Origin of the sequence: Paenibacillus sp. FSL H7-0942 (genome assembly GCF_045040715.1) — a bacterium.
In the GTDB taxonomy this organism is placed as follows: domain Bacteria; phylum Bacillota; class Bacilli; order Paenibacillales; family Paenibacillaceae; genus Paenibacillus; species Paenibacillus amylolyticus.
The window spans coordinates 4786724-5017409 of the sequence record NZ_CP150279.1 but is presented as its reverse complement, the minus strand read 5'-3'; the positions used below and the strand labels follow the sequence as shown (position 1 = coordinate 5017409).

General features: G+C 46.4%; 187 protein-coding genes, 1 other RNA gene and 1 other annotated feature (2 of these 189 cut by a window edge). Of the genes, 155 read left to right on the top strand and 33 right to left on the bottom strand.

Going from position 1 to position 230686, the window contains the following annotated elements:
* Nucleotides 1–1462: the 3' portion of an acetamidase/formamidase family protein gene (locus MHI48_RS22265; protein WP_083669808.1), read on the top strand. It extends 98 nt beyond the left edge of the window; the window shows 1462 of its 1560 coding nt (coding positions 99–1560); its start codon lies off the left edge, out of view; the stop codon is at nt 1460–1462.
* Nucleotides 1463–1674: 212 nt separating this feature from the next.
* Here the strand turns inward: MHI48_RS22265 and MHI48_RS22260 are convergent, their stop codons facing one another.
* The gene (locus MHI48_RS22260) at nt 1675–2529 is read right to left on the bottom strand and encodes a sulfurtransferase (protein ID WP_076318812.1); all 855 of its coding nucleotides are present in this window, start codon (nt 2527–2529) and stop codon (nt 1675–1677) included.
* 63 nt (nt 2530–2592) lie between these two features.
* A complete protein-coding gene (locus MHI48_RS22255) occupies nt 2593–3537 on the bottom strand; it encodes a DMT family transporter (RefSeq protein WP_076318813.1) in 945 nt (314 codons plus the stop codon).
* 228 nt (nt 3538–3765) lie between these two features.
* Here MHI48_RS22255 and MHI48_RS22250 point away from each other — a divergent pair, with 228 nt between their 5' ends.
* The 3 genes from MHI48_RS22250 to MHI48_RS22240 all read left to right on the top strand — a co-directional run bounded on the left by MHI48_RS22250 (nt 3766) and on the right by MHI48_RS22240 (nt 6392).
* Nucleotides 3766–4668: a polysaccharide deacetylase family protein gene (locus MHI48_RS22250; RefSeq protein WP_256721299.1), complete on the top strand. Its 903-nt coding sequence runs from the start codon at nt 3766–3768 to the stop codon at nt 4666–4668.
* 37 nt (nt 4669–4705) lie between these two features.
* Nucleotides 4706–5359: a YkyA family protein gene (locus MHI48_RS22245; RefSeq protein ID WP_405141771.1), complete on the top strand. Its 654-nt coding sequence runs from the start codon at nt 4706–4708 to the stop codon at nt 5357–5359.
* Nucleotides 5360–5501: 142 nt separating this feature from the next.
* Nucleotides 5502–6392 (top strand): hypothetical protein, encoded by an 891-nt coding sequence (locus tag MHI48_RS22240; RefSeq protein WP_076318816.1) that lies wholly within the window; start codon nt 5502–5504, stop codon nt 6390–6392.
* A gap of 221 nt (nt 6393–6613) precedes the next feature.
* On the opposite strand, the gene MHI48_RS22235 is transcribed toward MHI48_RS22240, so the two are convergent.
* Nucleotides 6614–7786 carry a mannitol-1-phosphate 5-dehydrogenase gene (locus MHI48_RS22235; RefSeq protein ID WP_076318817.1) on the bottom strand — a complete coding sequence of 391 codons (1173 nt, stop codon included), beginning with the start codon at nt 7784–7786 and terminating at the stop codon, nt 6614–6616.
* A gap of 47 nt (nt 7787–7833) precedes the next feature.
* Nucleotides 7834–8502 (bottom strand): HAD family phosphatase, encoded by a 669-nt coding sequence (locus tag MHI48_RS22230; RefSeq protein WP_036615249.1) that lies wholly within the window; start codon nt 8500–8502, stop codon nt 7834–7836.
* 505 nt (nt 8503–9007) lie between these two features.
* On the opposite strand from MHI48_RS22230, the gene MHI48_RS22225 reads away from it, so the two are divergent.
* Nucleotides 9008–9934 (top strand): ADP-ribosylglycohydrolase family protein, encoded by a 927-nt coding sequence (locus tag MHI48_RS22225; RefSeq protein WP_076318818.1) that lies wholly within the window; start codon nt 9008–9010, stop codon nt 9932–9934.
* A 26-nt stretch (nt 9935–9960) separates the two neighbouring features.
* Nucleotides 9961–11208, top strand: a complete 1248-nt coding sequence (locus MHI48_RS22220; protein WP_076318819.1) for an MFS transporter — start codon at nt 9961–9963, stop codon at nt 11206–11208.
* A 66-nt stretch (nt 11209–11274) separates the two neighbouring features.
* Here MHI48_RS22220 and MHI48_RS22215 read toward each other — a convergent pair whose 3' ends face one another.
* Nucleotides 11275–13638 carry a hypothetical protein gene (locus MHI48_RS22215; protein ID WP_405141767.1) on the bottom strand — a complete coding sequence of 788 codons (2364 nt, stop codon included), beginning with the start codon at nt 13636–13638 and terminating at the stop codon, nt 11275–11277.
* A gap of 652 nt (nt 13639–14290) precedes the next feature.
* On the opposite strand from MHI48_RS22215, the gene MHI48_RS22210 reads away from it, so the two are divergent.
* The 5 genes from MHI48_RS22210 (at nt 14291) to MHI48_RS22190 (ending at nt 18560) form a co-directional block, all read left to right on the top strand.
* On the top strand, nt 14291–15103 hold the full coding sequence (locus tag MHI48_RS22210; protein ID WP_370511457.1) for an alpha/beta hydrolase: 813 nt from the start codon (nt 14291–14293) through the stop codon (nt 15101–15103).
* A 219-nt stretch (nt 15104–15322) separates the two neighbouring features.
* On the top strand, nt 15323–15502 hold the full coding sequence (locus MHI48_RS22205; protein WP_076318822.1) for a hypothetical protein: 180 nt from the start codon (nt 15323–15325) through the stop codon (nt 15500–15502).
* 130 nt (nt 15503–15632) lie between these two features.
* Nucleotides 15633–16331, top strand: coding sequence for an RNA polymerase sporulation sigma factor SigK (gene sigK, locus MHI48_RS22200; RefSeq protein WP_017687130.1), 699 nt, complete (start codon nt 15633–15635; stop codon nt 16329–16331).
* Nucleotides 16332–17001: 670 nt separating this feature from the next.
* Complete coding sequence (locus MHI48_RS22195) at nt 17002–17196, top strand: hypothetical protein (protein ID WP_076318823.1); 195 nt, start codon at nt 17002–17004, stop codon at nt 17194–17196.
* Between the two features lie 2 nt (nt 17197–17198).
* Nucleotides 17199–18560, top strand: coding sequence for an amino acid permease (locus tag MHI48_RS22190; protein ID WP_076328150.1), 1362 nt, complete (start codon nt 17199–17201; stop codon nt 18558–18560).
* Between the two features lie 56 nt (nt 18561–18616).
* Here MHI48_RS22190 and MHI48_RS22185 read toward each other — a convergent pair whose 3' ends face one another.
* The gene (locus MHI48_RS22185; RefSeq protein ID WP_405141764.1) at nt 18617–19801 is read right to left on the bottom strand and encodes a serine hydrolase domain-containing protein; all 1185 of its coding nucleotides are present in this window, start codon (nt 19799–19801) and stop codon (nt 18617–18619) included.
* A gap of 170 nt (nt 19802–19971) precedes the next feature.
* Between MHI48_RS22185 and MHI48_RS22180 the strand changes: the two genes are divergently transcribed.
* Nucleotides 19972–20424, top strand: coding sequence for an Lrp/AsnC family transcriptional regulator (locus tag MHI48_RS22180; protein WP_017687134.1), 453 nt, complete (start codon nt 19972–19974; stop codon nt 20422–20424).
* A 94-nt stretch (nt 20425–20518) separates the two neighbouring features.
* Here the strand turns inward: MHI48_RS22180 and MHI48_RS22175 are convergent, their stop codons facing one another.
* Complete coding sequence (locus tag MHI48_RS22175; RefSeq protein ID WP_353883915.1) at nt 20519–21724, bottom strand: MFS transporter; 1206 nt, start codon at nt 21722–21724, stop codon at nt 20519–20521.
* Between the two features lie 219 nt (nt 21725–21943).
* Nucleotides 21944–23008: an ABC transporter substrate-binding protein gene (locus tag MHI48_RS22170; RefSeq protein WP_405141762.1), complete on the bottom strand. Its 1065-nt coding sequence runs from the start codon at nt 23006–23008 to the stop codon at nt 21944–21946.
* A gap of 166 nt (nt 23009–23174) precedes the next feature.
* Between MHI48_RS22170 and MHI48_RS22165 the strand changes: the two genes are divergently transcribed.
* Both MHI48_RS22165 and MHI48_RS22160 read left to right on the top strand, forming a co-directional pair.
* Nucleotides 23175–24251 carry an iron ABC transporter permease gene (locus MHI48_RS22165; RefSeq protein ID WP_218640993.1) on the top strand — a complete coding sequence of 359 codons (1077 nt, stop codon included), beginning with the start codon at nt 23175–23177 and terminating at the stop codon, nt 24249–24251.
* Nucleotides 24252–24253: 2 nt separating this feature from the next.
* Complete coding sequence (locus tag MHI48_RS22160) at nt 24254–25021, top strand: ABC transporter ATP-binding protein (RefSeq protein ID WP_047843839.1); 768 nt, start codon at nt 24254–24256, stop codon at nt 25019–25021.
* 137 nt (nt 25022–25158) lie between these two features.
* Here MHI48_RS22160 and MHI48_RS22155 read toward each other — a convergent pair whose 3' ends face one another.
* Nucleotides 25159–25791, bottom strand: a complete 633-nt coding sequence (locus MHI48_RS22155) for a DUF421 domain-containing protein (protein WP_340018021.1) — start codon at nt 25789–25791, stop codon at nt 25159–25161.
* A 153-nt stretch (nt 25792–25944) separates the two neighbouring features.
* On the opposite strand from MHI48_RS22155, the gene rnhA reads away from it, so the two are divergent.
* The 5 genes from rnhA (at nt 25945) to MHI48_RS22130 (ending at nt 30288) form a co-directional block, all read left to right on the top strand.
* Nucleotides 25945–26598 carry a ribonuclease H gene (gene rnhA / locus MHI48_RS22150; RefSeq protein WP_340018019.1) on the top strand — a complete coding sequence of 218 codons (654 nt, stop codon included), beginning with the start codon at nt 25945–25947 and terminating at the stop codon, nt 26596–26598.
* A gap of 210 nt (nt 26599–26808) precedes the next feature.
* Complete coding sequence (locus MHI48_RS22145) at nt 26809–27678, top strand: alpha/beta fold hydrolase (protein ID WP_036615225.1); 870 nt, start codon at nt 26809–26811, stop codon at nt 27676–27678.
* 299 nt (nt 27679–27977) lie between these two features.
* Nucleotides 27978–28967 carry a serine/threonine-protein kinase gene (locus tag MHI48_RS22140; RefSeq protein WP_340028797.1) on the top strand — a complete coding sequence of 330 codons (990 nt, stop codon included), beginning with the start codon at nt 27978–27980 and terminating at the stop codon, nt 28965–28967.
* A gap of 309 nt (nt 28968–29276) precedes the next feature.
* A complete protein-coding gene (gene imm48, locus MHI48_RS22135) occupies nt 29277–29717 on the top strand; it encodes an Imm48 family immunity protein (RefSeq protein WP_405141758.1) in 441 nt (146 codons plus the stop codon).
* Nucleotides 29718–29748: 31 nt separating this feature from the next.
* Nucleotides 29749–30288 carry an RNA 2'-phosphotransferase gene (locus MHI48_RS22130; protein WP_405141756.1) on the top strand — a complete coding sequence of 180 codons (540 nt, stop codon included), beginning with the start codon at nt 29749–29751 and terminating at the stop codon, nt 30286–30288.
* Between the two features lie 203 nt (nt 30289–30491).
* Here the strand turns inward: MHI48_RS22130 and MHI48_RS22125 are convergent, their stop codons facing one another.
* Together MHI48_RS22125 and MHI48_RS22120 are read right to left on the bottom strand one after the other, a co-directional pair.
* Entirely contained in the window at nt 30492–31349 is an 858-nt protein-coding gene (locus MHI48_RS22125) for an SDR family oxidoreductase (RefSeq protein WP_340018014.1), read from the bottom strand.
* Between the two features lie 110 nt (nt 31350–31459).
* On the bottom strand, nt 31460–31885 hold the full coding sequence (locus tag MHI48_RS22120; protein WP_036668516.1) for an Rrf2 family transcriptional regulator: 426 nt from the start codon (nt 31883–31885) through the stop codon (nt 31460–31462).
* A gap of 423 nt (nt 31886–32308) precedes the next feature.
* On the opposite strand from MHI48_RS22120, the gene MHI48_RS22115 reads away from it, so the two are divergent.
* The 16 genes from MHI48_RS22115 to MHI48_RS22040 all read left to right on the top strand — a co-directional run bounded on the left by MHI48_RS22115 (nt 32309) and on the right by MHI48_RS22040 (nt 66581).
* Nucleotides 32309–32785, top strand: coding sequence for a DUF6790 family protein (locus MHI48_RS22115; RefSeq protein WP_026080959.1), 477 nt, complete (start codon nt 32309–32311; stop codon nt 32783–32785).
* 63 nt (nt 32786–32848) lie between these two features.
* Complete coding sequence (locus MHI48_RS22110) at nt 32849–49627, top strand: amino acid adenylation domain-containing protein (RefSeq protein WP_405144701.1); 16779 nt, start codon at nt 32849–32851, stop codon at nt 49625–49627.
* Complete coding sequence (locus MHI48_RS22105; protein WP_405141753.1) at nt 49617–53816, top strand: beta-ketoacyl synthase N-terminal-like domain-containing protein; 4200 nt, start codon at nt 49617–49619, stop codon at nt 53814–53816. Before MHI48_RS22110 ends, MHI48_RS22105 begins: the two co-directional genes overlap by 11 nt.
* Nucleotides 53813–54070 carry an acyl carrier protein gene (locus MHI48_RS22100; RefSeq protein WP_036668520.1) on the top strand — a complete coding sequence of 86 codons (258 nt, stop codon included), beginning with the start codon at nt 53813–53815 and terminating at the stop codon, nt 54068–54070. The genes MHI48_RS22105 and MHI48_RS22100 overlap by 4 nt, the downstream gene beginning before the upstream one ends.
* On the top strand, nt 54067–55218 hold the full coding sequence (locus tag MHI48_RS22095) for an acyl-CoA dehydrogenase family protein (RefSeq protein WP_076328140.1): 1152 nt from the start codon (nt 54067–54069) through the stop codon (nt 55216–55218). Before MHI48_RS22100 ends, MHI48_RS22095 begins: the two co-directional genes overlap by 4 nt.
* On the top strand, nt 55215–56195 hold the full coding sequence (locus tag MHI48_RS22090) for an ACP S-malonyltransferase (protein ID WP_076328139.1): 981 nt from the start codon (nt 55215–55217) through the stop codon (nt 56193–56195). Before MHI48_RS22095 ends, MHI48_RS22090 begins: the two co-directional genes overlap by 4 nt.
* Complete coding sequence (locus MHI48_RS22085) at nt 56192–57511, top strand: aspartate aminotransferase family protein (RefSeq protein ID WP_076328138.1); 1320 nt, start codon at nt 56192–56194, stop codon at nt 57509–57511. The genes MHI48_RS22090 and MHI48_RS22085 overlap by 4 nt, the downstream gene beginning before the upstream one ends.
* A 28-nt stretch (nt 57512–57539) precedes the next feature.
* Entirely contained in the window at nt 57540–58391 is an 852-nt protein-coding gene (locus MHI48_RS22080) for a 3-hydroxyacyl-CoA dehydrogenase family protein (RefSeq protein ID WP_076328137.1), read from the top strand.
* A gap of 20 nt (nt 58392–58411) precedes the next feature.
* Nucleotides 58412–59461 (top strand): HAD family hydrolase, encoded by a 1050-nt coding sequence (locus MHI48_RS22075; RefSeq protein ID WP_076328243.1) that lies wholly within the window; start codon nt 58412–58414, stop codon nt 59459–59461.
* A gap of 15 nt (nt 59462–59476) precedes the next feature.
* Nucleotides 59477–59740: an acyl carrier protein gene (locus tag MHI48_RS22070; protein ID WP_017687156.1), complete on the top strand. Its 264-nt coding sequence runs from the start codon at nt 59477–59479 to the stop codon at nt 59738–59740.
* A complete protein-coding gene (locus MHI48_RS22065) occupies nt 59737–60621 on the top strand; it encodes a hypothetical protein (RefSeq protein WP_179086485.1) in 885 nt (294 codons plus the stop codon). The genes MHI48_RS22070 and MHI48_RS22065 overlap by 4 nt, the downstream gene beginning before the upstream one ends.
* Before the next feature lie 25 nt (nt 60622–60646).
* Nucleotides 60647–61387, top strand: coding sequence for a thioesterase II family protein (locus MHI48_RS22060; RefSeq protein ID WP_036615200.1), 741 nt, complete (start codon nt 60647–60649; stop codon nt 61385–61387).
* 35 nt (nt 61388–61422) lie between these two features.
* Nucleotides 61423–63756 carry an ABC transporter permease gene (locus tag MHI48_RS22055; protein WP_076328136.1) on the top strand — a complete coding sequence of 778 codons (2334 nt, stop codon included), beginning with the start codon at nt 61423–61425 and terminating at the stop codon, nt 63754–63756.
* 12 nt (nt 63757–63768) lie between these two features.
* Nucleotides 63769–64536, top strand: a complete 768-nt coding sequence (locus MHI48_RS22050; RefSeq protein ID WP_047843824.1) for an ABC transporter ATP-binding protein — start codon at nt 63769–63771, stop codon at nt 64534–64536.
* Nucleotides 64537–64596: 60 nt separating this feature from the next.
* The gene (locus MHI48_RS22045; protein ID WP_036615194.1) at nt 64597–65232 is read left to right on the top strand and encodes a TetR/AcrR family transcriptional regulator; all 636 of its coding nucleotides are present in this window, start codon (nt 64597–64599) and stop codon (nt 65230–65232) included.
* A 20-nt stretch (nt 65233–65252) separates the two neighbouring features.
* A complete protein-coding gene (locus MHI48_RS22040; protein ID WP_036615192.1) occupies nt 65253–66581 on the top strand; it encodes an MFS transporter in 1329 nt (442 codons plus the stop codon).
* A gap of 160 nt (nt 66582–66741) precedes the next feature.
* Here the strand turns inward: MHI48_RS22040 and MHI48_RS22035 are convergent, their stop codons facing one another.
* The 3 genes from MHI48_RS22035 to MHI48_RS22025 all read right to left on the bottom strand — a co-directional run bounded on the left by MHI48_RS22035 (nt 66742) and on the right by MHI48_RS22025 (nt 69845).
* Nucleotides 66742–67566: a carbohydrate ABC transporter permease gene (locus tag MHI48_RS22035; RefSeq protein WP_076214249.1), complete on the bottom strand. Its 825-nt coding sequence runs from the start codon at nt 67564–67566 to the stop codon at nt 66742–66744.
* 1 nt (nt 67567) lies between these two features.
* The gene (locus tag MHI48_RS22030) at nt 67568–68440 is read right to left on the bottom strand and encodes a carbohydrate ABC transporter permease (RefSeq protein WP_017687164.1); all 873 of its coding nucleotides are present in this window, start codon (nt 68438–68440) and stop codon (nt 67568–67570) included.
* Between the two features lie 103 nt (nt 68441–68543).
* Entirely contained in the window at nt 68544–69845 is a 1302-nt protein-coding gene (locus MHI48_RS22025; RefSeq protein WP_340386950.1) for an ABC transporter substrate-binding protein, read from the bottom strand.
* Nucleotides 69846–69938: 93 nt separating this feature from the next.
* Here MHI48_RS22025 and MHI48_RS22020 point away from each other — a divergent pair, with 93 nt between their 5' ends.
* On the top strand, nt 69939–71921 hold the full coding sequence (locus MHI48_RS22020; RefSeq protein ID WP_405141747.1) for a sensor histidine kinase: 1983 nt from the start codon (nt 69939–69941) through the stop codon (nt 71919–71921).
* Nucleotides 71905–72714 carry a response regulator gene (locus MHI48_RS22015; RefSeq protein WP_083677409.1) on the top strand — a complete coding sequence of 270 codons (810 nt, stop codon included), beginning with the start codon at nt 71905–71907 and terminating at the stop codon, nt 72712–72714. Before MHI48_RS22020 ends, MHI48_RS22015 begins: the two co-directional genes overlap by 17 nt.
* Here MHI48_RS22015 and MHI48_RS22010 read toward each other — a convergent pair whose 3' ends face one another.
* From MHI48_RS22010 to nirB, 4 genes are all read right to left on the bottom strand, one after another.
* A complete protein-coding gene (locus MHI48_RS22010) occupies nt 72715–73344 on the bottom strand; it encodes a YfbR-like 5'-deoxynucleotidase (RefSeq protein ID WP_076328132.1) in 630 nt (209 codons plus the stop codon).
* Nucleotides 73345–73640: 296 nt separating this feature from the next.
* A complete protein-coding gene (locus MHI48_RS22005; protein ID WP_076328131.1) occupies nt 73641–74423 on the bottom strand; it encodes a formate/nitrite transporter family protein in 783 nt (260 codons plus the stop codon).
* A 53-nt stretch (nt 74424–74476) separates the two neighbouring features.
* Entirely contained in the window at nt 74477–74803 is a 327-nt protein-coding gene (gene nirD / locus MHI48_RS22000) for a nitrite reductase small subunit NirD (protein WP_036615174.1), read from the bottom strand.
* Nucleotides 74804–74860: 57 nt separating this feature from the next.
* Nucleotides 74861–77290 (bottom strand): nitrite reductase large subunit NirB, encoded by a 2430-nt coding sequence (nirB, locus tag MHI48_RS21995; protein WP_076318839.1) that lies wholly within the window; start codon nt 77288–77290, stop codon nt 74861–74863.
* A gap of 275 nt (nt 77291–77565) precedes the next feature.
* Between nirB and MHI48_RS21990 the strand changes: the two genes are divergently transcribed.
* Entirely contained in the window at nt 77566–78273 is a 708-nt protein-coding gene (locus MHI48_RS21990) for a metal-dependent hydrolase (protein WP_036615169.1), read from the top strand.
* 231 nt (nt 78274–78504) lie between these two features.
* On the opposite strand, the gene MHI48_RS21985 is transcribed toward MHI48_RS21990, so the two are convergent.
* Nucleotides 78505–78825 carry a hypothetical protein gene (locus MHI48_RS21985; protein ID WP_036615167.1) on the bottom strand — a complete coding sequence of 107 codons (321 nt, stop codon included), beginning with the start codon at nt 78823–78825 and terminating at the stop codon, nt 78505–78507.
* Between the two features lie 161 nt (nt 78826–78986).
* The gene (locus MHI48_RS21980; RefSeq protein ID WP_076318840.1) at nt 78987–80060 is read right to left on the bottom strand and encodes a M42 family metallopeptidase; all 1074 of its coding nucleotides are present in this window, start codon (nt 80058–80060) and stop codon (nt 78987–78989) included.
* Nucleotides 80061–80708: 648 nt separating this feature from the next.
* On the opposite strand from MHI48_RS21980, the gene spoVAC reads away from it, so the two are divergent.
* From spoVAC to leuS, 17 genes are all read left to right on the top strand, one after another.
* Nucleotides 80709–81212, top strand: coding sequence for a stage V sporulation protein AC (gene spoVAC, locus MHI48_RS21975; RefSeq protein ID WP_370739100.1), 504 nt, complete (start codon nt 80709–80711; stop codon nt 81210–81212).
* On the top strand, nt 81209–82225 hold the full coding sequence (gene spoVAD / locus MHI48_RS21970) for a stage V sporulation protein AD (protein WP_076318841.1): 1017 nt from the start codon (nt 81209–81211) through the stop codon (nt 82223–82225). Before spoVAC ends, spoVAD begins: the two co-directional genes overlap by 4 nt.
* Before the next feature lie 5 nt (nt 82226–82230).
* Nucleotides 82231–82581 (top strand): stage V sporulation protein AE, encoded by a 351-nt coding sequence (spoVAE, locus tag MHI48_RS21965; protein WP_047843814.1) that lies wholly within the window; start codon nt 82231–82233, stop codon nt 82579–82581.
* Nucleotides 82582–82788: 207 nt separating this feature from the next.
* On the top strand, nt 82789–83745 hold the full coding sequence (locus MHI48_RS21960; RefSeq protein WP_036615157.1) for a MoxR family ATPase: 957 nt from the start codon (nt 82789–82791) through the stop codon (nt 83743–83745).
* A 3-nt stretch (nt 83746–83748) separates the two neighbouring features.
* Nucleotides 83749–84996 carry a DUF58 domain-containing protein gene (locus tag MHI48_RS21955; protein ID WP_179088664.1) on the top strand — a complete coding sequence of 416 codons (1248 nt, stop codon included), beginning with the start codon at nt 83749–83751 and terminating at the stop codon, nt 84994–84996.
* Nucleotides 84993–87206 carry a transglutaminase domain-containing protein gene (locus MHI48_RS21950; protein ID WP_076318843.1) on the top strand — a complete coding sequence of 738 codons (2214 nt, stop codon included), beginning with the start codon at nt 84993–84995 and terminating at the stop codon, nt 87204–87206. The genes MHI48_RS21955 and MHI48_RS21950 overlap by 4 nt, the downstream gene beginning before the upstream one ends.
* 110 nt (nt 87207–87316) lie before the next feature.
* Entirely contained in the window at nt 87317–87844 is a 528-nt protein-coding gene (locus tag MHI48_RS21945) for a YqeG family HAD IIIA-type phosphatase (RefSeq protein WP_036615148.1), read from the top strand.
* Complete coding sequence (yqeH, locus tag MHI48_RS21940) at nt 87841–88968, top strand: ribosome biogenesis GTPase YqeH (RefSeq protein ID WP_036615146.1); 1128 nt, start codon at nt 87841–87843, stop codon at nt 88966–88968. Before MHI48_RS21945 ends, yqeH begins: the two co-directional genes overlap by 4 nt.
* 42 nt (nt 88969–89010) lie before the next feature.
* Nucleotides 89011–89880: a shikimate dehydrogenase gene (gene aroE / locus MHI48_RS21935; RefSeq protein ID WP_076318844.1), complete on the top strand. Its 870-nt coding sequence runs from the start codon at nt 89011–89013 to the stop codon at nt 89878–89880.
* A 269-nt stretch (nt 89881–90149) separates the two neighbouring features.
* Nucleotides 90150–90443, top strand: a complete 294-nt coding sequence (yhbY, locus tag MHI48_RS21930) for a ribosome assembly RNA-binding protein YhbY (protein ID WP_017687186.1) — start codon at nt 90150–90152, stop codon at nt 90441–90443.
* Between the two features lie 15 nt (nt 90444–90458).
* The gene (locus MHI48_RS21925) at nt 90459–91049 is read left to right on the top strand and encodes a nicotinate-nucleotide adenylyltransferase (RefSeq protein ID WP_074095918.1); all 591 of its coding nucleotides are present in this window, start codon (nt 90459–90461) and stop codon (nt 91047–91049) included.
* Nucleotides 91033–91599 carry a bis(5'-nucleosyl)-tetraphosphatase (symmetrical) YqeK gene (gene yqeK, locus MHI48_RS21920; RefSeq protein WP_076318845.1) on the top strand — a complete coding sequence of 189 codons (567 nt, stop codon included), beginning with the start codon at nt 91033–91035 and terminating at the stop codon, nt 91597–91599. The genes MHI48_RS21925 and yqeK overlap by 17 nt, the downstream gene beginning before the upstream one ends.
* Nucleotides 91600–91616: 17 nt before the next feature.
* Entirely contained in the window at nt 91617–91964 is a 348-nt protein-coding gene (gene rsfS / locus MHI48_RS21915) for a ribosome silencing factor (RefSeq protein ID WP_036615136.1), read from the top strand.
* Complete coding sequence (locus MHI48_RS21910) at nt 91961–92866, top strand: S1 RNA-binding domain-containing protein (protein WP_036668546.1); 906 nt, start codon at nt 91961–91963, stop codon at nt 92864–92866. The genes rsfS and MHI48_RS21910 overlap by 4 nt, the downstream gene beginning before the upstream one ends.
* A 319-nt stretch (nt 92867–93185) precedes the next feature.
* Nucleotides 93186–93956: a class I SAM-dependent methyltransferase gene (locus tag MHI48_RS21905; RefSeq protein ID WP_076328124.1), complete on the top strand. Its 771-nt coding sequence runs from the start codon at nt 93186–93188 to the stop codon at nt 93954–93956.
* Nucleotides 93957–94181: 225 nt separating this feature from the next.
* Nucleotides 94182–95138, top strand: coding sequence for a phosphotransferase family protein (locus MHI48_RS21900; protein WP_076328123.1), 957 nt, complete (start codon nt 94182–94184; stop codon nt 95136–95138).
* A gap of 111 nt (nt 95139–95249) precedes the next feature.
* Nucleotides 95250–95519: a binding site (T-box leader), on the top strand.
* 78 nt (nt 95520–95597) lie between these two features.
* Nucleotides 95598–98042: a leucine--tRNA ligase gene (gene leuS / locus MHI48_RS21895; RefSeq protein ID WP_036668549.1), complete on the top strand. Its 2445-nt coding sequence runs from the start codon at nt 95598–95600 to the stop codon at nt 98040–98042.
* Here the strand turns inward: leuS and comER are convergent.
* A complete protein-coding gene (comER, locus tag MHI48_RS21890; RefSeq protein WP_076328122.1) occupies nt 98023–98868 on the bottom strand; it encodes a late competence protein ComER in 846 nt (281 codons plus the stop codon). The two genes, leuS and comER, sit on opposite strands and share 20 nt — an antisense overlap.
* Nucleotides 98869–99053: 185 nt before the next feature.
* Here comER and MHI48_RS21885 point away from each other — a divergent pair, with 185 nt between their 5' ends.
* From MHI48_RS21885 to MHI48_RS21875, 3 genes are all read left to right on the top strand, one after another.
* Complete coding sequence (locus tag MHI48_RS21885) at nt 99054–99689, top strand: helix-hairpin-helix domain-containing protein (protein ID WP_076328121.1); 636 nt, start codon at nt 99054–99056, stop codon at nt 99687–99689.
* Nucleotides 99690–99728: 39 nt separating this feature from the next.
* Nucleotides 99729–100247, top strand: coding sequence for a deaminase (locus MHI48_RS21880; RefSeq protein WP_076328120.1), 519 nt, complete (start codon nt 99729–99731; stop codon nt 100245–100247).
* 102 nt (nt 100248–100349) lie between these two features.
* A complete protein-coding gene (locus MHI48_RS21875; RefSeq protein WP_076328119.1) occupies nt 100350–103220 on the top strand; it encodes a ComEC/Rec2 family competence protein in 2871 nt (956 codons plus the stop codon).
* A 15-nt stretch (nt 103221–103235) separates the two neighbouring features.
* Here MHI48_RS21875 and MHI48_RS21870 read toward each other — a convergent pair whose 3' ends face one another.
* The gene (locus MHI48_RS21870; protein ID WP_036615118.1) at nt 103236–103688 is read right to left on the bottom strand and encodes a hypothetical protein; all 453 of its coding nucleotides are present in this window, start codon (nt 103686–103688) and stop codon (nt 103236–103238) included.
* Between the two features lie 620 nt (nt 103689–104308).
* Between MHI48_RS21870 and MHI48_RS21865 the strand changes: the two genes are divergently transcribed.
* The 5 genes from MHI48_RS21865 (at nt 104309) to MHI48_RS21845 (ending at nt 111798) form a co-directional block, all read left to right on the top strand.
* Entirely contained in the window at nt 104309–104821 is a 513-nt protein-coding gene (locus MHI48_RS21865) for an RNA polymerase sigma factor (RefSeq protein WP_036615117.1), read from the top strand.
* Nucleotides 104818–105708 carry a DUF3298 and DUF4163 domain-containing protein gene (locus MHI48_RS21860; RefSeq protein WP_076254424.1) on the top strand — a complete coding sequence of 297 codons (891 nt, stop codon included), beginning with the start codon at nt 104818–104820 and terminating at the stop codon, nt 105706–105708. Before MHI48_RS21865 ends, MHI48_RS21860 begins: the two co-directional genes overlap by 4 nt.
* Before the next feature lie 278 nt (nt 105709–105986).
* Entirely contained in the window at nt 105987–106763 is a 777-nt protein-coding gene (locus MHI48_RS21855; protein ID WP_076250670.1) for a DUF3298 and DUF4163 domain-containing protein, read from the top strand.
* Between the two features lie 766 nt (nt 106764–107529).
* On the top strand, nt 107530–108969 hold the full coding sequence (locus MHI48_RS21850; protein WP_076328118.1) for a polysaccharide deacetylase family protein: 1440 nt from the start codon (nt 107530–107532) through the stop codon (nt 108967–108969).
* Between the two features lie 810 nt (nt 108970–109779).
* The gene (locus MHI48_RS21845; RefSeq protein ID WP_083677406.1) at nt 109780–111798 is read left to right on the top strand and encodes a copper amine oxidase N-terminal domain-containing protein; all 2019 of its coding nucleotides are present in this window, start codon (nt 109780–109782) and stop codon (nt 111796–111798) included.
* A 136-nt stretch (nt 111799–111934) separates the two neighbouring features.
* Here the strand turns inward: MHI48_RS21845 and MHI48_RS21840 are convergent, their stop codons facing one another.
* Nucleotides 111935–112237 (bottom strand): hypothetical protein, encoded by a 303-nt coding sequence (locus tag MHI48_RS21840; RefSeq protein ID WP_017687204.1) that lies wholly within the window; start codon nt 112235–112237, stop codon nt 111935–111937.
* 351 nt (nt 112238–112588) lie between these two features.
* On the opposite strand from MHI48_RS21840, the gene MHI48_RS21835 reads away from it, so the two are divergent.
* The 3 genes from MHI48_RS21835 (at nt 112589) to holA (ending at nt 115691) form a co-directional block, all read left to right on the top strand.
* Nucleotides 112589–113137: an RNA polymerase sigma factor gene (locus tag MHI48_RS21835; protein WP_017687205.1), complete on the top strand. Its 549-nt coding sequence runs from the start codon at nt 112589–112591 to the stop codon at nt 113135–113137.
* The gene (locus MHI48_RS21830) at nt 113134–114417 is read left to right on the top strand and encodes a zf-HC2 domain-containing protein (protein ID WP_047843800.1); all 1284 of its coding nucleotides are present in this window, start codon (nt 113134–113136) and stop codon (nt 114415–114417) included. The genes MHI48_RS21835 and MHI48_RS21830 overlap by 4 nt, the downstream gene beginning before the upstream one ends.
* Before the next feature lie 257 nt (nt 114418–114674).
* Nucleotides 114675–115691 carry a DNA polymerase III subunit delta gene (gene holA / locus MHI48_RS21825; protein WP_036668560.1) on the top strand — a complete coding sequence of 339 codons (1017 nt, stop codon included), beginning with the start codon at nt 114675–114677 and terminating at the stop codon, nt 115689–115691.
* A gap of 186 nt (nt 115692–115877) precedes the next feature.
* Here the strand turns inward: holA and rpsT are convergent, their stop codons facing one another.
* Entirely contained in the window at nt 115878–116150 is a 273-nt protein-coding gene (gene rpsT / locus MHI48_RS21820) for a 30S ribosomal protein S20 (RefSeq protein WP_024628504.1), read from the bottom strand.
* A gap of 175 nt (nt 116151–116325) precedes the next feature.
* On the opposite strand from rpsT, the gene gpr reads away from it, so the two are divergent.
* The 18 genes from gpr (at nt 116326) to MHI48_RS21730 (ending at nt 134348) form a co-directional block, all read left to right on the top strand.
* A complete protein-coding gene (gpr, locus tag MHI48_RS21815; RefSeq protein WP_036615103.1) occupies nt 116326–117327 on the top strand; it encodes a GPR endopeptidase in 1002 nt (333 codons plus the stop codon).
* Nucleotides 117328–117472: 145 nt separating this feature from the next.
* Nucleotides 117473–118768: a stage II sporulation protein P gene (locus MHI48_RS21810; protein WP_047843799.1), complete on the top strand. Its 1296-nt coding sequence runs from the start codon at nt 117473–117475 to the stop codon at nt 118766–118768.
* Between the two features lie 53 nt (nt 118769–118821).
* On the top strand, nt 118822–119181 hold the full coding sequence (locus MHI48_RS21805; RefSeq protein WP_076328117.1) for a hypothetical protein: 360 nt from the start codon (nt 118822–118824) through the stop codon (nt 119179–119181).
* Nucleotides 119182–119326: 145 nt separating this feature from the next.
* Nucleotides 119327–121141, top strand: a complete 1815-nt coding sequence (gene lepA, locus MHI48_RS21800; protein WP_036615097.1) for a translation elongation factor 4 — start codon at nt 119327–119329, stop codon at nt 121139–121141.
* 207 nt (nt 121142–121348) lie between these two features.
* A complete protein-coding gene (gene hemW, locus MHI48_RS21795) occupies nt 121349–122533 on the top strand; it encodes a radical SAM family heme chaperone HemW (protein ID WP_076328116.1) in 1185 nt (394 codons plus the stop codon).
* Between the two features lie 118 nt (nt 122534–122651).
* The gene (locus tag MHI48_RS21790; RefSeq protein ID WP_017687214.1) at nt 122652–123122 is read left to right on the top strand and encodes an N-acetyltransferase; all 471 of its coding nucleotides are present in this window, start codon (nt 122652–122654) and stop codon (nt 123120–123122) included.
* Between the two features lie 254 nt (nt 123123–123376).
* A complete protein-coding gene (hrcA, locus tag MHI48_RS21785; protein ID WP_036615092.1) occupies nt 123377–124408 on the top strand; it encodes a heat-inducible transcriptional repressor HrcA in 1032 nt (343 codons plus the stop codon).
* Nucleotides 124409–124452: 44 nt separating this feature from the next.
* A complete protein-coding gene (grpE, locus tag MHI48_RS21780) occupies nt 124453–125016 on the top strand; it encodes a nucleotide exchange factor GrpE (protein WP_036668567.1) in 564 nt (187 codons plus the stop codon).
* A gap of 161 nt (nt 125017–125177) precedes the next feature.
* Nucleotides 125178–127022 carry a molecular chaperone DnaK gene (gene dnaK / locus MHI48_RS21775; protein ID WP_076328115.1) on the top strand — a complete coding sequence of 615 codons (1845 nt, stop codon included), beginning with the start codon at nt 125178–125180 and terminating at the stop codon, nt 127020–127022.
* Between the two features lie 129 nt (nt 127023–127151).
* The gene (gene dnaJ / locus MHI48_RS21770; protein ID WP_036615086.1) at nt 127152–128276 is read left to right on the top strand and encodes a molecular chaperone DnaJ; all 1125 of its coding nucleotides are present in this window, start codon (nt 127152–127154) and stop codon (nt 128274–128276) included.
* Between the two features lie 241 nt (nt 128277–128517).
* Complete coding sequence (locus MHI48_RS21765) at nt 128518–128886, top strand: hypothetical protein (protein ID WP_017687219.1); 369 nt, start codon at nt 128518–128520, stop codon at nt 128884–128886.
* A 258-nt stretch (nt 128887–129144) separates the two neighbouring features.
* Nucleotides 129145–129324, top strand: a complete 180-nt coding sequence (locus MHI48_RS21760; protein WP_017687220.1) for a YfhD family protein — start codon at nt 129145–129147, stop codon at nt 129322–129324.
* On the top strand, nt 129317–129709 hold the full coding sequence (locus MHI48_RS21755; protein ID WP_036668568.1) for a hypothetical protein: 393 nt from the start codon (nt 129317–129319) through the stop codon (nt 129707–129709). The genes MHI48_RS21760 and MHI48_RS21755 overlap by 8 nt, the downstream gene beginning before the upstream one ends.
* A 190-nt stretch (nt 129710–129899) precedes the next feature.
* Nucleotides 129900–130865: a 50S ribosomal protein L11 methyltransferase gene (gene prmA / locus MHI48_RS21750; RefSeq protein ID WP_036668569.1), complete on the top strand. Its 966-nt coding sequence runs from the start codon at nt 129900–129902 to the stop codon at nt 130863–130865.
* A 3-nt stretch (nt 130866–130868) separates the two neighbouring features.
* Nucleotides 130869–131549 (top strand): site-2 protease family protein, encoded by a 681-nt coding sequence (locus tag MHI48_RS21745; RefSeq protein ID WP_036668570.1) that lies wholly within the window; start codon nt 130869–130871, stop codon nt 131547–131549.
* A 137-nt stretch (nt 131550–131686) separates the two neighbouring features.
* Nucleotides 131687–132451: a 16S rRNA (uracil(1498)-N(3))-methyltransferase gene (locus tag MHI48_RS21740; RefSeq protein ID WP_076328114.1), complete on the top strand. Its 765-nt coding sequence runs from the start codon at nt 131687–131689 to the stop codon at nt 132449–132451.
* Between the two features lie 2 nt (nt 132452–132453).
* Nucleotides 132454–133800, top strand: a complete 1347-nt coding sequence (gene mtaB / locus MHI48_RS21735; protein WP_076328113.1) for a tRNA (N(6)-L-threonylcarbamoyladenosine(37)-C(2))-methylthiotransferase MtaB — start codon at nt 132454–132456, stop codon at nt 133798–133800.
* A gap of 113 nt (nt 133801–133913) precedes the next feature.
* Entirely contained in the window at nt 133914–134348 is a 435-nt protein-coding gene (locus MHI48_RS21730) for an NUDIX hydrolase (RefSeq protein WP_036615070.1), read from the top strand.
* A gap of 58 nt (nt 134349–134406) precedes the next feature.
* On the opposite strand, the gene MHI48_RS21725 is transcribed toward MHI48_RS21730, so the two are convergent.
* Nucleotides 134407–135408: a Na/Pi cotransporter family protein gene (locus MHI48_RS21725; protein WP_076328112.1), complete on the bottom strand. Its 1002-nt coding sequence runs from the start codon at nt 135406–135408 to the stop codon at nt 134407–134409.
* 518 nt (nt 135409–135926) lie between these two features.
* Between MHI48_RS21725 and MHI48_RS21720 the strand changes: the two genes are divergently transcribed.
* From MHI48_RS21720 to MHI48_RS21695, 6 genes are all read left to right on the top strand, one after another.
* On the top strand, nt 135927–137303 hold the full coding sequence (locus MHI48_RS21720) for a class I SAM-dependent rRNA methyltransferase (RefSeq protein ID WP_076328111.1): 1377 nt from the start codon (nt 135927–135929) through the stop codon (nt 137301–137303).
* 199 nt (nt 137304–137502) lie between these two features.
* Nucleotides 137503–141006 (top strand): helicase-exonuclease AddAB subunit AddB, encoded by a 3504-nt coding sequence (gene addB, locus MHI48_RS21715; protein WP_076328110.1) that lies wholly within the window; start codon nt 137503–137505, stop codon nt 141004–141006.
* Nucleotides 141003–145436: a helicase-exonuclease AddAB subunit AddA gene (addA, locus tag MHI48_RS21710; protein WP_076328109.1), complete on the top strand. Its 4434-nt coding sequence runs from the start codon at nt 141003–141005 to the stop codon at nt 145434–145436. Before addB ends, addA begins: the two co-directional genes overlap by 4 nt.
* Nucleotides 145437–145495: 59 nt before the next feature.
* The gene (locus MHI48_RS21705; RefSeq protein WP_076328108.1) at nt 145496–146680 is read left to right on the top strand and encodes an exonuclease SbcCD subunit D; all 1185 of its coding nucleotides are present in this window, start codon (nt 145496–145498) and stop codon (nt 146678–146680) included.
* A complete protein-coding gene (locus MHI48_RS21700; RefSeq protein ID WP_076328107.1) occupies nt 146677–150096 on the top strand; it encodes an AAA family ATPase in 3420 nt (1139 codons plus the stop codon). Before MHI48_RS21705 ends, MHI48_RS21700 begins: the two co-directional genes overlap by 4 nt.
* Before the next feature lie 424 nt (nt 150097–150520).
* Nucleotides 150521–150865: a hypothetical protein gene (locus MHI48_RS21695; RefSeq protein WP_036674796.1), complete on the top strand. Its 345-nt coding sequence runs from the start codon at nt 150521–150523 to the stop codon at nt 150863–150865.
* 779 nt (nt 150866–151644) lie between these two features.
* On the opposite strand, the gene MHI48_RS21690 is transcribed toward MHI48_RS21695, so the two are convergent.
* Entirely contained in the window at nt 151645–152778 is a 1134-nt protein-coding gene (locus tag MHI48_RS21690) for a bifunctional cystathionine gamma-lyase/homocysteine desulfhydrase (RefSeq protein ID WP_076328106.1), read from the bottom strand.
* Between the two features lies 1 nt (nt 152779).
* A complete protein-coding gene (locus MHI48_RS21685) occupies nt 152780–153730 on the bottom strand; it encodes a PLP-dependent cysteine synthase family protein (protein ID WP_405141723.1) in 951 nt (316 codons plus the stop codon).
* 220 nt (nt 153731–153950) lie between these two features.
* Between MHI48_RS21685 and MHI48_RS21680 the strand changes: the two genes are divergently transcribed.
* From MHI48_RS21680 to rnpB, 24 genes are all read left to right on the top strand, one after another.
* Entirely contained in the window at nt 153951–154310 is a 360-nt protein-coding gene (locus MHI48_RS21680) for a histidine triad nucleotide-binding protein (protein ID WP_024628477.1), read from the top strand.
* 232 nt (nt 154311–154542) lie between these two features.
* Nucleotides 154543–154716 (top strand): 30S ribosomal protein S21, encoded by a 174-nt coding sequence (rpsU, locus tag MHI48_RS21675; RefSeq protein ID WP_005547957.1) that lies wholly within the window; start codon nt 154543–154545, stop codon nt 154714–154716.
* A gap of 15 nt (nt 154717–154731) precedes the next feature.
* The gene (locus tag MHI48_RS21670; RefSeq protein WP_017687237.1) at nt 154732–155175 is read left to right on the top strand and encodes a GatB/YqeY domain-containing protein; all 444 of its coding nucleotides are present in this window, start codon (nt 154732–154734) and stop codon (nt 155173–155175) included.
* Nucleotides 155176–155457: 282 nt separating this feature from the next.
* Nucleotides 155458–156780 carry a nodulation protein NfeD gene (locus MHI48_RS21665; protein ID WP_051447387.1) on the top strand — a complete coding sequence of 441 codons (1323 nt, stop codon included), beginning with the start codon at nt 155458–155460 and terminating at the stop codon, nt 156778–156780.
* Between the two features lie 158 nt (nt 156781–156938).
* Nucleotides 156939–157949 carry a flotillin-like protein FloA gene (gene floA / locus MHI48_RS21660; RefSeq protein WP_036615045.1) on the top strand — a complete coding sequence of 337 codons (1011 nt, stop codon included), beginning with the start codon at nt 156939–156941 and terminating at the stop codon, nt 157947–157949.
* Nucleotides 157950–157962: 13 nt separating this feature from the next.
* Nucleotides 157963–158562, top strand: coding sequence for a hypothetical protein (locus MHI48_RS21655; RefSeq protein WP_076318858.1), 600 nt, complete (start codon nt 157963–157965; stop codon nt 158560–158562).
* Nucleotides 158563–158742: 180 nt separating this feature from the next.
* The gene (gene yqfC / locus MHI48_RS21650) at nt 158743–159036 is read left to right on the top strand and encodes a sporulation protein YqfC (RefSeq protein WP_076318859.1); all 294 of its coding nucleotides are present in this window, start codon (nt 158743–158745) and stop codon (nt 159034–159036) included.
* Nucleotides 159033–160226 (top strand): sporulation protein YqfD, encoded by a 1194-nt coding sequence (yqfD, locus tag MHI48_RS21645; RefSeq protein ID WP_076318860.1) that lies wholly within the window; start codon nt 159033–159035, stop codon nt 160224–160226. The genes yqfC and yqfD overlap by 4 nt, the downstream gene beginning before the upstream one ends.
* Before the next feature lie 6 nt (nt 160227–160232).
* The gene (locus MHI48_RS21640) at nt 160233–161204 is read left to right on the top strand and encodes a PhoH family protein (protein WP_017687243.1); all 972 of its coding nucleotides are present in this window, start codon (nt 160233–160235) and stop codon (nt 161202–161204) included.
* A 16-nt stretch (nt 161205–161220) separates the two neighbouring features.
* On the top strand, nt 161221–163470 hold the full coding sequence (locus tag MHI48_RS21635; protein ID WP_036615038.1) for an HD family phosphohydrolase: 2250 nt from the start codon (nt 161221–161223) through the stop codon (nt 163468–163470).
* A gap of 115 nt (nt 163471–163585) precedes the next feature.
* Nucleotides 163586–164083, top strand: coding sequence for an rRNA maturation RNase YbeY (gene ybeY / locus MHI48_RS21630; protein WP_036674804.1), 498 nt, complete (start codon nt 163586–163588; stop codon nt 164081–164083).
* Nucleotides 164083–164454 carry a diacylglycerol kinase family protein gene (locus tag MHI48_RS21625; RefSeq protein WP_017687246.1) on the top strand — a complete coding sequence of 124 codons (372 nt, stop codon included), beginning with the start codon at nt 164083–164085 and terminating at the stop codon, nt 164452–164454. Before ybeY ends, MHI48_RS21625 begins: the two co-directional genes overlap by 1 nt.
* Before the next feature lie 257 nt (nt 164455–164711).
* On the top strand, nt 164712–165125 hold the full coding sequence (locus MHI48_RS21620; RefSeq protein ID WP_036615035.1) for a cytidine deaminase: 414 nt from the start codon (nt 164712–164714) through the stop codon (nt 165123–165125).
* Nucleotides 165126–165164: 39 nt separating this feature from the next.
* The gene (era, locus tag MHI48_RS21615) at nt 165165–166064 is read left to right on the top strand and encodes a GTPase Era (RefSeq protein WP_017687248.1); all 900 of its coding nucleotides are present in this window, start codon (nt 165165–165167) and stop codon (nt 166062–166064) included.
* A gap of 104 nt (nt 166065–166168) precedes the next feature.
* The gene (locus MHI48_RS21610) at nt 166169–166309 is read left to right on the top strand and encodes a YqzL family protein (protein ID WP_074095877.1); all 141 of its coding nucleotides are present in this window, start codon (nt 166169–166171) and stop codon (nt 166307–166309) included.
* Between the two features lie 33 nt (nt 166310–166342).
* Nucleotides 166343–167095: a DNA repair protein RecO gene (recO, locus tag MHI48_RS21605; RefSeq protein WP_047843778.1), complete on the top strand. Its 753-nt coding sequence runs from the start codon at nt 166343–166345 to the stop codon at nt 167093–167095.
* 410 nt (nt 167096–167505) lie between these two features.
* Nucleotides 167506–168393 carry a glycine--tRNA ligase subunit alpha gene (gene glyQ, locus MHI48_RS21600; RefSeq protein ID WP_017687252.1) on the top strand — a complete coding sequence of 296 codons (888 nt, stop codon included), beginning with the start codon at nt 167506–167508 and terminating at the stop codon, nt 168391–168393.
* Nucleotides 168386–170461, top strand: a complete 2076-nt coding sequence (glyS, locus tag MHI48_RS21595; protein ID WP_076328104.1) for a glycine--tRNA ligase subunit beta — start codon at nt 168386–168388, stop codon at nt 170459–170461. Before glyQ ends, glyS begins: the two co-directional genes overlap by 8 nt.
* A 229-nt stretch (nt 170462–170690) precedes the next feature.
* Nucleotides 170691–171158 (top strand): YaiI/YqxD family protein, encoded by a 468-nt coding sequence (locus MHI48_RS21590; protein ID WP_017687254.1) that lies wholly within the window; start codon nt 170691–170693, stop codon nt 171156–171158.
* A gap of 47 nt (nt 171159–171205) precedes the next feature.
* The gene (dnaG, locus tag MHI48_RS21585) at nt 171206–173026 is read left to right on the top strand and encodes a DNA primase (RefSeq protein WP_036615029.1); all 1821 of its coding nucleotides are present in this window, start codon (nt 171206–171208) and stop codon (nt 173024–173026) included.
* Between the two features lie 43 nt (nt 173027–173069).
* Nucleotides 173070–174209 (top strand): RNA polymerase sigma factor RpoD, encoded by a 1140-nt coding sequence (gene rpoD, locus MHI48_RS21580; protein WP_017687256.1) that lies wholly within the window; start codon nt 173070–173072, stop codon nt 174207–174209.
* 184 nt (nt 174210–174393) lie between these two features.
* Nucleotides 174394–175152, top strand: a complete 759-nt coding sequence (locus tag MHI48_RS21575; RefSeq protein ID WP_405141717.1) for a tRNA (adenine(22)-N(1))-methyltransferase — start codon at nt 174394–174396, stop codon at nt 175150–175152.
* Nucleotides 175128–176243 (top strand): Nif3-like dinuclear metal center hexameric protein, encoded by a 1116-nt coding sequence (locus tag MHI48_RS21570; protein WP_076328102.1) that lies wholly within the window; start codon nt 175128–175130, stop codon nt 176241–176243. Before MHI48_RS21575 ends, MHI48_RS21570 begins: the two co-directional genes overlap by 25 nt.
* An 82-nt stretch (nt 176244–176325) precedes the next feature.
* An RNA gene (rnpB, locus tag MHI48_RS21565) (RNase P RNA component class A) lies at nt 176326–176735 on the top strand.
* A 256-nt stretch (nt 176736–176991) separates the two neighbouring features.
* Here rnpB and MHI48_RS21560 read toward each other — a convergent pair.
* Nucleotides 176992–178221, bottom strand: a complete 1230-nt coding sequence (locus MHI48_RS21560; RefSeq protein WP_405141715.1) for a PLP-dependent aminotransferase family protein — start codon at nt 178219–178221, stop codon at nt 176992–176994.
* Between the two features lie 107 nt (nt 178222–178328).
* Here MHI48_RS21560 and MHI48_RS21555 point away from each other — a divergent pair, with 107 nt between their 5' ends.
* Nucleotides 178329–179849 carry a PLP-dependent aminotransferase family protein gene (locus tag MHI48_RS21555; protein ID WP_405141713.1) on the top strand — a complete coding sequence of 507 codons (1521 nt, stop codon included), beginning with the start codon at nt 178329–178331 and terminating at the stop codon, nt 179847–179849.
* Between the two features lie 86 nt (nt 179850–179935).
* Nucleotides 179936–180193, top strand: a complete 258-nt coding sequence (locus MHI48_RS21550; protein ID WP_076318862.1) for a hypothetical protein — start codon at nt 179936–179938, stop codon at nt 180191–180193.
* 101 nt (nt 180194–180294) lie between these two features.
* Here the strand turns inward: MHI48_RS21550 and MHI48_RS21545 are convergent, their stop codons facing one another.
* Nucleotides 180295–182169: a S8 family peptidase gene (locus tag MHI48_RS21545; RefSeq protein ID WP_405141711.1), complete on the bottom strand. Its 1875-nt coding sequence runs from the start codon at nt 182167–182169 to the stop codon at nt 180295–180297.
* Between the two features lie 283 nt (nt 182170–182452).
* Between MHI48_RS21545 and MHI48_RS21540 the strand changes: the two genes are divergently transcribed.
* From MHI48_RS21540 to thiI, 6 genes are all read left to right on the top strand, one after another.
* Nucleotides 182453–182959: a YpuI family protein gene (locus MHI48_RS21540; protein WP_017687263.1), complete on the top strand. Its 507-nt coding sequence runs from the start codon at nt 182453–182455 to the stop codon at nt 182957–182959.
* Between the two features lie 165 nt (nt 182960–183124).
* Nucleotides 183125–183343 carry a DUF1540 domain-containing protein gene (locus MHI48_RS21535; protein WP_074095869.1) on the top strand — a complete coding sequence of 73 codons (219 nt, stop codon included), beginning with the start codon at nt 183125–183127 and terminating at the stop codon, nt 183341–183343.
* A gap of 35 nt (nt 183344–183378) precedes the next feature.
* A complete protein-coding gene (locus MHI48_RS21530) occupies nt 183379–183792 on the top strand; it encodes a hypothetical protein (protein ID WP_036674813.1) in 414 nt (137 codons plus the stop codon).
* A 191-nt stretch (nt 183793–183983) separates the two neighbouring features.
* Complete coding sequence (locus MHI48_RS21525) at nt 183984–184736, top strand: lytic transglycosylase domain-containing protein (RefSeq protein WP_036674814.1); 753 nt, start codon at nt 183984–183986, stop codon at nt 184734–184736.
* Between the two features lie 172 nt (nt 184737–184908).
* Complete coding sequence (locus tag MHI48_RS21520) at nt 184909–186057, top strand: cysteine desulfurase family protein (protein WP_405141708.1); 1149 nt, start codon at nt 184909–184911, stop codon at nt 186055–186057.
* A gap of 5 nt (nt 186058–186062) precedes the next feature.
* The gene (gene thiI, locus MHI48_RS21515) at nt 186063–187304 is read left to right on the top strand and encodes a tRNA uracil 4-sulfurtransferase ThiI (RefSeq protein WP_100527636.1); all 1242 of its coding nucleotides are present in this window, start codon (nt 186063–186065) and stop codon (nt 187302–187304) included.
* 121 nt (nt 187305–187425) lie between these two features.
* On the opposite strand, the gene MHI48_RS21510 is transcribed toward thiI, so the two are convergent.
* Nucleotides 187426–188136, bottom strand: a complete 711-nt coding sequence (locus tag MHI48_RS21510) for a TerC family protein (RefSeq protein WP_047843768.1) — start codon at nt 188134–188136, stop codon at nt 187426–187428.
* Between the two features lie 87 nt (nt 188137–188223).
* Between MHI48_RS21510 and MHI48_RS21505 the strand changes: the two genes are divergently transcribed.
* The 6 genes from MHI48_RS21505 to MHI48_RS21480 all read left to right on the top strand — a co-directional run bounded on the left by MHI48_RS21505 (nt 188224) and on the right by MHI48_RS21480 (nt 193995).
* A complete protein-coding gene (locus tag MHI48_RS21505; RefSeq protein WP_047843767.1) occupies nt 188224–188883 on the top strand; it encodes a TerC family protein in 660 nt (219 codons plus the stop codon).
* Between the two features lie 297 nt (nt 188884–189180).
* On the top strand, nt 189181–189675 hold the full coding sequence (locus MHI48_RS21500) for a hypothetical protein (RefSeq protein ID WP_143781059.1): 495 nt from the start codon (nt 189181–189183) through the stop codon (nt 189673–189675).
* A gap of 177 nt (nt 189676–189852) precedes the next feature.
* Nucleotides 189853–191697, top strand: a complete 1845-nt coding sequence (gene typA / locus MHI48_RS21495; RefSeq protein WP_036674819.1) for a translational GTPase TypA — start codon at nt 189853–189855, stop codon at nt 191695–191697.
* A gap of 298 nt (nt 191698–191995) precedes the next feature.
* A complete protein-coding gene (locus MHI48_RS21490) occupies nt 191996–192292 on the top strand; it encodes a YlaH-like family protein (RefSeq protein ID WP_036614990.1) in 297 nt (98 codons plus the stop codon).
* Between the two features lie 90 nt (nt 192293–192382).
* Complete coding sequence (locus tag MHI48_RS21485) at nt 192383–193444, top strand: LCP family protein (protein ID WP_036614987.1); 1062 nt, start codon at nt 192383–192385, stop codon at nt 193442–193444.
* A gap of 98 nt (nt 193445–193542) precedes the next feature.
* Complete coding sequence (locus tag MHI48_RS21480) at nt 193543–193995, top strand: pyridoxamine 5'-phosphate oxidase family protein (RefSeq protein ID WP_017687276.1); 453 nt, start codon at nt 193543–193545, stop codon at nt 193993–193995.
* 7 nt (nt 193996–194002) lie between these two features.
* On the opposite strand, the gene MHI48_RS21475 is transcribed toward MHI48_RS21480, so the two are convergent.
* A complete protein-coding gene (locus MHI48_RS21475; protein WP_036614985.1) occupies nt 194003–194698 on the bottom strand; it encodes a YhcN/YlaJ family sporulation lipoprotein in 696 nt (231 codons plus the stop codon).
* A gap of 152 nt (nt 194699–194850) precedes the next feature.
* Here MHI48_RS21475 and MHI48_RS21470 point away from each other — a divergent pair, with 152 nt between their 5' ends.
* Nucleotides 194851–196185, top strand: a complete 1335-nt coding sequence (locus MHI48_RS21470) for a PhoH family protein (RefSeq protein WP_024628438.1) — start codon at nt 194851–194853, stop codon at nt 196183–196185.
* A gap of 221 nt (nt 196186–196406) precedes the next feature.
* Nucleotides 196407–197678 carry an extracellular solute-binding protein gene (locus MHI48_RS21465; protein WP_076328096.1) on the top strand — a complete coding sequence of 424 codons (1272 nt, stop codon included), beginning with the start codon at nt 196407–196409 and terminating at the stop codon, nt 197676–197678.
* Between the two features lie 100 nt (nt 197679–197778).
* On the opposite strand, the gene MHI48_RS21460 is transcribed toward MHI48_RS21465, so the two are convergent.
* On the bottom strand, nt 197779–198858 hold the full coding sequence (locus MHI48_RS21460) for a hypothetical protein (RefSeq protein ID WP_076328095.1): 1080 nt from the start codon (nt 198856–198858) through the stop codon (nt 197779–197781).
* A 184-nt stretch (nt 198859–199042) separates the two neighbouring features.
* Entirely contained in the window at nt 199043–199279 is a 237-nt protein-coding gene (locus MHI48_RS21455) for a DUF2626 domain-containing protein (RefSeq protein ID WP_017687281.1), read from the bottom strand.
* A 315-nt stretch (nt 199280–199594) separates the two neighbouring features.
* Between MHI48_RS21455 and MHI48_RS21450 the strand changes: the two genes are divergently transcribed.
* From MHI48_RS21450 to ftsZ, 25 genes are all read left to right on the top strand, one after another.
* Nucleotides 199595–200245 carry an RsfA family transcriptional regulator gene (locus MHI48_RS21450; RefSeq protein ID WP_076211575.1) on the top strand — a complete coding sequence of 217 codons (651 nt, stop codon included), beginning with the start codon at nt 199595–199597 and terminating at the stop codon, nt 200243–200245.
* Between the two features lie 151 nt (nt 200246–200396).
* Complete coding sequence (locus tag MHI48_RS21445; protein ID WP_076328094.1) at nt 200397–201356, top strand: ketopantoate reductase family protein; 960 nt, start codon at nt 200397–200399, stop codon at nt 201354–201356.
* A complete protein-coding gene (locus MHI48_RS21440; RefSeq protein WP_036674826.1) occupies nt 201356–201730 on the top strand; it encodes a DUF3397 domain-containing protein in 375 nt (124 codons plus the stop codon). The genes MHI48_RS21445 and MHI48_RS21440 overlap by 1 nt, the downstream gene beginning before the upstream one ends.
* Before the next feature lie 153 nt (nt 201731–201883).
* Entirely contained in the window at nt 201884–203581 is a 1698-nt protein-coding gene (locus MHI48_RS21435; RefSeq protein ID WP_076328093.1) for an ABC transporter substrate-binding protein, read from the top strand.
* Between the two features lie 189 nt (nt 203582–203770).
* Nucleotides 203771–204703: an ABC transporter permease gene (locus tag MHI48_RS21430; RefSeq protein ID WP_036614893.1), complete on the top strand. Its 933-nt coding sequence runs from the start codon at nt 203771–203773 to the stop codon at nt 204701–204703.
* 47 nt (nt 204704–204750) lie between these two features.
* Nucleotides 204751–205632, top strand: coding sequence for an ABC transporter permease (locus MHI48_RS21425; RefSeq protein ID WP_370511422.1), 882 nt, complete (start codon nt 204751–204753; stop codon nt 205630–205632).
* 17 nt (nt 205633–205649) lie between these two features.
* Complete coding sequence (locus MHI48_RS21420; RefSeq protein WP_036614890.1) at nt 205650–207419, top strand: ABC transporter ATP-binding protein; 1770 nt, start codon at nt 205650–205652, stop codon at nt 207417–207419.
* Nucleotides 207420–207576: 157 nt separating this feature from the next.
* The gene (gene bshC, locus MHI48_RS21415; protein ID WP_405141701.1) at nt 207577–209208 is read left to right on the top strand and encodes a bacillithiol biosynthesis cysteine-adding enzyme BshC; all 1632 of its coding nucleotides are present in this window, start codon (nt 207577–207579) and stop codon (nt 209206–209208) included.
* Between the two features lie 44 nt (nt 209209–209252).
* Nucleotides 209253–210518: an adenosylhomocysteinase gene (locus MHI48_RS21410; RefSeq protein ID WP_036614885.1), complete on the top strand. Its 1266-nt coding sequence runs from the start codon at nt 209253–209255 to the stop codon at nt 210516–210518.
* 274 nt (nt 210519–210792) lie between these two features.
* A complete protein-coding gene (mraZ, locus tag MHI48_RS21405; RefSeq protein ID WP_405141698.1) occupies nt 210793–211230 on the top strand; it encodes a division/cell wall cluster transcriptional repressor MraZ in 438 nt (145 codons plus the stop codon).
* A gap of 18 nt (nt 211231–211248) precedes the next feature.
* Nucleotides 211249–212199: a 16S rRNA (cytosine(1402)-N(4))-methyltransferase RsmH gene (gene rsmH, locus MHI48_RS21400; protein WP_036674830.1), complete on the top strand. Its 951-nt coding sequence runs from the start codon at nt 211249–211251 to the stop codon at nt 212197–212199.
* A 27-nt stretch (nt 212200–212226) separates the two neighbouring features.
* Nucleotides 212227–212655: a hypothetical protein gene (locus MHI48_RS21395; RefSeq protein ID WP_036674831.1), complete on the top strand. Its 429-nt coding sequence runs from the start codon at nt 212227–212229 to the stop codon at nt 212653–212655.
* A gap of 12 nt (nt 212656–212667) precedes the next feature.
* Nucleotides 212668–215001 carry a penicillin-binding transpeptidase domain-containing protein gene (locus tag MHI48_RS21390; RefSeq protein WP_340030902.1) on the top strand — a complete coding sequence of 778 codons (2334 nt, stop codon included), beginning with the start codon at nt 212668–212670 and terminating at the stop codon, nt 214999–215001.
* A 94-nt stretch (nt 215002–215095) separates the two neighbouring features.
* Nucleotides 215096–217048: a stage V sporulation protein D gene (locus MHI48_RS21385; RefSeq protein WP_036614879.1), complete on the top strand. Its 1953-nt coding sequence runs from the start codon at nt 215096–215098 to the stop codon at nt 217046–217048.
* Nucleotides 217049–217188: 140 nt separating this feature from the next.
* Entirely contained in the window at nt 217189–218676 is a 1488-nt protein-coding gene (locus MHI48_RS21380) for a UDP-N-acetylmuramoyl-L-alanyl-D-glutamate--2,6-diaminopimelate ligase (protein ID WP_340030900.1), read from the top strand.
* Nucleotides 218676–220088 carry a UDP-N-acetylmuramoyl-tripeptide--D-alanyl-D-alanine ligase gene (gene murF / locus MHI48_RS21375; protein ID WP_340033050.1) on the top strand — a complete coding sequence of 471 codons (1413 nt, stop codon included), beginning with the start codon at nt 218676–218678 and terminating at the stop codon, nt 220086–220088. The genes MHI48_RS21380 and murF overlap by 1 nt, the downstream gene beginning before the upstream one ends.
* A 12-nt stretch (nt 220089–220100) precedes the next feature.
* Nucleotides 220101–221069, top strand: a complete 969-nt coding sequence (gene mraY, locus MHI48_RS21370; protein WP_047843751.1) for a phospho-N-acetylmuramoyl-pentapeptide-transferase — start codon at nt 220101–220103, stop codon at nt 221067–221069.
* Between the two features lie 3 nt (nt 221070–221072).
* Entirely contained in the window at nt 221073–222494 is a 1422-nt protein-coding gene (murD, locus tag MHI48_RS21365) for a UDP-N-acetylmuramoyl-L-alanine--D-glutamate ligase (RefSeq protein WP_253501944.1), read from the top strand.
* 48 nt (nt 222495–222542) lie between these two features.
* A complete protein-coding gene (spoVE, locus tag MHI48_RS21360; protein ID WP_047843749.1) occupies nt 222543–223640 on the top strand; it encodes a stage V sporulation protein E in 1098 nt (365 codons plus the stop codon).
* A gap of 7 nt (nt 223641–223647) precedes the next feature.
* Nucleotides 223648–224757, top strand: coding sequence for an undecaprenyldiphospho-muramoylpentapeptide beta-N-acetylglucosaminyltransferase (gene murG / locus MHI48_RS21355; protein WP_036674835.1), 1110 nt, complete (start codon nt 223648–223650; stop codon nt 224755–224757).
* A 149-nt stretch (nt 224758–224906) separates the two neighbouring features.
* The gene (murB, locus tag MHI48_RS21350) at nt 224907–225812 is read left to right on the top strand and encodes a UDP-N-acetylmuramate dehydrogenase (RefSeq protein ID WP_340935203.1); all 906 of its coding nucleotides are present in this window, start codon (nt 224907–224909) and stop codon (nt 225810–225812) included.
* Between the two features lie 17 nt (nt 225813–225829).
* The gene (gene murA / locus MHI48_RS21345; protein WP_100527062.1) at nt 225830–227113 is read left to right on the top strand and encodes a UDP-N-acetylglucosamine 1-carboxyvinyltransferase; all 1284 of its coding nucleotides are present in this window, start codon (nt 225830–225832) and stop codon (nt 227111–227113) included.
* Nucleotides 227114–227171: 58 nt separating this feature from the next.
* Nucleotides 227172–227939: an FtsQ-type POTRA domain-containing protein gene (locus MHI48_RS21340; RefSeq protein ID WP_340028841.1), complete on the top strand. Its 768-nt coding sequence runs from the start codon at nt 227172–227174 to the stop codon at nt 227937–227939.
* A 293-nt stretch (nt 227940–228232) separates the two neighbouring features.
* Entirely contained in the window at nt 228233–229516 is a 1284-nt protein-coding gene (gene ftsA, locus MHI48_RS21335; protein WP_036614863.1) for a cell division protein FtsA, read from the top strand.
* A gap of 150 nt (nt 229517–229666) precedes the next feature.
* On the top strand, nt 229667–230686 hold the 5' portion of the coding sequence (gene ftsZ / locus MHI48_RS21330) for a cell division protein FtsZ (RefSeq protein ID WP_017687306.1). It continues 96 nt past the right edge of the window; 1020 of the gene's 1116 nt are visible here — the first part of the coding sequence; it begins with the start codon at nt 229667–229669; the stop codon falls past the right edge of the window.

Below are 230686 nucleotides of genomic sequence, written 5' to 3'. Positions count from 1 at the left end.
GCAACCAACAACCCTTGATAAGGTAGAAGGTAATTATTATGTAACGTCTGCGATTGAGAACATTCGCTGGGGATCACTGCCTAATCGAGACAGCTCTCCGATTCTTACTGTACCATCAGGAAGTGCTGTAACATTTGATACAGTATCGCATGAGGGACTGATAGAGGATCAAGGGAGAAATCCAGTGGAGTACTTCGGCAAATTCGGGATATCCCCCGATGGAGTGTTGGATGATGCGAAGGTGATTGCGGCTTCTGAGATTAAGCATGATTATGTAAAAGACGGACCTCATATTATCACTGGGCCAGTAGCGGTTGAGGGAGCGGAGCCGGGAGATGTTCTTAAAGTAGAAGTCCTTTCGTTGCAAACTCGAGTTCCATATGGTGTCATTTCTAACCGCCATGGTAAAGGTGCCCTTCCTAACGAATTTCCAGAAAATACAGGCCCACAAGAGGGAGCTAGCGCAACAAAACCAGAATTATATAATAATGTATCTATATTTACGCCTATTGAAGAAATCAACGGCAATTGGTATGGAGTATTACCAACAAAAGCTGGCAAAAATGTACGTTTCCCAATTAACCCGTTTCTAGGTGTTATGGGGGTTGCACCAAATACCAGTGAAGTTGTGAGTTCTATCCCACCTATTGAAACAGGAGGCAATATGGATATTAATGAGTTGGGTGTTGGTGCAACTATTTATTATCCGATTCAAGTTAAAGGTGGGCTATTCTATACTGGAGATCCACACTTTGCTCAAGGAGATGGAGAAGTAGCGTTAACTGCATTGGAAGCTTCCTTAAGGGGGACAGTTCGGTTAACGGTGTTAAAGAAAGGTGATCCATCACTACCACACAGCGGAGAATTCACGCAACCCTTTGCTGAAACCGAGGATTATTGGATTCCAATTGGACTGGACCCTGATTTGGATGAAGCCATGAAAGAATCCGTACGTGAATCGATTCAATTCTTATCCGATAAGCTTGATATGGATAGAGGTGTAGCTTATGCTTACCTATCGGCGGCAACGGATTATGAAGTATCTCAGGTGGTAGACCGAACGAAAGGGGTTCATGGACTCATTCGAAAGACCGATTTCCTCGAATATGTTGACGTTGCAATGAATGTAGGGGGGACGACAATCAAACCGGTTGTTCATAACAATGAGTTCTACGTACCGATTCGAACCATTTCCGAGCTATTGGGTGGTACAGTAGTGTGGGATAATAAGACGCGTACAACGCAAATCAAATTAGGCACGAAAAATATAAGTGCTCAAATTGGTTCAGATGTGTATTCAATTAACGATAAACTAGTGTTCAATAGTAACGTACCAAAGCTTTTAAATGGCGAAACCGTAGTTCCGGTTTCTGTTATTAATGAAATACTAGGTGCTTATGTCAACTGGACGACGATCGACAAGACGTTAACAGCTAATGTATCGTTGAGTAAAAAGCAATAATAGATTTCATTATTCAACCGTGGTGGACAGATGTCCATCGCGGTTTTTTCCATTATCATGAATCAAAAAAAGATGCCACTTGAGGTCTACTTCTGTGTGCTTGTAAATACTTACTGGGTTGTGTTGTTGAATCGATGTTGACTCCGAACATAGAAAAATACATCGCCGGGGCAGATAAGCCACCTAGCGATGTATTCAACATCGATACACTGTTATACGTCTTTGTGCGATTCCGCATCGCCTATAGCCACCGGATTTTCTTCATAACTAATCCAGTCGCTCCAGCTTCCGGAATACAATTTCACATTCGAGAATCCCGCTTCTTCCAGTGCAATCACGTTTGGGCAAGCTGATACGCCGGAGCCGCAATACACGATAATCGCACCATCCTTGTCCAGCTTACTGAAACGCTCTTCTAACACCCCAGTATCTGTCCAACGTCCATCCCAATCCAACACATCTTTCCAAAAATAATTCACCGCACCCGGAATATGCCCAGCCTTGGCATCAATCGGTTCCTCCAGACCCGCATAACGGCGAGCATCACGGGAGTCGATTAACACGGAGCTGCCACTTGTCGAAGCCTGCTGAACATCCTCAACACTTGCCAGCATAGCTGGCTGTACGTTCACATCAAAGGAAGACGGGATCTGAACCGGCACATCCGTAGTCACCGGAAATTTGGCGTTTTTCCAAGCGGAGAAACCTTCGTCCATGATATACACTTGTTCATGACCGATATAGCGAAGCAGCCACCATAGCCGAGATGCATTCATCCCGCCTTGATCGTCATAAGCAACAATACGACTATTGGAGCCGATGCCAGCTTTGGACAGACGACTTGCGAGCACAGCCGGATCAGGAAGCGGGTGACGTCCTCCGTGCGCAGACACAGGAGAAGACAGATCTTTTTCCAAATCGAGATAGACAGCTCCTGGAATATGTCCAGCTTCATAGGCTTGTCTTCCAGCCTCCGGCTGACCGAGCAAGAATCTGCAATCTGCAATAACTACATCCGGTTCATACATTCTGGCGAGCAGCCAGCGCATGGATACAATATTTTTCATCAAAATACACCGCCTTATGAGAGTGGTAGAGTCGTTTATAACTATGCATTACGTATGAATACGTTATACCGTAGTAGGTTCAACAGGCCCTTTGCCAGCGATAGGAGCATCAGCAGGAATGGGTTGAGGTTTGGTTTTGCCATATCGAATGAAGATCCATACCCCGAATATAATGACGACCCCGGCAGACATCTGTAATGCACTGAGGGATTCGCCGAGCAGCATCCAGGCCAGTAATGAAGAGAATACGGGTTCCCCAAGTACGCCCATGGATACCGTCGTGGCATTCATATATTGAAGCAGCCAGTTGAAGAGATAATGTCCAAAGATCGTTGGCACAATGGCGAGCAGCAGGAAGATTCCCCACTCTGACGCAGCGTAACCTCCGAACGGATGGCCCATGATCAGATTATATACCGCCAGCGTGCAAGCAGCTACGAAGAACACCCAGAAGTTATACGAAAATGCACTAAGTCCCGCTCGCAAAAATTGACCCAGCAGCATATGAACGGCGACTGCGATTGTGCCAAGTAAAGACAGGACATCACCTTGCAGGGCAGTACCTGCCAACTGGAAATCTCCTGCGCCAATGACGATTGATCCAAGCAGGGCGATGCCCATGCCGATGATCATCATGCGGTTAATTTTGGCTTTGAACAGCCATACCGAACCGGCAAGAATCAGTATTGGCTCCAGCGCGAGAATAACTGTGGAACTGGCAACACTGGTGAGCCGCAGCGAACCCATCCAGAGCAGAAAATGAAGGGCCAGCATCACACCGGATGCAAGCAGCAAGCCCCACTGCCGTAAGCTCAGACGCATCATCTCATGTCTGTATTTCCAGACAAAAGGCAGCATTAGCAGATTGGTCAGAAATAGACGGTACATGGCAATGACCGCAACATCTGCGGTAGACCAGCGTACAAAGATCGAAGAGAAAGAAATGGCGATAATGCCGACAAAGAATAACAGATAGATGGATCTGCCGGCACGGTTCAAGCTTGTCATGGGTGTAGCTCCTTCTTGAAGTCTGATAGCGTAAATCACTTCATTATACAGGAGAAGACAACCGCAGGAAAGATAAAGAGAACGAAGAGATAAGTAGATTGTAACCGGGCTTGTAACTATTCTGTCATTCTCCCGATCCATTTTTCTATTAATCTTCTATATAGAGACATGAAACGAGATAATATACCAATAATCGGGAAAAAATGAAAGTAAGGAAGTGGCATGACAGTGAGAGTTCAACAAGAGAGAGCGGGAGAGCGTGGCAGTATTCCGCCTAGCACAAGTCGCACGAAAACACATAAACGAAGAAAAATCCGGTATGGAAGGGTAATCATAGCTCTAATGCTCTTGGTACTGTTCGTTACCGGTATTACATATGTATTCTTTGGCATGACGCATTGGATCAAAAGCGTTGTGGCGCCGCCTCCGATTACTGTAATCGAACAGCCGGCCAAGCTCGGCATGATACAAGTTACTCCGGATGCGAAGGAGGAGCCGGCACGGTTCCAGGGCCAGGTTCGCAAATTGGCATACATAACGTTTGATGATGGGCCAACTGAATATACAGAACAACTGCTGGATATATTGAAGCAGCATGAGGCGAAGGCTACCTTTTTTATGATCGGACGTCAGTTGAATCAGCATCCAGAAGCAGTGAAACGGCTGTTGAAAGAAGGCAGTTATCCTGGACTCCACAGCATGACGCATAACTATAAAAAGCTGTATAAGAGCGGCAGTTCTGCAAATTTTGTGAAAGAATTCAAGAAGGAGCAGAAGATGGTGCAGGACCTGATTGGTTTTACGCCTCATCTGATTCGTGCACCTTATGGCAGCAGTCCACAGATCGGTGAAAAGTTCAGAGGGGACATTGCTGCGGCCGGGTTCAAACTGTGGGACTGGACGACAGATTCACTCGATTGGAATCTTCCCGGTCAGCCGGACAAGATTGTGGCCCGGGTGAGCAAAAGTGTACATCGGGATAAGGAAGTGATTCTGATGCATGAGCGGGAGCAGACGGTTCAGGCTTTACCACGCATTCTGAAGTTACTCGAAGATCGGGGTTACGAGTTCGAAGTATACGATCCGGATGCACACTGGGTAGCCAATTTTAGCGGAGATACCCGCTTGTAATATAACAACAAGATGATGCAAGAGAGGAAGGACTTTGGTGCTAACGAGTAAAAAAGTGGCGCTTGCGGCAGTTAGTGTATTGCTAATTCTGCTGGTGAGTGGTTGTGGAGATCCGCAGGAGCCTGCGGCAAATCAGATAAACCAATTGGTGCTCAGCGGTCAGGAGATCGATCAGAGTTTGAAGACGCTGACCAGTCATGAGCAGGAAGATATGAAGTTATACAAGTCTATTTTAGACAAAGGCAAGAACAAAAACAGTGATCTCGAAGCACTGCTGGATCAGGCAGCAGATCATATCCATGAACGAAGAACGTTGTTGAAACAGGCGGAAGAGGCCATGGAACAGACCAACGAGAAGACGGTGGCCTTGCGCAGTTCCCTTAAGGAGCTATCATTTGAAAAAGAAGAAACGTTGGCACAGGCAGAAAAGGTGCTGAATCAATATGGAGCAAGAGCACGTGCATTGGAAAATTTTGTTGCCTCGTATCAGATGAGTCTGAGTGCTGATGAACAGTTGTATGATCTGATGAGAGAAAGTGCAGAACCTAATCTGGTTAAGATTAAGCGAGCCATTCGGGTACGGAATAGCGAATATGCGAAGCTTGCTGAATTCCGAAAGCAATTTAACCTCCAGACCAAAGCGTTTAACGGAGCCAATGCCAAACTGGTACAGATGGATCAGGCCAGCTGAGCAGAGGATCTGAGCAACGATTCAGATATTTTGCATGATTGAGCTGCCTGTCTCCCGTGTAAGTACTAGTATACAGCCAAGCCAATGGATGAGAAGCAACATGGACAAGCATCATTGCGTATAAGCTAACGGAGGTGTTCATATGCGAAAAGGAAATACAATGAAAGTCAGTGCATCACTCCTGGTTTTACTTATGGGATTCTCGCTTGTGGCATGTGGGAACAGTAATCCTGCTGCACAGCCAACAGTGAATAATACGGAAGAACAGTCACCAGCACCGGAGCAACAACCAAATGAAAGTGCTGCAATAGAAGCAGAAGGTATTCTGACTGGATGGGCTGATCCGCATACCGTTGAGATTCGAGTGAATGAGAAGCCGATGTCATTCCAGGTGAGCGAAGATCTGCAGAAGTCTCTGGATGATATCGATGACGAAGATTCCGTTCGTTTCAAATATGTAGAGAAAACGATTGATGCAACAACGAAACAGTTGGTACTTACAGAGATTGCAAAGATTGAATCGAGTGATGACAATAACGGTTCCAATGCAGGCGGTACAGTAACGTCCGATCGTCCGAAGACATCGGAGCTGGAAGTGACGGTAGAAGGAATAACCGAGAAACGTCCAGTGAAATTGGCCCAAGCGAAAGGTTATTCACTTTATGTCTTTGAACCGATGGCTTTTGACGCTGAAGACCATGAATTAACAATGAAGATTGATCCGGATTATGAGGTAGAGATTGAGAAGCTGCCGGCGAATTACAATCTGGATGCACTGAAGATGGATGCCAAGGAAGAGTTGTCCGAGACCGGAGAAGTGAAGCAGTTAACAGCTGAACAACTCAGCAACGGCCCGATGAAGGATGCAAGATTATACATGATGTCCCAGAATGATAAGAAAACAGAGTACTTTATTGTCAAAGAACTGGACGGCAATGGTTTCATTTTCCACATCCAAGCACCTATTGGTGAACCTTCGGAAGGTTTCCTGCCCATGGCATATGCATCCCTCAATTCCATTATGAATGAGTAGAAAATTAAATTAAAAAGATTCCCTAAACAGCGTGTTTCCTTGAGAGAGGAGATGCGCTGTTTTATTAACGTTACTACAATACAGATAGATGTACCGTGCCGTGCCACGCCGTGCATAGACCAATAGCCGGAAGGAGCGATGCTGCTGCATAGGTTCCTCCCGGCTTCTTGGCCGTGCTTCTATTCAGTTTGCAGGATCGAACCCATGCCCTGATCCGTTACTCAGGTTAGTATGGTCGATTCCTTGCGCCCTCTGAGTTCCTGATAACGGGCGATTACATTCTGATGAACGGGATGTTCGTCGGGAATTCCCATGCGTTCACGGATGAAGGCGGAGACGCCATCTTCGCGAATCATGTTTTGTAGCTTCATGGCTTCCTCGTCGCGCTTGTCATTGAACAGCATTGCGGCCGCCATAGCAGAAGTTAAATGAGGAATTTCAATTCCGAATTCACTGGCCTGCATCGCTGGGCGAACAAGCCGATCATGAGGCGAAAGCTTGCGAAGGGGGGAACGTCCGACCCGGGTGACCTGATCCGTCAGGTTGGGATTGGCGAAGCGTTCCAGTATGGTGTCGATATATTTGTTATGCTTCTGAGCGTTGAATCCGTGCTTCTGGATAAGCATCTGACCGGTCTCTTCCATAACATGGCGGACTTTGGCCCGAAGGGTGGAATTACTCATCACCTGGCGGATCGTCTTGAATCCTTCGAGATAGCCGAAGTATGCGGCGGCACAATGGCCTGTATTGACCGTAAACATTTTACGCTCGATATAAGGTTCAAGCGAATCCACATAGTGGACGCCATCTATTTTCTTAAATCCATCCAGAAGTGCTGGACGATGAACGACCCATTCGTAAAAAGGTTCAACAGTGACCTGCAGCGGGTCTTTGTGGTTTTGAGCCGGAACAATCCGGTCCACAGCTGCATTGGGGAAAGAAACATAACGTTCGGCTTTTTTGCGAGTTTGTTCATCCAGAAACGGATAGATGCGTTTCTTCAACCTGGTGCTACCACCGATGGCATTTTCGCAAGCGATAATATGCAGTGGAGCCTGATTATTGTTTTTCATGCGAAGTTGAATGCCTTTGGCGATCGGTTCGGCGATATCTCCGAGTGCAGATACACCCACCGCGGTTGTGATCACATCGGCTGAAGCGATCTCTTCAGCAACCAGATTCTGCTCATTCACATTAATAGCCGTCACGTTGTTGACAATCGTAGTGTCCTGATCTCTATTGGCAAGTGTAATCGGATATTCCTGTCTCTCTTGAAGCATGGAGATTTTCTTCGGGTTACGTGCGACAAAGCAGACTTCGTAGTCGGAAGCGGACAACATATGACCGATAAAACCGCGGCCTATATTGCCCGCACCAAAATGTACAGCTTTCATGTGTGAACTCCCCCTTTAAGGATTAAATCGCGAAATTCGTGCAGACCTTAGACGGTAGTGACGAGTGGCTTCGAAATCAAATCGTTAAATGTAAGGTCAGTCAAGCAAGACAGCCGTTGGTGAGGCATATCGAATTCCAGTGTTCCTGTGATGGTATTCGATATGACTACGCAGTGCATACCAGCCGCAGCAGCTGCACGCGCGCCGTTAGGTGAATCCTCAATCGCTACGGCTTCGTCTGCAGTTACTCCAAGGGCTTCAAGTGCTTGAGTATAGAGTTCCGGGTCAGGCTTCACATTTGCAACATCATCTGCCGTACGAATGACTTCAAAATAATCTTTCAGTTTCAGTTGTTCCAGATGTTGTTCAACCCACTCCCGTTTGGAGCTGGATGCTACAGCGAGTTTCAGTCCGGCTTCACGTGCTTGTTCAAGATATTCCTGAATACCAGGACGCACCTTTTCTTTGTTCATCAATGCAGCGTGCTGCAACTGAACGGATTCCCTGAACTCTTCCCGATCGATCGGAAGATTCAAATCTGTGATGAGGTACTCATATGGATTAAATGTTTTCAGACTGGTACCGATGCATTGTGAATACATCTCCAGGGTTAAATCTACGCCGTGTTCCTTGTAAGCATCACGAAAAGCAATATACCATGCTGTCTCTGTATCAATAATCGTTCCGTCGAAATCAAACACCAGTGCCTTAATCATAAATTTGTTCCTCCTGTTTCAGAATTAGTTTGGGGATAAAATAAAAAAATGAAAATTTTCTGCAAATTCATTCCCTGTATTCATTAACCTGCGGGATATTAGTTGACGCAATAAACCGAAAATGAATATTAATTTGGGAAAAAATATGCGTTTGAAGCTAATAAAACCGTAACATAGGACAAACCGAAGGGTCAAGCGCGTCATGATTGTTTACATTGAAAATTTTCACGTGTATGATTTGTTTTCAGAAAATGATGAACGTTGCAAACCGTTAACCCTTTTGCATGTAAGCGGTGTACTGAATAAACTGTTTTTACAGTTCAAAAAAATAAAAATTTTTTTATGAAAATTGGATAGTCTGGCCGTTCAACAGCTTTCGACACTTTTATAATAGAAGAAATGGAGCTGAATTTATTGGATTTTATTAGCTTTACGCCAGATCAGGCCCTGTGGGAGAATGGAAGAAAGATTCTGAAAGTATATGGAGTAAGGGAGGAAGACAAGCATGTTGCAAAAGGACCGTTTCAATGGCTGCTTCATCGGGCTTGCAGCGGGTGATGCGTTGGGAACTACCGTGGAATTCAGCAGCCCGGGCACATTTGAACCCGTAACGGATATCGTGGGTGGAGGTGTATTTGGGCTGGAGGCAGGGCAGTGGACAGATGATACATCCATGGCTCTGTGTCTGGCAGAAAGTTTGGTACGTAAAGCAGACTTTGATCCTGCGGATCAGATGCGCAGATACACCAATTGGTACAAGGTCGGGTATATGAGCAGCACAGGCGATTGCTTCGATATCGGCGGGGCCACACGAAGTGCCTTGGAGAGGTTTGAGATAACTGGAGAAGCCTACAGCGGATCAACTGACCCGATGACGGCGGGCAATGGCTCTATCATGAGGCTTGCACCTGTCGTGATGGCTTACGCTAATCAACCAAACGAGGCGGTCCACTATGCCGGGCTGAGCTCCCGGACAACACATGCTGCAACGGAAAGTGTGGAAGCATGTGAAGTGCTGGCCGCCATAATTGTTGCCGGTCTGCGAGGAGCGAACAAGAGCGTCATGTTGATGCCGGAGACATGCAGACAGTGGAGGGAAGAACCTACTTTTTCGCCCGCTATTGAAGAGGTTGTTATGGGTTCCTATCAGAGCAAAGAACCGCCGGAAATTAAGGGTAGTGGTTATGTGGTTCGTTCACTTGAGGCAGCACTATGGGCGTTCTATAAGTCCTCAAGTTTTGAGGAAGGCGCGTTGTTAGCTGTTAATCTGGGTGATGATGCGGATACCACGGGTGCGGTGTACGGACAAATCGCAGGTGCTTATTATGGACTGAGTGGTATTCCGGCACACTGGCGGGACAAGCTGGCCATGCGTGGAACGTTCGAACAACTAACAGATGCCTTGTGGTTGAAGGCGACAGAAAATCGTTGATTAAGAGATAGGAGAAGAGAACATCTATGAGCACGACTGGACACACAGTACAACCACAGTTTTCACCGTCAGGTAAACGAGGGGCGTTTCCAATATCCCTGTTATGCCTGACGATAGGGGCTTTTGCGATTGGTATGACTGAATTTATTATTATGGGCTTACTGCCTAATGTAGCAACAGACCTGAATGTAAGTATTCCGCAGGCAGGACTACTCATTACGGGATATGCGCTTGGTGTAGCGGTAGGTGCGCCGATTTTGACCGTATTTACACACAAGATTCCGCAGAAAAAACTGCTGGTGCTGCTGATGTGCATTTTCATTATCGGAAACGCATTGTCCGTTATTGCTCCCACCTATGGGTTGTTAATCTCAGCACGGATCTTAACGGCATTTGCTCATGGTACGTTCCTTGGTGTAGGTTCAATCATGGCGACGCGGCTTGTTGCGCCCGAGAGAAGGGCAGGAGCGGTATCGGTTGTTCTCGCGGGGCTAACGATTGCCAACATTATTGGCGTTCCGTTTGGTACATTTATCGGGCAACAGCTTGGATGGCGGTCATCCTTCGGGGCGATTACGATCTTGGGCATCATATCGTTGATTGGTATCATTCGTTTCATTCCCGTCCTCCCGCAAGGAGCACCAGCGAACCTCGGACAGCAATTTCGGAATCTGGTTCGTCCACAAGTGTTGCTGGTTCTGCTTATTGGGGCGTTGGGGTGCGGAAGTTTGTTTACAGTCTTCACCTATATTACGCCGATGCTTGTGGATATCAGCGGCTTTGCAGAGCAAAGTGTGACCTGGATTCTGGTGTTGTTTGGCTTCGGTGTAACCTTGGGCAATTTGGTTGGCGGCCGTCTGGCAGACTGGAAGCTGATGCCTTCGTTAATCGTCAACTTTGGGATCTTAGCTGTTCTGTTAGCTGCACTTACGATTACACTAGAGAATCCTTATCTCGCGGTAATCACCATATTCTTCTGGGGTGTAGCCGCGTTTGGTATTATGCCGGGACTTCAGATTCGGATTATGAATATGACCCGCGAAGCGCCGCTACTGGCGACAACCTCAAGTCATTCGGCATTTAACCTGGGAAATGCCGCTGGTGCCTATATGGGTGGGTATGCAATTACGCATACAGGACTTATCTCAGTGCCTTTGTATGCCGCAGTAATTGCTGCACTGGGTTTGTTGGGTTTGTTCATCAGTCTGTTGATGAAAGACAGACTGGCTTCACCCGAGGGTGCAGAGGTAGTTAATCCAGTATCCGTACACTAAACAGATGTCAAGAAAGCCTCAGCCATCCTGTGTAACCAGGGGCTGAGGCTTTTTGGGCATGATGTTTTAATAGATTTCAAGCTCATTGATTCGCACATAGGTTGGCTGATGCGAAGGACCTTTACTCGCTACGACACGGATCTTGGAGGTACTGACTGCTGAAAATGTGTGTGAACGCGTTAACTCTTGATTGCCTGTAATCTGTACAAGATTCACCCAATTTGAGCCATTCCAGTATTGCAGATCATAATTGGCAAGCGGGTATCCCTGTGTGGTATACAGATCAATTCGCTGGATTGAACTCGATGCCGGCAAATCAATGACGACATATTGGGGAAGTGAGGAATTACGGTTATTGGCCCAGCTATAACTTTCCCCCAAGGCCGTGTTACGATCCCCGTCATTGATTCGGGCTGCTGAATACCCGGGATAGGTGGAAGTTACCGTTATGGCAGCATTTCGTGCCAGGTTCTGTCCGGTTCCCGGATTGGTAGGGGTTTTCACCAGATTCACCAAATTCCAGCGCAACTCGAAGAGTTTGAAGGACTTATTAAATACAGCTCCTTCTCCTTTGACGAGAGCATCAATCTTTAGAGACATGGTACTGGGTACATTATTGCTGCTTGTCCATTTCCCTGTGCCTTCAATGCCGGCAAAAACACTTACCTCAAGTATTTTTTTGCCGGCAATTTTCAGACCGACTTCCGCTTTGGCTCCTGCCCAAGCAGTGATCTGTCCTTCAATTTTATGGGTTACCGTAAGATATCTGTTCACACTGCTGTAAGGCTGGATCTTCACGGGAATAAAGACACGTGTTTTCCCTTTGACTCCCGCGGTAACCGTGTATCCCTGATCGACCTGAAATTCAAAGGTGACGTTGCCGTCAATACCAATGACCAGAAAAACGCCGACAGATACGGCTCCGAGATTGCCAGCACCAATGTTGAAGCCCATGATTGGAACTTTGACTTCTTTTTTGAACTTGGCATCACCTTTGATATAGATATTGGCTTTCTCACCAGCAGTAAATTTTAGATCATATTTTCCCCAAAATCCGTATTTCCCCGTAACTTTGGGTGCAATCAAGGTGAGCTTGCCACCTGCTTCAACGAACACTTTGTTACCGTTTGCATTTTGTTGATTTACAAGTACCTTCTTGAAATCACAGACAAACTCATTGCCGGATTTTTTGCAATTGGCAAAATCACCTGCTCCAGCAGCACGAATCACATCATTCAGATCCATATCATTTGTATCATTCATGTCCATGGAATTCACATCATTCAGATCCATGGGTGCGATATCCGTGGAAGCGATATCCATTGTTTCTGCATCCGCAACCATGTCCGTATTTGCATCTAAATCATTTTGAATCGTGTTGTCGATGTTGAACTGTCGCATTTCAGCATCGTCAGTTATATCGGTCTCTAACAAGGAAGGGGTTTCCTGAACAAGCCATTCCTTGCTATCCAATACCATCTCAGGATCGGGCATGACGATATTGCGCTCTTCGAACGAGACCTCCTGCTCGGGAATATCATAGTAATCGAACAATTCCTCCACTCCCGGAGTGGTGTAATCTACCCGCATACCACCAGAGCTTCTATTGACGCTTGTAACTTTGATAGCCCGGGCAGAGGACTGATCGAGAAAGATCTGACTAGGAGCTAGGTTATTACCGATCTGGGCAGCCTCTTGGGTGCTAAGTTCTATAGAACCTTTCTCTTCCACCGTTTCAAAGACGGCATTTACCACGGGAAGTCTCTTCACCATGGAAGCAGGCATGGGTTGGGTCGGTTTTAACTGATAATCGACTTGCTCGAATTGACCTGAAGAAGAAATGGGATTGCTAATAGCCAGTCCATCTTCGGAGACGTTAAATGAGATTCGAAAATATGCTTCTGAAACTGGAGCATTCACATTGGTCTTGCCTGCCCAGATCCAGCGTGCACTGGTCTCCTCAGGCATGCCACTAATCTGTTTCCAAGGATCACTGCCATACCGTCCGAAGTCAGTAGCACGTGACCATGACGAATCATCGAATTTGGGTTGCTCCCAACCTTCGATATATCGTTCAGATACTTTCCAGTTGAAATCCGTAACCAGATTCTCATCTCCGTAGCTAAGGTCTGCCAGCAGTCCCGCATAGAGGCCTATATCCTTCGCTTGAACTGCAATCACATTGATGCCAGATTGAATCGGCACAGGGAACGTATAGGCTTTGGCCCAGTCGGTGCCTTTTCCCGTCTGTCTGCCGTTTATAAAAAGTGTGAACTCATCATCTGCGGTTATGGATATCTTTCCTTCATTGTTAGATGCAGCATAGACATTGGATGGCCATAACCCCACAAGTAAAGGCAGCAATAATGTAATAACCAGGAATGAAGCCCATGCTTTTTTGATCGAAAAGCGTACATTGAACATCATCATTTTCCTCCCAGAAAATAAAGTAGTTGCAAAAGATATTGGTGGCCGAAACGTTGAAACTTTTGCGTAAGCATATCTCAGAAGAAAAATATTATGAATCTATTGAAATTGTTCATAGACACCCCCCTATGGAAGCTATAATAAGGTAAAATATTCAATTTAACAACAGTATTTTACAATTTTCAATTATGATTCGAGAATAAAGAAGAAAGAAGAAAAACTCTGATGCTATAAGATCATTGAATTGAATCGCTAGAAATGAAAATATTGTTGCAAAAAATGGATAAATAAGTTTAAATATACTATATAAGTAATTCTATGTCGGGAAAACAGAGTAAAATCTACATGTTTCAGTGTTTTTCTGAAGGGAAGGGAGGTGATCTAACTCGTTTGTTGTAAGGGCTTTCAATATTGGGTTGAGAGGAAGCTTGCTTCACCGCGTTAGAAAAAAGTTGAACTTCAGCATCAAGCGTAATCCAGTGAAACTTCGAGAAACGCATACTTAAGTTTGACAAAATTGAGAGGAGAAATTGAGATGAAAAAACGTATTACAATCCTTTTAAGTCTTTCGATGATCGTTGCCATGATTGCCCCAACAATGGCTTTTGCTACGGATTCCAGCGAGGTTGGTGCTCAGAACACAACGTATGAATCTATGAATGTATCCGGCAATGACGCAAACAATGCGCTTGCTAATACTCCGGTGGTGCCGGCACCACCGGGTTTTGATGGCTATCGAAACAATATTCCGCACGGAAATACCAATCTGATATCCTATTACTCCACAACGGTAGGCAATACACGGAAAGCCACCGTGTATACACCGCCAGGATATTCTCCGAATAAAAAGTATAACGTCTTGTATCTCCTGCACGGCATCGGCGGGGATGAGCATGAGTGGGTTAATGCAATGAAACCCAAGAACATTTTGGACAACCTGTATTCGGAAGGCAAGCTGTCCCAGATGATCGTTGTCATGCCGAATGGCCGTGCCATGAAGGACGACCGTCCAGTCGGTGACATTTTTGCTCCGGACAAAGTGGCTGCGTTTGAACGGTTTGAGCAAGACCTGCTCAAGGATCTGATTCCTCATATCGAGGCCAATTATCCGGTATACAAAGACAAGAATAGCCGTGCGTTGGCCGGTCTGTCCATGGGTGGTGGGCAGTCGCTTAACTTCGGATTGAAAAATCTGAATACCTTCGCTTGGGTAGGGGCCTTCTCAGCTGCACCGAATACGCAATCTGTATCACAGCTGGTTTCCAACCCGGGACAAGTAGCCAGCCAACTCAAATTGTTGTGGATCTCCTGTGGATCAAGTGACGGTCTGTTATGGGTCAGCCAGAACTTCAAAAACGGCTTGAGCAGCATGAATATTCCGCATACCTTTTATCTGGATGTAGGTGGACACGAACCATCTGTCTGGAACAGTGGACTGTATCAGTTCTCTCAACGCATTTTCAAATAACTTAATTTGAATTAGCTTCTTGAAGCAATCGACAGGAGAAACAGGAATTCATATCGATATGCAGCCTCAGTTCTGTTCTGCACAGGGCTGGGGCTTTATGTTGGTTAGTGTGCGAATATGACATGATGAATGAGAGAGAATATGTTAGCATGAAGGAAGCAGATCCACATGAAGCGGGTAGTTAATTACATAGGTAGATACATGAAGGAGAGAAATAGGATGTTCTATTACAAAGGTGTATTCCGGGAAACGGACAATGTGATTTATTTCAAAAGCGATGTTTCATTAGCCCAGAATGATGTTGTCCTATTTGGTGAAAAGAAGTATTTTATCGAAAGTGTGGAAAAAGAATTTCTCCTGCTTCAGCGGGTGGGCTCCATAGTTTCTGTGAGTCTGTGAAATCTTCGCAAGATCATCCCCTTTTTCAAGTGTACGTGCACTTCTGGGCCACTGCCTACATACAATAGATCGACCCTGTTCCCACATGTGCTCAGGCCAGATCGTTGTAAAACTGCAGGAGGTGTCATCTGTGCCCGGATTGTTTACCGCAATTGCTCTATTCATTAAAGAGTTAACGTTACTCGTCTCGTATGTCAAAAATAATGCGTTCCCCCAGCCACTGGCTGAGGGTGATGAAGCCAAACATTTACGCCTTATGGCTGAAGGCAATGCTCACTCTCGCAATCTGCTCATTGAACACAATCTGCGCCTCGTCGCGCATATCGTCAAGAAGTTCGACAATACGGGTGAAGATCAGGAAGACCTGATTTCCATCGGAACCATTGGTTTGATCAAAGCCATCGAAAGTTTTCAACAAGGCAAAGGCACGAAGCTTGCCACATTTGCGGCGAGATGTATTGAAAACGAGATACTTATGCATCTGCGTTCTCTGAAGAAAACACGCAAAGACGTATCCCTGCACGATCCTATCGGTACGGACAAAGAAGGCAATGAAATTACATTAATCGACATCCTTGGCACAGAAGCTGATGATGTTGTAGATCGGGTACAGCTCAAGATTGAAAAAAGCAAAATTTATCGCAATCTAGATATCCTGGATGACCGGGAGAAGGAAGTTGTAATCGGTCGATTTGGCCTGGAAGCAGGCGGGGAGGAACGAACTCAACGCGAAATTGCGAAGGAACTGGGCATCTCACGTTCTTATGTATCACGGATTGAGAAGCGGGCGTTAATGAAGTTGTATCACGAGTTTTATAAGCAAAAGTAGTTGTTGGATAGATAGCGTTTTTCGTTAAAAAGATGGTGCTTTCTGAACCTTCCGTATTTTTAGGGAGATGCATTAAGATCGAAAATTTGATACACCGCGCTCTCTGAAAATGGTACGGACAAAGAGGGCAATGAAATTACACTAATTGATATCCTCAGAACAGATTGGAAAAGAAAAAGTAGTTGCTGAACAGACCAGAGGGCGCCTTTATCGGGAGCCCTTTTTACTGTGAAGATACTTAAAACTGGATCTAAATAGTATTAATTATTTGGGGTTATGACCTAAATAAAGGAATTTCCATTCCCGTTGAAGAATATCTTGTACACAGACCAATTTAATATATAAGGAGTAAATCATAATGAAGCAGCTTTTTCAGAAAACTCCACTGTGGTTTTTGTTAATCTGGATTGTAGGATTTATGATGATCGTGTTCAACTCGTTTCAATCAAACTCGGGTACCATTAACTTGCTTGCATTATTCATAATTAATGTTGCTAATGCTATTCGAATTTGGAAAAACGAACGTTCATTAGCAATTACCTTTTTAGTTGTTGCCGCTCTATGCTTGGCTTATATTTTAATATACTTCTATAGATATGTATAATCAGCATGACATGGCATGAGAATAACAACAAAGGAATGTACATAGGCTGATGATAGTATAGATCGGATGCAACTTAAGATTAATAAAAGCCAAGGGCATGAAATAGGAGCATATGAAGTGGTCACCTTTTACAAAGGTGGCCTCTTTGCTTTTGCAAAAAAATATATAAAAGAGGGATATGTATTCTGGGCAGATTATTATATGATGAGTAATAATATTTTGCATCGTAGAGAGCATGTACAGAAAGAGAGTGGTGGTTGATCATGCAGCAAGAAACGTTAACAAGGGGATTAAAGAACCGACACGTGCAGTTGATGGCGATTGGAGGTGCGATCGGTACAGGTCTGTTTCTTGGAGCAGGCAAAACGATTCAGCTGACAGGGCCATCCATCTTGCTGGCCTACATCATTACGGGTGTTGTGTTGTTCCTGATCATGCGTGCATTGGGGGAACTGCTGTTAAGCAACTTGCAGTATCATTCCTTTATCGATTTTGTGCGTGATTACCTGGGAAATATGGCGGCATTTATTACAGGCTGGACCTATTGGTTCTGCTGGATATCCATTGCCATGGCTGATATTACGGCCGTTGGTTTGTATACGCAGTTTTGGTTTCCGAATGTACCTCAGTGGATGCCAGGGTTAATTGCGTTAGTCATTTTACTAATCATGAACTTGGCAACGGTCAAGTTGTTTGGTGAGATGGAATTCTGGTTTGCCCTGATTAAAGTCGTGGCCATTCTGGCACTCATTGTTGTTGGTTTATATATGATATTCAAAGGTTTTACCACGGATCAGGGTCCAGCAAGTTTCACCAATCTGTGGAGTCATGGGGGATGGTTCCCGAATGGACTGCATGGGTTCATCATATCGTTCCAGATGGTGGTGTTCGCCTTTGTAGGCATGGAACTGGTGGGACTCACAGCGGGGGAAACGGAGAATCCGGAGAAGGTTATTCCTAGAGCGATTAACCAGATTCCGATCCGGGTACTGCTCTTCTATGTTGGCGCACTGCTGATTATTATGAGCATCTACCCGTGGAACGCCATTGTGCCTTCTGAAAGTCCGTTTGTACAAGTGTTTGCCGCTGTGGGTATTGCAGCTGCCGCCGGCATTGTGAATTTCGTGGTACTGACTTCCGCAGCGTCAGCGTGTAACAGTGCCATTTTCAGTACAAGCCGTATGGTGTTCTCCATGGCAAAGGATCACAACGCACCTGAATCATTTGCAAGACTGAACAAGAGGAAAGTCCCTTCCAATGCGCTGTTTTTCTCCACGATCGTTATTCTGATCGCGATTGTGCTGAACTATATCATGCCAGAGGGTGTATTTACGCTGATCACGAGTGTGTCGACTGTGTGCTTCATCTTCGTCTGGGGCATCATGGTAATCTGTCACCTGAAATACCGCCGTACCCAGCCGGAACTGGCGAGTCGCAGTCGCTTCAAGCTGCCACTATATCCGTTTTCCAACTACTTCATTCTGGCGTTTTTGGTTTTTGTGTTGGTGGTCTTGGCGTTGGCTGAGGATACGCGAGTGGCGCTGTTTGTCACGCCGGTGTGGTTTATTCTGGTTGCTGGGGTCTACCTTCTCCAAAAGAGAAACTTGAGCAGTAACAGACTGTAGGATGTAGCTTCGTTTCTAAATAAAACCGCCCAATGAAATTGGGCGGTTATTCGTATTTATATTCTTGCAGCCTTTTGGCTTTCACGAATACCTGTGTAGATGGCATCACAGATATCGGTAGTATACTGGCCTGACATTCCTTCAAGTGCTGTATTGGTGAATGCTACGACACTAAGTTCTTTTTGTGGATCAACGAACCACGAGTGACCATAGGTTCCACCCATCCGCCACGTACCCAGGGATTCCGGTGTATCAGCTGCAACAGGGTCTTTAAGTACTGTAAAACCAAGGCCAAACCCTCTTCCTGGCCAGTATGGCATCACGAGATCACCGATTTGATTGGTAGACATCTCAGCCGCAACGGCTTCTGTAAGGAGAGGCTGTCCTCCTTGTCGTAATGCTTCAAGTAAAGTAAGAAAATCTCCGGTACTTCCAACCATACCCGCTCCGCCCGATAAGTAAGCAGAAGTACGATTCGCACGATTGGGTGACAGTCGGAAGCCAGCAGTGCCCTCAATAAAAGGAATCAGCTCCAACACCTGATGAAGGAGACGCGGTTCTTCAGAACCATTAGCATATGCGGCTGTTAATCGTTCCGAATCCACCGCAACAAAATCAGTGTCCGTCATGCGAAGTGGATGAGTAACCAGCGTTTGAACAGCTTCTCGTAGTGACATCCCAGTTACCTTTTCGATAACGGCACCAAGTACATCTGTCGCAATGGAATATCTCCACATGTTGCCTGGCTCATACAGAAGCGGAGCAGAAGCCAGCCTTTGCAGATTCTCCTCCAGACTAATTTCAGACCAATCCATTCCATCCGATACTCCTGCAAGCTCATAGGTTCCCTGATCTTCTTGGAAGAAACGGTATGTCAAGCCTGCGGTGTGTGTCATCAACTGATGTACTGATATTAAAGCGTCCTGACCATTAGCAAGTTTGGGCCGGAATGCAGGAAGCCAGCGTGTCACCGGATCATGCAGACTCAGCTTTCCTTGTGAGATTAATGCCAGAGCTGCTGTCGAGACAATAGGTTTGGTTACGGAAGCAAGTCGAAACAGAGCGTTTTCCGACATGCTGCGCTTTTGCTCCCTGTCTGCGAAACCAGCAGCCCGGCTATATACCAGTTCCCCTCTTAATGCAACCTGTACAACTGTTCCTACGATTCTTTTTTCGCTTAGAGCGCGGTCAATGGCTTCATTCACATAATTATGCAATTTCGTCATGTCTTTTTTACTCATACATATCTTCCTCTCACCAACTGATGTATTTGATTTCTCGTGATAACTGTGTTTATTATATAAATGATTGATCTTGTATTACATGGTTTGTTAAAGGCATTATAATGGATTAACGAATATACTTAAGGTGATTTATGAATATATCTTATATATTTAAAGGAGTGGATCACATGGACGAAATAGATCAGCATATTCTGTATCACTTGGAGAATCAGGCGAGATTATCCATGACCGAACTAGGCAAATTGGTGGGGTTATCTCAGCCCGCCGTTACTGAACGAGTCAAACGAATGGAAGAAAAGGGAATCATTGAGGAATATCGAACCGTAATCTCCCCCTCCAAATTGGGCAAGCAGAGCACAGCCTATGTTCTTTTTCGTACGCGGGATTGTTATCCTTTCCTGGATTTCTGTCGTGCGTCACCTGAAGTTGTGGAATGTTATCGGATAAGCGGAGAGTACAATTACTTGCTGAAAATCCTCACAGATACCATTCAGGGACTCGAGGAGTTTCAGAACAAGTGTGATCCGTACGGTACTTACATGACTTTAATCACCATGTCTTCTCCAATTGCACATAAGAATCTAGTGGAAGGACCAAATCTGTTGGCACAGGCAGAATAAGATTCTGGTCTTTAAAATGAAAAACAGAAGAGGAGTCCACATCAAGTGAACTCCTCTTTCCTCCTGCGTGTAACTCATGAAAAATGCCTTCCTGTTAATTTGCTCTGGTAAATCCATATTTATAAGCACGCCTAGCTACAAGCAACGCAGGAATAAGCAAGATAAACAGCGCCCCAGAAAGGTATCCTGCTCCAAATACTTCAAGAAGAATGGCCCCGATGATGCCTCCTCCACCAATTGCCAGATTCCATGCTGTAACCAGCATCGATTGGGCGACATCTGTGCTTTTGCCTCCGGCTTGAGCGATGGCAGTCTGTAACAGTGTCGCGGCCCCGCCAAACGTAAGTCCCCAGATCATGACGCCAAGGATAATAATCACAGGTTGATGAGTAGCGATTCCCATCGCGACAGAGGCTAGAGCGAATGATGCCAAGCTGATGATAACTAATCTCCTCAAAAATCGGTCAATGAGCATTCCGGTTAACCAAATTCCAACAATGGAAGTAATACCGAAAATGAGCAAAATCAAGTCGACTCTGTTAGCAAATGCGGTCTGGGCAAGGTAGGGAGAAATATAGGTATATAGGATGTTATGGGCAAGCATCCAGGCCAGAACAACAAACAGAATAGGCCTAACTCCCGGAATTAAAAACACCTTATGCAGTGGAAGACGTTCACCAGCTGGCTCTCCGGCAAAATCCGGCATTCTCCAGAGAACCCATACGATTAAAGCCACGGTTAGAAGAGATACCATCCCGAAGATGAGGCGCCAGCCGACATAAGAACTGAGAAAACTACCGATTGGGACACCCAGGGCTAATGCTACCGGTGTGCCGACCATAGCCACAGCCATGGCTTTACCTTTTAGCGAATCCGGGACCATCCGACGTGCATAACCTGCTGTCATGCCCCATAACACACCCGCAGAGACTCCAGCCATGAAACGAGCAGCAAGTGTCAGGATATAATCCGAAGATAAGGCGGTAACGGTGTTAAAGACAAGAAAACCACTAATGCATACTAACAGTAGAGGTCGGCGTCTCCATCCGCGTGTAGCAGCAGTCAAGGGAATGGCAGCAACAAGTGATCCAATGGCATAAAGAGTCACCAACTGTCCGGTGAAGGCTTCTGTGATCCCCAAGTCTTTTGCAATTTGCGGCAGCAGTCCCGCAGGCAGGCTTTCGGTGAGGATGCAAATAAATCCCGCCATGGCTAAAGCAAGTAGCCCAGCCCACGGAAGGCGTTCTGAAGATATGGAAGGCAGCTCCCTTTGTTTTGGGAGGGGTGTGTTAATGGCCATGAATAAAACCTCATTTCTTATATTTTAATCCTATCCAGAACTATGCATATAAGCTTATCTGAAAAAATCAAACTTTTGCATACAGGATTAAAGGTTAGAAGGAGGTTTTAACATGATATTTAATTTAATTTGTGAGTTTATCCGTTAATTTAGTATGTTCTAAAGTGAACTGAAAAAAGAGCAGTGAGAATGTCTTCTCCTGCTCATTGGCTCAAGTCATTACTTGATTGGATTAGCTTTCATTTCCTGTCCCATTTTCTCAATACCATCCAGAATCTGATATCCATAACCCCAGAACTGGCTGAAATCCGTGATATAGATCTGTTTATTCTTGATTGCGTTCATACTTTGCAGGGCAGGGTTGCCATACAGATTTTGAATCAGCTTGTCGATATCTGGTGAACCAGCATACGCGGACAAGAGCAGGTAGTCCGGGTTCGCTGTGATCAGTTGCTCAACACTTACCTCACCTTGCACACCATCAAACGTATTTTTCAGCCTCAACAGGCCAAGCGCATCAAGCTGATACGTATCATTTTGCATGCTGCTGACCGTAATGGTGTCTTCCGTAGCGGGTACGATATAGGCAAAACTATGCTCAGGCTGATCGGCTACACTTGCCTTAATGGCTGCAACACGAGTCTTCAGACTTTCCGTGAATGTTGCGGCATTATCTTGAACATCGAAGATCTGCCCAAGTTGTGCAATATCACTATACAGGCTATCGAGTGTGCCTTTGTGATTCGTCGTTTGCAGGAACGTACGGATATTCATGTCATTCAATCCATCGACGGTACCCACGCCCCAGTCTGCATCAGCGAACAGGTCGCCTCGTCCGAGTACCAGATCCGGGCTTGCACCTACAACCAGCTCTTTACCTACATAATCCTTGGACAATACCGGAATTTGGGCGAAATCATCAGCCACATCGGGTGTAACGGAACCATAAAGAGCAGCAACACCGACCATTTTATCGGTCAGACCCAATTTGATGAGCATCTCAGCCGCAGACTGGGTATTCGCAACAACACGTTCAGGTGCTTTATCGAATACTTGCACTTTGGGTTTCCACTCGCCACCCTCACCCGAGATCGTGAAATTCTCAATGGTGAGCGGGTACGTCGTTTTATTTGTATTCTCAGCAGGAGCTGAAGTTTCTGTCGTGTTAGTTGTTGAAGTTGTTTCTTCGGCAGGGGAAGAAGTTGATGCATTCGAACAGGCTGCAAGCAGCAGTAACAGGAGACTTAGAGCAGCGAAGCCAATGGTTCTGGATGTGAATTTCATTAAATGATGAACCCCTTTTCTATGTGTTTTAAATTGACAAAGATAATCATTCTCAATTATAATCCGAGAAAACACATTGTAAATAGCTAAATTTAATTTGTTCTACATTTTACGCGAATTGATGGGGGAAGAGATGGCACAGACGGTTCAGGTTCAGACACAGCGTATGGGGAAAAGAGAGTCTCTGATTCATAGTAAATCCGGGTTTGCTTTACTGATTGCAGCTTTAATCATGATTACGCTTATATCCGTAGGTATTGCGGTTTCCATTGGACAGGTTCGTATCCCGCTGGCGGAGTCATATCGTATTCTTTTATACAAATTAACGGGATTTCAGTGGGGGACAACACCCATTGAGGCAGGTTCCTTTACCGATATCATTTGGCAGATTCGTTTCCCGCGTGTGCTGATGGCGATGTTTATCGGTGCAGGCTTGGCCTTGTGCGGTGCTGTTATGCAGGCTGCTGTGCAGAATCCGCTCGCTGATCCTTACATACTGGGTATATCCTCAGGCGCTTCACTTGGAGCAACCTTTGCAATTCTTATTGGATTCGGTGCGATTGGGTGGCTAGGTCAGACGGGGGTGGCTTTCTGGGCCTTTGCCGGTGCGATGGGTGCGTCCTTACTGGTCCTGACTTTGGCAGGGATTCGGGGGAAAATGACGTCGGTCAAGCTGGTGCTTGCCGGAATGGTGATTAACGCGTTATGTAGCGCTTTTTCGAACTTTATTATTTATTTTGCCAACAATGCTGAAGGCATCAAAACGGTGACGTTCTGGACCATGGGCAGCCTGGCGGCTTCCGGTTGGAACAAGCTTCCACTCGTGGGTATCGTCGTGCTGGTGGCGATTCTATTTTTCCTTTTACAGTCCAGAGTTCTCAATACGATGTTATTGGGGGATGAAGCAGCTGTTACGCTGGGCATTAATCTGAGTGTGTATCGCAGACTGTACATGCTGTTAACCGCTTTGGTGACAGGCGTTATGGTGGCGAGCTGTGGCATGATTGGTTTTGTTGGACTCATTATTCCGCATATTGTCAGAGGTCTCGTGGGTTCCGACCATCGTAAAGTGATGCCTGTATCTGTGCTGTTTGGAGCCATTTTCCTCATCTGGACGGATGTTATTGCACGATCCCTCATATCCAGCGTGGAGTTGCCAATCGGTATTATTACGGCCATGATTGGTGCACCAATGTTTATGTATATGCTGGTCAAAAAAGGCTACGGTTTTGGAGGAAATTAAACATGAAGCTGAACGTAGAAAATGTATCCATCTCTGTGCTGAACACGGACATCATCAAGGATATTTCATTACAGGTGAACGGTAAACAGTTCGTTGGACTGATCGGACCCAATGGTTGTGGCAAGTCAACGCTGCTCAAGAGCATCTATAAAGTGATCAAACCGCAGCAAGGTAAGGTTTTTCTGGATAATACCGATATTCTCAAATCCAGTCCAAAGCTTGTTTCCAGACACATGGGCGTTGTTGGCCAGTTTAATGAATTGAGTTTTGATTTTACAGTACGTGAGATGGTCATGATGGGCCGTACCCCGCACAAAAAAATGCTGGAGACGGATAATGAACGGGATCACGAAATCGTGGAGCAGGCTCTGGAAAAAGTACATCTGACTGGACATGCAGACCGCAATTACGTGTCTCTGTCTGGTGGAGAGAAACAGCGTGTGGTCTTGGCACGTGTCTTGGCACAGCAACCCCAATTCCTGATCCTGGACGAGCCGACGAACCATCTGGACATCAAATACCAGCTTCAGATTCTAAATATTGTCCGTGGACTCGGCATTGGCATTTTGGCAGCGCTGCATGATCTCGAACTCGCCGCAGAATATTGCGATTATCTCTATGTGGTGAAAAAGGGCCAGATTGTGGTTCATGGCAAACCGGCAGATATTCTGACTCGCGAGATGATTGGTGAGGTATTTGATGTCGATTGTGAAATCTATACAAATCCAGTTACGGGTGGCCTGGGTATTGCATACCTGAGTACACGTTGATTGGGGCTATATCTTCGTTTGGATGACCTGGAGCAATCTTTCGAAGTAATCAATTGAAGTGAACATAGACCGTACCTGTTGGAGCGATGTTGATAAGTGCTCATAGGTGCGGTCTTTTTTTAGAGGGGAGGACGCATCTATTGAAGCTTAGGATCAACGGGATGAGCATGAGCACCTTTGCTGACTTCTTGGAAAATATCGGAGGAGTTATCGATATGCGTTGAAGACTTACTGCTCTTGTCTTGTTGGGAGTGTTCTCCCGGTGCTGGGCTACTACCTGTAATCGCATAACTTCGTAGGATCTCTTCCAGATCTCCAATCGTCACGGGACGAGCATGTCGTTTCAGGACATAACCAAGTTGACCATTGGGTTCCACCGTTGCTGTCTCCAGATCGTCTACACTTGTAATTCCGTGCTGTCGCATATGCATCTCAAGCTGATCCATCGTATAACGCATACGTTTCAGATTCGGGATAATGACCTTTCCGTCCTCTACCACGATTTTGGAACTGCCACTCATTAACCGTTCAAAAATATTAAATTTCAATTGCAGTTGTTCCACTACAAGCAATGTCAAAATGAATACTGATGCTGATCCAATCGCTTTGCCAAGCTCATGATTTGCGATGGGTTGTACAATCGTTGTTCCGATGGAGATCATGATGACCGTTGTGGCGACACTCATCTGTGAGATCGACTTGCGTCCTGCAATTCGCAGCAGAATCATGCCGATAAGTACAAGTAAAACAGATTTCCATATCCAGTCCATACGTATATTCCTTTCTATTCCAGTATGCGTTTTGCTTCTTAGACTGTTCTGGAGTTGGAGGAATTATGCAGATGGCCAAATCCATAGCTTTCATTCCGCCCACCAGATCGTTTACAATAGGGTATTGATGAAGGAACAAAGGAGCGGGTTACAGTGGCAAAACAGAAATATTATGTTGTCTGGGAAGGCAAGAAGCCGGGTGTGTATAACACATGGGCAGATTGCAAAGCGCAGACGGATCATTATACTGGAGCAAAATATAAATCCTATGAGTCCAAAGCAGCCGCAGAAGAAGCGTATCGTGCTGGATGGAAAGGGAACTGGGGTTCAAGTGCAGGCGGAGCGTCGAAGACAAAGTCGGCTGGTAGCGGAAGAAGTGCTGGCATGGAAACGTCAGAGGAAGTGGATTACGACAGCGTCTCTGTTGATGTGGGCACACGTGGTAACCCCGGACCTGTAGAATACAAAGGAGTAGACACCCGCACCGGTGAGGTTATTTTCTCCGTCGGACCGATCTCCAAAGGCACGAACAATCTGGGCGAATTTTTAGCCATTGTACATGCCCTCGCACATCTTAAGAAAGAAGGCAGTACCAAAACGGTGTATACCGACTCGGTCAATGCCATGAAATGGCTAAAGCAGAAAAAAGTAGCCACAACGTTGCCAAGAGACAACTCCACGGAAGAGATCTGGTTGATGATTGATCGTGCGGAGCAGTGGCTCCAGACGAATACGTACAGCAATAAAGTGCTAAAATGGCAGACCAAACAGTGGGGCGAAATCAAGGCAGATTACGGCCGGAAGTAGGAATTTTTCCAAAGGATGCCTCCTTTATTTCTGGTCTATTAGAATCGTTATTTACAATTTCCAGTTTCCGCTCTATAATCATCTGAATATGATTAGTTAAACATATGGAGGAGCCTGTCATCTGCAGGCCCTCTTTATCTTTTTGGTCCATTGATTAGCAAGTCCATTCAATAGAATGGGGTATTTGAGTATATATTGCAGGAGGCAGACATGAGTTCCATTTATAGAAGTGAAGAAGGCAAGAGCAGCATACTTGAAGAGTATGAGATTTATTTGAACGAGTTGGGTGAGGAATTTACTCGGGAGTATGTAGAGACGCGTTTTGGAAAGACACATGTTTTACTGACGGGTCCTCTAGATGGCAAGCCGTTATTTATTCTCCAAGGCGGTAATTGTGTGAATCCGATGACGTTGTCCTGGTTCTCTTCTTTATTTAAAGAATACCGGATTATTGCTCCTGATACGATTGGTCATCCTGGTTATAGTGAGGAAGCGAGTATCTCGACACGGTTTGATAGTTTGGCATTATGGGTATCGGATCTGCTGGATCACTATGATATCGAAAAGAGTGCATTTATCGGCCCATCGTTTGGAGGAGGCATTATTCTCAGACTGGCTACCTATATTCCGGAACGCATTTCGTGTGCTGTATTGGTTGCTCCTGCGGGTCTTGCGGTCAATTCCAAAATTAAAACAGCTCAGGATATCACGCTGCCACTCGTCAAGTATCGTATGACTTCTTCACCATCTTCTTTGCAAAAAATTACGGACAACATGTCGTGCAACTGCATGAAAGAAATGGATAAAAACATTATCGGCAAACTTTTTAAATACGTCAGCATAGATCAGGATCTGCCCAAGCTTACGGAGCGGGAAGAACTGGTGAATTATACGTCACCAACCTTGTTATTGGTAGGAGAGAAGGATGTCTTTTTCCCAGCGGATAAGTGTATTGAGCGAGCTCAAAAGATTATTACGAATGTAGAAGCCATCAAGTATGATACAGGACATTTTCCTTCACAGGACGTATTGGTTCAGATGAACGAGGAAATCGGGCGTTTTTTACAGAATAATTATTAATAAAAGCTGTAAATGAAGGATGAGAAATGTTATTCTCCAGTTTAATAAAGTAATTACATCCATCTGTCGATACTCTATATAAGAGAATGCTTTTCTTCTATAGAGTAGTGTGGATAGGGATTAGCAGTATATCGCAGAAGGCTTGATATCATTAATATTTAAATATTTCGCGTTAAGGTGTTTCAAATTGCATCATTTGGTTTATATGTATAGTTGGCGATGAATTGCTGACTGGTTAAACCAAGTGATGCATTTACGCGGAAAGTCTTCCGATCGACAAGGTTGAAAAGAGGTCTGTTATGAGAAAAGACAATTGCAAAATGGCATTGCAGCGCAATGTGATTATAAATGATACATATCAGGTAAGACAGGTATTAGCCAGCAGTGAGTTGGCTATTGTATATGCAGGGCGAGATCGTAACACAGGTGCAAAAGTAGCCATTAAGGAATTTTTCCCACAGAGAATGGCTGAACGGCAGGCAGACAAGCGAGGGGTGTTCTGCTCTTCACGAGGATACGGTGGGCAATATCAGGAGTTACTGGCTGCATTTCTGCTCGAAGGTGAACTATTATCGAAACTGGATCATCCCCATATTGTATCGTATATGGATCATTTTGAAGCAAATGGTACGGGGTATCTGGTTATGGAATACTGCACGGGAATCACATTGACCGAGTATTTGAATGAACATAATCATGCTCTTGATGCTGCTTTCATAACGGAGACGCTGCTTCCACTGGTGGATACATTGGATTACATACATAAGCAAGGCATTCTTCACCGGGATGTGAAACCTTCCAACATTATGGTTATGGAGGATGGTACACCCAAACTTCTGGACTTTGGCTCAGCTACCCGTTGGCCTATGCAATCCGGAGAGAAACAGGTGATATTTACATCGGCAGGTTATTCTCCGCTGGAGTTTTATTCGGAGAAATCTAGTCAAGGACCGATGTCGGACATCTATAGTTTGGCAGCTCTGCTCCATTATTGGACATGTGGGCAACCCCCTATGGACGTGAAACAGCGGTTGTTCCAGGATGAATTGCCATCTGTTCGCTCACATAATGAGTATGTGAATCCTTGGCTCGCTCGTGTTATTCATTGGGGGTTGACGGTTCGTTCTGAGAAACGCTGTGCTTCCTTAGCTTGGGTCAGAAGCTCGCTGCGAGTTCAAGCCTGGGTATGGAAAGTGCGCAAGCCAGGTACAGTGGAATGGTCTTTAGCCGAGAATCAACATACGCAGGTCTATGAAGTGGAGTCGAAAAAGCAACATGAGATGGCTTGAGTTATAACACCTCTTTTATAAAATGGTATGCTAGATGAGCATATTCGTACAATAAATTAAACCAAGTCGACTTATAAAAGAGGAGATTTGGTTTTTTTGTTATTTATTATGTTATAGGGAATCGGATGTAATTGAATGACGTTATATTTTATAGAGTTCGTCTCGAAGTTAGCCAGACGATAAATCATGCCGTGATTAACAGCTCCACCTATAGATAGAATTTGAAACGAACACCCCAACTCCGATACAATGTTCTCATAGAGTCTGAGAGAATGGATCAAATACGGTGCAGAAATGGAGAAAACCAATATGACTGATTTTATCAACGCTGACGATATTAATGACGTAATTCTGTCTGCGGCAGCAAACGAGCTGGAGCAGATGGTGGACAAAATGTGTGAGCTGATTGGCACGCCTTTGGAACAGACGACAGAACTGGAGCGTCAGGTCATGGCTGCTTTTGGTTTTGGCGCGGTGTATGGCATCACTCATCGGGATCAGCTGGCGGAGCCGCAGGCCCATGCCTTGAGCATTCGGATGCTGATTAAACCGTTTAATTACAGTGAACAGCAGGCGGTTGATTTTGCCGATGATCTGATTCGGGTGGCTTCCGATCGTGAGGTTCATCCGGTGATGAATACGATTATTCATCGTGGGATTGATGGACACCGCCAATTCAATCAGGAAGACGATGAAGGATTGGAACGTAACATTCAGGAGATTTTAACAGCGGTTCAATCGCAAAAATAGACGGTTTTATTAGATGTGGGAGATGATTGCATTGGATCTGATGAAATTAAGCAAGGAACTCTCATACGCTCTGCGACATGCACCATGGGAGTATGAACTGGAACTGGACGAAGAGGGTTGGGTGGAGATCTCGCAATTGCTGGTGGCTCTACATGAAAGTCCGCAGTGGAAGGAAGTCACGCAAGCCGATCTGGAGCAGATGATTGAAACCTCGGAGAAAAAGAGACATGAAATCCGTTCTGGCCGCATCCGGGCATTGTATGGACATTCGACTCCTCATAAGATATCGAAAATATCTGCTGAGCCACCGGAAACCCTGTACCATGGGACCCCGGCACGCGCAGTGCATTCTATTATGGAACATGGCTTACAGCCGCGGCAAAGGCAATATGTACATCTGTCCGCAGATATCGATACGGCCAATCAGGTGGGACGAAGACGGGATGATCAGCCTGTCATTTTGAGAATCAATGCTGCTCAAGCGGCCACAGACGGAATCCTCTTTTATCATGGAAACGAAAATATCTGGCTGGCCGATCACATTCCTGCACGTTATATTCTTGAGCAGTGAGCAGTGAGCAGTGACTGGTGAGCAATGAGTGATGAACTGTTGTGGACAACATAAATGCCTATCTCAAATTGCAACAGTCGCATTGAATGGATTGAATGTGCAGTCTTCCGTTCAAGTTGTATACCGTTGTATTGACCGTTAGCTACACAAAAAAAGGGACGCATCCAACATTTGTTGGTGTGTCCCTTTCTCATATCCAAAACTTACTTGCCTACAATTGCTTTAATACTTTCGCTAAGTGGCTGAGCCGGACGGCCAAGCAATTTCTCTAAAGTATCACTTTCTACAGCCAATGCGCCTTCACGGATGGCACTTTGCATATCAACAAGCATCGATACGACAAAATCCGGTAGACCTGCACCTTTCATGATGTCAGCGTAAGCGGCATCGTCCACGTTTTGCACGTTGATTTCCTGCCCAAGCACTTCACCAACAATGGCAGCCAGTTCAGCTTGCGTGCGTAGTTTGCCGGACAATTCATATACGGTATTCTCATGTCCTTCTCCTGCGAGAACAGCTGCAGCAGCATGGGCGTAGTCACTTCGGGTAGCCCAGCCTACTTGGCTGTTGTTGGTGGCATGAACCCAAGGTGCACCTTGGGTAGCTGCTTGCACACTGCCTGCTTCATTTTCCAGGTACCAGTTGTTGCGCAGGAAGGAATACGGAATGCCGGATTCACGAATAGCTTTTTCTGTAGCGCGGTGAACTTCCGCCAGGGAAAGGGTATTTTTCTCTGCATTCACAACGCTTGTATAAGCGATGAATCCCACACCTGCGCTTTTGGCAGCGTCAATGGCAGCCTGATGTTGGCGAATACGCGTTTCATTGTCACCATCAGTTGAGATGAGCAACAGACGATCTACACCGGCAAAAGCTTTCTTCAACGTCTCCGGTTGATCGAAATCACCGTGACGCACGTCAACCCCTTGAGTGCGGAGTGCTTCCGCTTTTTCCGGATTACGTACACTTACTGCCAAACCTTTGGCAGAATCCGTTTTTAACAATGCCTCTACAACCAGTGAACCCAATTGACCTGTTGCGCCAGTAACCAAAATTTTCATTTTCTTTTCCTCCTAGGATATGTGTTTTGTTTGCATATGGATGTAATCAAAATTGTTATAACAGGTGTGATTACAACGAAAGGGTTAAAAAAAGCTCATTATGAGCTTTTTTATTCAGAGACATGAATCTGATCCATCATCTGCTGTATGGTTACACGATTCAAGCGCTGTTCCATGGCTGTCTGAGCCTCAATGAGTTCGGCACGCAAGGTGTGTTCAATCATGTTGCCGACCGGACATTTCGGATTCGGATGTTTGTGAAAGTTAAACAATTCCCCATCCTCCACGACCTCAAGCGCTCGATATACATCAAGAAGGGTAATGTCGGCTGGATCTTTCAACAAGGAAGCACCACCCACACCGGGTCTGACGTCAATCAGTCCAGCCTGTTTCAGCTTGGACATAATCCGCCGAATAATCACGGGATTTGTATTCACACTCTGCGCGATCACATCTCCGGTGCATTCATTGGGCATAACAGCGATCAGGGACAGGGTATGAACCGCAATGGAAAAGCGACTGCTGATTTGTCTCATGGGATAATCACCACCGTTGTAACTATAATAGTTACAAAGAGATCGGATGTCAATTCCTTTATATTATATTTTAATGGATAGTTGCTGTTGTTCTGGAATCGTAGATAATCAAACAGATGATAATTGAACTATCACCTATGTCAAATAAATGAGTTGTGGTTCTTTTGAAGCGTTAAAAAAGAAGTAGGTTTCAAACCTTTTAATGTAATAATAGGGCTAAATTCCTATTATTTTCAAGTTAAATGGAACTATATGGTTTTCTTGTTTGCGTACAGAAGAAGAAAAATGACAAAAGCTTCGACAAACTAGAAAATTATGTATGAATTGACAAATGTAAAAGCGATTATATAATGTGTTTAACTACAAGATTGTACATTTAGTTACAAATGATTCCAAATAACAAACGGCGGGAGTGGGACAGGCATGTGGTTTTTGGTTCTATGGTTGTTAGGTCTAATTTCAGGGGGAGTACACCTATATGTGTTAGGTTTTCCCGGGGAAATGAGCGAGATTAGCAGAGTGTTGCTGCTTCATCAGTTTGTGGTTACGTTTGGATTGGTTGGAGTGATTGGTTATGTTGTCAATATTGCCAGAGCGGATCAGACAGCCAAAATGTTAGGATGGCCTGGTGGACCATTTCAGGTTAAATACGGTTTTTCCCAGGTAGGGCTTGGAGTTATGGGGATTATGGCCATCTGGTTCCAAGGGAACTTTTGGGTTGGTGTATTGGTAACGATGTACATATACGGATTAAGTGGTCTTTGGTCTCATACTTATGTGATGATTAAAAATCGCAAGGCAGATGGAGACAGTATCGGGAATCTCATTATGGATGTGGTGTATCAAACGTTTATCACGGTTCTCTCCGTATTGGCTGGTGGAATCTGGGTAATGCACTAAGCTGTAACTGATTTTTTGCCTTACACAGCTTGAATCTCAATTAAACGATGAGGTGTGGTCGTGATGGTACAAAAAACCGTTGAACTTTCCGAAACACAAAAGGGAATCTATTTTGATTGTCAGGTGAATGATCCCACTTCGTATAACATCTCAGCTTCAATGCAATTTGATCATCTTCAAATGGAGATATTTCGCCGGGCCATCGAATTGCTTATGTATGAGCAAGTGGTGCTGCGTACTCGGATTGAGATTCAAAATGATGTACCCGTGTTATCCGTTCATGAAGATATGGATTATTCACTTACCTTGTGGGACCTAAGTAGCGAGAATCAGGAGAATCCAAAGGAACAACAGTTAGAAGCATTGGTGGATGAATGCATCGGGACACCTTTTGATCTGGAGAAAGGTCCTCTGTTCCGTATAATGATTGTTCAGATGGATAAAAGCCGATATATTCTGACCTTATGTATTCATCATTTAATATGTGATGGCTTGTCGCTTGAACTGATGAAAAACAAACTTATCCAGTCATATACGTGTCTTCTTGAAGATCAGCCTGTGGATGTCAATTTGGATGAAGGATTCATCTCTTATGTTGAGGCAGAGAACAAGAAACTGCGCGAAAACAAGTACTCCAAAGAGCGGGAATACTGGTTAAACAAAATGAAGGGAGCGGAACCTCTTTCTCTAAAGCACGACTTTCCAGCAGGTTCTGTACAAGAAGGGATTGGTCATGAACTGCGATTTGATATTTCGGAATCGTTAATGGCTGATATTACACAGATGTCCAAAGATAATGAAGTAACCGTTTTTATGTTCTTTATGGGTGCCTTTGGCATTCTTATGAGTAAATATGTCGGTACAGACGATATCACCTTTGCCTCCCCATATTCTCATCGTCCCGGTATGGACTTGGAAGAAACGATTGGATGTTTTGTCCATATGTTGCCTATGCGATTCCATATTGACCTCGAATCAACTCTAAAACCTCTGCTGCAACAAGTAGCCACAACCTGGATGGATACGTACAGGAACATCGGATATCCCAATAACCTCATTGTCAGAGACAGCATGTTACAGGCTCAACCCGGATCACCATCGTTGTTTGATATCTCCTTTGTTTATGATTCCTATGAGGAAGATATGCTCGGAACTCGTATTCTGGATCAGGATAAGGTTACGTTCCCAGGAGATCTGATGGTGGTGTTAAGCCGTTTACCGCAAGGTGCTCAGTTGAAGCTGCAATATAAACCGAGCTTGTTCCGTGAAGATTCAATGGAGCGAATGGGCCAACGATTTCTATATTTGCTGAATCAACTAGTAACCAATTCTGAGCAAAAAATCAGGGAGTTCAGCCTCCTGATGCAGGATGAGAAAGAAAACCTACTGTACCGATTCAATCAAACTTCTTATTTTCCCTACACTCCACAACATATTATGGATATATTTCACGATAAAGTAGCACGTTTCCCGGAGCGGGTAGCTCTAATGGAAGGCAAGCAGCATCAGACCTATGCGCAGGTCAACGCAAAAGCGAATCAATTGGCTAGGCAGATCGTTGCGAGTAAAAAAAGTGATAACGCGGCAGTTGGCGTGCAGATGCCACGTTCCTCGGATATGGTCATTGCCCTATTGGCTGTATTAAAAGCCGGATGTGCTTTTGTACCTGTAGACCCTTCCTATCCTTTGTCCAGAAAGGACTATATTATATCGGATGCAGACATATCCATAGTGCTGGCTATGCAGCCCGAAAAAGATGACGAGACTCTGGATGTCCAGTACATCTACGTTGAGGGCGATCAGGCCTATACGGGGGATGTCTCAAATCTCGAAGAGGCGCTGAATCCGCATAGCCTGGCCTATATCATGTACACGTCCGGATCAACAGGCAAGCCAAAAGGAGTCATGGTTGAAAATCATAGCGTAGTCAATACACTGCTTGATCTGGAGCGTCGTTTTCCAATGCAGGCGCAGGATGTTTACTTGCTGAAAACGGCATATACCTTTGATGTGTCCGCCACGGAACTTTTTGGCTGGTTCATGGGTGAAGGCACACTAAGTATTCTTGAGCCTGGAGCAGAAAAAGACCCTGCTCGTATTGTGTCTACGGTGGCATCACATAAGGTTACACACATCAACTTTGTTCCAACGTTATTCCGTCTTTTTCTGGAAACGATGGAGCTTCGCTCCGATCTGTCAGCATTGGAAACGCTGAAATGGATGTTTGTTGGCGGAGAGGCAGTCACGCCAGACATCATTGAGAAATTTAACAGGTTAGGCATTGGAGCAAGTCTTGAAAATGTATATGGTCCAACCGAATGCACCATATGGGTTTCTCATTATCCATTAAGCCATTACGAAGGCTTGGGCAATGTACCGATTGGCTACCCGCTCAATGAGTCCAGATGGTATGTCGTCGGAAATCATGATGCGCTTCAGCCGTTAGGTATTCCAGGGGAGCTTTGTCTTAGCGGTGTTGGACTTGCACGTGGATATCTGAATCTGGAACAGATGACCCGAGAGAAGTTTGTCCCTAATCCTTTCTTTCAAGAAGGACAGGACGCAGAGCATTTCAGATACATGTACCGCACAGGGGATCTGGTACGTTCACTCCCAAGCGGTACGATCGAATATCTGGGACGCATTGATTTTCAGGTTAAAATTCAGGGAGCCAGACTGGAGACAGGCGAAATTGAGAATACCCTGTCATCCTATCCGGGTGTCATCCAGACCGTGGTAGTCATGAAATCATTTGAAGGTAGGTCCGGCTTGCTGTATGCCTACTATCTGTCAGAGCAGGAGCTGCCTTCTGTCGAATTGAGAGAGCATCTGTCTCGTTTGTTACCGGCATATATGATACCATCCGTTTTTGTACATAAATCCGAATTTCCATTGAATAGCAGTGGGAAGATTGACCGGAAGGCACTTATGGCAGATATCACGCATGCTCACGCTTCCAGTACGTTCTATACCGCTCCGTCTTCTGAGCTTGAGAGGATTATAGCCGAAGTGTGGGCCGAAGTGCTCGGTGTTGAGAGAGTAGGGCGCGATGACCATTTCTTTGAATTGGGCGGAAATTCATTTTCTGTCATTCAGGCTCACAATAAACTAAAGCATTATACCGATGTGGAGTTCCCTGTGCCTCGTTTTTTCGAATGCCCGACATTGCGTCAATTTGCCGCACTGGGTCCGAAAGATGAGGGAGTTCGGATACCGACTGAAAGGGAACAATTGTTTCAACGAAAAGACGGCATTATGCGTGAGGACATTGCAATTGTGGGCATGGCGGTGAATGTGCCGGGTGCTGAGGATATAAGGGAGTTCTGGAGTAACCTTGTTGAACGGCGGGAAAGCATTCACTTTTATAGTGATGATGAATTGAGGGAGCTTGGTGTCGAGGAAGCGTTGCTGCGTTCACCTCGTTATGTCAAGGCAAAAGGACGTGCCAACGGCATCGATGAGTTTGACGCAGGGTTCTTTGACTATACTCCCGGTGAAGCTAAAATGATGTCTCCCCAATTCAGACTTCTGTATCAGGGAATATGGGAAGCGCTGGAGGATGCGGGCTGCAGACCGGATGAAGCGGGTAAGGTGGGTGTGTTCCTTGGCGGGTCCGATGACTTCGAATGGTACCGTCAAGTGCTTTTTAACGATGCTAACTATAGCAGTAAATACGAAGCATTCACCCTCAGCACCAATCATTTTCTCGCTACCCGAATGGCTTATAAGCTGAACTTAAAAGGGCCGGCCTATACCGCTCTGACGGGATGTTCTACTTCATTGGTTACACCTCATCTGGCATGTCAATCTTTGATCGTTGGAGAATGTGATGTGGCCGTGGCTGGTGGAATTACCGTGGAGTTGCCCAATGAAGGGGGTTACATATTTGAGGATGGCATGATGTTCTCCACAGATGGACACTGTCGTCCATTTGATGCGGCAGCCAGTGGAACCGTCTTCTCCAATGGTATGGGAATTGTGGTGCTGAAGCGGGTAACCGATGCTCTGCGGGATGGAGATCATATCTACGGGGTCATCAAAGGCTCAGCAATTAACAATGACGGACAAGAAAAACTCAGTTTTCTTGCTCCTAGCGTAAGCGGACAGGCTGAAGTCATTCAGGATGCTTATAAGGTAGCCGGAGTAGACCCGGAAACGGTGAGTTATATCGAAGCACATGGTACGGGAACGTTGCTTGGTGATCCAATTGAAGTAAACTCGTTAACTCGGGCCTTTGCTTCCGACCAAAAGCAATTTTGCTATCTGGGTTCGGTTAAAGGCAATGTGGGACATATGGATACAGCCGCAGGTGTGGTTGGTTTAATCAAGGTAGCGCTCAGTCTTGGACAAGGTTATATCCCTGGAACAGCGAATTATGAGCAGCCTAATCCCAAAATTGATTTTTTGAATACGCCTTTTAAAGTTAATGCACAAGGGGTGGACTGGAAACAGGGCAATGTTGGAGTCATGCGCGCAGGAATCAATTCATTTGGTGTGGGGGGCACGAATGCTCACATGGTATTGGAGGAGGCTCCCGAGATGGAGAAGTGCAGTCCGGATGATGACGTAAATATATTGCTTTTTTCCGCCAAAACAGAGTACTCGCTGAACCGCACCGCTGAACGGATTATGGAACATCTGACTCAGCAGTCGAATCAATCTGTATCGAACGCAGCGTGGACCTTGCAGTCAGGTAGATCTGTTTTTGCGTATCGTAAGGCACTCATTCTGGATAAGACATGGAAGGATAATCCGGACAAGCTGATACAGCAGCTGGGAAAAGCACGCGTATACCATTCGGCTCAAGGCACTCGTCCCGTATACTTTATGTTCCCCGGACAGGGCAGTCAGTATCAGGGAATGGGTGCAGAACTATACAGATCTACAGAGCAAGCAGGCCTGGCTCCAATCTTCAGAAGTTATATTCAGGAAATATTGGACCTTTTGCCCGCGGAAGAACGAGAAGATATGCTTTCCGTTGTATACGGGGATCAGCAGCCTGAGCGAATAAACCAGACGGAGTACAGCCAATTCGCACTGTTCATGACAAGTTATGCGCTGGCCAAGTCGCTGCTGGATCTGGGCATCAAGCCAGATGGCATGATCGGACACAGCATTGGTGAATTGGCTGCTGCAGCGGTAGCGGGTGTGTTCGAACTCGGAGATGCTGTCAAGTTAGTTCGACTTCGCGGACGTCTGATGCAACAACAACAACCCGGGGTTATGCTTGCCATTATGGCGGATGCACAGCAGGTGAAGTCACAACTGGAGGAAGACATGTGGCTTGCCCTGGTGAATACTACAGGTTCCAGTGTGATTGGTGGGACAGCTGAAGCCATTTCACGGATGGAAGCCAAGGCTGAAGGACTGGGCTGGAAGTGCATTCGTGTGAAGACTTCCCATGCATTCCATACGCCAATGATGAATCAGGCCGCTGAGGAATTTAGACGTTATTTAGCAGAGCATTCACTTCATACGCCACAGATCCCTTTACTGTCCAACACCAGTGGAACATGGGCGCTTGGAGATGAAATCACACAACCTGACTATTGGTCCCGTCATATTTTACAGCCGGTGTTGTTTGAATCAAACCTGGCTGAAGTGTTGAAGGATGAGCGGGCTGTATTAATTGAAGTAGGTGCAGGACGAACGCTAAGCTCCTTTGCTAGACAGCACAGTCTATCAAGAGATTCCCAGACGGTACTGAATATGCTACGTCACGTAAGGGAGACGGAGCAGGACAGTATCTATGTGAACCGCAGACTTGCGGAGTTATGGTGCGAAGGCATTGAACCGGACTGGAAGGTGCTCAAAGGGCAGACGGTACGACGCAAATGCTCTCTGCCTACTTATGTTTTCAACAAACAATCCTATCCTGTCAGTGTTTCTCTTTCTGGCTCATCAGCGGCGGCAGGAATGGATACCGGGGATGATAGGCAGCATGCAGATCAGGGAAAGGGAAGTGGCTCTACTCTAATAAAAGGGACAGTTTATACTGGTGGTTCAGACCAACTGAAACAGATTGTCCTGGACGCATATCGAACGATTTTTGGCATCGATGATCTAGATGAAGAGGTTAATTTCTTTGCGGTTGGAGGAGATTCTCTCAAAGCAGTCAGCTTGTCTGCATGGATCCGATCTCATTTAGGAATTCAGCCTGAGGTAGCAGATGTATTCAATCATTCAACGCCTATTCAACTGGCGGAGCATCTCTATGTCATGGCGAAACCAAAAGTAGACCAACAGACCATTCAATCTGCACCCACTATGGACGCTTATCCAATCTCTTCTGCACAGATGCGTATGTTCACACAGGCGATGCTTGATCCAGGCAATACGGCATACAACCTACCGTCTGCAACCATTATTGAAGGTGAATTGGACCGTATAAGAGTTGAGGCTGCTTTGCAGAAGTTGATGCAGCATCATGAGGCGCTCAGAACATCGTTTGAGATACAGGGTGGTCAGATCGTTCAGATCATCCAACCTTCAGTTCGCTTAAGTATGGGCTATGCAGAGCAGCATGTGGCAGATGAGCAAGAGTTGCCTGCGATGATCGAGACATTGATTCGTCCTTTTGATCTGGGGAGTGCTCCGCTTATGCGGGTTGAACTGATTAAGATAGGCGAGCGCAAGCACCTGTTATTCTTTGATATTCACCATATTATCGCGGATGGTACATCTGTCGAAATCATTACTCGTGACTTCAATGATTTATATTTTGGCAAAGAGCATGCAGCCCGATTGCAGTACAAAGATTACGCGGTATGGCAGCAGCAGCGTCTCGCTTCAAATGAATACAATTTACATCAAACGTACTGGCTGGACCATCTTGGCCCTTCTTTACCTGTGCTGGAGCTTCCACTTGACCATGAGCGTCCATCACAGCGATCCATGCAAGGGGGACGACTTCATTTCACGTTGAATCGTTCGTTAACACAAAACTTGCACGAGCTGGCTTCCTCATCGGAAGCATCCATGTATATGGTAATGCTAAGTGTGTGGAATCTTCTTCTTGCACACCGCTCAGATCAGCAGGACATTGTGGTAGGAACGCCTGTTGCAGGAAGGATGCAAGAGGAGTGGAAAGAGACGGTAGGCATGTTTGTCAATATGATTGCGATGCGGAATTTCCCAACGTTTGATCGTACGTACACTGATTTTTTGCGCGAACTTAAACAACATACACTGGATGCTTTTGCGTATCAGGAGTATCCGTTTAATGAGCTTGTGGCACAACTGGGCGTGACACGTGAGTTGAACCGAAATCCGGTATTTGATGTTTGTTTTGATTATCAGAACATGGATTTGCATGGACTTGAACTTCATGGCTTGCAATTCAGTTCTTTTCCGGTGGAGACGGGTACGTCTACTTATGATCTGTTAATGACCTGTCAAGAAAACAGGGAGAAGCAGGTGATTGAAGGATATATCGAATACTCGCTGGATCTGTTCCGCCAGGACACAGTTGAAGGTATGATGCAGGAGTTTATCGGACTCTGCCAAGAGGTTGTACAACAGCCCAATCTGTCTCTGAGTGAACTGTTTGAGAGAAACGAACGTTCTCATGAGCACCCAGTCCATCGTCTTGCTGGTCCACGTCTGGATTACAATCCTACGGTGGGTCTGCATCGGCTGTTCGAGCTGCAGGCAGAACACACGCCAGACAAGAAAGCTCTCCTTGTATCATCCGGAGCCTCTTTTACCTACAGGGAGCTTAATGAAAAAGCTAATACGCTGGCTTGGAAGCTGATTGATCAAGGTGTGCGCCGGGATGAACCTGTAGGCATATTATCCAGACGAGATGAATCGTTGATCATTATGCTATTGGCAGTGCTGAAAGCTGGGGCGGCTTATGTGCCTCTGGACCCTGCTTTTCCGCCGCAGCGCATCGTGAATATGATCGAAGATAGCCGAATGAACGTATTGCTGTGTACGCCTGATGAAGAAGGCACAGTGACTTTTAGCGGAGAGCGATTTGTGTATGATCCCACTGCCCAGGATGTGCGCTCATCCGTTAACCCGGACGTAAACTTCCTGTCTTCGGACCTGTCCTGTGTGATTTTTACCTCAGGATCAACAGGGCGTCCCAAAGGGGTCATGATTACTCATGAGGCGATGGTCAATTTTGTTGAGGACATTAAGCACCGACATATTTTTGCACATGAGACAGATCGCATCATCAGTGTAACGACCATATCTTTTGATATTTTCGGATTTGAAGTGTGGACACCATTATGCACCGGACATTCGCTGTATCTGGCCAATGAGCAGGAGCAGCTTGACCCGGCTCTTGCTTCACGTCGAATACGTGAACATGGTGTTACACACATTCTTAGCACCGTCTCACGCATTAAGGCATTTGTCGAAAATCCGGAATTCGCTCAAGCGCTGGGCAATCTGCGGTGTGTTCTTACCGGAGGGGAAAATGTCCCTGTGGGACTCCTCACCGATCTGAAACGGCTTACGCCCGCTCGAGTCTTTAACATGTATGGACCAACGGAAACTACAATCTGGTCAACGACCAAAGAATTGAATGACACAGCCGCGATTACCATTGGCAAGCCCATTACCAATACAGAGATTTATATTCTGAATGATGAAGGTGAAATACTGCCACCTGGAAGTTATGGAGAGCTGTGCATTGCAGGAAAAGGGTTATCCCGTGGTTATCTGAACAATGCTGCTGAGACCGATGCCCGATTCATTGCAAACCCCAATGTTTTGGGAGGCCGTTTGTACCGAACTGGCGATCTGGCCCGTATACTGCCGGATGGGGATGTTGAGTTAATGGGACGGTTAGATCAGCAGGTGAAGATTCGGGGCTACCGGATTGAACTGAACGAGATTGAGCAGGCAGCGATGAATTATGAACGTGTAAGGGAGGCTGTCGTTAAGGTAGAAGGGGCCGAGCCACATTCATTGCAATTAATCCTTTTCTACAGTCTGAAGCCTGGGATTGGACCGTCCGTTATGGAAGATGAAGACGTACAGCTTCGAACCTGGTTAAAGCAGCGGCTCCCACAGTACATGATGCCTTCTCGCTTGATTCGTCTGGAGAATCTGCCTGTGCTGCCTAATGGCAAACTGAATCGAAATGCCCTTCGTCTGGCTGATTTTGAAACGGGAGAGAAGGCTAATCCGGCTTTGGTTTATGGCTCATCTATTCAAGGAATGGAGCGGGCAAAAGTTGACCTGGAGCAGATGCTCATTGCAACGTGGAAGGAAATATTGAATCTGGATACGGTTAATATCCATGATCACTTTTTTGACATCGGAGGCAACTCGCTGGGGCTTATTCTGATCAATAATCGCCTGAACGCCTATCTGGATAAAAGCGTTCCGCTGGTGCAATTGTTTGAGCATTCCTCTATTGCATCACTGGTCGATCATCTGGTGGCTGAGCAGATGCTGCCGATAGTTACACAACAGGTGCAAGAGGAAAGCCGGCATATCGCTTTGGCTGGATATCCTGTTACGAACCCGGACCCGACAACGGCTCCAAAAGAGTATGTGATGAGCACAGTTGGACACAGCAAAGTGGAGCAGAGCAGACCGGAACAGAGTATCCCGTTTGCTTCAGAACACAGTAGCAGAATTTCTTCTTCGTCGGATATCGCAGTCATTGGCATGGCAGGGCATTTTCCCGGCTCAAGAAATATTGAGGAGTTCTGGGATAACCTAATGGCAGGTAAGGATGGTATCACTCGTCTGAATGAGGAGGATCTAACCGCTGCGGGTGTACGACCGGAAGACTTCAAACATCCCGATTATGTACGGGCCAAAGGTGTACTGCAAGATACTGAGTATTTTGACTCCGGATTTTTCGAATATCCGCATCAGGAATCCAACATGATGGATCCGCAAATACGGCTGCTGCATCAGTGCTCATGGGAGGCACTTGAACATGCCGGATGTGATCCTTACAGTTATGAGGGATCTATAGGATTGTTTGCCGGAAGTGGACTGAGTTTACCATGGATGGTGCAATTTCTGGGTCGTTCCGGTAATTTGCTACATGCTTTTGAAGCCATGACTTTAAATGAAAAGGACTATATTACTACCCGAGTATCTCACAAATTAAATCTGAGAGGGCCGAGTATGGCCGTACAGACCGCATGTTCGACTTCTTTGGTCGCTATCCACCAAGCTGCTGAATCGCTGATTCGGGGGGAGTGTGATGTGGCACTTGCGGGAGGTGTCTCTATCTCCTATCCGCTCAAAGAAGGTTATCACTGGCATGAAGGCATGATTTATTCAAAGGATGGTCATTGCAGACCGTTTGATGAGCAGGCATCTGGTACGGTGTCTGGTAATGGATGCGGAATGGTTGTGCTCAAGTCACTCCGCGACGCGCAGAGAGATGGAGATCATATCTATGCAGTCATTAAAGGTTCAGCGATTAATAATGACGGCATGGACAAAATTGGATATACGGCACCTAGTGTGGCCGGGCAGGTCAAGGTTATTCAATCAGCCCTGCATCGTTCGGGAGTGTCTCCAAAAGAGATCTCCTATCTGGAGGCGCATGGAACAGGAACCAAACTGGGGGACCCGATTGAAATTGAAGCGCTCAGGCAGTCATGGGGAACAGATCGTAGAAATTATTGTGCTCTAGGTTCTGTGAAAGCCAATATTGGGCATCTTGATGCGGCAGCAGGCGTCGCCGGTTTTATTAAAACCGTACTGACGCTTTACCACCGGGTGGTTCCGCCACAGATTCACATGAATCGTGCGAATCCGATGTTGGAACTGGAGCATAGTCCCTTCTATATCAACAGGGAGCCACAGCCATTAGAAGACGCGAAGCGTATCCTGCGAGCAGGTGTCAGTTCGTTTGGGATCGGGGGGACCAATGCTCACGTCATTCTGGAGCAACCGCCCGTCCAAGAGAGCCAAGCCAATTATGAATCCTTGCTTCTGCTGCCCTTCTCGGCCAAAAGTGAATCTGCGCTGGAACGCACGTACGATTCGGTTCTACAGGCGATCCATACATTGCCAGAGCAGTTGTCCAATGCTGCGTGGACGCTACAGAAGGGAAGAAGCAGATTCGTTCATCGTAAAGCGCTAATCGTTGTAGACGGTTATATTCCGCCAAGCGAGCAGTCTGTAGAGTTTGAGGCACAGGCAAGTGTGATGAATGGGAAGCCTAAGGTCATGTTTTATCTCAGCGGAAATGCAAGTTGGGAAGCGCGCAAGATTCGGGAACTATATGCTTCTGTGTATCGCAGCCAGGTCTCAGAGATATTCAAACAGCACTTTGAAGAGATACTGAACCTCTTTGAGTCCAAGGAACAGTATGCCATCCGCCAAGGCATAGGGCGATCGTTAATCGATTCAAGGCTTGAGCGCATGCAGTGCTTTGTTGTGCAATATGCTCTTTATAAAACCGTGATGCAGCTTGGTGTCAAGCCAGATGCTGTCTGTGGACAAGGCGTTGGCGAACTCGTGGGGTTGGTTATTAGTGATGCACTTGATCCAGTACATGCCGTGGGGCTTCTATACAATCTGGAGCATTGGTCACTAGAAGAAGGAGCATTGTCAGATGCTTTGACAGGAAGGATGACAGATGCAACTGTAACAGACCTTGCGTCGAGTATTGCACCACTGTTATCTCCAAATTTCCTGTTTACGCTGCTAAATCGCAAGACGCTTTCTGAATCTGCTGGGCATACGCTGTGGATCGTTTCGAATCAGCTGCAGGATACAGAACAAATAGCCCCGGATTCATTTTCAGAGCCAAACATCATTGCTCTTACTGGAGATCGTCAGAGCTTGCTTGAGGCAGACGTGTATTTAATGAAAGTACTTGCTTTTTGCTGGTGCTCTGGCATGGAGTTGGATTGGGAACAGTTAAACGGAACGGGCCGTAGGCAAAAAATCTCCCTGCCGACGTATTCCTTTGATCCCATTGTTCATCAACATGATGTTGCGTTGTATCAGCTTGCAGGTATGTCGCAGGTTGCAGCGGGTTCTATCGCAGCATTAGACCAATCTCCATCCGGGAAAGTCAGGGTTCAACGGACTGATGATGAGATAAGGCATGTATTATCGCAATTGTGGCAGGAGTTGCTTGGTAATGGAGCAGTCGGCCTTGAAGATGATTTCTTTGAGCTTGGAGGTCATTCATTAAAAGCGATTTCCTTGGCGTCGAGGATTAAAGAAATGTTTGGATTAAATTTGGGGCTGGAAGAGGTTTTTGATCATTCTGTATTTGAACACATGGTTCAATGGATTGCTGAACATCAGGTTACAAGTGACTCTGATTCAGTGGACCCAATCTTGCCTGTAACTAAGAAAGAGAAATACAAGACCACTTCTGCACAGCGAAGAATGTATGTGGTGCATGAGTGGATGAAAGGTGAGAGTACGGCATACAATCTCGCCAGCTCTTATAGGGTAAGGGGAAAACTTGACCCTACGCAATTCAGATTAATAATGAATGCACTGGTAGAGAGACATGAAGCATTCCGTACCAGATTTGAAATGATTGATGGTGAGCTCTTCCAAATTGTGGAGGATCAGGTTCCAAGCGTGGTGGAGTTGCTGGAATTAGAAACGGCAGGATTAGAACAGGTCATGGAATGGATCAAGCCTTTTGATCTGACCAGCGCACCATTGGTTCGTGTTAAGCTCATTCGCCTTTCTCAAGAGGAACACATCTTATTCATCGACATGCATCATATTATTTCGGATCAGAGTTCCATTGCTATCCTGATGCAGGATTTTGCACGCATGTACAGAGGAGAAACATTGCAATCTCTTGACATTCAGTATAAGGATTATGCGGAATGGCGTGATGAAGCTGCGTCACATGGACAATCTGTTGAAGAAGCCGAGTTTTGGATACGGGAATTCGAGGACATGCCTGCACCGGTTGAATTGCTTACAGACTTCCCAAGACATGGCGCGTCATCCTACAGCGGAGACAGACGTTCCATTGAACTCGGTGAGTCGTTAAGCACACAGGTCAATGACTTCTGTACTCAACAAGGGCTTACACCTTATATGTTGTTTATGGCAACTTTGAATTTATTAATCTGGAAGTATACAGGTCAAGACGACTTGGTCGTTGGTACAGCGGTTGCGGGGCGTGATAAGCCAGAGCTCGATAACGTTATGGGTATGTTCGTGAACATGCTTGCCATTCGCACCAGCATGGACAGAGAATGGTCCACAGAGACGTATTTGAATGAGATGCGAGGCAAGCTGTTATCCTGTTATGAGCATCAGCATTATCCTTATGAAGCACTGGTGGAACAACTTGGTCTATTCGGTGATTTAAGCCGCAACCCCCTATTTGATGTGGTGCTAAATTACATTAATATGGGGACCGATGATCCTGAAGCCGGGGAACTGATACTTGAACCATGGGTCGAAGGTAAGGTGGATGCCAAATTTGATCTGACTTGGACACTGGTCGAGCATAAGCAATGTTACACGGTTGAACTTGACTATCGCTCAGATTTGTTTAAAGCGGAGTCCATGGAACTGATGCTGGATAAATTCCGGTATATCCTGTCTCAGATCACAACAGGGCATAATGAACGAATTGCTCAGATTAAGCTCACTACACCGGAGGAAGAGGAATGGCTGCTGTACGGAGTCAACGATAATGCCGCCCAGTATCCGCGAGATGCGACCATTTCCCAATTATTCGAGGAACAAGTTCATGTGCATGCACAGAAGACAGCATTGGTCTGGGAAGACGGTGAATGGAGCTATGCGGATCTGTATGAACGTGTTCAGTGGCTGGCATTCAGGTTGCTTGGACAAGGGGTAAAATCAGGCTCCAGTATTGCTCTCATTCTGGACCGTGGACCGATCCAGATGGTCAGTATTCTTGCTACACTCCAAGTGGGTTGCAGTTATGTTCCGATCGACCCGGCTTCGCCGCCATCGAGAATTGAATTTATTTTGCAAGATTGCGATTCGGCTGTGTTATTGACTGAAACGGCGTATGCCTCCACATGGCAATCTGTAGTTCCTTGTATCGTGCCGACAGATGAACTGGCAGCATTTGATTCAGGAGACATGCAGGAGCCCGTTGAACATATGAACAAGACTTCTCTTGACCCGGCTTATATCATTTATACATCAGGGTCAACAGGAACTCCAAAAGGGACTGTGATGAGTCATCGCAATGTGACCAAAGTTATGAAAAATAGTAATTTTGTCACCGTCGTGCCAGAGGATCGTATCCTGCAAATTTCTAACTATGCGTTTGACGGTTCCATTTTCGATATTTTTGCTTCATTAATAAATGGCGCTACTCTTGTATTAATCTCAAAAGAGACCATTTTGGATATGGCTCGTTTGGCCGATGTCATCCGACAGCAACGGATTTCAGTATTTTATATTCCGACATCCTTGTTTAATATGCTGGTGGATTGGGATGCTGATTGCTTGAAGAATGTGCGTAGAGTGATGTTTGGTGGTGAAGCTGCATCGGTGAGTCATGCCAACAAAGCGCTTGCATGCGTGGGGCCGGGCAGGCTGTTAAATGGATATGGGCCAACGGAAGCAACCTTTTTTGCCTCCTACCACTTATTACAGCAAACAGAGCCTTATACTGGCTCACTGCCCATAGGTTACCCCCTGTCTAACACAGCTTTGTATGTTCTGGATGATGAGCTGAAGCCTGTGCCATCCAACGTTCCAGGTGAACTGTATATCAGTGGGGATGCGGTGGGTATTGGATATCTTAACCGTGAGGATCTTACCCGAAAACACTTTCTTGATGATCCCTTCCGCAAGGGAGAACGAATGTATCGGACAGGTGACATCGTCAAACGTCTGGCTGACGGCAGTCTGATTTTTATTGAACGTTCGGATTTCCAGGTCAAGATTAGAGGTTTTCGCATTGAGTTGTCGGAGATTGGCAATTGCATGGAGCGTCTTTCGGGAGTACGTGATGCCTTTGTCATGACAGCTACAGAATCATTAGGAAGCCTATACATTGCCGCTTTTTATACAAGCAATACTGGAGCAGATGCTGAGTATATTCGAAGAGAACTTCACCAGCAACTGCCAGAGTACATGGTTCCTGCACGCATTATTCGAATGGATCATCTTCCGATTAATGCCAATGGCAAAGTGGACCGAAGAGCATTGTCCGAGCATTTGGTTGAAGAGCAGCAGAGGTCTCTGGAAGTGAGTTCACCTCGAACAAAAACAGAGCATGTCATTCTTGCCGCCATGCGACAGATCCTGGGTAATCCAGGCATTGGTGTGGAAGATCACTTCTTTCAAAATGGGGGGCATTCGCTCAAAGCGATTGCGTTCACTCAAATTTTGGCAAAAGAAGGAATTGCCATCAATGTGAACGAATTATTCCAATATCCGACAGTTAGAGGACTTGCCAAATTGGTAGATATTAATCCTCCGGCGTCAGTTTGGTCCGAAGATAGCCTGCATATTCAGTCCCCGATAGTCATACCACAGGACATAACACTTCATGAGAAACAACTGGACAGCCTGGTCCTGCATGTCTTAAACAGCTGCAATCAGGTTTCATCTTTTATGGTAGGCATGAACCCTATGGGTCAATTCCCACTATCTCCAATTCAACAAGCACATGCTTCTACGACTTCACGAGCAAGCGGATTTACAACAACGCTGGAAGGCGAATTGAATGAACAAGCTGTAAAACACCTGATTCTTGGGGTTATATCCCGGCATCAGTTGCTGCACAGCATGATATATGAGGAAGAACAATTGTATTGGCATCCATGTGATATGTCGTTAGCGGCGGACATGCTGCAACAGCTTATCCCATATCTTGATATTCGTCATTATGCTTCGGCTACGATTGAGCAGTTGGAGTACAAACTGGTTCAGTCTCTGTTACACAAAACGTATACGTTGAAGGAACTACCTTGGCGTCTGTGTATTTTGCGTACAGGAGCCGCAGAGCATAAGCTGATTTGGAGTTTTGATCACCTTGCGTTTGATGGTATGAGTGCCCAGATCATCAAGCAGCAACTTGAGTCGAAGGCATTATATAGACCGCAAGGTATAGAGATCGAGAGTGATCTTCTGTACCAAGTACGAAATTATGAGGATTATGTAAGTTTTCTGTCTCAAGGCCCCATAGGGGTATCAGAAGATGAAATGGAGAAACAATTTTCGCTTCAGGCATGGAATAGATGTAACACCATCGTCATGAACAAGTTGAAGGAAACAGAAACATTGTCGCCTTCAGCGATGACTGTCGAGTTGTCCCTTGCAGGGAAGGAGCCTGCAGATGTTTGGTGGACATGCTTTGAAACTTTTTCCAACATTATTGCGGCTTATCTGAACATAAGCCAATTGCCAATAGCCCTGGTGCATTACGGAAGGGAGTATGGCGAAGAATCCTACTATGATTATGTGGGAGAATTCCTTGATCTGATTCCAGTGCTGGTAGACAGTGAATTCACACAGGAAGATCTGTTGGAACGTCTGGAATTTACGAAGCGACACAGCATTAACTTTATGGCACTTACACATGATTCTTCCCTCTCGGCACAATATGATGGCATACAGGAACAATTGGGAACTGCCTACAGGCAAGCAGAACAGGAGCTGCGTCAGATGATTCTGTTTAATTATCAAGGCTTCATCTCCAGTAGCGAAGCGATCCCAATGTCGTCTCAGTCGTCGGATGACCAAGATTCGAATTCGGGACTCGCCCAATTCGAATGGGTTATTCGCTACGACGAAGAGTGTCTGTACGTACATCTGGCCTGTCAGACTGGTCTGGACATCAAACGTATGAAACAGCTGATTGATGACAAGCTTGGTAGCGATGTGATAGTGGTAGTTCACAATGAGGCAATGGAGGTGCAACATGTCCAGTAAATCCATACAGCGAGGACCCGAGCTGATTGTGCCAGAACATTATTCAACAGTGGCTGAGATGCTAATCTACATTGCAGATACTCATCCAGAAAAGGGAATGACCTATATCAGCTCTTCAGGTGACGAACAGTTTGAATCATATCCTGAATTACTGATGCAGGCGCGCAAGTACCTGCAGTCTCTTCAGGAGCAAGGCATTCAACAAGGACAGGTTGTTATTTTGGAAATTGACCAGTCACAGGAATTTTACCGTACCTTTTGGGCTTGTATGCTGGGGGGCATTATTGTTGCCCCGGTTAGTCCTCCGGCTGCCTGGGAACCAGGCTCAGCCGGTCTGGAGAAATTCACGAAAGTGTGGGAGGTACTCGGGCGTCCAGTCGTTATCGTCGAGGAAGCCTACATGCCCAAGTATAAGCAGCTTGGGGAAAGTCCGGTATTCAAAGGTCTTATGTTGATTAGCGTGAACCAGCTTCAAGCAGGCCAGCAGATGGCTGATCTATGCCCAACCTCTCCTGATGACATTGTGTTCCTGCAATTCTCATCAGGAAGCACTGGAATTCCCAAAGGTGTGCAGTTAACAAATCACAATATTATCGCCAACAGTATTGCATGCAAGACTTTTCTTGGAGCTGAAGAAGGAGATAATGTGTTTACCTGGTTGCCGCATACGCATGATATGGGGATATTTGGACAGCATCTGACACCCGTCCTGAGTGGAGCCAACATCATGGTGATGTCACCGTATACCTTTGTACGGTCGCCTTATCTGTTCTTGCGCAAGATTACGGAGCATCAGGGAAAATGGTTTTGCTGTACCAATTTCGGTTTCGAATGGATGGTTCAGAAGATCCCGGATTCCAAGCTCTCAACGCTTGATCTGTCTTCACTGCGTATGACCTTGAATGGTGCAGAGCCTATATCAACGTCTGTTATCGAGCGATTTGTCAAAAAATTCAGCTCTTGTGGCTATCGTTCCAATATGATGTTTCCTGCGTATGGCATGGCAGAAGCGACAGTAGGTGTATGTACCTCCAGACTGGGGGAAGAGCCGCGAATTGAACGTATTTCGCGTTCGCGGCTGGTGCAGGAAGGACTGGCTGTGCCAGTACAGCTGCCTAGCAGTGATAGCCATACTTCGGATGTGATCGAATTTGTTCATGAAGGATATCCCATGACAGGGATTCAAATCCGGATTGCGGATGAACAGGGTGAAGTGCTGGATGAGCGGGTTGTTGGCGAAATCCAGATTCGTGGGGAATCGGTAACCTCCGGATACTACAGTCTTCCGGAGATCAATCGTGAAATGTATATGGATGGGTGGCTTCGCACTGGAGACTTGGGTTATATGGCTGACGGCTCCCTGGTTGTAAGCGGACGAATCAAGGACATTGTGTTTATTCGGGGACAGAACCATTATGCGCATGATCTTGAAGAAATTTTGTACCAGAATAGCAGCATTCCGAGAGGGAATCTGACGGTAGTCGGGCACTTTAACAGCCTCAAACAAGTAGAGGAGCTGCTTGTATTTGTTAAATACAAATCGAGCGCTCCACAGTTTCTGGAGGTACGACAGGATCTGATCCAACGTATGAGGGCTGGATTGGGTATTGAGATCACCCATGTTCTCCCAATCAAGGTTATTCCCAAAACGACGAGTGGCAAGGTTCAGCGCTTCATGCTGAGAAACGAATATGAGCGTGGAGTATTTACCAAGGACATCGAGGCCATTGAAGAGCTGATTCGCGAAAACACAAAACAGCAAGGACACGAGACGGTTTCCACATCGTCTTTGGAATATACCGTACGTAAAGCCTGGGCCGAAATTCTTCAATTGCCTGCAGGAAAGATTGAGATGGATACTTCTTTTCTCGCACTTGGAGGCAATTCCATTCTCTCTTATCAATTACTTGACAAGCTGTCTGCACATATGGGACGTGAATTAGGACAAGAACTACTTGTTTTTTGCAGTACAGTACGTGAGATGGTGGAATATCTGCAGGAACTTCCAGCAGACACGAAAGACTTTGAACAAGCTGAAACAACAGATAATCACCTGAATGTACATCGTGCTATTGCTATTACCGGACTGTCTCTGCGTCTGCCTGATGCCGACACCCAAGAGCAGTTCTGGAGCAATCTGGTTAACGGGTTAGATAGTGTTGACCGGGTTAGCTTAGAGCGTGCAACACGTTCCAAGCAACCCGGTTGGGATGACTGGATTGGGGAACTGAAGCAACCGGATACGTTTGATCATGAGTTCTTCGAAATCCCGTCTGAACAAGCTGCATTTATGGATCCGCAGCATCGCAAGCTGCTGGAAGTTGCTCATGAGGCGCTGGAGGATGCGGGTATGCTCGTGGACCATGAGGATAAGCGTGATGTGGGTGTGTATGTAGGGATTAACCCAAGCACATACTTCGATCTGGTTATTGATTATATGAACCGGAGTCTTGGAAAGGCTGTTCATTCTCACGCTATGGTAGGCAATATGTCCAATATAGCAGCGGCCTCCATTTCACACATGTACAATTTTACAGGGCCGGCACTGTCCATAGATACAGCATGTTCTTCTTTTCTGGTAGCACTGACACAAGCTGTGGCGGCCATTCAGGACAAGCGTATCTCTGGGGCAGTTGTAGGTGGAGCGAACATTTTGGCTACACCGCATGTTCATCAACTATCACGCAATGCTGGAATCTGTTCTTCCACTCAACATACGAAGGTATTTGACCGGGAAGCAGATGGTTCAGTCTTGGGAGAAGGTGCTGTTGTTGTATATCTGGAGCCGCTAACAGAGGCAATTCGCAACAATAAACATGTTTATGGTGTGATTCGCGGGACAGCGGTGAATAACGACGGATATTCCCTGGGCATTATGGCACCCAACCCTCAGGGGCAATATGAGGTACTCCGTGCCGCTTATCGCGACGCCAACCTAAACCCCAGCGAGATTTCTTATGTTGAAGCACATGGATCGGGGACAAGGATTGGAGATCCAATTGAGGTGAATGCCTTGCTCCGACTGTTCCGGGAAAAGGGAGATACAAGCGATAATTCGATTGGATTAGGTTCAGTCAAAACCAATATTGGCCATTTATTTGCAGCCTCCAGTGGAGCCAGTCTTGCCAAGGTTCTTCTCAGTATGCAGCATGGGGAACTGGCACCAAGTCTGCATATGGATAATCCGAATCCGGCCCTCCGACTGGAGCAATCGCCGTTCTATATCGTTAGCGAGCATAAAACGTGGGATGTACCTGAAGGAAAAACACGGAAGGCAGGCATCAGTTCATTTGGCCTGGGAGGTACGAATGCCCACATTGTGCTGGAAGAATGGAAAGCCCCTGTCCGTGCAGATGCCCCGGCACGCGGCCAGTTGTTAACGTTCTCTGCGAAATCAGAGCAGGCTTTAAAAAAGCTGATTGATAACACGGAGCAATATGTGAAGAAACATGCGGACCTGGCACTAGAGGATCTTTGTTTTACCCGGAACAGATATAGAAAACATTATCGGTATCGTGCAGCAGTAGCTGTCAGTTCAACCGGAGAGTGGAACATCGAAGAAATGGAATTTGGCTTCAAGCCTAGAAACCGAGCTGCTCGTGTCAATATTGTGGTTGGGGGGCATGAGATTCGCGGAGAAGATGAGGCTCAAGCTCGTAAGGTAATCAGGCCAGACGATTCTAATGAAGATACCGTATCAACCTTGAACTACTGGGTGACTTTGCTTGAGACACTTGTACGTCTGGTCCCTTCCATTCAAGAGATTCGAGGAATAGCTACAGGTGAGGAACTTGTATCCAGTTTACATCTGGATGGCGAGGAACATCACAGCGCTCATGCAAGCCAATCCATTCCAGTGTACAACAGAGTGACGTTAGACAGTCTGCAAGAAACACCTGGCAAGATGGCAAACGCCGACATTGTAATTATAATTGCTGCAGATCAGACAGTGCAGCAGCTCGAATACAGTGGCAAGGAGAGCTTCATCCGCCTGTCTGCCGAGCCGACACTTACCATGGAGGATCAGCTTGCTTTATTGCTGGGACAGCTTTATGTACGTGGTGCTGCGCTGGATTGGGAACAGTTACACCCGAATGGCTCTGGCCAGATTGTACATCTGCCAGCACATCCATTCGAGCCGTATGTACATTGGATAGATGTGAATCAGGGAACGGAGGTCATGATATGACAAAAGAAGAAATTGAGCTTTTTCTCAAAAGCGAGATTGCTGCAGCGTTGAATCAGGAGCCAGAGGACATCGATGAAGAGATGAATTTTTTGAAAATTGGTGTTTCATCTGTGCAGGCGCTCAAGATCATTAATCGTGCACGTAAGCATCTTCAAGTTGACATCAGTCCGGTTGCGTTGTTTGAATACAAAACAATTGCCGAATTCGCCGCTTATCTCAATGAATCTCTTCTTCAAGAGGGGGTTGCCGAATGATTGAAGCGGATATAGAGCAAGAGATCATTCATGAAGCTGAATTGTTTGCTGCCCGTGAAATTCGTCCTTATGCTCAACAGATTCAAGAGCAGCAAGCCATTCCCAGAACATTGATTCGTGCCATGGCTGAAAAAGGTTACTTGGCTGCCTCGATCCCGGCTGAATATGGCGGCATGGGTCTCGGCCCTAAGGCGTACGGGCTGTTGACTGAAGTATTTGGCAAGGCTCTTCCAGCCGTTCGCAGCTTGTTAACGGTACATACTTCACTTGTAAGTGAAACTTTGGTACGTTTCGGAACGCCTGAGCAAAAATCGTCCTGGCTGCCCAAGTTGGTGAAGGGAGAATGGATTGCTGCCTTTGGCCTGACTGAACCGGAAGTTGGTTCAGATGCCAAAAGTGTAAAGACCGAGTGGAGAGAAGAATCGGACTGTTATGTTTTGAATGGAAAAAAGAAGTGGATCACGTTTGGACATCTGGCAGATGTATTTATCATTATTGCCTCGAATCAGGGACGAAGCACTGCTTTTTGGGTCGAACGCCAGTTTGAGGGGGTACAGACCCAACCTATCGAAGGTGTCATGGTTGCGGGAGAGACAGGTATAGCTGAGATTGATCTCCATGAGGTGCGTGTACCAAAGAATCACATTATTGGACGTCTGAATGAAGGTTTTGAGTACATCGTAACCGGGGCGCTGGACCAGGGCAGATATAGCATTGCCTGGGCAGGGCTGGCGATTGCGCAGGAAGCGCTGGATGCCATGGTGACTTACTCAAGGAAGCGGAAGCAATTTGATCAGAAGCTGAGTCATTTTCAGCTGATTCGCGGCATGATTGGAGATGCGGTGACAAAAGTCCATGCAGCACGAGCATTATGTTTACGGGCAGCCGAGCTGAGAGAAGCCAAGGACCCGCAGGCCGCCATGGAGACAACGATCGCCAAATATTTTACGTCCAAAGTTGCTGTTGAAGTTGCAAGTGATGCGCTACAGGTTCATGGTGCGAACGGAATTAGTAACCAATATCCTGTTGCCAGGCTGTATAAGGAAGCCAAAATTCTGGAGATTATTGAAGGTTCCTCTCAGATGCAGCAGGAGATGATCTCGCATTACGGATTAAAAGCCTATTACAAGCGTGGCGGTAGCGTATGACGTTCTGTGCGCTATTTCCCGGGCAGGGAAGCCAGTATATCGGAATGTGCAGCGAGTTGTTGGACAGTGAGCCGGAGGCGAATCAGATCTTTGCGGAAGCGAGCGAGGTGATCGGATTTGATTTGAAGGCACTGGTTATGGAAGGGACCCTGGATCAATTGACGGTCTCTGAATATGCTCAGCCTGCTGTACTGACGGCAAGCTACGTTTTATTTGACTCATTTGTTCGCCGGACTGGAATGACTCCAGATTATACAGTAGGTCACAGTTTAGGGGAGATTTCGGCTTTAGTAGCGGCGGGAGCATTGCGATTTGCTGATGGAATCCGTTTTACAGCTCAGCGTGGTGCGTTGATGCATCGCTCCATTCAGGAGCAAAAAGGAAGAGCGGGTATTGTCGTTGATGTAACCCAAGAAGCGCTTGAAGAATTAGTCGAGAATATTCGTCAGAACGAGTATGTGACGATCTCCGGTTATAATTCACCGGGACAGTTTGTCGTCGCAGGTACTGCGAAGGGCCTTCAACTGCTGGATGATCAGGTGGATGGCTACGGTGGGGAATTCATTCCTTTTCGCATGATGCCAATGAAGGCAGATGCACCTTATCATAGCGAGTTGATGCAGTTCATTCAGCCTGAGCTTGAAGAGATGCTTGCAGGGATTTCCTTCTCTGCACCAGTGTTTCCCATCTGCTCTACAGTACATGGTGAGTTCATTCGCGGAGCCGAGGACATTCCTAAGCTGCTGAGCAGCCAGCTTTTGCAACCCATTCGTTGGAATCAGGCATTGGCACGTGTTCAAAATCTGGGAGCGACGGTATGGATCGATATCGGTCCAGGCCAGAGCGTAAGAAATATGCTGGCTGAGAATAAGACCTTGCCTGCAGCCTATTCGCTGGATGATCCGCAAGATCGGTCCAGGTTACTGGAGCGATATGAAGCAGTAAACCAGACAAATGGGGGAGGAGATAAGGGATGATCACGGAGATGATGCAGTACAATCAGCGGGTGAAACAATGGCTACCTGGAGGTGTGCACTATAATTTTCACCTTCCTTGGGAAGAGACGCCGCTCCATTTCAAGCATGCTTCCCGAAGCAGAGTGACGGACATGAACGGCAACGAGTATTTGGATCTATATGCCCGCTTTGGTGCCCTCATTGTTGGCCACGGCAACGAGGAGTATAACGAGTGTCTGAAGGATACCATTGACCGTGTTCTTTCCGTAAGTCATTGCGATCTGGATGCAGAGGCTCTGGAACTGATCCATCAATATGTACCCTCAGCAGAGATGATTCGTTTTGGGTTATCAGGCACGGAGATTGTCCAGAATGCACTTCGTCTTGCCCGGGCGTGGACAGGTAAAAATCGCTTTGTACGTTTTGAAGGCCATTATCATGGCAATGCGGACAATATTATGGGTGGCAAGACTGCACGTACAGGTCTGCCTGTACCTTCAGACTATCCTGGTGACATGAAAGGAACAAAGGGGAGGGCAAGGGATGCCATGGAATCTCAATCCTACCTCCTGCCATGGAATGACGCACCCCGTCTGGAGGAAGTATTTCGCCAGCATGGAGACGACATTGCAGCAGTAATCATGGAGCCGGTTTGTGTAAATGGAGGCGGAGTCATGCCTGCTCCAAGTTATCTGCAAAAAGTCAGACAGTTATGTGATCAGTACCAGGTCGTGCTCATTTTTGATGAGATTATAACAGGATTCCGTATGGGTCTCGGTGGTGCCCAACAGTTATTCGGTGTAACGCCTGATCTGACTACACTTGGGAAGGCAATCGCGGGTGGCGGAGTTCCAGTGTCAGCCCTGGTTGGCCGAGCGGATATCATGAAGTTGCTTGTAGACAAAAAAGTAATTCATGCGGGTACGTTTAATGGCTATCCATTAGGTACAGCTGCTGTAAAAGCTACGCTGGAAATGTTGGGACGCAATGGAGGACAGGCGATGCACAGCATGAACCGCCACGCTGAGATGATGCATGACATACTCTGCCAGGAAGCAGTGAAGGTAGGTCTGCCTTTAATTGTTCAAGGGCCGTCTGGCTGTGCTTCTTATCACTGCTGCACGGAGCCGCTTACGGATACGGCTGATTATACGTTTGAATTGATGTCTTTTGATATTTTGTTAAATAGCAAGCTTGCTGAGCACGGTGTTCTGGTATCTACGCTCTCGCGGATGTATCCGAATATCCTGCTTGATATGCAAGATGTTGCCTGGTTCCGTGAGCGTGTCCCTGCAGCACTTGCAGAAATGAAAGAGATCTACGACGAGCTGATCTGATGGTAGCTCAATAAGGAGGTGATTAGGTATGCATAATCGACTCATTGCAATCATTGGCGCAGGGGTGATGGGATGCGCCACAGCACTGGATGTCGCGAGGGCTGGTTATCGTGTAATTTTGCAGGATATTTCGGCGTCGGTTATCGAACACGCCCCTGATGTTATACGTCGTGAATATCGTTCAGCTTGCTTTCTGAAGCAAGGGTACGGTCAGGTGCCCCTGGATCAGATCAAGGAACGGATCTCGTTCCAGACACAAGATGAAGGGGTGGAAGAGGCAAGTATCATTATTGAAAATGTAACCGAAAACCTGGAGTTGAAAAAGGAAGTTTACGCACGACTATACCACAAGGTTCGTCCGGATGCTTTATTTGCGCTAAATACAAGCTGTATTTCCGTGACAAAGCTCGCTTCATTTTTGCCTGACCCAGGTCGAGTCATTGGGGTGCATCTGATGAATCCGGTTCCCGTTAAATCCATGGTGGAGGTGATCAAAGGACATCATACAACACAGGGTACGGAACATGAGATGGTAGCGTTTTTGGAAACTCTTGATAAAAGTCCAGTTGTCATAGAGGATCTGCCCGGGTTTGTCTCTAATCGCCTCTCGCACTTGTTAATGAATGAAGCGGCGTACATTGTACAGGATGGAATCGCTACACCCGAGCAGGTGGACGCCATTATGAAGAAGGGCTTCAATTATCAGATGGGGCCGCTGGAGACGGCAGATCTGATTGGTCTGGATACGGTAGTGCATTCATTGAAAGTATTGTACGACAGCTATCAGGACCCCAAATTCCGATGCTGTCCGATGTTGCAGAAAATGGTTGATGCAGGACAGTGGGGGCGGAAGACGGGTCAAGGATTCTATGCCTACTAATGATGAAGGGTGGCATGACCATGGAAAAGCTCAAGGATATCAAGTGTATCGTTTGGGATCTGGACCACACCATATGGGATGGAGTTTTGCTTGAATCTGCAGATGTACAACTGAAGCCGGGCTTAAAGGAGGTGATTGAAAAACTGGACCAGCGAGGTATTTTGCATTCTGTTGCCAGTAAAAATGATGCAGAGTTGGCTTGGGCGAAACTAAACGAACTGGGCATCGCCGAATATTTTCTGTATCCCGAGATCCATTGGGATGCAAAATCCGTCTCTGTTCAGCGGATTCAGCAGAACATTAATATCGGCATGGATGCCATTCTGTTTGTGGATGATCAACCTTTTGAACTGGAAGAAGTGCAAAGTGTACATGCTGACATCCAGGTACTTCATGCGGATCAATATGAAACCATGCTTGATGACCCAAGGCTGATGCCTCGATTCATTACAGCCGACTCTGCGTGCAGAAGGCAGATGTATCAGGCGGATACGCTCCGTAAACAGGCTGAGGAACAGTATGAGGGACCTTCAGAACAATTTCTGGCTACGCTTGGCATGAAATTTTCCATCTACGAGGCTACTGAGGATGATCTTCAACGTGCAGAGGAACTTACCGTTCGCACCAATCAACTAAATGCAACGGGAATTACCTACAGTTACGAGGAGCTGCACCAACTGATGACCTCGCAGGACCATATGTTATTGGTGTGTGAACTCGAAGACAAATACGGGACGTATGGCAAAATTGGGCTTGCACTTATTCACATGCAGCAGAAAGTATGGCGGCTAAACATGCTTCTAATGTCTTGCAGAGTGATGTCCAGGGGAGCAGGGAGTGTACTGCTAACGTATATCATGCGTGAAGCTCAGAAGCAGGGCAAACAGATGCTTGCGGACTTCAGGGATACCGGAAGGAACCGAATGATGAATATCAGCTATCGCTTTGCCGGTTTCAAGCAACAATCTGCAGATCAGGAAGGAAGAGTACTGTTTCATCATGATTTACAGCAGGCTGTAGAGTTTCCAGACTACATTGAGGTTTTAGTGCCCGAGGGGCAACATCAATAACAAGGGGGAAGGGCAGTGGATTATCGTCAGGAAATTCGGGAGTTTATCGGGAACAACCTCACCATGGATCATGAGGACACTCAAATTAATGATAATGACAATTATTTTGAGCAACGGTTCGTCAATTCGCTCTTTGCGATGCGTTTGGTGGACTTTGTAGAGCGTAGATTCCAGATTGAGATAGCAAATGAAGATCTGGATTTGGCTAATTTCTGCACGATTAACCGTTTGCATGATCTTATTGAGAGAAAGTTGACTGAGAAGGAGGCGGCACTATGATTACAGCTAATCAGGCATCCATTCGTCCAGTCACAAGTCCGGCAACCAGCCCGTCCAACAAATATATGTATTTGTTTTTGGGAATTTCCTTTGGCACATGTTATGGAATCGCAAGTTTGTTCATGTTCTTTGCGGATTTTATTGTACCCATAACAGGTGAGTTAACCTTGATGCATCCACTTGCGATCGTTGCTCTGTATTCACCTTCCATTGCCGGATTAATTACATGTTATGTGATGGGCGGAACGGAAGCACTAAAAGGAATGTTTATGAAGCTGGTTCCGCGCAGACAGGACCTGTTCTGGATACCGCTCATTATTGGAATTTCCATCATCTTTGCATCAACAATGCACTTTGGTTCCTTGTTATTCGGCATACCGGTCCCTGAACTGACATATAGTGTACCTGAAATGATCTGGTTGGGGATTGTGAATCTGATCAAGGAGACGGGGCTGATTGGTGGGCTGTTTGGCTGGATCGGATTTTTGCTTCCATTCTTGCAAGGGAAGTTAAAAAATAATATAACAAGTGGTCTGATTACCGGCCTGTTGTTCGGATTATGGGTGCTTCCGGGATACTTGATTTCCTCTTTTGGCACCTCAACCACTTACATATACTACGTTGTTCAGCTTATGGCATTTATCGTGTTCCAAAGTTATATCTTCAATGCAACCAAAGGTACACTTCTGTTTTATCTGCTTGCATTCTGGCTTGTAGCGACAGGAAGTCAAATTGATTTGTACTACTTTAATCCGCAAGTTCAAATTATGCAATTCTTCTTTTTTGCAATATCGGCTATTGTCATACATGTCATCTTCAAGCGTAAAAATGTGGATACTTCACTTCAGACATTCCCTGCATATGTTCTGGAAAGAAAGTAAGCCTGGTTATGGTGGTGGATAAGTGATGGAACCGATCTATTTGGAGCAACTACAAAAGGGGGAGGGAAACAGACAAATGGTCTGTTTTCCTTATCTCGGTGGCAACTCCAACAGTTTTCAGCCCCTAGTGCCGTACCTTCCTGACACGGAAATTTGGGCGTTTACGCCCCCGGGTCATGGTCTGAACACCGAAACTCCCCTGGAGCATATGCAGCAACTCGTAGAACTGTATACCAGCAAACTGCTGGATGTTATACAGCCCGGCAGTCTGTTATTTGGACATAGTCTGGGAGGGATTACAGCCTACTTCGTTGCGCAACGCTTATGTCAGGAACGTCCAGATGTAGCTAAAACGCTACGGCTTGTGTTATCTGCCTGCAACACGCCTGACGAATGCGGGATGCAGAATTATGATCGGATGTCAGACGAAAATCTGATTGATCATCTGTTTTCCTATGAAGCGCTCCCGCAAGAACTGATACATGAAAAAGAATTATTGAATTATTTTCTGCCCGTCATCCGGGCGGATTTCAGGATGCTGGAATCTGCAGCAACGCTTGAATATGAGCCGCTCTCATTGCCGGTATTGTATCTGTGGGGAGAACGGGATCGTACCGTTACCCTTCAATCAGCGTTGAGATGGGGCCGATATTTTGGCACATCCATGAAGCTTCAAACCATCAAAGAGGGTGCTCACATGTTCATGATGCATCAACCTTCAACGGTGGCGCATTGTCTGACAAGCTTTATGACTCCAGATAAATAGGAACAACTTGTAGATGAGAGGAGCCATGTTCGTTTATGCTGCTACGAATGCTGAGAAACGATATAACGAGAAAAAAAGGGATTACGGCTGCGTTGTTTATTTTTGTACTGCTGGCCGCCTTGCTGGTATCTTCGGGGTCACGAATGATTATGGAACTGACGAGTTCCATCCAATATCTATTTTCTGAATCCAAAACACCACACTTTGTGCAAATGCATGCCGGAGAACTCGATCAGGTCAAAGTGAACACATGGGCTGAAGAAAATGCTATGGTCCAGCAGCATCAGATTGTGGAAATGGTCAACATTGACGGCTCTAATCTGTTTCTCGGAGCAGAGTCCGAAAAGAACAGCGTTATGGACATTGACTTTGTTACACAGAATCAGGGTTTCGACTATTTGTTGAATCTGGACAGTGAGATTATTCAGGTGAACGATGGCGAGATCGCGGTTCCGGTATATTACATGCAGCAAAAAAAATTGAGCGTGGGCGACCAGGTTCGGATCGATAATGGTCAATTTGAGCGTTCTTACACCATCGTTGATTTTGTCCGTGATGCTCAGATGAATCCATCGGTTGTGCACTCCAAACGTTTTATCGTGAGTGCAGGGAATTTGCAGGAACTGAAGCAGAGCATCGGAGAGATGGAGTATCTCATCGAATTCCGGTTGACGGATCCCGGACTGACAAGTGAATTTACCCAGGCTTACCAAAATGCCGGACTTCCCAACGCGGGTCCAGTCGTAACCTATGGGCTGTTCCAGGTACTGAATGCGATGACCGACGGAGTTATTGCAGCCGTTATTATTCTGGTCAGTCTTGTGCTGATTCTGATTGCGATGCTTTGCATCCGATTCACGATGCTTGCGACCATCGAAGAGGATTATCGTGAGATTAGTGTCATGAAAGCGATTGGAATCGCAGAGAAGGATATTAAGAGACTGTATCTGATGAAGTATGTATTTATGGCCGGATTTGCATCCGTGCTTGGTTACATTGCATCACTTGGCGTTAACAGACTATTTGTTTCCAACATCATGTTGTATATGGGAAAAGCACCTGCAACCCTGTTGCATTTCGCGATTCCGTTATTAGCCGCTGGAATAATATTTGCCATGGTTGTTCTGTTTTGTCGAACAGTACTGCGGCGTTTTCGTTCCATCTCCGCGGTGGATGCTCTCCGTACCGGGAGCCTGGGAGATACACAGATCATTCGAAACCGGCTTAGTTTGTCCCGCAATCGCTGGTCTTCCGTACCTGTCTTTCTTGGTCTGAAGGAAGTGATACAGCGAATCAAGATGTTCCGATTATTGTTATTTGTCTTTGTAGTCAGTTCATTTATCATGATTGTGCCGGTCAACTTCCTGAACACTTTGCAGGCGCCAAGTTTTATCTCTTATATGGGTGTTGGACAAAGTGATATTCGCATTGACTTGAGGCACACAGACGATGTGGAGCAGCGTTATGACAATCTGGTTACCCAGATCCAAAATGATAAAGACATCAAAACGTATTCCCCATTGGTAACAAGTCAGTTCAAGATTAAAAATGCGGAAGGAAGTTACGACAATCTGAGTGTAGAAACTGGGGATTTCAGTATTTTCCCATTGTCTTATGTTAGCGGTAATGCGCCAACAACCGAGAATGAAATTGCTTTATCTGATGCCAACAGTAGCGAGCTGCGCCTGAAGACTGGTGAGCAACTTACCTTGCTCGTTAATGGCAAGGACCAGATAATGACGGTCAGCGGAATATACCAGGACGTTACGAATGGTGGCAAAACGGCGAAGGCCTTATTACCCTACAACAAGGATAGTGTGTTGTGGTACGTGGTCAGTTTGGATCTGAATAATCGCGGGGACATGGCTACCAAAATTGCTGAATATGAGGCGGCGTTCTCGCCAGCCAAAGTAACCGATCTTCAAGGTTATCTGGATCAGACGTTAGGCGGAACCATCCAACAATTGAAAATGGTGACGATGCTGGCCTTGGTCATCGGTGTCTTCATATCTATTTTAATTACAGCACTGTTCCTTCAGATGTTAGTAGCCAAGGACAACAACGACATTGCTGTACTAAGAAGCCTTGGGTTTGCCTTGTCTAAAATCAAGTTCAAGTATGTCGTGATGTCACTTGTCATATTAATCTTAGGGGTTGTTACTGGAACGATATTGTCCAATACGTTGGGTCCGTTGCTGGTTAGTGCCATTATGTCGACGTTTGGTGCTTCCAATATTGTCTTTGTTGTTAACCCGTTACAAGCATATATTTTGTGTCCATTGTTACTTGCAGGCACGATTGTACTGACAGCATGGATTAGTATCCAATCGATCAAGGAAACGAGCATATCCAAAATGATTGTCGAATAGGGAGGATCAACGATGACAACTATACTTGAGGCTAAAGACGTGAATAAATCCGTAGCGATCGGCGAGAATGAAGAACATAACATCTTAAAAGATATCAACCTTCAATTAAAAAAGGGAGAATTTGTTTCCATCATGGGGCCATCTGGCTCAGGCAAGTCTACCTTACTGTACAACATAAGTGGTATGGATCAGATTAGTGCTGGAAGTGTCTATTTTAATGGCAAAAAAATATCGGCATTTGAGGAGAGGGATCTGGCAAGTCTACGTTTGACCAAGATGGGATTCATCTTTCAAAATATTCATCTGCTCAAGAATCTGAATCTATTAGACAATATCGTACTTTCCGCGTATCTGGCCAAGAATAGCAGCAGAGAAACGATTAATACACGGGCGATGTCATTAATGAAAAAAATGGGGATTGATGAGCTGGCTGGGCATAACATCACCCAAGCCTCAGGCGGACAGCTTCAACGGATTGCCATCTGCCGTGCGCTGATCAATAATCCAGATATTTTATTCGGCGATGAACCAACGGGGGCGCTGAATTCCAAATCAACGTATGAGATCATGGATATTCTGGGCGATATTAATGCAACGGGTACAACCATTCTGCTGGTGACCCATGATGTGAAAGTCGCTGCCAGATCGGAACGTGTACTGTTTATGATGGACGGTAAGCTGGTTGCAGACAGAAATATTGGAAAATATGCAAGAGAGCGTCAGGATTTAAAAACAAGGGAAAGCCATTTGGCGCAATGGTTGACTGAAATGGGGTTCTAAAAAAAGAACTCCATGACTACAATAGACCGACAGTCGGTCGAACGTATCGGAGGCCAGGATATGAGACTGATAAAAAACCCGGAAGAACGCAGGAACGAGATTTTGGATGCCGCCGAGATTCTGTTCATAACAAAGGGGTACACCAAAGCTACGGTCATGGATATCCTTCAGGCGTGCAACATTGCCAAGGGTACATTTTATTATTATTTTCAGTCCAAGGAAGAGGTCATGAACGCCATCGTCATGCGTTTTATTCTGAGCGGGGAGGCATCGGCCAGGCACGTGGTGTCCGATCCCAAACTGAATGCCCATGACAAAATTTTTCGCATCATGATGGCGCAGAATCAGCCTGACGGCAGAAAACATGATCTCATCGAGCAATTGCACAGTGTTCATAATGTGGAGATGCACCAAAAGAGTCTTGTTGAGACGGTAATTCGATTAAGTCCCATCTTGGCCGAGGTGGTAGAGCAGGGCATTCAGGAGGGGGTATTTCATACACCTAACCCAAAGGAATCCATCGAATTCCTGCTCGTATCGTCACAATTTTTGCTGGATCGAGGCATCTTTCAATGGGAGGAGGAAGAACTTCAAAAAAAGGTTGAAGCATTCACACATATTATGGAACGTGTGCTGGGAGCAGAACAAGGAAGCTTCGCCTACGTCACTCGTCTTTATTTTCCGAATCAAGGTTAGCCGAGAAAGGAGTATCATCTATGGAACATACCGTTCAAAAATCATTTAAAAAGTTTCTGGTAGTATGGTTCGGTCAGCTCATCTCCATGATTGGGATTGGACTTACAGCCTTCTCCCTGGGGGTGTATGCCTTCGAAAAAACGAATACGGCAACAAGTGTTGCATTGATTACCTTATTCACGTTTCTGCCGAATATCCTGCTTCGACCTATTGGAGGGGTACTGGCCGACCGATTCGACCGTCGAACGATGATGATTATCGGCGACCTGGGGTCGGCAGCCGGTTTGATTTTCATTCTGTCCATTATGCTCACAGGTGATATCCAATTATGGCATATCTATGTGGGAGTAGCCTTTAGTTCCGTGTTTTCCGCGTTGCAGAGCCCTGCATATAAGGCCTCTGCTACGGACCTGCTGGATAAGGATCAATTCTCAAAAGGAAGCGGTCTTGTACAACTGGCTGAATCCTCGAAGTTTCTGTTTTCACCCATCATTGCGGGCATTCTGCTTAGTATAACAACCATTGAAGTCATTCTGGTCATTAATATTCTGACATTCCTGGTTGCCATTCTGGCTGTGCTGGTTATTCGGAAGAGCATGAAGGTGGAGCGAGAGGATCGAGAAGGAAAAAACTGGATCACCGATATTCAAGAGGGCTGGAGAGAAGTTGTAACCAACAAGGGAGTACTGTTGCTAGTGGTGATTATTTCACTTGTCACCTTTTATCTGGGATTCCTGGAGACACTCATTGGTCCGATGCTTCTGTCATTCACGGATGCAAAGACACTTGGAACGTTTCAGTCTGTTAGCGCCATCGGCATGCTGATTAGCAGCTTGTGCATCGGCATATTTACAATAACAAAGAGATACGCAAGTGTGCTTGTGATGGGTCTGATTTTGTGCGGTTTGTCCTTTTCGCTTCTGGGGATATCCACCAACATTTATTTTATTATCTTCGCAGGTTTTCTGTTCCTGTCATCGCTGCCGTTTGTTAATATGAGCGCAGATGTACTGGTGCGAAACAATATCGCCAACGATAAGCAGGGCAGGGTATGGGGAATCATTGGTATTCTGTCACAACTCGGGTTTATTATCGCGTACAGTTTGGCTGGTTTTCTGGCCGACCATGTGTTTAATCCGTTACTGATGGAGGGGGGAGCACTGGCTTCGTCTGTTGGTCAAATTATTGGAACTGGGCCAGGCAGAGGTATTGCCTTTCTGTTTATCATCGCGGGTCTGTTTGTTATTCTGATCGCAATAATCACATCCCGTTTGAAAATGATCAAATCTCTGGAGCAGAGCCCAGATATAGCGGCTCCATCCGATGTTGGCGGGTTGGCGCACGATTAATTCGAATCCAACAGCGTAAGCCCTTGTCCGCAGCAGCGTGTGATACTTCTTCTGTACGAAGAAGTTATTCACACGATGAGCAGACAAGGGCTTTTTGTGCTGAGGAGTCAGAAGATGTACTTAGACAAGAGTGTTTGTGTATTTGGATTGTCGGTGGAGCTTACCCTTTAACCGCCCCTGAAGTTAGTCCTCCTACAATATACTTTTGCCCAATGAGGAACACAATCAACACAGGCAATGACGTGAGCACGATATCGGCACTGACCAGATTCCACTGGGCACTGAATTGTCCAAAGAAGTTATATACAGCCAGCGTCATCGGCCACATCTCCACTGTATTCAGCATATAGAGTGGGGCAGTAAACTCATTCCAGACACTCAGGAAATTAAGAACAAATACCGTTACCAGCACCGAGGTTAACAAAGGTACAATGATTCTCAGGAACAGCTTGATCCCATTACATCCGTCCATGATCGCGGCTTCATCCAGTTCCTTCGGGATGTTAGACACAAACGCATATGTAATGAACAGCGAGATTGGAATGCCCATGGCCGTGTAGAGCAGAATCATGCCGACATGTGAATTGATCATACCCATGGACTTCATGACTTCCATCAGCGGAATGTAGTTAAGCGGTAGGGTGATACCAAGAATCAGGAAGAAGTACAGAAACTTGCTGAGCCTCGAATGGTTGCGAGATAACGTGAAGGCCGAGAAGGCCACAACAAACACCAGTAGCAGAGAAGAAGCCCCAGAATGCAGCAGACTGTTGAAAAAGGAACCGCCCAAATGTCCCTGTTCATAGACAATTTTGTAATTTTCGAAAATAAACTTCTCGGGCAACGTCAGTTTAAGCACTTTGGCCTCGGCGTCCGACTTGAATGAATTCAGTACAATGACGACAAAAGGAATCAGGACCACCAGGCTAAGCAGCCAGGCGAGTACATTTAACCCGATCGAAGCCAATCTTTTTCTCAATCGCATGTCAGTATTCCACCTTTCGGTTCATCAAACGAATGATGAAAAAGGAGATGATTGCCATGATGACAAACAGGATGGTGGATAGTGCACTTCCGAGTCCCCAATACCCTTTGGCAAAAGAGGAATAGACCGCTGTGTTAATCACATCTGTTGCGTTACCGGGTCCACCATTGGTTAACACGTATACGGCATCGAAAACTCTCAGCCCATATGTAATATTAAGCACCGTGGCGATAGTAATGGTAGGCATCAGCATCGGAATCGTGATTCGGAACAGCTTCTGCCCGAATCCGGCGCCATCAATGGATGCTGCTTCGTAATAATCACGGGGAATGGCGAGCAGTCCGGCGATGAACAGCACCATGATGTATCCCATGCCTTTCCACGTATCCACTGCCATAATGGATGGCATGGCCCAGGTCAGGGAGCCCAGCCAGTTCTGGGCGAGAACGTCCAGTCCCATGGAACGCAGGGTTACGTTAACGAACCCGTTGTTGGGGTCAAGCAGACTTTTGAACACGAGTCCAACAATCAGGAACGATAGCACCTGTGGTGAGAAGATAATCATCCGATGCAGATTGGCGGCCTTTACACCGCTAACCAAGAGTAGAGCCAGAAATAAGCCCAGCACGGTCTTGGCGATGGATGTAACCAGGGTGAAGAGGACTGTGTTTTTGATAAAAAGCAGATAGGTCGGATCCCCCGCCAGAATGGTGCGGAAATGCTCCAGACCGATAAAGTTCTTCTCCGAACTATAACTGTTCCAGTCGGTGAAGGAGTAATAGATGCCCAGCAGGGCGGGAGCGACAATGAACAGCAGATATAACACAATCGCTCCAGATGAGAAATACCAGGGATAGATTTTGTTCGCATTCATAACCGGTAACACCTTTCCTTCCTGCCAAAATACATGAGCGGGCAAACGCCCGCTGCATGTAACGTTGTTCAGCGTTTATATTTAACTGAGATGTGCGCTGTTACTACCACTTCTCATCTTTCAGCACTTTGGCTTGTTCAGCACGACGTTTATCAATATTTTGCAGAATCTGATCCGGTGTCATTGCACCGGCGAACATACCTGATAAGTCCTTGCCAATATCCATCCATTGTGGATCAATATATTTCACAGCGGCCTGCATAACCGTACCTTTTTCATGATTTTTCTCATAATCAATATAGTCCTGTGTCAGCTTTGGTTCGATTTCCGGCCAGCAGATCGTCAGATTGCCTTCACCTTCATCGAACACACGTTGCAGATGATCATGCTCGGTAATCCAGCGGAAGAATTTCAGCACTTCTTCAGGATGTTTACTGTTTTTGTTACCAAACATCGCAGCTGAACCGCCAGGATTCACACCAATCGTCTGATTGTCACCCCATGGCATGACGAAGAATCCCATATTGTCTTCCATTTCCGGATACGCTTCGGACACTTCCTTTTCCGTCCCTGGAACCCGCAGCAACATCGCTGCTTTCTCCTGACCAAACGCCTCAATGCCCGCTTCTACCGTATTGGACAAGAAGTCTTTGCCGAAATAACCGAGATCCGCAAATTCTTTCAACTGTTCAATGACCGTCTTGAGTTGCGTCATATCTGCGACTTTCATCTCATTGTTGTTTAATTTCTCGTAGGTTCCCGCTGTTGTTTGCTCATAGTTAGGTCCCGTTTCGAACAAAGGCAGAACCTGATACCACCCGCTGGCAGGTGCTTGATAGAACGGAATGATGTCTTTATCCTTAATTTTCTGGCTGATGGCCTTGAATTCCGCATAGGATGTAGGAGGCTCTATGCCGAGCTCTTGGAAGATACGTTTGTTATAGTACACATACCAGATTTTCGTTGGTGCAAAAGAAACCCCGTACACCTTGTCATTATGACTGACAGTTGGCAAAATCTCTTCAGACATCCGACCTGTGAATTCCTCATTGGTCAGGTCAATGGCATTCTCCTCCGGTCTTACGTTAGCCGGCATGCTCAGTGGGTCCACATCGACATTAAAAATATCAGGTGCTTCGCCAGAAGCGAGCTTCACCTTGATCAGGTCACGCCACTGTGCGTCAGGTACGACCTGGAAGTCAATTTTGACACCCGTCTCTTGCTCATATTCCTTGGCCATCGTCTGCATGATGCCTGTACGCGGAATACCGGATTGACTTGTTCCAAACGTGAGAGTCACCTTACCCGAACCTTCCGTACTTTTACCTGAGTTGCACCCGGCAAGCAGCAGAGTGGAGAGCAGGAGCACACTTGCAAGCGAAAATAGAAATCGTTTTCTCATCATTGAACCTCCCGGAATATAAAGAAAATTGTCACTTGCCGAAACGCTTAATGTAAGCGTATTCTTATGTGGATAACTTTACTGTGAACAGCAGATGTGCTCAATAGACAAAAGCGTTCTGTTGGGTGGACATTTTCGAATGGTGTGACAGATATCATCATAGGACGAGGTGTGTGGGGATTGCGATATCGATTTGGAACGCTTCAGCAAAGTCTGTTTGTCTATTACTCTGCGGTATTTATTATCTTTTCGCTGATTGTGGCGGGGCTTCTGTATGTTTTTCTCGCAAGTGACATTCGTCAGCGAAGTGAAGAACAGCAGAGACAACTGGGGGTATCAATCGTCAGTAACCTGGATCAGGAAGTGGTGAAAATGAACAACTTTTCCATGAATATCGTGTACTCCAATCTGGTCAAGGAACACTTCAGTCACTACTTGGCACCAGCAGAAGGCAGTGAGCAGACAATGACGAGTGATCCAGCATTGTATAAGGATACAACCACACTAATTGATGTCATTCTCGCGATCATCAGCAGCTCCAATACAGCCAAGCAGGCCAATATCTATGACGTGAATGGCAAGATGTTGGGAGCGGGTGCATTCAACGGTCAACTGTCGGTAGACCTGACTCAGCGACCGTGGTACAAGGAAACCTGGGAGCGGAGTGGCTGGCGAGTGATCCAATTGTTAGAGGGCGGAGCCTTGCCCATGCCGACCGGCGAGGGAAAATCAGATCAATCTTACATTTCGCTTACCCGTGTATACAAAGATGGCAATTATGTCAGCCAGGGTGTCGTTGAGATTTTGCAGGATGCCGGAACCCTGTTTCAGCATTTGAATGAATTGCAGACAAATAACGACGATCTTCGGATCTATGTAGTGGATGAACAAAATACAAGGTTGTTTCCACTTTCTTCGGCTGCCGATGCTTTTCAAGCAGGCCATTTCGATGATGTGGACTTGATTCAAAATCTTTCATTTCCGCCTGATACGATGCAGGAGATTAGCGATCCTTTGAGTCAGTCCAAACAGATGATGACATACATGACGTCACAGGAGACGGGATGGACCGTTATTGTCATGCAGTCCAAACAGTCCCTTTTCGCGAGTCTCAACCGGATGGCTGTGATGTTTATCGGTGCCACGTTAGCTACTCTCATGCTGATTCTGGTTCTCTCGTATCTGATCTCCAAACGGGTTACTTTGCCGCTACATCGATTGCAGCGCATTATTCTCAAAACGGGTGAGAATGATCTGGTATCGGGTCAGGATTCCGGTCAATTGTTCAAGCTGGAGCATCCCGGTTCTATTCGGGAGATGGATGAGCTAAATGATACGTTTATCCGGCTGAATCAACAGCTTGTGCAATCGTTTCAGGACAGGCTGGCGATGAAATCTCAGGAGACAGAAGCGAGATTACTGGCGTTGCAATCCCAGATGAACCCGCATTTTCTCTATAACAACATCACTAATATTAGCATCATGGCGGAAGAGGGCATGAATGAGCAGATTGTCGCGTTCTGCGCCAATATTGCGTCTATGCTGCGTTATATTTCTACTCCGGGTAAGAACGGGGTTCCCCTGTCTCAAGAATTGAATTATTGTGAGCGATATCTGGAGTGTATGAAGATTAGGTTTGAGGATGATCTGCACTACGAGTTTTATATTCCGGAAGAGATGAAGTATATCCAGGTTCCGATGCTGATGGTACAACCACTACTCGAAAATGCCATGAAATATGGACTGGGTGATACCCCTCCATGGAAACTGAATATTACTGGAGAGTTGGATGTGGTACAGCAGACCTGGCAGATCCATGTGGAAGACAACGGGCCTGGCATGGAACCCGAAGCACTTGCCAAGATCATGCATTACATCGAACAGTCACAGGAGTGGGAGCGTATGCCTGACCTCGAAATCAACGGCATGGGACTCAAAAATATATGGGTCCGATTGAAATTATGGTATGGCACGGCAGCCCACATGCAGATTACGAACAAGCCTTCCGGCGGTGTCCAGATTACAATAGGTGGTTCCATTCGAAAGGAGCATGACCGAACCCGTGACAATCAAATATAGAACGATTATTGTGGAAGATGAAGCCCTGATTCGCCGGAATGTCTCGCGCAAATTCAGAGAGTTGGACACCCGGTTCGAGGTGATCGGTGAAGCGCGGAACGGTCAGGAAGCGTTACAGCTCATTGAACATTCCGTACCTGATCTGGTTGTAACTGATATACAGATGCCGGTAATGAATGGATTGGAACTCGCCAAACATCTGTACTTTGCCTATCCGCATGTGAAAATTGTCATTCTGAGTGGTTATCATGAATTCGAATATGCACGGCAGGCGATCAGTTACAAGGTGGAGGATTATCTGCTCAAACCATTATCGGAAGAACAGCTTCGTACACTGCTGGATGCGATGGAATTGAAGCTTGGGAGCGCTGTGGATTCGCTTGCGCATGTCAGTGCCGTGCTGGATGAGCAGGTGAAGCCGGAGGATATCGCAGAGGCCGTTAAGTTGTATTTGAAGCAGAATTACATGCATGAGATTACACTCCAGGACATGGCGGGACAGATGCATTTTAGTGTGGACTATCTGGGAAAGTGTTTTAAGAAAGTAACGGGTGAGACTCCGCTAAAATATATGACAGGTCTGCGGATTAATGAAGCGAAGCGCATGCTCGTTACGCACGAGAATATGGATATCAAGACCATTGGTGGAGCGGTAGGGTATAGTGATTCCCACTATTTCAGCCGGATTTTCAAAAACAAAACGGGCATGTACCCTAGTGAGTACAGACTGCAACTGCAGGAACGAAAAAAAGCCCTGTCCATGGATGATGAGAACCATGTTGACTTGAGCTGATTACTGGGCAAGAGCTTCTTCGGTTATTTTGCGAATATCAAACGGGGAGCGGATACCTTCTTCAATCATGTCGGGGAGAATCTGTTCCAGGAAATACTGCACACAGTGGAGGTCGATATTTTTGATTTTGACCAAGGCGTAACGGTACATAACGATAAATTCTTTCTCCGTATTGCCACGTTGGAGCTCAGCAAAGGCTTCATATACCTGATCCATCTTGTCTGCGATTTCGAGAATCAGTCCTTCAACAGATTGGTCTTTGCCCTCACGCAGCTGTCTGCGGAAAATAGGCTGGAACTCTTCAGGAATATTTTCATTAATAAAATGTTCAACCATGCCTTCTTCCACCTTTTGCAGCATCGAACGAAGCTCCAGTGAATAATGTTTGACGGGTGTTTTGATATCACCGATGAAGATTTCGCCATAATCATGACTACTCGTAATTTCGTATAACTTCTTCCAATCGATTGTGGTTCCATGTTGCTCCTCAATATCTGCGAGCGTTTTGGCGTACTGTACGACTTTCCAGGAATGGGCGGATACGCTGTGTTCTTCGAATTTGAATTTGCCAGGTGTACGAATAATACGTTCAAGATCGTTTAGTGACCTGAAGTACGTGTGAATTCCCATATAAGCGTTCATCCTTTGCTGGTTGAGTATAAGTGTGAGTATCCATCGACTATACGCCAGTTATGTCAACTGTGGATTAACGTGGATAGCGACGAAGGTAAAATGAAGTTTTAATTCTCTATAGAAGGACGAGAGGATTACGGGAGAATTAAAGGTAACCGTACGAGAGAGTACGCAGGTTATCGACAAACAATAAAAAGCCACGATGTGTGACTGAACGTGAGTTCGGCTCCATCGTGGCTTCAGTGTGTGTAGATGTTGTGCTCTAGGCTACATAAGTGCAGTTGAATCAAGAATTATACTTTTTTTCGTACCGGAGAAGTATACCAGTACGCCATTCCAACAAAGAGGGCACCGCCGATAATATTACCAAGCGTTACCGGAATCATGTTATGGAACCAGCCTGCCATCGTGATTGTATCCGGGTGGTTTGGCAGCAGCCAGGATAAAGAGAGCAAAGTCATATTGGCAACACTGTGCTCATAACCACTTGCGATAAATGCGTACAGACACCACCAGATGAGAACAAGTTTGGCGATATCTTCTTTGGAGCGAGCTGCCATCCAGATCGCCAGACAGACGAGCCAGTTACAGAGAATGCCTCGGAAGAACAACTCAGACACGGGCGCCGCCATCTTTTTGGCAGAGACAACGAATAACAGATGTTCCGGTGTGGCCGTTTTGAACAGGCCGCTACCGACAATGAGTAGACTTAATAGAATTGCGCCGAGCAGGTTACCAACAAAGACGAGCCCCCAGTTCTTCAGCGTTTCATTCACTGTGGTTCGGCCTGCCAGTGTACTCATGGTAAAGAACATATTGTTACCTGTAAACAGTTCCGATCCGGCAAAGATGACCAGCGTGAGCGCGAGTCCGAAGGACATACCCATCAACATAGTTTGCAGTGGTGACTGTGCCGCTAGGAGCGGAGCACCAATACTGAAGATCAGAACGATGCCAAGCCCTACATAGGCACCAGCCATTAAGGCAGCAACCATATATCGTGGCAGGCTTGCGTTCATTTGATCCCGTTTTTTAACCGCAGCTTCAATAATTGCCTCAACACTTGGTGTATACATCACGGTTTCCCCCAACCATTATTTTGCATCAATCTTTGAACGTTTCAATGGAGCTATATTTCAATCCAGACCTGGCCGTTCTCTACCTTTACCGGATACATCTGTACTTGACCGTTGTCCGGTGCTTGCACAAGACCAGTAGTCAGGTCAATTTTCCAATCATACAGCGGATCGTACAGATAATGCCCGGACACGATGCCTTCAGCCAGCGGCCCACCCTTAGGGTGGGGGGTGTGATTATCCGCAGCGAAGATGGTACCATCCGATGCACGAAAGACAGCAAGCTGATGGTCCTTAATCTCAACTACTCTTCCGATTCGTGGCAGGAATTCTTCAACTACTCCGGCAGGGAAGTAGGTGCCTGATTGTTTTGTCGTCATCTTAAACCACTCCTTATCTATATTTAACATTCGGGCAGTATTAATCTGCAAGCTTACTTATGGACGAGCTGATACTTCGATGCCATGGAACATTTTACTTTGGCCTTCTTCATTGCGAATCGCTTTTTGCCAAGGTTCTTCAACATGCTCAAGTGCAAATTCAATCCGCTGCATCAACGCTTTACGTTCCTCAAGGTTATCCACAACAACCGAACGAATATGCTCCAGACCCATGCGTTCCACCCACTCGGACGTCCGTTCCAGATAGTTACCTGTCTCGCGGTAATATTGCATGATGGCGCCGCACAGTTCAATCAACTCTTCATCCGTTTTCACTTTGCATAAGGGATCAGCCAGTCTTGCTTTAATACCGCCGTTACCACCGATGAAGATCTCCCAGCCTCCGTCGTTACCAACGATACCGATATCTTTGGTACATGCCTCTGCACAGTTTCGCGGACAACCGTTGACGGCATATTTAAACTTGGCTGGCAGATCCAGACGTTCGAATTTACGTTCGATGCGAGCACCCATGGCCATGGAATCCTGTGTACCGAATCGGCAGAATTGGGAGCCGACACATGTTTTGACCGTACGCAGCGATTTGGCGTATGCATAACCTGAAGGCATATCCAGTTCAGCCCAGACTTTGGTCAGATCTTCTTTTTTGACACCAATCAAGTCGAGACGCTGACCGCCAGTCACTTTGACTGCTTTTACATCATATTTGACTGAAACGTCAGCGATGCGTTTGAGGTCCGCTGGTGTAGTCACCCCGCCGTACATCCGAGGTACAACCGTATACGTTCCATCTTTTTGAATATTCGCGTTCATCCGTTCGTTAACAAAACGGGATTCTTTCTCATCTTCGTGTGTGTCTGGTGCAATCATGCCAAGGTAGTAGTTGATCGCCGGACGACATTTGGAACAACCTTCTGGCTGACTCCAACCCAGTACATTCATGACCTCTTTGGTCGTTTGTAATCCTTTTTCACGAATCTCGGCTACAATCTCATCCCGTCCCATGGAAGTACATCCGCAGATGCCCTGTTTAGCCCCAGTACTGAAACTGTCTCCAAGTACATATTGCAGAATCTGTTCCACAACCGGTTTACACCCACCACAAGAGCGTGTTGCACCGGTACAGGCTTTGATTTCATCAACAGTGGTAAGGCCCTGGTTTGTAATTACATCAACAATGGCTCCTTTGGTTACCCCGTTACATCCACAGACGATTTCGTCCTCGGGCATCGTTTCAACAGAGGTTGCTTTCTTATGACCGCCGCAGCCTGTACCCATGAGTGAACCATACAATTCTTCGGTCATTTCGGTTTGATTTTTAATCAGTTTCTGCAATTCGGCAGAATCCGTAATGTCACCGAAGAGAACAGCGCCGACCATTTTATTATCACGAAGCAGAATTTTTTTGTAGGTCCGTTTCCAGTCATCTTTGTGCGAAATGACGGTGTGCTCGGGGCTGTCGATGAATTCACCAGTTGAAAACACGTCCACACCCGAAATTTTCAATTTCGTGGATACAACTGAACCTTCATAAGGAGCGGTCTCCACACCGCAGATATGTTTCGCCAGAATCATACCTTGTTCAAACAATGGGGCAACGAGGCCGTAACATACCCCGCGGTGCTCTGTACATTCCCCGACCGAATACACATTCTCAAGTGAAGTCTGCATATAGTCATTCACGACAATACCCCGGTTCACTTCCATACCGCTTTCGCGGGCTACAGCCGTATTGGGTTTGATGCCTACAGCCATGACCACAAAATCAACATTCAGAACCGTATCATCTGCAAAACGTATCCCTTCAACGCGTTCGCCGCCCAGCAGTTCGGAAGTCTGCGCACCCATCTTGAACCGGATACCCTGACGTTCGAGTTCTGCCTTCAACATGGATGAAGCTTGCGGATCAAGCTGACGCTCCATCAGATCTTCCATCAGATGCACTACGGTAACTTCCATGCCAAGTTGTACCAACCCTTTGGCAGCTTCAAGGCCTAGCAGTCCGCCCCCGATAACGGCCGCTCTTTTATACTGCTTAGCAGCTTTCAGCATGACATTGCAATCGGCGATATCGCGAAAACCAACAACACCCTCTTTGTCATGTCCCGGTACGGGGAGAATGAAGGAGTTGGAGCCTGTTGCAATGATGATTTTGTCATAAGGAACGCGAGTTCCATCTTCAGTCACAACTTCGTGTGTCTCGGCATCGATTCGTGTAACCGTTGTGCCTGTGTGCAGCGTAATGCCGTAATCTTCATACCAGTGAAGGTCGTTCAGCACGATATCGTCCAGTGTTTTGCTTCCTTCCAGTACATAAGACAACATAATGCGGTTGTAGTTAGGATAGGGCTCTGTGCCAAAAACGGTAATATCAAATCGCGTAGTTAATTTTAAAATTTGCTCAACGGTACTAATTCCTGCCATTCCGTTACCTATGATAACGAGTTTCTCTTTTTTTTCGTTCATGTGTGTATGCCTCCTTGGATAGACGCTGTACATTACCAACAATTTTAGTGGTTTATATTTGAAATTATACAAGTAGTTGACGATAGTTTATGTGATTTAATTCACTAATAAAGATAGAAGAGTCATAAATATAATAGTGTGAGCCCCATCACAGAAAGTTATATTTATTTTCATACAAATAAGAAATGCGAACTATTGTTCTTATTTTGTTTTCGTTGTAAAATCGGAACTGGGCCGTATTGTTCCCGATTTCTTCGAAAGGACGTTTTTGCATCATGATGGGAAGATCCCACCTTATTATCGGGACAGGCGTGTCGCTTTCTGTTCTGCAGTTGGCCGGTATGCCAGTGACCGCGCCAGCAGTTACGGTTGCTCTGATTGGTTCTTTATTGCCTGACATTGATGAGCCTAATTCGCTGCTGGTATCCAGAGCCTTGCCTAACAGTCTGATCAGGTTGTTACAGACGATTCTGTTGCCCACAGCTGTATTTGTGTACTTCTATGTTCATGCCAAACCATGGAACCTGTTGCTTGCGATCCTCATTGCGCTTGTGTCATTCCTGCCTTCGCGTTCGCTTCGCAAAGTGTTGATGTTTGCGATTGGACTTGGGCTGGTTTTCTATGGTCACGCGTTCGCACCGTGGAACTTGATTGCAGGCAGTTTGTTAATGCTCTGCACCACACTGACTCATAGGGGACTGACACATACCCTGTACGGAACCGCAATATGGGCGGGCTTGTTGTACAGCACGACCCAGCAGCAGGGACCGGAGATCTGGGTAGCGGGAGGCACGGCATATGCGATGCATCTATTGGCCGATTCACTAACCAATCGGGGTATTCGTCCGTTACCACCGCTCAAGTGGCGCATACGGGTGAATCTGATGAGTACAGGGACCAAGCGTGGGGCCGTTGTAGAGAATGTCTGCATTGTGCTTACTCTTATTCTGGCCTGGATTGCATTCTCACCGCTATTTCTATAGCCATCCAAAAACGCCAGCCCGCATATTGTGGGCTGGCGTTTACAGGTATGCATTTCATAATGAATAAATCGTAATAACTTAGCCAATTCAGGATTGAGAAGGAGAATCAGTCAGGTCGTCAATATCGGAAGAACCAAATACAAATAAAACAACAAGAATGACAATGATCAGTAGTTCAGCGAACCCATTTCCGTCAAAGTCAGACATCACTTCAACCTCATTTCTTGGCGTTTAGGAATTGATTCTCTGTTGGAAAGCCCGTATAACGTCATTCAACGTCATATCGCCACCGATCTCATCGAGGAATTGCACCAGTTTGTCTTGATTCGATGGTGTAATATTTTGTAGCGATTTATACTGCCCAACCAGTTCAACGACCAGTGTAGCTTCTCGAAACAACGTGACCGCATCCACTCTTAACTTCCCACTGACCAGTAATGCTGCAACGATAAGTTCCAGATTTCTTCCTTTAAGGTTGCCATTGAGAAGGGTGTTTGCGGCATTTGTTTTTTTGGAACCTTTATTCGATTTTCCATTCCTTCTCACTGCCATAACAGGTCCCCCGCTGCTTGGTGTTTAATTCATCTTCCGTTATTGTATCTTATGTGTAATTCCCTATAATGTTCGGCCTATTAATCTACGTGTCCAACTGATATAGTTGTGGATATAAAAAAGAGACCTCCCAATATAGTTAGGAGGTCTCTTGTCAATTGTTACGCGTTATTAATTATGGTATTCATCGTTGTTCGATCCAGACCTTTGACCAGCTTTACAATCAGCTCTTTGGCCGCATCGTAGTCGTCCGTATGAATGATGGAAGATGAGGTATGGATATAACGTGCGCAGATACCAATAACTGTTGATGGTACACCAATTCCACTCAAGTGTACTTGACCTGCATCGGTACCACCTGGTGAGATGAAATACTGCATTTTGATCTGATTGGATGAAGCCGTATCTTGAACATATTCCACCATTCCGCGATGGGTGAACATACCCGGGTCAAAAATACGAAGCAATGCGCCTTCTCCGATATGTCCAAACGACTGTTTGTCACCTGTCATATCATTTGCCGCGCTACAGTCAAGTGCAAAGAAGATATCAGGCTGAATCAGATTGGCCGCCGTACGTGCACCGCGAAGCCCCAGCTCTTCCTGAACCGTTGCACCAGCATAAAGCGTGTTAGGCAGTTTTTCCTTGTGCAGCGCTTCAACCAGTTCAAGTGCAAGTCCTACGCCGTAACGATTATCCCACGCTTTGGCCATAATTTTTTTCGGGTTCGCCATAGGCGTAAATTCACAGATCGGCACGATCTGCATCCCTGGATGAATGCCCCAGGATTCTGCTTCCGCACGGTTGTCTGCTCCAATATCGAGATACATGGAATTCAGATCCACAGGTTTGTTCCGTTGGGACTCGTCCAGCAAGTGAGCAGGTGTAGAACCTACAACTCCGGTAATCCGACGATCAGGTGTGATGATTTCCAATCGTTGAGACAGTACAGCCTGACTCCACCATCCACCCAGTGGACGGAACTTGATCATACCTGTTTCGGTAATGCCAGTAGTCATGAAACCCACTTCGTCAAAGTGTCCGGCTACCATAACTTTGGGACCGGATTCCTCCCCGCGTAATACACCAAATAGACTCCCCAGGCGATCCTGGACGAACTCATCGGTATAAGCGGAAAGCTTATCTTTCATCCAGCCGCGAAGCTCACGTTCAAAACCGGATGCGGAAGGAAATTCCGTCAACGTACGGAACATATCCATCGTTTTTTCATTCATGTGTCAACAACTCCTCTGTTGGTATGTATTTCAGGTCACAGTAGAACGGCTACCCGCCTGTTGTCCTTTTAAGATGTAGTTCAAAAAGTCTTTTATCTTTTTGAACATGCACTTTATTATGCTGAGGACTTGTTATTTAACCACTGGTCACATTACAGTATGAACCTTGCGCAAGTGATTGTCCATGTTTATGTCACGTATTTAAGGCATATTTTGGGCGCTTATCGTGTCCAAGTTTCATGACTCTATCCGCTGTAGTCGCAGTCCTGATGCTACTTCAATGAATATGAATATATGGAGGAGATGTCATCATTTTGTGAAGTTCTTTATTTCAATATTTGTTTGTCTGTTTACAGGAAGGAGCTAAATATCCAATGAAGCCTCCAGAAGAGGGCACGGAAAAAGTACTGTTTATCGTTCTTTTTATCTTGCTCGTGATTGTTCTTCTTTATTTATAGAAGTATCTAAAAGTCCTCAGATCCGGCGTATTCCCATCTTGCTTTCACAACATAATCTTGTTGGAAACATATGCTGTCTGTCGCCGGATACATAACCTTCCGATTATTAACAAACAATGAATATAGGATTACACACATTGGCATTCAGCCGTAGCTTTGAACCATTTTCACATAGAGGAGGTCTTGTATCTTGCCAGCTCAATCTACATCCGGAAGCGAAAAAAAATCGTCATCCCTGTCCATGGATGAAAAGGAGTACAAAAAAGTCGCAAAAAAACATGAGCCGCCTCGTCCAATCCTGAAAAATTGCCTCAAAGCATTTCTGGTTGGGGGTACCGTCTGTTTGATTGGACAGGCCATTCAAGAGGCTTTTATGGCCGGTTTCGACATGACATCGAAGGAAGCTTCCAGTCCTACGGTAGCGGTCATGATTCTCATATCGGTTATTCTAACGTGTCTCGGCGTTTACGATAAAATGGCTCAATGGGCAGGAGCAGGAACGGCTGTGCCGGTTACCGGCTTTGCCAATTCCATGTGTTCTGCTGCACTGGAACATCGTGCTGAAGGACTGGTGCTCGGTGTAGGGGCCAACATGTTTAAACTTGCTGGTTCCGTTATTGTGTTTGGTGTCGTGGCAGCATTTGTCGTAGGGATCGTTTATGCCTTTTTGGGATTTGGAGGTGGGCACCTGTGAAACGATTGGGTCGCCAGACATGGCAGTTTGAGAATCGTCCTCGGATCATTGGTAAATCCGCAGTTGTAGGACCAGAAGAAGGCGAGGGCCCACTGTCATCTGATTTCGATTATGTCTACGACAACCTCGAGATCGGCGAGAAAACGTGGGAAAAGGGAGAACGTAAACTGCTCGAACAGGCCTCCCAACTGGCTTTGGTTAATGCAAATATCACCAAGGAAGAGCTTCAATTTTTTGTTGGTGGAGATCTGATGAACCAGATTATCAGCAGTTCCTTTTCAGCGCGAAAACTGGGTGTGCCTTACCTGGGTGTCTTTGGGGCCTGTTCTACTTCCATGGAAACGTTAGCGTTAGCGTCCATGATTGTTGACTCGGGAGCTGGAGATTATGTCCTTGCAGGAACGGTGAGCCACAACTGTACGGTTGAGAAACAATTTCGGTATCCGACGGAGTATGGCTCACAGAAGCCGCCTTATGCGCAATATACCGTCACAGGAGCAGGGTGTGGTGTGGTCTCCCGTACGGGTGATGGTCCCGTTGTTACCAAAGCCACCATTGGACGCATTATGGATTTGGGTATCAAAGATCCCTTTAATATGGGTTCAGCCATGGCGCCAGCAGCAGCCGATACTATAATCTCTCATTTCAGGGATACGGGATTGGAACCCGGCTATTATGATCTCATTGTTACTGGGGATCTGGCTTCCGTCGGTCTGCCAATTACGAAAGAGCTTTTGCAAAAAGAAGGCATTCCCATGGAACAGACGGTATTTAATGACTGCGGCCTGATGATCTATGATCGGGAGAAACAGCCTTATGTGGTTGCCGGGGGAAGTGGCTGCGGATGTTCTGCCACCGTCACCTATGGTCACATTTTGAACCGGATGCAGAAGGGTGATCTTAAACGGGTGCTCGTCGTAGCTACCGGGGCACTGTTGTCTCCAATTTCGTACCAGCAGGGTGAAAGTATTCCTTGTATTGCTCATGCCGTAGCCATAGAAATGGAGGGATAAAGGTAATGCAGTTCTTGTGGGCATTTATTGTTGGCGGTTTGATCTGTGTTGTCGGACAGCTTCTAATGGATGGGGTTAAACTGACGCCAGCTCATACCATGAGTACACTTGTTGTGACGGGTGCGCTTGCGGATGCATTTGGCGTGTATGACCCCTTGGTTAAATTTGCAGGTGCGGGCGCTACCATCCCCATCACAAGTTTCGGTAATTCCTTGGTGCACGGGGCATTGACGGAGCTGGAAAAAGAGGGATGGTTGGGTGTGATTACAGGGATTTTTGACCTGACTGCGGCGGGGATTTCGTCAGCGATCATCTTTTCTTTTCTCGCGGCATTGGTCGTTAGACCAAAAGGCTAACATAGAATGAGAAATCTCCTTGAACATATTGCGATTCAGCAGAGGCTTCGGATAACTTCTATCCGGGCCTTTTTGTCGTATTCATGCGTGAACTGCGGTGAATCTGACGGGCTGGAAACAAATTGTGAGTTCCTTCGAGTGTACTCGTGACTCTGGATCATGTACAATAAAAGGAAATCTGTATGCTTTTTTAGGAGGTTAGACCACATGCCTGTGCGCAAAGAGTCGATCCAAATCATATCCGCAGTTCGTTCAAATCTGGAATCCTGTATTATGGGGAAATCCTTTGAAATTCAACTTTTACTTACAGCTTTGCTTGCAGGCGGGCACGTTCTGATTGAAGACGTACCGGGAACTGGCAAAACGCAGTTAATCAAGGCGTTATCGAAATCCATGCGTGGTGAGTACCGGCGTATTCAATGTAATCCTGATATTTTACCTAGTGATATTACCGGCGTATCTGTGTTCCATCCGAAGGATGAGCGTTTTTATTTCCGGCCAGGTCCTGTGATGACCAACATTTTGCTGGCTGATGAGATTAACCGGGCCACAACAAAAACCCAATCGGCTCTGCTCGAAGTGATGGAGGAGCGCAGCGTAACCGTTGATGGCGATACGTATGATCTGCCACATCCATTCATGCTCTGTGCAACTCAGAATCCGATTGATTTTGAAGGTACGTATACTTTGCCGGAAGCACAACTCGACCGGTTTATGTTGAAAATAAGTCTGGGTTATCCCGATAAGGAAATTGAGAAAATCCTATTGAAACAGCATCAGCTCGGTCAGCCTGTTGATCGTCTTGAATCCGTGACTCATATGGACCAGATCTCAGCAATCCAACAGGAGATTAAAGAGGTCTTTATCGGTGATCCGGTCATGGACTATCTGCTTGATGTTGTTCGTCAAACCCGCTCCCACCCATCTGTATTGCTGGGTGCCAGCCCACGGGCAGCCATATCGTTCATGATGGCCGTAAAAGCCTTTGCTTTCTTACAGGAACGTGATTATGTGCTTCCGGATGATGTGAAAACGATGGCCCCTTATGTGATCTCTCATCGTATTGTGCTTCGTCCTGAATCGAGACTGGACAGTATGAGTTCCGAGGCCGTTTTGAATGCCGTACTCCAGCAAGTACGCGTGCCCGTCTCCATGGGGCAATAGTTCATGAAGCCGCTTTTGAGAACAGTCAATAGAGGGTTACGCCACCCACGCGTATGGAGCATCGCAATGGTGTGGATGTGCTGTCTGGCTTATGTTTTGTTTCAGGGCGGGAAGACATCCCTTATGTTGCTGTCGATGGTGACCCTGCTCTGTATGTACCTTGCCATTGCTGGATTTAGCGGGGTAAGACGTGCTCAAGGAGTTCGTAGGTTATCTTCTGGTCCAGACCACGAAGAATTGCTGCATGCGGGTGACCAGGTTCAAGTACAGCTGAGTCTGACGATTCCGGGATTCCTCCCGCTTCCCTATGTTGTTGTGCGTGAAATGCTGCATCGGCATAACGGAGAATCGTGGTCGTTCAAGGAAAGTTTGATTCCCAATATGCGAGGTAATGGCGAGCTGTCATTCCAGACACCGCCACTTGAGCGGGGAAAGTATGTCTTTTCAGAAACGGAATGTGCCAGCGAGGACATATTTGGACTGATTGAACATCGAGGAAAGTTTAAGGCCAAAGGTGAGTTTCGCGTACTGCCAAGAACGGTATTTATTCCATATTGGCAGCTTTACGACCGCAAATCACGGTTATCCGGTCCTCAGACGGCGTTAACCCGCTCACGGAGAGAGACCACTCAGATCAATGGTGTACGTGACTACGTATACGGCGATCGACTTTCCCGCATTCACTGGAATGCAACGGCAAAGACAGGGAACTGGAAGTCCAAGGAGTTTGAACATGAGTCTGTGCCCAAAACCGTTCTGGTTCTGGATGCGCTGGCATTAAGTTATGAACATGGGGATGCATTTGAAATTGCCGTTTCCACGGCTGCCTCTCTGCTGGAGTATGGTGTCAGGGAACGAATGGGGATGGGGTTGTTGACATTGTCAGACCAGACATCCTTCATGGCCCCCAGTGAAAGTCTGATGGAACGACAGAAGATGATGCATCATCTGGTGGATATTCAATATAACGGTCAGGATACCCATCTGTTGCCCGGCGTGGAAAGAATTGCACGTCAACTGCCTCAGGGAGCTTACTTTGTTGTGATTTCTCCCCAGAAGGATGAAAAAATAATGGAACTGTTGCGCTGGGCCGATACGCGGGGCATGACTCCATGTCATATTCTGATCGATACCAGTGAATCCCGCCGGAGTGCCGAGTGGAATGCCATGTTGCGTGGAAGAGGCACGAGGTCATTCACTGTTTCTCACTTGCAGGAGCTTCCAACGGTGATGGGGGGAGGTTCTGTATGAGTACAAAAGGAATTGAAAGTGTTACAGGCAAACGATCCTGGTATCATGCAGCGTCATTGCTCTGGATTTTCCTGATTGGAATGCAGTGGATTTCATTTACGCAGGAATCGTGGTACACGGAGACAACTTCTCTGGTGTTATGGACACTTGCAGCAGTCAGTGTGCTGGAGGTCATTCTGCCCTTCAAAACGATATATCGCGCGATTATCAAGGCGGTCGTTGTTGGTTACATTTTGCATAAAACGCTGATCGATTATACGGTGTACATCCCTTATGGCTCTTTAACAGACAGAGCAGAGCAGTTCATATTACACATGACGCCGTATATCTGGTTCTCCCTGTGTGCATGGGTGATGCTTGAAGCAGCGCTTCGACTCGTGACCACAACACGTCGCATTCTTGTTTTTCTGGGTGTTAACATCATTTCGATGGGGATTCTCGATTCTTTCACCCAGATTCCACTCTGGATTGAAATCGCGTGGGTGATGTTTGCGGGGATGGGATGGCTCGTATGTCAGCATTTCCGTAACTATCAGCTACAGTATCCTCAAGGTTGGAAACGAATCATCCGGTATCCTTATAAAGTCCTGGCCAATATTGCTATTATCTTTTCTTTGATTATTGTAGCCAGCGTTAATATGCCGGAGATTCCACCCACCTTGACGGACCCATATACGGCGTGGCGTAACTATACCGGAACTTCCACAAGTCAGGCTGGTAACGGAAACCTTGATATTCCCGCGGCTACCGAATCGGGATACAGCAGGGAAGACAATCAGCTTGGTGGAGGATTCAACTTCGACTATACCCCTGTCATGTCTGTCACGACCAATGAGCGTAGTTACTGGCGCGGTGAGACACGTGCAGAGTATACAGGCACAGGCTGGGATGACCGTGGACGGGGTGCGACAGAGAATATTGAATCCGGACAGCCTCTGGAGAACCAAGAATCCGGTAATGTGAATACCAAACAAGTGACTCAGAATGTAACGATGCTGAATGATAATGTCTATCCGATTCTCTTTGGTGCTTATTCGATCTCGGAAGTGAGCTCAATTAATGGTGAGGACAGAACGGAACGGATGTTGTGGAATGCTGAACAGGCTGAACTGCATGTGGTGACAGACCGTCAGCAACCACAGTATCCCAAGACGTATACTATCGTATCGGAAGCCCCTGTGATTGTGGAAGATGAGCTTCGTACGAAGTCATTTGAAGATCTGTATAACAGTAATCCGGCAGATGATATGTACTTGCAGTTACCATCCCGTTTCCCTGACCGGGTGTCGAATCTGGCAGCCGAGATAACGGCATCTGCGAATACTCCGTATGAAAAAGTGGCATTACTGCAAAACTATTTACAAACTAATTTTGAATACACAAACAATCCGGATTTATCTCGAAAAGTAAGCAGCGACTTTGTGGAAGGTTTCCTGTTTGATATTATGGAAGGCTACTGTGACTATTTCTCCACTGCGCTGGTGATGATGGCGCGCTCGGAGGGCATTCCTGCAAGGTGGGTTAAAGGTTATGCGCCTGGACAATTGTCCCTGAATTCGGACATGCAGGCCCCACGTCAACCTGGTGCGGAGATTGAGACGACCTACACCGTTACCAATGCAGATGCACACTCCTGGGCAGAGGTTTATTTTGGTGAGTATGGCTGGATTCCTGTTGAAGCAACGCCGGGCTTTGATATGCCGCTGCTAACGGAACAGCCTGATGTACAACCTGTAGATGAGCCTGAAGAAGAGCCAGAAGAGGAGCCGGTACAAGAGGAAGAGCAGACTCCTGCACCTGAGCAGACATCGTCTGCCATCCCGACTTTTGTTATCTGGGCTGCAGGAGCCATTATTGTATTGTGGGTAGCATATATGTTCTGGCGTAATCGTTTCTCCATGCGATTCTTCCTGCTTCGTCTACGGACAGGTGGACCGCTCACCCCTGAACAGAAGGTAGTGGCAGAGACCGAGCGTTGGATTCAGTATGTGAAACGCAAAGGGTTGACCCGGAGCGGAGACGAGACACTTCGTGAATCGGTAGCCCGCTGGAGCCAGGCAAAACCTGCTGCAGAAGCAACATTCTATGAGCTTCTCACGAAGTTTGAACAGACTCGTTACAGTCCGGCGTCCGTAACTGCCGACGACTGGAAGGGCGTCTATCAGACCGCCTTGAAGCTGCGGAAGGAACTGAAAGCGGAACGGGCATAGTTGTTGCCCGTCCCGTTTTTCCTTTTTTCCTATGCCATCAGGCGCTGTATGCATTTTCAGGAAAGACGGATTTGTGATATAGTGTGTCGTATGAAACTGAGGTGACTTCTTTGTTTAAAATGTTAATGCCCAAGCTGCGTGTAGACACGGTTTTTGACATTAATCTGGAAGAGCTGTACGCTCAAGGCTACCGTGGAATTATAACTGATCTGGATAACACACTCGTTGGAGCCAAAGCCCCTGACGCTACGCCCGAACTGATTGAATGGTTTGCACGTGTGAAAGAGGCAGGTTTCAAGCTGATGATTGTGTCCAATAACAATTTGAATCGTGTATCCCTGTTTGCGACCCCGCTGGATATCCAGTTTGTGCATAGTGCACGCAAACCATCGAATGTACCGTTTCGTAGAGCAATGAAAATGATGGAGTTATCTCCTGAAAACACGATTGTAGTAGGCGATCAGATGCTTACGGACGTTTATGGAGGGAACCGAATGGGGTTATATACCGTTCTGGTACTGCCAATCTCCATTGGGGACGAAGGTTTTATGACCCGCTTCAATCGACGCGTGGAACGGATTGCTCTAACGAGTTTACGCAGGAAAGGCTTATGGCTTGAGGAGGAAAAGAAGAAATGACAGAACCGCATAACGGCAATCTTGCCGTAAGGTGCAGCGGATGCGGCGTGCATCTGCAAACAGAAAATTCGGAATTACCAGGGTTTATCCCCGAGAAGGCATTGGATCGTGAACCGGTTATATGCCAGCGCTGTTTCCGCATCAAAAACTACAATGAGTCATCATCCGTTACGGTGGATCAGGACGAATTCCTGGCGCTGCTTAGCAAAATCGGGGATAAGGATGCACTTGTCATCCATATCGTTGATTTGTTTGACTTTGATGGCAGTATTATCTCCGGTCTGCAACGTTTTGTAGGCAACAATCCGGTATTGCTTGCTGTGAACAAAACGGACTTGCTTCCGAAAGTAACTAACTGGAACAAGATTCGCAACTGGGTACAAAAGCAAGCCAAAGAACAGGGTTTGCGTACCGTGGATGTAGTCTTGTGCAGTGCAAAGCAAAATCAGGGCTTCGACCGTCTGCTTGAGCTTGTTGGAACCTATCGCGAAGATCGTGACGTATATGTGGTTGGCGGCACCAATGTGGGCAAATCCACACTGATTAACCGTCTGATCCGTGATTACAGCGATCTGGAGCAGGAACTGACCACATCCCGTTATCCGGGAACAACGCTGGACATGGTGAACATTCCGTTGGATGATGGAAAATATATTATTGATACGCCCGGAATCGTTTATCCATGGCGTTTCAGCGAGATTGTCTCACGTAAGGATCTCGCTGCCATCATGCCGGAAAAACCGCTTAAACCCGCTGTGTATCAGTTGAATTCCGGTCAGACGCTGTTCTTTGGCGGCATGGCTCGATTTGACTTTGTGGAAGGTGATCGCCAGTCGTTCACTTGTTTTATCAGCACTGCGCTTGATATTCACCGGACGAAGCTGGAGCGTGCAGATGATCTGTACCGCGACCATCTGGGAGAATTGTTGTCTCCGCCAACCCGTGAGGATGCAGCAGAGATGGCTGAATGGACCAGACATGAATTCCGCATCAAACGCGGCAGTCAATCGGATGTATTCATCTCGGGTCTGGGCTGGATTAAGGTTAATGGCGATATTGGAGCGCTTGTTGCTGTTCATGCTCCAAAAGGCATTCGTGTACAGATCCGCCCATCCTTGATCTAGTAATCTCAGAAGCTGTACATCAGATGGATCGGAGGCGGACCTATGTCTGAGCAGAACAAATTCAACTCTTCACTTCCCGTGTTGCTTGGTGTTATGGGTGATCCTATTGCTCACTCCAAGTCTCCGGCAATGCACAATGCGGCTCTGCAGGCTGCAGGAGTGAATGGAATGTATATGCCACTGCATGTTCATCCGGATCAACTGGAAGCGGCCGTTCGCGGAATTGTGGCACTGGGCTATCGTGGTGTTAATGTGACCATCCCGCACAAAGAGCAGGTGATGCAGTATCTGGATGTGATCGATGAAAGTGCTCGCCTGATTGGTGCGGTGAATACCATCGTTAATGAAGGTGGAACACTGACAGGGTACAATACGGATGGTATTGGTTATGTCCGATCGTTGAAGGAAGAGGCTGTGCCTGAGCTTGCGGGCAAACGTATCGCTGTCCTGGGAGCAGGTGGAGCAGCGAGAGGTGTCATATATGCACTTGCACTGGAGAAGCCTGAACGGATCCACATTCTGAACCGTACAGCGGACAGGGCTATTACACTTGCTTCGGATTTACGAGGCCATGGCTTGGGAGAAATCTCGGGCAGTGGCATGGAAGACGCTACAACGGTACTGGCTACGGCTGATATCGTGATTAACACAACGGCTGCCGGAATGCACCCGCATGTTGATGACGTACCGGTTGATCCTGCACTGATCCGTGAAGGCGCAGCGGTGAGTGATCTGATCTACAATCCGCAGGAGACCCGTCTGCTTCGAGAGTCGCGGATGCGAGGATGTACGGTGCACGGTGGTCTGGGTATGTTTGTATATCAGGGCGCAGTGGCCTTTGAACATTGGCTTGGCATCCCGGCTCCTGTGGAGACGATGAGACGTGCTGTACTAAACAGTTTTAAAGTGTGAAAATGATATTAAGAGTACATGCAGACGACGAGTGCAGAACCAATCTGAAGAAACGAAGTGGTCGCATTTATCACCGGATTTTCCCTTTGTGAAAAGGGATCAGAAAAATCTGGGGATAACAGCGATCGGAAGATGGTACTGCAATCGGAGTTACCTTGTGTACTCAGTGATCATTTTTACCATTGAAAAATAATAATTGAATGATCAGGTCCGGACAGTTTTTGCGCTGTCGATCAGGGCCTGCTCAACATAAGGAGTATGGAGTATTCATGTTAAACGGTAAACAAAAGCGCTTTTTGCGGTCACAGGCACATCACCTGACCCCTGTATTTCAGATTGGTAAAGGTGGAACCAACGAGCACCTGTTCCGTCACATCGAAGATGCGATTGAGAAGCGCGAATTGATGAAAGTGCAAGTGTTGAACAACAATGACGAGGACAGAAAAGAGATGGCAGAAGAAGTTGCCCGTGAAACGGGAAGTGAGCTTGTACAACTCATCGGTAACACAATCATCCTGTACAAAGAATCTCGCGATAACAAACAAATCGAACTACCTAGATAAGGGAGCGTGACGCAGGTGAAGATCGGCATCATGGGTGGTACGTTTGATCCGATCCACATGGGACATCTCCTGGCAGCTGAAGCGGCAAGGGATTCACATGCACTGGATGAGATCTGGTTCATGCCTTCCCATGTTCCACCTCACAAACGCGGAGCCGGAGCTTCGGGACAGCAACGTCTCGATATGACGGAAGCGGCTGTGAAGGGTGTGCAGCAATATGAGGTGCTGGGTATCGAGATGGAATTGGGCGGAGTGTCTTATACCATTGATACGATGAAGGAACTGTGGCGTCGCCATCCTGAACATGAATTTTATTTCATTATCGGGGCGGATATGGTGAACTATCTTCCCAAATGGGAGCAGATTGAAGAACTTGCCGAACGCTTAACCTTTATCGGAGTTGGTCGGCCGGGCTTCCAGTTACATCTGGATGATTTACCAGACGAGTTACAGGATCGGGTCTTGCTGGCCGAGATGCCCTTGGTCGATATTTCATCGACAGCCGTGCGCAGACGTCTGGCCAAAGGACATTCGGTACGCTTCATGATTCCTGATGAGGTGCACCAATACATTGTAAGGAGCGGTTTATATGGCACTAAGCCGTGAGGAACTGATTCAAGCCGTATCCGGACAAATGCCGGAAAAACGCTGGAAGCATACACTGGGTGTAATGGAATCGGCAGTAATGTTGGCTGAAAAATACGGGGCTGATCCTGTAAAAGCGGATCTGGCAGCGATATTGCATGATGTGGCGAAGTACTGGCCCGTAGCGGAGATGGAAGCGGTCATCCGTGATAACGGGTTAAACCAGGAACTTCTGCAGCATGACAAGCAGCTCTGGCATTCCGAAGTCGGTGCTTTTGTAGCCAAGCGTGATTACGGTGTGGAAGATTCCGAAGTTATTAATGCCATCCGGTGGCATACCTCGGGTCGGGTAGGCATGAGCTTGCTGGACAAAGTGGTATGTCTTGCCGATTACATTGAACCGGGACGAGATTTCCCGGGAGTGGATCACATTCGCGAACAGGCTGAACGTAGTCTGGAGGAAGGTTTAATTGCCGGATTCGATTCGACGATCAGCTTGCTGATTTCGCAACGGCGTGTCATTTATCCTTTGACCATGCTGTCGCGGAATGACTTAATTGCACAATTATAGATTATGGAGGTTGGTTCATGACAGTATCATCGAAAGAACTTATGAATATGGCGGTTGCTGCCGCTGACGACAAAAAGGCATCCAACATTGTAGCGTTGGATCTGATTAATGTTTCCCTGGTGGCAGATTATTTTGTTATTTGTCACGGGAATTCCGATACACAGGTACAAGCCATTGCCACTGAAATTCGCAAACAGGCTCATGCAGCCGGAGCGACGATCAAAGGTATCGAAGGTATGGATTCCGCACGTTGGGTATTGATGGACATGGGCGATGTTGTTGTTCATATCTTCCACCGCGACGAGCGTGAATACTACAACATTGAACGACTATGGTCTGATGCCAAAGTGGTGGAAACTGTATGAGTTTGATTGCTGGAACAGTCGTCTCTTTGCCGGTTTCACGTGAAGTGTCTCCGTTTGGCTTCTTTTTGACGACAGGATCGGAAGATGTACTGCTTCACTACACCGAGTTAACACGGGATATTAAAATTGGTGAGACGCTTGAGGTATTTGTATTCTTTGATACAGAAGATCGTCTGGCCGTAACGATGAAAAAGCCTTATCTCATGCTTGGCGAAATGGCACGACTGGTTGTGGCTGATGTTCACCCACGACTGGGCTGTTTCCTGGAAATGGGCCTTGGACGGCAATTGCTGCTTCCTATTCGTGAATTGCCTGAACTGGAAGAATTGCGTCCTCAAGTGGGGGATGAAGTCTTTGTCATCATGGAACATGACAAGCAGGGACGTCTGCGTGCCAAATTGGCCGGGGAACGTGAGCTTTCACCATTGTCTTTCCATGCGCCAACTTCATGGTTAAACGAGTGGGTTGAAGCGACGGTATACAAGCCACTGCAGATGGGTACTTTTGTGCTTGTAGAGGGCGGTGTACTGGGCTTTGGCGCGATTGGTATGATTCATTCATCTGAACGCAGTCATATGCTGCGTCTTGGTGAGAAAGTGAAGTGTCGGGTGACACTGGTACGTGAAGACGGACGTGTGAATCTGGCCATGACTCAACTCAAACAAGTTGGACGTAACGAAGATGCAGACAAACTGCTCGCCTTTATGAAAGAACGCCCTATGGGTGGCATGCCATACTCGGATGCAACTCCGCCGGATATCATCAAGCAGCGCTTTGGCATCAGTAAGTCTGCCTTCAAGCGTGCCTTGGGCAAATTGATGAAAGACGGATTGGTGGTCCAAAAGGAAAGCTGGACGTATCTGTCCGAATCTGCTCCTGCGGATCAAAGTGAAAACAAGTAATCTTCCTGATTAAATAGTTGTAATATGGAACTCGGATAAGGCAGGGATAGGCTGGGTAAACACCGGATGCCCCTGCTTTTTCTTTTGTTATATAAATTGAACTAAACATTTACACGAAACGGAGAGGACAGAAAGAACCTGAAGAAGCGGAGCGTTCGCCTTTATCCCCGGATTTAAACCTTTATAAAAGGAATAAAAAAAATCTGGGGATAACAGCGATCGGAAGGTTGTTCTGTCATTGGAGTGTCCAGTGTAAATATTCTTTGGTTCAACTTATATAGATCAATTCGAAAATGAAATTGAAAGTGCGGTGCCTGACATGTCTTACCGGAAATTTGCCTATGTGTATGATGAATTAATGGAAGATATGCCTTATCCGGACTGGATAAGGTTTGCAAGAACAGCATGGGAAAAGCATGGAATGCCCAAAAGTGTCGCTGAACTTGGCTGTGGAACGGGCTCCATTACGATCCCGCTCGTGAACTCCGGTTTCGAAGTTACAGGCATTGACCTCTCATCAGATATGCTGTCGGTTGCACGCAGCAAGATGGAGGCTACGCCTCAGGGTCATCGCTTGTATCGCGAGGGCAGTGTCCGTTGGGTGCAGCAGGATATGCGGGAATGGCGAGTTCCGGAACCTGTGGATTCGGTGATATCTTTCTGTGATTGTGTTAATTATTTGCTTGAACAAGAAGATGTCGTTCGTACTTTCCAGCGGACATACGAAATGCTGAAGCCTGGTGGAACGTTCCTGTTTGATGTGCATCATCCCAATACCCTTATTCGTTATGATGAGGAGCAGCCTTTTGTACTGGATGAGCGCTCCGTATCTTATATTTGGACTTGTGATCTGGACCAGGATCGCTGTGAGATTGAGCATCATCTCAGTATTTTTTCGCGTGTGGATGATGGTAATAAGGATATGTATCAGCGGTTTGAAGAAGTTCATGTCCAGCGTGCATATAATCCGGACTGGATGAAGCTGGAGTTATCCAAGGCAGGTTTTAAAGACGTGAAGGTATATGCGGATTTTGAATGGAAAGAAGCTGGAGACAGCGCACAGCGCTTGTTCTACGTGGCTGTGAAGTAAGATCGAGTAATGAAAACTGTCCTTATGTATGGTGCATAAGGGCAGTTTTTTGTTTGATTTTTTATGGAGAATGAATAGCAATAGTCTTAAATAGGGTAGAGGAATGCAAGAAAAGACATAACGACGTGACAAAAAGTATTGCCAGTTAAAGTAAAGGAGGCGATAATAGTCGGATAGAAAGCGTTTTCTGAGAAAATAAATCAATTGTCAATGTGAGGTGTAGAAATGGAAAGTACATATAAAACAAGACTTACGTCAGAACAGTTGAATGCCATAATAGAGCAGCATTTCTCTGCAAGTATACAGGACTACAAGGAAATGGTGGATGGCTGGGCCAATCATGCATATCTCATTACACTGAGTGACGCACAGCGAGTGGTACTCAAAATTGCACCGTCAGCTTCGACAAATCTGATGCGCTGTGAACAGGATCTCATGATTGCCGAAGTTGAGGCACTACGCCTCATTACGGAGCTACAGGATGTTCCCGTGCCCCAAGTGTTGGCTTATGATGATTCGTTAACTATGGCTTCAGCGCGTTATTTTATCATGGAGTACATGTCTGGAGCGCCCTATAATCAGGTCAAGGATCAATATTCTGCGGAAGAGCAGGAGGCCATTGAACACCAGCTCGGTCGGTACAATCGTCGAATTAATGAAATCAAGGGCGAGCAGTTTGGATATTTCTCGGAGCAAAAACAGCGATATTCCACATGGAAAGATGCATTTATGAATCTGATGGATGACATTCTTACCGACGGGGAAGAAGCCGGGATTACATTTTTGATCGATTACCCTGAATTGAGACGCCTGATTGAAGAAAAATCGGATGTGCTGGACGATGTCAAAGAACCTGTGCTTATCAGTTGGGATCTGTGGGATGGCAATGTACTAGTGGACGCGGGTCGAATCACAGCGATTATTGATTTTGAACGATCACTGTGGGCAGATCCTCTGATGGAGCATTATTTCAGTCATTTTAACTATACGGCTGGTTTTGTGAAAGGGTATGGGCGTGCGATTATGACTGAAAGTGAGCTAAAAAGAAGAAGACTCTATGACTTGTACTTTGATCTGGTGCTGCGCATTGAGTGCGCTTATCGTCAATATGATAATCAGGAACATGTGAATTGGACCATTCATAATCTGGAGGAAGGCATTGAGCGTTTTCGGTTATCCTGAACAGCAACCAGCGTTATGAACGGTACGTACCGTGGACTTCAAGATGGCGATTATAACGTGTAATATTGACTTTGGGCGTACTTTTTTATATAATGGTCCCGATATTGTATACATATTTCGATGATAAGGATCAGTAGTAATTCCTGTACATAACAGAGAGCCGGCGGTTGGTGCAAGCCGGTTGACAGTGATTTGCGAACTCGCCTTGGAGAAATGCGGTGATTACACCATTCTGTTTAACCTGCTTGTATAAAGCTTGGGTTCAGGAATGGAAATCCGCATCGGTTAACCGCCGTTACAGGTCCAAAGGGAGTGGATGACGAAGCACGTTCGTCCGCTAACTAGGGTGGTACCACGGGAATTCAACCTCTCGTCCCTAGCGCTGCAAACGCTACGGGATGCTGAGGTTTTTTTGTTGCAATTAAAGCTAAAGCGAATAACCTGAAGGAGGAATAATAGATGAGTGAGAATAACCAGCCGAAACACGGCTATCAGCCACAAGTCATGGAAAAAAGTTGGCAGCAATACTGGGATGCAAATAAAACGTTTAAAACGGGTGAGGACCCTGCTAAACCGAAATTTTATGCACTGGATATGTTCCCTTATCCATCCGGTTCAGGTCTGCACGTAGGTCACCCGGAAGGATATACGGCAACAGATATCGTTTCCCGTTACAAACGTATGCGCGGTTACAACGTATTGCACCCAATGGGTTGGGATGCTTTCGGTCTGCCTGCTGAGCAGCATGCACTGGATACAGGTGAACATCCACGAGATATTACATTCCGTAATATTGACAATTTCCGTCGCCAGATCAAATCGCTTGGTTTCTCCTATGACTGGGATCGTGAGATCAGTACAACGGACCCTGAATACTATAAATGGACACAATGGATCTTTATCCAGCTGTACAATAAAGGCCTGGCTTATGTGGACGAAGTTGCAGTTAACTGGTGTGAAGCCCTTGGAACGGTACTTGCTAATGAAGAGGTTATTGATGGCAAGAGTGAACGCGGAGGGCATCCGGTTGTACGCAAACCGATGCGTCAATGGGTTCTGAGAATTACCGAGTATGCAGAGCGTCTGTTGGAAGACCTGGAAGAGCTGGATTGGTCTGAAAGCATCAAGGATATGCAGCGCAACTGGATCGGTAAATCAACAGGTGCGGAAGTTGTATTTGCCATTGAGGGTCGCGAGGAAGTTATCAAGGTGTTCACTACCCGTGCGGACACATTGTTCGGTGCGAGCTTTGCAGTACTGGCTCCGGAACATGAGTTGGTAGAAGCAATTACAACCGATGACCAACGTGAAGCTATTCAGGCTTATCAGGAGCAGGCTTCTCGTAAGAGTGATCTGGAACGTACAGATTTGGCCAAAGACAAAACAGGTGTATTCACTGGCGCTTATGCAATCAACCCTGTTAATGGTGCAAAACTGCCGATCTGGATTGCTGATTACGTTCTTGCAGGTTACGGTACAGGTGCGGTTATGGCTGTTCCGGGTCATGATGCGCGTGACTGGGAATTTGCGAAGCAGTTCGGTCTGGATATCATCGAGGTTATTCAAGGTGGAGACGTTACACAAGAGGCATATTCGGGTGATGGCGCGCATGTGAATTCCGATTTCTTGAACGGACTGAACAATGAAGAAGCGGTTGCCAAGATGATTGCTTGGTTGGAAGAGAACGGTAAAGGACAAGGAAAAGTGACTTATCGTCTGCGCGATTGGCTGTTCAGCCGTCAGCGTTACTGGGGGGAGCCAATCCCGATTCTGCATCTGGAAGATGGAACGATGAAGACCGTACCGGAGGATCAACTTCCACTGTTGCTGCCTGATATCGACCAGATCAAACCTTCGGGTACAGGAGAATCACCACTGGCGAATGTTACGGAGTGGGTGAATACGGTAGATCCGGAAACGGGAATGAAGGCACGTCGCGAGACCAATACCATGCCACAATGGGCGGGTAGCTGCTGGTATTACCTGCGCTTTATCGATCCGCGCAATGACAAGGAACTGATCTCCAAGGAGAAACAGCAGCAGTGGCTGCCAGTTGATCTGTACATTGGCGGAGCAGAGCACGCCGTACTTCACTTGCTGTACGCTCGTTTCTGGCACAAAGTGCTGTATGATCTGGGTGTTGTGGAGACCAAAGAGCCTTTCCACAAACTGGTCAACCAAGGTATGATCCTGGGTACCAATAATGAGAAAATGAGTAAATCTCGTGGTAATGTCATTAACCCGGATGAAATTGTGAATGAATTCGGTGCAGATACATTGCGTCTGTACGAGATGTTCATGGGACCATTGGAAGCGACAAAACCGTGGAATGCAAACGGGGTTGAAGGCATGCACCGCTTCCTGTCACGTGTATGGCGTCTCTTCATTAACGAAGACACAGGAGCCATCAATGACAAGATTACGGTGGACGGTGGAACGGATGAGTTCAAACGGACTGCTCACAAAACGATCAAAAAAGTTACGGAAGATCTGGAACATCTGCGCTTCAACACATCCATCAGCCAGCTGATGATTTTCATCAACGATGCATACAAAGCGGACACACTGCCTCGTGAAGCGATGGAGAAATTTGTGCAGCTGTTGTCACCACTGGCACCACATATGGCAGAGGAACTGTGGAGTCGTTTGGGTCATGAAGGTGGAATCTCTTACGTGGCTTGGCCTGAATATGATGAGTCCATGACAGTGGATGCGGAAGTAGAAATCGTTGTTCAGGTAAATGGTAAAATTGTAACTCGTGCTACAATCGCGAAGGATCTGGATGCACAGGGTATGCAGGACTTTACGATGGAGCTGGCACCTGTTAAGCAGGCGCTGGAAGGCAAGACCATTCGTAAGGTCATTGCCGTTCCAGGCAAACTCGTTAATATTGTTGCCGGTTAATCTCACCGGTTCGGAATAGTTCATCCAGCTTTAACAAATCTTCATCATATTTGTCATGTGTCGTGTGGATCAGGCTGTCGAAAACGCCGTCAAGACTAACCTTCAGCAGTGCAAGTGCCTGAGCGGTAATACCGCCAGGTACAGCGACACGAGCCTGAAGCTCTTGCGGGGTGTATCCTCCTTCGGTGAGCAGCTTGCCTGTTCCCAGGAGCATTTCGCCAGCCAGAGCGCAGGCATCTGCCCTTTTGATACCTGTCAGCTTCACTGCACTTTCGATCCACTGTTCCAAAAAGAACGATATGAATGCAGGTCCGCAGCTGGAGAAGTCGGATGTGATTCGTGTACAGGCTTCATCCACTTGGTACGGCCTGCCTATATGACTGAGCAGACTTTCCAACACAGCGCGGTCTTCACTGGTCATTCGTTCGCCATGTATGCAGAGGGATGCTCCGCTGCCGACTTGGTGTGTGACGCTGGGAATTACCTTGGAGACTTTGCAAGGAAGTGAAGATTCCAGATGTCGCAGCTGCACGGGACTGGTGATCGAGACAATTATATGATTGGGATTCACGACAGGCAGGATGTCGTCAATAACATGTTTGAATTCAAGCGGCTTCACGCACAGGAAGATGATATTACTTCGGATCACCGTTTCCCGATTGCTCTGGGATTCATGCAGACCGGGGTAACGGAGGGATAACTGACGTACTTTGGACGGGGTTCGATTGCTGGCCGCGATCTGCCGGGGCTCAAGTGCACCCGATTGGATCAGGGCATAGATTAGCAGGCTGCCCATGCTGCCGGTTCCGATAAATCCAACCTTCATTGTTTCAGGCCTCCTTTCATGCTTTACGGTACTGGCGCAGTTCATTCCCTCTATTCTATGCGTGAGGACCTGTTTCACATGACATGAAAAATGCACAACTTGTTTCATCAGGAAAGTTCAACGGTTCGGAAGCACCGCCCGTGTTCGAAATGAATGATTTTGAATTCAGGGAGAGGTGTGGAAGAATGAGATGGAACAAAGGGATGACCATTGCTGCTGTGGTGGTTGGAAGTATACTTATATTATGGTCGGGCAAAAGTGAACAACCACCTAGTGGCTGGGAACCCTTGCAGCTCGGCACCGAGAAGCCGACGATAGAGCAGGAACTCCCTGCTGTACAGTCGGCTACTTCGGTTCAGGGCAATACAGGAGCATCTTCGGGAGCGGATGCAAGTGGGATGCAGACTGGGAATGAGACAAAGGCAGAAGAGTCTAAAGAGCTTGCGAGCGTTGGGGTTGAAGGTGATTCAGTTGTTCAAACTACAAGTCAGACGAATGATAATCCACCGGCCACCTCAAATTCGACTGAACCAGTTGTGCAGGGTACGAATTCGAATCCTTCGGTTACTTCCGAGACGGTATTAGGCAGTAATCCATCTGTAGTTCGTGAGGAAGTTAGCGACAATGGCAAGATTGATGTGAATACAGCGCCTGTCTCCAAGCTTACGGAGCTTCCCGGAATCGGAGAGAAAAAAGCTCAGGCTATTGTGGATTATCGGAATGCACATGGTCCTTTTGCGAAAGTCAGTGATCTGACAAAGGTCAAAGGAATCGGGATGAAGATGCTGGAGAAGATGGCGCCGTATGTGCAGATCCGGTAAAATTAAAATATAAATTGTATCAAGCGGGAGGAATGCAGCATGAGTACTGAGGTACGCAAGGACTGGGATACGTATTTTATGGACATCGCGTATATGGTTTCCACCCGTTCCCGCTGTTCGCGTCGTCATGTGGGTGCCGTTCTTGTTCAGGGAAAGAAACTGCTGGGAACAGCCTATAATGGTGCACCCACCGGCGTCCCGGATTGTTCTGAAGCAGGTTGCATGATATCGGAAGAGTATGAGTTGGTCGTGACCGATGGGCAAGATGAAATGGTGAAAAAGCAAAGATGTATTCGCACAATTCATGCGGAGCAAAATTTACTTTTATTCACAGATCGAATCGACCGCGAAGGCTCGTCCGTGTATGTGACCGACGAACCGTGCTGGACATGTGCCAATATGCTGGCGAATAGCGGGATTACAGAAATCGTGTTTCATCGTTCTTATCCTAAAGATACCGGCAAGGTTACCAATATGATGGAACAGAAGGGCATAACGTTCCGCAGGCTGGAGAATTACCAGCCCCCGCGGGAAACGATGATGACTGTGAGCAATTAATGTGAATATGGTCGAATATGTGAGGGAGAACCTCCGGCAAGCCTGAATTGGCTTTCCGGGGGCTTTTCTGCGTTCAACGGGTGAAATGAAGGAGGGGGAGAAATGAAAGGCAGACCGTTATTAAGTTTTACGATTTGTTGGTTGTGCGGGAGCGGGATAGCATGTGCGTTAACAGGCTGGGCATTAATCTGGGGGTTAATTGGAGCTCTGGCATGTTTACCACTTTTACTTCGTTTTATGGATGTGCGTGGATGGTCTGTTTTATTTTTACTTGCTGCCTTTATTGGAGGTGTTGCACATTGGGAGTGGAATGACGCACGCAATCATAGTAGTCTGCCGGAGACCATGCATATCGCTACTCATGAGTTGGACGGATGGTCAGCTGAAATTCAGGGTGAGCTGGTGTCAGATGTACGTATTGATGGAGATCGGGCTGACTTTAAGATACAGATGTCTTCAATATTGCCAACATTGGATTCGTTAGCAGATACAGATCTGGCAACAGTATTATCTGCATTCAACATAGATGAACAATTGATGGTACAAGTCAGACTGTTGGAGGAAGAAGAACAACAGATAGCAGCGGGCTGGAAGAGGGGCGATTTGATTACGCTTAATGGTTCTTTTGTCCTTCCTGGTGAAGCTAGGAACTTTGGCGGATTTGATTATCGCAGTTACTTGCGTACCCTGCATATCCACTGGTTGTTCAAAGTGAAAGGAGCCAGTTCGGTAACAGCAGTTGCTCCTGAGGGACTTGGACAATATAACATACTAAGGTGGACGGATTGGACTAGGCATAAGTTGGGCTCGGCGGTTGAGCAGTTATTTCCAGAGCCTCATGCTGGATATATGAAGGGTCTTATTATCGGGATGGCTACTGATATCGATCCAGGTACCTATGGTCAGTTTTCACAACTCGGTCTAACGCATATCCTGGCAATCTCCGGAACCCATGTCGCTGTATATGTTGCTTCGTTGCTTCTCATTCTATCTTGGCTAAGGCTTACCAGAGAGACGGCACTCACGATTGTTCTGATCCTGGTGCCAGCTTATGTACTGTTATCCGGAGGTTCACCTTCAGTGATTCGGGCAGGAATGATGTCCATGATTGGGTTGTACATGGCACGCCGTGGCCTCGCGAGAGACGGTCTTCAGATGATCAGTGCAGCAGCGTTGCTGATGATGTGGTGGGACCCGTACTTTTTGCTAAGCGTGAGCTTCCAGTTATCCTTTCTCGTGACCGCAGGTTTGATGATCTACATGCCATTGATTAACCGGCTGTTCAGCGGCTGGCCGAAATCTCTGGCTGCAACGGCATCCGTTACAGTGACCGCTCAGTTGATTTCGTTCCCAGTAACCATTCTGTATTTCAATCAGTTCTCATTACTCTCATTTGTGGCCAACTTTCTGCTGGTTTCTTTGATTAGTGCCATTGTATTACCTCTGGGGACGGTCGCCATGTTACTGTCATTCATATGGGTTCCCTTGGCGAAACCCCTCGCATGGATAGTGATGCAACTGAATCAACTGACTTTTGTAAGCGTGGAGTGGATGAACAGCCTGCCAGGTTTTGTATTGATCTGGGCAACACCGTCCTTGTTATGGATTGCCGCATATTATGCTGTGTTGTATGCCTTACTCTACCTGTTGCATCGTGGCAATGGTGAGCAGCAAGAAACAGCGTTTGTTGAGGAAGAGACGGCTCCTCTTGTGAGGGGGCAACCTTCAGTTTCAATGGCGAATATGGGCATTCGCTCTTCGATGTCTACCGTGGTACAGGATCAAGGTAAGAACCGTGTAGATGGAAAAGAAACTTCATTAACGACATTAGGAGCCAGTATTGCCTGGCCGGAGTATACAAGTGCATTTACTACACGAGGTGCAGGTTATTATGCACATGAACGAATGAGTAAAGCTCAGCAATGGTTGTGCGGGTTGCTCGCAATCAGCTTTATTGCTGGATTATGGTGGGCATATCAGACTCCCAAGCCTGCTGGAACCGGCATCGTGCAGTTTTTGGATATTGGGCAAGGGGACAGCACATTGATTACAACCCCGGAAGGCAAACACATTCTGGTGGATGGCGGGGGAACGGTTAGTTTTGGGAACACCGAACAATCTTGGAAAACAAGACGTGATCCGTATGAGGTAGGTGCCAAGGTGGTTGTTCCTCTATTGAAAAAAAGAGGTATCCATCAACTGGACACTGTAATTGTAACGCATGCCGATCAGGATCATGCCGGAGGACTACAGGCGGTGCTGGAACAGATTCCGGTTAAACGTTTCATGTTTAATGGCACAACCAGTGGTAAAGAAAACTTTGATAAGTTACTGAATACAGCCATGGAACGAAAAATTCCTCTATACGCCATTCAGCAGGGCATGTCCTATAAGGCTGATAAAGAGACAAGTTTACATTTTATAGCTCCGGATCTGGCACATATGGACGTAAATGAATCAGGCAATTTGCCTGTATCTGAACATCAGAATCATGATTCCGTTATCTTTTTGCTGGAAATGGCCGGGACTTCCATGTTGTTCACCGGGGATATGGATGCTGCGGCCGAGCAGGACCTGCTCTATATGATTCAGGATGGCTCGTTGGCTACCCAGTTTGAACAGAAAGGTGCGGACATTGGAGTTACAGAGGGAGTTGTACAAAGGGTACTTACACGTCCGTTGCAGGTTGATTCAAAAGATGCTTCAGCATCTGTCTCCATTGACGTTCTAAAGGTCGCTCATCATGGTAGTAAAACGTCGTCCACCGAAGCCTGGCTCCAATACTGGAACGCCAAAACCGCTGTGATATCTGCAGGAGTTAACAATACATATGGGCATCCCAATCCGGGAGTGATGGAACGTCTGGAGGCTACCGGGTCAGATATTTATCGGACAGATCAGATGGGAGAGGTTCAGATGAGGGTGAAAGATGGGAAGATTGATATCCGGTACAAGTTGTTTGGAGTTGAGTGAAGGCAGGCAATCTATTTATCGGTATGAAGATGAGTGAAGAAAACTCCGATTTAATACCAACTGGAAGGTTAAAAAGACAAGAGAACATACAACAATGTGGATAGTTTGAGCAGAAAAAGTATTGAAGTTACGTGTAAATATCGAGTAGATGATCCCACCTATGCAGCCTAATAGACCATATGCAACGATTGCAACGAGCAATCTTTTATACGTATTATCTTTTTTTCTGTATAAAAGTAATCCATCCACCAATATAGAAAGTGGCGTAAGTAAGAAAAGTAAAATAGCGAGGTTAATCAATAATCCAACCGCAAATTTATACCCGAATGAATAATAGTAAGTATTCTCTAATCTTTCATCTATAGGGACATAGTGATATATCCCCATTGCAAGTGAAATGAACACTGCAGTTAATACAGCTGCAACTATTTTTCCGCGTGGCCTATTGATTCTATGGGTTTTTGTCATTCGAAAATTGACCTCCCTAAATAACTATATTCAATAAGAGATAGGCTAAGACGTTACTATATTTTAACATACAGAGGTTGAGGAAAAGTGGGAATTAGAGAAAGAAAGTACTTAGTTGACCTATAAAAGAAAGAAGTCGTTTCGCTGCGAAACGACTTTTTTTTAATTGCATGGTGGTGACATATTTTTTGGTAGTGGCAGGGTAGGAAATGAGGGAGGGGAGCGTGGTTCCACCGGCGCAGATCAGAAGAAGACGGATTAAAAGTATGAAATATCGTTACTATAGAAAGCCTACAACGACAAAGGCGCTACAGACTACCAAATGACTTTTGGTTCCGAGTGATACATTGTTTTTTCGGAAAGAAACCTTCAAAAGTTTCAAATGAATTCGGTCATCGGTAGTAGACTGGTATTCGGCAAGTGAAGGATGGGAAGATTATTTTTAAAAGGACGAGGTGCATTTAATAGAGGCACCGAGGTTTACGCTGAGCTGCTTGTGAGGGCCTTGAACGATTTGCAGAAGTGAAAAAAAATTTTGGATGCCAAAACTTTTTGGGAACCCGTATACGTCTTACTTCTTGTTACGACAAAAGATTTATATAGAAAAGGAATAATCGGCCATGTTCAATAGGAAAACTGAAAAAATTCTGACACACTGTATTACCGAGCATAAAGAGAACGTATACCGACTTGCGTATAGCTATGTCAAAAATAAGGATGATGCCCTGGATATCGTACAAGACTCCATATACAAAGCGATGACGCATCTCGAACTTTTGAAGAACCCAGATGCGGTCAAAAGCTGGTTTTACCGGATTGTGGTGAATACCGCCCTGGATTTTCTGCGCAGTAACAAAAAGGTTCAGGCGATGGATCATGAAATGATCGAAACCTACAGCCCCGGGGAAGAAGATACGTATACGGACATTGATTTGAAGCGAATGCTCGAATCCTTGCCGGATAAATACAAGAGCGTCATTATACTGAGATATTTTGAAGACATGAAGATCGAAGAAGTTGCGGCTGTGCTGGATGAGAATGTGAATACGATTAAAACAAGGCTGTATCAGGCGCATCAGCTATTGCGAATCAAAATGAATGATGAAACAACCAAAGGAGATCGAGTAAGATGAACAATAACATGGAACAGCTGCGAAAAGAATATCAAGAAATACCCATTCCAGATGAATTGGATAGCATTGTAAACCAATCGATTCATAAATTCTCTAAGGAGGGAAGGAGGGGCCGCGGCTCAAATTACAGATGGTTAGCTGTTTCCAGTGCGGCTGCGGTCATGTTCCTTGTTGCGATCAATGTGAGCCCTCCTGTAGCGAAAGCATTGTCATCCATACCGGGTGTGGACCGGGTTATCCAAGTGCTCACGTTCAAGGAATACGTGGTTGACGAGTCTAATTACAATGCGATTATCAAAGTGCCTTCCATTACCGATATGGAGAATGAGCAGTTGCAAAGCGGGTTGAACGAGAAATATATGAAGGAGAACAAAGCGCTTTACGAAAAGTTCCAGGCGGAAATCAGCGAATTGAAGAAGCAAGGCGGAGGCCATCTGGGACTTGATGTCGGATATGAAGTAAAGACGGACAACGACGAGATTTTATCTATACAAAGATACGTGGTCAAGACCGCTGCTTCATCCTCGGAGGAGCTTCAGTTTGATACGATCGATAAGAAAAACCAAATCCTCATAACTCTGCCGATGCTGTTCAAGGACGATCGTTATGTACGGCTCATCAGCGACAACGTTAAAGAGCAGATGCAGGTGCAAATGAAAGCGGACCCTAATAAGATTTACTGGGCTCCGGGAGCTACCGACGTGCCGATCACCAGTGAGTTCCAGAGCATCGCGAAGGATCAAGGCTTCTATATCAACAACGACGGCAAGCTGGTGATTGCTTTCAACGAATATGACGTTGCGCCAGGCTATATGGGTTCTGTGGAATTCGTCATTCCCACGGATGTGTTGAAAGACGTTCTGATTAATAACAAATACATTAAGTAATGGAAGAGACCGGTGATGGGGTACCCCGCGCCGGTTTTTTTTGTTAGTACTTTGAATTCATAGCCCCGTCCTTTTAATTTCTCAATTATTTCAAGCAAAGCTTGGACTGTCATTGTCTTTTCATCACTATCATGCAGAAGGATGAATGGGGCAATCGCAAACGTCGAAGAGACATTGTTCTGTTTTTAATTTTCTAAAACTTTCTGTGCCATCTCATGCGTCTAGCCAATGAGTGTGCGTGATTAGACACTCATACAAAGAGATGGAGGATGAAAGCTATGAAAAAGAAAACGATAAAATACATGAAGATGGGGGCCATGGGCTGTGTAGCCATGCTCGGCGTGGGCGCAGCGAGCTTATCTGCAAATGCGCTGGCCTCGGCACCTGTTTCAGCGAACGTAACTGTCAGCTCTAAGGTACATTCAACCGTCCCTTTGGCTACAGGAGTGAAAATCGTGGAGAAGGTACTGAGCACAACAAGCAAGAACCTTATTGTGAACATCAAGGTACCGCAGCTGGACGGCATGCTGGACACCAGATACCAGAATGAACTGAATGGCATCCTTTTATCCCGTGCGCAAAAGGATCTTGCTCAGTGGGAGAAGGATGCCGCAAAAACGGCCAAAAAGGCAAAAGTAAATCACCAGAAGTTCCACCCCTATGAATTTTACGTCAGCTATAAGCTAAAGTCGGACGGAACTGGAAACCCGGCAGGAGTAGTTTCGCTTGAAGTAATCACGGAAGGTTACAGGGGCGGAACAAGCATGCCCCGGATCGATACCTACAACTTGAAAAATGCCTATGCGGCTCAGCGCGTGACACTGGAGGATCTCCTCGGTTCTAACTACAAAGAAAAGCTTGATGCAGATATTCTTGCGCAAATGAGAAAGGATCCCGATCAATACTTCCTGGAAGAATTCAAAGGGACGTTCACGGAACAGTCGTTTTATATTGAAAAAGGCGAACTGGTTATCGTCTTCCCGAAATACAGTATCGCGCCGGGATATGTGGGTTCACCGGAGTTCCGTTTCAATTTGAAGAATGCCAGCCTCTGAGGCAAAGCCGAATGATATGAAGCCAGAAGTCGCAGTAAAGTTGGATCTGAAAAAGGTGGCAGCTTACTAAGGGAGCCTATGGCGTGATGATCGTTTTGCTCGAAATTGCACAGAATCTCTTGTATATGAAGTGTAGTGAGGTTCAGCCGCAAAGTCTGCAAAAGTGCATAAAATGAGCAGTGGACAAGCGCGTCCTACGAGGAGGAGTCCTGCTTCTTCTCGAAAATGGCTCCCAAAGCGCTCGGCGCAGCCACTTCGATTCATAAAAATCAGTTTTACGTGCAATCCAATTTGTGTCCGACATTCTAAATGTACAAGTACAACATTAATTCAAGTCTTATGCTGGAAACATGACGATTATTCTGAATGTGGCATCCCGAAGACTCTCTTCTTACGGGATGCTTTTTTTAGTTCTAAAGGCAGAAGTTCCATGAAATTGTTTTGTTCTCTTCATTGATTACATTAATTGGAGAAAACTTTTTTCACAACCTCGGCGTCCTGCCTATGAGCGACAAATCAAAAAGATAAGGACGAAAGTAAAATGCATGATGGGCTTAGGGGGATTTGCGTGGCTCCTCATTATCGATCTGTCGAGAGTGCAGGCACTCAGTGGTGCCTTTCTGTCATCGATGTTTGATGTGAATAACTGATGGTTGATTTTTCATCAGGTATCGTATTTCGATAGTTTTGGGCCACCATCGCCGGAAGAAATGATAGACAATGACTTGCAGTTTTATGACTAGAATAAAGATAAGGATGATTTGAAATGAACAAAAGGAAGAAAACACGGTGGCCCGTTTGGCTGGTTGGATTTATTGTATTAGCTGGCGGGATTCTAGGAATCAATCTAATGGTGCAAAATGTTCTAGCTGGGAACCACAGCGTTACAGAGAACGTTGAAGTGTCGCCCAGTGCATACCCAGGCTTAAATATCGAAACAAGGACGAAGAATACGAAGCATTATATACTGTCGATTAGCAACGTTCTCTCAAACAGCAAGGAGATTAATACTCCTATTCAGACGTGGGTCAATGATCAGGAAAAGAAATTCTTAACCCAGGTTAAAACCGGTGCAAAAACGCTTCAAGGCGATCATCGTGCTGAATTGAATATTACAGTAGATACGAATAAAATTAATGACCATTTATATAGTTTAGTGTTCACTTCCTATCAAATCACCACAGGCGGTGCTAATGGACAATCGATAATAAAATCTTTTAATATCGACACAGCTGAAAATAAAATATTGAATTTATCTGATATCATGACTTATGACAAAGCAGCTGTTAACCATATTATGTCCATCGTGAAGGAAGAATTGAAGAAACAGAAAAACGTTCACTCTTATGTATTCGAAGCAGAACTTCAAAAATCTATAAAAAATCCATCTGGATGGAAATGGTCCATAGGTAACGGAGTCTTTACTTTATACTTTAATAAATACGAGATCGCTGCTGGTGCAGCCGGAACGGTCCAAGTGAACATTCCACTGAAATCCTTGCATTCCTACTTGAAGAAGGACCTTACTAAAAAATGGAATATTAATTATGAAAATAACGATGAACCAAAAGGGAAGAGACCAACTCAGCCTCCGCTTGATCCTAAAGGGAAATATGTTGCTCTTACCTTTGATGATGGGCCTCACCCAAAGGTGACACCTAGAGTTCTAAAGACTTTGAAGGAGTACAACGCGAAAGCTACTTTCTTCATGCTGGGCGTACAAGTAGAGTATTATCCTGATATGGCTAAAAAGGTTGCTAAGGCCGGCCACGAGATCGGCAATCACTCCAAGAGTCATCCAAATCTTGCGAATATGAGCCTGAGTGAGGTGCGCAAACAAATCATAGAATCATCGGACCGAATCGAGGATGCGACTGGGGAAAAACCAACCCTATTCCGTCCGCCTTATGGTGCTATGAATGAATCAGTCAAAAAAGTCACCAAAGAACAGAAAACACCCATTATTTTATGGTCTGTGGATTCGCTGGATTGGAAAAGCCGGAACGCTCAAGCTGTAAATAAAGAGGTTGCTAAAAACATCAGATCAGGTTCGATTGTACTTATGCATGATATTCACGCTTCTACAGCTGATGCGCTGCCCCACATGCTTAAATCACTAAAAAAGCAAGGCTACCAATTCGTAACGGTGTCTCAGTTGTTGTCCTTGAATAAATCCACAGGAAATGGCCCTTATTATAATCAATAAGTTCATCACACAAAAGAGGTACAAACCTTCGTTTTTCTAAGGTTTGTACCTTCTCTATAAGAATGGATTTGCACTATCCTATATAAACCGACCTTTATTTGGATTTGAAATAATTCCTTGCTGTTCCGATTTCTCCATAGTTTCTTATATTCAGATACGGATGTAAGAGTTTTTCTAACGAACATTTTGTCCATAAGCTGCTTCACTCGCTAGCGACAGATGGTTCCAGCGTTATAATATTTTAGTTATGCAGTCATCTTTTTTTCAACTTTTCGTACTAGAAGTAAGTAATACTTCATGAAGTGTAAGGACATCTAGACTATCACTTAGGATAGTTGACTAAAAATCAGTTACTCTCTTGCCTTTGATATGCCAACTATCAAGCTAATTATAGTTGCGCTGAATAAGTTTAGTATATGATCAATTTGATCCCAACTTTTATGCCAAATTATCATATTAAATGCAATGAATAACACACTACTGAGTAGAAAGAATCCCAGGAAGTATTTGAAAAATATTATTAGATTCATTTAATCTCCCGCATATCCATTTATAGTTTTGTTACGGTTGCACGCCCTATTTCGTTTATAATATGTTTTCTATTTTAGATTATTAAATGCAATCATTTGTATTTGGTTTGTTGTATATATGTAAAAATATGTTTTTAGTTACGGATTTGATTAATGTTATGTGATTTTTGTTGCAGGATTATGGTTGTTTTTACCGAATAATAGTTAGGCCCACCTTAGAGGAGGGATAGAGATACTTAGGGATCGTAGCACTATACATAATAATGAGGGGATCAAGAAAATGGAACTTGTAGAAATGTCGCAAAGTAAAAAGAACAGAAATGCAACTCAGAAGTTTAGAGTGAAATGGATTAGAAAAGCGATAGCCCTATGCATTGGACTTTTAGTTATCGGTTTGATCGTAGGACAGAACTCCGCTTTTGCATCATCTGGATCGGGTAATTCCATCACTTCAGTTCTTGACCGAAATGACTATTTGCTGGACGATGGTACACTTTGGTCTAAAGGGGCCACAAGTGGAGTATGGACACAAAATCGAAAACTGATTGGTATTTCAAAATCAGAAGACCATTCCATCTATGGGTGGACTGCTGATGGCCAAGTGATTCGGTGGAATAAGGACAATGCGCATATACCAGTAACGAAACAATTCAATGGTGTGATTAAGGTATATGGTCATGGATGGGTTCAGCTTCAGGATGGAAACCTTTATAATTTTGATGATCAGGCTAAGGTTTTGGAATCGATTATCGATGCGGATTCTTATAGTTTTGGAAGCGATTCTTCTTATAGCGCATTATCTTCATCAGGAGATATATATTATGACAAATACAACAAAATACGTAAAGCTGGAAATGTACCTGATGGTAAAGCAATTGCAACGAATGGTGTTTACGCAGCAGTGCTGAAAAATGATGGCTCGGTAGTGATCGTAAGTATGCTGTATGAGGATGATTACATCACGGTTGCGAATAATGTGCAATCTTTGATTTGGTGGGGGAGTACGCATAAGCTGCTCACAGTGAAACAGGATGGAACCGTCTGGAGCTACGATCGAACTGCCAAATATAAGGGCGAGCAACTGCCGGGTTTAAGTAACGTATCGCGGATGGTGTATGCGCCTAATCTGGATGAACTATATGCACAGTTACAGGATGGATCGTGGGTTACATATGATAATGGAAAGTTAACTTCTCTATCAGCTCCCGCGTTAAATCAAGTGACACTTACGGCATCTTCCAAGGAAGCTAATATTGGGGATACCATCACGCTTGCTGTTCAGGAGAATTATAGTAATGGTTTCAAAAACAAGCGTGCGCCATTGCCTGAAGAAATTATAGTGGAGCAGCCCCAAGTTGCACAGATTCAGGCAGGAGGCAAACTGAAGGTTACGGGCATGGGAACAACCAAAGTGACTTTGAAGATAGGTGATTTGGCCTCAAGTCTTCAACTGAACGTTGATTCACAGCAAAAGTTAACAGGCGCCACATTGTTGGATGGAAATGTATACTTGCCAGTACAGTCGGTGTTCAAAACATTGGGAGCCAAAATTGATGTGAAAGGCTCATCTTTTGAAATTCAATTTGGAGTTGACAGTATTACTTTGCAAAAAGGGAGTGCTGTTGCGCGATTAAACAACAAAGAGCTGAAGTTAAAAGGGAAAGTACAAATCATTGGAGGACAAACTGTATTTCCTGCGGAATTGTTAAGACAGGCTGCGGGTATTCAGGTTCGATGGGATGCTGAGCTAAAGCAGGCCAAGGTGCTGGTTGGAAATTCTTCTATTCTGGTGGAATCGAAGGATACACTTGCACTGATCAAGAAAAAAGAGTTGGGGAATCTTGCTCGCTTCATTGGCAAGTCCTACTGGATCAACAGTGATACGAGTTTAGGGCAACGTTTCAGTAAAGTGACCATATCAGATATCAAAATTGAAAAGATTAAATACGGTGATCGAAGTTACTCTATTATCTTCCGTAATGCAAAAGGAAAAACCGTTTCTGCCTACGCAGGAGGTGCACCTTCCAGTGTGACGGAGATGCTTGCCGATTCCAACCAATTCTTCTCTTCTGATCCGTATAAGAAATACAATTGGTCCAAGTCCACTTGGAATAAAATCATTGCTGGAGAAGTAGCTTTAGGAATGAACATAACTCAGGTGCGCCTTGCTTGGGGAGATCCATCGAGCATTACGTATGAAACGAGTTCAAAAGGCAAAATCGAGGTTTGGGTGTATGCCAGCTCCGCAGGCATAAGAGCTTTAGGGTTTCTCAATGGCAAACTGATGGCAATTTACTGATAAATATACCAATTAATCACTTCAATTGATTGCAAGTTACAGCACAGCACAAAAAAAGCCCGCTTTCCGTTACACCCCAGAAGGGAGAATATCGGAAAACGGGCCATTTTTTCAAAATGTAGAAGAAATATAAGAACTACTCTACGCCATCCTTAAAGTGTTTGCTCCAATGTTTGTCACCCTTGTGCAACAGATCTTCTACCGTTTTCTCAAGAGTCATCAATAGCTGTGCTCTGACATCCAGTACGGTTTCTCTGTACAAGCGTTCTTCCGATCCAACGATTTTATCGCCGTATAATGCCTGTGCAGCTACGTACTTCCGATGTTCCTCGACCAGAGTATCAATGGACTCCAATGCATGTTCAACAAAGTGGGAAATACTTTGATATTCTTTGGGCATTTGTTCTTTTAAAGCTTGAATTTTCGCAAGAGCTGGCATGCTCATCACCTCGTGTTTATGAATGTAAATTTACAATACACTATTTTCATGAAAATTGCATTAAAATCAGCTTAAATTTGGACAAATTTCGACTTTTTTTATTTTAGGAACCAAAAAAGTGTTTATCTATAATGTATGCCATTGCATTTGAATTGAGTCGTGTAAGTAATGGAATCCCTTTTGGATACGTTTGGTGACTCGTTATGCAATTTCTGTTATTCTAAGAGAAGATTTCAGCGGCCCTAATACATACGCCGTTATTTTGTTATGGCAAATTAAAAAAATACTTAACTTTGCAACAATTTTATTGATGATCACGTCTGTAAGGTTGCAGGGAGAGGGGGATCCTTTGTGGTAGAGCCGGAACTCATCAGAGCCGCTCAATCGGGCGATCGCGACGCTCTAATTACCCTATTGCGGGAGATTGAACAACATGTCTATCGGACCGCATATTACATTCTAAATAATGAACAGGACGCTTTGGATGCTGCTCAGGAAGCGTTGATCCGAATTTACACCAAAATCAATTCATACGAAGAAAAGGCCCAATTCAAAACATGGGTACAACGCATCGTCACGAACATCTGTATTGATAAATTCAGAAGAACCAAGCCGTCTGTCTCCATTGACGAACATGACATGGTTTTTCAGGATAATCAGGATGTGGAGTACGAGGTCATGTCTACATATGTGGCCCAGGACATTCAGGATGCGATCAACAAGCTTCCCGAGCATCATCGTACCGTTATTGTTCTAAGATATTTGCAGGACTTATCCTACAATGAAATTGCGGATTGTCTCGATCTTCCGTTGAATACGGTGAAATCTTATTTATTTAGAGCCAGGCAGCAATTACAGAATCTACTACAGGAATATCAGAAAGGTGGTGTGACAGGATGAAATGCGAAGAGGTGGTGGAATGGATGCACCGCTATCTGGATCATGATCTGGGCGAGGCGGAAACCGCGCAGATGCTACAGCATGTGGCGAAGTGTCCGGAGTGCGCCGAGAATTTTAGTTTACTCAGAGCTCTTTCCAGAGAACTGGAAGAATTACCGCAAGTAAGCCCGAAATTTAGTCTGGTTGATGCGATTATGCCACAGCTTGATGCCATTGACGAAGCGCGGAGGGAACAAAGTAGCACCATACAGGAAATGAATCCTGTCCCCGCTGCATTTGAGAATTTACAACGTTCAAGTGAGCGGAAAACGAAGCAAAAATGGCTTAACTCGATGGCAGGACGTATGTCCATGGGTGCAGCGGCTGCGGCAGTTATATTGGGATTTGCCATCTGGGGAAATCCGCCTGAACAGATTGAGAATGCCGATTCCATGCTGATGAGCTCTGGAGCTTCTCAAGAGAGCGGCAATGTGGACGAGAATCCATTAAGCAAGAATATTGAAAATTATGATCCTGCCACTTCGTCCCAACCAAGTAGCAACGATGTGTTTGTGGATCAATCGAATGTTTCACCAACTAAACCAGATAACCAAGACGTAGAAACAATGCCTGAAGAGAACGGTGGAGATGAGGTACAGGAGCCTGAAGTTCAGTCAGATCCGACACCTCAACAACCGGCTACTGAATCAACGCCTGCTCCGAATAAAGGACCGCAGGATAATTCGTCCAGAACTCCTTCGACCGATAATCAGAAGAATCCGGCTCAAAACCAAGATTCTGAGCAGAGAATTCAGGGATCAGGAGATTCTCCTAAATCTTCTGCAGATGGGGAAGAGAGTGGAGTAACAGAAACAGAAAATGGAGATGCGCAATCCTTCACTTCTCAGGATACAACACCTAATATGACTGAAGATGCTCCGGTTGAAGGTAACACTGTACCTGATTCCAGTGCAGGTGCAGACGCTTCTGGAGGAAACAAAGGATTCGCAGCAGGACCGGATCAGGGAATGGCTACAACAGCAGCACCAAAAGAATGGAAGTCACCTGACGGCTCCTATGTAGTTATGCTTATTGGTGATCAAATCAGCATATACTCCAAACCTGTGAGCGAACCGGATGTTCTAAATTTGGTTGAACAACGCAGTATAGAGGGGACACTGAAGTCAGCGAGTTGGTCAAAGGATGGTACCCTATTTAATTACGAAACGGACAAGGACGGAACAACGGCGAAGAACTCGTTTAATGTACCTGCTGTTTCAGGTGGAGCTCCTGCGAAATAATTAAAAATGGGGAGTGCGCTCCTCTAAAACGAAAGAACATTTTCAGTATGACAAGCATATAGTGGAAGTAACAAAACGTCCTATCTCAGTTCAAGCAACTGACGTCGTATGACCGCGCACCGGCTTTTTCTAGAACTGCTGGTGTCAGCGTTTATATAGATGTAGGACAGGGGACCTTCATCCATAACTGGATGTAAGGTCCCTTTGTTGTCTTGCGCTTTTTCTGGTAGGATAAGAGGGATAAGGAGGCGCCGTGAATGGATGTAAAAAGTGCAACAAAGGCAATACGTAATGGAGAAACGGCACCGATCTATGTGCTGTACGGAACGGAGAAGTACCAGATACAGCAATTTACGGATATGTTAAAAGAACAGGTTATTGAAGAAGAACATCGTGATTTTGCGATTATTCCATATGATTTGTCTGAAACGGCTGTGGAGGTTGTTATTGAAGAAGCAGAGACTGTACCTTTTCTGGTTCCACGCAAATTAATTATCGTAAGGGATGCGAGCCTGTTCACCGCAGGTAAAGAATCCAAGATTGAACATCAGGTTGATCGTCTGCTTACATATATGGAAAATCCGGCAGATTACAGTACGATTGTTTTCCTGGCCCAAGGGGATAAGCTGGATGAGCGTAAGAAACTGGTGAAAGCTGTCAAGAAACAGGCAGTAGTTCTTGCTTTTGCTCCACTCAGTGGAGAAGAGTTATTGAATTGGATAGTGAAACTTGCGAAGCAGCGGGATGTTTCCTTGGAGACGGGAGCGGCGGAAACGTTGATCAGCTATGCAGGAACAGGTCTTCAGACCCTGTCTGCTGAAGTAGATAAGTTATGTTTGTTTGCGGGTAATGGGGGGACAATCAAACGTGCTGATATTGAGTCACTGGTTGCCCGTAGTACAGAGCAGAATGTATTTTCACTAGTGGAGGAACTCGCTAATTTGCGACTGGAGAAAGCGTTGGCTCTTTTCTATGAGTTGCTGAAGCAGCGGGAAGAACCGATTAAAATTGCGGCTCTAATCGCACGCCAGTTTCGGATCATGATCCAGGTGAAAGAGTTGGGGCAACAAAGTTACTCCCAGCAGCAGATTGCCAGTCAGCTTGGTCTGCATCCGTATGCTGTTAAGATTGCAGGTGAGCAAGCCCGTAAATTTCAGCCGGAACGTCTGAGAATGATTTTGAGTCACCTCAGCGAACTGGATTACCAGATGAAAACAGGAGCGGTGGATAAAGTACTTGGTCTGGAGCTGTTCTTATTGAGACTTGGTGCATGAATGGATAGGAACGTAATAGATTACTAGTGTGAATAACAAACAAAGCGACCTTTGCTCCATGATAGTTAAATCATCGGAATAAAGGTCGCTTTATCTTTGTCTTATACTTATCGAATCAGATACTAAAAAATCCTGAAAGCCTATGCTGTTCAGGATTTTTCCATTGGATCGTATAAGTAACGCTTCTTACGCTTGTGCGGAAAGAGCGTTCAGTTTTTTCGCCAAGCGAGACTTTTTGCGTGCTGCAGCATTTTTATGAACCAGACCTTTAGTTACAGCCTTGTCCAGCTTTTTGGAAGCAGCTTGAATCGCAGCTTTTGCAGTATCAACTTCGTTACTTACCAGAGCAGCATCAGCAGCTTTAACAGCTGTACGGAGTGCAGACTTCTGAGAAGCGTTGAGTGCGCGGCGCTTGTCGCTCGTTTTTACGCGTTTAACAGCGGATTTGATGTTTGGCATTACATTCACCTCCTGTAAGGCATTTGCATGAATACAAACGTTTCACAACTTAAAATATTCTATCACGCTAGCATGTAAAATGCAACAGATATTCCTACGATGTTCGACATGCTGTATAAAGAAACCCTTTTTCCCACACAATATGCTCAAATGCGGTAAGGGAGGCAGGGACAGAATGACACTGGATTTGCAAAACTATACAGTTCGTACCGATTTGGCGATCGATTCCAAGGAAATGGCGCAAGGTGGACAGAAACAGACGATTCCCGGACTACAGGAAGATGTAGAGAAAAAAGAGGGCATTACGATTACACGTATTGATGTCCTGACTGAAGAAGCAGCCACGGCTATTGGTCGAGTAAAAGGCCACTATGTCACCTTGGAAGTACCTTCACTACGGAATGGTGATACCGAGTTACAGGAGCGAGTTGCTGCCGAGTTCACACGTGAAATGGAAGATTTTATGGTTAAGGCCGGAATCAACAAAACATCCAAGGTTTTAATTGTTGGCTTGGGCAACTTAAATGTCACCCCAGATTCACTCGGTCCACTTGTTGTGGAAAATCTGATGGTGACGCGTCAGTATTTCGAATTGGTACCAGATCAGGTTGCGCCAGGGTATCGGGAAGTCAGCGCGATTGCTCCCGGCGTGTTAGGTACAACGGGCATTGAATCCAGTGACATCGTACAGGGGATAGTAGACCGGACCAAGCCGGATGCCATTATTGCGATTGATGCGCTGGCTTCCCGTTCCTTGGAACGTGTAAATACAACGATTCAGGTAGCGGACATTGGTATTCACCCGGGTTCCGGTATTGGAAATAAACGGCGTGGCCTGACCCGGGAGATATTAGGTGTGCCTTGCATCGCCATCGGAGTACCAACTGTATGTTATGCGTCCACCATTGTGAACAATGTGATTGAGATGATGCGCTCACACTTCCGCCAGGAAACGGATCAGACCAAACAGATCATGGGTATGCTGGACGACATTGGTGAGCAAGATCGCTTGAGTCTGGTGAAAGAGGTACTGGAGCCCCTAGGTCATGACCTCATTGTTACCCCAAAGGAAATCGATGAGTTTATTGAGGGAATTGCCAATGTTATCGCTACAGGACTTAACGCCGCACTCCATGATGCAGTGAATCCGGATAACGTAGCCGCCTATACACATTAAAACTTAAAACTGCTGAGAAGAAGGTCCGAATCTATCGGACTTTCTTTTTTTGTTTCTGGAATCTTTCATTTTCCTGTTCTATCAAATTGGGCGGGCTCATAGAGTTGAAGTATAAGAGTTGTCCAGCAGGGAAGGAGACAGCAGAATGAACAAGATATTGGCCTGGAATATTGGGAAGTGGAAAAAAAGATGTCTGCACGTGCTGGCCATGGGCCGTACGTTGTTGTTGCTTATGATCATATCTGCCTTGTTTTTTGTCGTACTGGGTCTGGGGGGGATGGCAGAGAAACGCTTGAATAATTCACCCGTTTCTTCCATGAAAGGATTTGCGAGTGCCGTATCAAGCCGCTTTTTCGTCGATATGCTCGGTATGGAGATGCCCCATCTTACCCAGAAGGAACAGACGTCTGCTATATCCGGTGAAAACCTCACCTCATTTGTTTTCCAATTACTAACGAATGTAAATCCTCAAGATCCGAAGAGCCTGATTGCGAGAGAAATGCCGGGCATGGGTTCCAACCAACCTGTTCTGCTCCGTCCTGGATCTGGTAACGAAAAAGCCGAGGCTCCCGAAGATTATCAGCCCGGTCCCGGTCTTACGGACACAGCTTCCGCAGGTGGAGGAAAACCCGGTAGTGAGCTGCATGTTCCACCAGGTCAGGACAATACGGATCCACCTGAGTCGAGTGAGCCTGGAGATGGAGAAGGTAAAGAAGATCCCCCAGCGAAGAATGGTGAGAAAGACAATTCAGGCTCACCGACAACAGGCAAAAAGTCAATTCTTATCTATCATTCCCATCCACGGGAAGGCTACAATCCACTGCTAGGTACGAAAAGTGATAATCCATCATCAGGCAAATCAACAGGAAATGTGTTTCAAGTGGGAACCTACCTCTCAGATAGTCTGGAGAAGCTGGGAATCGGCGTAGAACACGCCAAGGATGATTACCCCACTAAAGTAAAGGACTACAACTGGAACTATTCTTATAAATACTCCCGTCAAACGGTAAAAGCGGCACTCTCCCAAAATGATGATCTGACGTATCTCATAGACATTCATCGCGATTCACAACGTCATGGCAAAACAACAACCACTATTAATGACTTGGGCTACGCCAAAGTGTATTTCATTATTGGACATGAAAATCCAAATTGGCGGCAGAATGAAGCCTTTGCAGCGAAAATTCATAAGAAACTGGAAGCCAAGTATCCTGGGGTATCCCGTGGTGTGTGGGGCAAGGACGGCGGAGGAGCCAACAACGGAGAGTATAACCAAACCCTTTCACCCAACAGCATTTTGATTGAGATTGGCGGCATCGACAACACAGGAGCTGAGCTCCAACGGACATCGAAGATTCTAGCAGACATGATTGCCCAAGTGTATTGGGAAGATCAGAAGGTGGACAAAGCCAGTGCCAAAACCTCGTCGCAGGGTGGATAGGAACCATATATGTAAAAAGGAAAAATAGTAGAGAGTGACAGGAGGCAATCCACATGTCCAGATTCGGTAAAAGAATGTTATCCATCGCTGTATTAATGTTGCTGGGTGTGCTGTTTGGAATGCAGCTGGCGGGCAGCAACTTTCATATGGGCAATCCATCAGGAGGCACGTCAACCGTTGTAACAACTGAGCCCACTTCATCGGTGACCGAATCTGTTCCGACTGCACCTGTCCAAAAGGAAATTAAAGAACCACCATTTGTACCTGTTCAGTCACCAAGCCAAGTGCTTGGGGCGGATCAAGATAAGGCTCCGGTTGATGTGTTGGCAGACAAAACGGCTGGACTACTGCAAAATCTCTCACATAGTGGAATCAAGTGGGTGGTCTCTCTTTTTAGCGGCGTTGCTGAATAAAATACCATAATTTTAAGGTACAATATAACCTCTGGGAGTGCATGATGACACTTTATTATAAAGTTGAGACATCACGGGATTGATGCACTGTGCTTCAACTGTTATAATGAAGTGATTGACACTAGGCTGTTTCTGGGGGTAAGGAATGACTGACATTCGGGCAAGACAACGTAAAATTCGTAACTTTTCTATTATTGCACATATAGATCACGGCAAATCAACACTTGCGGACCGGATCTTGGAGCACACAGGTGCGCTCACTTCACGTGAAATGCAGGAACAAGTTTTGGATAAAATGGACCTTGAACGTGAACGTGGAATAACGATCAAGCTACAAGCAGTAGCCTTGACTTACAAAGCGGACGATGGTGAAGAGTATTTATTGAATCTGATTGATACACCGGGACACGTAGACTTCACGTATGAAGTATCACGCAGTCTTGCTGCATGTGAAGGTGCTCTGCTGGTTGTGGATGCGGCTCAGGGAATTGAAGCCCAAACACTTGCCAACGTGTATCTGGCATTGGATAACAATCTTGAAATTTTACCGGTTATCAACAAAATTGACCTTCCGAGCGCTGATCCTGAACGGGTGAAGCAGGAAGTGGAAGATGTTATTGGTTTGGACACAAGTAATGCGGTTTTGGCTTCGGCCAAATCAGGAATCGGGATCAAAGAAATTTTGGAGCAAGTGGTGAAAAGTGTTCCGGCACCAACTGGTGATCCTGACCAGCCTTTGAAAGCGCTGATTTTTGACTCGCACTACGACCCGTACAAAGGTGTAATCGTATATGTGCGTGTTGTTGACGGCAAAATCAAATCCGGTTCCAAAATCAAAATGATGGCAACAGGTAAATCATTTGAAGTCATTGAAGTTGGAGCGTTCAAACCTCGTATGACCATCGTGGACGAGCTGAACGTCGGGGATGTTGGATTTATCGTTGCAGGTATCCGGCATGTTGGCGATACACAAGTCGGGGATACGGTAACGGATGCCAAAAATCCAACACCGGAACCTTTGCCGGGTTATCGTAAAATTAATCCAATGGTGTATTGTGGTCTCTATCCGATCGAAACATCGGACTATGTTGATCTGCGTGAAGCGTTGGAGAAATTGCAGTTGAACGATGCGTCTCTGAGCTTTGAACCGGAAACTTCCAGTGCTCTCGGTTTTGGATTCCGTTGCGGATTCCTTGGACTGCTTCACATGGACGTTATCCAGGAGCGGATCGAGCGGGAGTTTAACATTCCGTTGATCACAACGGCACCAAGTGTAATCTATCACGTTACCTTAACGAATGGTGAAGTGATGAAAATCGACAACCCATCCAACTATCCAGAGGTGGGACGGATTGATTACGTCGAGGAACCATACGTCAAGGCAGATATTATCGTACCGAATGATTATGTAGGTACCATTATGGAGCTGTGTCAGACTAAACGCGGTGAATATGTAAATATGGAATATCTGGACACAACCCGGGTTACCATTACCTATGAGATTCCATTGTCCGAGATTGTATATGACTTCTTTGACCAGTTGAAATCCGGTACCAAAGGATATGCATCCCTGGATTATGAACTGTCCGGTTACCGTCAGTCCAATCTGGCGAAAATGGATATTGTACTCAATGGCGAACAGGTGGATGCTCTGTCCTTCATCGTTCACCGTGACCGTGCCTATAACCGCGGACGCATTGTCTGTGAGAAACTGCGCGAGCTGATTCCACGGCAAATGTTCGAGGTACCAATTCAGGCATCTGTAGGTACCAAGGTCGTTGCTCGTGAGACGGTAAAAGCAATGCGTAAAAACGTACTTGCCAAGTGTTATGGTGGTGACATCTCGCGGAAACGGAAACTGCTTGAGAAGCAGAAGGAAGGTAAGAAGCGGATGAAGCAGGTTGGTAACGTTGAGGTGCCACAAGAGGCATTCATGGCGGTACTGAAAATTGATGACTAAACAATCTATTTTGAGGTACATCACAGAATGTGAGTATTCAAACTAGATTAAGGAGAATTCAATTTTGGGTACATCACAGAGTGTGTGTATCGAAATTGAATTGTAGGACGTTTGCTTGCAAACATGGTTATAACACAGAATATTAAATAACTAAGCTGAAAGGGAAGCCGGATGGCTTTCCTTTTTTCAAATAGAGGGGGACTTGCCATGACATTGGCAGCACACAGCCGGAAGACAGGTGCGCCCCAAGCGGTGTATCTTCACATTCCCTTTTGCACGAATAAATGTTTTTATTGCGACTTTAACTCATACGTTCTGAAAGATCAGCCCGTGATGCAATATCTCGAAGCGCTGGAACGGGAGATGGAACATACAGTTAAGGCCAATCCACCGGGCGAGATCAAGACGATATTTGTAGGTGGGGGTACGCCAACAGCTCTGAAACCGGATGAGATGGCCGTATTTCTTCGTTCCGTGAAGACGTATTTCCCAAATTGGGCGGACGATATTGAATTTTCGATGGAAGCCAACCCGGGAACAACGGATGCGGAGAAACTCGCTGCGATGAAAGAAGGCGGCGTCAACCGCGTCAGCTTTGGCGTGCAGGCGTTTCAGAATGATCTGCTTACAGGCATTGGCCGTATTCATAACACGGATGATGTATATCGCAGTTTGGAGAATGCTCGTAAAGCAGGCTTGAATAACTTGTCCATTGATCTGATGTTTGGTTTGCCAAACCAGACCGTTGGAATGTTGAATGAGAGTATCGACAAAGCGCTGGAACTGGATCTGCCACATTACTCCATCTACAGCCTGAAAGTGGAAGAGAATACACTTTTCCATACCCTGTATCAGAAGAACCAGTTACCACTTCCTCATGAAGATGATGAGCTGGAGATGTATCTTCTATTAATGAGACGTATGAAAGAAGCGGGCTATGGACAATACGAGATCAGTAACTTTGCCAAGCCGGGCTTCGAGAGTCGTCACAATATTACCTACTGGCGTAATGAGGACTACTACGGTCTGGGTGCAGGTGCACATGGATATGTGGGCCGCGAACGGCATATGAATATTAAAGGTATAAATCCTTATGTTGAAGCTTCACGAGCAGGGCTGCCACGTCTGGATCATTTTGAGATTGCTCGCCCCGAAGCCATGGAAGATTATCTGATGGTTGGACTGCGAATGTTGGAGGGAGCTTCGGCCTCACGCTTTAGCGAACAGTTCGGAGAGTCCATGGAAGAAGTGTTTGCGAAGCCTTTGGGCAAAATGTTGAACGCAGGGTTGCTTGAGCGGACGGCAGACGGCTTCCGACTGAGCGAGCAGGGTATCCTGTTCGGAAATGACGTTTTTGCGGAGTTTATCGGGTCCATATCGCTGAATTCATAGCTTGAAATTCTATACGCTCTGTTGTATATTTATTCATATTGATTTTACAGAGCGTGTTAATTTAACAACTACGAAGTCAGCTTTCCTCTGGAAAGCTTGGTAATAGGAGGAGAGCAGGATGTCGGTAATATGCAGAAAAGCCGTGCCGGAAGATGTTGAACCACTGTATGAAATGATTAAGGGCTATGCAGAGCGTGGGATCATGCTTCCACGATCACGGGAAATACTGCACCGACAGCTGGAGCACTTTGTTGTAGCCGAAGTTGATGGTGAAGTGGTGGGTTGCGGATCGCTTTGTCGTCTGGGGAATGATTTGGTGGAAGTCAGATCACTCGGTATCTCGGAAGGACACAAAGGGCTCGGTATTGGCTCCCGATTGCTGGACCGACTGGTAGAAGAAGCGGAGAAACAACAGATTCCTAAGGTTATGGCGTTGACATATGAAGTATCCTTCTTCCTCAAAAACGGCTTTGCCGTGGTGGAAAAAGAGATTTTCCCCGAGAAAGTATGGACCGACTGTGTTCATTGCAGCAAGCAGGATTGTTGCGATGAGATCGCGGTATTAAAAGAGCTTAACGTTTCAGCCTAACAACTGAATGGACTGCATGAATCGAGCCGAGTCAGCCTCTGCCCTACATGCAGTCCTTTTTTACTTCAAAGTATGTTCAATAAAGTTGTTAGGACTCGTCGACATTGGTCTATACTATAAATAGATGAGCCCACTCATCAAACTCACTTGACAATGTTCACGTCAGTTTGGTATTTTTGTATTACCGCTTAGCACTCATCTAACCGGAGTGCTAACGACATGGGACAGTACAGTCAGAAGGAGGGATACTCACCATGTTAACAGAGCGTCAACGAATGATTCTGAACGCTATAGTGGATGACTATATCCGTTCAGCTGAGCCCGTAGGGTCCCGGAGCATTTCCAAAAGGGGAGATGTTGGATACAGTCCGGCGACGATCCGTAATGAAATGGCGGACCTTGAAGATATGGGTTTCCTGGAACAGCCGCATACATCGGCAGGACGAATTCCATCCCATAAAGGCTATCGATATTATGTCGATCATTTGGTCCCTTGGAATCAGGTGGAGCCTCAGGAATTGGATGATCTCAAGTCGTTCTTCGCTGAAAAATTGAACGTCATGGAACAAGTTATTCAGCATGCATCCAATATTTTGTCACATATGACGAATTATACTTCGATCCTGCTTGGACCGGAAGTATTCCATACGTCCTTACGTCACTTCCAATTGCTTCCGTTGAACGAGAGTGAAGCTGTGGCAATTATCGTGACCAATACAGGTCAAGTGGAGAACAAGACGGTTCAGATTCCACCAGAAATCTCGGTAGCTGAGATGGAAAATGTGGTTCGCTTGTTAAATACCAAACTTGTGGGCGTACCAATCTACAAATTGAAATCCCGTCTTTATACCGAACTTGGGCAAGAGATGGAACGGCATATTACACGTTATGAGGAAGTTATGCAGGTGCTCAACAGTGCCTTTGACAATGAACATGATAATCGTCTGTTCCTCAGTGGTGCCACCAATATGTTGACTCAACCGGAGTTTAAAGATATCGAAAAGGTAAAAGATATTCTTGACCTGCTGGAAGAGACACCAACACTCATGAAATTGATGATGCCCGTGCCGGGTGGATCTGGTATTCAAGTGCGAATCGGCACTGAGAATGATCATGAAGCCTTTGCCAACTGCAGCCTGATTACAGCCTCCTATTCATTGGACGGTGAGGCTTTGGGTTCGATCGGTATTCTAGGACCCACGCGGATGGATTATGCACGTGTCATTCATATTTTAAATACACTATCCCGTGACTTGACGGCGATGCTAACACATCGTTTCAAATAAGATTCGGGAATGAACCATTTCATTCGTATAAGGAGGTGAACATCTTGAAAGAGGAGCAATCATTTACAGAAGAACAAGAGGTAACAGCAACTGAGCAGGAGCCTATTAATGAAGCTGGCGCTGCAGAAGCACAAGCTGAAGAGATGGCTGGTCAGGAGCAGGATGAGCTTGCACGTCTGAAGGCAGAAGCCGAGGAGCAACAACAGCGTTATGTCCGTGCACAGGCTGATTTTGATAACTTCCGTCGTCGTACGCAGAAGGAAAAAGAAGAATTGGCTAAATACGCTTCGATGAAGCTGGTCACCGAACTGGTACCGGTTATTGATAACTTCGAGCGCGCCATGGCTACTGTACCGGAAGGAGCAGAGGTCGAATCTTTCTCCAAGGGCATCCAAATGATTTTCCGTCAATTGGAAACCGTGATGAATAATGAAGGTCTGACGGCTATGGAATCGGTAGGACAACCGTTCAATCCTGAATTCCACCAAGCAATTATGCAAGTGGAGAGCGACGAGTACGAAGAAGGTATCGTTGTTGAGGAAGTCCAAAAAGGCTACATGCTGAAAGATAAAGTGCTTCGTCCAGCTATGGTTAAAGTCAGCTCATAAATTCCTGATAGGAAGGAATGAGTCGGCTCCATGGTTGAACAATGTGGGCGAAGTTTAATATAAAGGTTTGTACACATAGAGCACGATTAGCAACATGAACATCTAAATAAGGGTCAGATCAGACCCATTCATTTTAAATTGTTGAGGGAGGAAATTTTCGGATGAGCAAAGTAATTGGTATTGACTTAGGAACAACAAACTCATGCGTAGCAGTAATGGAAGGCGGCGAGGCTGTCGTAATTCCAAATCCGGAGGGCGCACGTACAACTCCATCCGTAGTTGGTTTCAAAAAAGATGGAGAGCGCGTTGTTGGTGAAACAGCAAAACGTCAAGCCATCACCAATCCGGATCGTACCATCATGTCGATCAAACGTCACATGGGTACTTCCCACAAGGAAACAATCGATAGCAAAGACTACTCCGCACAAGAGATCTCTGCAATCATCCTGCAAAAATTGAAATCCGATGCTGAAGCTTATCTGGGTCAAACGGTAACTCAAGCAGTTATCACTGTACCAGCTTACTTCAATGACAGTCAGCGCCAAGCGACTAAAGATGCGGGTAAAATTGCAGGTTTGGAAGTTCTGCGTATCGTCAACGAGCCAACAGCAGCAGCTTTGGCATACGGTATGGAGAAATCCGAAGACCAAACGATCCTCGTATATGACCTGGGTGGCGGTACGTTCGACGTATCCATTCTTGAACTGGGTGATGGCTTCTTCGAAGTTAAAGCAACTAGTGGGGACAACAAACTAGGCGGGGATGACTTTGACCAAGTGATCATTGATTACCTCGTAAGTGAATTCAAAAAAGATCAAGGCATTGACTTGAGTAAAGATAAAGCAGCGGTTCAACGTTTGAAAGATGCAGCGGAAAAAGCGAAAAAAGAACTTTCCGGCGTATTGACTACAACGATCTCCTTGCCGTTCATCACAGTTGCTGATGGCGTTCCTCAGCATTTGGAGTTGAACCTGAGCCGTGCGAAATTTGAAGAAATCTCTGAAGGTCTGGTTGAGCGTACGCTTGAACCAACTCGTCGTGCATTGAGTGATGCGGGTATGACGCCTAACGATATCGACAAGATCGTATTGGTTGGTGGTTCGACACGTATTCCAGCAGTACAAGAAGCAATCAAAAAACTGACGGGTAAAGAGCCACACAAAGGCGTTAACCCGGATGAAGTTGTAGCTTTGGGTGCTGCTGTACAAGCGGGCGTACTGACAGGTGACGTGAAAGACGTTGTATTGCTCGACGTAACGCCATTGTCCCTGGGTATCGAAACAGCGGGTGGCGTATTCACTAAAATGATCGAGCGTAACACTACGATCCCTACAAGCAAATCTCAAGTGTTCTCCACGTATGCAGACAATCAACCAAGCGTTGAGATTCATGTTCTGCAAGGTGAGCGTGAGATGGCAGCGGGTAACAAATCGCTTGGACGTTTCATGTTGGGTGATATTCCACCAGCTCCACGTGGCGTTCCACAGATCGAAGTCAGCTTCGATATTGATGCCAACGGTATCGTTAACGTATCTGCAACAGATAAAGGTACGAACAAAACTCAAAAAATCACAATCACTTCTTCCAGCGGTTTGAGCGATGCTGAAGTTGAGCAAATGATGAAAGATGCTGAGTTGCACGCTGAAGAAGATAAAAAACGCAGAGAACTCGTTGAAGCGAAAAACAGTGCAGATCAATTGATCTACTCTGTTGACAAAACGATCAAAGATCTTGGCGAAAAAGCAGATGCTGGCGAAGTTGAAAAAGCAAATGCTGCCAAAGAAAAACTGCAAGGCGTTCTGGCTTCCGACAACCTGGAAGATATCAAAGCTGCTACAGAAGAACTGACAGAGATCGTTCAACAACTGTCCGTGAAACTGTATGAGCAAGCTCAGGCGCAAGAGCAAGAAGCACAAGGTACTGAAGAGCAACAAGGTTCTGCTAAACGTGACAACGTCGTAGACGCTGATTACGAAGTTGTGGATGAAGATAAAAAACAAAACTAATTCGTAGTTCTACGCGAATTAAACATCGGTGACGTTCGAATTAGAGGGAAAGTCATAGCCGGGGCTCCCGCGCTTTGGCTTTCCTTTTGTCACGATGTGCGATATGGTGAATGATATGGGGGTGGAAGAGTGGCTGAAAAGCGTGATTATTATGAGGTGCTTGGCGTTAGTAAAACGGCTAACGACGATGAAATTAAAAAGGCTTACCGTAAGCTTGCCCGTCAGTATCACCCTGACGTAAACAAGGCTGCTGATGCGGAAGCTAAATTTAAAGAAGTTAAAGAAGCTTACGACGTAGTGAGTGACGGTCAGAAGCGTGCACAATATGATCAATATGGTCATGTCGATCCAAATCAAGGTGGATTCGGTGGTGGCGGTGATTTTGGCGGCGGCGGATTTGGCGACATCTTCGACATGTTCTTTGGCGGCGGTGGCGGTGGACGACGTGATCCAAATGCTCCGCAACGCGGGAATGATCTGCAGTACACGATGACAATTGAGTTCAAGGAAGCTGTATTCGGTAAAGAAACCGATATTACGATTCCGCGTACCGAAGGCTGTGATACATGTCATGGCTCAGGTGCCAAACCTGGAACGAAACCGGAAACCTGCTCGGTCTGCCAAGGTAGCGGTCAGCAGGAAGTCGTGCAAAATACACCGTTTGGTCGTATGGTTAATCGTCGTGCATGTTCGAACTGTAGCGGTTCGGGCCAAATTATCAAAGAAAAATGTACAACGTGCAGTGGTAGCGGTAAAGTTCGCAAGCAACGCAAAATCCATGTCCGCATTCCAGCGGGTGTAGATGATGGCGCGCAACTGCGTATGACAGGTGAAGGCGAGGGAGGCCTGCGTGGCGGACCAGCTGGAGATCTGTATATTGTCATTCGCGTGAAATCACATGATTTCTTCGAGCGTGAAGGCGACGATATTTATTGCGAAATCCCACTTACCTTTGCTCAGGCAGCTCTGGGAGATGAAGTTGAGATCCCAACGTTGACCGAGAAAGTCAAGTTGAAAGTCCCAGCTGGTACACAAACGGGAACGTATTTCAGACTCAAAGGCAAAGGCGTACCACGCCTGCGCGGTATGGGGCAAGGGGATCAACATGTGAAAGTGGTTGTAGTTACACCTAGTAAGCTGAATGACGAGCAGAAAGATCTGCTTCGCCAAATTGCTTCGCTGGATGGAGAGCAAACACATGAGCATGAACAATCTTTCTTTGATAGAGTCAAACGCGCCTTCCGCGGCGACTGAGAATAAAATAAAGCAAGTTCAAAAGGACACCACAGCGGTTTTTACCGCGGGGTGTCCTTTTTTTGTACGCCTTTTTTAGTGGTTCAGTGTTTTTTGTGAAATCCATGGATTTATGCTACAAAGAACGACAGCAATTTGTGGGAGCATTTCGGTATATTCTGAGCGAACTTGCGGAAAGATAGCATGGCGAGAATGATATGCATAGCTGATATGCGAGAAATTAGGGAAGCAGGTGAAGCGGATGACCGAGAAAAATATTTTGGCGTACTTTCACAGCCCGGAGCAGGCTCAAGGGGCAGCCAAAAAACTGGAGGCATTGCGAGTGGAGGACCTGTCAATTAATCGATTCAGCCGATATGCGGGAGTGGGACCAAGCGGGGCTTCCTACAAGCCGGGCGTTTCCGGCAGTTTTTCATCATGGGTGCCCGATTCGATGCAAACAAATGCCAGTGCTGGAATCATGGCTGCAGCGGACCCTTCTGCAAGTGGCATGAGTGATGGTGGACAGGGTGGACCTACAGGAAGAGATGTATTGCTAACTGTCATCGTAGATGAATCGGTACATCACCGCGCTATGTCTATTATCGAACAAGCCGGTGGAATGATCTAGTTTCAAGAAATCGATATAAGATGAACAGAGAATTACACTTTAACGGAGAGTGTAGAACCAATCTGAAGAAGCGAAGCGTTCGCCTAAAAGCTTTCGCAAGAAAGCTACTTCGGAAGCATACGCTATCCCCGGATTTCTCCCTTTAAGGAGGGAGTTGAAGGAATCTGGGGATAACAGCGATCGGAGGATGGGGCTACAATCGGAGTCTTACAGTGTAACAAATATTAGTTCATTTTAATTTGAAGGAGGAGCATTACAATGGCAGAACATGAACGTCCAGGCAAGATTTTAACGAAAACGGAAAAGATGAAACGTATGCAATCCGCGAAAAATGAGGACGTAGAATTCAGCGCTGAAGCTGCGGATCATGAAGATATTGAAGCACTACGCCGCAGTGAAGCGGCTGATCGAAGACAGGGACGGGAGCTTCATGACTGAAGATCGCTCGGCAGTGACCCTCGAAGCTGTTTTTACAAGCTGGACTGAGGCCGAGTCTGCACGCAGAGCCCTGGAATTTTTGCACCCGAACCAATTAAGCATTGAGAGCCTTGGCAATGAAGCGTCTGCATTGGACTCAAACGATGTTACGGGCTCCGATAATTCTCCTACGGCCGTCGTCGGAGGATTTAGTGGCGAACTGAATGTACTTGCCTTGATTAGTGATGAAACGGAAATGTTGTCCAATGGTCAGGTGTATGATACACCCAAAGAGGACTCGGCCAACAGGCTAAAACAAGAAATTTTGCTGACCGTGTCCGTATCCAATGATTCGCTCCCGCAAGCCGCAGAGATGATCACGCAGAATGGTGGGCGTTTTTGCTAACTGAGATTCAAATTATGCAATATGCTAAAGTATATGAAACAGATATGTATGAATAGATGACAGGATATTCGAGCAGTCAGGCTGCGGATATCCTGTTTTGTTTTTCTTTTACTGGTGCGGCTTTGTGCTCCGGCTAGCATGTGTAGTACAATAGTTGGGATGTTTGAAAAATGAGGAGGAAAAACCAAGTATGTTATGGCATGAACTAACAATACATACCACAGAAGAAGCTGTGGAGATGATTTCTAATTTTTTACATGAAGCGGGTGCTGGAGGGGTTTCGATTGAAGAGTCCGGTACTTTAAATAAAAAACGGGACACGACATATGGTGAGTTATACGACGTTCCTTTGAATGATATTCCGGAAGGTTTTGCAGTCATCAAAGGGTACTTCTCCGAAGGTACGGATATGGTTGCATTACAGTTAGAAGTTAATCCGAGAGTTGAGGAACTCTCCGAATTCGGAATTGATACAGGCGAGGTTCGTTATGAGACGCGTACAGTGGATGAAGATGACTGGGCAACAGCCTGGAAACAATATTTCAAGCCGGTACGTGTATCGGAACGTCTGACGATCAAGCCAACGTGGGAAGAGTATACGCCAGAAAGTCCGGATGAGAAAATTATTGAGCTTGATCCAGGCATGGCTTTTGGTACAGGAACCCACCCAACGACCTCCCTCTGCTTGCGCACACTGGAAACGGTTATTCAGGGCGGCGAGGAAGTTATTGACGTAGGTACAGGCTCTGGTATTTTGGCTATTGGAGCGATAAAACTTGGGGCAAAACATGTACTGGCGCTCGATCTTGATCCAGTTGCCGTAATTAGTGCCAGGGAGAATGTGGAACTGAATGGGCTGGAGCAACAAATTACGGTTAAAGAGAGTGATCTGTTGTCCGTCCTTGGGAGTCAGGACCCTGCACTTGGTGTACAACTGCCGGTTAAGGTTGTCGTGGCGAACATTCTGGCTGAGATCATTTTGTTGTTCGTAGACGATGTCTATAATGCGCTTGAGTCTGGTGGCACCTATATTGTATCCGGCATTTGGAAGAACAAAGAGCAGGTTGTGCATGATGCACTGGTAGCCTCCGGATTTGAAGTGAGTGCGATCCACCGTGATGAGGATTGGCTGGCGTTTGTAGCCAGAAAGGGGTAACGTATGGACTTCTGGAATTCGTTCTTTCGTTATCCGATCGATCAGCTTCCGTTTTTCCTGCTGACCATTCTGATCGCATTTACGGTGCATGAATTCTCGCATGCGTATTTTGCTAACAAATTTGGTGATCCAACAGCGAAGCTGTTGGGTCGGGTCACGCTGAATCCGGTTGTACACTTTGACTTGTTAGGTGTGCTGCTGCTCATTATTGCCGGCTTTGGTTGGGCACGTCCAGTTCCCGTTAATCGGGCTAACTTCGACAAACCTAGATTGATGGGCATCATCGTATCTGCAGCAGGGCCTCTGAGCAATCTTTTGCTCGCGATCATCGGTACAATCATCTATGCTTCACTGGTTGGTTCGGGAGCACTCGGTGGGATTGATAATGAGCGTCTGCTCACAGCAATCACGACGTTTTTTGCTATCTTTAACTTAACCAACTTTTTCCTGTTCCTGTTTAACTTGATTCCGTTGCCACCACTGGATGGTTATCGGATTCTAGAGGATCTACTGCCACCTTCAATCAGCCGCAAGCTGCAAGGGGTGGAGCAATGGTCTATTTTTATCTTCCTATTGATTCTTGTTATACCTCCGTTGCAAAATGTGACGATTCAACCTTTGTATGAGTTTGCGCAAACGATGTATGTGGATCTGGCAAAGGTGATTATCGAATTATATCGCTAAAAGCGCATTGTTTATGGACCGGAATACTGGTCAGAAACACGTAAAAGTTGTATGATCATCTGTGGCGATTGGATTCACGCCTGTCATCAGGCGGGGTGAATTCCAGTCATAACAGGACAGAATGGGTGGATTGACTAATGCAGCGATATTTTGTATCTGCAGAACAGTTTATTGAACACGCTGTGATTATCACAGGTGATGATGCACGCCATATTGGCAAGGTCATGCGTGGTAAACCTGGAGATAAACTGATTGTCAGTGACGGAAACTCCAGAGAAGCACTCGTGGAAATTGAGAGTATTGAAGTGGGCCAAGTGACAGCCAATATTGTGGAACCTCTCGAGATGGACCATGAAGCACGGATTCGTGTAACCGTGGCACAGAGTTTGCCCAAGGGTGACAAGATGGAAACAGTCATCCAGAGATGTACTGAGATTGGGGCGGTATCATTTGTACCCTTCCTATCAGAGCGTACGATTGTGCAATATGATGCCAAGAAAGAAGGCAAACGGTTGGAGCGGTGGCGGAAAATTGCCAAGGAAGCTGCCGAACAGAGTCACCGGAATCGTATTCCATCCGTCGAACAGTCGCTTTCCTGGAAAGGGCTATTATCTTCTTTTGAGGGCTATAGCCTGGTATGTTATTGTTATGAGAAAGAAAACGGTAAACAGCTGAGAGATGCACTGAAGCCGTTTATAGAGCAGCTTGCACCTGATGCAAGTGCAGAAGTTTTGATCGTGGTTGGACCGGAAGGTGGATTTTCTGAGAAGGAGACGGCAGAGGCTGATCAGGCAGGTGCTGTATCTGTTGGACTGGGCAAACGCATTTTGCGTGCTGAGACAGCTGGAATGGCAGCACTAACTTGCGTGCTATATGAATCCGGAGAAATGGGAGGAATGTAATTATGCCATCCGTGGCGTTTTACACCTTAGGCTGCAAAGTTAATTTCTATGATACAGAGGCGATTTGGCAATTGTTCAAAAACGAAGGTTACGATCAAGTGGACTTTGATGAACAGACAGCGGATGTATACTTGATTAATACTTGTACAGTAACCAATACCGGCGACAAAAAGAGCCGTCAAATTATTCGTCGTGCCATTCGGCGCAACCCGGAGGCGATTGTGGCCGTTACAGGCTGCTATGCGCAGACTTCTCCGGCAGAGATTCTGGACATCCCAGGGGTGGATCTGGTTATCGGTACACAGGACCGTGACAAGATTTTACCATACGTTAATGAAATTCAGGAGTCCCGTCAACCGGTTAACGCGGTGCGTAATATTATGAAAACCCGTGTATTTGAAGAAATGGACGTACCGGATTTTGCTGACCGTACCCGCGCATTCCTGAAGATTCAAGATGGTTGCAATAACTTCTGTACATTCTGCATTATTCCGTGGTCGCGTGGTCTCTCACGCAGCCGTGAGGCGAACAGCATTATTCAACAGGCGCATCAACTCGTACACGCCGGATACAAGGAGATTGTTCTGACTGGTATTCATACAGGTGGGTATGGCGATGACATGGAGAACTATGATCTGACCGATCTGCTGTGGGATTTGGATAAGGTAGAGGGTTTGGAGCGTATTCGAATCAGCTCGATTGAAGCCAGTCAGATCGATGACCGCATGCTCGACGTGATCAAACGTTCCGATAAACTCGTTCGTCACTTTCATATTCCGCTGCAAGCGGGTGATGATACGGTGTTGAAACGCATGCGCCGTAAATATACGACAGAAGAGTTTTACAAAAAAATGCTTCGCATTCGGGAAGCAATGCCAGATGTAGCGATTACAACAGACATCATTGTTGGATTTCCAGGTGAGACGGATGAGATGTACCGTAATGGCTATGAGTTGATGCGGAAGATCGGTTTTTCCGAAATGCACGTATTCCCTTATTCCAAGCGTACGGGTACACCAGCAGCACGAATGGAAGATCAGGTGGACGAAGAAGTCAAAAATGCACGTGTGCATGAACTGATTGACTTGTCTGAGCAGATGCAGCTGGAGTACGCTGAGCAGTTTGTCGGACAGGTACTGGATGTTATTCCCGAAGGGGAAGCCAAAGGCCGCGAGGGAAGTGGCAAGCTGCACGGTTATAGCGACAACTACATTCAACTGGTCTTTGACGGATCGATGGATATGGTCGGTAAAGTGTGCCGAGTCAAAGTGGTTGAAGCCGGCGTCAACGAGAGTCAGGCTACGCTGGTACGTGTGTTGGAAGAGAATCTTAAGTCCGCCGCGATGTGATCGAGGCGTCAGAAACAAGGATTTCATTTCCTTGGGGAGCTTACCCGGGGAGATGAGGTCCTTCTTTTGCAAAAAATAAGATAAAGATATCGAAGTTGATGGGGGAGAGCACGATGAACAAAAAAGAAATTTCAGCAGGCGGAGTTGTTTATAGAACAGGGGAAGACGGACGTCTTCAAATTCAGCTTATCGTAGATCGTTATGGTAAAACAACTCTCGCCAAGGGCAAAATGGAAGATGGAGAAACAATCGAACAGACGGCACTGCGCGAGATTTTGGAAGAGACAGGTATGGTGGGCCGCATTGTAGAGCCGGTTGATATCATTGCTTACACGTACCAACATGCAGACTTTGGCCCGGTGGACAAGGAAGTTCATTATTATCTCGTTGAAGCCGAGAGTGGTGATCTACAGCCTCAGATTGAAGAAATCAAAGGTGTGGATTGGTATGCTCCGGAAGAAGCATGGTCCTTACAGCAACAGAGCGGATATGATAATAACGATGATATCTTGCGTGTAGCCCTGAACAAGTTAGGCATTAACGTATAACGGCATTATTGTTCGAGTCAGTTAGCCGCGCGCTCTGTGGGTCTGGACAGGCAGATCATCAAGCCACGGGTGACTTCGCCGCGGGGGCGTGGACCGGTGGTTTTTTGTGCCAGATTGGCAAGTAACAGAACGGTAAAGCAAGCAGTGAACTGGTGATGTTAAAAAGGGTCTGGGCATGCGCAATCTGTGCCCCGTAGTCCGCTGACAGCCAGGCCGAAGCTGCATGCAGCTGGCCGATCAGCGGCATAAACAGCAGCGCTCCCGCAATGTTTAATACAACATGGGAGGCTGCGACAAATTTGCCTGCGGATGCTCCGCCCGCGGCAGCAATCACAGCGGTGATGCAGGTCCCCACATTGGACCCGATCACAATGGCGATGCCGATCTCCACAGGCAATACCCCTGTGGCTGCCAGCGTAATCGCCATGCTAATGACAGCTGCGCTGCTGTGAATGAGCGCTGTCAGACAGGCACCTGCCAGGAAGCCCCACCACAAGCTGTCGGCAGAGCGGTCGAGAAACCATTGAAATACGCCCATGCTCCGCAAGGGTAAGGCAATGGATTGCATCACCTGAATGCCTGTCATAACAAGTGCAAATCCCGCAGCTGCGAGGAAACTGTACTGGATGTTAAACAGAGTCTGACGCGTGCGTTCAGGAGCGGCCAGATTGCGTTCACCAAGAACAACAAACATGGCCCAGCCCGTTAGCGACAGGACGAGTAGCGGTAGGGAAGCACGTCCGATCTGCAGTCCCACCAGCTCCGTCGTCAGGCATGTCCCGATGTTGGTGCCGAGGATGATGCCAAGTGTTCGTCCATAGGTAATTAATCTGGCATTAGCCAGTCCAATGGTGAGTACGGTGACCGCAGTACTGCTCTGTAACAGGGCTGTTGCGCCTGCACTGAAGGCCATGCCTTTCCATGGAGCAGAGGTGGCGCGATTGAGCCAACCCGCCAACATGGGCCCAGCCATGCGCTGCAAGGCCGTTTCCATCAGCTTCATGCCACCAAAAAAGATAATAAGCCCATAGAGTAGGGGCAATATCACATCTCTAAACATAGAAACATCATTCCTTCCGTCCGGTTCCTTAACTCATCCTATGAGTAAGAAAAGACAACCATGACAAGCCTAAAGGAATTCAGAGGGAAGCGACCTAAATTACCCCACCCCAATTCGAAAGATACGGTGATTCGTGCAAACGTAGTGGAGGGGACGAAATTGAATCTGAAGAAGCGAAGCGTGCGCCTTTGTGTCCGGATTTTCCCTTTAGGAAAGGGAATCAAAAAAATCTGGAGACAACAGCGATCAGAAGATTGATTCGTAACCGGAACGTCACCTATTGCTGCACCCCAATTCGAAAGATACGGTGATTCGTGCAAACGTAGCGAAGAAGACGAAATTGTTACCGAAGAAGCGAAGCGCTCGCCTTTATCCCCGGATTTTCCCTTTGAGAAAAGGGAGTTCAAAAAAATCTGGAGACAACAGCGATCGGAAGATCGATTCGAACCCGGAACGCCACCTGCGCGCCGCACCAAACCTATCTTTTGAACTATTAAATTAAAGGAAGTGGATCTACCTTGCCATCAGTTACACTCGAACGCAGTCGCAAAAAGCGGCTTGAACATGCACATCCATGGATATTTAACAATGAAATTGCCTCTGTTGACGGAAACCCGGAACCGGGAGATCTGGTCAATGTATTGAATCATCAAGGTCGCTATCTGGCGACAGGATATTACAATCCCGCATCTCAAATCACTGTAAGAGTTGTAGCGTATCAACCTCTGGAGTCCGAACAGATGGACACCGCGTTTTTTGCAGCGCGTTTCCGCGATTGCTTGCGTCACCGGGAACGTTTTATCCAGGATGGAGAGGCATACCGTCTCGTTTACGGCGAAGCTGATTTTCTGCCAGGATTAATCGTTGACCGATTCGGCAGCATTCTCGTTGTACAGTTGCTTACACTTGGCATGGATCGTTGCCGTGAAGCCATCGTACAGGCACTCATTGAAGTAATGCAGCCGGAAGGCATATACGAGCGCAGTGATGTCTCGATTCGTGAACTGGAAGGTTTGGAGCAGACCAAAGGTCCGCTGCATGGAGAGTGCCCACGGCATGTCACTGTTACAGAGAATGGACTACTCATTAAAGTGGATATCGTGGAAGGGCAGAAGACAGGTTACTTCTTCGACCAACGTGAGAATCGTGCAGCCATCGAACCGCTCATGAAGGGTTGGGGCTACAAGAGTGGAATCACACTTCAAACGACTGAGCAGGATGGCACAGAGCAGCTCTTGCCTGTGAATAAAAGCGGTAAGGTAGTTACATTCCCATATTGGGATGGTGCCACTGTTCTGGAGTGTTTCTCACACACGGGTAGCTTTACGTTGAATGCTTGCAAGTATGGAGCCAAAAAAGTGACTTGTCTTGATATTTCGGAGCATGCCATTGAGAGTGCACGAACAAATGTGGAGCTGAACGGTTTCACTGACCGGGTTGAATTCGTAGTTGCTGATGCATTCCAGTACTTGCGTGAACAAGTGAAGGGACTGGATGAACGTACCGCACGTGCACGTGCAGCCGAACAGAAAGTGGATACATCCAAAGCGCTGGCAGCTGGCGGTAAAACATTTGATGTGGTCATCCTTGATCCTCCTGCATTTGCCAAAACGAAATCAGCAGTTAAAGGTGCATGTCGCGGTTATAAAGATATCAATTTGCAAGGAATGAAACTGGTCAATGAGGGTGGATATTTGGTAACAGCCAGCTGTTCGTATCACATGCGTCCAGACCTCTTCCTGGATACGATTGCCGATGCAGCGGAAGATGCAGGCAAAGTGCTTCGTTTGATCGACTGGAAAGCAGCCGGTAAGGATCACCCACAAATTTTGGGCGTGGACGAAGGACATTACCTGAAATTTGCTATTTTCGAAGTGCGCAGTAAAAAAAATTAAACGTATGATTTCCGTTCCAATCAAGTATAGATCAAGTCAAAAGTCCACAGTGTGATAGCTGCGGGCTTTTTGCTGTTTTGCTGTGTTAACGGAGATGATCTCCGGTTTTACCGGATAGTGGCAAACGTATGTTCCGAACCAAGTCAGATATGTTATACTGGGAATTAAAATCTTGTACGTGTGGTTTGGAGGATTAGACATGTCCGTTCGTTTTGTTATTGGCCGGGCAGGCAGCGGAAAAAGCTTGCTGATTACCCGGGAAATTACATCCCTGCTTCAAAAGGAGCCGCAAGGCACACCTTTGATTTTACTCGTTCCCGAACAGAATTCTTTTCGAACAGAGCAGGCATTGGTGTCTTCTGGAGCAATTAAAGGTACCATGCGTGCAGAAGTGCTCGGCTTTCGCCGTCTAGCCTATCGTGTAATGCAAGAAGCAGGTGGTTCTGCTCGTATTCCGATCGGAGCCGAAGGCAAAAAGATGCTGCTCTACAAGGTCATCCAGCGCCGTAAGGAAGAATTAAAGCTGTTTGGTGCATCCGGCAGCCAGCTGGGTTTTATAGGCGAATTAAATGACTTATATAGTGAATTTAAACGTTATGAAGTTGATCCATCATTGCTGGAAGACGGGCTGTCTGGAGGGAATACCTCATCCACTTCGCCAATTCTGGAGGACAAGTTGCATGACTTGAATCTGATATATCGTGACTATGAACAGGAACTGACCAATTTATATATTGATGATGAAGACACGTTGACCGAGCTGACAGATCGTTTGTCGGAAAGTGCATTGCTGCAGGATGCCCAGATCTGGATTGATGGTTTTCAGGGATTCACACCACAGGAGATGAGTGTGATTGGTCGGCTGATGTTGCAGTCCTCTTCCGTGACGATTGCACTGACATTGGATCGTCCTTATGATCACGGCGCACTGCCTGGAGAACTGGAACTATTTTATCCCACGGCAAGTGCCTATGCGCGCCTGAAAGGAATGGCTGACGAACTGGGTGTAACAAGCGATATAACCGTGCTAGATTCGGAGATTCCACCGAGATACAAGGATCGTCCGGGACTTACTCATCTGGAGGCTGGTTTCGACCGGCGAATTCATTGGAAAAGTGAAGGCCTTGATTCCGGAATCCAACTGGTTGCAGCGGAGAACCGACGAGCTGAGATGGAGGGAGCACTGCGTGAGATGCGGCGCTTGGCACAAAACGAAGGTGCGCGTTATCGGGACATGGCGGTACTTGTCCGGCAGTTGGATACCTACGCTGATATAGCTGAACCGTTATTCAGGGATTATGACGTACCCGTCTTTCTGGACCGGAGAAGAAATGAACTTCATCATCCATTATCTGAGTTTATCCGTTCCGCACTGGATATTGTTCGGCGCCACTGGCGTTACGAGGATGTATTTCGCTGTGTCAAAACGGATCTGCTGCTTCCGCGTGATGGTTCCATCACTCGTGAAGATATGGACCAGCTTGAGAATTATGTACTGGCTTGTGGTATTCACGGGTATCGCTGGACTGACGGCAAACCGTGGAAGTATGTACCAAGCCTGTCGCTGGAAGACAACGGTCAGGATGGCCGTAGTCGAGGACGGGATCAGATGCTTTCTTTAATGGAGAGCTGCCGAACGGTCATTACAGATTCCTTGGGTGCTTTTGAGAAACGAATGAAAAAGGCAAAGACAGCCAAAGCCCAGTGCGAGGCACTATACAGACTGCTGGAAGATGCTGAGATCGCATGGAAGCTGGAGAACATGTCTGCTGAAGCTAAGGCACAAGGTGACCTCGAACGGTCGAGAGAACATCGGCAGATGTGGGGAGCTGTGCTAGATTTATTGGATCAGATGGTCGATATGATGGGGAATGAACGGCTGGATATCACGCTGTTTGCCGGGATGATTGAGACCGGATTGACGGAACTGAAGCTGGGTCTGGTACCACCAGCACTTGATCAGGTTTTGATGGGTTCTATGGACCGTACACGCCTTCAGGACATCAAATACGTATTTATCCTTGGCGCCGTTGATGGTGAATTACCCGCCGTACCTCAGGATGATGGCGTATTAACGGAACTGGAGAGAGCGTTACTGACGGAAAGAGGCATGGCGCTTGGACCAGGTGCAACAAGGCAGATGCTGGATGAACGTTTTCTGATCTATACGGCACTTACAGCGGCAAGTAGCCAGTTGTGGCTGAGTTACCCGGTTGCTGATGATGAGGGGAAAGCACTGCTTCCTTCCGAGATTGTCCGCCATGTACGGAAGATGTTTGGTCTACAAGAACAGCCATTGCTCGCTCAACCACCGGTTGCGAACTCGGAAGAAGCGCATTGGTCCTATGTCACCCATCCGGGTCAGAGTCTGTCAACGCTCATTGGACAATTGCGCAAATGGCGTCGCGGAGAAGACATCCCTGAAATGTGGTGGGCGGTCTACAATTGGCATGTATCTCGGGAGACAAGCAGACCTCAATTGGAGCGGTTGATGGGATCGATCTTTTATCGTAATAGAGCATTACCATTACGTACAGCTACCAGTCGCAGACTGTATGGCACAGAGGTGAGGACGAGTGTCTCGCGAATGGAGCGTTTCGTAGCTTGTCCGTTCTCCCATTTTGCTTCGCACGGGTTACGCCTCAAAGAACGGCAATTGTACCGCCTTCAGGCTCCTGATATCGGACAGCTGTTTCATGCTGCACTAAGCCAGTTGGCTATGCGATTGCGCGAAGAAAATCGTAGTTGGGGCAGTTTGACTCCAGACCAGTGTCGTCAGGAAGCCGAGCAAACGGTGGAGCAGATTGCACCACAGCTGCAAGGGGAGATTTTGCTAAGCACCAAGCGATACGGTTATATTTTCCGCAAATTGAAGGACATTGTTAGCCGGGCATCGGTTATTCTTGGTGAACAGTCCAGACGTGGAAGTTTTGAACCGATTGGATTGGAGCTTGATTTTGGACCCGATAAAACACTGCCGCCACTACGTTTTGAACTGGAGAACGGCTGTGTGATGGAGATCGTGGGTCGAATTGACCGTGTAGATGTCGCAGAAGGAGAGAATGGTCTGCTCCTGCGTGTCATTGACTATAAATCAAGCCAGACGGACCTCAAGTTACATGAAGTGTACTATGGTCTGTCATTGCAAATGCTCACCTATCTGGAGGTGCTGCTTAGTGCTGCCGAAGAATGGCTTGGGGAAACGGCGATGCCGGGAGGAACGTTGTATTTCCATGTGCATAACCCGCTGTTGCAATCTGCAAACGGCATGACATCAGAGCAGGCAGGACAAGAACTACTGAAACGGTTCAAAATGAAAGGTTTGCTTCTGGCTGATCGGGACGCAATCGCTCAAATGGACAACACCCTGGATAAGGGATATTCAGCTATTATTCCAGTTGCTCTTAAGGCGGACGGAAGCTTTTATAGTAGCGCCGCTGTAGCTACGCCAGAGCAATGGGATACGCTGCTTGCTTCGGTTCGCAGTAATATCCGTGAGATTGGTACCCGAATTACGGATGGGGATGTGGCCATTGAGCCTTATCGTATTCAGCAGGAAGTGGCGTGCACGTTCTGTCCGTATAAGCCTGTTTGTCAGTTTGATGAGAATATAGAAGGAAATGAGTATAACCTGTTGTCCAAACCGGGCAAACAGCAAATCTGGGATATGTTATCTCACACCAAGGGAGGGGAAACATCATGACGAATATGCCAAAACCGGAGGGTAGCTTCTGGAGTGATGACCAGTGGAGTGCCATCTCGGAAAGCGGAGAAGACATACTGGTTGCCGCAGCGGCGGGATCAGGCAAGACAGCCGTGCTGGTTGAACGAATTATTCGCAAGATCGCAGATCCCTCCCAAGGATACAGTGTGGATCGTTTACTTGTAGCTACGTTTACCAAAGCGGCCGCCGCCGAGATGAAACAACGGATTCGGGAAGCGTTGGAACGTGCGCTGGAAGAACAGCCTGGAGAAGAGCATCTGCGTAAGCAGCTGTCGTTGCTTGGACGGGCATCTATTACAACGCTGCATTCATTCTGTATGGAAGTCATTCGCCGTTATTATCAGCAAATTCCGTTGAACCCGGCTTTCCGTATCCTGAATGAAAATGAAGCGGAAATCATGCGGCAGGAACTGCTTGAAGAACTATTTGAGGAAAAGTATGGCGAAGAAGATGAAGGGAGTACATTCCGCGAATTAGTGGACTGGTTCAGTGGAGAACGAAACGATGATGCGATGCATCGACTGGTGCAACGTTTGTATGATTTCTCCCGCAGTCATTCCTGGCCGGATCATTGGCTCTCAGAGATGGCGTCTGCTTTTCAGGTGGAAAGTGTAGAGGCACTTGGACATTCAGCATGGGTTCAGAGTATTTTGCGTGATGCGGCTCTTGCTTTAAGTGGTGCAGCAGGATTGCTCCGTCAAGGCATTCATATTTCCATGCAGCCTGAAGGTCCGGCACCTTATGCAGATACGTTAAAAGAAGACCTGGTGATGGTAGAAGAACTGTTGTCTGCAGCCCAGGTTATGCCATGGGAAAGGTTGCCTGAAGTGTTTCAACCCGCTACATTTGGCAAACTGAAACCCTGCAAAAAAGATCAGACGGACCCGGCTTTACAGGATCAGGTGAAGGAACTCCGTGAGGCCGCGAAAAAGGCAGTTACCGACCTGAAAGGTTCATTGTTCGGAAGAAGTGCGTTTGCGTTCTGGCAGGAGTTGGAGCAAGCGGCACCACTCATGCAGGAGTTGTCGAGGTTGGTTAGTACATTTGGAGAACGTTATCGACAGGCTAAACAGGAACGGGGGCAAGTTGACTTCAGTGATCTGGAGCATTACTGTCTTCACATTTTGCGACATGAGGATTCAACGCCTGAACTGTCGATGCCTTCCGATGCGGCTATGGAGTACCGTTCGCGATTCGATGAAGTGTTGCTTGATGAATATCAGGACACCAATACGGTTCAGGAAGATATCGTGAAGCTCATCTCCAGAGAAAACCCGGGTAACCGATTCATGGTCGGTGATGTCAAACAGAGTATCTACCGTTTCCGGTTGGCTGAGCCAGGTCTGTTTATGAACAAGTATCGCCAATATGGAGCGAGCACACGTGAAGATGGAATAGTGGAAGATCGTCTGCATCGTACAGGTCAACGTATTGATCTTGCGCGGAATTTTCGTAGTCGAGCAGAAGTCGTGCATTCGGTCAATATGATATTCCGGCAACTCATGAACGAAGGTGTGGCAGAGATTGCTTACGATGAACGAGCTCAACTGGCATATGGGGCTACGTTCCCGTCAGAAACACTTGGTGATGAGGCGTATACACCTGAACTCATGCTGATCGATCGTCAGGGTGGTGGTCCTGATCTGACAGAGAGTACGGATGAGAATGGGGATGCATCGGTCTCCGCAGAACTGGAGAGTGCCGAACTTGAAACAGCCCAGTTGGAAGCGAGGGCAATCGCAAGGCGTATTCGGGAGATGGTTGGAGACACGGACAAACCTGCCCTCCATGTATATGACAAATCCCTGCAAACGATGCGCCCGGCACGTTACGGTGACATGGTCATCTTGCTGCGTTCGACCTTGATGTGGGCTCCACTAATGATTGAGGAATTCAGACAGCAGGGTATTCCTGCTGGAGGAGAACAAAGCAAGGGCTATTTTCAGGCTACAGAAGTAGAAATTATGATGTCTCTGCTTCAGCTTGTTGATAATCCAAGACAGGATATTCCGCTCGCTTCCGTGCTTCGTTCCCCGATTGTTGGACTGGATGAAGAGGAACTGGCACAGATTCGGCTTGGTGACAAAAGACAATCATTCTATGATGCGGTTATATCGGCTGCGGGAGATTGGAGCGATTCCTCCACTAATGCTGTACAACAATCCCGGCAGGATAATCATCCTGATTCCAATATCGTCCAGTTGCAGTTGCAGTGGCCGGAAGCCTGGGCAGAGATGGAACAGGGACAGCGGGAGACAGCAGCTTCAGTCGAGGCAGAGATCCTGGATGATGTCTATGAATCCGATGTGCATACATTGCATACAGATGGAATGCAAGATGCTGGTGTTGCGGGACATGCAAGTGAGGATTTGGGCATAACGGAGATCTCAGGCTCGGAGTTACAGCAAAAGTTAATTCGTTTTATGCGTCAATTGCAGCAGTGGAGACTTGAGGCAAGACAAGGTAGTCTAAGTGAACTGATCTGGCGTATGTATCGGGAAACCGGTTATTTGGACTGGGTTGGTGGTCTTCCAGGAGGGCTGCAACGTCAAAGTAATCTTAAGGCATTGTACGATCGCGCACGACAATATGAGGAATCAACTGCAAATCGTGGCTTGTTCCGTTTCCTGACCTATGTTTCCAGACTACGGGAAAACGGGGGAGACCTCGGGACTGTAGCAAGTAGTTCTGGTGAGCAGGACAACGCCTTACGTATCATGACCATTCACCGGAGTAAAGGTTTGGAGTTTCCAATTGTCTTTGTCGGTGGCATATCTAAGATGTTCAATCAGCAGGATCTGAACGCACCGTTTCTAATGCATAAGGAACTGGGATTTGGTCCAAGGTTTGTAGATCGTGAGAACAGGGTTGCCTATCCTACATTAGCCAATCTGGCGATTCGTCGTCGGGCGCAATTTGAACTGCTTGCTGAAGAGATGCGTGTGCTGTATGTTGCGTTGACTCGTCCCAAAGAGAAAATGATTCTGCTAGGTACCGTAAAAGATGCCGCGAAAAAAGCGCTCGCGTGGTCTCAGGTCAAGGATAGCCCTGAACTGGCATTGCCAGACTATCTGCTTGCTGCAGGACGAAACTACCTGGACTGGATTGGGCCATCCCTGATGAGACATCCAGATGCGGCTGTGCTGCGTGAACTTGCAGGAAGCAATGATTCGTTCTCAGCCTGTCTTGCAGATGATCAATCTCGATGGGCGATTTCTATTATTTCCGCTGATCACGTGTCCCGTGACCATGTGGTGAATCAGACACTTGGGGAAGAAGATGGGATGACTGAGGTGCGGAAAGAACGAATTGCTGCACTAAAAGCCGTTCAGCCTGTGAAGTTGGTTACATCCTCAACGGTAGAAGAACTGACGAAGAGTGCACAAGTCACGGCTAACCAAAACATTGGAGATGAAGGTGCAGCTACAGTAGATCTTCAACAAGAGGAGGCACGGCTGATCAACGAGGTTGATCAACGACTTTCATGGACGTACCCCTTTGAAGCAGCAACTCAAGTAGCAGCGAGCACATCTGTCACGGAGTTGAAAACGTTACTTGCGATGCAGGATATCCAGTCCGTAGAGGTGATGGAGGAACTGGGAGAGCAGTCCGAGAAATTATTGGATTATAACACCTCAGGAATCAATAACATCAAGGATGAAACAAGCCATGCTCATCGTGATGCATCCAGTGAATCTATCAAGCATGAGGCTGGGTTAAAGTCAGATTCAAACCGTACGGTGAACGTTTCGGATGCGGGATCTGCGGGTACGTCTTTCAAACTGCACCTGCGTCGTCCGAAATTCATGGAGGCAACGCAGCTGACAGGGGCAGAACGGGGGAACGTGTATCATACGTTGATGCAGCATCTTCCTATAGATGGATCATCTGTTGATTCACAGCTTATTGAACAGACGATTGAGCGGTTGATTAAGCTTCAGATTTTGCTGGCCCATCATGCTGCGGCTATCGAACCTGAAGAACTGGCCGGATTTTTCAATACAGAACCAGGGAAAGAATTATTGCGTGCAGCGTGGGTGAAACGGGAAATTCCGTTTGTGTATGGACTTCCGGCACATCAGTCTCCTGTGGAATGGCTACATGAACGGGCGGCGAACTCAGATATGCAGATAATAAATGAAGATAGCAAAATGCAGGCAACGATTGAAAATGAAACCGTGCTTGTACAGGGGATTATCGATTGTCTGTATGAGGTGGACGGCGAGCTTGTCTTGCTTGATTACAAGACGGATCGGGTATTGGAGCATCGTGGTGGTTTGGATGAACTCACCAAAAATTATCGCTTCCAGCTGGATCTGTATGGACGGGCTATTGAAGATATATTGGGTCGGAAAGTTGAACGGAAATGGCTGTACTTTTTTGATGGTGGACATGCAGTGGAATTGTAAAAGAACTGGATCGGAATTTAAAACCATGGATTTCATATGGGAGAGGGGTGGAACGGACGATGCGTATTTTGCATACAGGGGACTGGCATTTGGGAAAAACGCTGGAAGGACGAAGCCGACTGCGTGAACAGGAAGATTTCGTTGATGAACTCGTCAGGGTCGCTGATGAGCAACAGGCGGATGCCATATTGATGGCCGGAGATGTGTATGATTCGGTGAATCCTCCCGCAGCGGCGGAACAACTTTTTTATGAAGCGGCAGCGCGTCTGACGGAGCATGGAAGACCCCTCGTGGTGATTGCTGGAAATCATGATCAGCCAGAACGTGTAGCTTCTGTAACTCCACTTGTGAACAGACAGGGCATTACACTCGTAGGGATGCCTACTTCAGAAGCGGTGACTATCCATGCAAAGCGAACCGGAGAAATTGCACAGATTGCCGCATTACCTTATCCTTCTGAAGCCAGATTGAATGAACTGCTGACAACAGATGGGGACGAAAATGTGCTTCGTCAGGCATACAGTCACCGGGTGGGCATGTTAATGCAGCGTCTGGCAGCTTCTTTTCGCCCGGATACCGTGAACTTGGCCATGAGCCATATCTATGTGCTCGGCGGACTTGAGAGTGATTCGGAACGTCCGATTCAGATCGGTGGGGCCTACACGGTGGATCCATCATCTTTAGCGACTGGTGCGCAATACACGGCGCTTGGGCATCTCCATCGTGCACAGGCTGTCAAAGGAGACGGTGTGATTCGATATAGCGGTTCTCCTCTCGCCTACAGCTTCTCGGAAGCAGGGCAGAGCAAGTCTGTCACGATGGTTGATCTGGCGCCGGGTGGAGCAGCACAGGTAGAAGAAGTTTTGTTAACGTCCGGGCGTCCGCTTGTACGTTGGCAGGCCCGTGGTGGTCTGGCAGAAGTATATCGCTGGCTGGATGAGGGGCGTGATCCACAGGCTTTTATCGACATGGAAGTGTGGCTGGACGAAGCGATGTCCCTGAAGGAGATTCAGCAGCTGCGAAAATCACATGAAGGTATCATCCATATTCGCCCGGTGTATCCCGAGATGGCTGCAGCAGGACTTTTGGAGCAACGATCCGAGCTGCCGGTCCACGAACTGTTCCGTAAATTTTATCAGCGTCAGACTGGTGGTGCACAACCGGAAGACAGCTTGGTACAGCTTTTCTTGGAACTTGTGGATGAAGCCGAGCCGGGTGTGCGAGAGGAGGTCGAGGAAAGATGAAGCCGATTTTATTAAAAGTTGCCGGACTGCAAAGTTACCGGGAGATGCAGGAGATTGATTTTACCGTGCTGACGGAGACGGGGCTATTTGGTATTTTCGGTCCAACGGGTAGTGGTAAATCTTCCTTGCTCGATGCCATCACACTCGCCATGTACGGAAAAGTGGAACGCGCGGTGAACGGGACGCAAGGCATTATGAATCATGCAGAGGATTCGTTGTCGGTTGCTTTTACATTTGAACTGATGTCGGCGGAAGGCACTCGAAGGTTCCGGGTAGAGCGACGTTTCAAACGAAATAATGAAGTTTCGGTGAGTAACACGATCAGCAAATTCATAGAGACGGTTAATGGCGAAGAACAGGTACTTGCCGACAAATTGGCAGATGTGAATCGCTGTGTTGAAGATGTGATCGGTTTGAAGATGGATGATTTTACACGGGCAGTGGTGCTTCCGCAAGGGAAGTTTGCCGAGTTTTTGTCACTCAAAGGCAGTGAACGTCGCCAGATGCTGCAACGATTATTCCATCTGGAGAAGTATGGGGACCAGTTGGCCATCAAATTAAGTCGGCGGGTCAAGGATAATGATATGGTTCACCAATCTCTTGCTGCGGAGCAACAGGGACTGGGCAATGCCAGTAAGGAGACGTTGGAAGAAACGAAACGGCTTCTTCAAACCGCTGTTCAGCAGTCTGAATTGTCCCGCAAAGCGCTGGATGAAGCTGCGAAGGAAGCTGAACAACTGGGCAAAATTCGTGAGTTAAGTCACGAACGGCATGCCCGGACGGATGAACAGCAGAAGCTGAAAGCACTGGAACCACAGATAGAGGCAGGCGAACAGCGGCTGAAACAATCCGTTGCGGCAGATGCAATACTGCCTGCGTTGCAGACGGTTCGAGATGCCATGGCTACACAGAAGCAGCGGCAGGATACTGCCGAGACAGCTCATCAGCAAGCATTGGAACATGAGCGTCTGGCTGTTCAGGAAGCGGAGAAGGCCGAGACGGCACGTAAGCAAATGACTGAGGAAGAACCGAAACTTTTGTTGCGCCTGGAGCAACTCGAACAAGCAAAAGAGCTGCAACGTGAACGGGACGGACTTCAGGCTGATTGCTCGCGCCTCGCGCAGCTGCTGGAACAGGGGCAGGGCCAACAAACTGCGCTGGGACAGCAGCTTGAGAAAGAAAAGGAATTGCAACAGCGCGGACGCAAACGGCGTGAGGAACTACAGGAGAGCCTCAAGCCAAATGAAGTGAAGTCAGAGGAACGCAGGCAACTTCAAGCTGCGCTTGAACTGAAACATCGTGTGGATACTGCCGCGGAGCAGTTGCAGCAAAATAAGGCTGACATGCAAACCTATAAGCAGTCGGCAGAACAGGGAGCCGACAAGCTGAAGGCGGCGGCTGAGGAAGAAAAACGCCTGAGTGATCAGCGTCAGCATCTGGTAGAACAGGCGTCAGAAGGTCTTGAGGCCTTGCTTGCCTGTGAGCAGGATATTAGCCGCGAACAGAGCCTGCTGGCCCTTGCGGAGGAACAGCTGCGTGGCACGATGCGTGAGCAGGAGCTGCACCGGCTGTCCTCCGCCTTGCGCGCCGAGCTGCGTGACGGCGAGCGATGCCCGGTGTGCGGCTCGCCGCATCACCCGCTCCCGGCTGCGCCGCCGGGAGAAGGTCCGCACGCAGGCGATGCGGACCTGGAACTGCTGCGCAGCCTGCACGCGGAGCTGCAGGAGCTGCGCTTTGGGCTGCGCCAGCAGCTGCACGAACGTCGCAGCCTGCTGACGCAGCTTGGCGCTGCGGCCGGCGAAGCTCCGGCCGCAGCCGAGGCCGCGCCTGCGGCAGCGGAGCCTGAGCCCGCCGGGTCGCCCGAACACGGGCGCTCCCCGGCAGGCTGGGCATCGCGTGCCGCTGCGCTGCGCGAAGCCGCGCAGGCGCTGGCTGGCGCAGCAGCGCCGCTCCAGACCGAAGCCGCCGCGTTGCAGCAGGCGGCTGTGGGCGCGCAGCAGCGCCGCATGGAAGCGGCAGCTGCGCAAGAGGCCGGCCGTGCCGGGCTCACCCAGGCGGAGCGCAAGCTGGCCGAGAGCGAGGCCGCAGCGGCTGCCTTGCAGGGCCGCTGGGCCGCGGAACTGCCCGGCATCGCTCAGGAGGAGGCCAAGGCCCTCTATCAGGCGATGCAGGAGCGCGATGCGCGCGCCGAAGACATCAAGGAACGTCTGAACAAAAGCGTGACGTTCCTTGAGGAAAAAGACCAGATCATCCAATCTCTCCAGCAGAAACTGGTTGAATTGGATAAACAACTGATTCAGTGGCAAACGGAGTGGCAGGGCAATAGCAAACAGCTGGCCGAGAAGGAAGAACGCTTGCGCCAGTGGGTTGGGGAGCAACGGGTAGAAGATCTGATTGCTGCGGCTCAGGCTCGTCTGGATGGACTGCGGAAAACAGCTTCGGACTCGGCACATCGCTTCAAAGAAGCGGACACGCTGAAGCAGGAATCAACGAAGAAAGACGTTATGGGTCAACAGGCAGCCGCCTCGGCCACAGAACATCTGCAGCAGGCACAGGAACGGTGGAAGCAATTGCTGGAACAATCCCCGTTTGACTCGGATGATGCTGTTGTATCTGCGGCGATTCCTTCCCAGGAAGCAGAGCGACTGGCAGGAGAGATCCAGCAGCACCGTGAACGTGAGCGTGAACTGGCATCCCAGTTGCGTGAATTGGAACAAAAGCTGGGTGGTGCTGTCGTATCAGAGGAACAGTGGTTAGCCTGCACCGAACGTTTGCAGCAGGTCCGAATTGAGGATGAGGCTGCCCTTCGTGCCAAAGCACGCGCAGAACGTGATCTGGAGGATGTGGAGCAGCGACATGTTCGCTGGACCGAACTGGAGAACAAGCGAGTGGAGGTAAGCCGTCAAGGTGAGCTGCTCAGCAAATTGCAATCCGCGTTCAGAGGCAATGCTTTTGTCGAGTATATTGCCGAAGAACAACTGATGCAGGTTAGTCATGCGGCATCTCAGCGTCTGCGTTTCCTGACCAAACAGCGTTATTCACTGGAGGTGGATTCCGGTGGTGGTTTTGTAATCTGTGATGATGCCAACGGGGGTGTCAAACGACCGGTATCAACGTTGTCAGGTGGCGAGACGTTTTTGACTTCGTTGTCACTGGCCTTGGCACTGTCGGCCCAGATTCAGCTGCGAGGTCAGTACCCGCTCCAATTCTTCTTCCTGGATGAAGGGTTTGGTACACTTGACCCTGAGCTGTTGGATACCGTCATTACTTCTTTGGAAAAATTGCATGACGACCGATTGGCTGTTGGTGTAATCAGTCACGTGCCTGAACTGCGTGCACGCTTGCCGCGCAAACTTGTGGTGATTCCGGCAGGTGAGGCCGGAAACGGCTCACGTGTGGTCTTGGAGACTCTGTAGAGGGCAATGTGTAAGCAATATAGATCATAGAAGCGCCAATAGTCCAAGCAAAATGAATATTAGAGGTTGTTCAAAAAGTCCACTTTTGATTACGAATGGTGCCTATTAAACACGCACGATTACGGAATGTTATTTTTGTGAAAATATTTCTTTTCTTGCTTTTATAACATAGCGGAGTGAGTTACATCACAGATACAGGTTCATCCCACTGTTATACTACAGTTAAGCCGACAAACTTTATTTAAGTACCCCGGCGGACATCTGATCAGGACGTTTCCTGAATAGATGTCCGCGCAGCAGACTTCCAAGGAAGCCGCTCACGGGGTGCTTCTTTTTTTGTGTTTTCTCATCAGTAGTGTCAATTCGCCCAGTTCTGAATACCATGAAAAGGTGATCAAGAGCTGAATCAGGGAGGCGTTGGCAAGTGGAAAAAGTGGAAGCGAAGAAAATATGTAAGGAACACATGCACCGTTATGTATGTGTACAGATGAATGATGGTATGCACTACGATGGCATTATGGAAAATGTGGATGACGAAATGATTTACCTGGCTGTTCCGGTTGGACCGGAAGCCATGGTGAATCATGCGAACTGGGCTCCAAATGCAATGCCTGGAGCAAACTATCCAATAGGTCATACTCGCGGATTTTATCCAGGTTACGGCTACCCTACGCCTTATCCGTATTATGGTTATGGCCGTAGACGTTTTAACCGACTGGTGCTCCCGTTATTTGCGCTTACAGCATTAACCCTTTTACCGTACTATTGAGATTAGAAAAAACAGTCATAACTGCAAGTGACACATTTTTATGTACCCTATGGGCATCCTATGAAAATCTTGAAAATAACAAGCTGAGGATGGATGTTTCATTCATGGTACCGTACAGCATGAAATAGAGAGGTCTTATCACATATGTAGTCTCAGCCTGATGTATCGCAACAGTCATTGCAATACAACGGGCAACATACCGAATATCTAAAAAGGTCATGCCTGTGCAGAAGCGAACTTCTGTAAGGTATGACCTTTTTTTAAACCTAATTAGTGTAAGAGCGAAGAAAAACGGGTAGCACATAACGTGTATTCAAACTTGCTGAAAGCAGAACCTGACCTGAACGTGTACGCAGCAGCAATCGGTGTACTGCATCCTGAATATGCGAGAACGTTTCTATGTGCGAGCTAACGATCAAGACACCGCATAGCTTTAATTCTCTATTCCATAAAAAGCTTCGCTTCGTGTGGAATCGATGCTGTTCTCTTGCCCGCGGTTGGAGGAGCGGAGCATGATGTGAGCGCTGACGAATCTGAGGCATCTTATTCAAGCCTTTGAAGCGCCCGCAGAATTTTAAGGAATCTGATACACGTTATAACCGAATAAACAGCCGCTTTCAGCATTTTTTTGAGTTATTTCGGGAAATAACGTGCCTGATGTTCCTTATAATTTCAAATGAGAGCCTGAACATCAAATAAGACGTCCTTGTTCCTTGGAAAATCGTCCATCGCTCACTACTCCTTCTCCAAGATCAGCCAGCATGGACTTCAAAATGCCCTTAATTTAATGCAGATTTCAAATCCTCAAGTAAATCTTCAACATCCTCGATCCCAACGGAGATCCGAATCAAACCATCCGTGATCCCCAATTCTTGCCGACGTTCATAGGGAATGGAAGCATGTGTCATTCGGGCAGGGACAGAAATTAAACTTTCCACCGCGCCCAGACTTTCAGCCAATGTGAAATAACGGATTTTGCTTAACACGTCATTTACTTTTTCAGCACTGCCTACATCAAAGGAAACCATACCGCCATATCCTCTCGCTTGCGTGGAAGCAAGCTTATGCTGTGGATGATCGGGTAACCCGGGATAATAAACTTTGCTTACTGCTGGATGTTGATTCAAAAATGTCACAAGCTGCTCTGTATTGCGTTCTTGCGCTTCCATCCGTAATCCCAATGTTTTAAGACCTCGCATTAATAGCCAGGAATCCATAGGGCCCAGGACTGCGCCAATTGCATTTTGAATAAAATGCAGATCTTCACCAAGTTGCTCGCTGTTGACAACCGCAAGTCCTGCCACGACATCGCTATGACCGCCGATGTATTTCGTTGCAGAATGCAATACAATATCCGCTCCCAGAGCCAGCGGGGTCTGCCAATAAGGCGTACTAAACGTGTTGTCCACAATGAATAACAATTCATGTTGTTTTGACCATTTCGCTACAGCAGTAATATCGGTGACCTTGAGTAACGGATTGGTAGGTGTTTCTACATAAATGGCCTTTGTATTGGATTGCAAAGCCTGCTCCAGTGCTTGTAGTGAGGTGGTATCTACAAAGGTAGACTCGATCCCCAGACGATTCAGCACCTTGGTGAAAATGCGGTAAGTCCCGCCGTATACGTCATCCGTCAGAATGACGTGATCTCCAGTTTTCAACAGAGATAGTACAGCGTGAATTGCAGCCATGCCCGAACTAAAAGCAAAACCTCGAACGCCATCCTCCAGTTCTTTAATGACTTCTTCCAACGCATGACGGGTAGGGTTGCCTGTTCGTGAATACTCGTATCCTTTGTGTACGCCAACCGATTCTTGCTCATACGTGCTTACTTGATAGATCGGTACACTCACTGCTCCAGTGTGTGTATCACCAACAATACCTGCATGAATCAGCTTGGTTTTTGGTCTCATTTCATTGTCCTCCATTATAGATATTTTGGCTTAAATACCGTTCGCTGCTATCCGGGAAAATAACAACGATGTTACTTCCGGGAGCTGCGTGAACAGCTTCGTTTAATGCGGCTTGCATAGCTGCACCTGAGGAACTTCCTACCAGTAAGCCTTCCAACAAGGCCAGATCCTTTACCCGCTCAAAGGCATCTTCATCTGAGATCGTATGAATGGCATCAAAGTAACTCACATCCATAAAAGAAGATAACGTTTCGACCCCTATTCCTTCTGTACGATGTGGTCCCGATGGACCTCCTGTGAGTATCGAACCTTCGGGTTCTACGATACATGTTTTAATTAACGGTTTTTGCTCCTTCAAATAGCGAGATACTCCCATGAAAGTTCCGCCAGACCCGGCTCCGGCGACATATACATCCACCTGCCCGTTCAGATCACGCCAAATCTCAGGACCCAGATGTTCATAATGTGCGAGTGGGTTATCTGCATTGGAGAACTGACCTGGAATATACGAACCCGGTATTTCTTTCGCCAGCGATTCCGCCTTGCGTATGGCACCAGTGATTCCTTCGGATGTGGGTGTGTTGACGACCGTAGCACCAAGGGCTTTCATCAACTGCTGCTTCTCAACACTGAACTTCTGAGGTACCGTGAAAATGACCTTTAAATTCAGGCCTACAGCCGCCATTGCAAGACCAATTCCTGTGTTGCCTGCAGTAGCTTCGATCACCGTTCCACCTGGTTTAACATCTCCTCGTGCCAAGGCCTTCTCCAATAAAAACTTGCCGATCCGGTCTTTCACACTTCCTCCGGGATTCATGAATTCCAGTTTGGCGAACAGGCGGATTCCTTCCGGTAATGGATAACGAGTTAATTCAAGCAGAGGTGTATTACCTATAAGTTCCTGCACATGTTGATAAACGGTCAAATTAACCAATCTCCTTTTGTCTGTCATTAACCATACATATTTGTTTAATTGGGAAAAGTGCGTGATAAAACCATATTTCGATAAAAGAGCTTGGTATACATCCAATGTTGTATAGTGTTCGGCTCGATGATAGATGGAGAGTTGACCTAGAATACCTGGTTGTGTGTCTAAAGATTGGACGTGGGTTTTTACTTTTAGTATGATAGAGGGGAATACATACACTGGAATACAAAGGAGGGTATGAACTATGGATTGCTTATTTTGCAAAATTGTAGAGGGCAGCATTCCCTCCAATAAAGTACTGGAGAATGACCATGTTATCGTTTTTCATGACATCCAGCCCGCTGCACCGACACATGTTCTTGTCATTCCGAAGAAACATATTGCTTCCATGAATGAAGTTACTGCAGAAGATCTGCCATTGATCGGCGAGATTCATCTGGCTGCTCAAGAAGCGGCGAAGCGTCTTGGCGTGGAGGAAACAGGATATCGATTAATCAACAATTGTGGTAAGGATGGAGAACAAACCGTTCATCATCTGCATTACCATTTGTTGGGTGGTACCAGACTTGGCGTGTTAACAAGTCTGTCCGATTCTCACAAATAAACGAGCTAATGGGTACTACTATTGAGGATTTAGTCATATGCATTAAATCCACGAATGTGTGACCAAATGCTTATATAATGAATTCATTTCATAATACCTTTGAGTTATAAAATGGATTCAAATAAGTGATCATTACATTGAGGTTGACACCTTTATTATCTTTCGCCTATAATGTAAGATGATGAACCGTGTTATTGCTCTTGGACGGTCTGGTCGGAGGGAGGGAAAACTGGTGTCTGAAACTAAAGTTCGCAAAAACGAGACTATTGATGCTGCACTTCGTCGTTTTAAACGCTCCATCGCTAAAGATGGCGTATTGGCTGAGGTGAAGAAACGTAAGCATTATGAGAAGCCAAGCGTAAAGCGCAAGAAAAAGTCCGAGGCTGCTCGTAAGAGAAAGTTTTAGGAGGATTTTAATTACATGAATCTTAGCGAACGATTGAACGAAGATATGAAGCAAGCGATGAAGAGTAAGGACAAGTTCAGACTCTCCAACATTCGGTTGATTCGTTCGACGATCAAGAATCTTGAAATAGATTTGAAAAGAGATTTGGATGACAACGAAGTGCTTGATATCCTGAGTCGTGAAATCAAACAGCGCAAAGATGCCCTCCAAGAATTTGACAAAGCGGGCCGTGAAGATCTCGCGGCAAATGCAAAAGCGGAAATTGAAGTACTCATCCAGTACCTTCCCACACAGCTTACCGAAGAAGAAATTAAAGTTATTGTACAGCAGACCATCCAGGAAACCGGTGCTTCTTCGAAAGCCGAGATGGGGAAAGTCATGGCGGCCCTTATGCCGAAAGTTAAAGGCAAAGCGGACGGCAAACTGGTAAATCAAGCAGTTCAACAATTTCTGCAATAAAGCAAATCAATAAACACCTTCTGACTTGTCAGGAGGTGTTTTTTCCATTTATCAGAAGGCATCATGTCCTTGGGATGACGAAATTTCTTTTTAATGGTTAATATATATTATTATGGATTTTTATTCTTGCAATTGATTGAGTTTTCAAATATAATTTTAAGATTTTGAAACGAAATGTTGCATTGCACGTAATAAATACCATAAGCTGGACAGTATAACATTAATGGAAAAGGGGGGACTATTGTGAAGGGAAAGCGCCGGAAGAAGCTTACGGGGCCATTGATGCTCTTAATGCTGCTGACGCTGTTGCTTCCTGTCTGGATTGGATCACCGTCAGCGCATGCAGCTGAGAAGAGTGGTGCCGTATATATTATTCCGGTTGATAAACCAATCGAGCAGGGACTTGGCAAGTTCATGGAACGCGGGTTCAAGCAAGCAGAAGAGATGAATGCTGGCCTGATCGTTCTTGATATCAATACGCCGGGAGGCCGTGTCGACACTGCAGAAGCATTAGGTACCCTAATTAAGGACAGTCCGATTGAGACTGTTGCATTTGTTCGTGGAGATGCTGCTTCAGCAGGGAGTTTTCTGGCTCTGAATGCAGATAAGATCGTAATGTCACCAGGCAGTATGATTGGTGCGGCAGCAATGGTCGACAGTACGGGTAAACATGTTGATGATCCAAAGCTTGTTGCATTCTGGAAAAGCAAAATGCAGGGAGCGGCTGAAATCAGTGGTCGTGATGGCAAGATTGCAGCTGGAATGACGGATGTTAACATCGTTGTTGAAATGCCAGAGATCAATAAAACCAAGCAAAAAGGTGAAATTATTGCTCTCTCGGCTGAAGAAGCGCTGAAAGTTGGTTATGCCGACCACATCAGTAACACACCGGAAGAAGCGGCAGCTTGGGCAGGTTACAGTCAAGATGACGTATTTAAGGTAGAACGAACAACAGCGGAGAATATTTCCTCTTTTCTTACTAATCCGGTTGTTATGACTGTGTTATTGTTCCTCGGAATCGCGGGTGTGATCATTGAATTGATTGTTCCTGGTTTTGGAGTTCCTGGTATTGTAGGTATCGTGTGTTTCGTGTTGTATTTCTCGGGTAATTACATTGCGGGATTTGCCGGAGCAGAGACATGGGTGCTATTTACCGTCGGACTCATCATGATGATTCTGGAGATGTTTATTCCGAGCTTTGGTATTCTGGGGATTTTGGGATCAATTGCGCTTGTGGCCGGTGTTGTAAGGGCTGCTTATGATACGAGTGATGCATTTGTATCTCTAGGTATCGCTTTTGGAGCAGCACTGGTAGTCATTGCGATCATCTCAATTATCTTTAAGGATCGAGGGATATGGAATCGCTTCATACTGAGTGATAGCATGTCTGCGGATCGGGGTTATTCATCAGCCACAGAACGTAAAGAGCTGGTTGGTCTGCAAGGAATCAGTCTGACACCACTTCGTCCTTCTGGAACAGCGATGTTTGAAGGGGAACGAATTGACGTTGTGACCGACGGAGATTTTATTCCCATCGATACTCCGATTATTGTGATTAAAGCGGAAGGTACCCGGATTGTGGTTCAGCAAGCTTTGCCGGTGTAACTCGCTCTGTTGTCGAAGCGGATTAACGCTTCGGCAATGTACATAACCACGTAGCTGAAGCTGCCAGCAAGGTGGTGCATTCTTTCATTTAGCAGCGGACTCAAGAGTGTATTCTCAAATATTTTTATCAAATTCAAATTGCAAATGGAGGAAATTAAATGGACACATCTATGATTACGATTTTGCTCATTGCGGTAGTAGGTATTATCGTATTGAGCGTATTCTTCAGCTTTTTCCCGGTTATGCTCTGGGTTTCAGCGATTGCATCCGGCGTACGCGTAAGTATTATTACACTGGTAGCGATGAGACTGAGACGTGTAACGCCTAGCCGTATCGTTAATCCAATGATTAAAGCAACTAAAGCTGGTCTTAAACTTTCAATGAACCAACTGGAAAGTCACTTCTTGGCCGGTGGTAACGTTGACCGTGTTGTAAACGCTCTGATTGCTGCACAACGTGCCAACATTCCACTCGAATTTGAACGTGCTGCTGCGATTGACCTCGCAGGTCGTGACGTATTACAAGCCGTACAGATGAGTGTTAACCCACGAGTTATCGAAACACCGATTGTCTCTGCGGTTGCCAAAGATGGTATTGAAGTTAAAGTTAGAGCACGGGTTACGGTTCGTGCCAACATTGATCGTCTCGTCGGTGGTGCTGGTGAAGAAACGATCATCGCCCGTGTTGGTGAAGGTATCGTAAGTACGAACGGTTCCTCCAATTCTCACAAAGACGTCCTGGAAAATCCGGATCTGATCTCTCGTACTGTATTGTCCAAAGGTCTGGATGCTGGTACTGCTTTTGAAATCCTGTCCATTGATATTGCGGACGTTGATGTAGGTAAAAACATTGGTGCCTTCTTGCAAACAGAGCAAGCAGAAGCTGACAAACGTATCGCTCAGGCAAAAGCCGAAGAGCGTCGCGCAATGGCCGTAGCCCAAGAGCAAGAGATGAAAGCACGCGTAGTGGAAATGAGAGCACGCGTTGTTGAATCCGAGTCCCAAGTACCTTTGGCAATGGCTGAGGCACTTCGTAACGGTAAAATCGGTGTGATGGATTATATGAACCTGAAGAACATTGAAGCGGATACTCAAATGCGCAACACATTGGGAAAACCTGGTGAAGGTTCGAATTCCAACGATCAGGGTGATTCCAAAAACGGAAGATAGGCGGTGAGTGCATATGGGCCTATTTGAATGGATTTTTGATAATTTGTATATTGTGGCCGTCATCGGTTTTGCACTCTTCTCCTTCTTGGGGAAAGCTGCCAAATCGGCTGATCCGAACAAAAAGCGTCCTGCCAACGGGATGCCTACATTTGGAGGCAGTGGTGATTCAGGCCGGGATGAACGTTCAAGAGACAATTCATCTCCGCAGCAGTCTTCCGGACCTACAGACCCCCGCTATGATGAACAGTATGATGATCGGTATGATGACGTGCAATATGAGAATCAGTATGATGAGCCGTATTCGGAGCCTGCTGCATCTTCTCGCCCCGCAACTGACTACAGAAGTGAGGGCACGATGAGTGCGATGGCAAATTCACTTGAGGAACAGATGAGAGGCATGGAAGAACAGCAACGTTTGATCGAAGAACGCTTGAATCGCATCTCTTCTGCGAATCGGCCAGTTGTGTCTGATTCCAGTTGGGATGAGACCAGCAGCGATGGATCGGGAGCGTCTCCGCTTCGTCCGGCAGACATTCGCACAGGTGTCCTGTGGGCAGAAGTACTGGGTTCCCCTCGTTCCAAGCAACCGTTTGGTACAAGAGGAAAACTGTAAACAAGTCAATTTATTGGACGGAAATAAAGCCGTCTCTGGTGAGCATAAAGCCGCCGGAGACGGCTTTTTCTGTGTTCTATCCTTTTTTCTCAACATTCGTCCCTAACACGCCCCGGAATTTTCATAAATTCATGAATCTGCGCATAAGTTGAACTGTAGAGGAAGGGGGAAGACCTTCGAATGACCCGGATCAGCCGCAAGCTGCGCAGATGGACCAGTGAAGTGTTGGATCTGCCGCAGGATGTGCTTTATGATATGCCACGGTTAACCCTGATCGGCAGTAAGCAACTGTATATAGAGAACCATCGCGGTGTCATCCATTTCACGCCGGATCGTATCGTGTTGGCTCTTTCCCAAGGCCAGTTAGAGATCAAAGGAACTGCCTTGGTGATACGTAATATTTTGCCGGATGAAGTAGCTGTCGAAGGAAGGATTCTGGATATTCATATGAATGGAGTGGAGGGGAACGGATGAAGCAGCCCAGTCTGTACAAACTGCGGGGAGCAGTCCGAATAACGGTCACTGGGGGAGACATTGAAACATTAATCAACACGGTGGCAGAGCAGGGACTGGAAGTTTGGGACCTGCGTGCTCACGATGGACGCGTGGCAGAGATGAATATTCTGCTGCCGCATTTTTTCAGGTTGCGTCCTGTGTTGAAACGGACAGGCTGCAGGGTGAAAGTAACCCATCGCAGCGGTTTCCCCTTTTTTGCGGCCCGATTATTGCGGAGGAAGTTCTTTCTTGGGGGTATGCTGTTTTTTGTGGCAGCTTTGTTTGCGTTGTCGTCCATGGTATGGAGTGTGGAGGTCAAGGGTAACGTCACCATTCCCACCGACGAGGTGCTTGCAGCAGCGAAGAAAGAGGGCATATATCCTTTGCAATGGGGGTTCCGTCTGCAAAGCCAAGACAAGCTCTCCAGGCAGCTTGCACTCGCTCTGCCGGATGTAACCTGGATTGGCGTGAGCAAAGAGGGGACAACCATTACCATTCAGGTCGTAGAATCTGCCCAACCAAAGCGCGAACCATTACTGAACCCCAGACATCTGATCAGTAAGTCAGATGCTGTGGTCACTCAAATCTATGCGGAGCAGGGACGCCCTGTTGTTCAGAAGGACATGCGTGTCAAAAAGGGTCAGGTATTGATCTCAGGGATTCTCGGGGATGAGGAGAACACCAAAACAATCGTTGCCAAAGGCGAAGTTCGTGGTCTGGTATGGCGTGAGTATCAGGTAGAGGTTCCGCTAGTGCAAAAACATAATACAATGACAGGTGAGAGCAAAGAACGTTTTTACATGGTACTGGGGAATTGGGCGATTCAACTGTGGGGGTACGGAAGTACACCGTTCAGTTCATTTGATACCGAGAGTAATCATAAACCATTAACGTGGCGATCCTTTACACTTCCTATGGGTTGGCTGACAGAGAAAGATCTGGAGACCCGAGAGCATGAGCAACAACAGACGATAGAATGGGCCAGAACGAAAGGATTGGAAGGAGCAAGGAACGATATTATCGCCAAAAACGGCAAAGGAACAAAAATTATAAGTGAAAAAATTTTGCATGAGAAGAAAGAGAATGGTAAAGTTTATATGAAAGTCTTATTTGAAGTAGAAGAAAGCATTGCGGAAGAACTTCCGCTAGTCCATAGTCAAGGAGAATGAGGATATTTGTCAGAGCAAACACGCAGCATACAAATCTCCCTCCAGAGTGCGGGAGAGGGCCAATCTCTTTTTGGACCCCAAGATACTTTTCTTAAACTGATTGAATCCGAGATTCCCGCCCAGATTGCATCCCGTGAAGCGGAGATTGTGATTTTTGGCAACGCACAGCAGGTGGAATCGCTTGAACAATTATTTGATGTGTTACTGCAATTGATACGCAATGGATATGTGTTAACCGAGAGAGATGTGAAGTATGCGATTGAACTTGCCAAGGATATGCGGGCAGACCAGCTATTGGATCTGTTCAAGGGCGAGATTACGACGACATATCGAGGTAAACCAATCCGTGTTAAAACCATTGGACAGAAGCACTATGTAACTACAATTAAAAAACGTGATATTGTATTTGGCATTGGTCCTGCCGGTACGGGTAAAACCTACCTTGCTGTTGTACTGGCTGTTGCCGCGATTAAAGAAGGTAGCGTCAAACGCATTGTACTCACACGGCCTGCTGTTGAAGCGGGAGAGAGTCTTGGATTTTTGCCAGGTGATCTTCAGGAGAAGGTAGACCCTTATCTGAGACCACTGTACGATGCCCTATATGACGTTATGGGACAGGAACAGACCGCTAAGGCACTGGAGCGAGGGTTAATCGAAATCGCGCCACTCGCCTACATGCGGGGGCGTACGCTGGATGACTCCTTCATCATTCTGGATGAAGCACAGAACACAACGCCGGAACAGATGAAGATGTTTCTAACCCGTCTTGGTTTTGGCTCCAAAATGGTCATCACCGGAGACGTGACACAGATTGATTTACCGCGTGGTAAGAAATCCGGGCTTGTGGAAGCGAATACGATCTTGAATGAAGTTAACGAGATTGGATTTGTCTATTTTGCCGAGCAAGATGTTGTACGGCATTCCCTTGTCCAGAAAATTATCGTGGCTTACAACCACGCCGCAGAAAATCAAGCATAGAAAGGGATTGTCTAAAGTGACCTCGAAGGAACCGTCAAAAGGCAAATCTTTTCAGAATAAGGCTACAGGATGGAAGTATAGCGTGTGGGCACGCTATCTTCTGTTTTTGTTTCTGGTGATTCTTTTCTACGTCAGTCTGGCTTCCAAACTGCTCCCTGAGCGCTATGATATTCAGGAAGGGACACGGAGTGAAGTGGACATTGCTGCGCCCATGCAGATTCCGAATAACAAGGCCACACTCAAAGCACAGGAAGAAGCTGCTGAACGGGTACAGCCGATATTTCAGATTGTCCAGTTGCGAAACGAAAATTTGATGACTACCCTGCTTGATCGTGTAGATCGATTAAATCAGGATGATCAGATTTCAAGTCAGGATAAGATTGATATTTATCGGGATGAAATTCCACAGCGCCAGAAGGATTTTGTGACCAACTATATCAATAATAATCGGAAAGCCGGTACATACTCCGAGACTCTTTTGGAAGAAATCAGAAATGTGGTACAGGAGCAAAGCTACCGTATTCCCGAAGAAACTTACATCAAAATCTCGCGTCTGACATCGGATGATATCCAGGAGATGAAACCGGTTGCGAGGGATATTGTTGCCCGGTTAATGACGGATCAGATCAGCGATGCAACCACTGCTCGTGCCAAAGTAGCCGAGATGGTGAGTGTCAGCTCTCTTGGTAAGCGTACGCAACGTGAGGTCGTGCAAGAGCTTGCTCGCCTTGTGGTGACCGCGAACCGCTTCTACGATGAAGAGGGAACTAAGGAAGCCAAAGTACAGGCGCGTGAGAACACGCAAACCGTCTTTATCAAGCAAGGGGACACATTAGTTGCCAAGGGTGAGATGATCACCCCGGAGATGTATACTTTGCTGGGTGAGAATGATTTGCTGAAAAATGAAGTGAACTACTGGCCGCAGCTTGGACTTCTTATGTTTTCCTGCCTGTTGTCAGCAGCCATTCTGATGTATATTCAGCAAGGCAGCGGAACACATTTTAAGTATAATAATGCCCAGCTGTTGATGCTTGTTCTCATTTTTATTATTACGATTGTGGTTATGCATGTGACGGCGATTATCCAGACCAATGAGAGGTCTTATGTTGGCTTCCTTGCACCTGTTGCGGTAGGAGCGATGTTAATTGCCTTGTTACTGGATACCTCGCTTGCCTTTGTATGTTCGATTTTGATCGGTATGTTGTCCAGCATTATTTTGAATACACATCAGGGTCAACTTTTTGACTTCGAACTAGGTTTCTTTGCTGTATTGGTTTCATTTGTTGCGATCTTCGCAACTCATAAGGCTAGCCAGCGATCAACGATCCTGAAAGGGGCCATTATGGTCTGTCTGTTCGGGTCCATAGCCGTCTTCACCTTGGCTTTGATTGACTCGGGAGATTGGAATCGAACCACGACACTGTATGGCGTTGGGTTTGCATTTGCTGGTGGCGTGCTGACTGCCATACTGGTCATTGGGCTGATGCCATTTTTCGAAACTTCATTTGGCATTTTATCAGCGCTCAAACTGGTAGAACTATCTAATCCGAACCATCCGCTTCTTCGCAAGTTGCTGACGGAGACACCGGGTACCTATCATCACAGCGTTATGGTAGGGAATCTGTCCGAAGCAGCAGCAGAAGCCATAGGAGCTAACGGATTGCTATGCCGAGTCGGTTCGTATTATCATGATATTGGCAAGACGAAGCGGCCCATCTATTTTATTGAAAATCAGAACAATATGGAGAATCCACATGATTCAATTGATCCTAAACTGAGCAAATCCATTATCGTTGCCCATGCGCGCGATGGGGTGGAAATGCAGAAGGATTACAAGCTGCCCAGACCTATTCGGGATATTGCGGAACAGCATCACGGCACGACATTTCTCCACTATTTCTATCACAAAGCACTGCGCCAGGCGGAAGAAGCAGGCGTTGAGCCTGATTTCACGGAAGAAGATTTCCGTTACCCTGGGCCGAAGGCTCAGTCCAAGGAATCGGCTATTGTTGGCATTGCTGATAGTGTAGAGGCTGCTGTGAGATCTTTGCGCAAACCGACAGTGGAACAAGTGGAGTCCATGATTGAGAAGATTATTAAAGGACGATTGGACGATCATCAATTCAATGATTGTGACCTTACGATGCGTGAACTGGATATCGTCGCCAGAACATTGAAGGAAACGGTGATGGGTATCTTCCACTCCAGGATCGAATATCCGGAGGAAATTAAGAAACCAAAGCCAACTTCACCCGAAGCAGGCTAATTCAATAATAGTTCGTGTTCAAAAAGGCCGGTTTTCAGTACCGAGAAGATGGGATGAAGCTAGAAATGCTTTTTTTGAACAACCTCTAATATGAGCAGACAGGAGTTATGAAAGAATGAGTCTTAACCTGGCATGGAATAATGAACAACAGGACAAAGAAATTACAGAACCGATGATTGCAATGCTGGAACAATTGCTGAATCTCGCAGGAGAAGCGGAAGGTGTTGCAGACGGGGAAGTGGCTCTGACTTTTGTGAATGATGAGCAGATTCATGAGTTGAACCGTGATTATCGCGGCATTGACCGTCCTACGGATGTACTGTCTTTTGCGATGAACGAAACGGTGGATGAAGAACTAGATATTATCTATGAGCTGGACGAAGATGAAGAAATGGAAGAAATGCCGGATGTTCTTGGAGACATCATCATTTCCGTACCACGGACCATCCTGCAAAGTGAAGAGTATGGACACTCATTTGAACGTGAACTTGGTTTTCTGTTTGTCCATGGTTTCTTGCACCTGCTCGGATACGACCATCAGGATGAAGCGAGTGAGGCTGAAATGATGGGCAAACAAGAAGCGGTATTGGCCCAGGCCGGGTTGACACGATAATGAAAAGACGCTCCTGGGGTCTGGTATTCCGCAATGCTGCGGAAGGAATCGCATATGGGTTGCGGACTCAGCGTAATGTGAGAGTTCACACGGGAGTGGCTATTTTGATGTGTGTAGCCGGCTTTTTTTTCAGAATCTCAAGAACGGATTGGATGTTTGTGCTGACCGCTGTCTTTTTGGTCCTGGTGACTGAATTGATGAACACGGCTGTAGAGGCAGCGGTTGACTTGGCACACCCCCATATCCATCCGCTGGCAAAAGCGGCAAAGGATACCGCGGCCGGGGCAGTTTTGCTGGCTGCGGTATTCGCTGTCATCATCGGTTGTATCGTTTTCATTAAGCCGGTGATGAGCTGGCTAGGTTTGTACTGATTTTGTTTTAACCTTGTTTTGATTCGATTTTAATACTACACACTAATATAAATTTACTTGATGCAAACACGATAACGGAGAGGTCAGAAAAAACCTAAAGAAACGGAGTGTGCGCCTTTATCCCCGGATTTTCCCTTATTAAAAGGGATTAAAAAAATCTGGGGATAACAGCGCTCGGAAGGTTGTTCTGACAGCGGAGTGTCCAGTGTAAATGCACTAGTTTGATTTTATATTGCACCCTAAGGGAGAGAATATGAATGGATAACGGTTTGTTAATGCAAGAAGCAATTAAGGCACGCACGAAGGCGTACACGCCATACTCCCATTTTGGTGTAGGCGCGGCTTTGCTTGACAGTGAAGGTCATGTGCATCATGGTTGTAATATTGAGAATGCTGCGTATACACCAGGTAACTGTGCTGAGCGTACAGCGATGTTTAGTGCCATTGCAGGTGGTCAGAAGCCTCGCAGCTTCACAGCGATTGCCATTGTGGGAGACACGGATGGTCCGATTGCTCCATGTGGCGTATGTCGTCAGGTCATGTACGAACTGTGTGAACCCGATATGAAAGTCATCTTGGGGAATTTGAAAGGTGATCTGCAAGAGACCACCGTTGCTGAACTGTTACCTTGGGCTTTTGGGCCTTCTGATCTGAATTCTGCCAAAAAATAAACCAATACATTCCAGGCCTAGGCGCCTGAGGAGGAACATATGAAAAAACAAAAATTCAAATCCGGTTTTGTAGCCATTATCGGACGTCCTAACGTTGGTAAATCCACTTTGATGAACCAAGTCATCGGACAGAAAATTGCAATTATGTCGGACAAGCCGCAAACAACCCGTAATAAAATTCACGGTGTATATACATCGGACAATCAACAGATCGTTTTTCTGGATACACCAGGGATTCATAAACGTCAGTCCAAATTAGGCGATTATATGAACCAGACCGCTTTGAACACACTGAGTGAAGTAGAAGCAGCCTTATTCTTGATTGATGCTTCCGAAGGAATGGGCGGTGGTGACCGCTATATTGCGGAACAGCTGAAAAATATCCGTACGCCTGTCATTCTCGTTATGAACAAAATTGACAAAATTGAGCCGGAAGCGCTGTTACCACTTATTGAAGAGTATCGCAAATTACACGATTTCGCTGAAATTGTGCCTGTGTCTGCCAAGCATGGCAATAATGTCAGCACATTACTGGAACAGCTCGGCAAGTATTTGCCAGAAGGTCCACAGTACTATCCTGATGACCAAGTTACTGACCATCCGGAGCAGTTTGTATGTGCCGAGTTGATTCGTGAGAAAATTCTGCAAATGACTCGTGAAGAAGTGCCTCACTCCATTGCTGTAACGATCGAAGATATGAAAGTACAGGATAATGGTGTCGTTTATATCTCAGCCGTCATTTTTGTGGAACGTGATTCCCAAAAAGGGATCATTATCGGCAAGCAAGGTGCCCTTCTGAAAGAAGTGGGTAAACGAGCTCGACACGACATTCAGAATTTGCTTGGCTCCAAAATTTTCATGGACCTGTGGGTTAAAGTGAAAAAAGACTGGAGAAATCAGGATCGGGTTCTGCGTGACCTTGGCTTTGGCCGTGACTGATCGTCGGAATTGTATCCAGTAATTGCAACACATAGTTTACCTTGCAAGACTCCATCCTATTTGGTAGATGCAGACGTCATTTCCGAAGAGAGGATGAAATTCCGATGCGAGATTTTTCGTGGAAGGTTTTTGCGATGACGGGGGATGTGGAGTCCTATTTGTTATATACCGAGGCGTGTAACTCGTTAGGACAGGAGTCGGATAATGCAAGGGAAGTGATTGAAGATGAAGAAGCCGAAGGATAACTGGCTGATTCGGGAATGGTTAGGTGACGAGGCATGCTATACAGGGTGGAAGGGATTGTCATCCGCAGCATGGACTACGGCGAAGGGAACAAAATCATTACACTTTGCACCGAAAGCGGCGGGAAAGTAGGGGTACTCGTCCGCGGTGCCAAAAAGCCCAAGAGCCGACATGCTGCACTGGTGCAGCCGTTTACGTATGGTCAATATGTATATTTTCGCAATACGGGTCTAGGCACGCTGAACGCTGGAGAAATTGTTGAATCCTATCATGAGTTGCGTGAAGATCTGGTCAAGGCCTCTTATGCCTCTTATGCGTGTGAACTATTGGATCGGGTGCTTCAGGATGAGGAAACAGGTACATTTTGGTTCAAACAGTTAAAGGCGTGTTTGCAGGCGTTGAAGGAAGAGAAAGATCCGGTTGTTATTACAAGTCTGTACGAAATGAAAATATTACAGGCATCCGGATATGGTCCACAGTTCGATGAGTGCATCTCCTGCAACCAGGAGCGACCAGATGAGCAGTTGTTTATAAGTCCCAGACTTGGTGGCGTCTTGTGTCGAGCATGCAAACATTTTGATCCTCCAGCGATGTCAGTTAGTCCAAAGGCTTTGAAGTTGTTGCGTTTGTTCGCACAGTTGGATCTGCAGCGCTTGGGGAATATATCAGTGAGTGAATCTACCCGTGATGAGATCAAAAAGTTGATGCGTGCTTTTATGGATCATCAGCTTGGTCTGAATCTTAAATCCCGTTCTTTCCTCGATCAGATGGAGAAGTACGGGATTTGAGGCGTTTTGGTGGAAGTGAAACTATATCTTGACTTCATACTAGATTTTATATATTATGAAATATAATTTCTCTTTATGAGACATGCATTGAACGAGAAAGTAAAAGACTGGATTTATTACATTTATGGAGACAAGTCGTTGTATAACACTTGGGAATCATGAATGAGCGAGTCGGGGATGGTGGGAGCCTGGCTGAATCGGTTTTTGAAACGGCACTCGGGAGCATGAATGGACACGGAAAAGTGGGCTGGAACGAACAGGATCATCTTGTTTGATCTAAGCCAAGTAGGGTGGAACCGCGGGAATAGCTCTCGTCCCTACGTCTGTACAACAGGCGTAGGACGGGGGCTATTTATTGTTGTCTTCACCGTCCTAAGCTTGCTAACAAACCATTGAAAAGGAGCATGATTATGAATTTTCAGCAGATGATTCTAACGCTGCAACAATTCTGGGCCGAGCATAACTGTATTATTGTCCAGCCATACGATACGGAAAAAGGGGCAGGTACGATGAACCCGATGACCTTTTTGCGTTCGCTTGGACCCGAACCTTGGAAAGTGGCCTATGTGGAGCCTTCCCGTCGTCCTTCGGACGGACGTTATGGTGAGAACCCTAACCGGCTGTACCAGCATCATCAGTTCCAGGTAATTATCAAGCCTTCACCGGACAATATTCAGGAAATTTACCTGGAAAGTCTGAAACGTCTGGGCATTGATCCGCTCAAACATGATATTCGGTTTGTTGAAGATAACTGGGAGAATCCTTCCCTTGGTTGTGCAGGTCTTGGTTGGGAAGTATGGTTGGACGGAATGGAAATCACACAATTTACGTATTTCCAACAGGTCGGTGGAATCGAGACAAATCCGGTAGCTGTTGAAATTACGTATGGTATGGAGCGTTTGGCTTCTTACATTCAGGATAAAGAGAATGTTTTTGATCTGGAATGGGTGGAAGGCATCACTTATGGTGATGTATTCCGTCAGCCAGAATTCGAACACTCTAAATATACGTTTGAAGTATCTGATGTCAAAATGCTGTTTACACTTTTCAACATGCATGAAGAAGAAGCAAACAAGGCCATGGCGCAGCATCTGGTATTCCCGGCATATGACTATGTGCTGAAATGTTCCCACACGTTCAACCTGTTGGATGCACGTGGAGCCATCAGTGTAACGGAACGTACGGGTTACATCACACGTGTTCGTAATCTGGCTCGCCAAGTCGCTGCAACATATATGGAAGAGCGTGAGAAGCTAGGCTTCCCGCTGATCAAGAAAGGGGGAGCCGAGCATGTCTAAGGATCTATTGTTCGAAATCGGGTTGGAAGAAGTACCTGCACGCTTTATGCGCGCAGCAATCGCACAGCTGCAAGAGCGTGTCGTGAAATGGCTTGACGCATCCCGCATTGCTTATGGTGAAGTGAATGCATATGCTACACCGCGCCGTCTGGCTGTTTTGATTCACAATGTGGCTGAAAAGCAGGAAGATATCGAGGAAGAAGTGAAAGGTCCTTCACGCAAAATTGCCCAGGACGACAGTGGCAATTGGAGCAAGGCTGCACTCGGATTCGCCCGCAGTCAAGGTGTTGAACCGGACCAGTTCACGTTTAAGGAACTGAACGGTGTCGAATATATCTATGCAACAAAGAGCAGCAAAGGTGTGGAGACGGCTTCTGTAGTTGGCGAAGGATTACTTTCTGTATTACATGCCATGACGTTCCCAAAATTCATGCGTTGGGCTTCCTATGATTTCAAATTTGTACGTCCAATTCGCTGGATTGTGGCTATGCTCGGCAGTGAGGTTATCGATCTGGAAGTGACAGGTGTTAAGTCGGGTAATGTAACTCGCGGACATCGTTTCCTCGGTAAGGAGGCTGTGATTTCCACTCCGTCTTCATACGTGGAAGTGTTGCGTTCCGAACATGTCATTGCTGATATCCAGGAACGTGAACAGATGATTGTATCCCAGATTCAGGCACTGGCTGCGGAGAAAAAATGGGATATTGCGATTAAGGAAGACTTGCTGGAGGAAGTTCTGTTCCTGGTGGAAACACCTACCGTATTGTTCGGGACATTTGACTCTTCATTCTTGAACATTCCACAAGAAGTATTGATTACTTCCATGCGTGAGCATCAGCGTTATTTCCCTGTACTGGACAATGAAGGACAATTGTTGCCATTCTTCGTGACGGTTCGTAACGGTGGAAGTGATTCATTGGACGTTATTGCCAGAGGGAATGAAAAAGTTCTGCGTGCACGTCTGTCTGATGCCAAGTTCTTCTATGAGGAAGATCAGAAGCTACAGATTAAGGATGCATTGTCGAAGCTGGAAAGTATCGTCTTCCAGGAAGAACTGGGAACGGTTGGAGATAAAGTGCGCCGTATTCGCAAGATTGCCGATGGAATTGCTGCCAAACTGCAAGTATCCGGTGATGTTGCTGAATCCGTTAGCCGCTCAGCAGATATCTGCAAATTCGATCTGGTGACACTGATGGTGGGAGAATTCCCGGAACTGCAAGGTGTGATGGGTGAGGATTACGCTCGTAAAGCTGGCGAAAAAGAAGAGGTAGCTAAAGCGGTATTCGAACACTATCAGCCACGTTTCGCTGGAGATCAATCCCCTGCTTCTCTTGTTGGTGCCATTGTGAGTGCTGCGGACAAAATGGATACAATCGTGGGTTGTTTCTCCATCAATATTATTCCAACGGGTTCACAGGATCCGTACGCGCTGCGCCGTCAGGCTGCAGGTATTGTACAGATTTTGCTGGATCACAAGCTTCCGCTGACATTGTCTGACGTGTTCGGAGTAGCACTTCAAGTACATGCCCAGATGAACCTGTTGAAACGTGCAGATGAAGAGGTTCGTAAAGATCTGCAAGACTTCTTTGGTCTTCGTGTGAAAAAATTGTTGTCCGAAACAGTTCGCTACGACGTAGTGGATGCCGTAATTTCTTCCGGATTCGATGATATCAGCGCTGTGGTTCCAAAAGGTGAAGCGTTGATGGCGGCTGTTATGACAGGAGACGCATTCAAAACAACGGTTGAATCGTTCAACCGTGTGGGTAATCTGGCGGCCAAAGCATCCAATGCTTCCGTACATCCAGAACTGTTCACAGAAGATGGAGAACGTCAGTTACATGAGGCATGGAGCAAAACGAATGCAGAATATCGTCAGGCGTTGACTCAGCATCATGCTGCTGAAGCACTGGCTATTGCATCTGCCTGGAAGGATGGTATTACCTCATTCTTCGATTCGGTCATGGTTATGGCAGAGGATGAAGCTGTTCGGGCGAATCGACTTGCCTTGCTTGCGGCTATTGATCGTGACTTGAAAGGATTTGCTGATTTTTCCAAGTTAGTTTGGTAATTGGGCGTATTTGAGGAGTCCTTTTCCACAGACTTGGCGCAAAGCTAAAATTCAGTATTAAAGAAGGATATATGAGGGTATAAATATACGGAACGGGTTGTGAAATGTATTTTTGACAACCGCTCCGTATTTTAGCCTTTGATTTCCCTCGTTCCGGCAGAAGGATTTTGCCTGGCCGGGGTCGTATATAACAATATGCAGCTATTTTATGAAACCGGGTGGTCTGGGTTTGAGTGAGTTAAATATACGCCACATTGTTGTGGATGGTGATGCTTGCCCGGTCAAAACCGAGATTGCGCAAACCGCTCGCCTTTTCAACATCCCCGTACTGTTAGTCTCTTCATTTGATCATTTGCTTCAAGGAGGAGAAGGGGTACGAACCGTGCAAGTGGATCGCAGTGATCAGAGCGCAGACCTGTATATTGCTAATCATATTAAGCCATATGATGTGGTTATCACTCAGGACTATGGACTTGCGGCACTTGCGCTTGGCAAACGTTGTTATGTTTTGTCCTTTCGTGGTCGTGAGTTCAACGATCGTGACATTGATTTCATGTTGGATTCTCGTCATACTGCGGCCAAAGCGCGAAAAAGAGGCCATTACGGGAAAGGCCCAAAGCCTTTCACAGAGCAGGATCGAGAAATGTTTCAACATAAACTGACAAAACTTTTAAAAGATTTGCAGGAGAATGTGTAAGTTTATCGAATTATATTTACGTGTTGAAGAGATGAAGGTGGCCAGAGATGAGTACCGGACAAGGCGGTATACCCGAAAGTATTATTGAATCGGTGTTACAGCAGAATGATATTGTCGATACGGTGAGCCGATTTGTGCATCTGACCAAACAGGGGAAGTATATGAAAGGCCTCTGTCCTTTTCATTCCGAGAAGACGCCTTCGTTCACCGTTACACCTGAGAAACAAATTTTCTACTGCTACGGTTGCGGCACGGGTGGAAATGCCATCAAATTCAGGATGGAAATCGAAGGGTTATCCTTTCCCGAGGCTGTCAAAACGATGGCGGAAGAAAGTCACATCTCTATGGGGGACTGGCAAGGGCGTGAATCTGCTCATGTGAATCCCGAGACTGAACGTCTGTTGGAGGCTTATGAGCTTACCGCGAAGCTGTATCATTTTTTGTTGAAAAATACGGAGCACGGCAAGTCAGCCATGGAGTATTTACGCTCAAGAGGTTTTGGCGACAAGTTGATTGACCAGTTCCAGATTGGTTTTGCACCAAATCGTTGGGACACACTGGTACAATTTCTTGAGAAACGTAACTATCCGCTCGAAGAGATGGAAAAGGGTGGACTTCTGTCACCGCGAAATGAAGGTCAGGGATATGTGGATCGATTCCGAGACCGGATTATGTTCCCGATTAATGGCAGGAGCGGTAAGCCGATTGCATTTGCAGGACGCATATTGGGAGATGGGCAACCGAAGTATCTAAATTCACCGGAAACCCGGTTATTTAACAAAAGCCGTGTTCTCTATAATCTGCATCATGCCAAAAATGCAATTCGCAAACAAAGACAAGCCATTTTGTTCGAGGGATATGGTGATGTCATCTCCGCATGGGATCAGGATATACAGAATGGTGTAGCGGCAATGGGCACTGCGTTAACCGAGAATCAGGCACTGATGCTCAAAGGGATGTGCGACGAAGTCATCATATGTTATGACGGCGACAGAGCAGGACAGGCTGCTGCACTCAAAAACTTCCCTATTCTTGAGGAAGCTGGATTGCAGGTCAAAGTGGCTCTCATTCCGGAGGGACTTGACCCGGATGATTTTATCCGGAAGCATGGTGGTGAACGGTTCCGAAACCAGATTGTGGACGGTGCCGTGACAACTACAAAATTTAAACTTATAAACTTAAAAAAAAGCCATATACTGCTAGAGGGTGGCGGACAAATCGCCTATTCGAAAGAAGCAGTAAAGTTGATCGCACCCTTACCTTCTCCAACAGAAAGGGAAGTGTATCTTCGTGAACTGGCTGCAGAAGTGGACGTATCCTTCGAAACATTGAAGCAGGAGTGTAATGAAGAACGGGAGGCGATGAAAAATAACCTCCAGTTTGGGGATAATAACCCGAAAAGGTGGAATAATGGTAGGCAACAAAATAGGCAGGTGCCCACACCCAATCTGTTGCCGGCTTACCACGCTGCTGAACGCAAACTGATCGCCTGGATGTTGCAGGATGATGAGGCTGCCCAGTACGTGAATGAGCATCTTGGTGAAGCTTTTAACTTGGATGATCATGCAGCTATTGCTGCTTATCTATATGCCTACTATGCGCAAGGCAAACCGTCGGATACAAGCCGTTTTATGTCTTCACTGCATGACGATCGCCTGGAAAAGACGGTTAGTTCAATCTCGATGATGGATGGTCCAGGTGAATGGAGTATTCAAATGCTCGATGATTGCATCAGGGAAGTGCTGAAGCATCCGCGTAAGAAAGAGTACGATTTGAAAAAAGAAGAAATGATTGCTGCAGAGCGGGCAGGTGATTCTGTACGCGCGGCACAGATTGCAATTGAAATGATTGCCCTAGAGAGACAGTGAACGTCTGATGATTAGATGTTTCTAGGGAGGAGGGAGTCGAATTATGGCGAATGATCAGCATACTGAACTAGAAACAGAATTGACACTGGATCAGGTTAAAGATCAATTGATTGAATCAGGTAAGAAAAGAGCTTCGCTGAATTACAAGGAAATTATAGAGAAACTCTCTCCTTTTGAGCAGGATGCAGAGCAAATGGATGAGTTCTATGAGCAACTGAGCGATCTGGGTATCGATGTAGTGAATGAAAATAATGAAGAGGTTACACTTCGTCCTAGTGAAGATTCCGAGAACAACACCAGAGAGGGAGAGGACGAATTCCACTTTGATGATGATCTGAGCTTGCCGCCAGGTATCAAAATCAATGACCCTGTCCGTATGTACCTCAAGGAAATTGGTCGTGTGCCACTGTTGTCGGCAGATGATGAAGTACAACTGGCTAAACGGATTGAGAACGGGGATGAAGAAGCCAAGCGTCGTCTGGCTGAAGCTAACTTACGACTCGTTGTCAGTATCGCCAAGCGTTACGTTGGACGTGGAATGTTGTTCCTTGATTTGATTCAGGAAGGTAATATGGGTCTGATCAAAGCGGTTGAGAAGTTCGACCACAAAAAAGGATACAAGTTCAGTACGTATGCAACATGGTGGATTCGCCAAGCGATCACTCGTGCTATTGCTGACCAGGCGCGTACAATTCGTATCCCTGTGCACATGGTGGAGACGATTAATAAGCTGATCCGGGTATCCCGTCAGCTGTTGCAGGAACTTGGGCGTGAACCGACACCAGAAGAAATCGCTGCTGAGATGGATCTGAGTGTAGAGAAAGTTCGTGAAATTACGAAGATTGCACAGGAACCAGTTTCTCTGGAAACACCGATTGGTGAGGAAGATGATTCCCATCTGGGTGACTTCATTGAGGATCAGGAAGCACTTGCTCCGGCGGATGCTGCTGCGTATGAGTTGCTGAAAGAACAGCTCGAAGATGTATTGGATACATTGACTGAACGTGAAGAGAACGTGCTTCGTCTACGTTTTGGTCTGGACGATGGACGGACGAGAACGCTGGAGGAAGTCGGCAAGGTATTTGGTGTTACGCGTGAGCGTATTCGTCAGATCGAAGCTAAGGCTCTTCGTAAGTTGCGTCACCCGAGTCGTAGTAAACGACTCAAGGATTTCCTCGAATAATCGAACTATGGGAGACTTTCCGCAAGACGCTTTAGCGGCGGCGGGGTCTCCTTTATTTTTAATTTAAACGTCTTGATTTCTTGGTTTTGGAAATTCATCCTTGAAATGTTTTATTGGATTTTATTTTATCGCTTTTCCTTGTTCAATGCAAATCAATAAATTAAATGAATGGTGTAGGTGCTTCATGAAACTTTCGAATCGATTACAGCGAATACATGATCAAATTCCCGATGGCAGCCGGATGGCTGATATCGGTTCAGACCACGCTTTGCTGCCAGTAGCCGCAATCCGCAGTGGGAAAGCTGCAAGTGCAGTAGCCGGGGAAGTCAATCCTGGCCCTTATGATGCTGCATGCAAACAAGTCAGCGATGCTGGCCTGAAAGAAAAAATCACGGTGCGTCGTGGAGACGGTCTTGATGTGATCATTGCGGGTGAAGTGGATGTCATCACCATTGCAGGCATGGGTGGCGCCCTGATTGCCTCTATTTTGGACCGAGGTATATCCAAACTGGAAGGAGTCCAGTTACTTATTTTGCAACCAAATGTGGGTGAGGATATCCTCAGACGCTGGTTACTGGAGCATCACTGGGTGGTTGTAGCAGAACAGTTGCTCGAAGAAGATGGCAAGATTTATGAGATTATAACGGCGATGCCACAATCCGTAAGCCCGATTGCCAATGTAGAGGTGTATCGTGCACGTCCGCTTCAAGGCGGGGCAGAATTAACGGAAGATTTGCTGCTGCGGATGGGACCTTATTTGGTTGATCGTCCAACGGATGTATTTTTTTCCAAATGGGAAAGTGAGATCATCAAACTGCAAGGGGTTGTAAACTCGATCTCCAAATCCGATCAGGATTCTTCCCGAGACAAAGCGGCTGAGGTAGAGCGTCTTATCGCAAACTTGAAGGAGGTTTTGGCATGTTTGCCAAAGGTCAAACTGTAATTCAACTGATGGAGCAACTCGCTCCCAAACATCTGGCTGTACCGGATGACCGCATTGGTCTCCAGCTCGGCAGTTTGCAAAAAGAAATCCGTCACGTGTTAGTAGCTTTGGACGTGACGGATGAGGTTGTGGACGAAGCGATTCGTATCGGTGCCAACCTGATTATCGCTCATCACGCGATCATTTTCCGTCCGGTTAAGTCACTGAGTACAGATACACCTATGGGTAAATTGTATGAAAAGCTGATTAAGCATGATATTGCTGTCTATATCAGTCATACGAACCTGGATGTGGCCGAGGGTGGGATGAATGACTGGATGGCCGATGCACTTGGCATCGAGAGTAAAGAATCGCTGGAAGATGTACACACAGATCATCTGTACAAGCTGGCTGTCTTTGTGCCTCGTACCCATCATGAACAGGTTCTTCAGGCCATTCTGGAAGCCGGAGCGGGGAGTATCGGTCAATACAACAAGTGCAGCTTTAACACGGAAGGTACAGGAACATTTGTACCTGGTGAAGGGACTCAACCGTTTATCGGTACCCAAGGGCAGATGGAACGTGTGGAAGAAATGCGTATTGAGACCATCGTACCCCAAAGTCTGAGAAGTAAGGTCGTTCAGGCGATGCTTAAGGCTCATCCGTATGAGGAAGTGGCCTATGACCTCTATGCAATGGATTTAAAGGGCCGTACGCTCGGTCTGGGACGCTTGGGACCCCTTAGGGATCCTAAGACATTAGGTGAGCTAGTGGAGGTCGTGAAGACCCAATTCAATGTGCCTCATGTGCGGGTAGTAGGAGATCTGAACAAGCAGATCAAAAAAGCAGCGGTTCTTGGCGGCTCTGGCAGCCGTTACGCGCTGACTGCCCGCTTCAAAGGTGCGGATGTTATTGTGACCGGAGATATTGATTATCACACGGCTCATGATGCGTTAATGGCAGGTATGTGTATCATCGACCCGGGACATAATTCCGAGAAGATTATGAAACCAAAAACAGCGGATTGGCTTCGTTCCCGTTTGGAAGAAAAACGATATGATACGCAAGTTACAGCTTCAGAGGTAAATACGGAAGTATTCCAGTTTATCTAAAAAGATCGTTGATGTGCAGCTCCCAGTAATATTAAGCTTGTCTGGGAACCTAAATGCCTGTATACTATGTAATGTTGTTCGGAAAGCTTGACAGACAATCGCTGGTGGCCTTTGTTGCCACGAGAGGAAAGTCCGGGCTCCACAGGGCAGGATGCTGGATAACGTCCAGTCAGCGCGAGTTGAAGGATAGTGCCACAGAAATGGACCGCCGATGGCCGGATTTTCCGGCACAGGCAAGGATGGAACCGAGGTGTAAGAGACCCCGAGGAACGCTGGTGACTTCGTTCCTGGTAAACCCCATCTGGAGCAAGACCTAATGGGACACAGCCGCCTCTTCGGAGGAGGCAACCTTAGCCCGAGGTGTGTCTAGGTTGGTCGCTTGAGCTGTGCAGCAATGTATGGCCTAGATAGATGATTGTCGCTTCTGGTGGGAGGGTAGTTCCCGTATGAACCACGAAGAGCACAGAACCCGGCTTACGGTAAGCTTTCCTAACTGCAACAACAACACTATTGCAACACAATGTAGTCCACCTATCAGTCGAGGACAACTCGTATGAATTATCCGATGGCCTGACTGATCAGAAGGACCCATGAACATCTAAAAAAACTTAACTCCTGTTGATAACAGGTTCTATAAAATAAGGCGGCAGTTCCGAGATTCTCGGGCCTGCCGCCTTATTTTTGTTTCTCATATCAAGTTATTAATCTTCATACGCTAATGGAATAGTCAAACGTTTATGACAGTTCATTACAGTGTAACAACACTGTCCGATGTTAAGGAAGCATGCCAACGTTGGATGGCGCGATCCATTCTTTCCACGGCTTCCGGAAGGAGCTCAGGGTCCGTATGAGTAAAGTTGATCCGCATGCGGTTTAACTCCGGTGTACCTGCATAGAAAGAATCACCTGGAACAATGCACACTTTCTCCTGGATACCGTAAGTGAACAGATTGCTTGCAAGCATGTCTTCAGGCAATTGCAGCCACAAGAACATGCCACCTTGTGGTGAATTCCACGAGATGCCTTCCCAAGCTTTGGCTGCCATAAGAGTAGTCAGTGTTTTCATGCGTTGTTCGTAATCCTCTGAAATATGGCGGATATGCGCATCCAGATCGAAAGATTCAAGTAGTGCATGAAGCGCTCTTTGGTCAATGCTGCTGGAGTGCAAGTCAGCACCTTGTTTGGCTCGTGCTGCCATTTTGACAATATCGGGGGCAGCCAGTATCCAGCCCGTACGAAGGCCAGGTGCTACCGTTTTGGAGAATGTACTGGTGTATATAACGTTGGAAGGGCCGTCATAGGATACTGCATCCAGTTCTGCGAGAGCAGGGACATCCAATTGCTCCGGATTAAACCGAATTTCACCATAGGGATCATCTTCCAGAATGAGTACACCATACTTGCGGCACAGATCCACAGCCTGCTGTCTTCTTTCTCGCGACCATACTTTTCCCGTAGGATTGGAGAACGTGGGATTAATATAGACAAGTTTTGGACGATGCAACTGGAGCTGTTCCTCCAGAGATTCAGGCAACATGCCGTGATCATCACAGGCTACGCCGTGAGATTCAGCCTGATAGGAATGAATGACTTGCAGAGCAGCGAGGTAGGTTGGTGATTCAACCAATACGCGGTCACCTGGGTCGAGAAGGATGCGGCAAACCAAGTCAATGGATTGCTGTGAACCCGTAGTGAGAAGCATGTGATCGGGTGAAGCGGGAATGCCCTTGGATTCAAGACGTTCGGCGATTTTGGCGCGAAGAGGACGGTAACCCTCAGTCTCCGCATATTGAAGAGCGGCTGCTCCGCTCATAAATACTTTTTCATATGCAACGCGTATGGCTTCCAGCGGGAATGAAGTCTGGGCTGGTAATCCACCGGCTAGAGAGATCATTCCAGGTGCCTGAGCGGCCTGGAGCATGTCGCGAACGACAGAGGACGGGGTGTTTTGTGCCATTTTGGACCAAGGGATACTCATGTTATTCTCATCTCCTGTTATTCACTGTTATACTGATATTATAAACTATAATAGACGGACTGCACTATAACAGTAAAATGAAGATCATAACAGTTGGGGGAGCACATATGCATATTGAATTAAAGCGGGGAAGCAGTACCAAATTGTACGTGCAGATTGCGCTAACGATTGCCGATCGCATCAGATCAGGACTCATTGAACCCGGAACCCGACTTCCTTCTGTTCGCAAAATGACCGCGGATTTGGGTGTCAGCCTGGTCACTGTATCCAAAGCGTATGCTGAACTTGAAGCGATTCAATTGATCACCTGCTCCCAGGGGAAAGGTTGTTATGTGAGAGGTACATTGAACGTGGATCAGATGGAGGATGTGGACCGAACGCAGCGAAACAATGCCAACAGTGAATCCAGTACGTCATGGAATTGGCAGATGGCACTGGTGGATTATTTACCGCGAGCCCAGCTCTGGAGACATTTTGATACGTCACCTCAAGTGCGGTATGAACTTCATATGTCAGCGATTCAGCCTGAACTGTTGCCTACACGAGAGATTATCGACAGCGCCTACCGACTCTCCTCTGATCATACAGAGCGTATGGCAGCTTACGGATCTTTTCAGGGGGATCGGGAGCTTAGACAGATCTTGGCCGAACACTTTGCCGAGCGTGGACTACAGGCTGCACCTGAACGCATGTTAATTACAAGTGGTGCTCAGCAGGGGATCGATCTTGTGGCACGGACTTTTGTCGGACCTGGTGATGTTGTATACATGGAGGCACCAAGCTATACCGGAGCCATTGATGTATTTACGAGTAGAGGCGCGAAGATCATTACGGTCCCGATGGATGACGAAGGCATGCGTATTGATCTGTTGACCCGATTATGTGATACCTACCCACCCAAGCTGATCTATACGATCCCGACCTATCACAATCCAACAGGTATCACGATGAGTGCAAGAAGACGAGCACAACTTCTTAATCTCGCGCAAAGCTACCACTGCCTCATTCTGGAGGATGATCCGTTTGCAGATCTTTATTTTCGGGACCCTCCCCCGGCTTCCATTAAATCGATGGATGGGACAGGTCATGTCGTATATATTAAAAGCTTCAGCAAGGTGTTGTCTCCCGGTTGCCGTATAGCCTGCGCCATCGCAGACGGAAGTGTATTGACCCGGCTTGTGGCCGCGAAATCTACGGCGGATCTGGGGAGTCCGCTGCTTACACAAAAGGCACTGCAATCTTTCATTCAGAATCAGTACGGTGCCTATGTATCCCGATTGAGGGATGAATTGTATTCTCGCTTGTGCGCAGCATCTGAAGTGCTGGAAGAGCATGCTACTATGGGCGTGCAATGGCGCTTGCCAGAGGGAGGACTCAATCTGTGGCTCCAACTTCCAAGTAACTTGGATATGCGTGAGTTGCATCATCAGTCACTTGCTGCAGGGGTCTCTTTCCTCCCCGGTTCAGCCTGTTATGTAGGGGAGATGGATACACCAAGTCTGCGTATCTGCTTCACGGTAACAAACGTTGAGCTTTTGTGTGAAGGACTTCGTGTACTGTGCCAAGTCATTGACAGAGTAACACCTGGGCAGGGTGGGACAGTGGCGGACAGGCTACCGCTCATATAATTTTTCGGACTATGGACATACATCCAATCCACTTTCGCTCTGTTGCAATAGGTTATAGTATCACCAGAAAGGGAGTTGGTTTTGAAATGAACCATTACTGTCCACCGCTTTGCCCGATTGTCTGTGACCCGATCCAGGTTGTTGAGGATTATTACATCCCACAAATCGTGCCTGTAATCCACCCGATTGAAGTGATCAAAAAACATCACTGTGTTCCGATTCATCACCACATGTATCCTGTTGTTGTTAAAGAAGAAGACCCTTGCTATGTATCCAGCCATAATCCGAAGAAAAAATCCGTGAAAAAATCAAGCAAAACCCGCACATCTTCTCGCAAACGCTAATCGCAGCGGGTGCCCCGGGGAATTGGATATAAACCAAAAGAGCAGCGTACGCCCCGGGGCGCAGCTGCTTTTGTATTTTTTACAGATTATCCTCATTACGCTTACTGCGTATACTTTTTCATCGTATTATCCATTTGTTGTCTGACATGTTGCGGCCAGAACTGCAAAGGAGCGCTGTTGCCTGATGCGGCTTGCAGTGCCTTATAGACATCGATTTGGCCATAGCCGAAATACTTGTCGTGACCCGGATCACCGAGGTCAATAACACTTTGGCGCATCAAATCCATCACTTCCGTGTTGGTCAAGTCCGGGTTCAACGAACGAATCAAACCTGCAAGTGCGGCTACATGAGGGCTAGCCATGGACGTTCCAGACAAGGCCGCATACTGATTGTTTGGATAGGTACTGGCGATACTGGACCCCGGAGCCATCACATCCACATAGTCCCCGTAGTTGGAATAGGAAGCTTTGCTCATATCCGGGTCCGTAGCAGATACGGCAAATACTTCCGGATAAGCAGCAGGGTATCCTGGACGCTCGGTATTATCGTTCCCCGTGGCTGCAATCAGGACGATATCCCGGTCAAAAGCGTATTTAATGGCATCATGAAGAAATTGCGCATCAGCATAATTGCCGAGACTCATGTTGATAACTTTGGCTCCATGATCGGCTGCCCAGATGATGCCTTCGGCAACGGCATACGTGGTACCAGAACCTGAGTTGTCGAGTACTTTAACCGGTAGTACCTTGTTATACCAGCTCATGCCTGCCACGCCTTCATTATTGTTGACAATAGCGCCGATAATGCCTGCGACGTGTGTTCCATGTCCCACATCATCCATCGGTTGGCTTCCCGGCTCGACCACATTATAACCCTCAAGGAGCTTGCCCTTCAGGTCAGGGTGATTCATATCAACCCCCGTATCAACTACTGCTACGATGACATCTTTGTTTCCCTTGGTAATATTCCAACCTCTGTTTGTCTCAATCGCAGGCAGGTTCCACTGATAATCGGAGAACAAAATGTCATTGGGTATCGTTACATCTGTTTGTTCAGTTACAGTATCATTGGTTAAATACATATAGTGGGGCTCCATATAGAGTGGATTCCATTTGCTTTCGAAATAACTATGCAATTGTTTGTAACTCATATGTTCTGACCGAAAAACATACGTGTATCCCAGCTTGCGCGCAGATTGCGCTCTCAGATCGGATTTAATGATACGCATATCCCGTTCACCGGGATCTTGGCGAAAACGGATGACGATTTCATTTTCATAAAAATGACTGGCATTTGCATTATCATGTCCAGTTTTTACTGTGATTTCGTTAAGCGTATCCGGGTGAACAGACTCAATTTTGAATTTACCCTCACGCGGATAAGGGATCATGCGCAGATTTTTGCTCTGATGTTGTTCAACAGCATTTAATACGTTCTGACTGAACAAGGCAATTACAGCTCTTTTGCCATCTTTGGAGGGTTGCCCCATAACAAAATATTTTTCTTTTCCCAAAGGAAAAGAAGAGGATTCAAAACTTTGACGTTTGTTTACCGCTTTTTTGGCAAGGTTGAGCGAATGTTGAAGCTTCTGTTGTTCCAACTTGCTTCCTTGTGTGGAGGTGTGATCAAAGGGCTTGTTAAAAGAGCCATTGGTATTCATGAGATGAATGGATCTGATATGTTCATGTGAACTTTGGAGATCATTCACATATCGGCTAACCTGCGCAGCATTCATTGTGGCGGTTTTCTCCAGCATGATACTGAGATGTTGCTTGGCATCCATACGGTTCAGAAGATCGGTTGCTTTGACATCCTGCACTTTCAGACGATGCTTACTCGTGTGCTCCTCATGAGCAGAGTCAGACAGGGCACCTGGCTTAGGTTCGGGACGATTGGATGTTGGAAGCAGGAGTGTCAGAGCGAGTGCTCCTGCACCAGCTGCAAGGGCCCAGTTAATCCATTTCGGTCTGGACATGGTGGATGGAACCTCCTTCGTTCATTTTGGACAATCATTAACAGTGCTTCGTCGTTGTCACTGGTTATATCTATCGTTAGAAAAAGCGGATATTTTTATGCAGGCGGGTTCGAGTCTAACTGCGTATAATAGGCATGTTTAACGGCAGAAGCGGAAAGCATGATTAAGGGATACCGCTCGTCATCTTTTTATGGTAGGATTATAGCTGAGAATTCAAAGGTCAGGGGAAAACCACCGTTGGCCGACCTATATGTAAGGACTTATTTAAGGGGGAGCTACCTTTATGTCAGCAGCCAATGTACAGAAAACATGTGAGTCAACTAGGGAAAAGTTAAAACCGGCTATCGATCGGATTGAAAATTTTTTGAATGAGAATGCTTTGCCTGAACTGGATCAGAATCAGACGGAAGAATCAACAGCCTTCTACAAAGGATTTCTTTCAGATCTCCGTCATTTGCTCGTTTTTTCTGAAGTTTCTTACGAAAAACTTGGCGTTGTGCTGCGTCGTGCCAACTTTGATGTCGATTTTGCCGAAAAGGCTCTTTATAATACGTATCACCAATGCGTAAACAGCTTTTTCTATCCCAAAAATGAATGTTATTCCGAAGACGGAAGATACGCTTACACAGGACAAGATGCCATTCGTTTCCGTGACAAGCCAATCCGTGCAGTACGGGATGTCATTCTTGAGGTTTCCAAAACGTACGAAGAATTGCGCGATGATCTGGCATATTATGAAAGTGATTACCTGACTCAGCGCCGTATGCAAAATCAACGGAATCACGCCTAATTAACGTTTAAACCTGAATATGAAATTGGACGAAACCGCCCTTGTGGCGGTTTTTTTGTGTTTTTAGTGAGAATCAGACGAGGTGTGATCATGTCATCATCTGGCATTTTGACGGGGAATATCAGGTTTGTGGCGGGGAGACAATAGTAGTCGAGGTGATAAAAAATGAGCCAAGACAAACCAATTGTCAAATGCAGCGTCTCCAACTGCAACTTTTGGGGAGAGAACAACTTCTGCCACGCTGATGCCATCATGATTGACATCGACCAACATGCCACCCGTCGTCTGCATGAGGAATTTGCCGGTGAGACATTTGACTCCGATCACCATGATCATGCACGCACATCCTCTGCAACATGCTGTCACACGTTCAAACCCAAGTGAGCAGTCATCCCTATTCATAACGGAGGTGCTTCCCAATGAAAAATGACGATAATAAGTTTAATTTGCAGGATCGCCCTAAAATCAATGTTGACGGTGAAAAACAGCGTATGCGCGTCGATTATCCCAGAAAAGCACATCGGGAAGAATACGGGGCAGAGGTCGCTCCTCCGACTGTCGTAAGAACTGGAGGTACCGAACGGGCAGAGCCTGTACCTGAGAAGCATGAGGCAGACCGGGTCATGGAATCAACAGGCAAGGTCGCGGGTTACATGGGACTTGCCTTCGGGATCGCGTCTTTGTTCATGTGGTCAATCGTACTTGGACCGGCCGCAGCCGTACTGGGTTACTATGCCTATGTGAATGGTCGTAAGACAGCGGGAGCCTGGTCCATTGGACTGGGTGTTGTAGCTACGCTGAGTTATTTCTTCATGATTCCATTCGCTCGCTAACGTGTAAAATGATTCATTCAAAAGCCTTCTGTTCTCACCCAAATGTGGTGAACTACAGAAGGTTTTTTTCGTATATGCGCAGGTTAAGTGGAGAGATTCATATATTTTTTTGAAAACAATGGAACCTTGCTGTAAAACGATGTAGAATAAGGTCATAATACGCTTAAATTATACGGGAGTGGGTATAACTCATGCAGATTGATCCAAGCGGATCGCGACAGTTGTTGGAACTGCAATTGTCCAATGTGAATAACCAAACCAGTGGATCACAATCGGATGCTGGTTCAACAGTGGATTTCGCCAATGTGATGGACGGGCTGTTAGGTACGGGTGCCAATTCGACGAGCAATACAGATTCCACCGCGACGGTCTCCAAAAGATCCAGTGATGGTTTGTTGTGGCTGCAACTCGGAAGCACGTACAATCCGGATATAAATACGGCAGGATCGTCCTCTGTCTCCAATAACATCGTTGAGTCTTTATTATCTTCATCCAATACAGGAATCGTGGATTCCGGTGCATCTGTACCTACGGATTATGAATCTTTGATTGCCGAGGCAAGTGCGAAGTACGGTGTTCCTGAATCATTGATCAAGGCCGTCATTGACACAGAGTCCAATTTTAACCCAAATGTGGTGTCCTCTGCCGGCGCCAAAGGGCTCATGCAATTAATGGATGGCACCGCTGCAGGGCTGGGTGTGAGTAATTCATTTGATCCTGCCCAGAACATTGATGCGGGTACGAAGTATCTTTCCCTTCAGCTCCAGCGTTTTGGTGGAGAAGTGAAGATGGCACTTGCTGCATATAATGCAGGACCAGGTCGTGTTTCACGTCTTGGTGTGTCGAGTGATAGCGAACTGATGAGTGTACTTAACCGTCTGCCTTCCGAAACACAGAATTATATCTCCAAGGTGGAGAAGGCACAGTCGAAATATGTGATCTAAACTCACATATAGACAGTTGTGAAAACACATGATAGGCAGGATGAGATCAAATGTGGGAGCAGAAGCGCTTGAAACGCCTGTTCCCGGTTGGTCTTTTTGTGTTGTATGGGTATCGTGTTACAATGCTCACTGTAGGTTCAAGAACGAAGAGATAAGGGAGGTCTAACCTCATTTGAAATATTTTGATTATGCTGCAACCACACCTCCCCATCCTGATGTGATTCGTACGATGGCCGAAATTATGGAGACACAATTCGGTAATCCGTCCTCCATCCATGGGTATGGAGAGCGTGCCGATCAGTTGCTGCGTCGTGCTCGATCTGGATGCGCTGCTGCAATCGGCGTTAAGCCAGAAGAGATTGTATTTACTTCCGGTGCCACCGAGAGTAACAATCTTGCGATAAAAGGTGCGGCATTACGTTATCAGTCACGAGGCAGACACATCATCACAACAGCTACCGAGCATGCCTCGGTGTATGAAAGTGTTATGCAATTGCAGCAGTGGGGATGGAATGTGACATTAGTTCCTGTGAATTCCGATGGAGTAGTGAACGCTCAGCAGGTCGTAGACGCGATCAGGCCCGACACGGTGCTTGTAAGTCTGATGCATGTAAACAATGAAACAGGATCCATCCATCCGATTGCAGAGATTGGCAAACAGCTCAAAAAGAAAGCACCACGGGTGCTTTTCCATGTAGATGGTGTTCAGGGTTTTGGGAAAATGGAGGCGATACCTGCCGCTTGGGGTGCAGATCTGTACAGTCTGTCTGCTCACAAGATTCGTGGACCGAAGGGAGCAGGTCTCCTGTATGTTCGAAGTGGAGTGGAGCTTACGCCACTATTGTCAGGAGGATCACAGGAGCAAGGCCTAAGAGCAGGCACAGAAAACGTGGCCTTGCTGGTAGGCATGGCAAAGGCTATGCGAATGGCAGCAGAAGATCAGGTTGATTTTGCCCGGCGTACAACGGTGCTCCGTGATCGATTGATGGAAACGATACGTGCCATTCCTGAATTTGAATTAATAAGTCGCCCAGAGGGTGCACCTCATATTGTACACTTCTCCTATCCCGGGATGAAGGCAGAAGTGGCGCTGCACACCTTGGAGCAACTTGGCGTAACCATATCGACCCAATCTGCCTGTTCTTCGCGTTCGGCTGAACCGAGTCGGGCTATACTTGCGATGGGCAGAGATGCAGCTTGTGCTATTGGCGGATTGCGTATTAGTCTTGGAGATGAACATACAGAAGAAGATGTAGCCTTGCTTGAACAGGCTTTACATCAGATGGTGGCGCAGTTGCGGCCCCTCGAAAGGCGGATGTAATGGATATGAAATATGATATGCTGCTTCTCCGTTTCGGAGAGTTTATGTTAAAAGGGAAAAATCGTGCCCGATTTGAGAAAACGATCATTACACAGGTGAAAGCTTTGCTTAAACCTTATCCAGGAGCGAGCCTTCGCAAAGAATATGGCCGTGTCTATGTGGATCTTGGCGGTGAATCACATATTGAACTAATTAAGGTGCTGAAGCGGGTCTTCGGTGTGATGTCGATTAGTCCGGTTAAAGTTACTCCATCCGAGCTTGATGAGATTGTGAAAACAGCAGTTGCGTTTATGGACGAAAGGGAAGACGAATTCAAAGAAGGCACCACATTTAAGGTAAATGTAAGGCGGGTTTGGAAAGAGTTCCCGAACTCCTCCCATGAAATGAACCATTTGGTCGGTTCCCCGATCCTTCGGAAGTTTCAGCAATTAAGTGTTGATGTTCGTCAACCTGATATTGAACTGCGAGTGGAAATTCGGGATCAGGGTACCTATATTTTCAACGAAACCATTCCGGCAGTAGGTGGGTTTCCGCTGGGCACGAATGGAAAAGCGATGGTACTGCTATCAGGTGGAATAGACAGCCCGGTGGCAGCCTGGTCTTCCATGCGCCGTGGACTGGAAGTGGAATGTGTACATTTTTACAGTTACCCGTTCACAAGCGAGCGCGCCAAAGAGAAAGTCATTGATTTGGCACGTGCCCTTGCTGATCATGCGGGAACAATCAAGCTGCATCTGGTTCCATTTACGGAGATCCAAACGGCATTTACCCAGCTGGGTCAGGATAATCTGATTATTACGCTGATGCGACGTTCAATGCTGCGAATTGCATCCAAACTTGCCGAGCGTGAGCGGGCACTCGCACTGATCACCGGGGATAGCCTAGGCCAAGTAGCGAGTCAGACTCTTCCGAGTATGAATGTCATTGGTCGTGCGACGGATCTGCCACTTTTGCGACCACTGGTTATGATGGATAAACAGGAGATCATTACTCTGTCCAAACAGATCGGAACGTATGACATATCTATTTTGCCATATGAGGATTGCTGTACTCTCTTTGTGCCAAAGTCACCTTCAACCAATCCAAATCTTCGAATTGTGGATAAAATAGAATCAACAATGAGCCATCTGTCAGAATGGGTGGATCAGGCGGTGGAACAAACTGAAACGATCACACTGCACGCCGGTGAAACTTCTGTGGTAACGAATCCAACAGGAGACAATGGCATGAAGGATGACTGGTTCTAAACTCAATAAAAATTAGCATGGCTGACATAATAAGGGCTATGTTAACTGCAAAAAAGGACTGTCCGATGAAATATCGTTCAGTCCTTTGCTGTATTCAGATGAAATTGTTAGTTTAATTAGCCTACGAATAGGAGCGCTGCTGTTCCCCACCAGATCCCTTGTGGCTGGAACTGCTGGAGCGTTTGCGATAACCTGCAAAGACTACACCTGCAATAACCACAACGATAAAGAGAATGCGCAATGCCGGATGTTCCGTAAAGTAAGGCAAGAGTCGCTGTTCCTCAGTGATCATATTGGAAGCCGTATACCCGAGAACAATGGCTCCGACATAGATAATCCAAGGAAAGTGATTAATTAGCTTGATAAACAGGGTACTGCCCCAGACGATAATAGGTACACTAATCAGGAGTCCAAGGATGACAAGCACGAGATGCTGCTGCGCTGCTCCAGCAACTGCAATCACGTTATCTAATCCCATGGCTGCATCCGCGATCACGATGGTACGAATAGCGGTCCACAATGAAGTTCCCGCCTGGACATCATTGTGTTCATCTCCCTGATCCGCCAATAATTTATAGGCAATCCAGATCAGAAGTATGCCTCCCACAAGCAAGAGCCACGGAACTTTAAGCAACCATAAAACAACAACTGTTGCTAAAATTCGAATCAAAAGTGCGCCGCCAGTTCCATATAGAATCGCCTTTTTCTGCACGGAAGGGTGCAAGTTTCGAGCTGCGAGACCAATGACGATGGCATTATCCCCAGCCAGAATTAGATCAATAAAGACAACGTTCAGCAAAGCCAGCCAGAATGTGGGACTAAATAGCTCCATGATATATGTCACTCCTTATATACGGTTCAATCATTAAGAATAGCATGGACAACTCCGACATACAAGTTAATGTGGGGGGATGAGGACATGGATACACTATGGCTGTTAACTGAAATTTTAATGATCAATCTGGTATTAAGTGGAGATAATGCGGTTGTTATTGCGCTTGCCAGCAAGGATCTGCCACCAATACAACGCAAAAAAGCGGTATGGTGGGGAGCTTTTGGCGCGGTGCTGCTGCGTTGTGTGTTAACCTTTGTAGCGGTATTATTGCTGGGGATTCCCTTTATCCAAGCGGCAGGTGGGCTGTTGCTACTCTGGATTGCAGTAAAGCTGCTGCTTCAAAATGAGGATGAAGTACATATTCGAGAAGCTTCTACGACCTGGAAAGCCATTCAAACCATTCTGATTGCCGATTTTGTAATGAGCTTGGATAATGTTTTGGCCATAGCGGCTTTGGCAGATGGAGATTTGGCTCTGATCGTCATTGGTATTGCAATCAGTATCCCCATCGTCGTATGGGGGAGCGGCTTAATTGTTGGTTTGTTGAAGCGATTTCCGATTCTTGTATTCGTTGGATCAGGCATCCTGGCCTTCACAGCAGGTGAGATGGTGATGAAAGACCCCAAGTTAGGAGAATGGCTGGGAGGTATGGCATCAGAGGTGCATACGCTGCTACCCGTAGCCATGGCTTGTCTTGTGGTTGCGATTGGAGGCGCACATAAATTTGTGCGGAAGAACGCATAGTTTAATTTTGGATAAAAGCTTGAACATATGACCGTCTGAACCGTCCGGTTTAGGCGGTTTTGTGGTGAGATAATACGCTTGTCAATACAACAATCATTGGGCTGGTCATAAGTTGCACATTTTAGGGTAATACAGGTAAAGGACGCACGCAAAGTGCGACATAAAGTATAGTTTTTTGCCGAAACATCGGATACACTAGAAGCATGATTAAAGGTTTGATTATCAACAGTCAGCATGGAATGCGTATCGTTTATGAAGAAATAAAGTACATAGCCATAGTATAAGAGGTGATTTTAGATGAGGATGAGAAATGAAAAAGCGATTGGACTATTTATTGTAGCAGCGGGAATTATTATTCTGCTTGGCAAGTTTGGCGTGTTTGGATTTATTGGTCGTAATTTCTGGCCTTTGCTGATCCTGCTGCCAGGCATCGCCCTTCATGCGTTATATTATGCGCGTATTTCACCATCGTGGTCACTCGTTCCTGCCGGCATACTAACGGTGTATGGTGTTTTATTTAGTATAACGAATACCTGGGGCGCTGGACTTATGAGCAGGCTGTGGCCAGCATTCTTGCTTGGGATCGCCATAGGGTTACTCGAATATGGAATGGCTGAACGGCGAAGACCGGAATATGTGTTACCTGCAGCTTTGATCCTTGGTGCGGTGTCCATCATATTATTCGGATTTACCTTGCTGCAAACGGGAATAATCTATGTACTTGCTGTCCTTTTGATCTTGGGTGGAGTCTGGTTATTACTTGGACGAGGACGTCAAGGGAGAGGCTGGTAATATTCCCAGTGGTCTTTTCGTGCGAAATATCTTGATTTTTACCTATAATAAACTATAATATAAGGGATATAGACATGCGTCGGGATATCACCGACGCTTATTTTGTGAGTAACCTGCGAAATTGCGGGAAGTTTAAGTAGATATGATTTGAAATTGGAAAGGATATGGATACAAAACATGCATTCAAGAGAACACATTCGCAATATTGCGATTATTGCCCACGTCGACCACGGAAAAACAACACTCGTTGACAAGTTGCTCCAGCAATCCGGTACTTACCGAGATCACGAAACGGTACAGGAGCGCGTAATGGACTCCAACGATTTGGAGCGTGAACGCGGTATTACGATTTTGGCCAAAAACACGGCTATAACTTATAAAGATTACTTGATTAATATTGTGGATACACCAGGACACGCCGACTTCGGTGGTGAAGTTGAACGTATCATGAAAATGGTTGACGGTGTATTGCTCGTTGTTGATGCTTATGAAGGCTGTATGCCACAAACGAAGTTTGTACTTCGTAAAGCACTTGAGCATAACCTGACACCAATCGTTGTTGTAAACAAAATTGACCGTCCAGCGGCTCGTCCGACTGAGGTTATTGATGAAGTATTGGACCTGTTCATTGAACTGGGTGCCAACGATCAACAACTCGAATTCCCTGTTGTATATGCTTCCGCATTGAACGGAACATCCAGCATGGATAATGATCCTGCCAAACAAGATGACAACATGATGGCGATCTACAATACCATCGTTAGTCATATCCCACACCCTACCGAAAATGTTGAAGAACCACTTCAATTCCTCGTTACTTTGATGGACTACAATGAATACCTTGGCCGTATTGCCATTGGTCGTGTTAACCGCGGTGTGATCCGTCAAGGACAATCGGTAACGGTTATTATGCGTGATGGTAAGAGCAAAACTGCACGTATCGAGAAACTGTTTGGTTTCCAAGGTCTCAAACGTATTGAGACGGAAGAAGCAGGAGCAGGCGACATCGTTGCCATTGCAGGGATCAAGGACATCAACATTGGTGAAACCATTGCCGACCCTAACAACCCGGAAGCTTTGCCAGTTCTGAAAATTGATGAGCCAACACTGCAAATGACGTTCCTCGTGAACAACAGTCCATTCGCAGGTCGTGAAGGTAAATGGGTAACTTCCCGTAAACTTCGTGAGCGTTTGTTCAAAGAGTTGGAAACAGACGTTTCCCTTCGTGTTGACGAAACGGATAGCCCTGATGCATTTATCGTTTCCGGACGTGGTGAGCTTCACTTGGGTATCCTGATTGAAAATATGCGTCGTGAAGGATATGAGCTTCAAGTATCCAAACCAGAAGTTATCGTAAGAGAAGTTGACGGTAAGAAAATGGAACCTGTTGAGCGCTTGTTGATTGATATCCCTGAAGAGAGCATGGGTTCCGTAATGGAGAGCCTGGGCGCACGTAAAGCAGAGATGGTTAACATGGTTAACACAGGTAGTGGTCAAGTTCGTCTGGAGTTCCTAATTCCAGCACGTGGTTTGATCGGATATAGCACCAACTTCCTGACATTGACTCGTGGTTATGGTGTAATGAACCATGCATTTGACAGCTACGCTCCAGTAGTATCCGGTCAAGTGGGTGGACGTCACCAAGGCGTGTTGATCTCAACTGAAACGGGTACATCTACGTTCTATGGCATGATGGGCGTTGAGGATCGAGGTACACTCTTCTTGGAGCCGGGTACTGAAATCTACGAAGGTATGATTGTTGGTGAACATACACGTGACAATGATATCGTTGTTAACATCTGCAAAGAAAAACAACTGACTAACGTTCGTTCTTCTGGTAAAGATGATACGGTTAAAATTAAAACTCCGATTATCTTCTCGTTGGAACAGGCGCTTGAATATCTGAATGAAGATGAATATTGTGAGATTACACCAAAATCTATTCGTCTTCGTAAAAAGATCCTGAACAAATCCGAGCGTGAGCGTGCAGAAAAACAACGCAAAATGGCTTCTAAAGCCTAATAACAACAAAATAAACTATATAAGTTAGCATTTGATGGGCCCGGCAAGTAACGAGAGGGTTGTACAGCTAAAGTAGTGTAGGGATCAGAATCGATTCTGAAGAAGCGAAGCGCTCGCCTTTATCCCCGGATTTTACCATTGAAAAATGGATCAAAAAAATCTGGGGATAACAGCGATCAGAAGAACGAGCTGAGACCGAAACGGTCACGATGCAAGTACTGGCTCTCTAAGTTGCTAAAGGGAATTCCATCAATCAGTTAACTTATCCTAGCATGAACACGAAAGGAGCTGGCTGTGCATGCAAGCATGGTTCGCATCACACCCGATCGTAGCCTACATCGTCATCTTTGTATTGATTACTTACGTATATAATAAGGTGTTTCGGGTACGTCAGAAATTGCCACTTGGTAAGGAAATCGTTCTCTATATTTTGATGGCGATGGGCACATTCATGCTTCTTATTTTTCAAATCGACAAGCTTCCCATCATTCAATGTTTGCTGGTGGCGGTTGGTTTGATGTTATTAGTGAGAGTGCGTTATTTTATTGAAGGTCGTCAAAAGAAAAAAGCGGAAGCTGCCGCTCGAAACTCATAAATCCTGTCTTGTACAGACCATCCGTTTTCCTTAGGGAAAGCGGTTGTCTTTTATTTAGACAAAAACAGATGTGATAAAGGTGTTGAAGATATGAACTCAAATTCGAACGGACTGCCTCCACGGAGACAGGCACCAACGCAATCCGGTGCTTCTGGATCGAAGAATGGCAAGGGCAAGCAGCCTAAGAAGAAAAAGAGAATGAATGCTTTTGGCAGAATCCTTTTAAGTCTATTGGTTATTGCCATTGTGGTAGGCGGTGGATATGCGTACTGGGTATACAATCAAGTCGTGGATACAGGCATCGATAAACCGGTACCTCCCGGGATGTCAGCCACAACCAAACCGATCACGATGCTGTTATTAGGCACAGATAACCGTCCTGAAACTGGCACATATCTCTCGGATGTTGTTATGGTGGCTTCGTTGAATCCGGAGACCAAGACGGCAACCATTGTATCTTTGCCTCGAGACACGCGTATTCAATTGGATGGGTACAAATCCAACAAACTGAATTCCTATTATCCAAGATTCAAAGCACAGGAAAAAACCACTGGCAAAAATGCAGAGGATCAGATGAAAGAAATGATGGGCAAGTATTTGGATGTAGATATTAATTATACAACCGTCCTGAATTTCCAGGCATTCCGTGATGCTGTCAATGCCGTAGGTGGGGTGGATGTGACTGTGGATAAAAATATGTGTTATAGAGATACAGCCGATGGTACAGATATCAATCTGGTCGCAGGCGCACAACATCTCGATGGTAAAGCAGCACTAGATTTTGTTCGTTACCGCAAATCCAATTGTAATCCAAAGACTGATGAATCCAATGACTTTGATCGTAACAAACGTCAAAACCAAGTGCTGAACTCTATGCTGGATCAGATGAAATCTCTTGGGGGCATTACAAAGATCAGCAAAGTGATTGGTGCAGTTGACAAGAATATGACGACAGATGTGGAATCGGAACAAATGAAAAACTTTATCTCAACGTATTGGAACATTTCCACTTCGGATGTGCATTATACTCCGGTTACCGGAGAGTGGAGAAGTCCATATGTGTATATTAATGAGACGGAACTCGCCAATGCCAAGCAGGCATTACAAGATACACTTTCAGGTAAAGTAACAGCTTCACCTTCAGGCGAATAACCTTCATTCTTTTGGGATTGGAAGCACGTTAATCGGTATGCTATAATAACATAAACCAAGTACAAGAATTGCATAAAGAAGGTTAGGGGGCTGGTTGAATGTCCGAAGCCGTCACACAATTAACTGAATCTCTTTTACAGCAATTCAAGAATGAGACCTTTGTGCTTCTGAGCACTGTGGATGTAGAATCTGGAGGTCCGACTTCAACAGCCATCTCCTGGATTTATGCGGAGAATGCTTCTACTTTTCGTGTAGCAATTGATCATCGTTCACGTTTAGTGAATAACATGATTACTAATCCGCTTATTACGGTAACTGTCTTTGGAGAAGAGACGGTGTACGCAGTGAACGGACGTGCTGCAGTACGACAAGATCCGCTGCTGGACGTTCCATTTAATATGTGCTGTTTCGACATTACAATTGAAGCGGTGAGGAATGCTCTGTTTTACGGCGCTCAATTGTCCTCTGTGCCTCAATATGTCAAAATATATGATCAGCGTGCTGCTGAGAAATTAGATGAGCAGGTTTTTGCTGCCATGAAAAAAGCCTAGTGAGAGATCACTGGGCTTTTTGTTGTCTTTTGTCTGATGAATGCAGCTGCTGCATTTGTTGTTTTTGATTCACGTGTTCATCGGGATTTTGACGAACTTTGACGTCTTTCGGGAGTTGAGGGATAATTCGTCCCACCATGTCAGCGAGTTCTGAAGCAAAACCGGAGATTGGGTGCCCTTGACGAATATGTTCACCAATCTCTTTAATTCGTTCTGTGACATCTGCATCAGCAGTAACGATGGAATCTATACCTTCGGGGTCTTTGCGAAGTGCTTCGGCAACAGCGTACTTAATGGTACCCACCCGAGCACGTTCCAGTTCACCATCAACATCGATGCCAACTACGGCTGTATTACCGAGTATGACGCAGTTCGCATCTTCAACACCTTCTACTTGCTTGGCAAGGGCTTTAAGGTGATTGATTCGTTTTTCATTGGGCATCCGGCCACTCTGTGCATCATCAGCAATGTTGGTATCATGGACTTCACCTGTATTCTCATTGAGACGGTCCAAACGTGAAGGATTCATCCGATCTTCCTGTGCATTGAGCATGTGAGATCCTTTCCCTTGATCTTGCTGAGTTGTTACATTTCCTCCGTAACCTTTCGCATGTGTACCTTGATTCGGCGAAGCGCTGCGTGTGGAACTGTTGCAACCTGTAAGTATAAAGATCAGAAGCAGCGTGCAAACCCATATTTTCATAAATGTTCATCCTTTCTTGGAGTTTTTCAGAATGGTTGACAATTATTTTGCCCTAGTCGAATACATTTATGTATGGGATCATGATTGTCCATGCCGCTGCTGAAAGATCACACTATTCATGCCTTTAACGACGCCGCTTTGGAGGGGATTGAATGAAAAAGATTTTTGTATTGGATACCAACGTGCTTCTGCATGACCCCAATGCCATATTTGCCTTTGAGGAACATGAGGTAATCATTCCCGCGGTTGTACTGGAGGAGATCGACTCCAAAAAAAGAAATGCCGATGAAATTGGGCGTAATGCCCGTAATGTATCCAGACTGTTAGATGGCTTACGAGAGCTGGGTCACTTGCACAGTGGGGTACCTTTGGCTAATGGAGGTAACCTGAAAGTAGAGCTGAATCATCGGAGTTTCGTGAAAGTTCAGGAAATGTTTGGTGAAGTGTCCAACGATAATCGCATTTTGGCTGTCGCACTGAATTATCAGATTGAGGAGAATGAAAAGGAAGTAGTTGAACGTCAGGTCGTGCTTGTCAGTAAAGATGTACTTGTGCGTATCAAAGCGGATGTACTTGGTCTGTTCACACAGGATTACTTATCAGATCGGACGGCAGGACTCAGTGAGTTATATCCAGGTTATACGGCCCTAAAAGTTCATCCGTCAGTGATTGATGAGTTTTACACATATCGTTTTTTACCAATCAAACCATTGCAGTTGTCATATTCGTTGTATCCGAATGAATTTGTCATTCTCAAGGATGAGATGGGAACCAATAAATCGGCTTTGCTTAAAGTGAACACAGAGGGAACAAAGCTGGAGCCGCTTTTCCTCAGTAATGATAATGTCTGGGGTATTAGTGCACGTAACGCACAACAACGCATGGCACTGGAACTGCTTTTAAATGATGACATCCCGCTTGTTACTATCACCGGTAAAGCCGGAACAGGAAAAACCTTGCTGGCACTTGCAGCAGGTCTGCTTAAGGTAGAGGATGATCATAAGTACAAAAAACTGTTGATCGCTCGCCCTGTCGTTCCAATGGGGAAAGATATCGGTTATTTGCCTGGTGAGAAGGAAGAAAAACTTCGTCCATGGATGCAGCCAATATATGATAATCTGGAGTTTTTGTTTGACACCAAAAAAGCCGGAGATATCGATAAAATCCTAATGGGGCTTGGCAGTATTCAGGTGGAGGCCTTAACGTATATTCGTGGAAGATCGATACCTGGACAGTTTATCATTATTGATGAAGCCCAGAATCTGTCACGCCACGAAGTGAAGACCATTGTATCAAGGGTCGGTGAAGGCAGTAAGATTATTTTGATGGGAGACCCGGAACAGATAGACCACCCGTATCTTGATTCTGCCAGTAATGGTCTGACGTATATCGTGGAACGGTTCAAACAAGAGGGAATCAGCGGACACATCATGCTCGAAAAAGGAGAACGGTCCAAGCTGGCACAACTTGCAGCTGATTTATTGTAAAATTCAGGGGAATTATTTCCTGGAAAATGTTGTTATTGAAGCCGGCTCCTGGAGCCGGCTTTTTGCTGAAAAAATAAGTAAGCGTTATTACACAGAACTCGATATGCTCGTATTATGCAAAAATCCGAAAAAGTGTTTTTCGGCAGGGTAGGACAAGAGTACTACTTATTTGTTACAATAATTGCTGCAGGAAAAAACTAGGTGAACAGGGAGGGAAGTTAATGAAGCGTAGACATCAGGTTGTTTTATTCGCGGTATTGCTGCTTTCGTTAACGATCTTGTCACCGAGTTTTGACTTTAGAGGTTCGCAGCTCAATCAGGAACGCGATCAGGAGAAGGATGCTTTTCCTGGGTCTTCGTCCCGTAATGAAGATGCTCAAGCTCCGCTGGAGATTGTAGTGGCCATGTCGGATGAAGAGTTCCAAGCCTTTCAAAAAATAGCCAAAGAAGTTGCTGCTTCCCAGCTGGTAGAGATTAATCTTCGGAATGAGAAGCCGGATACATATAAGCATGTTTTGGATCTTGAATTTTCACTAGGAGAGAACGGTGATGTTATTCTGCTTGATAGTGAGGAAGTGCAATACTATGCCCAAAAAGGGTACCTGTATCCGTTAAACGGAACCACATTATCGAAGTCGCTAGGAGATACGGTAGTTGGGTTACGGGGAATGACAGAGTGGAATGGTTATCAGTGGGGAATGCCTTTTGATTTTGATCCGTACATTCTGGCTGCCCAATCTTCATTTCTGAAGAGAGCTGGTCTGGAGTCATTACCTCGCAATAAAGATCAGTGGGTCAAACTTACTCAACAAGCCATTGCGGAAGGCACCCCTTTAATTACAATGAACATCAATGATATGTACGGGACAAATGCGTGGCTGAATCATTTGGAACCGAAAATGGCACCAGACCAAGTTAAACGAACACAAATAGATTCGCAAACGGGGAATCTTCAGCAGGGGATTCAGTTGATGAATCAGATTCAGCCCCTTATTAAGCTGGAGTCTACCAATTCAGAGTTCTCTCCAACTGCTGACCAGAACGGCACACCGATGGTTATATCGTTGTTATCTCAATTATTAAGTGCGGATCAAGCGAGTGCAGTTGATAAAGATTCTTTGGAGCGGATTTTTTTCGAAACCTTGGAAACCTTAAACTCCAGAAGCCTTGTTATTACTGCGGGTTCGGTTGAGGCTGAGGAGGCCAGTAGATGGATTGAAGGAATGACGTCCGCTACGACACAGCTGAAATGGTACCAACAGGTTAACCGGTTGCCCGCAAAGCAACAGGAGCTGGATTTGGAGTCTGAGAAACTCGTTGGACGTTATGAAATGACAAAGGGACAATCCTGGTTCCCGACCACCCAAGATGTCCCTGATGCAACGACCGAAAGTCATGCTCTAATAACTCGTTTTCATAAAAAAGTACAACAATTCTTAAAGGGTGAAATTACAGCGAATCAATACGTAGACAGTATTAGAACGACGAATTAACTTTAAGTTTGTGTTCAAAAAGTCTGAATTTCAACTTGGATGCTGATGATGCCACAAGGCATCCTTCGTAATCAAAAAGCGGACTTTTTGGACAACCACTTTAAAATGATATAGCTAGTTTTACTTCCAGTATGCCTTCACTTGTTGAAACATCGGTTGCTTTCACAAACGAGAGGATTTTCTGTGGATAGAACCCAAGGTCAAATTCTTTTTCAAGCATTCGGCGAGTGGTGTCTGGTAATTCAAGCTGGTTGAATACAAGTTTGTCCACATGAAAACGAATGGAGTTTTGCGGTTCATTTTCTACCGTATAATGTCCTTCTATGCTTAATTGCAACTGATCCCGCTGACCGGAAGCTATAATCTTATCCTGATTAAACTGAAAGGCAAAGTCTTCAAAGATTGAATTTTGGGAACGAAGAAATGCATTAAGCTCATCCTGCCCAATTCTAATCGTATACGTTGTTCCAGTCGTGGATATACCTCCGTTTTGTTTTTGGATAAAATCGGGCAGGTTCTGCATGGCAGATGCCAATGCTTTGAAATATCGTTTCACCTCATAGATGCCGATATTCTCCCAATAAAGGGTTAATTCATCCATCAGTTTCTGAATCGCTGCGGCATCTCCGCTGGTGGCTATTTGGGCATCCACTTCTTTTTGCAAGGCGACTACACGTTCCCGCTGGTTTTGAAGATTAGTCTTCATTTCGGTTAATTCTGTTGTAGTCTGACGAATCTGAGTGGAAGTCTGTTGCAGATTGTGATAACGGTCCTGATACTTGTCCAGCACAGCCTGATCCCGTCCGATAATAATCTGGTAATAATCATACAGTACAAACAGGTCTTTGAATGATCTGGCTCCCAGGACCGTCATGAGGAGGCTGTCGCGTTCTCCTGTGTAGTAGGACCTCACTACAGCTCCGGCCCGATCTTGCTGAATATGTATCTGCTCTTCCTGTTCCTGCAGCTGGACGGATAATGTCTCGTGTTGTTGACCCAGCTGCTTCTGCCTTTCGGTGATGCGTTCGATTTCATGATCGATTTCAACGATGGATAGACTTTTTTGTAATATCTCACGTGTATCCTCAGGTGAAAACTCTCCATAGGCATAGGCTAAAGGTAGCTGGAGGAATAAAATGATGCATAATATAAAGGCGGAAATGCCGTGTTGACGTTTCACCGATCCATTCTCCTTTCCACTTCTTAAATGACAAACGTACAGGCTTGTTGTCTTCCAGACAATATATGAAACAAATACGTGAAATATCCTTAGTGGTTACATAACACCATGAACATTCATTTAATCTGAACACAACAAAAAAGCAACCCGACAGATATCGGATCACTTTGATGCTGCAGGTGGATTAGAGCGGCAAACCCATTTCGAATACGGTCCAGTAGCTGAAACCCGTGAATGTTACGATCATATAACCCCAGAAGAGCAATATGTACGTTCGCTCGGTAAATTTCAAGTATCCCAAAATGACAAAAAACGCAGTCTGCAGGAAAAAAAGCAAAGCCATTTCGACCAGATCTCCCGCAAAAGCCATCAGGCCAATTGCAAGCGTGAAGAACCCGAGTACCCGAAACATGCGTGCCACGGTAAATCCTCCTCTCCTAAGTACGTTCATAGATTGTCTACACAACATTATACCGGGAAAGGAAAAACGTGTAAACAAATTTGGATATGAAAGCGAATTCTTTTTTTTGCTCAAAGTAAGTATAGAGGGATATGTTTTACGTATGTCACGTATAAGCAAGCCTGAATGTGGAAATACATTTTAGTATGAAATCAATTCTATGAACTCTATGAGAGGCATAAGAATGAATGAAGCAGCTTTTATACCTAATTCACATACCGGGCTTCCGGTAATGCGGACGGTTATTTTAGGATGTTGTTAGGAGGGTATTATAGCATGACTGCAGTGAGACAGGATGCTTGGAGTACAGAGGACGATTTGATATTGGCTGAGGTTACTTTGCGTCATATTCGGGAAGGCAGTACACAATTGGCCGCTTTTGAAGAGGTGGGCGAAAAAATAGGCAGAACATCTGCCGCATGCGGTTTTCGCTGGAACAGTTGTGTACGTAAAAAGTATGATTCTGCCATCAGTAACGCCAAGGCACAACGACAAAAACGAAGTTATCTCAGAAAGCAACCAGCTATGCTCGGACCGCAGGTTGCAGCACTGTCTACACTGGACACTGAAGAACATCTGTACAAATCAGATGGGATCTCAGACGATTCATTATCGATGGATGCAGTAATCCGCTTCCTGCGACAATGGAAGGGAACGGTGCAGGAGAGTAATCGTCAACTCAAGATGCTGGAGAAGGAGCTTCGGGAGAAAGAAGATGAATTGCTTGAACTACGTCTTGAGAATGACCGTCTCTCCAAGGAAGTGAATGAAGTACAGACGGATTACCGTGTGGTGAATGACGACTACAAAGCTTTGATTCAGATTATGGATCGGGCTCGCAGACTCGCATTTTTGTCCGAAGAAGAAGAGGAACTTAAGACACGTTTCAAGATGGATGCCAACGGGAATCTGGAACGAATTGAATAACAAATTCAGACGTTTGATTTGTGAAAGTCAGGTATGAACCCGCCACACCTCCGTTACACAACGGCAGGTATGACGGGTTTTTAGTTTGGTGTTTTTGTTCTATTATAGATAATAGAAGGAGAAACTACTGAAGCGGAGAGGAGTGCATCATATGATCATTGACATCGTAGGAGCGGGGGCACTTGGTCTTTTGTATGGCGGGAAACTGCTGGCGTCAGGTAACCAGGTCAGATTTTGGACCAGAACAACAGCTCAGGCAGACCTCCTCAGCCATAATGGAGTAACCATTGTGGAACAAGACGAGGAGATACATATTCTACCGGATCAAATACAGGCGAAACCAATAAGTAAGCTGACTGACACATGGAAGAACACACAAGGAGAATGGTTACTGCTCATGGTTAAGCAGACAAGCATTGATGATTTCATTGATGAGATTAGTCCATTACAAGATCATGTGCTGAATGTCGCTTGTTTTCAGAATGGGATGGGCCATCTTACAAAACTTCAAGCAGCTTTGCCAAAGTCGCTTCTGTGTAGTGCGGTTACAACAGAAGGTGCGAAGCGAACACAAAGTCAGGTGACTCGTGCAGGTACAGGTGAAACTAGGCTGGGGAGGTACAACATACATATAGGAGCTTCTACCTCTATAGAGGAGCAGAGAACATTTACTCTGTCGGGATCGTTGCAGCAGGCAGGATTTGACTGTACAGTGTCGAATGAAATCGATAAGCTGATATACAGGAAACTATTGATTAATTCAGTCATTAACCCGCTCACGGCACTATGGCGAATCCCTAATGGAGAATTGATCGTCAAGGAAGAACGAAAGAGGCTAATGCGCCAGTTATATGATGAAGTATTGTTAATCTACTCTGCAAGTGGAATATGTTTGGATCAGGATATGTGGGATCAACTGATATCGGTTTGTCGTTCTACTGCCACGAATACTTCCTCCATGCTTGCAGATGTTCTCGCTGGACGTGGTACAGAAGTGAGGTCAATTAACGGTCATATTGTAAAGATGGCACAGAAGTTGGACCTTTTTGCACCTACACATGAAATACTGCTTCATCTGATTGAAGGAATGCAACCGGAAGGAGTGAATTAATGGGACTTTTTATTGTGTTGAGCATATTGCCCTTTTTTCCGTTCTTTCTTGTCTATTGGGGCATGTACGTATGGAAAAAAGACAAACGTAAAGCATTGCGAATGGCAATGGATGTAACCACTTTTTTTCTTGTATTTTCAGTTTCAGCGTTATTCAACTTAACATTTGATTCGAATTTTGGTTTTTATCTGACATTAATACTCATACTAGTAGCACTTGGATTCATCGGGGGTGCGCAAAATCGACTAAAAGGGAAGGTCGATAGGGGTAGAATGTTCCGGGCCGTATGGCGCATGTCTTTCGTTATCATGAGTTTCGGGTATGTTTTGTTTACTTTATTTGGATTATTTAGATACTTCATGCAACTGATGTAAGGTTACATAACGCAAAAGAGGCAAAAAATGTGTCGATTTTGTCGAAAACTGAAAAAAACATTACTTTCTGAAAAAGTAATGTAGATTTTTTTGACCGGTGGTTGTATAATCTATAAACATATAAACCATATCAATTTAGGGGGAACGTGTTAGATGAAAAGGAAAAGTCTATTAGTCCTTTTGACGCTGATTTTGGCGTTCGGTACCGTACTTGCAGCGTGCGGATCGAAAAACGAAGGCACAGGTAACACCGATACTGGTTCTGCAAACGAAGGAAATGGTCTTGCTAAAGATCAAATTCTGAAAATCAACCTGTCAGCTGAACCTCCTACGTTGGACCCGGCTCAAGCAAAAGACAGCCAAACCAACACAGTTCTGAAATTCTTGTACGAAGGTCTTGTACGCATTGATGCTGATGGTAAAGAACAAGCAGGCGTAGCTAAAGACTGGAAAATTTCCGAAGATGGTTTGAAATATGTTTTCAACCTGAACCCGGAAGCTAAATGGAGCAACGGTGATGCAATCACTGCCGAAGACTTTGTTCGTTCTTGGGAACGTGCTTTGAAACCGGAAACAGCTTCTCCATATGCATACCAATTGTACTACATTAAAGGTGCTGAAGGTTACAACCTCAGCAAAGATGAAACATACAAAGGTACTAAAGTCACAGATTTCTCACAAGTAGGCGTTAAAGCTACTGATGAGCACACATTGGAAGTAACGTTGGAAAACCCAACACCTTACTTCTTGGGTCTGACAGCATTCTACACGTACTACCCAGTACATGCATCTGCTGACACCAATGACAAATTCTTCACAGACTACAAAAACATGATCGTTAACGGACCATTTGTAATGGATCAATACTCTAAAGGTCAAAAAATTGTTGTGAAGAAAAACGATGGTTACCATGCAGCTGCCGATATTAAATTGGCTCAAATCGATATGTCTCTGACAAACAGCAGTGCTTCCGAACTGCAAGCTTACAAATCAGGACAATTGGACTACACTGGTGCACCTAACGGTGAAATTCCATCCGACCAAATTCCTTCTGTAAAAGCGGAATTGCCGGACGAGTTCAAAGCTACTGGTATTGCAAGTACGTACTACTATCAGTTCAACGTAAACGAAGCACCATTTAACAACGTAAAAATCCGTAAAGCATTTGCAATGGCAATTCAGCGTCAGCTGATTGTTGACAAAGTTACACAAGGTGGACAAATTCCAGCATTCGGCTTTGTACCTCCAGGTATCCGTGGTGAAAACGGCGAATTCCGTGATGAGCACAAAGACGATTACTTCACAGAAAATGTTGAAGAAGCTAAAGCATTGCTTGCTGAAGGTATGAAAGAAGAAGGTTACACAACATTGCCAGCTGTTACGTTGATCTACAACACTAGTGATGGTCACGCGAAAATCGCTTTGGCGGTTGCTGACATGTGGAAACAAAATCTTGGTGTTGATGTGAAAACAGAAAACCAAGAGTGGGGCGTATTCCTTGAGAACCGTCAAAACCAAAACTTCCAAGTAGCTCGTGCAGGTTGGTCTGCTGACTACAACGATCCATACAACTTCTTGGAAATGTGGACTACTGGAAACACAAACAATGATTCCAAATTCAGCAACGAACAGTATGACAAAGATGTTAAAGAAACTGTAAAATCTGCTGATCCAGCTGCACGTATGGCTGCATTTGCTGACGCTGAGAAAATCCTGATTCAAGATGAAATGGGCGTTATGCCAATCTATTATTACACTAACGTATCTTTGACTAAGCCTTACCTGAAAGGTGTACAACTTGATTTCAGTGGAGCTATTGACTACACTCGTGCATATCTGGAAGAGAAATAAGTTGTTCTGAAGTCTAATATGAATACTTCGGGATATATATGTGGAATTCCATATATATCCCGATTTTTTGTATGTGCACCGATTTTCCTTATAATTCTTGAAATTTCCGATAAATGGATTGGACTTTATTTCTGTCTAATTCTACAATCGATTTGTATACAAAATATTGTTTGTGGAGGTGTGCAAGGGTTGGTTAAGTATGTGTTGAAAAAACTATTATTTATGCTGCTATCGCTTTTCATACTCGCATCTGCAACCTTCTTCCTGATGAAGGCTATTCCGGGTGACCCTTTTACATCTGAGAAAAAAGTATCGCCTGAAATTCGGGTCTTGCTGGAACAGAAGTATGGATTGGACAAACCGATGTATGAACAATACCTGAAGTATATGGGTGGAATCATTAAGGGAGATTTCGGAGTCTCAATGAAATATCTCAATCGAGATGTAGCCGGAATGATCGGCGAAACATTCACCGCTTCGCTGAAGCTTGGAGTGTTTGCAATTGTTATCTCCATTATCGTGGGTGTTCTGCTGGGCCTTATTGCTGCAGTTTACCATCGTAAACTCATTGATGATATCACGATGATCCTGGCTGTCATAGGGATAGCTGTTCCGAGCTTCTTGCTTGCGTCACTATTGCAGTATCTCTTTGCTACTAAATTAGGCTGGTTTAACGTTATGGGCTTTGATGGTCCATTGGATTATGTTCTTCCGGTTGCAGCGCTATCTGCATCTCCGATTGCTTTTATCGCTCGTTTGACGCGTTCGAGCATGCTTGAAGTTTTACATGCAGATTATATCAAAACAGCTAAAGCCAAAGGTTTGAAATGGCCTGCAATCATGTTTAAACACGTTGTAAGAAACGGTATTCTACCAGTAGTAACTTATGTTGGTCCAATGACAGCGAATATCATCACAGGTTCCGTTGTAATTGAACAGATCTTTAACATCGGGGGAATTGGTAAAGTATTCGTAGAGAGTATCACAAACCGTGATTACACTATGATCATGGGGATTACGATTTTCTATGGTATCCTCCTGATGTTGGCTCGTTTCTTTACGGATATCGCTTACGTGCTGATTGATCCTAGAATTAAGCTGGAAAGCCGGAAGGGGGCATAACGTTGTCTGGCACGAATAATAAAAAGAATGAAACGGCGAACACGAACCTGACTAGTCAGGCAGCGGTTAAACCGCAAGAAAGTGTATCCCTTTTTAAAGATGCCATGTACAGACTTGCAACCAATAAGGCTGCAATGATCAGTCTGAGCGTGTTGGTTCTTGTCGTGATTTTCTCTTTGATTGGTCCAACTTCTTTGTTTACAAGTTATAATTATTATTCCAATGATTTGTTGAATGCCAATGCAGCACCGAGTGCGGAGCACTGGTTCGGTACGGACGAGCTTGGTCGCGACGTGTGGGTAAGAACTTGGGTAGGAGCACGTGTATCCCTTACTGTAGGTTTGGCCGCAGCCTTGATTGACCTTGTTATCGGGGTTATTTATGGAGCGATCATGGGTTTCTATGGTGGACGTGTAGATGGAATTATGAACAAGTTTTCCGAAATCCTCTACTCCTTGCCGTACATGCTTGTTGTAATTTTGTTGCTGGTTGTACTGGAACCAAGTCTGACAACGATTATCATTGCCCTCACCATCACAGGCTGGATCAGCATGTCATGGATTGTGCGTGGTGAAATTATGCAACTCAAAAACAGAGACTTTATTCTTGCTGCAAGGTCCATGGGAGCAAGCACAGGGCGTCAATTGTTCCGTCATTTGTTGCCCAATGCAATAGGACCGATTCTTGTAACATTGACGTTGTCCATTCCAAATGCAATCTTTGCTGAAGCGTTCCTGAGCTTCCTTGGATTGGGTGTATCAGCACCAAGATCTTCACTTGGTTCTATGATCAATGATGCACTTACAGGCTGGACGCTTTTCCCGTGGCGGATGTGGTTCCCAGCAGGTCTGATGGTTCTTACAATGCTTGCATTTAACTTGCTCGGAGACGGTCTGCGTGACGCACTCGATCCGAAATTACGTAAATAGAAACAGGAGGTGGGATTATGGAGCCGATTTTAACTGTCAAAGACCTGAGTGTGTCGTTCTCAACACGTTCTGGTGAATTTGATGCCGTTAAACATGTGAGTTTTGAACTTGGCAAAGGAGAGACGCTGGGGATCGTAGGTGAATCGGGTAGTGGTAAGAGTGTTACCGCCCAAACCATCATGAAATTGATTCCCTCCCCGCCTTCGAAGGTCAAAAGCGGAGAAATTACTTTTCACGGGCAAGACCTGCTGAATAAGACAGACAAACAAATGGAAGCGATTCGTGGTAAAGATATCGGTATGATCTTCCAAGATCCAATGACTTCATTGAATCCTACCATTAAAATTGGTAAACAAATTACTGAAGTATTGCGCAAGCATCAGAACATGTCCAAACAAGCGGCGAATAAAGCGGCTTTGGAGATGCTGGAACTTGTAGGTATCAAGAATGCGGCTATCCGCATGAATCATTATCCTCACCAATTCTCTGGTGGTATGCGTCAGCGTGCCATGATTGCGATCGCGCTTGCATGTCGTCCATCCCTCCTGATTGCGGATGAGCCGACAACTGCACTTGACGTTACAATTCAGGCTCAAATTCTGGATGTCATGAAAGACATGCAGCAAAAGCTGGGAACATCGATCATGCTGATTACGCATGACCTTGGTGTCGTAGCGGGTATGTGTGACCGTGTTGTTGTTATGAAGGAAGGCGAAGTTGTTGAAACAGGAACAACTGCTGAAATCTTTAGTAACCCTCAACATCCATACACCATTAAATTGCTGAATGCCTTGCCACGTCTGGACGAGCCCAAAAAGGAAAAACCAGCTCCGGCTGGTATTATCAAAGGCAGCAATAAGCCTCTGGTACAAGTGAAAAACTTGAAACAGTACTTTAATTTGGGTAAAGGTAACATTCTCAAAGCTGTCAATGACGTAAGCTTTGATATCTTTGAAGGTGAAACACTTGGCGTTGTAGGCGAGTCTGGCTGTGGTAAATCCACAACAGGTCGTACCATTCTGCGTCTTTATGAGCCAACTGGCGGAAATGTTAACTTCAACGGAACGGATATCTACAAGTTGTCCCCGCGCAAAATGAAAGAAATGCGTAAAGATATGCAGATGATCTTCCAAGATCCATATGCATCTCTTAACCCGCGTTTCAATGTTATGGATATTATCGGGGAGTCACTCGATATTCATGGTCTGGCTTCCAGCTCTAAAGAGCGCAAGAGACGAGTGGAGGAACTGCTTGATCTGGTAGGTTTGAATCCAAGTCATGCACTTCGTTATCCACATGAATTCTCCGGTGGTCAAAGACAACGGATCGGGATTGCGCGTGCGCTTGCTGTAGACCCTAAATTCATCATCTGTGATGAGCCATTGTCTGCACTGGATGTATCCATTCAGGCGCAGGTCGTTAAATTGCTTGAAGAACTTCAGCAACGTCTCGGCTTGACATACCTGTTTATTGCGCATGACTTGTCAATGGTTAAACATATCAGTGACCGTGTAGCTGTAATGTACATGGGTAAAGTGGTTGAGCTCGCAGAAAGTGAAGAACTATATGCGAACCCTGTCCACCCTTACACCAAAACATTGCTTTCCGCGATCCCTGTACCTGATCCGGAAGTGGAAGCGAACAAACGTCGCATCTTGCTGCCAGAAGAGCATATGAGCCCGATTCAGAACGGATCTGGCGGTCCTGCAAATGATCCGTACAACCTGGAAAATTCTCAATTGATTGAGGTTTCCAAAGGTCACTGGGTTGCAGAACCTTACGTATAATAGGAATATTAAAGCGATATGCTATTATTGATGTATTAAATGCCGCCGACTCGTTCGGCGGTTTTTTTCGTATTTTAATTACTTTCTTTTGACGAAGCGGCCCTGAATTCGGTACAATCAAGAAAGGCTCTTTGAAGCAGAATAGGAGGCAGACCTCATGAACGGTATTACCGAGGCACTCCGCAGCGGATCAAGACTTGCAGAAGATTATATCTGTTCAAGAGATGCTGCGCGTGGCCTTTACGAGTATGACATTCGCTGGGAATCAGGACTTCAGGCGCGTGCCGAGTGGCTGGACCAATCGGAAAACACACGTATTGATCGTCGTGATCTGGCAGAGTATTTACGTATATATAATAAGCGGGTGAACGACCATGGAGAGGTTCATGCGTCCATCACACGTCTTGCAGAACAAGATGCACTAGTGGTTACAGGAGGACAGCAGAGCGGTCTGCTCACCGGACCACTGTTCGTCATATACAAAGCCGCCAGCGTAGTGGCAGCTGCGCGTGAAGCGGAAGAAAGACTTCAACGCCCGGTAGTCCCAGTATTTTGGATTGCCGGTGAAGACCATGACTGGGATGAGGTTAACCACACATATCTACCTGATCGTCAGGGAGACATGAAGAAGGTTAAGTTACAAGGACGATTCGCAGGAAGGGATTCTGTGAGTAATGTTCATGTGGATACGCAGCAGTGGATGAATGTACTCGAACAGGTGGAACATCTTTTACCTGATACGATACATAAACCAGGACTGATGAAATGCATCACAGAGATCCATCAATCCAGTTCAAATCTGAGTGATGCATTTGCCCGCATGATATCTGCTTTGTTTGCCAGCAGTGGACTTGTTCTAATGGATGCATCGGATCCAGATTTACGCAGGTTGGAACAGCCCGTGTTTGAGCGGTTGATACGAAAAAATGAAGTGCTGCGCAGCGCATACACTCAAGGTGCTTCGCTGGTACAACAAGCTGGTTATGCTATGCCTGCCGAAGTGGCGGAGGATGGAGCCAATCTGTTCTACATTCATGAAGGTACGCGTCTACTCTTGTTGTTGAAGGACGGTTTATATAGTGATCGCAAAGGTTTGGTTTCTTTCTCAGAGGAACGTTTGCTTCAGGAACTGGGAGAACATCCGGAGCGCTTCAGTAACAACGTATTGACACGACCATTAATGCAAGATTCCGTGTTGCCTGTAGCCGCTGTTATTTTGGGGCAAGGTGAAATTGCATATTGGGGTTTGACTCGGGAAGCATTCCGTCAGTTCGGCCTGCAAATGCCCATTTTGTTGCCGCGGTTGTCTTTCACCATTATGGAAGATATTCATCACAAACATATGAAACAATATGGACTTTCTTTTCAGGATGTTCAATATCATATGGAAGAAAAGAAGGAGCAATGGCTCGCACAGCAGGAGACGTTCCAGGTAGATGAACAGTTTGACAAGGTTCAGGAAGCGTTTCTTGATCTGTATGGACCGTTGCTAGATGAGATCGCGGAGATTCATCCGGGGCTGGAACGAATTGGCGACACCAATTTGAGTAAAATCAACGAGCAAATGCAGTATCTGAAACAACAGACTCACAAAGCTATCGAAGATAAACACAATGTGAGTCTAAGGCACTGGAACGGCATTCAGAACTCCTTATTCCCAACGGGCAAACCACAGGAACGAGTACATAATGCACTCTTTTACCTGAATCGTTATGGCACCGAGTGGATCGATGAACTGATTAAGGCCTCAAGTGAATTCCTTGGAGAGCATAAGGTTATTGCACTGTAGAGCCCTTTATAATAGAAGAAACACATAAACGAGGAGGACGTGAAATGACTACACCTGCATTGCAAAACAGTATTGTTAAAGATATGGGACTCGCTTCAGAGGGTCACCTGAAAATTGATTGGGTAGAAGCGCATATGCCGGTACTGAACCGCATTCGTCGCCAGTTCGAACAGGATCTGCCCTTCAAAGGTTTGAAGGTTGCCATTTGTCTTCATCTGGAAGCGAAAACAGCTTACTTGGCAAAAGTGATCCAAGCCGGTGGAGCAGAAGTGACGATTACGCATAGCAATCCATTGTCTACACAAGATGATGTTTGCGCAGCATTGGTGGAAGACGGTGTTACGGTGTATGCGAAGTACAATCCGGAGCCTGCGGAATTCAAATCACTGCAACTGCGTGCGCTTGAGGTGAAGCCTGATCTCATTATTGATGATGGTGGAGACTTTGCAACCATTATTGCATCCGAGCGCCCTGACCTCGCAGCAACCATTCGCGGAGGAGCAGAAGAAACGACAACGGGTATTATTCGTTTGAAAGCATTGGCGAAAGAAGGCCAATTGAAGTTTCCGATGGTTGCGGTTAATGACGCATACTGCAAGTATCTGTTTGACAATCGCTACGGTACTGGACAATCTGCATTCGACGGGATTATTCGTACAACTAACTTGGTTATCGCTGGTAAAAACGTAGTGGTAGCAGGTTATGGCTGGTGTGGTAAAGGTGTAGCGATGCGCGCCAAAGGTCTTGGTGCCAATGTGATCGTAACCGAGATCGATCCAATCAAAGCGGTAGAAGCACACATGGATGGGTTCCGAGTCATGACGATGGTGGAAGCCGCCAAATTGGGCGATTTCTTTATCGCAGTTACAGGCAATAAGGATGTTATCACAGGGGAGCATTACGATGTGATGAAGGACGGAGCGATCCTGAGTAATGCAGGTCACTTTGATGTTGAAGTGAATAAACCTGAACTGGCTAAACGTTCGGAATCGATTCGCACAGTTCGTCGCAACATTGAGGAATATCGTTTCAAAGACGGTCGTAAAATGTACCTTCTTGCAGAAGGTCGTCTTGTGAACCTGGGTGCAGCAGATGGTCACCCTGCCGAAATCATGGATACGACGTTTGCTCTGCAGGCGCTTGGTCTGCGTTATGTAAGTGAGAATTATGAAAACTTGGGTAAAAACGTTGTTAATGTACCTTATGATATTGACCAGCAGGTTGCCAGCTATAAACTTGAAAGCCTGAATATTGGCATCGACTCCTTGTCAGCTGAGCAAGTGAAATACCTGGATAGCTGGAAATTTTAAGCACTATCCAATAATTACAAGCTGATGAAATGATTCAATAGGTATAGAATGGTTTATTGATGATATGGCTCATGTGCGGGTAGACATACGATTGCCCGTTTAAGGGAAGCGTCTTTGATCCTGAGTGACAGGATCAAGGACGTTTTTTTTATGCTGAAAAATTAAAAAATCAAGTCATGCAAGAAGGGTTTTGATTTTTTTGTGCGAATCTATTATGCTTAGGTGGTGGAAAGTGGGGCAAAGTGGGAGAAACGGGTGAGGAGTGAGTGGGCCAATGTTTATGGGGGAGTTCCAACATAGCATTGATGATAAGGGTCGGATGATCATTCCGGCTAAATTCCGCGAATCTCTGGCACCGTCTTTCGTTGTCACACGGGGTTTGGACCAGTGTCTTTTCGTGTACCCCATGGAGGAGTGGGGGGTCATGGAACAGAAGCTCAAAGCACTGCCATTGATGAAATCTGATGCACGTGCGTTTACCCGGTTTTTTTTCTCGGGTGCAACCGAATGTGAACTGGACAAACAGGGCAGGGTAAATCTGCCGGGCAATTTAAGAGAGTATGCCAAGCTGGACAAGGATTGTGTTGTTCTTGGCGTGTCGAACCGGGTGGAGATTTGGAGCAAAGGCATATGGGAGAGTTATTTCAATCAATCCGAAGAAGCATTCAACGACATTGCCGAAAAGCTGGTCGATTTTAATTTTGATTTATAAAGTCAGGAGGGGTGCAGGTTGTTTCACCACATAACCGTACTCAAAGAAGAGGCAACAGAGGGATTAAACATCAAGCAGGACGGTATATACGTGGACTGCACTTTAGGCGGTGGCGGACATAGCTCCGTGATTGCTTCCAAGCTCGGTCCAGGGGGACGTCTGATCGCACTTGATCAGGATGATTGGGCTTTGGATAATGCTCGCGAGAAGCTCGCAGCTTATGGAGAACGTGTAACATTGGTGAAAACCAATTTTCGGGATCTGGAACAGGTACTCAAGGATCTGGATGTACCAATGAAGGATGGTGTACCACAGGTCGACGGTATTTTGTACGACTTGGGTGTGTCATCCCCGCAATTTGATGAAGGAGAACGTGGATTCAGCTACAATCACGATGCTCCGCTCGATATGCGAATGGACCAGGATGCAATGCTGACGGCCAAAGAGATTGTGAATGAGTGGCCAGAAGAAGAGATTGCTCGAATTTTGTATCGCTATGGTGAAGAGAAGTTTTCGAGAAGAATTGCCCGTGTTATCGTGGGAAAACGAGCGCAATCTACCATTGAGACGACAGGTGAACTCGTGGAACTGATCAAGGAAGGCATCCCGGCGGCAGCTCGCCGTACAGGTGGACATCCTGCCAAACGCAGCTTCCAGGCATTACGCATTGCCGTCAACGATGAGTTGGGTGCGTTTGAAGAAGGCTTACATCAGGCTGTTCGTTGTCTGGCACCAGGAGGACGTGTATCTGTTATTACCTTCCACTCCCTTGAGGATCGGATATGTAAACAGATTTTCAGCAGTTATCTGGAAAAATGTACATGTCCACCCGATTTTCCGTTGTGTGTATGCGGCGGCAAGGGGACCCTGCGTTTAGTTAACAGAAAACCGTTGATTCCAACGGAAACGGAATTGACCGAAAATTCACGTGCTCGTTCAGCCAAGCTGCGCGTAGCCGAGAAATTGTAGATCAAGAGTGGAGGAGAGAATCGGAGTATGGCATATACACGTGGTAATCTCGCTGTAAAAGAAAAAGCGTCCCAGGAACGTGTGACCCAGCAACGATACAAAGAAACCACCAAAGTGGTGACCCGTCGTACGGGTCTTCCGGCACGCGAGAAGATTTTGTATCTGATTACCCTGGTTGCAGTTATCCTTGTTGGAGGAGCCTTGATGTCTCGTTATGCTCATATCTATGATCTGAACAAGCAGGCGCAGTCCACTATTTCGGATATCAAGGGGTATGAAAAGACGATTGCAGACCTGCAGGTGGAAAAAGAAACATTGAACAACCAGGTCATCGAAAATGCAAAACAACTTGGTTACGTTGAAGCTTCCGGTAAGGATGTCATTTATGTACCTCGCTCAACAAGTACGAAATCAACTGGCACTGAGTCGTCCTCGAATACAGCAAGCAGTAAGTAAAGAGGTGTTCCGATGATAAAAAGAATAAAGATGCGCACGTTGCTTATAGGGGGATGTATTACCCTCTTTTTTCTTGTACTCGTAACCCGAATCTTTTTCATTCAGGTTGTGAATGGCGGTGAATGGCAGAAACGGGCAGCCGGTTTGGTAGAGCGGGAACAGACGATTAAGGCTGCACGTGGAACGATTACGGATCGAAATGGTAATATTTTGGCTACCGATGCCCCTGCGTATACGGTTTCTGTTAATCCGTTATTAATTAATGAACTCGGAATTCAGGATGTTGTTACGGAGAAACTCTCTACCCTTCTTGGGAAAAATGAGAGTGAGATGCGTGCTTTGGTCACAGCGAAGAAAAAAGATGGTGAGTTTTTTCAGCAACGTGAAGTACGGAGTGAAGGATATAAGATAAGTCCAGAGCTTGCGGAAAAAGTCAACGAACTGCGTGAGGAATTACAAGAAGAGTACAAGGCTCGTAATGCAATTGTGATGGCTCAGGAGTCGAAGCGTTTTTACCCTGAAGAAACACTTGCTTCTCACCTCTTGGGATATATGAGCCGTGATGGGAAAGCTGTCAATGGACTTGAAGTCTCATATGATGAAGCACTGACAGGTACAGATGGATATTTGAATTATCAGAAGGATGCCAAAGGCATTAAACTTCCGGATTCACAGGATAACTATCTGCCACCTCAGAACGGTAATAACCTTACGCTGACCATCGATGATACGATCCAGTTCTACATTGAGGATGCAATGAAAGAAGCCGTTGCCAAGTATAATCCACTGAGCATGACGGTCATTGCCGCGGACCCAAACACGATGGAGATTCTAGGGATGGCGAACTGGCCAACCTTTAACCCGAATACGTATGGGAGTACACCTGATCAAAAGAATTTTATCAACCATGCTACTCAATCAATCTATGAGCCAGGGAGTACATTCAAAATAGTTACGCTAGCAGGGGCTGTTGAAGAAAAACTCTTCGATCCCAATGCAAGTTTTGAATCCAAACGTATGTATATCGGTGGTTTCCCGATTAGTGATAATGGTCATTCCTATGGTTGGATCTCGTATCTCGAAGGTGTCAAACGGTCAAGTAACATTGCTTTTGTTAACTTGGGTTACAACATGCTTGGCGGTGAACGTCTGCGTCATTACATAGACGAATTCGGCTTCGGCAAAAAGACGGGTATTGATCTGCCAAATGAGGCAGCGTCCCCGATCAAGCCACTGGTTTACAAATCCGAGATTGCTACTGCTGCTTACGGTCACGGTCTTGTACAGGTAACACCAATTCAACAGGTCGCAGCCATCTCTGCGATTGCCAACGGCGGCAAATTGCTGGAGCCACATCTGGTGAAGGAGATCAAGAACCCGAATGATGGAACAACGGAAGTCATCAAACCCAAAGTTGTTCGTCAGGTGATTTCCAAGGAATCTTCCAAACTGGTGAGCGGTTATCTGGAACAAGTGGTTGCAGACCAAACGATTGGTACCGGTCGTAACGCCTATATTGAAGGTTACCGTGTAGCTGGTAAGACAGGTACAGCAAGAAAGGTTGTTAACGGAGCATACAGCAAGTCAAAAGACGTTGTATCGTTTATTGGATTCGCGCCCGTGAATAATCCGAAGATTGCTATACTTGTTGTCATTGACCAACCGGATGGAACCAACATTGGGGGAGGAACCGCAGCTGCGCCGGTGTTCAAAAAGATTGTCAGCCAGACTCTTCAATACATGGGAATACCCAAAGATACAGCCAAAACTCCTGACAAAAAGTCAAAAGAAGTCTCTGTCGTGCAAGCCAAGGCGCCTGACTTAAGTGGCAAGACAGCCAAACAAGCCAGAAGCCAGCTTCTAAGCGCAGGTATTGCTTATGTGACTCTTGGTCAAGGTGATAATGTAATTCGGCAGTATCCGGTTGCTGGCGCTTCTATGAATCCAGGCCAACGAATCTATCTGCTAACGGAAGAAAGCAGCAAGATGAAGATTCCCGATCTAACAGGTGAATCTCTCCGTGATGCCCTAGAAGTACTTTCTCTCATGAAAGTGGGGGTTACAGTCAAGGGCGAGGGTTATGTCGTGAAACAAACCGAGCAGGTCGCAGGTGAGCAGAGAACTGTGCAGTTGAACTTGCAAACTGCCAAAGCTGCAGTGACAGGTATAGCCGATGAGGCTCCAATCTCTTCTGATCCGTCGTCAGAAGCTGAAGTGAAGGAACAAGAGGCTTCGGCCGGAGAAGTTAAAACCGACGAAACAGACGAAACAGATAACAACAAGGCTCCTGCCAATGAAACCGAATCCTCTGACGATCCAGCAACAAACGGAGCTACGCTTCCTTAGGGAGCTCTGACAGCTTGTTCTAACCCCCGGTTGTCCTGAATATTCATGAATGGAACGAATGTCATGATTTTGGGACGAGTGGGGGGATCTTTTCGTGAAGGGATCAAGCGTAAATCTGCGGCGCAGGTTGCTATGGAGTTTAATGATTTTAGTTTTGTTATTTTCGGCCCTGATGATCAGGCTTGCTTATGTACAGCTCGGGGAAGGCCCTGAATTGTCAGCAAAAGCAGAAGAATCCTGGCGGCGTAATATTCCTTACTCAGCCAAGCGAGGGGAGATCCTGGATCGAAATGGAACCTCTCTGGCCTATAATGTGACAACACCAACCATTATGGCCATTCCGGCTCAGGTGAAAGAAGCTGAAACGACGGCTAAAGCGCTGGCCCCATTGCTTGGGATGACGGAAGAAAAAGTGCTCGCAACCATCAAGAAACGAGAACTCATTGTACGACTACAACCCGGCGGCCGCAAAATTACGATGGAGAAAGCTCAGCGCATCCGTGATTTGAAGCTTCCGGGTATCGTTGTTGCTGAAGACAATAAACGTTTTTATCCTTATGATGATTTGGCTGCCCATATTCTTGGTTTTACGGGCATTGATAATCAGGGCTTAACGGGTGTCGAGAAGAAATATGATGATAAGCTGAATGGTTTGAATGGCAGTGTGTCCTACTTGTCCGATGCGGCCGGAAGGCTAATGCCGGGCTCATCCGAGAAGTATGTGGAACCGAAGGACGGCCTTAACCTCAAGCTGACCATTGATAAATCCATTCAGTCCATCATGGAGAGAGAACTGGATCAGGCCATGGTGAAGTTCCAGGCGAACTCAGCATTGGCCATAGCGATGAATCCCAAAACGGGTGAAATTTTGGGGATGTCCAGTAGACCGGGATACGAACCTGCCGATTATCAGCAATATCCAGCGGAGATATACAATCGCAATTTACCGATCTGGATGACCTACGAGCCGGGCTCAACATTTAAGATCATTACTTTGGCAGCAGCGCTTGAAGAGAAAAAGGTCAATCTGCAACAGGATCAATTTTTTGATCCCGGATACGTTGAGGTGGGTGGAGCTCGTCTGCGTTGCTGGAAAAAGGGCGGCCACGGAAGTCAGACCTTCTTACAAGTTGTGGAGAACTCATGTAACCCGGGCTTTGTGGCTTTGGGGCAGAGGCTGGGCAAAGAATCGCTCTTCTCCTATATTAAAGACTTTGGTTTCGGTACCAAGACAGGGATCGACCTCAGCGGAGAAGCCAGTGGAATTCTGTTCAAACTGTCCAGAGTGGGACCTGTCGAGCTTGCAACGACGGCTTTTGGTCAAGGTGTATCCGTAACGCCCATTCAGCAAGTAGCAGCTGTGTCAGCGGCCATCAATGGGGGTAAACTTTACAAGCCTTATGTTACGAAAGCGTGGGTCCATCCGGTCACAGGGGAAGTCATGGAAGAAGCCAAGCCGGAGCTGGTTCGTCAGGTGATCTCGGAGAATACATCCAAACAAGTACGTGAAGCACTCGAGAGTGTTGTTGCAAAAGGTACCGGGCGTCCGGCATTCATTGATGGGTACCGGGTCGGTGGTAAAACAGGTACAGCCCAGAAGGTCATCAACGGACGTTATTCCTCAACCGAGCATATCGTATCCTTTATCGGATTTGCACCGGCAGATGATCCACAGATTGTAGTCTATACCGCAGTGGATAATCCCAAAGGAATACAGTTCGGAGGTGTGGTTGCCGCCCCGATTGTACAGAACATCCTTGAAGATGCTTTGCACTATATGAATGTACCTGTTCGGAAGGATCAGGTCGCCAAAGAATACAAGTATGGTGAAACCAAAATCGTGACAGTCCCAGACCTGACAGGAGCTACTGTTGAAGATCTGTACGAAGACCTGAACATGAATTTTATGCTGGCGAAGTCTGGCAGTGGTAAATACGTGATTAATCAGGCACCTAAACCTGGGGCGAGGGTAGATCAGGGATCAACCATCCGCATTTATATGGGGAATGTACTTAACGATGCACATGATCACACAAAGGATGAATAACGGGGCTTAGGGGTAGTTTGAAGCTTCTAGCGCAACAAAATTCATCCAGGTGCGTTTCATTATTGGGTTGTATTGACGATATTAATAAATACAGACATATGTTAAAACAGAAGTATAATTGGAAAAGTGAGGTTATTCATGTGCTTTTAAAACAATTTGCATCGATGCTGACCACCGCCCGCCTCGTGGGCGAATCAAATACAGAATGCCAAAACCTTCAGACAGATTCCCGGCAGGTAAAACCGGGTGATCTGTTTATCTGTCTTCCGGGACATACAGTAGATGGTCATGATTATGCAGAAAAAGCTGTAAATGCCGGTGCAGTTGCATTAGTGGTTGAACGGCAGCTGGATCTGCCTGTACCACAATTGCTGGTGAAGGATAGCCGATTTGCGATGGCTGTTTTGGCAGATTTCTTTTTTGACTCGCCAAGCCAGAAGATGAATATGATTGGTGTAACGGGAACGAACGGAAAAACAACGACCACCTATTTGATTGAAAAAATCATGAGTGATTACGGACGCAAGACGGGATTGATCGGTACTATTCAAATGCGGTATGACGGTCGCACCTACCCGATGTCAGGAACAACACCAGAGGCGCTTGATCTGCAGCGTAGTCTGCATGATATGGTTCAGAAGGGTACGGACTGCTGTGTTATGGAAGTTTCTTCTCACGCATTGGAACAAGGGCGAGTAAAGGGAACAAATTTCCGTACTGCGGTATTCACTAACTTGACGCAAGATCATTTGGACTACCACCATTCCATGGAGGAATATCGCGGGGCCAAAGGATTGTTCTTCGCACGACTGGGTAACGGTTATACGGAAGATGCTTCACGGCGTAAATTCGCTGTTATCAATGCAGATGATCCGGCTGCGGCTTATTTCATCTCTGTGACTGCGGCTGAAGTGATTACATATGGCATGGGTGAAAAGGCGGATGTACGCGCATCCCAAATCTCAATCACGTCTCAGGGAACTTCTTTCCACGTGGATACATTTGCAGGCAGCACGGATATTCGCTTGCGCATGGTAGGCAAATTCAATGTGTACAATGCAATGGCAGCCATCTCTGCAGCGCTGGTGGAAGGTATTCCGCTGGAAGAGATCAAGCGCAGTCTGGAGACGGTTCCGGGCGTGGATGGACGTGTTGAAGGAGTGGACGAAGGACAGCCATTTGCTGTTATTGTCGATTATGCCCATACACCGGATGGACTGGAGAATGTGCTGCGGACGGTGAAAGAATTTGCCGAAGGGCGTGTAATCTGCGTGTTTGGTTGTGGTGGTGACAGGGACCGTACGAAACGTCCTCTCATGGGGAAAATTGCTGCGAATTATAGTGATTTTGTACTGGTTACTTCCGATAATCCACGGACAGAAGATCCGGATCTGATTCTCAAAGACATTGAACAGGGCCTGATTGAAGAATCCGTTCCTGCTGAACGTTATACGATGATTGTGGATCGGCGCCAGGCGATTCATGAAGCTATTGAAATGGCAAGCCCAGCCGATGTAGTATTGATTGCGGGCAAGGGTCACGAGACCTATCAGATTATCGGCACAACCAAAACCGATTTTGATGACCGAATCATAGCCAAAGAAGCGATAAGGGGCAAATCCAATTGATAAAAAGAACATTGGCACAATTGGCCGAGATGTGTGGAGGAACATTAAGTGACGTTGCCGCTCATGGCAATGTAATGGTCGAAGGGGTGTTTACCGATTCGCGTAAACCTCTTGAAGGCAGTTTGTTTATCCCGCTAGTGGGTGAAAGGTTTGACGGACACGAATTTGTGCAAACCTGTTTAGAGAAGGGGGCTGCAGGGGCGATCTGGCAAAAGGATCATGGTATTCCGCCACAAGGAGCTGTCATTGTTGTTGACGACACACTTGTCGCACTGCAAGCACTCGCATCTGCTTATCTAACGGAGAATAAAGCGGCTGTAGTCGGCATTACAGGCAGCAACGGCAAGACAACAACAAAGGACATCGTGGATGCCATTCTCTCAACGACGTTCAAAGTGCATAAGACGCAAGGCAACTTCAATAATCACATTGGTTTACCACTGACTGTACTAAGCATGGACCCGGATACCGAGATTATCATTTTGGAGATGGGTATGAGTGGTCGCGGGGAAATTAACGATCTGTCGGTTATTGCGCAGCCTGATGTAGCGGTCATTACCAATATTGGTGAATCACATCTGCTTCAGCTGGGGTCCAGACTGGAGATAGCCAGAGCCAAAGCCGAGATTGCCGCGGGATTGAAGCCTGGCGGGTTACTGATCTACAACGGAGACGAGCCTTTAATTGCACAAGTCCTTGAAGAACCCGCAACGAAACAACCCGATGGATTGCAGCGGTTTACATTTGGTCTGCAAACCGATAATGATGACTATCCTACCGGACTTATGAATGCGCAGAACGGGGTAGTTTTCACTACCAAACAGTCTGGAGAACATGCTTTTACGCTACCTCTGCTAGGAACGCATAATGTCGTTAACTGTCTGGCTGCTTTGGCAGTAGCCCGTCATTTTAAAGTGACGACGGAGCAGATTGCCGCGGGATTGTCTCGCTTGAAACTGACAGGCATGCGTATTGAGGTTACGCAAGGCCTTAGTGGTCTAACCCTGCTGAATGATGCATACAATGCAAGTCCAACCTCCATGAAGGCCGCAATCGATGTACTAGAAGGTCTGAAAGGATACCGCATGAAAGTGGCTGTGCTTGGTGATATGCTTGAACTCGGTCCCCAAGAGCAGGATCTGCATTACGGAATCGGAGAGTATATCACATCGGCCAAAATGGACATGGTGCTGGTATATGGTCCGCTATCAGCCAAGATTGCTGAAGGAGCAAGCAAGCATATGCCTACAGAGGCTGTGCATGCTTTTATAGATAAAGAAGAAATGACCCGTTATCTACTGGAGAAACTACATCCCAGAGACGTTGTTTTGTTCAAAGCCTCAAGAGGCATGAAGCTGGAGGACGTGGTCGAAGCACTACAAATAGCACCATTACAGAATCGAGTAGACTAGAGGGGTGAACCCATGGATTTTCAGGTATTACTGTTAACAATCGGCGTTTCATTTATTCTGGCGGTGATTGCCGCACCGCTCCTGATTCCGCTGTTACGCCGGATGAAATTCGGACAGCAAGTTAGGGAAGATGGGCCTCAGAGCCATTTGAAAAAAAGCGGAACACCTACAATGGGTGGAGTCGTCATTTTAGTTGCGTTCACATTGGCCTTTTTGAAATTTTCGGCAGTCAAGAATACAGACTTTTATGTCTTGCTCGTGGCTACGCTGGGATTCGGGCTCATTGGCTTCCTGGATGATTACATCAAAATTGTATTCAAACGTTCGCTGGGACTGACGGCCAGACAAAAAATGCTGGGCCAATTGTTCTTCAGTGCAGTGATGTGTTTCTTGCTGATCCAGAATGGACACAGCACAGCCATCTCTATTCCGGGAACGTCATTCTCGTTTGACTGGACCGGATGGTTCTATTATCCTTTTGTCGTATTCATGATGCTTGCCATTACCAATGCGGTTAACTTTACCGACGGTCTGGATGGTTTGCTGTCAGGGGTAAGTGCGATTGCCTTTGGTGCGTTTGCCATTGTGGCGATGCAAGCTACATCAATGCCTGCAGCAGTGTGTGCAGCAGCGATGATCGGAGCCGTACTCGGTTTTCTGGTATACAATGCACATCCGGCCAAAGTGTTTATGGGAGACACCGGTTCTCTCGGGATTGGCGGTGCGATTGGTGCGGTAGCCATTGTAACCAAAACAGAGCTTCTATTTGTCATCATTGGCGGTATTTTTGTTATCGAGATCCTGTCTGTCATCATTCAAGTGGTATCTTTCAAGACTCGTGGCAAGCGTGTATTCAAAATGAGCCCCATTCACCATCACTTTGAATTAAGTGGTTGGTCAGAATGGCGGGTTGTTATTACCTTTTGGGCGGTAGGCGCAATTTTGGCCGCTCTTGGACTTTATCTCAACAAGGGGTTGTAGATCATGAACCATCCTGAATCATATCGCGGACAACAAGTAGTCGTGCTCGGATTGGCCAAAAGCGGCGTACAGGTCGCCAAGGTGCTGGATCGCGCCGGAGCGAAGGTTACAGTAAATGATAAAAAAGAGAGAGATCAATGTCCCGAAGCTTCCGAATTGGAGGCTTTGGGAATTTCTGTTGTATGCGGAGGGCATCCGGATGATCTGATTCACAGTGGTGTGAAGCTGGTTGTCAAAAACCCGGGTATCCCATACCATGCTGCTCCTGTGCAGCAAGCTTTGGCATTGGGCATTGAAGTGGTGACCGAAGTAGAGGTTGCTTATCATCTATGTGCTGCACCCATGATCGGGATTACGGGTTCGAACGGCAAAACAACAACAACCACTTGGGTGGGGGAAATGTTGGAACATGCCGGCCTCAACCCGATCGTTGCCGGTAATATCGGAACACCTCTCTGTGAAGCGGCAGAGCAAGCTTCTCCAGATAACTGGATGGTTGTTGAACTTAGCAGTTTCCAGCTCAAAGGAACGGTTGATTTCCGTCCCCGGATTGCCAGCTTGCTTAACGTTGCAGAGACGCATCTGGACTATCATGGGGATCTGGATGATTATGTGGCTTCCAAAGCGAAACTGTTCGCGAATCAGCAGCCTGACGACGTGGCCATTCTGAATTGGGATGATGCGGTATGTCGTGGTCTGGTTCCTTACATCAAAGGCAGATTGCTTCCCTTCTCAATGATTGAGAAGTTGGATGTAGGTGTGTATGCAGATCCTCCTTATGTGGATGGAGAAGAGGATGATGTGAAGCGTCAGATTATCTACGCGGATGAAAAGGGAAATCACCACACCATTATTGACATCGAGAACATTGGCATCGCTGGACAATTCAATGTGGAAAATGCAATGGCCGCTGTGGCCATTGCCGTAGCGGCAGGAGCTGATCCTGCAGTGCTGGCTGCTCCGCTTGCAGATTTCAAGGCGGTTGAACACCGACTTGAATACGTTCTAGAGCATAATGGCTCTGCGTACTACAACAACTCCAAAGCGACCAATTCGAAAGCTACGGTTATGGCCCTGAATTCGTTCAAGGAACCGGTCGTATTAATTGCTGGCGGGTTGGATCGCGGGTCAGACATGATGGAGTTGTTACCCTTGTTCCAGGAACGGGTAAAAGCTGTCGTTGCAATTGGAGAGACACGGACAAAAATTGCCAAGGTCGCGGAACTTGCCGGATTAAAGCAAATTAAGGTCGTCGATAATGAGGAGGACGCTGCCCGGACGTTAACCGTTGCTGTGCAGGAAGCATCGAAGCTTGCAAGTGCCGGTGATGTCGTTTTGTTATCCCCGGCATGTGCAAGTTGGGACATGTTTGCTTCCTATGAAGAGCGGGGACGCATTTTTAAAGAGGCGGCGCATAACTTGTAAGTAGGGGGGTGGAAAAGCCCCTACTTCCATGCAAGGGGTGGCCTCCTGATGAAACAGACGCGACCGGCACCAGATATTTGGTTGCTGATTTGTATTTTGGCATTGCTTGCCATCGGCATTATTATGGTATATAGTGCGGGCTCGGTGCTTGCCTTTCATGACTATGGCGATTCATTTTATTTTGTAAAAAGACAGGCCCTGTTTGCGGTGCTTGGGCTTGTGGCCATGTTCGTAACTGCTAATGTAGACTACCGGGTGTGGAGGAAATATGCCAAGCCTATATTGATTGCCTGTTTTATTATGCTCATTGCGGTGCTCATTCCTGGAATCGGTGTGGTTCGCGGTGGTGCACGAAGTTGGCTGGGCATTGGTTCGTTCGGTATTCAGCCCTCAGAATTCATGAAGCTGGGCATGATTCTGTTTCTCGCTCACTGGCTGAGCAAGGAACCGGGCAAAATCAAAACCTTCACAACGGGGCTTCTGCCACCGCTGGGATTGATCGGTTTGGCTTTTGGGATTATTATGCTGCAACCTGATTTGGGGACTGGCACCGTAATGATGGGCGCAGCGATGCTTATTATTTTCACAGCCGGAGCGCGAATGAAACATCTGAGCTTGCTTGCTCTTGGCGGCGTAGCGGGGTTTGCAGCTTTGATTGCAGCAGCACCCTATCGGTTGCAGCGTATCACAGCGTTTTTGGACCCGTGGTCCGATCCGCTGGGTGCCGGATATCAGATCATTCAATCCTTATACGCAATTGGTCCTGGTGGACTGGCGGGATTGGGACTGGGTATGAGCCGGCAGAAGTACAGTTATGTACCTGAACCGCAAACGGACTTTATTTTTAGTATTTTGGCCGAAGAACTCGGCTTTATAGGTGGAATGATTGTATTATTGTTGTTTCTGGTGCTGGTGTGGAGAGGGATGCGTGTAGCCATGACCGTTCCGGATGCCTTCGGCAGTCTGCTTGGTGTTGGTATCGTAGGTATGGTCGCCGTACAGGTCATTATTAACATTGGTGTTGTCATTGGCATGATGCCTGTTACGGGCATTACATTGCCTCTGATCAGTTACGGCGGATCATCATTGACCCTCATGCTCACAGCACTGGGCATTTTAGTGAATTTATCCCGTTATGCGAGGTGACTATGCGATGCGAGTCGTTCTAAGCGGTGGCGGTACGGGTGGACATATCTATCCGGCCGTTGCCATAGCAAGACAATGCGAGGCGGAGAATCCGGACTCGACATTTCTATACATCGGAGGAACCAGAGGGCTGGAAAGTAAACTGGTTCCCCAAGAAAATATTCCTTTTAAATCCATTGATATTACGGGTTTTCGACGGAAATTGTCCATCGAAAACCTGAAAACGGTCATGCGTTTCATTCAAGGTGTACGCAAGTCCAAAAAAATGCTGAAGGAATTCAAACCGGATGTTGTGATTGGTACAGGTGGATATGTGTGTGGACCTGTGGTGTATGCAGCAACAAAACTGGGGATTCCGAGTATAATTCATGAACAGAACGCCATCCCTGGTCTGACGAACAAATTTTTGATGCGTTATGTGGACACGGTTGCCGTTAGCTTTGAAGGTTCTGAAAAATCGTTTTCCGGCGCAAAAAAGGTGATCTACACCGGTAATCCGCGAGCGACTACGGTAGCTCAGGCTAGCCGTGATCGTGGTTTTGCAACGTTAGGTGTACCGATGAACAGCCGTGTTGTTCTTGTGGTTGGTGGCAGTCGCGGGGCAAAAGCAATCAATCAGGCCATGGTGGACATGGCTCCAATGCTGGAACAACTGGATGATGTACATGTCGTTTACGTGACAGGGGATACCTATTTTGATGAAACGCGTGAAGCCATTCGCAGCTCATTGGGTACGATGCCAAACCACCTGCATGTCTTGCCTTACGTGCATAATATGCCTGAGGTGCTTGCCTGCACATCCTTGATTGTAAACCGCGCAGGTGCATCATTCCTTGCGGAGATTACATCACTGGGTATTCCTTCGATCCTGATTCCGTCACCTAACGTGACTAATAATCATCAGGAAGCCAATGCACGCACGCTTGAGGGTGGAGGTGCATCACTCACGATGCTGGAGAAGGATCTTACAGGCAAAGTCCTGTATGAAGCCATCGCCAAGATTATGAATGATGAATCGGGACGCAAACGAATGGCTGAAGCCTCCCGGAAACTGGGGAAACCCGATGCAGCTGAAGTGCTTGTTCATGAAATTCAGCGTCTTGCTGCACGCCGATAAAGTGTGATTGTGGGCGATTGTCACACACAAGACGGGGCTGACATAAGATACCGTATAAATCGTGACCATCGTTCCATGGCGCCAGAACACGGTCTGTAACAACAGAACATACCGTGCTCATCGGTTTTGAAGCAAAGGAGGAAGCAAACATGCATCAGTGGATATCGTTACTATCCCAGAATAATGTTGGCAGAGTTCTTGAAAACGAATCGCTAGCCAAATACACCACATGGAAGATCGGCGGTCCTGCGGATGCACTGGTCATTCCCGAGAATAAAGAGCAGATGATGAATCTCGTTCAATTGCTTCACACGTATCAGATTCCGTGGATGCAACTTGGGCGGGGCTCAAACATGCTGGTGTCAGACAAAGGAATACGTGGTGTGGTGGTGAAACCAGGCGAGGGCTTTGATTATGCCGAATTTCACGAAGGCGGTGTAACCGCCGGAGCGGCGCATTCTTTTGTAAAACTCAGTGTGGTTGCTGTCAAAAAGGAATGGACCGGTCTGGAATTCGGCAGCGGTATCCCCGGCACTGTCGGTGGAGCCGTATACATGAATGCAGGCGCGCATGGATCGGATGTGTCACGGATATTCAAATTCGCTGAGATTGTACTGGAGACAGGGGAATTGGTACGTTACAGCAAGGAGGACATGGATTTTGCCTACCGCCACTCTGTTCTGCATGATCGGAGAGGCATCGTGCTGGAAGCTACATTTGAACTCCAGCATGGAGAGCGCAACGTCATTTCGGAAACGATGGCGGCTTATAAAGACCGCCGGCGCCGCACACAGCCACTGCAGATGGCATGTGCAGGTAGTGTATTCCGAAATCCACCGGGTGATCATGCAGCCCGCCTGATTGAAGCAGCAGGGCTGAAAGGAATGACCCAGGGAGGCGCACAGGTATCCACCATGCATGCCAATTTCATTGTTAATACAGGCCAAGCAACAGCAGAGGACGTTATCACCCTAATGCAGCAGATACAGAGCACTATATCATCTCAAAACGGTATTAACCTGGTACCGGAAGTCTTCGTAGTGGGTGAGCGGTAAACCCCGGAGGTGATACATTGGACAAATTGGTGATTGAAGGCGGGAAACCCCTCTCAGGATCCATACGCATCCATGGAGCAAAAAATGCCGCTTTACCGATTATGGCCGCAAGTTTGTTGGCAGATGGAGAAGTTACACTGCATAACGTTCCACACTTGCTGGACATTGAAGTGATGCTGTATATCCTGGAACGGCTTGGATGCACGTGTCGGCATGAACAGGGAACAGTGACGATTAATACCTCGTCTATCCGGTCATATGATGTGCCAGAAGATCTAATGAAGCAGATGCGCTCTTCCATTTTTTTGATGGGACCATTGCTGGCTAAGTTTGGGCAAGTGTCAGTGTATCAGCCAGGAGGCTGTGCCATTGGAGAACGCAAAATTGATCTTCACCTCCGGGGCCTGGAAGCGCTCGGAGCTTTGATTGAAGAGCAGGACCAACAGATTATCTGTCATGGGCACAATCTGGTGGGTACAGATATTCATTTGGATTTCCCGAGTGTGGGAGCGACGGAGAATATCATGATGGCAGCCGTTATGGCTAAAGGGACGACAACCATCTGCAACGCCGCAAGAGAACCTGAAATCCAGGACCTGCAACACTTTTTGAATGCTATGGGTGCAAGCATTATTGGTGCAGGAACGGATACAATCACGATCAATGGCGTTGAGAGACTGAAACCTTGTTCCTATGAGATTATACCGGATCGAATCGTTGCCGGAACCGTAATGATTGCAGCAGCAGCAACACGAGGCAATGTTACGCTTACACACTGCAATCCTGCTCATCTTACTTCACTTATACATGTATTGAAGCGCACTGGTGTTCAAATCACAGTTTGCAATGATATAATGACGGTGAGCTGTATGAGCCGTCCCAAATCAGTAGACCGTATTGTGACTTCTCCGTATCCTTCGTTTCCGACAGATTTGCAATCGCAAATCATGGTGCTGCTCAGTCTGGCAGACGGATTCAGTGTGATGAAGGAAACGGTATTCGAGGGCCGGTTCAAACATGTGGATGAACTGAATGTGATGGGGGCTGATATTTCAGTCGATCTGAACGCAGCATTTATCCGTGGTGTTCCCCGTCTGTACGGGGCTACAGTGGAAGCAACCGATCTTCGTGCAGGTGCAGCTCTGGTCATTGCTGGTCTGGCTGCTCAAGGCAAAACGGTTGTGGAGCAAGTGCATCATATTGACCGGGGCTACGATCAGATCGAGAAGTTATTCCAAAGTCTTGGAGCATCGGTTGAGCGACAGTCGCCCGTTTCGAAACAGTTGGATTTTGCCAATTAACGTCCTTGGCGTCCCCTTCTTGAAGGGAGGGGACCTGAGGCTTTGTGGAGCGCTACTTATGCCTAAAAGTCAAATTCCGGTTCTGAAGAAGAATCGGCCAAAAGGAAACACAAGCCGCAAAATTGTAATTATTCTCTTATTATTATTTATTGTATTGCTGGCTGTATTATTCTTTCGTTCTTCCATGAGTCGGATTTCGGCAATTGAAATTACGGGTAATGTATATACAGCAACTTCAGAACTGCTGGAGAAAAGCGGACTGAAAGAAGGCGAACAATTTTTTGGGACAAGTACTGCCGAGGTTATTGAGCGTCTCAAGACCATCAAGGCGATTTCCACCGTTACCGTGGACAAAAAGTTTCCGGGGATTATCCATATCAAGGTTCAGGAATATGCCACGGTTGCTTATGAGCTTGGTTCTGACGGTACGCTAAAAGCGATATTAGCCAGTGGGACAAGCTTGACAGTTCCGGCAACAATTGGTGTTGCTGTGGAGAAGCCCATATTGACCCAATGGAAGGCTGATGATCCACTTAAAGCCAAGCTGAGCCAGACACTGGCTAAAATTCCGAATGAATTGACGACGGATATTTCGGAAATTATTCCGAATCCAACGCCTTCATTTCCGGATCAGATTCGGATGTATACCAAATCGCAGTTTGAAGTGATTACAACCGTCTCTCTTTTATCGGATAAAGTGGAGTATCTGAATCAGGTGATTGAGACCGAACGGCCTGGGAAAATCACCATGCTTGAGGCAGATACCTATGTCCCTTTCATCCCGGATGACTTGGAAGATGATGCTGAACCAGGAGCAAGCCCCTGATCTTTGCCATCATGAGGCTGGACTGAATATGAAAGCCTAGGCAGGTCGGGGTTTGACCCCGTCAGAGCAATGAAACTTGTTCTTTCTGAGATGAAGAAAAAATGATACACTTGAACTTATGGCACATGAGTTGCCTCCTTCTTTTTTCTTCAATGTTTTATGTCTGGCAACCAGATTTTGACACCCAAAAACATTGTAGAAAAAAGAGGGAAAGCCTGAAGTGTGTTGAATATGTTTTAAGAGTGTTTAAATTCGAACGTAATTTACTATTGGAGTCAGGAGGTGCCACAGACTTGAGCAACAATGACATCATTGTTAGTTTGGACATCGGTACATCCAAAATTCGCGCTATTATTGGGGAAATGAATAATGGAACCTTTAATATTATAGGAGTTGGATCTGCCGACTCGGAGGGAATTCGCAAAGGTGTAATCGTAGATATCGATCAGACGGTGCAGTCGATTCGCAACGCAGTGGATCATGCAGAACGTATGGTAGGTATTCAAATATCCGAAGTGTATGTTGGAATCTCGGGAAATCATATCGGACTGATGAGCAGTCACGGCGTCGTGGCTGTGTCTAACGAGGATCGTGAAATCGGAGAAGAAGACATGGAACGGGTGTTGAAAGCAGCCGAAGTCATTGCAGTTCCGCCGGAACGGGAAATTATTGATGTTGTCGCCAAGCAATATGTTGTAGATGGCTTGGAGGGCATACAGGACCCCCGTGGTATGATTGGTGTTCGTCTGGAAGTTGAAGCAACGATCATTACGGGTGCAAAAACCGCGATACATAATCTTTTGCGCTGCGTGGAAAAAGCGGGTCTGAAAGTAAGCGATCTGGTTCTCATGTCGCTTGGAGCGGGTCAACTGGCTTTGTCCAAAGATGAAAAAACGATGGGTTCAGTGCTTGTTGATATTGGAGCAGGTGCAACAACCATCGCCATTTTTGAAGAAGACAGTCTTGTTGCAACATCAACGTTGCCTATAGGTGGGGAATTCGTAACAAATGATATCGCCTATGGCTTACGCACGTTAACGGATCAGGCGGAGAAGGTGAAACTGAAATATGGCTGCGCCTGGTTGGATGATGCTGCTGCGGATGTGATGTTCAAAGTCACCCGAATTGGCAGTAATGTAGACAAGGAGTTTTCACAGGAGGATCTGGCAGCAATTATTGAACCTAGGGTTCAAGAAATATTCCAGATGATATCCCAAGAAGTGAAGCGTCTTGGTTACAACGAGCTTCCTGGAGGTTATATACTAACGGGAGGTACGGTCTCTATGCCGGGGGTTCTGCAGGTCGCTCAGCATGAGCTTGCTGCTTCGGTACGAGTTGCAGTTCCGGATTATATTGGTGTGCGTGACCCCGGGTTTACAAGCGGAGTCGGCATATTGCACAGTGTAATTCGCAGTTTGCGCATTCGTCCCTCGATCAATAACGGCGGTGGAAATAACAACAACAATAATAACAACAAGAAACCCACCAACCGTCCGAAGCCAAATACGGCACAGGAATCGGAGCAAAAACCCGGTCTGTTCGAGCGGCTGAAGAATATGTTCAGCGAATTTATATAACAGGTTGGATCCATTTCATACATTCTTGAAGCCGTCTGAATGCGCCGGTACTAAAATAAACGCTTTCGTTCGTCGATATATGAAATTGATTCGGTTCAAATCAAAAATTGGACGGGCCATCCATGCACATTGAGGGGGAGATGGAATAATATGTTGGAATTTGATTTCGAGATGGAGAGCTTGGCTCAAATTAAAGTCATCGGTGTAGGCGGCGGCGGAAGCAATGCAGTCAACCGTATGATTGAAAATGGTGTACAAGGTGTTGAATTTATTACGGTAAATACGGATGCTCAGGCGTTACACCTGGCGAAATCCGAGCATAAATTGCAAATCGGTGATAAATTGACTCGTGGTCTTGGTGCTGGCGCCAACCCGGATGTAGGTAAAAAAGCAGCGGAAGAGTCCCGCGATCTGATCATGAACACGTTGAAAGGTGCAGACATGGTATTTGTTACAGCCGGTATGGGCGGTGGTACAGGTACAGGTGCGGCTCCGGTTATTGCCGAAATCGCTAAAGAGTGTGGTGCACTTACCGTTGGTGTCGTAACTCGTCCATTTACTTTTGAAGGACGCAAGCGTTCCAGCCATGCAGAGCAAGGTATTGAAGCTCTCAAGGAAAAAGTCGACACACTGATCGTGATTCCTAATGATCGTTTGCTCGAAATCGTGGACAAAAAGACTCCTATGCTTGAAGCATTCCGTCAAGCGGATAACGTACTTCGTCAAGCTGTACAAGGTATCTCTGATTTGATCGCTGTACCGGGTCTAATCAACCTTGACTTTGCTGACGTCAAAACGATTATGCACGAACGTGGTTCAGCCCTTATGGGGATTGGTGAATCAACTGGTGAGAATCGTGCCGCAGAAGCAGCACGGAAAGCCATTATGAGTCCTTTGTTGGAAACTTCTATTGAAGGTGCTCGCGGTGTAATCATGAATATTACGGGTGGCGTTAATCTGTCCCTGTATGAAGTGAACGAAGCGGCAGAGATCGTAACTTCTGCTTCCGACCCGGAAGTGAATATGATCTTTGGTGCCATCATTGACGAAGACCTGAAAGAGGAGATTAAGGTTACGGTTATTGCAACCGGTTTTGAAGATAAACCTGCTCCACCACCACCAGGACGTAAGCCAGCTCCAGCAACAGCGGAGACGACGGATACGCGTTCG

Excerpts from the sequence above, each read along its gene's own strand:
- MHI48_RS22025 (WP_340386950.1), bottom strand. The coding sequence starts at position 69,845 with ATGATGAGAAAACGATTTCTATTTTCGCTTGCAAGTGTGCTCCTGCTC.
- yhbY (WP_017687186.1), top strand. The coding sequence starts at position 90,150 with ATGTTAAACGGTAAACAAAAGCGCTTTTTGCGGTCACAGGCACATCAC.
- MHI48_RS21805 (WP_076328117.1), top strand. The coding sequence starts at position 118,822 with ATGTCCAGATTCGGTAAAAGAATGTTATCCATCGCTGTATTAATGTTG.
- MHI48_RS22175 (WP_353883915.1), bottom strand. The coding sequence starts at position 21,724 with ATGGCCATTAACACACCCCTCCCAAAACAAAGGGAGCTGCCTTCCATA.
- MHI48_RS21745 (WP_036668570.1), top strand. The coding sequence starts at position 130,869 with ATGGACTTCTGGAATTCGTTCTTTCGTTATCCGATCGATCAGCTTCCG.
- MHI48_RS21955 (WP_179088664.1), top strand. The coding sequence starts at position 83,749 with ATGAAGCCGCTTTTGAGAACAGTCAATAGAGGGTTACGCCACCCACGC.
- holA (WP_036668560.1), top strand. The coding sequence starts at position 114,675 with ATGGATGTAAAAAGTGCAACAAAGGCAATACGTAATGGAGAAACGGCA.
- MHI48_RS21440 (WP_036674826.1), top strand. The coding sequence starts at position 201,356 with ATGGGACTTTTTATTGTGTTGAGCATATTGCCCTTTTTTCCGTTCTTT.
- MHI48_RS22050 (WP_047843824.1), top strand. The coding sequence starts at position 63,769 with ATGACAACTATACTTGAGGCTAAAGACGTGAATAAATCCGTAGCGATC.
- yqeK (WP_076318845.1), top strand. The coding sequence starts at position 91,033 with ATGGCACTAAGCCGTGAGGAACTGATTCAAGCCGTATCCGGACAAATG.
- MHI48_RS21870 (WP_036615118.1), bottom strand. The coding sequence starts at position 103,688 with ATGACAAAAACCCATAGAATCAATAGGCCACGCGGAAAAATAGTTGCA.
- MHI48_RS22180 (WP_017687134.1), top strand. The coding sequence starts at position 19,972 with ATGGACGAAATAGATCAGCATATTCTGTATCACTTGGAGAATCAGGCG.
- MHI48_RS22080 (WP_076328137.1), top strand. The coding sequence starts at position 57,540 with ATGCATAATCGACTCATTGCAATCATTGGCGCAGGGGTGATGGGATGC.
- MHI48_RS22230 (WP_036615249.1), bottom strand. The coding sequence starts at position 8,502 with ATGATTAAGGCACTGGTGTTTGATTTCGACGGAACGATTATTGATACA.
- MHI48_RS22100 (WP_036668520.1), top strand. The coding sequence starts at position 53,813 with ATGACAAAAGAAGAAATTGAGCTTTTTCTCAAAAGCGAGATTGCTGCA.
- recO (WP_047843778.1), top strand. The coding sequence starts at position 166,343 with ATGCTATACAGGGTGGAAGGGATTGTCATCCGCAGCATGGACTACGGC.
- MHI48_RS21985 (WP_036615167.1), bottom strand. The coding sequence starts at position 78,825 with ATGGCAGTGAGAAGGAATGGAAAATCGAATAAAGGTTCCAAAAAAACA.
- MHI48_RS21765 (WP_017687219.1), top strand. The coding sequence starts at position 128,518 with ATGACCGAGAAAAATATTTTGGCGTACTTTCACAGCCCGGAGCAGGCT.
- MHI48_RS21500 (WP_143781059.1), top strand. The coding sequence starts at position 189,181 with ATGAGGATGAGAAATGAAAAAGCGATTGGACTATTTATTGTAGCAGCG.
- MHI48_RS21880 (WP_076328120.1), top strand. The coding sequence starts at position 99,729 with ATGAGTACTGAGGTACGCAAGGACTGGGATACGTATTTTATGGACATC.
- MHI48_RS22240 (WP_076318816.1), top strand. The coding sequence starts at position 5,502 with ATGCGAAAAGGAAATACAATGAAAGTCAGTGCATCACTCCTGGTTTTA.
- MHI48_RS22260 (WP_076318812.1), bottom strand. The coding sequence starts at position 2,529 with ATGAAAAATATTGTATCCATGCGCTGGCTGCTCGCCAGAATGTATGAA.
- MHI48_RS21730 (WP_036615070.1), top strand. The coding sequence starts at position 133,914 with ATGAACAAAAAAGAAATTTCAGCAGGCGGAGTTGTTTATAGAACAGGG.
- MHI48_RS22095 (WP_076328140.1), top strand. The coding sequence starts at position 54,067 with ATGATTGAAGCGGATATAGAGCAAGAGATCATTCATGAAGCTGAATTG.
- MHI48_RS21740 (WP_076328114.1), top strand. The coding sequence starts at position 131,687 with ATGCAGCGATATTTTGTATCTGCAGAACAGTTTATTGAACACGCTGTG.
- MHI48_RS22205 (WP_076318822.1), top strand. The coding sequence starts at position 15,323 with ATGTTCTATTACAAAGGTGTATTCCGGGAAACGGACAATGTGATTTAT.
- rpsT (WP_024628504.1), bottom strand. The coding sequence starts at position 116,150 with ATGCCAAACATCAAATCCGCTGTTAAACGCGTAAAAACGAGCGACAAG.
- MHI48_RS21960 (WP_036615157.1), top strand. The coding sequence starts at position 82,789 with ATGCCTGTGCGCAAAGAGTCGATCCAAATCATATCCGCAGTTCGTTCA.
- dnaK (WP_076328115.1), top strand. The coding sequence starts at position 125,178 with ATGAGCAAAGTAATTGGTATTGACTTAGGAACAACAAACTCATGCGTA.
- MHI48_RS22055 (WP_076328136.1), top strand. The coding sequence starts at position 61,423 with ATGCTGCTACGAATGCTGAGAAACGATATAACGAGAAAAAAAGGGATT.
- MHI48_RS21850 (WP_076328118.1), top strand. The coding sequence starts at position 107,530 with ATGAACAAAAGGAAGAAAACACGGTGGCCCGTTTGGCTGGTTGGATTT.
- MHI48_RS22060 (WP_036615200.1), top strand. The coding sequence starts at position 60,647 with ATGGAACCGATCTATTTGGAGCAACTACAAAAGGGGGAGGGAAACAGA.
- MHI48_RS21575 (WP_405141717.1), top strand. The coding sequence starts at position 174,394 with ATGAAACTTTCGAATCGATTACAGCGAATACATGATCAAATTCCCGAT.
- MHI48_RS21900 (WP_076328123.1), top strand. The coding sequence starts at position 94,182 with ATGGAAAGTACATATAAAACAAGACTTACGTCAGAACAGTTGAATGCC.
- floA (WP_036615045.1), top strand. The coding sequence starts at position 156,939 with ATGGACACATCTATGATTACGATTTTGCTCATTGCGGTAGTAGGTATT.
- MHI48_RS21830 (WP_047843800.1), top strand. The coding sequence starts at position 113,134 with ATGAAATGCGAAGAGGTGGTGGAATGGATGCACCGCTATCTGGATCAT.
- MHI48_RS21470 (WP_024628438.1), top strand. The coding sequence starts at position 194,851 with ATGAAAAAGATTTTTGTATTGGATACCAACGTGCTTCTGCATGACCCC.
- MHI48_RS21790 (WP_017687214.1), top strand. The coding sequence starts at position 122,652 with ATGTCGGTAATATGCAGAAAAGCCGTGCCGGAAGATGTTGAACCACTG.
- imm48 (WP_405141758.1), top strand. The coding sequence starts at position 29,277 with ATGACTGATTTTATCAACGCTGACGATATTAATGACGTAATTCTGTCT.
- MHI48_RS21655 (WP_076318858.1), top strand. The coding sequence starts at position 157,963 with ATGGGCCTATTTGAATGGATTTTTGATAATTTGTATATTGTGGCCGTC.
- MHI48_RS21855 (WP_076250670.1), top strand. The coding sequence starts at position 105,987 with ATGAAAAAGAAAACGATAAAATACATGAAGATGGGGGCCATGGGCTGT.
- MHI48_RS21840 (WP_017687204.1), bottom strand. The coding sequence starts at position 112,237 with ATGCCAGCTCTTGCGAAAATTCAAGCTTTAAAAGAACAAATGCCCAAA.
- lepA (WP_036615097.1), top strand. The coding sequence starts at position 119,327 with ATGACTGACATTCGGGCAAGACAACGTAAAATTCGTAACTTTTCTATT.
- MHI48_RS22105 (WP_405141753.1), top strand. The coding sequence starts at position 49,617 with ATGTCCAGTAAATCCATACAGCGAGGACCCGAGCTGATTGTGCCAGAA.
- MHI48_RS21550 (WP_076318862.1), top strand. The coding sequence starts at position 179,936 with ATGAACCATTACTGTCCACCGCTTTGCCCGATTGTCTGTGACCCGATC.
- MHI48_RS21525 (WP_036674814.1), top strand. The coding sequence starts at position 183,984 with ATGCAGATTGATCCAAGCGGATCGCGACAGTTGTTGGAACTGCAATTG.
- MHI48_RS22220 (WP_076318819.1), top strand. The coding sequence starts at position 9,961 with ATGAGCACGACTGGACACACAGTACAACCACAGTTTTCACCGTCAGGT.
- MHI48_RS22065 (WP_179086485.1), top strand. The coding sequence starts at position 59,737 with ATGATTACAGCTAATCAGGCATCCATTCGTCCAGTCACAAGTCCGGCA.
- bshC (WP_405141701.1), top strand. The coding sequence starts at position 207,577 with ATGAACGGTATTACCGAGGCACTCCGCAGCGGATCAAGACTTGCAGAA.
- MHI48_RS21685 (WP_405141723.1), bottom strand. The coding sequence starts at position 153,730 with ATGACAGACAAAAGGAGATTGGTTAATTTGACCGTTTATCAACATGTG.
- MHI48_RS21690 (WP_076328106.1), bottom strand. The coding sequence starts at position 152,778 with ATGAGACCAAAAACCAAGCTGATTCATGCAGGTATTGTTGGTGATACA.
- glyQ (WP_017687252.1), top strand. The coding sequence starts at position 167,506 with ATGAATTTTCAGCAGATGATTCTAACGCTGCAACAATTCTGGGCCGAG.
- MHI48_RS22170 (WP_405141762.1), bottom strand. The coding sequence starts at position 23,008 with ATGAAATTCACATCCAGAACCATTGGCTTCGCTGCTCTAAGTCTCCTG.
- MHI48_RS21510 (WP_047843768.1), bottom strand. The coding sequence starts at position 188,136 with ATGGAGCTATTTAGTCCCACATTCTGGCTGGCTTTGCTGAACGTTGTC.
- murB (WP_340935203.1), top strand. The coding sequence starts at position 224,907 with ATGCATCAGTGGATATCGTTACTATCCCAGAATAATGTTGGCAGAGTT.
- MHI48_RS21540 (WP_017687263.1), top strand. The coding sequence starts at position 182,453 with ATGTCAGCAGCCAATGTACAGAAAACATGTGAGTCAACTAGGGAAAAG.
- MHI48_RS22235 (WP_076318817.1), bottom strand. The coding sequence starts at position 7,786 with ATGAAAGCTGTACATTTTGGTGCGGGCAATATAGGCCGCGGTTTTATC.
- MHI48_RS21680 (WP_024628477.1), top strand. The coding sequence starts at position 153,951 with ATGGATTGCTTATTTTGCAAAATTGTAGAGGGCAGCATTCCCTCCAAT.
- aroE (WP_076318844.1), top strand. The coding sequence starts at position 89,011 with ATGTCTGAGCAGAACAAATTCAACTCTTCACTTCCCGTGTTGCTTGGT.
- MHI48_RS22125 (WP_340018014.1), bottom strand. The coding sequence starts at position 31,349 with ATGAAAATTTTGGTTACTGGCGCAACAGGTCAATTGGGTTCACTGGTT.
- MHI48_RS21530 (WP_036674813.1), top strand. The coding sequence starts at position 183,379 with ATGAAAAATGACGATAATAAGTTTAATTTGCAGGATCGCCCTAAAATC.
- MHI48_RS22045 (WP_036615194.1), top strand. The coding sequence starts at position 64,597 with ATGAGACTGATAAAAAACCCGGAAGAACGCAGGAACGAGATTTTGGAT.
- MHI48_RS21620 (WP_036615035.1), top strand. The coding sequence starts at position 164,712 with ATGGATAACGGTTTGTTAATGCAAGAAGCAATTAAGGCACGCACGAAG.
- MHI48_RS21725 (WP_076328112.1), bottom strand. The coding sequence starts at position 135,408 with ATGTTTAGAGATGTGATATTGCCCCTACTCTATGGGCTTATTATCTTT.
- MHI48_RS22225 (WP_076318818.1), top strand. The coding sequence starts at position 9,008 with ATGTTGCAAAAGGACCGTTTCAATGGCTGCTTCATCGGGCTTGCAGCG.
- hemW (WP_076328116.1), top strand. The coding sequence starts at position 121,349 with ATGACATTGGCAGCACACAGCCGGAAGACAGGTGCGCCCCAAGCGGTG.
- MHI48_RS21560 (WP_405141715.1), bottom strand. The coding sequence starts at position 178,221 with ATGAGTATCCCTTGGTCCAAAATGGCACAAAACACCCCGTCCTCTGTC.
- murD (WP_253501944.1), top strand. The coding sequence starts at position 221,073 with ATGAACCATCCTGAATCATATCGCGGACAACAAGTAGTCGTGCTCGGA.
- MHI48_RS21865 (WP_036615117.1), top strand. The coding sequence starts at position 104,309 with ATGTTCAATAGGAAAACTGAAAAAATTCTGACACACTGTATTACCGAG.
- era (WP_017687248.1), top strand. The coding sequence starts at position 165,165 with ATGAAAAAACAAAAATTCAAATCCGGTTTTGTAGCCATTATCGGACGT.
- MHI48_RS21435 (WP_076328093.1), top strand. The coding sequence starts at position 201,884 with ATGAAAAGGAAAAGTCTATTAGTCCTTTTGACGCTGATTTTGGCGTTC.
- MHI48_RS22010 (WP_076328132.1), bottom strand. The coding sequence starts at position 73,344 with ATGGGAATTCACACGTACTTCAGGTCACTAAACGATCTTGAACGTATT.
- MHI48_RS21990 (WP_036615169.1), top strand. The coding sequence starts at position 77,566 with ATGATGGGAAGATCCCACCTTATTATCGGGACAGGCGTGTCGCTTTCT.
- dnaG (WP_036615029.1), top strand. The coding sequence starts at position 171,206 with ATGAGTACCGGACAAGGCGGTATACCCGAAAGTATTATTGAATCGGTG.
- MHI48_RS22160 (WP_047843839.1), top strand. The coding sequence starts at position 24,254 with ATGAAGCTGAACGTAGAAAATGTATCCATCTCTGTGCTGAACACGGAC.
- MHI48_RS22075 (WP_076328243.1), top strand. The coding sequence starts at position 58,412 with ATGGAAAAGCTCAAGGATATCAAGTGTATCGTTTGGGATCTGGACCAC.
- spoVAE (WP_047843814.1), top strand. The coding sequence starts at position 82,231 with ATGCAGTTCTTGTGGGCATTTATTGTTGGCGGTTTGATCTGTGTTGTC.
- MHI48_RS22120 (WP_036668516.1), bottom strand. The coding sequence starts at position 31,885 with ATGAGACAAATCAGCAGTCGCTTTTCCATTGCGGTTCATACCCTGTCC.
- gpr (WP_036615103.1), top strand. The coding sequence starts at position 116,326 with ATGACACTGGATTTGCAAAACTATACAGTTCGTACCGATTTGGCGATC.
- nirD (WP_036615174.1), bottom strand. The coding sequence starts at position 74,803 with ATGACGACAAAACAATCAGGCACCTACTTCCCTGCCGGAGTAGTTGAA.
- MHI48_RS21665 (WP_051447387.1), top strand. The coding sequence starts at position 155,458 with ATGCTCTTAATGCTGCTGACGCTGTTGCTTCCTGTCTGGATTGGATCA.
- MHI48_RS21390 (WP_340030902.1), top strand. The coding sequence starts at position 212,668 with ATGATAAAAAGAATAAAGATGCGCACGTTGCTTATAGGGGGATGTATT.
- MHI48_RS21670 (WP_017687237.1), top strand. The coding sequence starts at position 154,732 with ATGAATCTTAGCGAACGATTGAACGAAGATATGAAGCAAGCGATGAAG.
- prmA (WP_036668569.1), top strand. The coding sequence starts at position 129,900 with ATGTTATGGCATGAACTAACAATACATACCACAGAAGAAGCTGTGGAG.
- ybeY (WP_036674804.1), top strand. The coding sequence starts at position 163,586 with ATGAGTCTTAACCTGGCATGGAATAATGAACAACAGGACAAAGAAATT.
- MHI48_RS22155 (WP_340018021.1), bottom strand. The coding sequence starts at position 25,791 with ATGGACTGGATATGGAAATCTGTTTTACTTGTACTTATCGGCATGATT.
- MHI48_RS21545 (WP_405141711.1), bottom strand. The coding sequence starts at position 182,169 with ATGTCCAGACCGAAATGGATTAACTGGGCCCTTGCAGCTGGTGCAGGA.
- MHI48_RS21480 (WP_017687276.1), top strand. The coding sequence starts at position 193,543 with ATGTCCGAAGCCGTCACACAATTAACTGAATCTCTTTTACAGCAATTC.
- MHI48_RS21410 (WP_036614885.1), top strand. The coding sequence starts at position 209,253 with ATGACTACACCTGCATTGCAAAACAGTATTGTTAAAGATATGGGACTC.
- MHI48_RS21535 (WP_074095869.1), top strand. The coding sequence starts at position 183,125 with ATGAGCCAAGACAAACCAATTGTCAAATGCAGCGTCTCCAACTGCAAC.
- leuS (WP_036668549.1), top strand. The coding sequence starts at position 95,598 with ATGAGTGAGAATAACCAGCCGAAACACGGCTATCAGCCACAAGTCATG.
- MHI48_RS21705 (WP_076328108.1), top strand. The coding sequence starts at position 145,496 with ATGCGTATTTTGCATACAGGGGACTGGCATTTGGGAAAAACGCTGGAA.
- MHI48_RS22165 (WP_218640993.1), top strand. The coding sequence starts at position 23,175 with ATGGGGAAAAGAGAGTCTCTGATTCATAGTAAATCCGGGTTTGCTTTA.
- MHI48_RS22190 (WP_076328150.1), top strand. The coding sequence starts at position 17,199 with ATGCAGCAAGAAACGTTAACAAGGGGATTAAAGAACCGACACGTGCAG.
- MHI48_RS21420 (WP_036614890.1), top strand. The coding sequence starts at position 205,650 with ATGGAGCCGATTTTAACTGTCAAAGACCTGAGTGTGTCGTTCTCAACA.
- addA (WP_076328109.1), top strand. The coding sequence starts at position 141,003 with ATGACGAATATGCCAAAACCGGAGGGTAGCTTCTGGAGTGATGACCAG.
- thiI (WP_100527636.1), top strand. The coding sequence starts at position 186,063 with ATGAAATATGATATGCTGCTTCTCCGTTTCGGAGAGTTTATGTTAAAA.
- MHI48_RS21445 (WP_076328094.1), top strand. The coding sequence starts at position 200,397 with ATGATCATTGACATCGTAGGAGCGGGGGCACTTGGTCTTTTGTATGGC.
- MHI48_RS21340 (WP_340028841.1), top strand. The coding sequence starts at position 227,172 with ATGCCTAAAAGTCAAATTCCGGTTCTGAAGAAGAATCGGCCAAAAGGA.
- MHI48_RS22085 (WP_076328138.1), top strand. The coding sequence starts at position 56,192 with ATGATCACGGAGATGATGCAGTACAATCAGCGGGTGAAACAATGGCTA.
- MHI48_RS21485 (WP_036614987.1), top strand. The coding sequence starts at position 192,383 with ATGAACTCAAATTCGAACGGACTGCCTCCACGGAGACAGGCACCAACG.
- MHI48_RS21905 (WP_076328124.1), top strand. The coding sequence starts at position 93,186 with ATGTCTTACCGGAAATTTGCCTATGTGTATGATGAATTAATGGAAGAT.
- MHI48_RS22115 (WP_026080959.1), top strand. The coding sequence starts at position 32,309 with ATGTGGTTTTTGGTTCTATGGTTGTTAGGTCTAATTTCAGGGGGAGTA.
- mraY (WP_047843751.1), top strand. The coding sequence starts at position 220,101 with ATGGATTTTCAGGTATTACTGTTAACAATCGGCGTTTCATTTATTCTG.
- MHI48_RS21475 (WP_036614985.1), bottom strand. The coding sequence starts at position 194,698 with ATGAAAATATGGGTTTGCACGCTGCTTCTGATCTTTATACTTACAGGT.
- mtaB (WP_076328113.1), top strand. The coding sequence starts at position 132,454 with ATGCCATCCGTGGCGTTTTACACCTTAGGCTGCAAAGTTAATTTCTAT.
- MHI48_RS22090 (WP_076328139.1), top strand. The coding sequence starts at position 55,215 with ATGACGTTCTGTGCGCTATTTCCCGGGCAGGGAAGCCAGTATATCGGA.
- MHI48_RS21570 (WP_076328102.1), top strand. The coding sequence starts at position 175,128 with ATGTTTGCCAAAGGTCAAACTGTAATTCAACTGATGGAGCAACTCGCT.
- MHI48_RS21875 (WP_076328119.1), top strand. The coding sequence starts at position 100,350 with ATGAAAGGCAGACCGTTATTAAGTTTTACGATTTGTTGGTTGTGCGGG.
- MHI48_RS22145 (WP_036615225.1), top strand. The coding sequence starts at position 26,809 with ATGAGTTCCATTTATAGAAGTGAAGAAGGCAAGAGCAGCATACTTGAA.
- MHI48_RS21465 (WP_076328096.1), top strand. The coding sequence starts at position 196,407 with ATGAAGCGTAGACATCAGGTTGTTTTATTCGCGGTATTGCTGCTTTCG.
- MHI48_RS22215 (WP_405141767.1), bottom strand. The coding sequence starts at position 13,638 with ATGATGATGTTCAATGTACGCTTTTCGATCAAAAAAGCATGGGCTTCA.
- MHI48_RS21980 (WP_076318840.1), bottom strand. The coding sequence starts at position 80,060 with ATGAATGAAAAAACGATGGATATGTTCCGTACGTTGACGGAATTTCCT.
- MHI48_RS21700 (WP_076328107.1), top strand. The coding sequence starts at position 146,677 with ATGAAGCCGATTTTATTAAAAGTTGCCGGACTGCAAAGTTACCGGGAG.
- comER (WP_076328122.1), bottom strand. The coding sequence starts at position 98,868 with ATGAAGGTTGGATTTATCGGAACCGGCAGCATGGGCAGCCTGCTAATC.
- rsfS (WP_036615136.1), top strand. The coding sequence starts at position 91,617 with ATGACAGTATCATCGAAAGAACTTATGAATATGGCGGTTGCTGCCGCT.
- yqfC (WP_076318859.1), top strand. The coding sequence starts at position 158,743 with ATGACCCGGATCAGCCGCAAGCTGCGCAGATGGACCAGTGAAGTGTTG.
- nirB (WP_076318839.1), bottom strand. The coding sequence starts at position 77,290 with ATGAACGAAAAAAAAGAGAAACTCGTTATCATAGGTAACGGAATGGCA.
- rpoD (WP_017687256.1), top strand. The coding sequence starts at position 173,070 with ATGGCGAATGATCAGCATACTGAACTAGAAACAGAATTGACACTGGAT.
- MHI48_RS22005 (WP_076328131.1), bottom strand. The coding sequence starts at position 74,423 with ATGTATACACCAAGTGTTGAGGCAATTATTGAAGCTGCGGTTAAAAAA.
- MHI48_RS21490 (WP_036614990.1), top strand. The coding sequence starts at position 191,996 with ATGCAAGCATGGTTCGCATCACACCCGATCGTAGCCTACATCGTCATC.
- yqfD (WP_076318860.1), top strand. The coding sequence starts at position 159,033 with ATGAAGCAGCCCAGTCTGTACAAACTGCGGGGAGCAGTCCGAATAACG.
- MHI48_RS21860 (WP_076254424.1), top strand. The coding sequence starts at position 104,818 with ATGAACAATAACATGGAACAGCTGCGAAAAGAATATCAAGAAATACCC.
- MHI48_RS21625 (WP_017687246.1), top strand. The coding sequence starts at position 164,083 with ATGAAAAGACGCTCCTGGGGTCTGGTATTCCGCAATGCTGCGGAAGGA.
- MHI48_RS21885 (WP_076328121.1), top strand. The coding sequence starts at position 99,054 with ATGAGATGGAACAAAGGGATGACCATTGCTGCTGTGGTGGTTGGAAGT.
- spoVE (WP_047843749.1), top strand. The coding sequence starts at position 222,543 with ATGAAACAGACGCGACCGGCACCAGATATTTGGTTGCTGATTTGTATT.
- MHI48_RS22110 (WP_405144701.1), top strand. The coding sequence starts at position 32,849 with ATGGTACAAAAAACCGTTGAACTTTCCGAAACACAAAAGGGAATCTAT.
- MHI48_RS21450 (WP_076211575.1), top strand. The coding sequence starts at position 199,595 with ATGACTGCAGTGAGACAGGATGCTTGGAGTACAGAGGACGATTTGATA.
- MHI48_RS22040 (WP_036615192.1), top strand. The coding sequence starts at position 65,253 with ATGGAACATACCGTTCAAAAATCATTTAAAAAGTTTCTGGTAGTATGG.
- addB (WP_076328110.1), top strand. The coding sequence starts at position 137,503 with ATGTCCGTTCGTTTTGTTATTGGCCGGGCAGGCAGCGGAAAAAGCTTG.
- glyS (WP_076328104.1), top strand. The coding sequence starts at position 168,386 with ATGTCTAAGGATCTATTGTTCGAAATCGGGTTGGAAGAAGTACCTGCA.
- mraZ (WP_405141698.1), top strand. The coding sequence starts at position 210,793 with ATGTTTATGGGGGAGTTCCAACATAGCATTGATGATAAGGGTCGGATG.
- MHI48_RS22035 (WP_076214249.1), bottom strand. The coding sequence starts at position 67,566 with ATGCGATTGAGAAAAAGATTGGCTTCGATCGGGTTAAATGTACTCGCC.
- MHI48_RS21755 (WP_036668568.1), top strand. The coding sequence starts at position 129,317 with ATGACTGAAGATCGCTCGGCAGTGACCCTCGAAGCTGTTTTTACAAGC.
- MHI48_RS22030 (WP_017687164.1), bottom strand. The coding sequence starts at position 68,440 with ATGAATGCGAACAAAATCTATCCCTGGTATTTCTCATCTGGAGCGATT.
- MHI48_RS21845 (WP_083677406.1), top strand. The coding sequence starts at position 109,780 with ATGGAACTTGTAGAAATGTCGCAAAGTAAAAAGAACAGAAATGCAACT.
- MHI48_RS22195 (WP_076318823.1), top strand. The coding sequence starts at position 17,002 with ATGCAACTTAAGATTAATAAAAGCCAAGGGCATGAAATAGGAGCATAT.
- typA (WP_036674819.1), top strand. The coding sequence starts at position 189,853 with ATGCATTCAAGAGAACACATTCGCAATATTGCGATTATTGCCCACGTC.
- MHI48_RS22210 (WP_370511457.1), top strand. The coding sequence starts at position 14,291 with ATGAATGTATCCGGCAATGACGCAAACAATGCGCTTGCTAATACTCCG.
- murG (WP_036674835.1), top strand. The coding sequence starts at position 223,648 with ATGCGAGTCGTTCTAAGCGGTGGCGGTACGGGTGGACATATCTATCCG.
- MHI48_RS22185 (WP_405141764.1), bottom strand. The coding sequence starts at position 19,801 with ATGAGTAAAAAAGACATGACGAAATTGCATAATTATGTGAATGAAGCC.
- MHI48_RS21910 (WP_036668546.1), top strand. The coding sequence starts at position 91,961 with ATGAGTTTGATTGCTGGAACAGTCGTCTCTTTGCCGGTTTCACGTGAA.
- MHI48_RS21610 (WP_074095877.1), top strand. The coding sequence starts at position 166,169 with ATGCGAGATTTTTCGTGGAAGGTTTTTGCGATGACGGGGGATGTGGAG.
- MHI48_RS21395 (WP_036674831.1), top strand. The coding sequence starts at position 212,227 with ATGGCATATACACGTGGTAATCTCGCTGTAAAAGAAAAAGCGTCCCAG.
- MHI48_RS22140 (WP_340028797.1), top strand. The coding sequence starts at position 27,978 with ATGAGAAAAGACAATTGCAAAATGGCATTGCAGCGCAATGTGATTATA.
- MHI48_RS21950 (WP_076318843.1), top strand. The coding sequence starts at position 84,993 with ATGAGTACAAAAGGAATTGAAAGTGTTACAGGCAAACGATCCTGGTAT.
- hrcA (WP_036615092.1), top strand. The coding sequence starts at position 123,377 with ATGTTAACAGAGCGTCAACGAATGATTCTGAACGCTATAGTGGATGAC.
- yqeH (WP_036615146.1), top strand. The coding sequence starts at position 87,841 with ATGACAGAACCGCATAACGGCAATCTTGCCGTAAGGTGCAGCGGATGC.
- MHI48_RS21810 (WP_047843799.1), top strand. The coding sequence starts at position 117,473 with ATGAACAAGATATTGGCCTGGAATATTGGGAAGTGGAAAAAAAGATGT.
- MHI48_RS21760 (WP_017687220.1), top strand. The coding sequence starts at position 129,145 with ATGGCAGAACATGAACGTCCAGGCAAGATTTTAACGAAAACGGAAAAG.
- MHI48_RS21555 (WP_405141713.1), top strand. The coding sequence starts at position 178,329 with ATGCATATTGAATTAAAGCGGGGAAGCAGTACCAAATTGTACGTGCAG.
- MHI48_RS22255 (WP_076318813.1), bottom strand. The coding sequence starts at position 3,537 with ATGACAAGCTTGAACCGTGCCGGCAGATCCATCTATCTGTTATTCTTT.
- MHI48_RS21505 (WP_047843767.1), top strand. The coding sequence starts at position 188,224 with ATGGATACACTATGGCTGTTAACTGAAATTTTAATGATCAATCTGGTA.